This window comes from Planococcus sp. CPCC 101016 (assembly GCF_007859295.1).
In the GTDB taxonomy this organism is placed as follows: Bacteria; Bacillota; Bacilli; order Bacillales_A; family Planococcaceae; genus Planococcus.
Map to the genome: position 1 here is coordinate 980,638 of NZ_VOHB01000002.1, position 230,686 is coordinate 1,211,323.

207 protein-coding genes and 2 riboswitches (2 of these 209 running past the window's edge) are annotated in these 230,686 nt (G+C 43.2%); of the genes, 150 read left to right on the forward strand and 57 right to left on the reverse strand.

Annotation, left to right across the window (positions count from 1 at the left end):
- Both FQV26_RS04530 and FQV26_RS04535 read left to right on the forward strand, forming a co-directional pair.
- Positions 1-3,742, forward strand: partial view of a tetratricopeptide repeat protein gene (locus tag FQV26_RS04530; protein WP_146556173.1) — the 3' portion only. It extends 410 nt beyond the left edge of the window; only the last 3,742 of its 4,152 coding nucleotides appear in the window; the start codon falls outside the window, past its left edge; it ends in the stop codon at positions 3,740-3,742.
- 204 nt (positions 3,743-3,946) lie between these two features.
- Positions 3,947-4,471, forward strand: a complete 525-nt coding sequence (locus FQV26_RS04535; RefSeq protein WP_146556174.1) for a DUF6241 domain-containing protein — start codon at positions 3,947-3,949, stop codon at positions 4,469-4,471.
- A gap of 93 nt (positions 4,472-4,564) precedes the next feature.
- Here FQV26_RS04535 and FQV26_RS04540 read toward each other — a convergent pair whose 3' ends face one another.
- On the reverse strand, positions 4,565-4,966 hold the full coding sequence (locus tag FQV26_RS04540) for a DUF2512 family protein (protein ID WP_146556175.1): 402 nt from the start codon (positions 4,964-4,966) through the stop codon (positions 4,565-4,567).
- 162 nt (positions 4,967-5,128) lie between these two features.
- Positions 5,129-5,953 carry an aldo/keto reductase gene (locus FQV26_RS04545; protein WP_146556176.1) on the reverse strand — a complete coding sequence of 275 codons (825 nt, stop codon included), beginning with the start codon at positions 5,951-5,953 and terminating at the stop codon, positions 5,129-5,131.
- A 137-nt stretch (positions 5,954-6,090) separates the two neighbouring features.
- Between FQV26_RS04545 and FQV26_RS04550 the strand changes: the two genes are divergently transcribed.
- From FQV26_RS04550 to FQV26_RS04595, 10 genes are all read left to right on the forward strand, one after another.
- Positions 6,091-6,432 carry a hypothetical protein gene (locus FQV26_RS04550; protein WP_146556177.1) on the forward strand — a complete coding sequence of 114 codons (342 nt, stop codon included), beginning with the start codon at positions 6,091-6,093 and terminating at the stop codon, positions 6,430-6,432.
- A 424-nt stretch (positions 6,433-6,856) separates the two neighbouring features.
- Positions 6,857-7,144, forward strand: coding sequence for a hypothetical protein (locus FQV26_RS04555; RefSeq protein WP_146556178.1), 288 nt, complete (start codon positions 6,857-6,859; stop codon positions 7,142-7,144).
- A gap of 133 nt (positions 7,145-7,277) precedes the next feature.
- Entirely contained in the window at positions 7,278-9,014 is a 1,737-nt protein-coding gene (locus FQV26_RS04560) for a DNA/RNA non-specific endonuclease (RefSeq protein ID WP_146556179.1), read from the forward strand.
- Entirely contained in the window at positions 9,011-9,799 is a 789-nt protein-coding gene (locus FQV26_RS04565; RefSeq protein WP_146556180.1) for an ABC transporter ATP-binding protein, read from the forward strand. The genes FQV26_RS04560 and FQV26_RS04565 overlap by 4 nt, the downstream gene beginning before the upstream one ends.
- A 231-nt stretch (positions 9,800-10,030) precedes the next feature.
- A complete protein-coding gene (locus FQV26_RS18915) occupies positions 10,031-10,411 on the forward strand; it encodes a hypothetical protein (RefSeq protein WP_146556181.1) in 381 nt (126 codons plus the stop codon).
- Positions 10,408-11,826 (forward strand): amidase, encoded by a 1,419-nt coding sequence (locus tag FQV26_RS04575; protein WP_146556182.1) that lies wholly within the window; start codon positions 10,408-10,410, stop codon positions 11,824-11,826. Before FQV26_RS18915 ends, FQV26_RS04575 begins: the two co-directional genes overlap by 4 nt.
- Before the next feature lie 307 nt (positions 11,827-12,133).
- Complete coding sequence (locus FQV26_RS04580) at positions 12,134-13,075, forward strand: acetamidase/formamidase family protein (RefSeq protein WP_146556183.1); 942 nt, start codon at positions 12,134-12,136, stop codon at positions 13,073-13,075.
- A 181-nt stretch (positions 13,076-13,256) separates the two neighbouring features.
- Positions 13,257-14,261, forward strand: coding sequence for a GNAT family N-acetyltransferase (locus FQV26_RS04585; protein ID WP_146556184.1), 1,005 nt, complete (start codon positions 13,257-13,259; stop codon positions 14,259-14,261).
- Positions 14,262-14,351: 90 nt separating this feature from the next.
- Entirely contained in the window at positions 14,352-15,344 is a 993-nt protein-coding gene (locus FQV26_RS04590; RefSeq protein WP_186759621.1) for a lipid II:glycine glycyltransferase FemX, read from the forward strand.
- Between the two features lie 114 nt (positions 15,345-15,458).
- Complete coding sequence (locus FQV26_RS04595) at positions 15,459-16,412, forward strand: hypothetical protein (RefSeq protein ID WP_146556186.1); 954 nt, start codon at positions 15,459-15,461, stop codon at positions 16,410-16,412.
- A gap of 130 nt (positions 16,413-16,542) precedes the next feature.
- Here FQV26_RS04595 and FQV26_RS04600 read toward each other — a convergent pair whose 3' ends face one another.
- On the reverse strand, positions 16,543-18,159 hold the full coding sequence (locus FQV26_RS04600; RefSeq protein WP_186759623.1) for an aryl-sulfate sulfotransferase: 1,617 nt from the start codon (positions 18,157-18,159) through the stop codon (positions 16,543-16,545).
- Between the two features lie 173 nt (positions 18,160-18,332).
- Between FQV26_RS04600 and FQV26_RS04605 the strand changes: the two genes are divergently transcribed.
- On the forward strand, positions 18,333-18,716 hold the full coding sequence (locus tag FQV26_RS04605) for a VOC family protein (protein ID WP_146556188.1): 384 nt from the start codon (positions 18,333-18,335) through the stop codon (positions 18,714-18,716).
- Positions 18,717-19,171: 455 nt separating this feature from the next.
- The gene (locus FQV26_RS04610) at positions 19,172-20,203 is read left to right on the forward strand and encodes a N(5)-(carboxyethyl)ornithine synthase (protein WP_146556189.1); all 1,032 of its coding nucleotides are present in this window, start codon (positions 19,172-19,174) and stop codon (positions 20,201-20,203) included.
- A 67-nt stretch (positions 20,204-20,270) separates the two neighbouring features.
- On the opposite strand, the gene FQV26_RS04615 is transcribed toward FQV26_RS04610, so the two are convergent.
- Complete coding sequence (locus FQV26_RS04615) at positions 20,271-21,050, reverse strand: SGNH/GDSL hydrolase family protein (RefSeq protein ID WP_146556190.1); 780 nt, start codon at positions 21,048-21,050, stop codon at positions 20,271-20,273.
- Positions 21,051-21,246: 196 nt separating this feature from the next.
- On the opposite strand from FQV26_RS04615, the gene FQV26_RS04620 reads away from it, so the two are divergent.
- The 5 genes from FQV26_RS04620 (at position 21,247) to FQV26_RS04640 (ending at position 27,971) form a co-directional block, all read left to right on the forward strand.
- Positions 21,247-21,612: a helix-turn-helix domain-containing protein gene (locus FQV26_RS04620; protein ID WP_146556191.1), complete on the forward strand. Its 366-nt coding sequence runs from the start codon at positions 21,247-21,249 to the stop codon at positions 21,610-21,612.
- Between the two features lie 371 nt (positions 21,613-21,983).
- A complete protein-coding gene (locus FQV26_RS04625; protein ID WP_146556192.1) occupies positions 21,984-22,766 on the forward strand; it encodes a class I SAM-dependent methyltransferase in 783 nt (260 codons plus the stop codon).
- Positions 22,767-22,965: 199 nt separating this feature from the next.
- Positions 22,966-24,159 (forward strand): cation:proton antiporter, encoded by a 1,194-nt coding sequence (locus FQV26_RS04630; protein WP_146556193.1) that lies wholly within the window; start codon positions 22,966-22,968, stop codon positions 24,157-24,159.
- Between the two features lie 412 nt (positions 24,160-24,571).
- Entirely contained in the window at positions 24,572-25,453 is an 882-nt protein-coding gene (gene galU, locus FQV26_RS04635) for a UTP--glucose-1-phosphate uridylyltransferase GalU (protein ID WP_146556194.1), read from the forward strand.
- 400 nt (positions 25,454-25,853) lie between these two features.
- A complete protein-coding gene (locus FQV26_RS04640) occupies positions 25,854-27,971 on the forward strand; it encodes an LTA synthase family protein (protein WP_146556195.1) in 2,118 nt (705 codons plus the stop codon).
- Between the two features lie 34 nt (positions 27,972-28,005).
- Here FQV26_RS04640 and FQV26_RS04645 read toward each other — a convergent pair whose 3' ends face one another.
- Entirely contained in the window at positions 28,006-29,220 is a 1,215-nt protein-coding gene (locus FQV26_RS04645) for a stalk domain-containing protein (protein ID WP_261384262.1), read from the reverse strand.
- A gap of 470 nt (positions 29,221-29,690) precedes the next feature.
- Between FQV26_RS04645 and FQV26_RS04650 the strand changes: the two genes are divergently transcribed.
- From FQV26_RS04650 to FQV26_RS04680, 7 genes are all read left to right on the forward strand, one after another.
- Positions 29,691-30,710, forward strand: a complete 1,020-nt coding sequence (locus tag FQV26_RS04650) for a GNAT family N-acetyltransferase (protein ID WP_146556196.1) — start codon at positions 29,691-29,693, stop codon at positions 30,708-30,710.
- Positions 30,711-30,942: 232 nt separating this feature from the next.
- Positions 30,943-31,431, forward strand: coding sequence for a VanZ family protein (locus FQV26_RS04655; protein WP_146556197.1), 489 nt, complete (start codon positions 30,943-30,945; stop codon positions 31,429-31,431).
- Between the two features lie 178 nt (positions 31,432-31,609).
- Complete coding sequence (locus tag FQV26_RS04660; RefSeq protein WP_146556198.1) at positions 31,610-31,843, forward strand: hypothetical protein; 234 nt, start codon at positions 31,610-31,612, stop codon at positions 31,841-31,843.
- A 135-nt stretch (positions 31,844-31,978) separates the two neighbouring features.
- A complete protein-coding gene (locus FQV26_RS04665; RefSeq protein WP_146556199.1) occupies positions 31,979-33,103 on the forward strand; it encodes a right-handed parallel beta-helix repeat-containing protein in 1,125 nt (374 codons plus the stop codon).
- A 287-nt stretch (positions 33,104-33,390) separates the two neighbouring features.
- Positions 33,391-34,362 carry a UDP-glucose 4-epimerase GalE gene (galE, locus tag FQV26_RS04670; protein WP_146556200.1) on the forward strand — a complete coding sequence of 324 codons (972 nt, stop codon included), beginning with the start codon at positions 33,391-33,393 and terminating at the stop codon, positions 34,360-34,362.
- 327 nt (positions 34,363-34,689) lie between these two features.
- Positions 34,690-35,655: a glycosyltransferase family 2 protein gene (locus FQV26_RS04675; protein ID WP_146556201.1), complete on the forward strand. Its 966-nt coding sequence runs from the start codon at positions 34,690-34,692 to the stop codon at positions 35,653-35,655.
- Positions 35,656-35,702: 47 nt separating this feature from the next.
- Positions 35,703-37,166, forward strand: coding sequence for a lipopolysaccharide biosynthesis protein (locus FQV26_RS04680; protein ID WP_146556202.1), 1,464 nt, complete (start codon positions 35,703-35,705; stop codon positions 37,164-37,166).
- 522 nt (positions 37,167-37,688) lie between these two features.
- On the opposite strand, the gene FQV26_RS04685 is transcribed toward FQV26_RS04680, so the two are convergent.
- Together FQV26_RS04685 and FQV26_RS04690 are read right to left on the reverse strand one after the other, a co-directional pair.
- Positions 37,689-38,687, reverse strand: a complete 999-nt coding sequence (locus FQV26_RS04685) for a GNAT family N-acetyltransferase (protein WP_146556203.1) — start codon at positions 38,685-38,687, stop codon at positions 37,689-37,691.
- A gap of 137 nt (positions 38,688-38,824) precedes the next feature.
- Positions 38,825-39,835 carry a GNAT family N-acetyltransferase gene (locus FQV26_RS04690; RefSeq protein WP_315898432.1) on the reverse strand — a complete coding sequence of 337 codons (1,011 nt, stop codon included), beginning with the start codon at positions 39,833-39,835 and terminating at the stop codon, positions 38,825-38,827.
- Positions 39,836-40,144: 309 nt separating this feature from the next.
- Between FQV26_RS04690 and FQV26_RS04695 the strand changes: the two genes are divergently transcribed.
- The 21 genes from FQV26_RS04695 (at position 40,145) to FQV26_RS04795 (ending at position 66,366) form a co-directional block, all read left to right on the forward strand.
- Positions 40,145-41,266 carry a right-handed parallel beta-helix repeat-containing protein gene (locus FQV26_RS04695; RefSeq protein WP_146556205.1) on the forward strand — a complete coding sequence of 374 codons (1,122 nt, stop codon included), beginning with the start codon at positions 40,145-40,147 and terminating at the stop codon, positions 41,264-41,266.
- A gap of 196 nt (positions 41,267-41,462) precedes the next feature.
- Positions 41,463-42,374, forward strand: a complete 912-nt coding sequence (locus tag FQV26_RS04700; protein WP_146556206.1) for a glycosyltransferase family 2 protein — start codon at positions 41,463-41,465, stop codon at positions 42,372-42,374.
- A gap of 565 nt (positions 42,375-42,939) precedes the next feature.
- Positions 42,940-44,418, forward strand: coding sequence for a lipopolysaccharide biosynthesis protein (locus FQV26_RS04705; protein WP_146556207.1), 1,479 nt, complete (start codon positions 42,940-42,942; stop codon positions 44,416-44,418).
- Positions 44,419-44,456: 38 nt separating this feature from the next.
- Positions 44,457-45,608 (forward strand): DegT/DnrJ/EryC1/StrS family aminotransferase, encoded by a 1,152-nt coding sequence (locus FQV26_RS04710; protein WP_146556208.1) that lies wholly within the window; start codon positions 44,457-44,459, stop codon positions 45,606-45,608.
- 17 nt (positions 45,609-45,625) lie between these two features.
- Entirely contained in the window at positions 45,626-46,516 is an 891-nt protein-coding gene (gene rfbA / locus FQV26_RS04715; RefSeq protein WP_146556209.1) for a glucose-1-phosphate thymidylyltransferase RfbA, read from the forward strand.
- A 12-nt stretch (positions 46,517-46,528) separates the two neighbouring features.
- Complete coding sequence (gene rfbB / locus FQV26_RS04720) at positions 46,529-47,545, forward strand: dTDP-glucose 4,6-dehydratase (RefSeq protein WP_146556210.1); 1,017 nt, start codon at positions 46,529-46,531, stop codon at positions 47,543-47,545.
- 48 nt (positions 47,546-47,593) lie between these two features.
- The gene (locus tag FQV26_RS04725; protein ID WP_146557763.1) at positions 47,594-49,711 is read left to right on the forward strand and encodes a protein kinase family protein; all 2,118 of its coding nucleotides are present in this window, start codon (positions 47,594-47,596) and stop codon (positions 49,709-49,711) included.
- A gap of 21 nt (positions 49,712-49,732) precedes the next feature.
- On the forward strand, positions 49,733-51,208 hold the full coding sequence (locus tag FQV26_RS04730; protein ID WP_146556211.1) for an MOP flippase family protein: 1,476 nt from the start codon (positions 49,733-49,735) through the stop codon (positions 51,206-51,208).
- A gap of 324 nt (positions 51,209-51,532) precedes the next feature.
- Positions 51,533-52,483 carry a GDP-L-fucose synthase gene (fcl, locus tag FQV26_RS04735; RefSeq protein ID WP_146556212.1) on the forward strand — a complete coding sequence of 317 codons (951 nt, stop codon included), beginning with the start codon at positions 51,533-51,535 and terminating at the stop codon, positions 52,481-52,483.
- Between the two features lie 11 nt (positions 52,484-52,494).
- Positions 52,495-53,559: a GDP-mannose 4,6-dehydratase gene (gmd, locus tag FQV26_RS04740; protein ID WP_146556213.1), complete on the forward strand. Its 1,065-nt coding sequence runs from the start codon at positions 52,495-52,497 to the stop codon at positions 53,557-53,559.
- Between the two features lie 41 nt (positions 53,560-53,600).
- Positions 53,601-54,569 (forward strand): glycosyltransferase family 2 protein, encoded by a 969-nt coding sequence (locus tag FQV26_RS04745; RefSeq protein ID WP_261384315.1) that lies wholly within the window; start codon positions 53,601-53,603, stop codon positions 54,567-54,569.
- A gap of 68 nt (positions 54,570-54,637) precedes the next feature.
- On the forward strand, positions 54,638-56,014 hold the full coding sequence (locus FQV26_RS04750; RefSeq protein ID WP_146556215.1) for a hypothetical protein: 1,377 nt from the start codon (positions 54,638-54,640) through the stop codon (positions 56,012-56,014).
- A gap of 84 nt (positions 56,015-56,098) precedes the next feature.
- The gene (locus FQV26_RS04755) at positions 56,099-57,208 is read left to right on the forward strand and encodes a glycosyltransferase family 4 protein (RefSeq protein WP_146556216.1); all 1,110 of its coding nucleotides are present in this window, start codon (positions 56,099-56,101) and stop codon (positions 57,206-57,208) included.
- A gap of 49 nt (positions 57,209-57,257) precedes the next feature.
- Entirely contained in the window at positions 57,258-58,547 is a 1,290-nt protein-coding gene (locus tag FQV26_RS04760; protein WP_146556217.1) for a glycosyltransferase family 4 protein, read from the forward strand.
- Between the two features lie 491 nt (positions 58,548-59,038).
- On the forward strand, positions 59,039-60,424 hold the full coding sequence (locus FQV26_RS04765; RefSeq protein ID WP_146556218.1) for a sugar phosphate nucleotidyltransferase: 1,386 nt from the start codon (positions 59,039-59,041) through the stop codon (positions 60,422-60,424).
- Positions 60,425-60,484: 60 nt separating this feature from the next.
- Positions 60,485-61,438, forward strand: a complete 954-nt coding sequence (manA, locus tag FQV26_RS04770; protein ID WP_146556219.1) for a mannose-6-phosphate isomerase, class I — start codon at positions 60,485-60,487, stop codon at positions 61,436-61,438.
- Positions 61,439-61,710: 272 nt separating this feature from the next.
- Positions 61,711-62,601, forward strand: a complete 891-nt coding sequence (gene galU / locus FQV26_RS04775) for a UTP--glucose-1-phosphate uridylyltransferase GalU (protein WP_146556220.1) — start codon at positions 61,711-61,713, stop codon at positions 62,599-62,601.
- Between the two features lie 15 nt (positions 62,602-62,616).
- Entirely contained in the window at positions 62,617-63,942 is a 1,326-nt protein-coding gene (locus FQV26_RS04780) for a UDP-glucose dehydrogenase family protein (RefSeq protein WP_146556221.1), read from the forward strand.
- 19 nt (positions 63,943-63,961) lie between these two features.
- On the forward strand, positions 63,962-64,675 hold the full coding sequence (locus FQV26_RS04785; RefSeq protein ID WP_146556222.1) for a sugar transferase: 714 nt from the start codon (positions 63,962-63,964) through the stop codon (positions 64,673-64,675).
- A gap of 253 nt (positions 64,676-64,928) precedes the next feature.
- Complete coding sequence (locus FQV26_RS04790; RefSeq protein ID WP_146556223.1) at positions 64,929-65,654, forward strand: YveK family protein; 726 nt, start codon at positions 64,929-64,931, stop codon at positions 65,652-65,654.
- 4 nt (positions 65,655-65,658) lie between these two features.
- The gene (locus FQV26_RS04795) at positions 65,659-66,366 is read left to right on the forward strand and encodes a CpsD/CapB family tyrosine-protein kinase (RefSeq protein WP_146556224.1); all 708 of its coding nucleotides are present in this window, start codon (positions 65,659-65,661) and stop codon (positions 66,364-66,366) included.
- Between the two features lie 54 nt (positions 66,367-66,420).
- On the opposite strand, the gene FQV26_RS04800 is transcribed toward FQV26_RS04795, so the two are convergent.
- From FQV26_RS04800 to FQV26_RS04810, 3 genes are all read right to left on the reverse strand, one after another.
- The gene (locus FQV26_RS04800; protein WP_146556225.1) at positions 66,421-66,867 is read right to left on the reverse strand and encodes a GDYXXLXY domain-containing protein; all 447 of its coding nucleotides are present in this window, start codon (positions 66,865-66,867) and stop codon (positions 66,421-66,423) included.
- Entirely contained in the window at positions 66,864-68,039 is a 1,176-nt protein-coding gene (locus FQV26_RS04805) for a DUF2157 domain-containing protein (RefSeq protein WP_146556226.1), read from the reverse strand. The genes FQV26_RS04800 and FQV26_RS04805 overlap by 4 nt, the downstream gene beginning before the upstream one ends.
- Before the next feature lie 123 nt (positions 68,040-68,162).
- Positions 68,163-69,698 carry a glucosyltransferase domain-containing protein gene (locus tag FQV26_RS04810; RefSeq protein WP_146556227.1) on the reverse strand — a complete coding sequence of 512 codons (1,536 nt, stop codon included), beginning with the start codon at positions 69,696-69,698 and terminating at the stop codon, positions 68,163-68,165.
- Between the two features lie 183 nt (positions 69,699-69,881).
- Between FQV26_RS04810 and FQV26_RS04815 the strand changes: the two genes are divergently transcribed.
- From FQV26_RS04815 to FQV26_RS04825, 3 genes are all read left to right on the forward strand, one after another.
- Positions 69,882-70,865: a glycosyltransferase gene (locus tag FQV26_RS04815; protein ID WP_146556228.1), complete on the forward strand. Its 984-nt coding sequence runs from the start codon at positions 69,882-69,884 to the stop codon at positions 70,863-70,865.
- A 242-nt stretch (positions 70,866-71,107) separates the two neighbouring features.
- On the forward strand, positions 71,108-71,752 hold the full coding sequence (locus FQV26_RS04820; protein ID WP_146556229.1) for a flavin reductase family protein: 645 nt from the start codon (positions 71,108-71,110) through the stop codon (positions 71,750-71,752).
- Between the two features lie 85 nt (positions 71,753-71,837).
- Positions 71,838-72,383, forward strand: a complete 546-nt coding sequence (locus FQV26_RS04825) for a GNAT family N-acetyltransferase (protein ID WP_186759625.1) — start codon at positions 71,838-71,840, stop codon at positions 72,381-72,383.
- 93 nt (positions 72,384-72,476) lie between these two features.
- Here FQV26_RS04825 and FQV26_RS04830 read toward each other — a convergent pair whose 3' ends face one another.
- Positions 72,477-73,187, reverse strand: coding sequence for an MBL fold metallo-hydrolase (locus FQV26_RS04830; protein ID WP_146556231.1), 711 nt, complete (start codon positions 73,185-73,187; stop codon positions 72,477-72,479).
- Between the two features lie 402 nt (positions 73,188-73,589).
- On the opposite strand from FQV26_RS04830, the gene FQV26_RS04835 reads away from it, so the two are divergent.
- The 7 genes from FQV26_RS04835 to FQV26_RS04865 all read left to right on the forward strand — a co-directional run bounded on the left by FQV26_RS04835 (position 73,590) and on the right by FQV26_RS04865 (position 80,927).
- Positions 73,590-73,769, forward strand: a complete 180-nt coding sequence (locus tag FQV26_RS04835) for a YciI family protein (RefSeq protein WP_397430469.1) — start codon at positions 73,590-73,592, stop codon at positions 73,767-73,769.
- Between the two features lie 51 nt (positions 73,770-73,820).
- Positions 73,821-74,366 carry a glycerol-3-phosphate responsive antiterminator gene (locus tag FQV26_RS04840; protein WP_146556232.1) on the forward strand — a complete coding sequence of 182 codons (546 nt, stop codon included), beginning with the start codon at positions 73,821-73,823 and terminating at the stop codon, positions 74,364-74,366.
- 171 nt (positions 74,367-74,537) lie between these two features.
- Positions 74,538-75,380 carry an MIP/aquaporin family protein gene (locus FQV26_RS04845; protein ID WP_261384263.1) on the forward strand — a complete coding sequence of 281 codons (843 nt, stop codon included), beginning with the start codon at positions 74,538-74,540 and terminating at the stop codon, positions 75,378-75,380.
- 34 nt (positions 75,381-75,414) lie between these two features.
- Entirely contained in the window at positions 75,415-76,902 is a 1,488-nt protein-coding gene (glpK, locus tag FQV26_RS04850; protein ID WP_146557764.1) for a glycerol kinase GlpK, read from the forward strand.
- A gap of 253 nt (positions 76,903-77,155) precedes the next feature.
- Complete coding sequence (locus FQV26_RS04855; RefSeq protein WP_146556234.1) at positions 77,156-78,832, forward strand: glycerol-3-phosphate dehydrogenase/oxidase; 1,677 nt, start codon at positions 77,156-77,158, stop codon at positions 78,830-78,832.
- A 141-nt stretch (positions 78,833-78,973) separates the two neighbouring features.
- Positions 78,974-80,059 carry a threonine aldolase family protein gene (locus FQV26_RS04860; protein WP_146556235.1) on the forward strand — a complete coding sequence of 362 codons (1,086 nt, stop codon included), beginning with the start codon at positions 78,974-78,976 and terminating at the stop codon, positions 80,057-80,059.
- A gap of 169 nt (positions 80,060-80,228) precedes the next feature.
- On the forward strand, positions 80,229-80,927 hold the full coding sequence (locus tag FQV26_RS04865) for a DUF998 domain-containing protein (RefSeq protein WP_146556236.1): 699 nt from the start codon (positions 80,229-80,231) through the stop codon (positions 80,925-80,927).
- Between the two features lie 42 nt (positions 80,928-80,969).
- Here the strand turns inward: FQV26_RS04865 and FQV26_RS04870 are convergent, their stop codons facing one another.
- A complete protein-coding gene (locus tag FQV26_RS04870) occupies positions 80,970-81,404 on the reverse strand; it encodes a GtrA family protein (protein ID WP_146556237.1) in 435 nt (144 codons plus the stop codon).
- Between the two features lie 55 nt (positions 81,405-81,459).
- Entirely contained in the window at positions 81,460-84,129 is a 2,670-nt protein-coding gene (locus tag FQV26_RS04875; RefSeq protein WP_146556238.1) for a YfhO family protein, read from the reverse strand.
- 261 nt (positions 84,130-84,390) lie between these two features.
- Between FQV26_RS04875 and FQV26_RS04880 the strand changes: the two genes are divergently transcribed.
- The gene (locus FQV26_RS04880) at positions 84,391-84,942 is read left to right on the forward strand and encodes a divergent PAP2 family protein (RefSeq protein WP_146556239.1); all 552 of its coding nucleotides are present in this window, start codon (positions 84,391-84,393) and stop codon (positions 84,940-84,942) included.
- 218 nt (positions 84,943-85,160) lie between these two features.
- On the opposite strand, the gene nadA is transcribed toward FQV26_RS04880, so the two are convergent.
- From nadA to nadB, 3 genes are read right to left on the reverse strand one after another with little or no spacing between them, the layout of a single operon-like run.
- Positions 85,161-86,255, reverse strand: a complete 1,095-nt coding sequence (gene nadA / locus FQV26_RS04885) for a quinolinate synthase NadA (protein ID WP_146556240.1) — start codon at positions 86,253-86,255, stop codon at positions 85,161-85,163.
- Positions 86,255-87,106 carry a carboxylating nicotinate-nucleotide diphosphorylase gene (gene nadC, locus FQV26_RS04890; protein WP_146556241.1) on the reverse strand — a complete coding sequence of 284 codons (852 nt, stop codon included), beginning with the start codon at positions 87,104-87,106 and terminating at the stop codon, positions 86,255-86,257. The genes nadA and nadC overlap by 1 nt, the downstream gene beginning before the upstream one ends.
- Positions 87,103-88,641, reverse strand: coding sequence for an L-aspartate oxidase (nadB, locus tag FQV26_RS04895; protein WP_146556242.1), 1,539 nt, complete (start codon positions 88,639-88,641; stop codon positions 87,103-87,105). The genes nadC and nadB overlap by 4 nt, the downstream gene beginning before the upstream one ends.
- Positions 88,642-88,741: 100 nt before the next feature.
- On the opposite strand from nadB, the gene FQV26_RS04900 reads away from it, so the two are divergent.
- Together FQV26_RS04900 and FQV26_RS04905 are read left to right on the forward strand one after the other, a co-directional pair.
- The gene (locus FQV26_RS04900) at positions 88,742-89,869 is read left to right on the forward strand and encodes an IscS subfamily cysteine desulfurase (RefSeq protein WP_186759629.1); all 1,128 of its coding nucleotides are present in this window, start codon (positions 88,742-88,744) and stop codon (positions 89,867-89,869) included.
- Between the two features lie 119 nt (positions 89,870-89,988).
- Positions 89,989-90,390: a hypothetical protein gene (locus FQV26_RS04905; protein ID WP_146556243.1), complete on the forward strand. Its 402-nt coding sequence runs from the start codon at positions 89,989-89,991 to the stop codon at positions 90,388-90,390.
- A gap of 65 nt (positions 90,391-90,455) precedes the next feature.
- Here FQV26_RS04905 and FQV26_RS04910 read toward each other — a convergent pair whose 3' ends face one another.
- Entirely contained in the window at positions 90,456-90,845 is a 390-nt protein-coding gene (locus FQV26_RS04910) for a DUF805 domain-containing protein (RefSeq protein WP_146556244.1), read from the reverse strand.
- 272 nt (positions 90,846-91,117) lie between these two features.
- On the opposite strand from FQV26_RS04910, the gene FQV26_RS04915 reads away from it, so the two are divergent.
- The 7 genes from FQV26_RS04915 (at position 91,118) to FQV26_RS04945 (ending at position 101,671) form a co-directional block, all read left to right on the forward strand.
- Positions 91,118-92,566, forward strand: coding sequence for a trypsin-like peptidase domain-containing protein (locus FQV26_RS04915; RefSeq protein WP_146556245.1), 1,449 nt, complete (start codon positions 91,118-91,120; stop codon positions 92,564-92,566).
- Between the two features lie 183 nt (positions 92,567-92,749).
- Positions 92,750-93,760, forward strand: a complete 1,011-nt coding sequence (gene galE, locus FQV26_RS04920; protein WP_146556246.1) for a UDP-glucose 4-epimerase GalE — start codon at positions 92,750-92,752, stop codon at positions 93,758-93,760.
- A 39-nt stretch (positions 93,761-93,799) separates the two neighbouring features.
- A complete protein-coding gene (locus FQV26_RS04925; RefSeq protein WP_146556247.1) occupies positions 93,800-94,591 on the forward strand; it encodes an ABC transporter permease in 792 nt (263 codons plus the stop codon).
- Positions 94,592-94,617: 26 nt separating this feature from the next.
- Positions 94,618-96,231, forward strand: coding sequence for an ABC transporter ATP-binding protein (locus FQV26_RS04930; protein WP_186759630.1), 1,614 nt, complete (start codon positions 94,618-94,620; stop codon positions 96,229-96,231).
- Positions 96,232-96,273: 42 nt separating this feature from the next.
- Positions 96,274-97,452 carry a glycosyltransferase gene (locus tag FQV26_RS04935; protein ID WP_146556249.1) on the forward strand — a complete coding sequence of 393 codons (1,179 nt, stop codon included), beginning with the start codon at positions 96,274-96,276 and terminating at the stop codon, positions 97,450-97,452.
- Positions 97,439-100,111 carry a bifunctional glycosyltransferase/CDP-glycerol:glycerophosphate glycerophosphotransferase gene (locus FQV26_RS04940; protein WP_186759631.1) on the forward strand — a complete coding sequence of 891 codons (2,673 nt, stop codon included), beginning with the start codon at positions 97,439-97,441 and terminating at the stop codon, positions 100,109-100,111. The genes FQV26_RS04935 and FQV26_RS04940 overlap by 14 nt, the downstream gene beginning before the upstream one ends.
- 12 nt (positions 100,112-100,123) lie before the next feature.
- The gene (locus FQV26_RS04945) at positions 100,124-101,671 is read left to right on the forward strand and encodes a glycosyltransferase family 2 protein (protein WP_146556251.1); all 1,548 of its coding nucleotides are present in this window, start codon (positions 100,124-100,126) and stop codon (positions 101,669-101,671) included.
- Positions 101,672-101,773: 102 nt separating this feature from the next.
- Here the strand turns inward: FQV26_RS04945 and FQV26_RS04950 are convergent, their stop codons facing one another.
- Positions 101,774-102,868: an acyltransferase family protein gene (locus FQV26_RS04950; RefSeq protein ID WP_146556252.1), complete on the reverse strand. Its 1,095-nt coding sequence runs from the start codon at positions 102,866-102,868 to the stop codon at positions 101,774-101,776.
- A gap of 210 nt (positions 102,869-103,078) precedes the next feature.
- Between FQV26_RS04950 and FQV26_RS04955 the strand changes: the two genes are divergently transcribed.
- Positions 103,079-105,751, forward strand: a complete 2,673-nt coding sequence (locus FQV26_RS04955) for a CDP-glycerol glycerophosphotransferase family protein (RefSeq protein ID WP_146556253.1) — start codon at positions 103,079-103,081, stop codon at positions 105,749-105,751.
- A gap of 88 nt (positions 105,752-105,839) precedes the next feature.
- Here the strand turns inward: FQV26_RS04955 and FQV26_RS04960 are convergent, their stop codons facing one another.
- Positions 105,840-106,505: a class D sortase gene (locus tag FQV26_RS04960; protein WP_146556254.1), complete on the reverse strand. Its 666-nt coding sequence runs from the start codon at positions 106,503-106,505 to the stop codon at positions 105,840-105,842.
- Entirely contained in the window at positions 106,505-107,734 is a 1,230-nt protein-coding gene (locus FQV26_RS04965; RefSeq protein ID WP_146556255.1) for a processed acidic surface protein, read from the reverse strand. The genes FQV26_RS04960 and FQV26_RS04965 overlap by 1 nt, the downstream gene beginning before the upstream one ends.
- Positions 107,735-108,009: 275 nt before the next feature.
- Between FQV26_RS04965 and galU (FQV26_RS04970) the strand changes: the two genes are divergently transcribed.
- Together galU (FQV26_RS04970) and FQV26_RS04975 are read left to right on the forward strand one after the other, a co-directional pair.
- A complete protein-coding gene (gene galU, locus FQV26_RS04970) occupies positions 108,010-108,894 on the forward strand; it encodes a UTP--glucose-1-phosphate uridylyltransferase GalU (protein ID WP_146556256.1) in 885 nt (294 codons plus the stop codon).
- A gap of 86 nt (positions 108,895-108,980) precedes the next feature.
- Positions 108,981-109,541, forward strand: coding sequence for a DUF4126 domain-containing protein (locus FQV26_RS04975; protein ID WP_261384264.1), 561 nt, complete (start codon positions 108,981-108,983; stop codon positions 109,539-109,541).
- A gap of 78 nt (positions 109,542-109,619) precedes the next feature.
- Here FQV26_RS04975 and FQV26_RS04980 read toward each other — a convergent pair whose 3' ends face one another.
- From FQV26_RS04980 to tagD, 3 genes are all read right to left on the reverse strand, one after another.
- Positions 109,620-110,819, reverse strand: a complete 1,200-nt coding sequence (locus FQV26_RS04980) for a LysM peptidoglycan-binding domain-containing protein (RefSeq protein WP_146556257.1) — start codon at positions 110,817-110,819, stop codon at positions 109,620-109,622.
- A gap of 249 nt (positions 110,820-111,068) precedes the next feature.
- Positions 111,069-112,238, reverse strand: coding sequence for a CDP-glycerol glycerophosphotransferase family protein (locus FQV26_RS04985; RefSeq protein WP_146556258.1), 1,170 nt, complete (start codon positions 112,236-112,238; stop codon positions 111,069-111,071).
- Positions 112,235-112,627 carry a glycerol-3-phosphate cytidylyltransferase gene (gene tagD, locus FQV26_RS04990; protein WP_146556259.1) on the reverse strand — a complete coding sequence of 131 codons (393 nt, stop codon included), beginning with the start codon at positions 112,625-112,627 and terminating at the stop codon, positions 112,235-112,237. The genes FQV26_RS04985 and tagD overlap by 4 nt, the downstream gene beginning before the upstream one ends.
- 374 nt (positions 112,628-113,001) lie before the next feature.
- Here tagD and FQV26_RS04995 point away from each other — a divergent pair, with 374 nt between their 5' ends.
- From FQV26_RS04995 to FQV26_RS05010, 4 genes are all read left to right on the forward strand, one after another.
- Positions 113,002-114,081 carry a CDP-glycerol glycerophosphotransferase family protein gene (locus tag FQV26_RS04995; protein WP_483879016.1) on the forward strand — a complete coding sequence of 360 codons (1,080 nt, stop codon included), beginning with the start codon at positions 113,002-113,004 and terminating at the stop codon, positions 114,079-114,081.
- A gap of 78 nt (positions 114,082-114,159) precedes the next feature.
- Positions 114,160-114,966, forward strand: coding sequence for an ABC transporter permease (locus FQV26_RS05000; protein ID WP_146556261.1), 807 nt, complete (start codon positions 114,160-114,162; stop codon positions 114,964-114,966).
- A gap of 18 nt (positions 114,967-114,984) precedes the next feature.
- On the forward strand, positions 114,985-115,803 hold the full coding sequence (gene tagH / locus FQV26_RS05005) for a teichoic acids export ABC transporter ATP-binding subunit TagH (RefSeq protein WP_146556262.1): 819 nt from the start codon (positions 114,985-114,987) through the stop codon (positions 115,801-115,803).
- Positions 115,804-115,890: 87 nt separating this feature from the next.
- Positions 115,891-116,766: a DUF1028 domain-containing protein gene (locus FQV26_RS05010; protein WP_146556263.1), complete on the forward strand. Its 876-nt coding sequence runs from the start codon at positions 115,891-115,893 to the stop codon at positions 116,764-116,766.
- A 221-nt stretch (positions 116,767-116,987) separates the two neighbouring features.
- On the opposite strand, the gene FQV26_RS05015 is transcribed toward FQV26_RS05010, so the two are convergent.
- A complete protein-coding gene (locus FQV26_RS05015) occupies positions 116,988-120,194 on the reverse strand; it encodes an efflux RND transporter permease subunit (protein ID WP_146556264.1) in 3,207 nt (1,068 codons plus the stop codon).
- Positions 120,195-120,212: 18 nt separating this feature from the next.
- Entirely contained in the window at positions 120,213-121,031 is an 819-nt protein-coding gene (locus tag FQV26_RS05020; protein ID WP_146556265.1) for a TetR/AcrR family transcriptional regulator, read from the reverse strand.
- Between the two features lie 275 nt (positions 121,032-121,306).
- Here FQV26_RS05020 and FQV26_RS05025 point away from each other — a divergent pair, with 275 nt between their 5' ends.
- Positions 121,307-121,828 carry a GyrI-like domain-containing protein gene (locus FQV26_RS05025; RefSeq protein ID WP_146556266.1) on the forward strand — a complete coding sequence of 174 codons (522 nt, stop codon included), beginning with the start codon at positions 121,307-121,309 and terminating at the stop codon, positions 121,826-121,828.
- A 354-nt stretch (positions 121,829-122,182) separates the two neighbouring features.
- Here the strand turns inward: FQV26_RS05025 and FQV26_RS05030 are convergent, their stop codons facing one another.
- Positions 122,183-122,653 (reverse strand): competence protein ComK, encoded by a 471-nt coding sequence (locus FQV26_RS05030; protein WP_146556267.1) that lies wholly within the window; start codon positions 122,651-122,653, stop codon positions 122,183-122,185.
- A gap of 238 nt (positions 122,654-122,891) precedes the next feature.
- Here FQV26_RS05030 and FQV26_RS05035 point away from each other — a divergent pair, with 238 nt between their 5' ends.
- On the forward strand, positions 122,892-123,374 hold the full coding sequence (locus tag FQV26_RS05035) for a sigma-70 family RNA polymerase sigma factor (RefSeq protein ID WP_146556268.1): 483 nt from the start codon (positions 122,892-122,894) through the stop codon (positions 123,372-123,374).
- 103 nt (positions 123,375-123,477) lie between these two features.
- Positions 123,478-124,755 carry an ATP-binding protein gene (locus FQV26_RS05040; protein ID WP_146556269.1) on the forward strand — a complete coding sequence of 426 codons (1,278 nt, stop codon included), beginning with the start codon at positions 123,478-123,480 and terminating at the stop codon, positions 124,753-124,755.
- 28 nt (positions 124,756-124,783) lie between these two features.
- Here FQV26_RS05040 and uvsE read toward each other — a convergent pair whose 3' ends face one another.
- Positions 124,784-125,656, reverse strand: a complete 873-nt coding sequence (uvsE, locus tag FQV26_RS05045) for a UV DNA damage repair endonuclease UvsE (protein WP_146556270.1) — start codon at positions 125,654-125,656, stop codon at positions 124,784-124,786.
- 101 nt (positions 125,657-125,757) lie between these two features.
- Between uvsE and FQV26_RS05050 the strand changes: the two genes are divergently transcribed.
- Positions 125,758-126,234: an SRPBCC family protein gene (locus tag FQV26_RS05050; RefSeq protein WP_146556271.1), complete on the forward strand. Its 477-nt coding sequence runs from the start codon at positions 125,758-125,760 to the stop codon at positions 126,232-126,234.
- Positions 126,235-126,408: 174 nt separating this feature from the next.
- On the opposite strand, the gene FQV26_RS05055 is transcribed toward FQV26_RS05050, so the two are convergent.
- From FQV26_RS05055 to FQV26_RS05070, 4 genes are all read right to left on the reverse strand, one after another.
- The gene (locus FQV26_RS05055) at positions 126,409-126,723 is read right to left on the reverse strand and encodes a DMT family transporter (protein ID WP_146556272.1); all 315 of its coding nucleotides are present in this window, start codon (positions 126,721-126,723) and stop codon (positions 126,409-126,411) included.
- Positions 126,723-127,064 carry a DMT family transporter gene (locus tag FQV26_RS05060; protein ID WP_146556273.1) on the reverse strand — a complete coding sequence of 114 codons (342 nt, stop codon included), beginning with the start codon at positions 127,062-127,064 and terminating at the stop codon, positions 126,723-126,725. Before FQV26_RS05060 ends, FQV26_RS05055 begins: the two co-directional genes overlap by 1 nt.
- 64 nt (positions 127,065-127,128) lie before the next feature.
- Positions 127,129-127,226: riboswitch (guanidine-I (ykkC/yxkD leader) on the reverse strand.
- A gap of 165 nt (positions 127,227-127,391) precedes the next feature.
- Positions 127,392-127,688 (reverse strand): hypothetical protein, encoded by a 297-nt coding sequence (locus FQV26_RS05065; protein WP_146556274.1) that lies wholly within the window; start codon positions 127,686-127,688, stop codon positions 127,392-127,394.
- Between the two features lie 279 nt (positions 127,689-127,967).
- Positions 127,968-128,747 carry an NRDE family protein gene (locus FQV26_RS05070; RefSeq protein ID WP_146556275.1) on the reverse strand — a complete coding sequence of 260 codons (780 nt, stop codon included), beginning with the start codon at positions 128,745-128,747 and terminating at the stop codon, positions 127,968-127,970.
- 335 nt (positions 128,748-129,082) lie between these two features.
- On the opposite strand from FQV26_RS05070, the gene FQV26_RS05075 reads away from it, so the two are divergent.
- From FQV26_RS05075 to ystJ, 16 genes are all read left to right on the forward strand, one after another.
- A complete protein-coding gene (locus FQV26_RS05075; RefSeq protein WP_146556276.1) occupies positions 129,083-130,756 on the forward strand; it encodes a sensor domain-containing protein in 1,674 nt (557 codons plus the stop codon).
- A 323-nt stretch (positions 130,757-131,079) separates the two neighbouring features.
- A complete protein-coding gene (locus tag FQV26_RS05080; RefSeq protein WP_146556277.1) occupies positions 131,080-134,373 on the forward strand; it encodes an ATP-binding protein in 3,294 nt (1,097 codons plus the stop codon).
- A gap of 18 nt (positions 134,374-134,391) precedes the next feature.
- Positions 134,392-135,087, forward strand: coding sequence for a response regulator transcription factor (locus FQV26_RS05085; RefSeq protein WP_146556278.1), 696 nt, complete (start codon positions 134,392-134,394; stop codon positions 135,085-135,087).
- 280 nt (positions 135,088-135,367) lie between these two features.
- Positions 135,368-136,156 carry a YveK family protein gene (locus FQV26_RS05090; RefSeq protein ID WP_146556279.1) on the forward strand — a complete coding sequence of 263 codons (789 nt, stop codon included), beginning with the start codon at positions 135,368-135,370 and terminating at the stop codon, positions 136,154-136,156.
- The gene (locus FQV26_RS05095; protein WP_146556280.1) at positions 136,098-136,793 is read left to right on the forward strand and encodes a CpsD/CapB family tyrosine-protein kinase; all 696 of its coding nucleotides are present in this window, start codon (positions 136,098-136,100) and stop codon (positions 136,791-136,793) included. The genes FQV26_RS05090 and FQV26_RS05095 overlap by 59 nt, the downstream gene beginning before the upstream one ends.
- A gap of 33 nt (positions 136,794-136,826) precedes the next feature.
- Complete coding sequence (locus FQV26_RS05100) at positions 136,827-137,762, forward strand: polysaccharide biosynthesis protein (protein WP_146556281.1); 936 nt, start codon at positions 136,827-136,829, stop codon at positions 137,760-137,762.
- Between the two features lie 21 nt (positions 137,763-137,783).
- Entirely contained in the window at positions 137,784-138,296 is a 513-nt protein-coding gene (locus FQV26_RS05105) for a sugar-transfer associated ATP-grasp domain-containing protein (RefSeq protein WP_146556282.1), read from the forward strand.
- A 254-nt stretch (positions 138,297-138,550) separates the two neighbouring features.
- Entirely contained in the window at positions 138,551-139,837 is a 1,287-nt protein-coding gene (locus FQV26_RS05110; protein WP_146556283.1) for a nucleotide sugar dehydrogenase, read from the forward strand.
- Between the two features lie 208 nt (positions 139,838-140,045).
- Entirely contained in the window at positions 140,046-140,375 is a 330-nt protein-coding gene (locus FQV26_RS05115) for a hypothetical protein (RefSeq protein ID WP_146556284.1), read from the forward strand.
- Between the two features lie 76 nt (positions 140,376-140,451).
- The gene (locus FQV26_RS05120; RefSeq protein ID WP_146556285.1) at positions 140,452-141,144 is read left to right on the forward strand and encodes a hypothetical protein; all 693 of its coding nucleotides are present in this window, start codon (positions 140,452-140,454) and stop codon (positions 141,142-141,144) included.
- A gap of 342 nt (positions 141,145-141,486) precedes the next feature.
- The gene (locus tag FQV26_RS05130; protein ID WP_146556287.1) at positions 141,487-142,473 is read left to right on the forward strand and encodes a LacI family DNA-binding transcriptional regulator; all 987 of its coding nucleotides are present in this window, start codon (positions 141,487-141,489) and stop codon (positions 142,471-142,473) included.
- Positions 142,474-142,564: 91 nt separating this feature from the next.
- On the forward strand, positions 142,565-143,842 hold the full coding sequence (gene hisD / locus FQV26_RS05135; protein WP_146556288.1) for a histidinol dehydrogenase: 1,278 nt from the start codon (positions 142,565-142,567) through the stop codon (positions 143,840-143,842).
- A gap of 100 nt (positions 143,843-143,942) precedes the next feature.
- The gene (locus FQV26_RS05140) at positions 143,943-145,259 is read left to right on the forward strand and encodes a GntP family permease (protein ID WP_146556289.1); all 1,317 of its coding nucleotides are present in this window, start codon (positions 143,943-143,945) and stop codon (positions 145,257-145,259) included.
- A gap of 83 nt (positions 145,260-145,342) precedes the next feature.
- Positions 145,343-146,287 carry a 3-hydroxyacyl-CoA dehydrogenase family protein gene (locus tag FQV26_RS05145; RefSeq protein WP_146556290.1) on the forward strand — a complete coding sequence of 315 codons (945 nt, stop codon included), beginning with the start codon at positions 145,343-145,345 and terminating at the stop codon, positions 146,285-146,287.
- Positions 146,284-147,048 carry an SDR family NAD(P)-dependent oxidoreductase gene (locus FQV26_RS05150; protein WP_146556291.1) on the forward strand — a complete coding sequence of 255 codons (765 nt, stop codon included), beginning with the start codon at positions 146,284-146,286 and terminating at the stop codon, positions 147,046-147,048. The genes FQV26_RS05145 and FQV26_RS05150 overlap by 4 nt, the downstream gene beginning before the upstream one ends.
- A 158-nt stretch (positions 147,049-147,206) precedes the next feature.
- A complete protein-coding gene (ystJ, locus tag FQV26_RS05155; protein WP_146556292.1) occupies positions 147,207-148,454 on the forward strand; it encodes an NADP-dependent malic enzyme in 1,248 nt (415 codons plus the stop codon).
- A 270-nt stretch (positions 148,455-148,724) separates the two neighbouring features.
- Here the strand turns inward: ystJ and FQV26_RS05160 are convergent, their stop codons facing one another.
- Both FQV26_RS05160 and FQV26_RS05165 read right to left on the reverse strand, forming a co-directional pair.
- Positions 148,725-149,897, reverse strand: coding sequence for an aminotransferase class I/II-fold pyridoxal phosphate-dependent enzyme (locus FQV26_RS05160; RefSeq protein WP_146556293.1), 1,173 nt, complete (start codon positions 149,895-149,897; stop codon positions 148,725-148,727).
- The gene (locus FQV26_RS05165; protein WP_146556294.1) at positions 149,890-151,014 is read right to left on the reverse strand and encodes a methionine biosynthesis PLP-dependent protein; all 1,125 of its coding nucleotides are present in this window, start codon (positions 151,012-151,014) and stop codon (positions 149,890-149,892) included. The genes FQV26_RS05160 and FQV26_RS05165 overlap by 8 nt, the downstream gene beginning before the upstream one ends.
- A gap of 73 nt (positions 151,015-151,087) precedes the next feature.
- Positions 151,088-151,191, reverse strand: a riboswitch (SAM riboswitch).
- A gap of 235 nt (positions 151,192-151,426) precedes the next feature.
- Between FQV26_RS05165 and FQV26_RS05170 the strand changes: the two genes are divergently transcribed.
- The 5 genes from FQV26_RS05170 to FQV26_RS05190 all read left to right on the forward strand — a co-directional run bounded on the left by FQV26_RS05170 (position 151,427) and on the right by FQV26_RS05190 (position 154,910).
- Complete coding sequence (locus tag FQV26_RS05170; RefSeq protein WP_146556295.1) at positions 151,427-151,732, forward strand: antibiotic biosynthesis monooxygenase family protein; 306 nt, start codon at positions 151,427-151,429, stop codon at positions 151,730-151,732.
- Positions 151,729-152,082 (forward strand): hypothetical protein, encoded by a 354-nt coding sequence (locus FQV26_RS05175; RefSeq protein WP_146556296.1) that lies wholly within the window; start codon positions 151,729-151,731, stop codon positions 152,080-152,082. Before FQV26_RS05170 ends, FQV26_RS05175 begins: the two co-directional genes overlap by 4 nt.
- A gap of 16 nt (positions 152,083-152,098) precedes the next feature.
- A complete protein-coding gene (locus FQV26_RS05180; RefSeq protein ID WP_146556297.1) occupies positions 152,099-152,758 on the forward strand; it encodes a cobalamin B12-binding domain-containing protein in 660 nt (219 codons plus the stop codon).
- Complete coding sequence (locus FQV26_RS05185; protein WP_146556298.1) at positions 152,733-153,500, forward strand: STAS domain-containing protein; 768 nt, start codon at positions 152,733-152,735, stop codon at positions 153,498-153,500. Before FQV26_RS05180 ends, FQV26_RS05185 begins: the two co-directional genes overlap by 26 nt.
- A gap of 402 nt (positions 153,501-153,902) precedes the next feature.
- Positions 153,903-154,910 carry an LLM class flavin-dependent oxidoreductase gene (locus FQV26_RS05190; RefSeq protein ID WP_146556299.1) on the forward strand — a complete coding sequence of 336 codons (1,008 nt, stop codon included), beginning with the start codon at positions 153,903-153,905 and terminating at the stop codon, positions 154,908-154,910.
- 82 nt (positions 154,911-154,992) lie between these two features.
- Here the strand turns inward: FQV26_RS05190 and FQV26_RS18695 are convergent, their stop codons facing one another.
- The 5 genes from FQV26_RS18695 to FQV26_RS05210 all read right to left on the reverse strand — a co-directional run bounded on the left by FQV26_RS18695 (position 154,993) and on the right by FQV26_RS05210 (position 158,583).
- Positions 154,993-155,163, reverse strand: a complete 171-nt coding sequence (locus FQV26_RS18695; RefSeq protein WP_186759632.1) for a hypothetical protein — start codon at positions 155,161-155,163, stop codon at positions 154,993-154,995.
- Between the two features lie 197 nt (positions 155,164-155,360).
- Positions 155,361-156,245 carry a hypothetical protein gene (locus FQV26_RS05195; protein WP_261384265.1) on the reverse strand — a complete coding sequence of 295 codons (885 nt, stop codon included), beginning with the start codon at positions 156,243-156,245 and terminating at the stop codon, positions 155,361-155,363.
- A gap of 149 nt (positions 156,246-156,394) precedes the next feature.
- Positions 156,395-157,117 (reverse strand): amino acid ABC transporter ATP-binding protein, encoded by a 723-nt coding sequence (locus FQV26_RS05200; protein WP_146556300.1) that lies wholly within the window; start codon positions 157,115-157,117, stop codon positions 156,395-156,397.
- Positions 157,110-157,769 (reverse strand): amino acid ABC transporter permease, encoded by a 660-nt coding sequence (locus FQV26_RS05205; protein WP_146556301.1) that lies wholly within the window; start codon positions 157,767-157,769, stop codon positions 157,110-157,112. The genes FQV26_RS05200 and FQV26_RS05205 overlap by 8 nt, the downstream gene beginning before the upstream one ends.
- 28 nt (positions 157,770-157,797) lie before the next feature.
- Positions 157,798-158,583: an ABC transporter substrate-binding protein gene (locus FQV26_RS05210; protein WP_146556302.1), complete on the reverse strand. Its 786-nt coding sequence runs from the start codon at positions 158,581-158,583 to the stop codon at positions 157,798-157,800.
- 197 nt (positions 158,584-158,780) lie between these two features.
- On the opposite strand from FQV26_RS05210, the gene pcp reads away from it, so the two are divergent.
- A complete protein-coding gene (gene pcp, locus FQV26_RS05215; RefSeq protein WP_146556303.1) occupies positions 158,781-159,383 on the forward strand; it encodes a pyroglutamyl-peptidase I in 603 nt (200 codons plus the stop codon).
- A gap of 43 nt (positions 159,384-159,426) precedes the next feature.
- Here pcp and FQV26_RS05220 read toward each other — a convergent pair whose 3' ends face one another.
- Entirely contained in the window at positions 159,427-160,131 is a 705-nt protein-coding gene (locus FQV26_RS05220) for an HAD family hydrolase (protein ID WP_261384266.1), read from the reverse strand.
- 108 nt (positions 160,132-160,239) lie between these two features.
- Between FQV26_RS05220 and FQV26_RS05225 the strand changes: the two genes are divergently transcribed.
- Positions 160,240-160,533, forward strand: a complete 294-nt coding sequence (locus tag FQV26_RS05225; RefSeq protein ID WP_146556304.1) for a hypothetical protein — start codon at positions 160,240-160,242, stop codon at positions 160,531-160,533.
- A gap of 670 nt (positions 160,534-161,203) precedes the next feature.
- On the opposite strand, the gene FQV26_RS18920 is transcribed toward FQV26_RS05225, so the two are convergent.
- Both FQV26_RS18920 and aceB read right to left on the reverse strand, forming a co-directional pair.
- A complete protein-coding gene (locus FQV26_RS18920) occupies positions 161,204-161,332 on the reverse strand; it encodes a YhfH family protein (protein WP_222433892.1) in 129 nt (42 codons plus the stop codon).
- A gap of 19 nt (positions 161,333-161,351) precedes the next feature.
- Positions 161,352-162,953, reverse strand: a complete 1,602-nt coding sequence (gene aceB / locus FQV26_RS05230) for a malate synthase A (protein WP_186759633.1) — start codon at positions 162,951-162,953, stop codon at positions 161,352-161,354.
- 238 nt (positions 162,954-163,191) lie between these two features.
- Here aceB and FQV26_RS05235 point away from each other — a divergent pair, with 238 nt between their 5' ends.
- Positions 163,192-163,842: a LytTR family DNA-binding domain-containing protein gene (locus tag FQV26_RS05235; RefSeq protein ID WP_146556306.1), complete on the forward strand. Its 651-nt coding sequence runs from the start codon at positions 163,192-163,194 to the stop codon at positions 163,840-163,842.
- A gap of 53 nt (positions 163,843-163,895) precedes the next feature.
- Here FQV26_RS05235 and FQV26_RS05240 read toward each other — a convergent pair whose 3' ends face one another.
- Entirely contained in the window at positions 163,896-165,260 is a 1,365-nt protein-coding gene (locus FQV26_RS05240) for an FAD-binding oxidoreductase (protein ID WP_146556307.1), read from the reverse strand.
- Positions 165,261-165,361: 101 nt separating this feature from the next.
- Here FQV26_RS05240 and FQV26_RS05245 point away from each other — a divergent pair, with 101 nt between their 5' ends.
- From FQV26_RS05245 to FQV26_RS05275, 7 genes are all read left to right on the forward strand, one after another.
- A complete protein-coding gene (locus FQV26_RS05245) occupies positions 165,362-166,384 on the forward strand; it encodes a TRAP transporter substrate-binding protein (protein ID WP_146556308.1) in 1,023 nt (340 codons plus the stop codon).
- A 226-nt stretch (positions 166,385-166,610) separates the two neighbouring features.
- Complete coding sequence (locus tag FQV26_RS05250; RefSeq protein WP_146556309.1) at positions 166,611-167,276, forward strand: GntR family transcriptional regulator; 666 nt, start codon at positions 166,611-166,613, stop codon at positions 167,274-167,276.
- On the forward strand, positions 167,273-168,301 hold the full coding sequence (locus FQV26_RS05255) for a TRAP transporter substrate-binding protein (RefSeq protein ID WP_146556310.1): 1,029 nt from the start codon (positions 167,273-167,275) through the stop codon (positions 168,299-168,301). The genes FQV26_RS05250 and FQV26_RS05255 overlap by 4 nt, the downstream gene beginning before the upstream one ends.
- Before the next feature lie 119 nt (positions 168,302-168,420).
- A complete protein-coding gene (locus FQV26_RS05260) occupies positions 168,421-168,915 on the forward strand; it encodes a TRAP transporter small permease (protein ID WP_146556311.1) in 495 nt (164 codons plus the stop codon).
- Complete coding sequence (locus FQV26_RS05265; RefSeq protein ID WP_146556312.1) at positions 168,912-170,201, forward strand: TRAP transporter large permease; 1,290 nt, start codon at positions 168,912-168,914, stop codon at positions 170,199-170,201. The genes FQV26_RS05260 and FQV26_RS05265 overlap by 4 nt, the downstream gene beginning before the upstream one ends.
- Before the next feature lie 34 nt (positions 170,202-170,235).
- Positions 170,236-171,405, forward strand: a complete 1,170-nt coding sequence (locus tag FQV26_RS05270) for an aminotransferase class I/II-fold pyridoxal phosphate-dependent enzyme (RefSeq protein ID WP_146556313.1) — start codon at positions 170,236-170,238, stop codon at positions 171,403-171,405.
- Between the two features lie 57 nt (positions 171,406-171,462).
- Positions 171,463-171,957, forward strand: coding sequence for a cupin domain-containing protein (locus FQV26_RS05275; RefSeq protein ID WP_146556314.1), 495 nt, complete (start codon positions 171,463-171,465; stop codon positions 171,955-171,957).
- Between the two features lie 90 nt (positions 171,958-172,047).
- On the opposite strand, the gene ahlS is transcribed toward FQV26_RS05275, so the two are convergent.
- Both ahlS and FQV26_RS05285 read right to left on the reverse strand, forming a co-directional pair.
- Positions 172,048-172,896: an AhlS family quorum-quenching N-acyl homoserine lactonase gene (gene ahlS, locus FQV26_RS05280; protein WP_146556315.1), complete on the reverse strand. Its 849-nt coding sequence runs from the start codon at positions 172,894-172,896 to the stop codon at positions 172,048-172,050.
- A 115-nt stretch (positions 172,897-173,011) separates the two neighbouring features.
- Entirely contained in the window at positions 173,012-174,376 is a 1,365-nt protein-coding gene (locus FQV26_RS05285; protein WP_146556316.1) for an aspartate kinase, read from the reverse strand.
- A 127-nt stretch (positions 174,377-174,503) separates the two neighbouring features.
- Here FQV26_RS05285 and FQV26_RS05290 point away from each other — a divergent pair, with 127 nt between their 5' ends.
- The 3 genes from FQV26_RS05290 to thrB are packed head-to-tail and all read left to right on the forward strand — an operon-like array spanning position 174,504 to position 177,756.
- Complete coding sequence (locus tag FQV26_RS05290) at positions 174,504-175,796, forward strand: homoserine dehydrogenase (protein ID WP_146556317.1); 1,293 nt, start codon at positions 174,504-174,506, stop codon at positions 175,794-175,796.
- Positions 175,793-176,854 (forward strand): threonine synthase, encoded by a 1,062-nt coding sequence (gene thrC, locus FQV26_RS05295; RefSeq protein WP_146556318.1) that lies wholly within the window; start codon positions 175,793-175,795, stop codon positions 176,852-176,854. Before FQV26_RS05290 ends, thrC begins: the two co-directional genes overlap by 4 nt.
- Entirely contained in the window at positions 176,851-177,756 is a 906-nt protein-coding gene (thrB, locus tag FQV26_RS05300; protein WP_146556319.1) for a homoserine kinase, read from the forward strand. Before thrC ends, thrB begins: the two co-directional genes overlap by 4 nt.
- Before the next feature lie 52 nt (positions 177,757-177,808).
- On the opposite strand, the gene FQV26_RS05305 is transcribed toward thrB, so the two are convergent.
- Positions 177,809-179,233 carry an NAD-dependent succinate-semialdehyde dehydrogenase gene (locus tag FQV26_RS05305; protein ID WP_146556320.1) on the reverse strand — a complete coding sequence of 475 codons (1,425 nt, stop codon included), beginning with the start codon at positions 179,231-179,233 and terminating at the stop codon, positions 177,809-177,811.
- 435 nt (positions 179,234-179,668) lie between these two features.
- On the opposite strand from FQV26_RS05305, the gene FQV26_RS05310 reads away from it, so the two are divergent.
- The 9 genes from FQV26_RS05310 (at position 179,669) to FQV26_RS05350 (ending at position 187,857) form a co-directional block, all read left to right on the forward strand.
- Positions 179,669-180,865 carry a hypothetical protein gene (locus FQV26_RS05310; RefSeq protein WP_146556321.1) on the forward strand — a complete coding sequence of 399 codons (1,197 nt, stop codon included), beginning with the start codon at positions 179,669-179,671 and terminating at the stop codon, positions 180,863-180,865.
- Between the two features lie 77 nt (positions 180,866-180,942).
- Entirely contained in the window at positions 180,943-182,118 is a 1,176-nt protein-coding gene (locus tag FQV26_RS05315; RefSeq protein WP_146556322.1) for an amidohydrolase, read from the forward strand.
- 37 nt (positions 182,119-182,155) lie between these two features.
- Positions 182,156-183,457, forward strand: a complete 1,302-nt coding sequence (locus FQV26_RS05320; protein WP_146556323.1) for a Zn-dependent hydrolase — start codon at positions 182,156-182,158, stop codon at positions 183,455-183,457.
- A gap of 234 nt (positions 183,458-183,691) precedes the next feature.
- Positions 183,692-183,991 (forward strand): replication/maintenance protein RepL, encoded by a 300-nt coding sequence (locus FQV26_RS05325; protein WP_146556324.1) that lies wholly within the window; start codon positions 183,692-183,694, stop codon positions 183,989-183,991.
- Positions 183,992-184,357: 366 nt separating this feature from the next.
- Entirely contained in the window at positions 184,358-185,014 is a 657-nt protein-coding gene (locus tag FQV26_RS05330; RefSeq protein ID WP_146556325.1) for a YveK family protein, read from the forward strand.
- A 28-nt stretch (positions 185,015-185,042) separates the two neighbouring features.
- Positions 185,043-186,053 (forward strand): GNAT family N-acetyltransferase, encoded by a 1,011-nt coding sequence (locus FQV26_RS05335; protein WP_146556326.1) that lies wholly within the window; start codon positions 185,043-185,045, stop codon positions 186,051-186,053.
- A gap of 56 nt (positions 186,054-186,109) precedes the next feature.
- Positions 186,110-186,586 (forward strand): hypothetical protein, encoded by a 477-nt coding sequence (locus tag FQV26_RS05340; protein ID WP_146556327.1) that lies wholly within the window; start codon positions 186,110-186,112, stop codon positions 186,584-186,586.
- A gap of 29 nt (positions 186,587-186,615) precedes the next feature.
- Positions 186,616-186,948: an MGMT family protein gene (locus tag FQV26_RS05345; RefSeq protein ID WP_146556328.1), complete on the forward strand. Its 333-nt coding sequence runs from the start codon at positions 186,616-186,618 to the stop codon at positions 186,946-186,948.
- A 174-nt stretch (positions 186,949-187,122) separates the two neighbouring features.
- The gene (locus FQV26_RS05350; RefSeq protein ID WP_146556329.1) at positions 187,123-187,857 is read left to right on the forward strand and encodes a gamma-glutamyl-gamma-aminobutyrate hydrolase family protein; all 735 of its coding nucleotides are present in this window, start codon (positions 187,123-187,125) and stop codon (positions 187,855-187,857) included.
- Positions 187,858-188,030: 173 nt separating this feature from the next.
- Here the strand turns inward: FQV26_RS05350 and FQV26_RS05355 are convergent, their stop codons facing one another.
- Together FQV26_RS05355 and FQV26_RS05360 are read right to left on the reverse strand one after the other, a co-directional pair.
- Positions 188,031-188,456, reverse strand: coding sequence for a hypothetical protein (locus FQV26_RS05355; protein ID WP_146556330.1), 426 nt, complete (start codon positions 188,454-188,456; stop codon positions 188,031-188,033).
- A gap of 11 nt (positions 188,457-188,467) precedes the next feature.
- Complete coding sequence (locus FQV26_RS05360; protein WP_146556331.1) at positions 188,468-189,754, reverse strand: helix-turn-helix domain-containing protein; 1,287 nt, start codon at positions 189,752-189,754, stop codon at positions 188,468-188,470.
- A gap of 522 nt (positions 189,755-190,276) precedes the next feature.
- On the opposite strand from FQV26_RS05360, the gene FQV26_RS05365 reads away from it, so the two are divergent.
- Together FQV26_RS05365 and FQV26_RS05370 are read left to right on the forward strand one after the other, a co-directional pair.
- Positions 190,277-190,870 (forward strand): general stress protein, encoded by a 594-nt coding sequence (locus tag FQV26_RS05365; RefSeq protein WP_146556332.1) that lies wholly within the window; start codon positions 190,277-190,279, stop codon positions 190,868-190,870.
- A 147-nt stretch (positions 190,871-191,017) separates the two neighbouring features.
- Positions 191,018-191,890 carry a YflT domain-containing protein gene (locus tag FQV26_RS05370; protein WP_146556333.1) on the forward strand — a complete coding sequence of 291 codons (873 nt, stop codon included), beginning with the start codon at positions 191,018-191,020 and terminating at the stop codon, positions 191,888-191,890.
- 43 nt (positions 191,891-191,933) lie between these two features.
- Here FQV26_RS05370 and brnQ read toward each other — a convergent pair whose 3' ends face one another.
- From brnQ to FQV26_RS05385, 3 genes are all read right to left on the reverse strand, one after another.
- A complete protein-coding gene (gene brnQ, locus FQV26_RS05375; RefSeq protein ID WP_146556334.1) occupies positions 191,934-193,250 on the reverse strand; it encodes a branched-chain amino acid transport system II carrier protein in 1,317 nt (438 codons plus the stop codon).
- 116 nt (positions 193,251-193,366) lie between these two features.
- Complete coding sequence (locus tag FQV26_RS05380; protein WP_146556335.1) at positions 193,367-193,552, reverse strand: CsbD family protein; 186 nt, start codon at positions 193,550-193,552, stop codon at positions 193,367-193,369.
- 73 nt (positions 193,553-193,625) lie between these two features.
- Complete coding sequence (locus FQV26_RS05385) at positions 193,626-193,919, reverse strand: hypothetical protein (RefSeq protein WP_146556336.1); 294 nt, start codon at positions 193,917-193,919, stop codon at positions 193,626-193,628.
- A gap of 104 nt (positions 193,920-194,023) precedes the next feature.
- On the opposite strand from FQV26_RS05385, the gene FQV26_RS05390 reads away from it, so the two are divergent.
- Positions 194,024-194,986 (forward strand): NAD-dependent epimerase/dehydratase family protein, encoded by a 963-nt coding sequence (locus tag FQV26_RS05390; protein WP_146556337.1) that lies wholly within the window; start codon positions 194,024-194,026, stop codon positions 194,984-194,986.
- A gap of 203 nt (positions 194,987-195,189) precedes the next feature.
- Positions 195,190-196,266, forward strand: coding sequence for a glycosyltransferase family 4 protein (locus tag FQV26_RS05395; protein WP_146556338.1), 1,077 nt, complete (start codon positions 195,190-195,192; stop codon positions 196,264-196,266).
- A 141-nt stretch (positions 196,267-196,407) separates the two neighbouring features.
- On the opposite strand, the gene FQV26_RS05400 is transcribed toward FQV26_RS05395, so the two are convergent.
- Both FQV26_RS05400 and FQV26_RS05405 read right to left on the reverse strand, forming a co-directional pair.
- On the reverse strand, positions 196,408-197,445 hold the full coding sequence (locus FQV26_RS05400) for an LCP family protein (protein ID WP_146556339.1): 1,038 nt from the start codon (positions 197,443-197,445) through the stop codon (positions 196,408-196,410).
- Between the two features lie 172 nt (positions 197,446-197,617).
- Complete coding sequence (locus FQV26_RS05405; protein WP_146556340.1) at positions 197,618-198,253, reverse strand: YigZ family protein; 636 nt, start codon at positions 198,251-198,253, stop codon at positions 197,618-197,620.
- Positions 198,254-198,408: 155 nt separating this feature from the next.
- Between FQV26_RS05405 and FQV26_RS05410 the strand changes: the two genes are divergently transcribed.
- Positions 198,409-199,554 (forward strand): sensor histidine kinase, encoded by a 1,146-nt coding sequence (locus FQV26_RS05410; RefSeq protein ID WP_146556341.1) that lies wholly within the window; start codon positions 198,409-198,411, stop codon positions 199,552-199,554.
- 27 nt (positions 199,555-199,581) lie between these two features.
- Positions 199,582-200,256 carry a response regulator gene (locus FQV26_RS05415; RefSeq protein WP_146556342.1) on the forward strand — a complete coding sequence of 225 codons (675 nt, stop codon included), beginning with the start codon at positions 199,582-199,584 and terminating at the stop codon, positions 200,254-200,256.
- Positions 200,257-200,738: 482 nt separating this feature from the next.
- Here the strand turns inward: FQV26_RS05415 and FQV26_RS05420 are convergent, their stop codons facing one another.
- A complete protein-coding gene (locus tag FQV26_RS05420; RefSeq protein WP_146556343.1) occupies positions 200,739-201,347 on the reverse strand; it encodes a 3'-5' exonuclease in 609 nt (202 codons plus the stop codon).
- 132 nt (positions 201,348-201,479) lie between these two features.
- Here FQV26_RS05420 and FQV26_RS05425 point away from each other — a divergent pair, with 132 nt between their 5' ends.
- The 5 genes from FQV26_RS05425 (at position 201,480) to FQV26_RS05445 (ending at position 205,407) form a co-directional block, all read left to right on the forward strand.
- Positions 201,480-202,049: a DUF4440 domain-containing protein gene (locus tag FQV26_RS05425; RefSeq protein WP_146556344.1), complete on the forward strand. Its 570-nt coding sequence runs from the start codon at positions 201,480-201,482 to the stop codon at positions 202,047-202,049.
- Positions 202,050-202,153: 104 nt separating this feature from the next.
- The gene (locus FQV26_RS05430) at positions 202,154-202,987 is read left to right on the forward strand and encodes a DegV family protein (RefSeq protein WP_146556345.1); all 834 of its coding nucleotides are present in this window, start codon (positions 202,154-202,156) and stop codon (positions 202,985-202,987) included.
- Between the two features lie 39 nt (positions 202,988-203,026).
- Complete coding sequence (locus FQV26_RS05435) at positions 203,027-204,355, forward strand: ATP-dependent helicase ComFA (RefSeq protein WP_146556346.1); 1,329 nt, start codon at positions 203,027-203,029, stop codon at positions 204,353-204,355.
- Positions 204,352-205,008 (forward strand): ComF family protein, encoded by a 657-nt coding sequence (locus tag FQV26_RS18975; RefSeq protein ID WP_261384267.1) that lies wholly within the window; start codon positions 204,352-204,354, stop codon positions 205,006-205,008. The genes FQV26_RS05435 and FQV26_RS18975 overlap by 4 nt, the downstream gene beginning before the upstream one ends.
- Positions 205,009-205,047: 39 nt before the next feature.
- Entirely contained in the window at positions 205,048-205,407 is a 360-nt protein-coding gene (locus tag FQV26_RS05445; protein ID WP_146556347.1) for a PilZ domain-containing protein, read from the forward strand.
- An 81-nt stretch (positions 205,408-205,488) separates the two neighbouring features.
- Here FQV26_RS05445 and FQV26_RS05450 read toward each other — a convergent pair whose 3' ends face one another.
- The gene (locus FQV26_RS05450; RefSeq protein ID WP_146556348.1) at positions 205,489-205,686 is read right to left on the reverse strand and encodes a hypothetical protein; all 198 of its coding nucleotides are present in this window, start codon (positions 205,684-205,686) and stop codon (positions 205,489-205,491) included.
- An 88-nt stretch (positions 205,687-205,774) separates the two neighbouring features.
- A complete protein-coding gene (locus FQV26_RS05455) occupies positions 205,775-206,482 on the reverse strand; it encodes an SDR family NAD(P)-dependent oxidoreductase (protein WP_146556349.1) in 708 nt (235 codons plus the stop codon).
- 127 nt (positions 206,483-206,609) lie between these two features.
- Between FQV26_RS05455 and hpf the strand changes: the two genes are divergently transcribed.
- The 12 genes from hpf to FQV26_RS05515 all read left to right on the forward strand — a co-directional run bounded on the left by hpf (position 206,610) and on the right by FQV26_RS05515 (position 219,407).
- The gene (hpf, locus tag FQV26_RS05460; RefSeq protein ID WP_146556350.1) at positions 206,610-207,179 is read left to right on the forward strand and encodes a ribosome hibernation-promoting factor, HPF/YfiA family; all 570 of its coding nucleotides are present in this window, start codon (positions 206,610-206,612) and stop codon (positions 207,177-207,179) included.
- A gap of 327 nt (positions 207,180-207,506) precedes the next feature.
- Positions 207,507-210,023, forward strand: a complete 2,517-nt coding sequence (gene secA / locus FQV26_RS05465) for a preprotein translocase subunit SecA (protein WP_146556351.1) — start codon at positions 207,507-207,509, stop codon at positions 210,021-210,023.
- A 64-nt stretch (positions 210,024-210,087) separates the two neighbouring features.
- A protein-coding gene (gene prfB, locus FQV26_RS05470; RefSeq protein ID WP_146557770.1) for a peptide chain release factor 2 occupies positions 210,088-211,189 on the forward strand; the annotation gives its coding sequence in 2 pieces (ribosomal slippage) (positions 210,088-210,159 and positions 210,161-211,189; 1,101 coding nt in all).
- 195 nt (positions 211,190-211,384) lie between these two features.
- Positions 211,385-212,257 carry a YitT family protein gene (locus tag FQV26_RS05475; RefSeq protein ID WP_146556352.1) on the forward strand — a complete coding sequence of 291 codons (873 nt, stop codon included), beginning with the start codon at positions 211,385-211,387 and terminating at the stop codon, positions 212,255-212,257.
- Positions 212,258-212,308: 51 nt separating this feature from the next.
- Positions 212,309-212,650, forward strand: coding sequence for a cytochrome c551 (gene cccB, locus FQV26_RS05480; RefSeq protein WP_146556353.1), 342 nt, complete (start codon positions 212,309-212,311; stop codon positions 212,648-212,650).
- 268 nt (positions 212,651-212,918) lie between these two features.
- The gene (gene ftsE, locus FQV26_RS05485) at positions 212,919-213,605 is read left to right on the forward strand and encodes a cell division ATP-binding protein FtsE (protein ID WP_146556354.1); all 687 of its coding nucleotides are present in this window, start codon (positions 212,919-212,921) and stop codon (positions 213,603-213,605) included.
- Positions 213,595-214,479, forward strand: a complete 885-nt coding sequence (gene ftsX / locus FQV26_RS05490; RefSeq protein ID WP_146556355.1) for a permease-like cell division protein FtsX — start codon at positions 213,595-213,597, stop codon at positions 214,477-214,479. The genes ftsE and ftsX overlap by 11 nt, the downstream gene beginning before the upstream one ends.
- A 115-nt stretch (positions 214,480-214,594) precedes the next feature.
- Complete coding sequence (locus FQV26_RS05495; protein WP_261384268.1) at positions 214,595-216,067, forward strand: murein hydrolase activator EnvC family protein; 1,473 nt, start codon at positions 214,595-214,597, stop codon at positions 216,065-216,067.
- Positions 216,068-216,198: 131 nt separating this feature from the next.
- Positions 216,199-216,777, forward strand: coding sequence for a peroxiredoxin family protein (locus FQV26_RS05500; protein WP_146556356.1), 579 nt, complete (start codon positions 216,199-216,201; stop codon positions 216,775-216,777).
- A gap of 11 nt (positions 216,778-216,788) precedes the next feature.
- Positions 216,789-217,895: a trans-sulfuration enzyme family protein gene (locus FQV26_RS05505; protein ID WP_146556357.1), complete on the forward strand. Its 1,107-nt coding sequence runs from the start codon at positions 216,789-216,791 to the stop codon at positions 217,893-217,895.
- Between the two features lie 90 nt (positions 217,896-217,985).
- On the forward strand, positions 217,986-219,137 hold the full coding sequence (locus FQV26_RS05510; protein WP_146557772.1) for a PDZ domain-containing protein: 1,152 nt from the start codon (positions 217,986-217,988) through the stop codon (positions 219,135-219,137).
- A 12-nt stretch (positions 219,138-219,149) separates the two neighbouring features.
- A complete protein-coding gene (locus tag FQV26_RS05515) occupies positions 219,150-219,407 on the forward strand; it encodes a CsbA family protein (protein ID WP_146556358.1) in 258 nt (85 codons plus the stop codon).
- A 68-nt stretch (positions 219,408-219,475) separates the two neighbouring features.
- On the opposite strand, the gene FQV26_RS05520 is transcribed toward FQV26_RS05515, so the two are convergent.
- A complete protein-coding gene (locus FQV26_RS05520; RefSeq protein ID WP_146556359.1) occupies positions 219,476-219,781 on the reverse strand; it encodes an AzlD domain-containing protein in 306 nt (101 codons plus the stop codon).
- The gene (locus tag FQV26_RS05525) at positions 219,781-220,473 is read right to left on the reverse strand and encodes an AzlC family ABC transporter permease (protein ID WP_146556360.1); all 693 of its coding nucleotides are present in this window, start codon (positions 220,471-220,473) and stop codon (positions 219,781-219,783) included. The genes FQV26_RS05520 and FQV26_RS05525 overlap by 1 nt, the downstream gene beginning before the upstream one ends.
- Positions 220,474-220,611: 138 nt before the next feature.
- On the opposite strand from FQV26_RS05525, the gene FQV26_RS05530 reads away from it, so the two are divergent.
- The 6 genes from FQV26_RS05530 to FQV26_RS05555 form a co-directional block, all read left to right on the forward strand.
- Positions 220,612-221,241: a TVP38/TMEM64 family protein gene (locus FQV26_RS05530; protein ID WP_186759634.1), complete on the forward strand. Its 630-nt coding sequence runs from the start codon at positions 220,612-220,614 to the stop codon at positions 221,239-221,241.
- A gap of 76 nt (positions 221,242-221,317) precedes the next feature.
- Entirely contained in the window at positions 221,318-224,794 is a 3,477-nt protein-coding gene (gene addB, locus FQV26_RS05535; protein WP_146556361.1) for a helicase-exonuclease AddAB subunit AddB, read from the forward strand.
- Positions 224,772-228,380, forward strand: a complete 3,609-nt coding sequence (addA, locus tag FQV26_RS05540; RefSeq protein ID WP_146556362.1) for a helicase-exonuclease AddAB subunit AddA — start codon at positions 224,772-224,774, stop codon at positions 228,378-228,380. The genes addB and addA overlap by 23 nt, the downstream gene beginning before the upstream one ends.
- A 10-nt stretch (positions 228,381-228,390) precedes the next feature.
- Positions 228,391-229,569, forward strand: coding sequence for a DUF418 domain-containing protein (locus FQV26_RS05545; RefSeq protein ID WP_146556363.1), 1,179 nt, complete (start codon positions 228,391-228,393; stop codon positions 229,567-229,569).
- A 43-nt stretch (positions 229,570-229,612) separates the two neighbouring features.
- Positions 229,613-230,512: a fumarylacetoacetate hydrolase family protein gene (locus FQV26_RS05550; RefSeq protein WP_146556364.1), complete on the forward strand. Its 900-nt coding sequence runs from the start codon at positions 229,613-229,615 to the stop codon at positions 230,510-230,512.
- Between the two features lie 68 nt (positions 230,513-230,580).
- Positions 230,581-230,686: the start of a YisL family protein gene (locus tag FQV26_RS05555; RefSeq protein WP_146556365.1), read on the forward strand. 266 nt of this gene lie beyond the right edge of the window; 106 of the gene's 372 nt are visible here — the first part of the coding sequence; it begins with the start codon at positions 230,581-230,583; its stop codon lies beyond the right edge, outside the window.

Here is a 230,686-nt window from a genome sequence, read left to right on the forward strand (position 1 = left end):
CTACGCGGAATTAAAAGGCTTTGTGTGGCCGGACCTGGAAGGTTTTTATTACATTCACAGCGGCGAATGGCAAGAAGCGGAACGGGTGTTGGAAAAAGCGGTGGACGGGGAAATCACCGAACGCAGCCAGCAAGTGCGGCTTCTTTATGCAGACGTTTTGTCAATGACCGGCCGCCCGACAGAAGCGCTAACTGTCCTTGAAGAAGGCAATAATTTGGTGCCTGGCGACTGGACATACCGGGCGGATTTGATCCGGACAAACTTCTTCCTCGGCCGCTACGAAGAAACGCTGCAATTGATGCAGCAATACAATGAAGAAAACCCGTATCATGTCCACCACAAAGGTTGGACTTACATGGCTGCGGAATGCTTGTATAAACTCGAACGCTGGGAAGAGCTGAAAAACTGGCTCAGCCGCCACCAGGAGCTGTTGGAAAAGACCATATATGGCAAAGCGGAAATCCGGCAGGACGCCAAGCGCCGCGAACTGCGATTGACGCCAAACATCCAGAAACTGAATTATTGCGTGCCGGCGTCCCTTGCTTTAATGCTCGAAGCCTATGGCATGAAAAAAGGGCAGGATGAAATCGCGGAGCATGTCTTTGATGTAACAGGCTCGGATTTACTGATGACAATGTCGTATATGGAGTCGCTCGGATTCACGGCGCGTTATTTCAGAGGCACGATCGAAGTCTATAAGCAGCTGATTGATGCCGGCATTCCGGTACTGCTCAGCATGATGATCGAAAGCAGCTCGCATGTCCAAGTGGTAATTGGCTATGATGACCGGCTGCAGGCGCTGATTATCCAGGATCCGAATGACCTCGGGCCGTTTTTAATGTCCTACGCGGATGCTGCCGATGCCTACAAGCTGACCGATTCGTTGAGCATGGTGTTTTTATTGCCGGAACAGCAAGGCATGCTGACACTGTTGGACATCAAAGAGCATGACTTTTTCAGTGAATTGTTCTCGATTTGGAGCGCTTCAGAAAAAAGTAAAGATAACAATCTCGCAGTTGATTTCTTGAAGGCGCATCCGGATGAGCGATACGGTGCGGTAATCGGGTTGGTCACGCAGTTTTCAGAAGAGGGCAAAGCGCTTCACGCGGTGTGGCTGGAAAACCTTCATCAGGACCTGGGGGCAGAAGATCCGGAAGTGGCGCTGCTTGCAGCGCACATGCATTTCCAAAAAGAAGAAAACGAAGAGGCGCTTCAAAACCTCGCACTTGTCAAAGAAAAGAACAGTCCGTATGCGCTGTTTTTAAAAGCGGCGATTTTGATGAACCGCAATCAATACCTGAAGGCCATTCCGCTGCTGAAGCGGTCAATCGAGCTGGATCATTATCAGCCGATGGCATATAGCCATTTGGCGCGCTGCTACTTGGAGACTGGCAAAATCTATCAGGCCTTCAAATGGTCGAGCATCGCGCTTGAGCAGGAGCCGACGGATGTCTTTGCCCGAATTACGCACAGCCTGATTCAGTATGAGTCGGGTGCTTATGAACAAGCGCTCGTGCGTTTCCGCGAATTGTCGGAAGAACAGCCGGAAGACGGTTATTTCATTTACGAAACAGGCCGTTGTCTGCTGGCGCTTGGCCAGGAAAAAGAGGCCATCGCAGCGTTTGAGCGGGCAAAAGACATCGACTCAAAGGAACCGTACGCTTATTTGCGCATCGCTGAAACCCATCTCGAGGCGAAAAGTTGGCAGCAGGCAGAAGCTGTTATTCGCAAAGGAATCGATAAATGCGAGAAGACCGACGTGCTGCATCAGTACTTGGGCCATATCGCGCTGGAGCAGGAGCAGTTCAAGGAAGCAGAAGCTGAATACCGCAAATCGCTCGAGTTGGATCCAAAGGATTTATTCACCGTGACGCATATCGCCCATGCGCTGCTCAAGCAGCAGAAAGTTCAGGAAGTGAGCGATTTGATCACGCACTATGCAGAGTTTGGAGACACCGATTATTTCATTCGGACGGCTGCGATGCTGTGGCAGGAATCTCCGGATGATGCCGGGAAAGTGTTGGCGCTGGACTTGCTGGAAAACGGCATGGCGCGCGAGGCGCTCGAACTCCACGAATTAACAGAGCAGTATGCAGAGTTCGGTGAAGCACCGCAGTTCAGGAGCCGTCTGATGGATACCTTTAAACGTCTGCGTGCAGAAAGTGCGGATTCATTGTTGCTGTGCTTTGAAGGTGAATTATATGAACTGGAAGATCATCAGCGTTTTGCGCAGATCCTCTACAGCCAGGCTGTAGAAAAAAATAACCTCTACTTGGCGCATTACAAGCTTGGCCTGCTTTCGGAACAAGCGGGCAACTGGGATGAAGCCTTGGCGCATCATACGAAATGCGCTAGCGCGGATTCTGGTTTCACTGCAGCTCACGAAGGAATGATGCGCTGCCATATTGCACTTGAAGACACCAAACGCGCCTTTACGGCAGCTTTGCATGTACTGGAAAATGAACCCTTGCCGCTGGATTTGGGTGAGCTGTTTGAGCTGGTTGGAAACGACACGCAGTTGAATGCTGTTGCTCAAGTGCTGGAAAAAGTGTCAGCGCAGGTGCCGGAAGAATGGCTGCTGTCGGCACAAGCCCATATGGCGGAGAAAAAAGGCGACGTTTCAGAAGCTGAGTCTTTATTCCAGCGGGCCCAAGCGGTTAACGGGGCATTGCCTTCCCGTTACCAGCATATGCAGTTTTGCGCGCGGCAAGGAGATTTGAAGCGTGCGGTGATGATGCTGGAAAGACTGATTTCCGAGCACCCGGACGAAGAAGGGTTCTATGCGGAGTATGTCCGCTTGCTGGTGGAAATGCGCAAAAGCGGTGAGCTTCAGAAGCGCCTGAAAAAATGGGTCGATGGCGAGGAGCTGGCAATGGCGCAAACCTACAGTGCGGATCAATTGGCCGAGTGGGTAGACGTCGAAGAAGAGGAAGAGCCGAAGGGCTTTTTCAGAAAGCTGCGGGACAAATCACGTCGCCTCATGATGATTTCAAACGTCATCACGCTTTACACAGAGGCAGCCAAGAACTTCAAGGACAGCGAAGTGCCTGTGATGCATTTGGCCGAATTTTATATGAGCCGCGGCATGGCAGACGATGCCGCAGACGAGCTGGAGCCATTCGTTAAACGCACCGGCCATTTCGGCGCTGCCAAGTTCCTGCTGCAGGCCACGTTGGAAGAAGCCAACGACAAAGAGTCTGAGAAGCGGCTGAACAAAGCCATTCGGCAAGCTCAGGATCTCCATGAGCAGCAGCCATCCGATTTTGAAATTGTGTTATGGCAGGGCGATATGGCGGCGGTTCAAGGGGAATTCGACCAAGCCGAAACCTACTACAAACAGGCCATCAGCTTGCACCCTTACCACAGTGAAAACTACGTCCATTTGATGCGTCTTTATGCGGAGCAGCGGCCGGAAAAAACACGGAGCTTCGAAAGCCTGTTGCCGGAAGAACTGCTGGTCAACGAATGGATTCGCCTGTCTCTTGCGATGATGTACATCACTACGGGGGATTATGCCGAAGCTACTAATCGCTTGCTTGCCTTGCAGGCAGACGAGCCGGACTATTTGCCGGCACATTACGAACTCGCCCGTGCGGTCATGGCAGCGGGCCAGTCCGCTCGCGCCAAGGAACTTCTGACTGAACTGTTTGAGCGAGACGGCGGAGATCAATTTATCATGCCCGCCTTGCACGAGGAATTATTTGAAGACATTTTGGATGAAGTTTTAGCAGTCGGAGTTTGATCTAGCTTTTAAATAAAAGCAGCGCCATTTTTGAAATCATTGGATTTCAGAGGTGGCGTTTGTTTTGTCTGGACCAGTAATTCAGTATTCAATTTCTTGATTCCCAAAAAAATGGTTGAAAACGATACACGAATTCTTCATACTTAGGTAGGAATATAGTCTTAAGGAAAATGAACCCAGTCCGATTTTAAGGAGTTGTTACACATGAAAAGCTTGTTTAAAACAATAGCAATTAGTTTTAGCGTGATTGCGTTGCTGGCAGCCGGCGGCTATTATTTTGTCATGCAGCATTCTTCACCCAATGATGAAATAACTTCCGTAGCTGAAGAAATCGAAAGCCGCGAAGTACAGGACGCCTCAGATGAAGAGAGCGTAACCCAGGCAAGTCAGGCCACAACCGGTGAAGCCGATCTAGAGGAATGGAAGCTGCAAGTGCATCTTCATCAGATGACCCATCAGAAAGTCGAAGCTGCGAAAAAAATAGGTGCAGTCGAAATGACTGCTGACAATATTGAGAATTTGCTGACCATCGTGGAGGCCAATGAAAACCATTACGAACATAGCGATTTTTATAAATCTACCTTAACTGCATGGCAACAAGGTGATTTTTCCAATGCCGTCCACGTTCATAACACCATTTGGGAATGGCATGATGGCAATGTCGGAAGAGCAACTGGGCTGATGAGCGCTGAACAGGAACAGCGTTTTGTAGAAGATACGTTTAGGTGAGTGGAAAGTTTGAGTAGGTGGAATGCTGAAGAATCTTTCAAATAGAAAAAAGCTACCTCAATTTTTCGAATTGGGATAGCTTTTTTTCTTGTTTTACCCTCTGGCTGATTTGTAATTATTGTACTCGGGCACTACAGAGCGGTCGACGTATAGATGGAAGAACCATTCTCCCGCTGATAAAACCAAAGCCGAAACTAGCCCCGGCGTGACCATTTCGATGTTTTGTCCGGTCAATAGCCAACCAATCAGCCAAATGGCAAGGAACGCCATGATGAAATCAGAAAACGTTGCAATCGTGTTGCGCGTTGATTGGTTTTCTGGTTTGCCGGCATTCAGGAAAATCATAATGTCGCCCATCGCGTATGACAAAGCCGTCAGTGCTAAACTGATCAGCATAGTATCAACGAACGGGACATCAAAAAGCAAGGTTAAGACAATTAATAAGACTGCGGCCACCATAACGAATTTAAGTGCAAGTGCAAGTAGATGTCTCAAAGGCTTCTCCTCCTTGTATAAATTCTAGTTATCAGAAATTTACCCGTTTTTTACTGGGAGTATGCCAATATTTGAAAATAACAGTATGGAGAATAGCTTCATCACTATCCAAAAAACATCCGGAAGGCCAAAATAGTGGTCTTCCGGATGTCTATGTGTGGATTAGCGTACATTCATTTCATTCGGGTGAGCGCCTTTGCGGCGGTCTTTGTTAAGTCCATCGATTTCATTAACTTCGGATTCCGTCAATTCGAAATCAAATACATCAAAGTTTTCCTCAATGCGTGACGGCGTAACAGATTTCGGGATAACAATCGTCCCGTTTTGCAGGTGCCAGCGCAAGACCACTTGAGCCGGTGATTTTCCTTTGGCTTCAGCGATTTTCTGGATGGTTTCATCCTGCAAGACTTCGCCGCCCTGGTCAAGCGGGCTCCAGGCTTCAACAAAAATATCATGCTTGGCACAGAACTCTTTCAATTCGTTTTGTGCCAGGTAAGGATGGCATTCTACCTGGTTCAAGACCGGTGGAATTTCACATTCAGCAAGCAAACGCTCAAGATGCTCGATTTCAAAGTTGCAGACACCGATCGCTTTCACGCGGCCGTCTTTATAAAGTTGTTCCATCGCTTTATAAGTTTCAATATACGTATCAAATTGCGGAGTCGGCCAGTGGATCAAGTACAGGTCGACATAGTCGAGGCCGAGGCGTTCCAAGCTTTCATCAAATGCACGCAAAGTTGCGTCATATCCTTGGTCGCTATTCCAGACTTTCGTCGTGATGAACAAATCTTCGCGCGGCACAGAAGTTTCTTTTAATGCTTTGCCGACGCCTTTTTCATTCTTGTAGATCATCGCTGTATCGATGGACGTATAGCCCGTCTCAAGCGCTTTCGCTACAGCATCCGTCGCCTTGTCGTCTTCAACTTGCCAGACGCCAAAGCCGAGCTGTGGCATTTTTAACCCATTATTCAATGTAATAAAATCCATTTAGCATTTCTCCTTTTGAATTAATTCTTCATCATCACTAGATTATAGCTTTACCCTTTAGTTCGCAACTCTAAGCATTTTTTTGAAGGAATCCCTGTGCCAGTGTCGAAATAGTTTTTTGAGAGGAGTTGAAAGCCATGAGCATGCAAAAAATTGTAGAAGCGGATTTGGTGCGCGATGAGTATGGCAACTACTACAAAGTGGTCGGCACTCACAGAGACGAGGAAAAGCTGACGGCTCTTGAAGTCTCAAATCTATATTTCGAAAAATCCTTCGAAGCCAGCACCCACAACCTGGACGACAACTATCAAGAAAAGCCTTTCGGCGTCTATATCCAGGACCAAGTCAATGCCTACATCGAAGGCATCCAAAACAACGAACGGCCGATCTACGGCATCCGCGACTTGATGGTCAACCGCATCAGTGTATACGCAGTCGACATCACCAAGCCGCATCCAAAACGGAATCAGACCGTGTAAGCAGGACATCAAGCCATCGCCGGACTCTTTGTGAGTCCGGCGATGGCTTTTTTTATGGGGTGGAAAGTATTTTAGAGGGAGTAGCAAGTATATGTGATCGTATGGAAAGTATGTAGAAGGAAATAGAAAGTATTTAGCCGCAAACAGAAAGTATATCCAGTTAATTGGAAGAAAAGAACCGCTTAGAAGGCCTGATTTCAAAAATACGATCCATTCGAGTCGAAATACAGTCCAATAAACACGAAATACAATCCATTGTGAAACAAATACATTCCATAATGAAAGAAATACGATCCATAAGCGGAAAGCGCAGACCTGCGCTTTCCTTGGGTTGGGCATTCAGTGTTTTACAGCTCCAAGTACGATGATTAGTTCGTCCGGCAACGGGTAAAGTATAGCAACTACGTACCAGGAGGGATTCATCATGACTAGAAATGACGCAGACGGAAGCAATCGGAATCACCAGGCAGACGGCGAAGAATCGACGTTCGACAAAGTCGTCAAAAAAACAAGTGAGATGCTGAGCGGCAGCGACGAAGGCTGGGAATCCGCCGGCAAAAATGATACACGCGAAGTAACTGACACTCAGAACGCCCCAGATGAAGGAGCAGGAGACGTACCGACAGAAGACAAAGTCATCCGCGATCCACAAACAGGTGAAGAAACGTTTGTGAAGAATGATAATAAGAAATGGTCTCGAAAAACAGACTAAAGAAAGCCCATTCCTCTGTTTGGAATGGGTTTTCTGTGTTCATTTATGATAAACTTTTTCTATAGGAAATTAATAGAATATTTAATTTTTAATTGAAAAATATAGTTTATTCGGCAGAAGGGGAGAGATGGCAATGGTCAATAAAATAGAGCGGATCCAACAGGAAGCCTTGCAGCGGTATTTGGCATTTGAAGAAGAACGCAGAGAAGAAAGGCGCGCGGCAACACCGAAGGAACGGATGATGACGCGGTCGAGCATTATCAACCATCATGACAATTTGGCGATGGAACGCATCATTAACCAAAGCGACTTGTTTCCGATTGCGCATTTGCAGGCGGGATTGAATGTCAGTAAATCGGTCTGCCGCATCTCGATTCGCAGCCGTTCCGGTCAATTGCAAAGCTACGGTACCGGATTTTTGGTCGCGCCCAATTTATTGCTGACCAATAACCATGTACTTGAAACGGCGGAAGCAGCGATGTATGCAGTAGCGGAATTCAATTATGAAGACGATGTCGACTTTATGCCGCTCGAAATCATCAGCTTCCGGCTGGATCCGGAAGCGCTTTTCATTACCGACAAGGCGCTCGATTTCACTTTGGTAGCGGTTGAAGAAACCAACCTGCATGCTATCCCGTTGGCGGATTTTGGTTATTTGCCGCTGCTGCCGAAGCCTGGGAAAATCCTGGAAGGCGAATACGTGTCCATCATCCAGCATCCGAATGGCGGCCCAAAAGCGATCACCATCCGTGAAAACGAAGTCAAATTCATTTCTTCTGATTTTGTCCATTACGTCAGTGATACAGAACCGGGTTCTTCAGGTTCGCCGGTATTCAACGATCAATGGGTGGTCGTGGCGCTGCATCATGCGGGCATTCCGGATCCGAAAGACAGCAGCAAGTGGATTGCCAATGAAGGCATCCGCATCAGCTCGATCATCCGTCATCTCATCCAAATCCGGAGCGCCTTGGAAAATGAACGCTCGCGTGAACTAGTGGATCAGCTGCTCGCTGTCGTCATGCCTGGATCGGTTTCAGAGCCGATGGAAGTAGGCGTTTTAGCAGAAGACTGGTACGCGGACGCTTCAGGCTATGATCCTGTGTTTCTGGGCAGCGAGTTCGAAGTGCCGCTGCCGGCTTTGGGAGAAGTGCTGCTTCGAGATGCGGCACAGACGACTGATGGCAAAACGGTCCTTGAATACACGCATTTCTCGATTGCTATGAGCAAGTCGCGGCGGCTGGCGTTCTATACTGCCGTCAACATCGACGGCAATCAGCTGGTGGACGTTAAGCGCGGCAACGACCGCTGGTATTTCGACCCGCGGATTGACGAAGCTTATCAGATCGGACCCGAGTTCTACAAATCCAACGACATTGACCGCGGTCACCTGGTGCGCCGGCGTGATCCGAATTGGGGGATCGATGCGGTAAAGGCCAATGAGCATACTTTCCATTTCACTAATTGTTCGCCGCAGCATAAGAATTTTAACCAAAAAGCATGGCTCGATTTGGAAGATTACCTGCTGGACAATGCCCGCGATCAGGAAATGAAGATTTCGGTCTTCACGGGTCCGGTATTCCGTGATGACGACATCACTTACCGAGATGCGCAGATTCCGGATCAATTCTGGAAAGTTGCGGTGATGCTCAAAGAGGGAGCTTCGCTTTCGGCTACAGCATATCTGCAGACCCAGGAAGATTTGATTGGCGGGAATCTGGAATTCGTGTACGGCCAATTTGCGACTTATCAAGTGCCGATTGCACAAATCGAAGAGCTGACGGGGCTTGATTTCGGAGAGCTTCGAAACCATGATCCGCTGGCGGAAGGGCAAGTGGCCAAAGTGCAAAGTGCGGAGGATATCCGTGTATGAAAACGATTCTGGAACTTGAAAATGTGACACGCCGAAGAGACGATAAACTGCTGTTGAAAGATGTCAATTGGCGGGTCCAAAGAGGTGAGCATTGGGTATTATATGGCTTGAATGGAGCTGGCAAAACCTCGCTGCTGGATCTGATCAACGCCTATTTCTTTCCAACAGAAGGAAAAGTCACGGTGCTCGGCTTGGAATTTGGCAAAACGTATTTGGCCGAAAAGCTGCGCAGCCAAATCGGTTTCGTATCTGCATCGGTTCAGCAGAAATTGCCGACCTATGACAATGCCTATGAAGTGGTGCTGAGCGGAGCGTTTGCTTCGCTTGGCCTGTATCAGGAAACGACAGAAGAAATCGACCAAAAAGGCGTGGAGATTTTGCGAGATCTCGGTTGTCTTGATTACGCCAACCGAAATTACCATACCTTGTCACAAGGCGAAAAGCAGCGTGTGCTGATCGGCCGCGCGTTAATGGCCGATCCGGAGTTGCTCATACTCGACGAACCGACAGCAGGCCTCGACTTTATTGCCCGAGAAGAGCTGCTCGAGTCGATCGCAACCATTGCCCAAAAACCGGATGGTCCAACTATCATCTACGTCACTCATCATATAGAAGAAATTTTGCCGGAATTCAATAAAACCTTATTGCTGAAAGCAGGCGAAGTCTTTGCATCCGGCGACACCGCCGAGCTCATCACCAGTGAACGGCTTTCCGATTTCTTCGACATGCCGGTAAACGTCGTCTGGAGCAACGGGCGTCCGTTGCTGTCAAAAGCCAAAAGCTGACTGGATAAGGATGGGGTCCCAAGCAAAACCCGCTTGGGACCGAAAATGCTACTTTAAGCGGAAAGCGCAGACCTGCGCTTTCCTTGTTTTAGGCATACAGTCAGTTTTCGGTCTTTGGCATGTATTTTACCTCGGTTGGACAGTATTTTCTTTCAACAGACAGTATTTGCAGAGATTTGGACTGTATATCGCCTGACTTGGACTGTATATCCATTTAGAGGAAAAAAGAGAGTGAAAACTAATTTTATTGCCGGAATATGCTACGTCAACGAACTAAACCTTGCCTGCCAAGAAGTCCTCTTGCCGGAGCGAGGTTTTATTCGGTTAGAAATGATTTTAAAAATATCTGAACTATCTGTCAACTATGATAAACTGTCGATAGACAGCCCAGATTCTCACATGTTTAAAATCACTCGAATGGGAGGACTTGCTATGGCAGACGGCATTCACAAGATTTTAGAGGAACGAGGGATTCAGGTACCGGAGGCGCATCAGCAAATGCTGGCGCAGCAGATGCAAGCGGTACAGCAATTGCGTGAGACGGTGGACAATTCACAGCTGAAGGATTTCGATATGGCGCTGACGCATGTGCCGGGAGGTGAGCGGCCATGAATGAAGAATTGGCAGCGCAATCGATTGGAGAATTGGCACCGAAGCTGCGCGACAAGCAAGTATCGCCGGTTGAATTAACAGAGGCGATACTCTCGAATGTCGATGCTTACGACAGCGACATCAACGCTTTTATTCGCGTGCAAAAAGAACAGGCGCTGGAATCAGCGAGGCAGGCGGAGCAGGAAATCCAAAGCGGCAATTACCGCGGCTTCCTGCACGGCATTCCGATGGCGCTAAAGGATATTTTGTATTTCAAGGACGAGCCGGCGACGATGGGTTCGAAAATCCATGAAGGGTTTATTGCCGATTTTGATGCGACTGTTGTTTCAAAACTTAAACTATCGGGCGTGACCTTTCACGGCAAGCTCAATATGCACGAGTATGCCTGGGGCGCGACAACGACCAATCCGCATTACGGCGCCTGCAAAAATCCATGGGACCTCAGCAAAATTCCGGGCGGCTCGAGTGGCGGTTCGGGAGCGGCAGTGGCGGCGAATATGTCGATTGCCTCGCTTGGTACGGACACCGGCGGTTCGATCCGAATTCCGGCATCAAGCTGCGGCATCATCGGCCTGAAGCCGACCCACGGCCGCATCAGCAAGTACGGCTGTTTTCCGCTGTCATGGACCCTTGATCATATCGGTCCGATGACAAAAACCGTTTTTGACGCCGCGCTCCTTTTAGAGGTGCTCGGCGGCTACGATCCGAAAGACCCGACCTCAATCGACCGTCCGACTCAGAACTATTCCGGAGGGTTAAATGAAGACGTCAAAGGGCTCGTCATCGGCATCGAAGAAAGCTATTTTTTCAAGAATGTCGACAACCGTGTCAATGAAGCGGTGCAGAATGCACTTCAGCAGCTCGAGAAGCTGGGTGCGCGGATCGAACCCGTACGGATTCCGTCGCTTGCGCAGGCAGAATTTGCAGAACTTGTCACCATCACGACCGAAGCAAGCGCTGTTCATCATGACAACCTCGTCAAACAGCCGGAGAAATTTGGCGAGGATGTCCGCTTTCTGCTGGAAGTGGGCGAGTTGATGTCCGGCGTTGATTACGTGCAGGCTCAACAGATTCGCCGCAAGCTGGATCTCGATTTTGCGGCGGCGTTTGAAAAAGTGGACGTGCTTATTTCGCCCACGCTGCCGTTCCTGTCCCCGCCAATCGGTGACAGCACTGTCGACATCAACGGCCAGGCGCTGAGCTTTTTGGATGAAGTCATCCGCTTTACCGGACCCGGCAACCTCACCGGCTTGCCGGCACTCAGCATTCCGTGTGGCGTCCGCGACGGCTTGCCGATTGGCCTTCAGATTATGGGTCCTGCTTTCCAGGAGGAAAAAGTTTTACACGTTGCCTATGCGATTGAGAAGCTAGAGCTTATGAAAGGCCAGAAGCCAAGTATGAAGGCGATCGGTTAACTCGTTGCGGGTGGAATGCGATTGATAGTCGCAGGAATACGATTCACAGCGAATAAAACACGTTCCACAGCACAGTAAATACGTTTCTGAAGCGGAAAGCGCAGGCTTGCGCTTTCCTGGTTTTGGGCATTTAAAGGGTTTTTTTGTTTTGGAAAGTAATTTACTCCTAATAGAAAGTATTTATGCTTAAACAGTAAGTAACTGCAGCAAAAGTGAAAGTATTTAACTGAACACAGAAAGTATATCCATTTAACTGGAAAAATATCGTTGTTTCTACTCTGAAAACAAGAGGAAAAGGTGATGACAAGTGGCAAACACACATAAGTTTCCGGAAGAGCGCGTACATTACACTTGGGATAAGGACCCGCAGCCGGTGCTGACAATCGACAGCGGGGATCAGGTGGATTTCTCTACAAGGGAAGTGGCGGACGATCAATTCAATAAAGATTCCACCACAGAAGATATTGCTACACTTGACTGGGCGAAAGTGTACCCGCTCGCAGGGCCGGTAGAAATCCGAGGCGCAGAACCAGGAGACACGCTGGAAGTGGAAATCCTCGATTTAACGCCCGGCACCTGGGGATGGATGGCGATTCTGCCGGGACTCGGCCTGTTGCCGGAAGAATTTTCGGATGCCTATTTACGAACCTTTGATTTGAGCGATGGTGAATCTATTCATTTTAGCGAAAATATCAAAGTACCAATCACCCCATTTCTTGGGACTATGGGTGTAGGCCCAGCAAATGCAGAAGGCCAAGCCATCATGCCGCCCGGAACTTTTGGCGGCAATATGGATACGCGGCAACTGACCATTGGTACAAAACTCTACTTGCCGGTGCAGGTGAAGGGTGCCATGTTCAGTTGTGGAGATGCCCATGCTGCACAAGGTGATGGGGAAGTCTGTGTAACAGCACTCGAATGCCCGATGCAAGTATCCCTGAAATTCCGCCTCATTAAAGGGAAATCAATTCCGGCCCCGCAATTCCAGACTGCCGGAGCGCTGACGCCAAAAGTTGATCACAAAGGATTCTACGGCACAACCGGCGTGGGGCCTGACTTGATGGAAGGCGCACGCGACGCCATCCGCGCCATGGTGGATCACATTTCCGAAAATTATGGCCTTGAGCCGAAAGATGCCTACTTATTGTGCAGCTTGTGCGTCGACCTGAAAATCTCTGAGATCGTCGACGCTGGTCAATATGTGGTCAGTGCTTTACTGCCGCTCGCGGTTTTTCAAGAAAAGGAATAAAGGAAGGAACGCTGTCCAAACAGGCAGCGTTCTTTTTCCTATTTCAAAAAAAACTTACATAAGTTATCTCAATTATCTGTATTCTTAATGAATAGGGTGATAAAATAGTAGCAGGTTCATAAGTAATTAGAATAATGTAATAAATTACTATAACATTCTGATTAAGGAAGAGGTCCTCTGGATGAAAGACATTTACTTTGAAAAAGATTATGGGCGTTTGTATGAAAAAATTGAAAATGGCAAATGCGAGGAATTTATCCTGAATCATGCATTGGGGACAGTACGGCATTTATTCATCAAGCGTGAAATTCCGATGAAGCTGGATGATCGAGTCTTCTATGATCTGATGACGCCTTACGGATACGGCGGTCCGCACATCGTTTCGGGGAAACCAGAAGACAAAGAGGAGTTGGTGGCTGTTTTCCAGCAGGAATTTGGAGAATATTGCCTGGAAAATGGCATTGTTTCCGAGTTTGTCCGTTTTCACCCGATTCTGAAGAACCATTTGGATTTCAGCACGTGCTACGAACTCATTTTCAAGCGCCATACCATCCAGACCGATCTGGCAAATTCGGCTGATCCCATACTTACAGAATATTCGGCTTCCTGCAGAAGGGACATACGGCATGCCTTAAAAGCTGGTGTAGAATTTCGCGTTATCGACCATCCGGAAAACCTGAAGAACTTCAAGGAATTGTACACGTCCACTATGCAGCGCAATAGCGCTGATGCAGTTTATTATTTTGATGATGAATACTTTCAGAACTGCATCGATTGGCTTGGCAATTACTTAGTAGTTGTCGAAGTGACTTATCAGGGCAGCATTATCGGCATGAGCCTGAATTTTGTTTGCGGCGATTATATCCACGTTCATCTTACGGGTACGCTGAAGGAATATCATCAGTTGGCACCAGCTTACGTTCTGCAGTATGCCCTCGTACTGTGGGGGAAAGAGCAGGGCAAGCAATTGATTCATCACGGAGGCGGCCGGACTGGTGAGCCGGACGACAAGCTGTATCTTTTTAAGAAAAAATTTGGACGCAATGAAGAATTTGAGTATTTTAATGGCCGGAAAATCTGGAATCCGGAAGTGTATGGCAGGCTGTGCCAAGTTGTCGCTGCACCGATGGATACCGATCAGTTCCCGGCTTATCGCAACTGCGAATCCAAAGTGACGAACGGATAATAAATGCAAGAGGCTTTTAGTGGAATAACAGCAGGTTGAATAAGGTAAGGAAAAAACAATCAAATAAAATACAATAAAAGGAGGGAAATGATGGTAACTTCAGTGCCAGACATTTATTTTTTGCCTGAATGGGGCAAGTTTTTTGAGACAAAGGAACAAGACGGCAAGGTGCATTATTTTGAGGTGAAGCATGAGTGGGGGCATGTGTTTTATCAATTCATCGTCCGGCCCATACCTGTCCAAATGGAAGGTCCGACTTATTATGATGCAATCACGCCTTATGGTTTCAGCGGACCGATCATCTTGTCGGTTGAGCCTGAGAAAAAACAGCAGCTGGTGGAGCATTTTGACAAAGAGTTTCAGAAATACTGCGATGAACATCGAATCGTCACGGAATATGTCCGGTTTAATCCTTGGCTGAAGAATCGGCAAGATTTCGAGCAGCTTTATGAATTCCGCGACAATGGCCATACGCTGTATATCGATTTGACGGGTGAGGACTTTTTCATGGAACAATTCGCTTCCGTTACCCGCAGACAAGTGCGAAAAGCTTGGAAAAATAATGTGGAAATTGAAATCGATTATACCGGAGAGAGCGTGTGCGAATTTCACCGCTTGTATATGCTGACTGTACAAAAAAATCAAATCGCGCCATACTACTTGTTTTCGGAAGAATCACTGCGCAGTTCATTCGAAAAATTCAAAGGCAAGCAATTTCTGATTTCCGCTAAGCATGAAGGGCGCTATATTTCGTCTTCGTTAATGATTCACCATGGCGATTATCTTCATTACCATTTGGCGGCAAACGATCCTGAATTTTATTCCTTAGCGGGCAATAGCCTGGTTATATATGAAGCCTGCCGATGGGCAGTGGAGCATGGCAAGAAGCAATTGCATTTGGGCGGTGCCGGCAGCGATGAAAATCTTTACCGTTTCAAGCGCAACTTCACCAAAACCGAGCCGCTGCAGCTATTGATGGGAAAACGAATCCTTAATCAGCAGGCTTATGATCAATTGGTCGAAGCAAAACGCCAAAGTGAAGGCATTCAATATCCAGGGTATTTCCCATTGTACCGAGGCTAGCGGACGTATGTGCAAGGTGAGGTGCGGTCCGAAGGCCATAAGGTACGGTCAACAACAATTAAGATGCGGTCAGCCGCTTACAGCTGGGGTTCGAACGCTTGGAGGAGGGCTGATATGAAGGAAATCGGTGGATATTTTGGCATGGAAGACTTGGTCAGCAAGGAGTTTTACAGCGATTTGCTGGCTCTAAACAGTGGCAGCAATGCCTTGCTTTATTTATTGAAAGCGCGCAAAATAAAAAAATTGTATATTCCTTATTATTTATGCGACTCGGTCAGCATTTTGCTGCGGCATCACGGTTACGAATTTGAATATTATCATGTAGACCAAGAGTTTCAGCCAATTTTTGATAAAGAGCTGGAGCAGGGGGAATACTTGTATATCGTTAATTTATACGGGCAATTTACACAGGAAAAGACGCTGGCGCTGCAGAAGCATTACGGTCAACTGATTTTGGATCACAGTCAGGCTTTTTTCCAAAAGCCGCTGGAAGGCATTGATACGATCTATTCCTGCCGCAAATTCTTCGGCGTGCCGGACGGTTCTTATTTGGCGACCGATGCGGTGCTCCACGAAACGATCGAGCAGGACATTTCTAAAGATCGCATGGCGCATATTCTGGGGCGCTACGAAGGCACGGCGAGTGAATATTATGCTGATTTTCGCAACAGCAATGATATCCTAGGCGAGGTGCCGCTGCGGACGATGTCGAAATTGACGCACAATCTGATGGGGGCCGTCGATTACGAAAAAGCCGGCCGGATTCGAAATGAAAACTATGCTTATTTGGAAAAGCAGTTTGATGAAGCCAATCCACTGAAGCTGACTATGCCGGAAGGCGCGTTCGCTTATCCTTTATTGGTGGAGGATGGCATACCCGTCAGAAACCTGCTTGCCGAACAGAAAATCTACATTCCGCTGCTGTGGCCTAATGTACTCGATGAATGTCCGGAAGAAAGCATTGAATACCAATACGCGGCGAACATTCTTCCCTTGCCGTGCGACCAGCGCTACGGAATTGAAGACATGGCATATCTTGTGGAAATGGTGAAAAAGCAATTGGATTAGAAAGAACGATACACTAAAAACGCTTTGAAAACCTGACAGGTTTTCAGAGCGTTTTTAGTGTATTTTAAGCAACTGCAGTGTCACTTATTCACATCTCAGCGTTGCTTGTTTCAAACTTTTATTCCATTCTTCACTCAAACCAATAACCGTTGAATGTTTCTTTGAATGCCCGGTAAGACAATAGGCTGGCTTCGTAGTTGAACTGTGCCAGCAAGTCGCCTTCAAGACTGTATTCTTCCAAAGTTTTGGCCATTCCGCTGTTGACGACGATGGAGTCGCCGGTCAATTGGGCGTTGCTGACGATGGAAGAATACGGAACGTCGAATTCTTGGACCAGGTCGTAGCTGCGGTTATTTTCGTCTACCAGGTATTTGGTGAACTTGGAGCGGTCTTGGTCGTTCGCTTCAAAAGTCTGGCTGGTTTCACGGATGACCGCGCCAGTGTAATCCGGACGGCTTTCGTACCACCAGTAATTGTTATTGTACATATACAGGTAATATTGGCCTTCCGGCAAGCTGTCGTCGGCTGCATACGTGACGGAATGCTGGCCGGCCTGGCTCGGAAATTCGCTGGATTTCTGAAGACGCAGATTTTCGCCTTCAGTGCCAGCCCAGACGTCCTGGATGCCGATCAAGTAATTGATGGTCGGCTGTGTATAAATATTATCGACTTTGATGATGGTCGAGTTTTCACGCGCACTCAGAAACAGCGAGTTGCCAACCAAATCGATGGAGTTGAAGTGAAGCCAATCCCAGACGCTTTTGCCGTCCATTTCCACAGGCTTCGTCGTTTGCTTATAGCCATTCAGCAATTCAGTGAAATCAATAAGCAGCTTTTGTTCGCCGGTGTTCAAGTCAATGCTCATCACCATGTCTTCGACGGTATCTTTCGCTGAGTCAGATACCAATGCCAGAACCTGGCCCTCGTCGTTGATGACAAAGTCATGGTGCATGACATATCCGTTAAGTTCATACGTATCGGTGATTTTTCCGAGCGGGTTCATGCGGGCGAGCTTTTGATCGGTGGTGGTGAAAACCATTGAATCTTCATAAGCCACCATCCGGTCCATGCGGTAATCTTCTGAAATGATTTCCGCGCGCAAAGTGCCGTCGTTATCAAACAGGAAGGTATAGCCATTGTAATTGTTGACGCCCATTAGCACGAACAAGCCGTCAGCGAGTTCCGTATTGCCGGATGCTGCCGTTTGTTCCATGGCGATCGGGTAGCCGGAAGTGGTTTCCGGTGCCGTCACTTTAAATGAATACTCATCCGCGCGTGTGCCTTCTTCATTCGTATAAGTCACCGACACGGTGTTTTCCTTGCCCGACACAAGTCCAATTAGCTGATACTCCGCCAGTGCTGCTTCGGCATTTGCGTCTTTGGCGGTACGCTTGAAATCAGCCGTGCCTTCTGCAGAAATCGTGTAGGTCAACTTGCCGGCATCAGCTGAGTTGAAATAAAGGTAAAGGCCCGTTGTATTGGTGCCGAACGGATTGATCACCGCAAGCGGTTCATCGACCGAATGGTTTTCTTCTTCTTTCAAGTCATCCAGTTCCTGCTGCAGCTGCTCAACAGCTTTTTTTTCATAGGCAGAGTTGGCAGCACTCACCCGCGTATCCAGATATGCCAGCTCCTGTACCGGGACATCTATTTCTCCGTGATCTTTGATTTTCAGTTCATCGCTGCAGCTGGAAAGAAAAGCAGTAACAATTAGCAGCATAACAGGCAACCCAATATTTTGTTTCATTATGTAATCCTCCATTAATTGTTGATAATCAATAAACCTTAGTAACTTTACCATAAAAACGATGGTAATTTCAATTTAATGATGGATTTTTGTTATTTTAAATGATGGAATTAAAAGGGTTTTTGCTCTGCATGGCGAATGATTGGGGAACCCAACAAAAAGGAGTGTTTCAAATGGCAGAAGAAAACAAGGTACAGCCGGGCTCGATTATTTCAGCAGATTTAACCGTCCATCATGCAGAAACCGTCCGTGATTTCTACAAGGAAATCATCGGCTGGCAGCACAGCGATTTTCGGATGGGGGATTATGACGATTACATGATGAATACCCCAGACGGCAACCCCGCTGCAGGCATTTGCCATCAAGCCGGACCCAATGAAGGCCTTCCACAGCTTTGGATTGTCTATTTTGCCGTCACCGACTTGAAGCAAAGCTTGGAAATGTGCCAACAACGCGGCGGCATCATACACCGCGAACCGGAAGGACCCGTCACTTCCGGCAGCTATGCCATCATCGAATACCCGGCCGGCGCTTTCTGCGGATTAAGCCAAATTTAAGACAGATGCCCAATAAAAAAGCGGAAAGCGCTGGCCTGCGCTTTCCATGTTTTGGGCATCCAGCGCGGTTCGGATCGTATTAAGCCGAGTTTGGAGGGTATTTGCTCCAGTTTGGACTGTATTCTAGTTATCTCGGACTGTATATCCATTTAACTGTGAGAGGTTAAGTGCTATTTTAGAAATAATGCTGATATACAATCCATTCCGAGAAGACCTGGCTAACAGCAATAAAAGTGCACCTCTTTAGAAGCTCAAATCTTCAATTGCCGCACCCTTGCAAGTGCTTACTCGTGAATGTGAACGCCTATCGCCTTTATTTAAAATCCGTGTTACAAAATACTTATAATGTTTCCGATATATGGTATGATGCAGAATAGGTCTGCTATACGGAAACGATATTAATATATTAACTCACTCGACAATTTATGAGATTTGTCCGGTCGATTCTGTATGAAATGTCAATTATCAGCCGACCGGGATTTAACAGAATTTCATCAATTGGGGGTTTTATTATTTTTACAATAGGATTTGTCATCAGTCATAAAAACAATGAAAAACGGAGAGCGCTTTTGCCGAAGGACATGCCGACCATTAAGAACATTGAGCAGCTGTATTTTGAAATCGGTTACGGCGAGGCACTCGGCTATTCGGATGCGGAGTACGAAGTATCCGGTGCTCAATTCGTATCGCGTGAACGAGTGCTCGAATGTGACGCCATCGTTGACGTGAAATTGGGCAATGCGGATTATTTTGGCCAATTGACGCCAGGCAAACTATTGATCGGCTGGGCGCACGCGGTTCAGGACATTGAATTTACAGATTCAGTTTTAGCAGGGGACCACACAGTGGTTGCTTGGGAGGAAATGTTCGAAGATGGCCGCTATATCTTCTATCGCAACCGGGAAGTGGCAGGGGAGGCTGCGATTCTTCAAGCTTACCAATATTGCGGCAAAATGCCGTACGAAACAAAAGTAGCGGTTCTTGGAAATGGCCACACGACCAAAGGGGCGTTGCGCATTCTTCACGGCTTGGGCGCCGATGTCGATGTCTACGGCCGCAAACTGGAATCTCTTTTTATCAAAAATATGAATAATTACGATGTTCTCGTCAATTGCGTCATGTGGGACACAACACGCACCGACCGCATCATTTACAAAGAAGACCTGAAGCGTTTGAAAAAAGGCGCGATGATTATCGATGTCAGCTGTGACCCGAACATGGAAATCGAGACCTCCCGTCCGTCGACCATTGATGATCCCGTCTATACAGTGGATGGCATCATCCATTACACGGTGGACAACACGCCGGCGATGTTCCCGCACACCGTTACGAAAGTGCTGAGCGAAGGATTCTCGCCAATGGTCGATAACTTTGTCGAAGGCAACTGGACCGACATGATCCGCAATTCCGTGGTCATCGAAAACGGCCACATCATCGACCACCACATCAAAGAGTTCAGAGAAGCCAGAAACCTATTGGTGAAGTAATAAAATAAAGAGTCTCTTCTTATGAAATCATGGATTTCACGAGAGGAGACTCTTTTTATGGAAGGATTTACTGCTTGAACAGTTCCGTTGTGAAATACACTTTAAATTTATCAAACAGGTAAGCCTGTCCCATTGTATTCGGATGCATGGAATTTTGCATCAGCTTGCTTTGTGAAATGTTCTTGGCGTGAATATCATCAGCCATCACCTGATAAAAATCAAAAAAATGAAGCTCTTCTTGAGCCGCTAGTTCACGGCTGGCTTGCATATAGGCCAGCATTTTAATGTTTTGATCGACGGAGGTTGTCGGGTTGGGTGTTCGGATCAGCACTTCTGTTTCTCCAGAAGCCGTAATTTCCTCCACAATCAATTGATAGTTTTTAGCATACTCTTCAACTGGTATCTTCCAACCGCCAAGCGCGTCATTCAGCCCAGCAGAAATCACCACCAGATCAGGAGAGTGACTCAAGACATCGCTTGCTATCCGGTCTTTTATATGGGAGATGGTATTGGCGTTCATACCGGCATTGACCAGTTTCACTTGGCCGGGATATTTGTCTGCAAACCACTTGTCCAACAAGTTTACGTGATTCGGATTGCCGTCAGGAAGCGATTCAGGAGACGTGACATAATCACCAAGAAACACAATGGTGAGGGATTCTCCCGCTGCAAGCTTCTTTGAAAAATTGGCAGGCACCGGCACTTCGGCTGCGGCAATTTGAATCTCCTCCGTTTCAGGCAGTAAAGCGGTTGGTTCTGCAATTTCGATGGTTTTTAAATTTCTTTCTCCAGCGATGACAATAAAAATAAGGGCTATACATAGTATGTAGATTAATTTTTTTAGCATCGTAATACCTACCTTTCATTTTTAAATTAATACCATATTACCATAAAATTGAGTTAATTTATCTAAAATTTCAGTTATTTTGTGAGTATTCAGACTCAAAAGCACTTCCCTGGCTATATACCCGGTTTCAAAGCACCGATGTGGGGAATAATATAACAATTGTATAACGGTCATGGAAATAAAGGAGGCGCTGCATATGAAGCAGATTGGGAATAAGTTAAAGAGTTTAAGAGAAGAAAATCAGTTGAGCGTCGATGATTTGGCCTTGGCTTTAGGCTTTGCGAAAACGGTGATTTGGGGCTATGAAAGCGGCAAAAAGCAAGTAAGTGTTTCTCATCTGGAATTGCTGGCCGATTATTATAAAGTGTCCGTCGACTTTTTACTGGAGCGGGAGCAGGCATCTAATGTACTCGATCTTCAGCAAATTCCTGATCTGGCTTCAGTCAAGCTGGTGGTGGATGATCAGCCGATTAACGAAGAAGAACTGGCGGAAGTCACTTCTTATCTGCAAGTCAAACGCCGGCTGAAAGAAGAAGGCGCGCAAAAGCAGGCAGCAAAATAATAAAGACAGGTGGGCATCCAATGAACTTATGGATGTCCGTTTTTTGCTTTATGGTCAGTAAAGTCTTTCGGGGAATAAAATCATTCCTTCTTTTGAGCCTGCCGAGCCCTATGGATAGTATTATGCTTAGTTTGGACAGTATTTATCGATTTTTAGATAGTATTTCGACCTGATTGGACAGTATTTATCGACATTCAGACAGTATATCCAATTAACTGGAAAAAATCCGCGGAATCACCCGGAAATCAATGTTTATTCTTCGCAGACCCTCCTTTATAGCAGCAATCAGCTCAATAGCATTCTGCTGCTTCTCGACTTCTCGTTTCTGAGCGGATAAAATTACTTAAAATAGATCCAAGGGAGAGATCGGCATGGAAAAAGCAGCGCAGCAGCAGTGGAATGCGGATTTATACGACACGAGCCATTCGTTTGTTTCAAAGTACGGAAATGAATTAATAGAATTACTGGAATTCCAAAAAGGTGAAAAGATTCTTGACTTGGGTTGCGGTACAGGCGATTTAGCCAAGCAGTTGGCGGATGCGGGAGTAGAAGTGGTCGGTATCGACAGCTCCATGGATATGATTCGGCAAGCCAATCAAAAATACCCAGAAGTTTCCTTTCAGATAGGGGACGCCACGGCACTGGATTTCCACGAAGAATTTGATGCCGTGTTTTCAAATGCGGTTCTTCACTGGATCAAAGAACCTGAGAAAGCCCTGGATTCTGTTTATGAAAGTTTGAAAACAGGCGGCCGCTTTGTCGCCGATTTCGGCGGCATAGGAAATGTGCAGACGATCACGGACGAGATGATCGAACAAATAAAGCAAGCGGGATTCGAGTTTACGAAACAGCAGTTTCCTTGGTATTTTCCGAGTATCGGCGAATATACAGCATTGATGGAAAACGCTGGATTCCATGTTCTCTTTGCCCAGCATTATGATCGTCCGACATTATTGAAAGGTGAGCAGGGCTTGTCAAATTGGATGAGTATGTTTGGCGCTCTTTTCTTTGAGGGCATTTCTGAAAATGAAATAACCGCCATCAAGAAGCGAGTTGAAACCAATCTGCGCAATCAATTATACAAGGACGGAAATTGGACTGCCGACTATAAACGGATTCAAGTGCTCGGCAAAAAAATGGACAAAGAGAATTAGTTCTCAGTTTTTTTGCAGGTATCCCGGAGTTTCTTCACATCTTTAAGGCCAGCAGCCGGTGGATGTTCCGGCTGCTTTTTTACGGAGTTATTGCTGCTCGACAAATATACATAAAGCCTCCATATCCATTATCGTTTGAAAAAGAGGGGGAAAGGGAAATAGGTAAGTTGCAGAAAGTTACATATTGGAGGAGATAGGAATGTCGGCAGCAGTGGCGACGGTTTTATTGTGCATCGGCTATTTGGTGTTCACGATTGATAAAAAACAAGAGAACTTTCCTGTGCCGGTCGTGCTTGTGCTGATCGGCATTGGTTTGTCATTTATTCCTTATTTCAGTGATGTGGAAGTGACAGAAACGCTGATTTATGACGTCTTCCTGCCAGGCCTGTTATTTGTATCGGCCTATCAGTTTTCAACAGCGGCTTTGCGGAAAAATGCCGGCATCATCGGATTGTTGAGTACAGCGGGGCTTGGGTTGACAATTGCGCTTGTCGGGCTTGCGATCTACTGGCTCAGTGGCTGGTTCTTTTCCGTTTCGCTCGCAGGTGCATTGGTGATTGCAGCGATTTTGGCACCGACCGATCCAGCATCGGTTGTATCCATTTTGAAAAAATCATCTCCTGACAAAAGCATCGCAGATATTGTCGACGGTGAATCGATGATCAATGACGGAACCAGTATCGTCTTATTTACGGTTCTGTCGGGCATGTATCTTGAATCGAACTCACTCGATGTGTTGTCCATTATTGGGGAATTCATTTACGTTTCGGCAGGCGGGGTGGCGCTTGGCGTCGCGGTCGGCTGGCTGTTGAGCAAGGCTGTACATATTACGCATCACCGAGATTATCAAGTCATGTTGAGCATCATACTGGCTTATGGCGCTTTCCAGTTAGCTGAGAGTTTCGGCTTTTCAGGGGTTTTGGCGACTGTATCTGCCGGCATCATGCTGTCTTGGGAATTTTCCCATGCCAATAAAGAAGATCATTACCGCGAATCGCTGTCCGGATTTTGGAGCGTGGTGGAACCATCGCTGTTATCGTTGCTGTTTTTGCTGATCGGCATTGAAGCGACAGAACATCTGGAATGGAGCAATTGGATTTTCGCGTTGATAATTTTATTTGCTAGCATCGCTATCCGATTCTTTATTGTCGGCGGGACATTTAAAGCACTGGCTGGACGAAAACACGAAGCGATTTGGAAAAAGTCGCTGCTCATCTCCTGGTCCGGCATCCGCGGCTCGATGTCGGTGTTCCTATTGCTGCAACTTGGAACCTTGGCAGAGGGAAGTGTGGCGGACGAGTTGATATCCATCACTTTTTCCGTTGTCATCCTTTCCTTAATCATCCAAAGCCTTGGAATTCATCCTTTATCAAAAATGTTGAACAGCAATTAAAACCACAAAACCGCCCCTGTTTGGAAGTCGAACTTCCAGCAGGGGCGGTCAAGTTAAGCTTTTATATATAATTCTTCGATCTTTTCAGGCAGCAACGATTTATTAAAATAATAGCCTTGAGCCTAGTTGAAATAACATTGCATTGATGTTCAGTGCAATAAAAGCAGAGACCGCAACGACGGTAATGGAAAGGAAATGCAGAATAGGATCGCAGCTTCTTAATAGAAGTTTGCTTGAAATTTTAATTTCCTGTTAATAGAACTGTGTTAAATATTTTATTTTGATATATACTGGCTACAAACAGCAGTTTTTGTAAATCATATTAGAAGGTTTCCAACAATTAGCTTTTCTCTAAAAAAATGTTATTATTAAACAATAGACACACAGAAAATAGGAATGAGAAGGTGAAGAGATGCAAGTTAAAAAAGCGATAATTCCCGCTGCGGGTCTTGGAACTCGATTTCTGCCAGCGACAAAAGCTATGCCAAAAGAAATGCTGCCAATTGTCGATAAGCCAACGATCCAATACATAGTGGAGGAAGCGATCGCCTCCGGAATTGAAGACATTATCATCGTGACAGGCAAAGGTAAACGAGCCATCGAGGACCATTTCGATCATGCCTTTGAATTGGAAGACACTTTGTTTAAAAAAGGCAAAATCGATATGCTGGATTCCGTCCTTGAGACCTCCAATGTGGAAATCCATTATATCCGTCAAAAAGAACCGCTCGGTCTTGGTCATGCTATCTGGTCTGCCCGCCGTTTTATCGGCAACGAGCCGTTCGCTGTTTTGCTTGGCGATGACATTGTGGAAAACGACGAACCGTGTTTGGCCCAATTGATGAAGCAAAATGAGTTGACGGGCAAGAGTGTAATTGGTGTTCAACAGGTACCGGAAGAGGAAACACATCGCTATGGCATCATCGATCCGGTCTCAATCGACGGTAAATTGATCAAAGTCGATAAATTTGTCGAAAAACCGGCAGCGGGTACAGCACCTTCCAATTATGCCATTATGGGCCGTTACATCTTGACTCCTGAAATTTTCGACTTTTTAGGCCAGCATCAACTTGGCGCGGGCGGCGAAATACAGTTGACGGATGCGATTCAAATGCTGAATGAAGTTCAGTCGGTGTATGCTTACGAGTTTGATGGACATCGTTTTGACGTAGGCGAGAAATTTGGATTTATCGAGACGACCATCGAATTTGCTTTGAAGCGCCCTGAGTTGAGAGACCGGTTATTAAAGCTGTTTGAGGATAAATTAAAGGAATCGTATATTAACGAAAAATAAGTGCATAATTTGAAAAGACCGAACCGCTTCAGCCAACTTGGCGAAGCGGCTTTTTCAATTCGCAGCAGTTTATCAGCATGGGTAAATAATGATACACTAGACAAAGTCGGACTCGGGAAATCGTTTTTAGTTAAAATGAATTCGCTGCACAAGCAGAGGGATTGTCCTTCGTCTGGTCGCTTTGAGCTTTCTATTTTAATTATAGCTAAAAATAATTAGAGCTTGTTAAGGGGAAGAATACATAAACGTATGGGGCAGCCGGTGTTCTGCATAATGAACTTCTTTCTATTAATATAGATCTTCTGCTGATAGCGGAATCACATGTCATTATGTGCTGTAGAGCATCGTTAGAAAAAATATCAATCTTCACGATCAACAACAATAGAAATGAGTGTTTAGGGTGGATAAAATATTAAGTTTTAAAAAAATAGCCGTTTGGCTGCTGACGCTGTTTTTCATGGCGGGATTGCCGCTGGTGACGCTGTATGCCAGTGAACAGCTGATCCGGGAAGTGGTGACTTTGCCCCTGCGGGAGTGGATGTCGGAGTTTCCGGAACGCTTTATGGTGAATGTGCTGCTGGTATTGGCGCTTTTCAACCTGCTGTATCTGTTGCCGAGAAAATGGTTCATGTTCACGAGTCTCTTGATGAGCGGGCTTTTGATTGTTTTTGCTTATGCCAATAAAGTTAAAATGGAACTGCGCAGTTCGCCGATTTCCGTCGGTGACTTTGCTTTGCTTAAGGAACTTGGTGGACTCGAACAGCCGATTGGTGTCAATACACCGCTTTTAGTTGGTATTGGATTGGCCTTTGTCGTGCTGACTGTGCTCATTTTCTTTGGAATACCGAAATTGAAGGAGAACTGGTTCATCAAAATTGGTGTTTTTCTGATTTCTGTATTGTTCCTGGTGATGCTGTGGACCGATAAGCCGGCTTCGCCGATGGAGAAGGCGCAATTCGAAAATACGTGGTGGAAGCTGGAGCTGGCTTTGATGCGCAATGGCGTCTTCGGGAATTTTGTCATGTTGGCCAAGCAGTCCAATATAGAACCGCCTGATGGGTTCTCTGCAAAAAACATGAAAGGTCTCGCGGAAAAATACGAGCCGGCTGAAAGAACTGCTGAAGAAAAGCCAAATGTTATTTTCCTGATGAGCGAATCGTTTATTGATCCTTATTCTTTCGGCGAAGAGTATTTTGCCGAAGATCCAATACCGAACTTCCACCGTCTATATGAGGAATCGCTGCATGGCGGCATGTACTCATCTGAATTTGGCGGAGGTACGGCCAATGTGGAATTTGAAGCGTTGACCGGTTTCAGCATGCAATTTATGCCGGCCAATTTTGTCCCTTACCAATTGTATGTGACTCAACCCTTGCCATCTGCTGCATATGCTTTTAGAGAAGCGGATTACGAGACGACGGCGATTCATTCTTATTACGGCTGGTTTTATCAGCGCGAATCGGTTTATCGCCAACTCGGCTTTAACCGATTCATCTCAGGGGAATTCATGGACCTGGATCATTCCAATGACGCCGGAAAAGGATTTCCAAAAGACAAGCATATCACCAATTCGATTATGGCAACTTTGGACGAAACAGAAGGCCCTGATTTTATTCACGCAGTGGCAGCAGAAGGCCATATGCCGTATCACAAGACCGAACAATCGGAATTTCTGAAGTCTGATACCTTGCCTGACGATACTCGGCAATACTTAAATAATTTCACTGAGAAAATGCATAGCATCGACCGGGAGCTCGGCCGCATGGTGGAATTGATTGAAGCGCGTGATGAACCTGCTATCGTCGTGTTTTTTGGAGACCATTACCCGTCTTTCCCGGATAACGAAGCGGTCTACGGAACGGAGGGTACGCAAGTCGCCAACGATCTGCTGGGGGATTACGATGATTTTATTGCCACCCATAAAGTGCCTTATTTCATCTGGAAATCCGATGGCAATAAACCCGCAGAACTGGACGTAACACCAAACCAATTCAGTGCACTCGCACTTGAGATGGCCGGCGTTCAAGGAACTACGGTCACGGCCATACTTGACGAAATGCGTGAGCAGGGGAATGCGGTGATTCCATATAACCAATGGCAGTCGCAGATGGGCAGTCAAACTCAGGAAATGAAAGATTTGCAGATGATTCAATACGATTTGCTGCATGGCAAACGCTATTCGGAATATTTGATGCCGGAGCTGGTCAGAACGCCGTCCCCGGATTATCATCTGGGACTGTATCCTGAAATGAATGCGCAGAAAGTTGTCGAGACGCCCGAATCGTACGAACTTTATATTGAAGGCGCGCCGAGATTTTCTGAAGTCCTCATTGATGGAAAACCAATCGCCGCAGAATGGCAGACAGTTGAGCAGGGCTTGGCCGTATTCAGCGTTCCAAAACAGCAAGTGGAAAGAGATGCTGAAATTCAAGTGGTGGTTTATAATTCCAGAGACGCTGTGTTACGAGAGACAAATGTATTTACAATCGAAGAAACTGTTGAAACGAGCAGACAGTAAAAGCAGCGGCCAAGTTTTTCTTGGCCGCTGCTTTTTAATAGGATTCAATTACTTCGATCAGTTTTTTTCCGGAATACGCCCCGTCAGCCGTGATACGCTTTAATTCGAAAGGCGCTGAGCTTTGGGTATTCACGCCGCTGCTTACGGTGAAGGCAAGTTTGTAGCCTGCTTTTTCTGCCAAGCGAATTGTGTCCTCAGAATAATCACCGTAAGAATAGCTGATGGCTGTGACTTCGGTTCCCAGGTTTTCTTCAATGGCATTTTTCGATGCCATAAAATCAGTATAGATCCGGTCTTCAAATTCTTTCTGCGTTTCCAGTCCCTTGTCAATTTGTGTAGGACTGGCAATTACTCCTCGATTTTGTCCTTTGGTATTTAACTGTTTTGAATGCGAATCCCATGTGTGGCTCTGGATGCTGATGGTTCCCGCCATTTCCCGGGCCTGCTGCCAGGAAATCTTCTCATACTCATCAGCTGTAAACCCATCGTTTTCAAAAATACGGCTGGCGATGACGTAGACGCTTGCTTTCATGTCAAGTTCTTTCAGGACGGGAAAGGCTTCTGTGTAATTGCTGATATAGCCATCATCAAAGGTGATGAGGATCGGTTTTTTCGGAAGAGCGCTAGTTTGTTCAACGTAATTCAGTAATTCGTTTTCGGTTATGCACGTATATCCGGCTGATTTCAAAGCCAGCATATGTTCTTTAAACCGTGCTGGATCAATGCTGATGGTGTCATTTCGACCAGGTATCAAAATGTGGTACATCAATACCGGAACTTCCAGAGCAGCGATATCGTTGCTCACCTCAATAATTTCAGGAGAGGTAATGGAAATGACATTGGACTGGTCGCCCCAAACGATCTCTTGACCGAAGTTCTCGGAGAGGAAACCCAGCGGAATCAATGTTCTGCCATCAATGATGATGGGTGGAGCAGCAATTGTTATGGCTTTTCCATTGATTACAGCGGTATTTTTTCCAACCGTCAACTCGATGGTGTCAGAGCCGAATTTCGTTGTTATTTTTTTGGATTTGTCCTCCCACTCGACTGAAGCGCCCAGTGCTGTAATTGTCTGGCGAATCGGCACCATCACTCGGCTGTTTTGACTAACAGGTGGAATGTCATATTCCACTACGCTGCCATCCTGATAAACCAGGATGGCAGCGTTTTTTTCTACTTGAAAACTGTAAAACCAGAAGCCGATGCCAGCTAGAAATAAAATACATAAAACAACTGCGAATTTTTTCATTTTACAACACCGGTATGCATATATATAACTAGTCCTCTCTTTAGTTAAATAGTCATGTAAAATGAGTATCTTCTAATAATTGTATATTGTCAACAAGAAAATAGGTATTTATAGGTATATTCATTTTAAATAACTAATCCTTTTAACCTTCATAAAAGGATGGAAATTCAATCTTAAGACTATGAGTGAGTTCTCCTGACGATAAGGCAATCTCAAATAATAGGGTTGAATCTGGTCATTGTTACGAGTTCCCCTGAGCACTGAAGAGAGTAGATAGGTCATTTACGGTATGTCGTAAATGAAGAATAATTAAAATAATCTAAAAAATCTGTTTTTAGTGGTAGATAATTTGTAGGACTATGATAAACTATCTAAATAAAGAATGGAATTGTAAACAGATGGAAATTCGTATGTGATAAGTCTGCCTTTGCTTCTAAGAAAGCTTGGGTATAAAAGGAGGCATCTTCGAGGTGCATGATATTTATTTTGAAAGAAATTACGGTCGACTTTATGAACAAATCGAACGGGGCCGGTGTGAGATATTTGAATTCCACCATCCGTTGGGAAACGTCCGCCATATGTTTATCAAACGTCTCATTCCTGTGTGCATCAACGAAGAAGCATACTATGATCTGAGTACACCTTACGGCTATGGGGGCCCTGTCATCACCGATTGCGAAGAAGTGCATAAATGCCAGTTAGTTCAAAACTTCCACGATGCTTTTGAAGCATACTGCCAAAAAGAGAACATCATTTGTGAGTTTGTCCGGTTCCATCCTTTGTTGACGAATGCCCAGGATTTTCGTAGCTGCTATGAATTGACATTCCGCCGTTATACGACGGGGACCAATTTAAAGGACTATGACAATCCAGTGAAATCGGAATTTTCCAAGTCCAAGCAAAAAAGCATCCGGAAAGCTTTAGAGGCGGGAGTAGACTATCAAGTAACAATGAATCCTTCTAGCCTGGAAGAATTCAAGCAAATCTATTACGCGACTATGAAACGGAAAAATGCCGATTCTATTTATTATTTTAACGACGAGTATTTCGATGATCTCCTGAAGTATTTCGGTGAGCATATTGTTCTTGTGAAAGTGCTTTATAAGGGAAAAGCCATTGCGATGGGGCTGAATCTGATCTATGGGAAAATCATTCATATTCACCTTTCTGGAACTTTAGATGAATATCATCATTTATCCTCTGCTTTTGTGATGCGCTATGCATTGGCCTTATGGGGGAAAGAACACGGACTGGATTTGATTCACGAGGGCGGAGGCATAACAGGAGAAATTGATGATCCATTGTATTTGTTTAAAAAGCAGTTCGGAAAAAATACGGAATTCACGTTCTATGTCAGCTACAAAATCTGGAACCGAAAGATTTACGAGTTGCTGTGCAAGACAGTAGGAACAGAAATGCATGCCGACTTGTTCCCGGCATACCGCTCAACAGCCACAGTTCGAGACCAGGTAGGCATGAAAAATCAGTAAAGTTTTTCAAAACGAAAGTCTGCGTTCCATAGCAGGCTTTTTTGTTGCAGATTCTACTGGACGGTCTTACGAAGCCTATGGAAGTGCCGTACTAAAAGCTAGGATGTACGTGCTGTACTTTTACCTTACTACTCGTTCAGTGATTCAAAAAGCCAGCTTCCGCTTTACCGACAGGATGCTATAATGGAGCTTAGTGGATAGAAGACGACTTTGACAGTAAAGGATTTGTGATATGACTGTATATAAAAGTATTTCATGGATAGCGGCCTTCTGCTGGATGGCTGTTATTTTTTATCTTTCTCATCAACCGGGCTCTGCTTCGAGCGATTTGAGCTCAGGCATCGTAGCAACGCTATTGAATTTTATTGATCAGGTAGCGCCATCTTTGGAGTTTGACGTTGAGAGCTTCCATACCTTTGTCCGAAAGAATGCTCACTTTATCGCCTATTTACTATTGAGCTTGTTAAGTTTAAATGCCTGGAGAAGCAGCGGGTTGCGTGGACTGAAACAACTGGTCTTAGGATTTGGCATGTGTGTATTGTTTGCAGTGACGGATGAAATCCATCAATTATTCATTGAAGGACGGAGCGGAGAAACTAGAGATGTATTGATTGACAGTGCAGGAGCTGCGTTAGGAGCTGTAATTTATCTAGCTTTGGATAAAATATGGTGCTTAAAAGGTCGAAAAGACAGGAAAAAGCAGATAAAGACAGAATTCTGACAAACCGTTCTAACTGTATTGAATCAATAGATGGGTTAGGTTTCAATTTATTGGTACATATGAAGCTAGTAAATACCGAAAATTTAGCGTAAGATGGTATGAATCAACAGAATAATGGAATTGTAAGGAGTAGAACATTTATGACAGCAATCGGGTTATACAGCAAGAGGTGGACCGTATGTGGGCGATAATAACGGGCGGTTTTATGTTCACTATGGCCATTCTTTTTTCTTTAGGCAAAGCGAGTTCAAAAAGAGAAGATGTTGCCCAAAATCATCGGGAAGAATTGCTTGCGCGCAGTAAAGACAGCGGAGCAGAAGCGATAATAATCGAACCGTCAAAACCGGAACCGATCGAACAGCATCAAAAAAATAATGAAAGCAAAACACCACATCCCTCGGAGCAGCTCTGAGAATGTGGTGTTTTTTAGTACTAATTTCCCTATTAAACCTTTATAATTGAATTTTCAGACATCAAACTGTTATTTTAAGCCTATATTATGTATGATAATAGATAAGATTATTTTGGATCGAAGGAGGTGATTGGCATGAAAGCAAAAACATTTGGTTCTATTCTGCTAATACTTTTAGGTATTGCTGGATTTAGTTTTCTCTTTTTGATGGTTGAAAAAATGACTCAAGGAGATGATGCAAAAGACAGCAGCGAAAGTTACAGTGCCAATCTGGATGAAGCTGTTGACAAGACAACAGAAATTCAAAAAGCCATTGACGATACACCGGCCGGAGGGACGCTTGAAATACCGCCAGGCGTTTACAAGCTTAGCAAGAACCCCGATCTTAAAGCAGTAACCGGATACGGCGACAGCTATTTTGCCCTGAAAATTTCAAAGCCGATCACGATTCTGATGGAAGAAGTGATATTCCAAACGGATACAGATGATGAATATGGGGTGTTTTGGGTCAATGAAACTGAAGATGTGCACTTAAAAGGCGGATTTTTGATGGGAGAGCGTTTGCCGGAAGATGGCTACCTGACTTCCCATATCGCCATACTGTTTCTCTATACGGACAATAGCACGATCGAAGACACTTATATGAAAAACTTTTCCCAAGGCGTGCACCTAAACCATTCTGATCACAATATTGTCCGAAAAGTAACTTCGGAATTCAATTACGGATCGGGAATCATCATCTTTGATTCAAACCAAAACCTCATTGATTCTTGTGTCGTGCGAAATTCTGGTGACGGTCATTTATCTTTGTATGGAGGTGGCGAAGATAACCATGTGCTCAATTGCATGGTTACTGAAGACCGCCCAGGCTACGACGATCAGCAGGGAATCACAGTGGAAAGTGAAACCGGCAGCTTAATTGAAAACAACACGGTCAGTGGATTCTATTATGGCATCGATGTTAAAAATGCTTCGGAGTCCAATGTCATCGAATCGAATATTGTCTTCAACAATGAATACAATATCGCTGTACGCGGCGGCGATGGCGGCGAAAATCTCCAGCTGCCAAGCTATGACACGCAAATCCTGAACAATATGGCTGTAGATCCGCGGGATAAATCTTCCTATGGAATTTATGTCGACGCTGGTGATGGCCATGTTGTTATCGGCAATACCGTGAACATCGGCAATTTGGTCCTGCCGGAAGAAGACATGGCAGTATATGAAAGCCAAAACTATTTTGTGCCGGAAGAAGACTGAACACGTTTCCTGCTGAGCCGCAAGCAAGGGCTTCGTGGAGACGTGTTTTTTGTGTCAATCACTGTGCGGCACGAGGTGCGGAAAAGAGAGAGCGAGGTGCGGAAATCGCCCTTTGAGGTGCGGACTTTGCGGTTTGGGGTGCGGTTAAAGCAGCTCGAGGTGCGGTATAGGGTAAATAAGGTGCGGTCTGCAGTTTTTAATAAAATAAATCCTCCGGAAAAATTTCTGCTAATGGTACAATTGGTAGTATTCGTATCTTTTAACAGACAAAGGAGGAAAAAAGATTTATGGCAATATTAGTTTGCGGCGGCGCAGGATACATTGGCAGCCATACCGTCAAGGAATTGGCGGATGCATACGAAGTAGTGGTACTGGACAATTTGACAACCGGTTTCGAACACTTGATCGATGACCGGGCGACATTCGTCAAAGGCGACTTAGGTGACCGGGCAGTATTGGATAAAATTTTTACTACATACAGCATCGATGCAGTATTCCATTTTGCGGCCAATAGCTTGGTTGGCGAATCGGTGGAAAATCCGCTGAAGTATTACCGCAATAACGTCAGTGCAACTTTAGTGCTGTTAGAGAAGATGATTGAGCATGGCATCAAGCGCTTCATCTTTTCTTCAACAGCCGCCACTTATGGCATACCGGATAGTGATTTGATTACGGAAGAAACTGCCACCAAGCCAATCAATCCATATGGACGTTCGAAGCTGATGGTCGAGCAGGTTTTGGCGGACATTGCACGTGTTCATGACTTTCAATATGTCGTGCTGCGCTATTTCAATGCTGCAGGCGCCCATGAATCAGGAGAAATCGGAGAAAGCCATGATCCTGAATCGCATTTGATTCCTATCGTTTTGCAGCACCTTCTTGGACAGCGCCCGAAAATTTCTGTATTCGGAACAGATTACGAGACGGCTGATGGTACGTGTGTCCGGGATTATATTCACGTGACAGATCTAGCGCGTGCCCATATCCTGTCCTATGAAGGAATGGCCAATGGCAAAATTGCTAATGAAACCTATAACCTGGGCAACGGAGCAGGCTATTCAGTCAATCAAATCATTGAAACCTGCCAACAAATATCGGGAAGACAGGCTGTCGTTGAATACGCTGCAAGACGCGCAGGAGATCCAGCTACTTTAGTTGCTTCTTCCGATAAAATTGGTGGAGCTTTAGGCTGGACCCCCGCTTATGATTTACACGCTATTATTTCCAGTGCTTGGTCCTGGCATTCAAAACAGCAATAATTCATAAAACTTCTTGAGTCGCTTTAGCACTCAAGGAGTTTTTCTTATTTTATTGTTTCAGCTCTTGCATTAAATCAAATTTAAAACAGGAAATTACTTGAAATGATAATTTACTATTAAATTTTTGTAAACTAAATATTATTTTCGAAATAATACGAATTATCTATATTTATAACTTATTTTTGTGATAGAATGTTAAAAAGATGGCGGAAGTGAGTATAAAGTATCAGTTTTGCTCATTATTCGTTCTCTTTCACCCTTTTAGGCAAATCCATTCCCTTTTGTCGCTATGATGCGTTGAATTTAAATTATAGAGGAGTGACTCTCATGCCAACTACCCCAATGGTCAGCATTGTCTGCACCAGCTACAATCACGGCGATTATCTTGCGGAAGCAATCAACAGCTTCCTGATGCAAAAAACTGATTTTGAAGTTGAAATTCTAATTTACGATGATGCCTCAACCGATCATAGCCCTCGAGTGATCAAACAGTACGAAAACCAATACCCCACTCTGATTAAGCCTATTTATCAAACCCAAAATCAATATTCAAAAGGTGTCCGCGTTGAACTATTCAATCACAACAGAGCTGCTGGAAAATACATTGCTGTCTGTGAAGGTGATGATTACTGGACAGACCCTTATAAATTGCAAAAGCAGGTCGATTATATGGAAGCCCATCCTGCCTGCAGCATGACTGTCCATGCAGCGGACCGGGTTCTCTCTGATAAGAAGAAAGTTCTTTCCACTGTTAGACCTGAACGCCGCAATACGATTTTGTCTGTTGAACGTGTAATAGAAGGCGGAGGAGATCTGGTTGCCACAAATACGATGGTGTATTCAAAAGAGAAAGTTCAACTATTAGCGCCGTTTTACTTGAATGCGGTGGTGGGCGATTACCCACTGGTCATCTTGGCTGCACTTCGTGGGACAGTCGATTATTTGGATGAGAACATGTCGGCATACCGGGTAGGGATCGAGAGTTCGTGGACCGAGCGTGAACTGGCGACCAGCATGAAACGAATCAATCATTATCATGATATGGAAAAAATGTTCGATGAAATCAATGAGTATACCAATTACAGATACAATAACGCACTAACTAAAGCGAAACGCGGCTATCAGTTTTCGCTTTTATGGGAGCAAGGAAAATTTAACGAAGCGAAACGGGGAGAGTACCGGGAAGTCTATCTAGAGCTTGGAAAAAAGCGGCGTGTGTTGCTTGAAGTAAAGCGCTTTTTCCCGAATCTGACAGATAGTATACGAAAAGTGAGATGGAAATTAATCCAGTAAGTACGACTGTATATAAGGCAGAAGACTGGGGGATAGGAGACCGTTAAATGGAACCACAACCTTCATTAAAAAAGAAGACAATTGGCGGTCTGCTGTGGAGCTTCGGTGATTTGATCGGCAATCAGGGCATCCAGTTCCTCATCCAGATCATTTTGGCACGCATGCTGCTGCCTGAACATTTTGGGCTGATTGGAATGATCCTTGTATTTATTGCGCTGTCCAATTCGATTGTTGACAGCGGTTTTACTCAAGCTTTGATACGGGAACGCAATGCCACACAGACGGATTATTCGACCGTTTTTTATTTTAATCTATTAATATCTGTACTCATTTACTTGCTTTTGTTCGCTGCGGCACCGGCCATCAGTAATTTTTTCGGTGAACCGCAGCTGGTATCGCTGGTGAGGGCATTATCTCTTGGAATTATCATCAATTCGTTAGCCATCATTCCTAAAGCGATGTTCGCTAAAGAAGTGAATTTCAAAGCACAGGCAAAAATTAATCTGAGCTCCAGTATATTATCAGGATTTATCGCAGTGGGACTAGCGATGACAGGGTATGGCGTATGGAGTCTGGTAATGCGGCAATTATCGATGAACGCCATCCAGTCCTTGCTTTTCACTTTGTCTAAAAAATGGATTCCTTCATTGGTTTTCAGTATTGTTTCGTTTAAGCGCTTATTCGGTTTTGGTTGGAAACTGCTCGTGTCAGGATTGATTGATACTTTCTATACGAATGTCTATTTTCTCATTATCGGCAGACAGTATTCCGCGACTCAGCTCGGTTATTACACAAATGCTTCCCGTTTCAGTGAAATCGTCTCACAGAATTTGGCTGCGACAATCCTGCGGGTGACCTACCCAGTTCTCAGCAGTATCCAAGACGAGCATGAGCGATTAAAGCAGTCTTATAGAAAGATTACTAAGCTTGCAGCATTTCTCATTTTTCCTGTAATGGTAGGCATGGCTGCAGTAGGAGAGCCTTTGGTGCTTCTGGTATTTGGCGAAAAATGGACGCCTATGGTCCCTTATTTCCAATTGCTGTCGATTGCCGGGATGCTGTATCCGATTTTGGCGTTGGATTTGAGTATCTTTCAGGTGAAAGGACGGTCCGATCTGTATCTGCTATTGGAAATCATCAATAAACTATCGTTGACTGTCTTGCTTTTCCTGGCAGTATGGCTAGAATTAGGCGTCACCGGATTGATCGGCGCTGCTATTTTGAATACCTACTTGGAGTTCTTCGTCAACAGCCATTTTTCCAAGCGGGAAGTAGCTTATCCAGCTACAGAAAAACTGCGCGATTTGCTGCCGGTTTACTTGCTGTCGTTCGGAATGGGGACTGCCGTGTGGCTGCTTGGCGGAATGTTGGAGACAAGCACTTTCATCCAATTACTGCTGCAAATTGCTGCTGGAATCCTGTTTTACCTAGTCGCTTGCCGACTCGCGAATATCACAGAATTGAAAACGGTCTATGGATTGATAGTGCCTCTCCTAAAAAGAATTAAATAAGTTACCCTTCGATCAGCCGGTGAAGGTTTCATTTCAAAATAAAAACAAACGGAAAGCAGTAAAACTGCTTTCCGTTTCAGACTGTAGACAAAGTCTAACCAAAATGAATAGAGGTGCATATCCCCAACCGGTCCGGCCACTTCGCGTTCCGTGGGCTCAGCTTCAGCCTCCTCGTCACTGCGTTCCTGCGGGGTCTTCAGCTTTCGCAGATTCCACAGGAGTCTTCGTGGCCAGACCGGTTGGAACGTGTTGCTTTAATCAAAGGAAGAAGCCGCTAGTCAGTTCCTCCCAGCAAACCTGGTCACCCTTGACGCAAGAATCCGGAGCGCAAGGCGGCGACTCCAGCGGGAAAGCGAAGTGCCGAAATCCACTCGGACGTCAGGCCGAGTTAGTTCGGCGCGAGCCCGCGGAACGCGTCCGCCTGGAGCGCTGGATTCGATATCAATACGATGAAATAAGTAGTTATTCGTTGGATGAACTATTTATTCTTTTGTCTACAAGCTCAAACTGCTTTCCGTTTGTTCAAGTTGAGATTCCTTCCTGCCGATATGCCGGAAAAAAGTCAGTATTGGAATCGGAGTCTGTCAGGTCGGTTAATTGCCGGTAGATTTCTTCATTCCAGATTTTATAGCCAATGTAATAGCTGAATTCCGTATTCTTGCCAAACTTCTTTTTGAAGAGATAAAGCGAGTCATCAGGTGCGGTAGTAAGTCCGCCGCCGGAATGAATCAGTTCAACTCCGCGTTCTTTTGCCCATAAGACAATCGCATAAGTCATCACGTAGACAGGGGACAGGTGGTTGTACTCAGAAAGGCTGCCTGACAGATGGGTGTGTATGACCGGACCGGAGCGGAAATGCAGTTCTGCACCAATAACTTGGGACTCATACAAAGCTTCCACTAAGATGAGCTCTTCCCCAAAGTGTTCTAGGCAATTGGAAAAGTACGTATCATCAAAAAAATAAAGAGGATCTGCGCCGATTCGTTCCATCGTTTTCAAATAGATGTCTTTAAATTGATCTAAATTGTCAGGGTTTGCTGTTACCCGATAAGTTACACCTTCCCGTAAAGCTTTCCGGATTTTCTTCCGTGTGGAGCTGGAGAATTCCTCCTGCACCGGATTTTTAAACCCTTTTAATGTAATGCCTGTGGTATGGCGCCTGAAGTGAACTTCGTAACAGGACGTGAAATCCTTTGCATTGCCTTTGAGTGGATGAAAGCGGACAAATTCACTGACGATGTTGTGCTCTATGCAATAAGCGTTGAAGGCTTTGCAAAACCGGGCGACCAATTCTTTCTTTTGCCCCTTCACAAACAGCTCAGTTATGGTAGGTCCGCCATAGCCATAGGGAGTAGTGAGGTCATAATATTCCGTGTTTTGATGCTGGATAGGAATCTTTCTTTTGATGAATTGATGATAAATAGTCCCAAGTTCGTCTATAAAATTAAAACTTCCACAAACTCCATCTTCAATGGATTCATAAAGTCGGCAGTAATTTTTATTTGAGTACAAATCATTCAAAGGAACCCCTCCTTATATGTTGCAACTGATTTTATGTTGCGAGCCCCATAATAATACAGCCCATTAGCACCTAGAGGAAATAAAAAGAAAGAAGCGATAAATTCTTCGCTTCCTCCTCTGTCTAAAGACTGGAATGATCAATTTGATACTTTCTCCAGTTTCTTTTGTCGGTAAGCAGGGAAGAACTCTGTTTTCCTGCTTACTTTGACTTGTTCGCACAAGGCGTCATAAACAGAGTCGTTCCATATTTTAAAGCCGAAATAATATTCGAATTCCGTATTTTTTCCGAATTGCTTTTTGAATAAAAATAAGCTATCTTCGGGATCTTGAGTGCGTCCGCCGCCGTCATGGATTAGCGATATGCCATTGTCTTTACCCCATAAAGCAAGTGCATACTGCAATACATAAGCGGGAGACAAGTGATGATATTCTTTTAATGTCCCGGAGAGATGGGTATGGATCAAGTCGTTGTAAAAGAAGCTCAACCCCATTCCGATAATTTCATCTTCGTAACTGACTTCGGTCAGCAAAATGTTAGCGCCAAAATAACGGAGACAATCAGAAAAATATTCATCATCGAAATAGTAGATGTCGGCTGCTTTGTTGCGATCCATCGTTGAGTAGTAAATGCGTTTAAAATCTTTTAAATCTGGTGGGTTAATGGTGATGGAGAATGAAACACCGCTCTTGAGGGCTTTACGTATATTTCTTCTGCAGGATTTAGAAAACTCATTCTGCACCGGATCATTGTACGCCTGCAAATTCGTTCCTGTTGTATTCCTCCTATGTATGATTTCATAGCAGGATTTAAAATCTTGAGCGTTTGAAAAAACAGGATGGAACCGGACCGATTCACTGACGATGCGATTTTCCTGGCAATAGCTCTGGAATGATTCTTGAAAAAGCTTCGCCAACGCTTCTTTGTTTTCTTCAGAAACACCACTCATCAATGGTCCGCCGTAGCCATAAGGTGTTACCAGGTCAAAATAGGATTCTCCCTCAATTTTGACAGGAATCTCTTTTTTAATAAATTGATGGTAGACCGTTCCGATGGTATGGGTAAATTCAAAAACCTCGCAGTTTCCTCCTTCAATTTTCTCGTATAGCCTGCCATACTTTTTTTCGAAAAATAAATCACGCACATGCATACCTCTTTTCTTTGTGAAGGATAAATAAGTTATGTAATATAACTAAATTTTCTAATAAATTGATACTCATAATGATTATAGCGGAAATAATAGGGAAATGCGAGGACAAATCCAACTTTATTATCCAACTAATTGGAAGAAGCCATGAATAATGGGATAGAATAAGGAGGTAACTGGGTAATATTTAAAAATAAATAGTATTCAGAAATATGTGCATTTTTAGAATTATTGACTTATACTGAATGTATGTAAGTTAATCAAAGTGTTGAAAGGTCAATATGGTACTGATTAAAGGGGAGAATGTCAAAGATGACCAATAAAATGACTCGTTGGTTTTTATATTTTTTAGGAATCTACGGATTAACCCTTGTTTTTTTTATGGGAAAGGATTTTTTGTTTTCTGAAGAACAGATAGATGCAAAAACACAATTTGGAGCAGAAGGTGACGGCATGACTGATGATACGCAGGCCATTCAAACGGCAATTGATGAAACCCCGATTGGCGAAACTTTACGTATTCCGGCGGGTCTTTATAAATTAAGCAAGAATCCGGATTTTAAAGCAATTACCGGATACGGTGAAAGTTATTTCGCTTTAAAAATATCAAAGCCAATCACTATAATTATGGACCAGGCAATTTTTCAGACGGAAGCGGATGGTCAATATGGTGTGTTTTGGGTTACCGATACAGCAGATGTGCATTTGAAAGGTGGTTTCTTGATCGGTGATAAAATGCCTGAGAGTGGATCGCTGGTTTCTAATATCGCTATTTTGTTGCAAGACAGCCAAAAAAGTTCAATTGAGAATGTTTATACCAAAAATCATTCCCAAGGAATCCATCTTCATCATGCCAATGATAATCTTATACGAAATGTGACCAGTGAATTCAATTACGGTTCCGGCATCATCAACTTTGCATCGGATTATAATACGATTGAATCTTGTATTGTCAGAAATTCCGGAGATGGACACCTGTCTTTATTCGGAGGCGGTAAACAAAATCTCGTTAAAGGATGCGTTGTAACAGAAGATCGCAAAGGGTTTACAGATCAGCAGGGCATTACAGTGGAAAGTGAAAAGAACAGCATTATTGAAAAAAATACAGTGAGCGGCTTCTATTATGGAATTGATATCAAAAACGGAGCAGACTCGAATACAATCAAAGGCAACTTGACCTATAACAATGAATACAATATTGCGGTGCGGCCAGGTGATGGGGGTAATAACTTGATGACGCCGAGCCATAATATCAGTATCATCAATAATTTGGCTCTCAATCCTCGTGAAGGTTCAGAGCGGGGAATTTATATTAATATCGGAGACGGACACGTTATCCGCGGGAATACGGTGGAAGAGAATAACCTCATTCTGCGGGATAAAGAATTGAGAGTCAGGTATCAGAAAGCTAACTTTCAAATTTCAGATAAGTAAAAAACAGAAATTTACACCAATGTAAATTTGTTGTCAATTTATCTGAATAATACATTTAATCTTGTTTTCTGTGCTAGAATATGAAAAACAACAGGAATGTAGCTGCATCATTTAACGAAATCTCTATAAAGGGATTTGAGTTGTGCATGATAACTGATGACAAAAACTTACTTAATCGAAGAGGAGTCTGTAATTTATGGCAAAAGAGATAATGGTGAGTATCGAGTGTACCAGCTATAACCACGAAGATTTTATAGCTGAAGCCTTGGACAGCATGCTGATGCAGCGAACAAACTTTGCTTATGAGATCCTGATCCATGATGATGCATCTACTGACGGGACAGCGGACATTATAAGAAGGTATGAACAAAAATATCCGGAAATCATCAAACCGATCTATCAGACAGAAAATCAATATTCAAAAGGTGTCCTTGTAGAGTTATTCAATCACGAACGAGCAAGAGGCAAATACATGGCTATTTGTGAAGGTGATGATTATTGGACGGATTCAAATAAATTGCAGAAACAAGTGGATTACATGGAAGCTCATCCGGAATGCAGCATGTGTGTGCATGCAGCTGAACGGGTCTCTGCTATAACCAAAAAAACGGTTTCCGCCATCCGGCCGAGTCATAAAAACAGAATCTTTTCAGTAGAAGAAGTGATTGAAGGTGGAGGTGACTTGTTCGCTACAAATTCAATTGTCTATTCCCGAGAAAAGATGCCCGAGATGCCGGAATTTTATTTGAATGCAACAATTGGTGACTATCCATTGGTCATCTGTGGTGCGTTAAATGGAACAGTTTATTATATAGATGAAAACATGGCAGCTTACCGCGTAGAGGTCAAGGGATCTTGGACTGCCGTTCAGGTCTCTGACGTCTCCAAAAAGCAGGAACATCTGCAGGAAGTCGCAGCGATGTTGGATGAGATAAATGTCTATACCAACTACAAATATGATCATGTCATCAGCCGAACAAAGAGGCGGGATCGTTTTTATATTTTGCTTAAGCAGCTGCGGATAAAAGAGACCTTGAAAAGAGGGTATCGCCAGTTTTACATGAAACCCGAATTCTTCAGAAGGGTTTTTAAAAGAATTACCATTTGAAAGTGATGGAATTATAAAATGACAAAGACAGTTTCAAAGCTCAGTAACAAGAGCTTTTTGGAACTGTTTTTTTGTTTTCTTGTGTTAAATCGACGTTTTTAAAAGATAAATTGGCATAGAGGAAATTTGCCGATTCTATAAGTAGAAATTACCAGTCAGTTAGCAAGATTGTCCTATAAAAGCTTTTGAAAAAATGCTTTGATGATTTTTACAAGAAATAGGAAGGATATAACAATTACATAAGACATCTTACGCGGAATTTTGACGAAAGAATGCTTCATTTATCTTTTTGGCCATAGATAGTGGAATAATTTGCATAATAAAAATAAAAAAATAATCTAAATTATCTGTTATTTATGACTTATAGTATGTTAGAATGAAAATTAAGAATGAGAAATAAGCACAAAGTAGCGTATCTGAAATGGAGGTTAATTTATTTTTTTAAAAAAAGATGTCATATACCTATATTTTTTATGGGAGCATTAAACTGAATTGAACTTTCTGAACATTAAGACGTTATATAGGTTGATCTGCAGTAAAAGTTTTTTTCGTTAGGAGCCGGCAGATGAAACAGGAAAATTCATTGAAGAAAAAAACGATCAGCGGCTTGCTTTGGAGCTTCGGGGATATGATGGGCAACCAAGGGGTCCAGTTCATTATCCAAATCATCTTGGCGCGTCTATTGGCACCTGAAGATTTCGGAATAATCGGAATGATACTGGTGTTTGTGGCACTTTCGAATTCCCTAGTCGATAGCGGCTTTACGCAAGCGTTGATTCGTGATCAAAAAGCCAACCAAACCGATTATTCGACAGTTTTCTATTTTAACTTGGCTGTATCCATCTTTATTTATGGAGTGCTGTTCTTATCGGCGCCGCTCATCAGCAACTTCTTTGATGAAGCACAATTGACTTCAATTGTCAGAGTGCTGGCCTTAGGTGTCATCATCAATGCATTCTCAATCATTCCAAGAGCGATGTTCACCAAAGAAGTAGACTTCAAAGTGCAGGCGAAAGTCAATATGGCAGCAAGTGTGCTTTCTGGAGCAGTGGCAGTCGCAATGGCGCTGATTGGCTTCGGTGTATGGAGTCTTGTGGTTCGAATGCTGGCATTGAATGGAGTTCAAGCTCTAATGCTGATGTTCTACAGAAGGTGGCGGCCCTCACTGGTTTTCAGCACAGTGTCGTTCAAGCGGTTATTCGGTTTTGGATGGAAGCTGCTCGTTTCAGGGCTGATTGATACGGCTTATAACAATGTTTATTACCTCATTATTGGAAAGCAATATACTGCCGCATCTCTCGGATATTATACGAACGCTGCGAAATTCAGCGATGTCGCAACACAGACTTTAACTGCAACTATTCAACGAGTGACGTATCCGGTATTGAGCGGAATCCAAGACCAGGAAGAAAGGTTGAAGAATAGCTTCAAAAAAGTCATCAAGCTTTCGGGGTTTCTGATCTTTCCGATTATGGTGGGAGTGGCAGCAGTCGCAGAACCGTTGATTTACTTGATTTTTGGTGAAAAGTGGATGACCATGGTCCCTTATTTCCAACTTTTGTGCATCGCCGGCATGTTGTATCCGATCCATGCCTTAAATTTAAATATCCTCCAGGTAAAAGGCCGCTCTGATTTATTTTTGTATCTGGAAATTATTAAGACCATCGTTCCGACCGTACTGATTTTCCTTGTCATCTGGATGGATTGGGGGCTCACTGCTTTAGTCGCGACCGTTGTACTTGATTCACACATTTCCTTGTTCATCAATATTTACTTTTCAGGGCGGGAGATTTCGTATAGCGTCAAAGAACAGATTCGGGACTTGCTGCCAATTTATGCAATTTCCCTTGGAATGGGAGCTGCAGTTTATGGACTTGGCCAACTTGTTTCTTTTCCAGCGGCTTTGACCATCCTTGTGCAAATCGGAATTGGAATAGTGCTCTATATTGGGATATCCAAACTGTTGAAAATTGAAGAATTCGATACGGTCTATGATTTGCTGGTACCTGTAATAAAAAAGATAAAACCCGCTAAGACGGGCTGATTCATGGAAAAAAGTTTTGTATCTTGGGAGGGAATGTAATGGCTAAAACTTTTGAACAACCGATTTATGTGACGCGCCCATTATTACCGGATATTTCAGCTGTCACTGAACGCATGAAGACGGTATGGGACAGCAGACAGTTGACAAATTTTGGAGCGCAACACGATGAATTGAGCAGTCAGCTAAAAGAATACCTGGAAGTTGACCACATCTCCATGTTCTCTAATGGGACCTTGGCATTGCTGCTTGGCTTAAGAGCTTTAAATCTGACAGGCGAAGTCATTACGACACCTTTTACATTTCCTGCAACTGTACAGGCGTTGGATTGGAACAACCTAACACCGGTGTTTTGCGATATTGATCCGGTTAATTTTAATATCGACGCCGATAAAATCGAAGCGCTGATCACTGAAAAGACAAGCGCCATTCTGGGTGTCCATGTTTTTGGCAATCCGTGCGACGTCGAAAAGATCCAGGCGATTGCTGATAAGCATAAGCTGAAAGTGATTTACGACGGCGCCCATGCATTTGGTTCCAAAATACACGGCGTTCCCATTAGCAGCTTCGGTGATATGACAATGTTCAGTTTCCACGCAACGAAGTTGTTCAACACAGTTGAAGGAGGGGCCTTGACCTACAGCGACCCATCTCTCGACAGGCAATTGGATTTGTTGCGAAATTTTGGAATTGTTAATTCTGAGGAAGTGGCATTGTCCGGGCTGAACGCTAAGCTGAATGAAATCCAAGCAGGGGTCGGTATCGAAGTGCTCAAAGTGGTGGAAGAAGAACGCAGTAAGCGCCACGCCATCAAAAGAGCATATGAAAAGAATTTAGCGGACATTGAAGGCATTCGGGTTTTGACGACTCTTGAAGATAAGTCCAGCAGTTATCAGTATTTTGTCATTGAAATCGATGAAGCGATATTTGGGCAGTCGAGAGACACGGTGCACCAAGAACTCCAGAAATACAATGTGTTTGCGAGAAAGTATTTCTATCCTTTGTGCAGTGATTTTGAATGGTACGGCGAGTTGCCGTCTGCGCGCCCGGAAAATCTTCCGAATGCACAAAAGGCTGTTCAACAGGTGTTGGCACTACCATATTACGGTGACCTGCCGATCGAATCAGTCGAAGCGATCTGCGGCATTATCCGCGAACTTCATGTGACACAAAAAAGCCTATCTCAAATTTAAGAAATGAGGGATCCATGATGAAAGGAATTATTTTAGCTGGTGGAACGGGATCACGCCTTTACCCGTTAACTAAATCGATTTCAAAACAAATGCTGCCTGTATACGATAAACCGATGATTTATTATCCGCTGTCCGTCCTTATGCTTGCGGGAATCAAGGAAATCCTCATCATCTCAACGCCAAGAGACATTTCTGGATTTCTAAGTTTACTCGGCAATGGACAAAAACTTGGCATCAAACTGGAATATGCAATTCAGGAAGAGCCAAATGGATTGGCCGAAGCGTTTACGATTGGTGAAAGCTTTATCGGTGATTCGCCAGTGGCGCTGATTCTCGGAGACAATGTTTTTTACGGATCGGATTTTGGGAGCCGCCTGCAAGAGTCGGCAGAACTGACAAAGGGCAGCATCATCTTCGGCTGTCATGTAGCCGATCCGAGAGCTTACGGTGTTGTTGAAGTAGACGAGGAATTAAACGTCGTCTCCATCGAAGAAAAGCCGGAACATCCAAAGTCCTCCTATGCAGTTCCAGGCCTTTATTTCTTTGACAACCAAGTGGTTGAAATTGCTAAAGGAGTAGCGCCTTCACCGCGTGGGGAAAAGGAAATTACCTCCGTAGTCGATGAATACTTGAAGCGCGGCGAACTGCAGGTCAATGTCATGGGCCGTGGCTTGGCTTGGCTCGATACTGGGACGCACGAAGCCTTGCTGGAAGCTTCTAATTTCGTGGAAGCTATCCAAAAACGCCAAGGTTTGTATGTTGCCTGTATTGAAGAAATTGCTTATCGAAGAGGCTATATCAGCCAAGCGCAATTGATTGAATTGGCGCAGCCGTTGAAGAAAACGGATTACGGTCAATATATGTTGGATATTGCGGCTGAAAAATCGCTTTTGCCGAATAACTTATAAAGGGGCGCCTCCATGGAAAATGTACTTGTAACCGGCGGAGCAGGCTTTATTGGAGGGAATTTTGTCCAATACATGGCTGATAAGTATCCGCAATATCATATATACAATTTGGATTTTTTGACTTATGCAGGAGACCTAACGAAGCATCAAAAAATTGAAAACAAACAGAATTACAGCTTTGTCCATATCGATATCGCTGACCGGCAAACGGTCAGCGAATTGTTTGAACAGGTCGATTTCGCTTATGTTATCCATTTTGCGGCAGAAAGCCATGTCGACCGGTCCATCACGGATCCAGAAATCTTTATCCGGACCAATGTCTTGGGGACGCAAGTACTGCTAGATGCAGCCAAGCGAGCGAATATTAAAAAGTTTGTCCATGTCTCAACTGATGAAGTTTACGGAGAACTGGATTTTGATCCGGCAACTTTCTTCACAGAAGAAACACCGCTTCAGCCGAACAGTCCTTACAGTGCCAGCAAAGCATCATCGGATCTTTTAGTGAGGGCGTATTACGAAACTTACGGCTTGCCGGTAAATATCACCCGCTGTTCGAATAACTACGGACCTTATCATTTTCCTGAGAAGCTGATTCCATTGACCATTTCCCGGGTGTTGAACGATCAGAAAGTGCCGGTTTATGGCGATGGAAAAAATGTCCGTGACTGGCTGCATGTGTTGGACCATTGTGCGGCGATTGATCTGGTGATGCATAGTGGCGAAATTGGTGAAGTCTACAATATTGGCGGCCATAACGAACAGACAAATCTTGAAGTGGTGCGCACCATTATCCGCGCGCTGGGTAAATCGGAAAACTTGATCGAATTTGTTGAAGATCGCTTAGGGCATGATAAGCGATATGCGATCGATCCGACAAAAATTGAGCAATTGGGCTGGCGGCCTGTCTATGATTTTGAAGCGGGAATCGCCCAGACCGTTGACTGGTTTCTTGAAAACAAGGAATGGTGGGAGCAAATCATTAGCGGCGAATACCAGCAGTATTTTGATAAACAGTATGCGCGCAAATGACGAAATGCGCATTGTCATGTATGCCGGTGGATAAGGGGGAATTAGGTGATGGCGATTCAGCCGACAGTCAGTGAATATATAAGGGCTTCGTATCCGAAAAACCAGGCAGTAAAAATCCTGGAATACAATGCTGAAACCAGCAATCTGAAAAATCAGTTAGCAGCTTGGGGCTACGATAACTTTCTGGGTATCTGTACAACAAGAAAGCCAGAAGGCAACCGGGATCCCGATTTGTATTATACAAATGAAAAGACCATAAGCTATAAAAACAATGCTGAAGTGCTGATTTTGAACAAAGCTGATTTTATGGATCTAAAGAATGCGTTTCATTCTTCAGCTGATCTGATTCTTTTTATTCCAGCTAAAGTCATCGATCGTGCAAGCTTTCTGCCTTTATGGGCTTATAAATTAGCCCGGAAGAAAAAGTGGGAATTTCGCTTTGAAACCTTTTCTGGCAACTCTGAAGAAACCCGGACTGGCATCGTTTTCAGGCGGAGCCACCGAAAGGAAAAAGCGGCTCGGCAATATTTATCGCCAGAACTTGGACTTGAACGTTTTTTTGGAATTTTAAATGAACGAAAACTGAACTATGTTATATTGCGCTGGTTTGATGAACTTCCTTTCTTGGAACTTGACGAAGACGTGGATCTGTTGATATCAGATGATCACATTGAAACTGTGCGTGATTTGCTTAACGAAAAAGTCGGTATTTTGCCTTTTGATATTTACAGCGTAAGCGGACTGCCGGGCAGCAATTTTAACAATATCGCTTATTATCCGCCCTACATCGCTGAAACGATATTGGATCAACGCGAACGATGGAGCAGCAAGTATTTCGTTCCGTCCAAGCGTCATTATTTTCTCAGCCTGATGTATCACGCGGTCTACCACAAAGGTGAAAAATCTGGCATTCCAGCCAAATCAGGTGGGACCGTAAAGAAGATTCCGCATGATCATGACTATCCTGGAATTCTTCAAAGCCTGGCCAAAGAGACGAATACTCAACTGGATGAAGTCAGCTTGGAATACTTTCATCAATTTTTGGAAGAGGAAGGCTGGGCTCCTTCTACCGACACGATCCGGAAATTGATTGGTGTCAGCGGCGATTGGCTGGAATCTACTATCAAATCGAGTGAACATAATTTTGAAAAAGACGGGGAACTGATGGTTTTTGTTGTACGGGAATGGGCGGAAGAACGCCAATTGACCGACAAAATCATCGACTGGTTCGAACGCAACGGTTTATGCCTGATCCGGGCGGTCAAACTCGACGAAGAGCAGAAAAGAAACGCGGCTCAGAGCATGAGAGGCGGAAATTGGGGGCAGGGTCCATGGCCGGTAAGCGGAGGCAAGCCATCCACTTTGCTGATCATGTATGACTACCATCCAAAACCGCTGAATGCAAAAATGAAGAAAAAATATCCGCATGTCTCGAACGAACATTATTTATTGAAAGAGCAGCTGCGTTCAGAAATCAATTTCACTTTATCGAAGGAAGAACGCGCCAATCCCCTTCACAGTGCGGATGACGAAATAGAGGCTTTAGACTATATTGCTGCAGTTGCACCAGACCTCCTGCAAGAAATCAATGCCATTATCACTGAGTGGGATGAAGCTTACCGGACTGACGAAAAAGTGATAGCCGATGTTTCTGAGAAAAAGCGGCGAGCCAAAGTGGAAGTGATTGAATACCGGGGAAGAAAAGCTGTTAAAAAAACCTATAAGGCCGGCAAGGAACGGTTTCTTGAACGTGAGAAATTTGTTTATGGGGAATTGAGCAAGGAGTGCGAGTTTATTCCGAAACTCATCGATAGTGGGGAGAATTACATTATCATTCCTTATTTGAAAACAAATAGGCTGAAGGAAAGCTGGCATATCAAAAAGCAGATCTTAAAACGAAAGCATAAACAGGAAATTTTCAGTATCAATGAATTTTTCTATAACAAAGGCTATGCGCTGATTGATTTCCATCCGGGGAATATACTGCTGACATCGGAAGGGCTCAAAGTCATTGATTTCGAGTTTCTCTATCGATACGAGCAGCAACCGCCTAACGTTAGAGAATCATTTGACTTGAATGGATTTCCGGAAGATTTTCCGGAAGATAAACCGTACGGCATCTTTCCGAAGCAGCGCCGGAATATGTGGAAAAAGATTTTATACTAAATGTGATTAGAGGAATGGCTTATGGCGTCTTTAAAAAAACAAGCAGCAAATAGCGTGAAGCTCACTTCAATTTCAATGCTGGTAACCAGTGTTCTGCAAATTGCCCAGCTTCTGATTCTGGGGAGAGTGCTGGGACCGGAGATATTCGGGCTGATTGCCTTGGTGCAGATTGTTATTCAGTTTTCACAACTGTTCCTGGAAATGGGAATAACGGACGCCATTATCCAAAAAGAGAAAGTTACCAAAATTGAGTTATCCAGCTTGTATTGGTTTTCGCTCTTTGTCGGGCTGGTCCTATTCGTCGTCTTATTGCTCTCGGCTCCTTTGATTGCCTTCCTGTTTGATGAAACGAGTCTGACTGCCATGATTCAAGTAGTTGGCATCAGTTTTCTGATTTTGCCCTTCGGTCTGCAGTTTCAGACGCTTGCGACGAAAAAATTGGAGTTCGCACAAATTACGAAGAACGAAATTTTGGCGACGGCCATTGGGGTCCTGCTGACTATTTATTTGGCGGCTTTCACCGGTCTTGGCGCTTGGTCATTGGTGTATGGGCATATTGTTACCTCCTTTTTCAGAAGCATCCCTTGGATGATCAGCGGATACCGCGATCCTGAAACCAGACCGCAAGCCATTTTTTCCTGGCCTTCGATCAAAGGATTCGTCACTTTCGGCATGTACCGCCTTGGCTCAACAAGCATCAATTATTTCACAACGAAAATCGATCAAATGATCATCGGGATTACGCTGGGTTCTGTGGCGCTTGGTTATTACAGTATGGCAATGAACTTAATCATGCAGCCGGTTCAAAAGCTGAATTCCATGATCAACCGGGTGGCATTTCCGGTATTTTCGAAAATTCAATTGGACTCAAGTAAATTGCGCAAGGCTTACTTGCTGATTACGAATATGCTGAGCAGCTTTAATGCTCCGTTATTGGCTGGTGTGATTGTGCTGGCTCCTTATGCTGTGCCGCTTTTGCTGGGAGATGAATGGGAGCGGAGCGTCATCATCATTCAAATTCTCTGTCTGTATGGATTGTTCAAAGCCTTGGGAAATCCGAGCGGGAGTTTATTCATAGCGGTAGGAAAAGTGAGATGGAGCTTTTATTGGCAATTATTTCAGTTGGCCATCATTCCGCTCGTCGTATTCCTTGCCAGCTTGTCAGGTGAAATAGTAATTGTAGCAGCGGCGGTCGGTTTGCTGAGGGTATCATTGTTCTATCTCAGCTATTTCGTGCGAATCCGACAGATTATCGGCGACAGCTTAGGTGAGTTGACACTGTCAATCGCTCAGCCGATAGGCAACTCAGCCATTATGCTCGCTATCTTGTATCTTATTAATACCCAGCTGTCAGGTATCGGAACGATTGGCATCATAATTATTGACGCAGCCATTGGCATGCTGATCTATGGGTTGCTGGTGTTTCTGAACCAACGCGAACTGGTGGTGGAGATGAGAGGTTTTTTTCAAAAAAGAACGGTAGTTAAAGAGGGGTGAACAGGGAGGAATTGCTTCGCTGCTCGCATCTTTCACTGAAATTGAAGTGGGAGAGTAAGATTTTTTCACAAAGCAACCAACATTAGGTAGGCGCTTCATTAAATAGTAAACTTTGTCATATAAAATATTAAATAATCAAAATTATCTGTAATATATAGACTATTGTATGGTAGAATAAGAAAATAAAATCGAACATTAAGTATATAGTCTTAGGTCTAAGGGTTATTTTTGGTTTTATTTTTAACTTATCCATACATGGGCACGAAAAGACACCAGCATCCATGGATTTAGACATGGCAGAAGCTGAAAAAAGGTGGGGTATTTATGAACTTAGACTCGAAAATTTACGTAGCTGGACACCGGGGTCTGGTAGGCTCTGCAATTGTGCGGAATTTACAGGATAACGGCTATAACAATCTTGTGTTTCGGAGCAGTCAGGAGCTCGACTTAACAAAACGAGATCAAGTAGATGCATTTTTTGAAGAAGAGCATCCGGACTATGTTTTTCTGGCTGCTGCTAAAGTAGGCGGCATTATCGCAAACAATGACTTTCCTGCAGAGTTCATCCGGGATAACCTGATGATCCAAACGAATGTTATCGATGCAGCTTATCAAAATGGAGTTCAGAAATTATTGTTTCTCGGCAGTACGTGCATCTATCCGAAGCTGGCGGCACAGCCGATGAGAGAGGATTCATTATTGACCGGCGAGCTCGAGCCGACCAATGAACCTTATGCGATTGCAAAAATTGCCGGCATCAAAATGTGTCAGTCTTATAACCGCCAATACGGCACAAATTTCATTTCCATCATGCCGACCAATCTTTATGGTCCCAATGACAATTTCGACTTAAATAGTTCACATGTTCTGCCGGCATTGATCCGGAAATTTCATGAAGCTAAATTGAACAATGCACCAACAGTGGAAGTGTGGGGGACAGGAAAGCCAAAACGGGAATTTCTTTATTCTGATGATTTGGCCGATGCTGCGATTTATTTAATGAACACCTACAGTGGAAATGATTTAGTCAATATTGGCATGGGAAAAGATATTTCCATTAAAGAACTGGCAGAAAAGATAGGCAGAGCTGTAGATTATGAAGGGGAAATTGTCTTTAACACTTCGAAACCTGATGGCGCTCCACGAAAATTGGTTGACGTCAGCCGACTGAAAAGCCTTGGCTGGGAAGCGAAGATTCCATTGGATGACGGCTTGGAAATGGCGTATAAATGGTTTTTAGAAAACGTAGAAGAAAATAAGATGTTGACCAATTGAGGGGGAAGATTATGAAAAAGGCATTGATTACAGGAGTTAACGGACAAGATGGTTCGTTTTTATCGGATTTCTTATTGGAGAAAGGCTATGAAGTTCATGGCATCATTCGCAGAAGCTCGAGCTTCAATACGAGCCGGATTGAGCATCTCTATATTGAAGAGTTGAAATCGAGTGAGAATTTTTATATCCATTATGGAGATATGACAGATACCTCTAACATTATCCGGCTGATCAATGAAATCAAACCGGATGAAATTTACAACCTGGCAGCCATGTCACATGTAAAGGTGTCATTCGAGACGCCTGAATATACGGCAGATGTGGATGGCGTCGGAACTTTACGCATTTTGGAAGCGGTCCGTATTTTGGGATTGGAGAAAAAGACACGCATCTATCAGGCTTCTACATCGGAACTTTATGGCAAGGTGCAAGAGGTTCCGCAAAGAGAAACCACGCCTTTTTATCCGCGCTCCCCTTATGGTGTAGCAAAACTATACGGCTACTGGATCACGAAAAACTATCGTGAATCTTATGATATGTTTGCAGTTAATGGCATTCTTTTCAATCACGAATCAGAGCGCCGCGGAGAAACATTCGTCACGCGCAAAATCACAATGGCGGTCGCACGGATTGCCAATGGAAAACAGGACAAGCTATTATTGGGCAACCTCGATGCTAAACGAGACTGGGGCTATGCCAAAGATTATGTGGAGTGCATGTGGTTGATCCTTCAACATGAAACACCAGAGGATTTTGTGATCGCCACAGGGGAAATGCATACAGTCCGCGAATTTGCTACATTGGCCTTCAAACATGCTGGAATCGAAGTAGAGTGGCAGGGAGAAGGAATTGACGAGAAAGGCATCAACGCGAAAACGGGCGAGGTCGTCGTTGAAGTGAATCCGGAATTTTTCCGTTTAGCGGAAGTCGAACAGTTATTGGGTGATCCTTCAAAAGCGAAAAAACTGCTCGGGTGGAATCCGACTTCTACATCGTTTGAAGAACTCGTGGAGATTATGGTTGCCCATGATTGCAATTTATTGAAGGAAGAAAGAAGCGCCATAACTGAGTACTGATCAAAGCGGGTTCCTTATCGGGTGGGGGGGAAAATCTATTGGTGACCTTAAATGATAAAGTCAGTGTCATTATTCCGACGTATAATCGTTCGGAATTGCTGAAAAAGGCGGTGAAAAGCCTGAAAAACCAAAGTCATCAGAATTTCGAGATCATCATCATTGATGATTTTTCGACGGATGATACGGCTCAGGTCGTGGAAGAGATGGATGATGAGCGAATCATCTATCTCAAGCACGACATCAATAAAGGTGGATCGGAAGCCAGAAATACTGGAATCAGAAGAGCCACAGGGGATTTTATCGGTTTTTTGGATTCGGATGACCAATGGCTTCCGGATAAACTGGAAAAGCAGCTCAAGCAATTTGAAGGAAAGCCGGATGTTGGCGTGATCTATACGGGGGTACAAGTAATTAACGAAAACAATCAGCCTACACGTAAAATTGTCCCGGAATACAAAGGGGAAATTTTGTCTAAGTTGTTCGAGTCCAATTGTATCGATACAACTTCATCGGTATTGGTAAAAAAGGAAGTATTGGATCAAGTGCAAGGTTTTGATGCCAGTTTGCCGAGCTGCCAAGATTGGGATCTGTACATACGATTGGCGCAGGTGACCAAATTCGATTTTGTCAAAGAAAGCATGGTGTTGTTTTATCACCACAGCGGTGAACGCATCACCACTAATAAAAAGTCGGTTCTCAATGGTCATTTAAGTATTTTTGAAAAATACAAAGAATTAGCCAGGAAACAGCGGAAGTCAACTTTTCACCGTTTTATTTTAACCATTTGGAAAGTAATTTTTCGAACCGGAATTATCGCACAAAACAAAGAAACGATTCGGCTATCCAGAGAAGTATTAGCTGAAGGTTTCAAGGATAACCGGATATCATTTAAGTTTATGTTCTATTACTTATCTACTTTTCTTCATTTGAGGATCTTGTCCTATCTTTATACACAGTCCAAGAAAAACAACAAAAAGTCCCACCTATTATCCGCGGCTACGCCTTCCTGAAAAGTGGGCTCGGGACAGGCTGGCATTTGGCTGTCGGAGAAGGAAATCATAAATAAAGGAATGAGACGATGGAAAAGCATATTGAAGCCGATGATCGATTTGAAAGAATCCTGTTTATCATCGTCAATTTACTAACTGGGATTTCAGTGATCTATTACCTGCTTCGTGCAGGGCAGGTTTTCAATGCCAATGATCCATGGAACCTATTCATTTTAATTATTTTTTCCTTTAAATTCATTATGGACATATACATCTTTAAAATTGGATTTGCCACTTTTTCGCTGGTACTGCTGTTTCTGCCGATCGTCAGTATTTTAGGTTTTGGCCCGATTGGGGAGGTGCAGCCATTATTCAATGATCGAACCCACCTAATTGAAAAGCATTTTTATACCCTAGCTTTCGGCGCCTTGTTTTTCTACTATATCTGGTCGGTTCTGCTTTGGTTAACGAATAAAACTTACCGGAATTACGATGCCAAGATGCTGGCGCTTTATTCAGGAACGGTCAAAAGCTTATTGGCCACCTGGATTTTCAGTGCGTTAGCCATAGTTTCTTCCATCATCTATCTACCGGATCTGCCAGGAAAAGCCTACCATGACATGTCGCCGAGCCTGCTTCCGGGAAATGCCTGGAACTCGGTTGTCGTCATATCTTATTTCTTTGTTTTGATGGGCGTCAAAGGCAGTGCTATTCGGAAATTTGCGCTTCTGTTTGTGCCATTTTGGCTGTTATCCCACTATGCCCGAGTCGATATTTTAGGGCTGCTGCTGATTTTGTATCTTCTTTTGACAGTTACAAAAAAAGCTGGTGTCATAAAATCGAAATTCTCATTTAAAAAAGCAGCATTAATTGCCGGGGGATTATTGGTCTTTTCTTATCTGGGGTTGGTCAGGCATTCCGGTCTGGTATTTGATATGGAAGCCATTCTGGATTCCGTGTCGATTCTGATCAATTATCCAACTGTACAAGACCTTGTTTATTCAACAGCTGCTGCGATTGAAGTGACTCATACTTACACCAACTATTACACGCTGATCGATTATATTCCGCAGCTGATTCCTTCTTTCTTTGGCATCGAAGCCCAAAGTCCGCAGGCGGCCCATCTGGTCGCTTCACTCATCCATACGAATTATGGTTTGTTTGTCTATGGAGAATACTATTTAAATTTTGAAATCATCGGCCTGATTATGGCTCCTTTTATGACTTATGCGGTTATTTTCGTGCCTGCGCTGCTATTGAAGAAGGTCTTTGGTAATTTTGGAATGGCTCTGGGCTATTATTGGATCGTCCTGACCATTGCCAGGGTATTCTGGTACGGCTATATCTATTATATTAAGCCGTTGGTTATCATTATGCCGATTTTCATCATCATGTACCTCATCATTGCGTCATTTGAAAAAGAATTAATGGACAAGCCGGCATTAAAAACCACTGATCCGCATTAACAAGGATTGGTTCACATATGGGGTTCGCTGCTTGCTTGAGAAGTTCAGAGCGAGTTGATGTCAAATTATGAGAGGTGATTCAGTGTGACTGGAAGAAAAAAGGGGAATTTGATTTTTGTCGGGCCCTTGCCGCCTCCTATACTCGGAGAGAGCATCGCTCTTCAATCTTTGTATAAAGCCGAGAAACTTCACGAGCATTATCATGTGAAAAAAATTAACTTGAGTCGGAAGGATTTTGAACATCCTGGGGCTCTATCTTTTGATAAACTGCTGACGGATTCCTTTGCAATTCTTTATTCAGCGTATCTGTCGCTTTTCATGAAGAAGCCTATTTTGTATATTTCCATTTCCCAGACGAAGATGGGGTTGCTCCGGGATTGTATGATGATTCAGGCGTGCAAGATACTGGGGCGGGGCAAAGTGGTGACGCATTTGCACGGAAATAACTTAGGAGGGACTATTGACTCGACTTCTGGAATTGTACGTAAATTCATTGTCAATTCATTGAAGAAGATTGATGTCGGAATTGTGTTAGGAGGGAAGTTGACGCCTAATTACCGAGGATACGTCAATCGGGTGGAAGTAGTATCCAATGGCATACCTGCAGACTTCATTCTCAAAGATGAAGTTGGCCAAGGCAAGAAAAAGGGACCTATCTCTCTTTTGTATTTAAGCAATCTGATGTTTGAAAAAGGCTATGTGGAACTGATCAAGGCAACGACTGCTTTAGTGAAAGAAGGGCATAATCTACGTCTGGACCTGGTTGGAGGCATCCAAAACCAAAACGAATTCCAAGAAGTAAAGCGCTATATTGAAACAAACGAAATGGAGCAGCGCATCCAATATCATGGCCTGAAGCAAGGAGAAGAGAAAAAGCGCTTTTTCCTTGAATCGGATATGATGGCCCTGCCGACCAAATACAAGGTCGAAGGCCAGCCAATGTCCATTATTGAAGGAATGGCGGCAGGTCTGCCGATCATTTCTTCAGATCGTGGAATTATCGCGGAATTAATCAAAGATTGCGGTGTTATCATCGAACCGACTGTTGAAGGGGTCAAAGCCGCCATTAAAGATTTAGTGACTGATGATGCAGAACGCATGCGCCTCGGAAGGATGAGTCGGGATACATTTGAAGAGTTTTATACCGAAGACAAGTACACAGATTCTTTGATTGCCATTTTCGACGAACTTTAAATGGAGACTGCACATATTGCTGTGTATTCACTAGGAAAGGAAGGCTCACATGCTACGCAAAAAAAAGATCACTTTTGTTATCAATTACTTTTATCCCGACCTTGCAGCGACCAGCCAATTGATGACGGAACTTACTGGTCGCCTTCAAAATGAATTCGACATTACGGTCATTGCAGCACAGCCCGGATATGCAGGAGAAAATCACGGCAGTAAGAAACTTTTCGAAGAGGGCTATTTGGAGAGCATTAAAGTGGTGCGGATCAAATTGCCTGAAGTGGATAAAAACTCTAAGGTCAGTCGGATAAAGTATATCTCATCTTATTTTTTATTGGCCAATATCGCTTTGCTTAAGGAAAAAGGAACGGATGTCATTTTTACCATCTCGCAGCCTCCGGTATTGGGCGGACTGATCGGAACCATCGGCAAACTGCTGAAGCGTTCACGTCATATTTACAGCGTCCATGACTTTAATCCTGAGCAGGCAGCCGCAGTAGCTTATACGAATAATCAAGCTGTTTTTAAGATTGCCAAAGCTGTTGATAAACTGAATTGCAGTTATGCAGATCAGGTATTATTGGTTGGTGAAGATATGGCTGAAACCTTAAAGGGACGTTTTGAAGGCAAAACTGTACCGAGCCATACCGTTATCAGCAATTGGACAGATGAGAATGCTATCGTGCCGCTTGAAAAAGATGAGCCGGCTATACAGGAGTTTCTGAAAGCGCATGGCTTACAGGACAAATTCATTGTCATGTATTCTGGGAATCTTGGACTATATTATGATCTTGAAAACCTGATTCAAGTGTCGAAACAATTCGTGGATCAGCCTGATATTGTCTTCCTGTTCATTGGGGAGGGCGCCGTCAAGCAGCGGATTCAGGAATACGCAGATAAAAATAATCTTGAGAATGTCATGTTCCTGCCGTACCAGCCAAAAGAGTTTCTTAAGTATTCTCTAAATGCGGCAGATGTCCATTTGGTCGTTAATCAGAAAGGCATAAAGGGTGTATCTGTACCGAGTAAAATTTATGGCGTTATGGCCGCTGGTAAGCCGGTTCTAGGGGTCCTCGAACAGGGCAGCGAAGTGCAGCGCCTTATTTTTGAAAGTGGAGCAGGTGTTGTCATTGAGCCTCAGAATTATCAAGGAGTCGTCCATGCAATTAATTACCTGAAGAGCTTGGATCCGGAAGAACTTAGAGAAATGGGGCTGAAAGGTCGCGTTTATCTAGAAGAAAATCTGACAAGGGATACATCCATCAATAAGTATCGCCATGTTCTCCAGTCGGTAGCGGGTGCACCTGAGCTGAAGACTTCTTATCAGGTTGAGAGCCGTCCCTGAATGAATGGATATGTATGTTGAAGGACATAGCATGCAGTGTCTCGCGAAGTTGATAGCCTGCCGGTCTGATCCACTGGCTGTAATTCAAAAAAAATAGTTGGGTACTTCCCCTTTTTCTGGAATCTTCTGGTTCCAGAAAAAGGGGTTTTTTTACAGCAAAATTTTCTCTTTGTACTATAAATGACTTAAATTTCTAAAAAATTAGAAAAATAAAATAACTTTTACCACTTGATTTAACAAGGCACGGGATATAAAATAGGTAAATATATCTGATATTTCTAATTAATTAGAAAATAATATTGAATTATTAGGTATTTATATATATAATACGAGTAGACCTTTTTAGAAAAGTGTGAAAATTTGATTATTTAGTTTTTATAGGGGATATAAAATACCTATAAGAGAATGAAGGGTTTATTCCATTTCCAAATTTAGTGAGTATAACGGATTATCAACCAATTGTAAGTGCAGGTGGAGAAGGAGGACGTAATATGAGATTAGTATTGTTGTCAGGTGGATCGGGGAAACGTTTATGGCCGCTTTCAAATGATGCGAGATCAAAACAGTTCCTTAAAGTGCTAAGTGACGAGGATGGCAATAAAGTTTCAATGGTTCAACGGGTTTGGAAGCAAATCGAAGAAACGGGTATGGCTGAGAATTCTATCATTGCCACCAGCAGCTCTCAGGTAGATATGATCAAAACCCAGTTAGGCCAGGATGTACATGTGGTCACTGAACCGGAAAGAAGAGATACTTTCCCGGCGATTGCACTGGCTGCGGTCTATCTGTATTCTGTCCAGAAATGCGGGCTGGATGAAGTGGTCGGAATGCTGCCGGTAGATCCTTATGTTGAAAACCGATTTTTCGGACGTGTCCAGGATTTGGAGAAAGCATTGCTTGCTTCAGGTGCAGATTTAGCTTTGATGGGTGTTAAACCAACTTATCCTTCTGCAAAATATGGCTATATCATTCCGGATGACAAATCGGACGATTCCTATTTGACAGTCGATTACTTTAAAGAAAAGCCGACAGAACAGCAGGCGGAAGAATTGATTGAAAAAAATGCCTTGTGGAATTGTGGTGTTTTCGCGTTTAAATTGGGCTTTATTATCGATTTGCTGAAAGAAAGGGGAATGCCGATTGAATATTCTCAGCTGCTCAGAAATTACCATCGCTTGCCTAAGAACAGTTTTGATTATGAAGTAGTCGAACGTGCAAAACATATCGTTTCATTGCCATATGATGGCTATTGGAAGGATCTGGGCACCTGGAATACGCTGACGGATGAAATGGCGGTTCAAATAACAGGCAAAGGGATTATCGGCAAAGGGGTTGAAAATTCCCATATCGTCAACGAACTTGATATCCCTATTACTTTGCTCGGGTTGGATAATGTGGTAGTGGCGGCGAGTCCGGACGGAATTTTAGTGACGGACAAAGATGCCAGCACGAAGGTGAAGGAATATGTTGAAGGCTTCAATAGCCGGCCGATGTATGAAGAACGCCGTTGGGGCTGGTACCGGGTACTGGAGTATACGAAGTATACGGAAGGCAATGAAGTTTTAATCAAACGGCTAGGCATAAACGCTGGAAAAAACCTTAGCTATCAGATGCATTACAAGCGCAGTGAGGTATGGACGATTGTCAAAGGCGAAGGGATATTCGTTTTTAATGATCAGTTAAGCCATGTCAGAACAGGAGATGTCATCCATATCCCGTTGGGAGCTAAACACACGCTGAAAGCAACAACCAATATGGAAATTATCGAAGTTCAAACTGGCAGTGAACTGATCGAAGAAGACATTTTCCGCACTTCAAATGAATGGGAAGAAATTGAAGCAATCTGCAAAGTTAAATTAACTGCTCGCCACGGTTAACGGCGGGGAAAACAATGTAATCGTAAGTTGCTTGTCATTTCCATGGTAGGAGGAGAGCTTATGTACAAGGAACCTGTTTTTTTAAAGCCGGTTTTTCAAGAACGAATATGGGGCGGAGGTAAGCTTCAGGAATTATTCAATTATGATATTCCTTCTCAGACCACGGGTGAAGCGTGGGTCATATCCGCACATGAAAATGGACCATCCATTGTCATGAATGGCGAACTGCAGGGGAAGAGCTTAGTGGATGTTTGGCGAAATTACCCTCAGTTATTCGGTTTTGAAACAACTGACAGCGACTTTCCGTTGTTGGTGAAAATCCTTGACGCCAACGACCAGTTATCTGTTCAGGTGCATCCGGATGATCATTATGCAAAAGAGCTTGCCCAAAAGCCGTATGGCAAAACGGAATGCTGGTATATTCTGGATTGTGAAGAAAATGCTGAAATTATTATTGGACATCAAGCGCAGTCGCGGGAAGAATTCCAGCAGCTGGTGACCAAAGGGGAATGGCAAAAACTGTTCCAGAGCATTAAAGTGAAAAAAGGTGATTTTGTATACGTACCAAGCGGTACTTTGCATTCCATTGGCAAAGGCATTGTGATTTTGGAGACGCAGCAAAGTTCCGATATTACATTTCGTCTTTACGATTATGACCGTGTTGATCCCAAAGGCAAAAAGCGTGAATTGCATTTGGAAGAAGCGATGGCAGTAATGACCTGTCCGCATCAGCAAGTTATACAAGACAACCTGAAACAGCAGTTGAATAACCTGGAGTCGACACGGCTGATAGAAGGTGAATACTTCACCGTTTATCATTGGATACTTGGTGGGAAAGTAGAAGTTCCTTTGACGACTGGATTCTTGTTAGTCAGCGTCATCAATGGATCGGGTCAGATTGTGACTGAGGAAAGTGTATCCACTGTTAAAAAAGGTGATAATTTTATCGTGCCAGCAACCATCGGAGAGTATTTTATTGATGGAAATCTGGAAATGATTGTTTCTCATACCTAAATATGATTTAAATTATCAGAATATTAGAATATATAAAAACGGTTATTTCGTTCTTTTGAATAGGGTATTATTGGGTATTTGTAACTATTAAACCCTTTTTATTCAAAAATTCTCAATAGTTAAACTATATTTTGAGGACTATCGATGTTACAATGGGACAATATTTGGAGATTAGGTTACAAAAGAACCTGTTTTATGAAATTAAATAGGTTTGTCCCCGTATAAAAGATAGGAACCAATAACCCGAAAACTTAAAAGGGTGGGTGGATTTTATGGGAAAAAAAGTAACCAAGGCAATTATTCCAGCAGCTGGGTTGGGGACTCGGTTTCTGCCGGTAACAAAAGCTATGCCAAAAGAGATGCTGCCGATCGTAGACAAACCGACAATTCAATACATCGTTGAAGAAGCAATCGCTTCGGGCATCGAAGACATCATCATTGTTACCGGAAAAGGAAAGCGTGCGATTGAAGATCATTTCGATAAGAATTTTGAGCTCGAAGACAATCTGTTCAAAAAGGGCAAGTTTGAACTTCTTGAAAAAGTCCAGCAAACCTCTAATGTGGAAATCCATTATATCCGCCAAAAAGAGCCAAAGGGTTTAGGACATGCAGTCTGGAGCGCACGCAAGTTTATTGGAAATGAACCTTTTGCAGTGCTCTTAGGGGATGATATTGTGAGAGCCGAAAAACCGTGCTTAAAGCAATTGATTGACCAGTACGACAAAATGCAATCATCCATTATTGGTGTTCAGCAGGTTCCTGACTATGAAACGCACAGATACGGCATTATTGATCCGAGTGCAGTTGATGGACGCTGTTACCAAGTCAGCAATTTTGTAGAAAAACCTAAACCAGGAACAGCTCCTTCAAATCTTGCGATTATGGGACGTTATATTCTGGATCCTGATATCTTCGATTTTCTGGGTACGCAGAGTGCCGGAGCTGGTGGGGAAATTCAATTGACAGATGCTATTCAAAAACTTAACGAAGTAAAGAGCGTCTACGCTTACGACTTTGAAGGCAAACGCTACGATGTGGGTGAAATGCTCGGCTTCCTGCGGACAACCATTGAATTCGCTTTGGACAGCCCGGAGTTTGGTAAAGATGTAGAAGGCATCATCAAAGAATTAATGGCTGAAAAATCAGCTGCACCATTATTTTAGTTTGGGGGCTTCCGTATGAATATAGCGGTAATCGGAACTGGATACGTCGGATTAGTAACGGGTGTGAGTTTGTCTGAAATTGGCCATCAAGTAATTTGTATAGATGTCAACGAGGATAAGGTAGCAAAAATGAAGCAAGGAATCTCTCCAATCTATGAACCTGGCCTCAGTGAACTAATGACAAAGAATATCAAAGAACAGCGCTTGAATTTCACTACTATCCATCAAGAAGGGCTCCGGCGGGCAGATGTAATTTATATTGCTGTTGGAACTCCGGAAAACAAAAATGGTTCTGCTGATTTGTCCTTTATTTCACAAGCGGCACAGGATATTGCTGAAAATGTCGAACGCGATGTCATTGTTGTTACGAAAAGTACGGTTCCTGTCGGAACGAATGCGATGATTAAAGAAATCATCCAAGCTCATTTAATAAATGATCTACAGATTGAAGTCGTCTCAAATCCTGAATTTTTAAAAGAAGGTTCTGCCATTCATGACTCGTTCCATGGTGACCGGATTGTCATTGGGGCAGACAGCGAGCATGCATTCAGCATAATTGAAAAGATCAACGAACCATTCGGAGTTCCTATTTTTAAGACGGACATCAAAAGTGCTGAAATGATCAAGTATGCGTCGAATGCATTTTTAGCGACAAAAATCAGCTTCATCAACGAAATTTCCAATATATGCGAGCTATTGGGTGCAAATATAGAAAACGTATCTACGGGAATGGGTCTGGATCAGCGAATTGGCAGCCAGTTCCTGAAAGCGGGAATCGGCTATGGAGGATCTTGTTTTCCAAAAGATACAAAAGCCTTGATACAAATTGCGGGGAATGTCCAATATGAGTTTGAGTTGCTGAAAGGCGTAGTAAATGTCAATAAAAAGCAGCAAGGGATACTGATCAGCAAATTGAACGACTGTCTCCCAGAAATTGCCGGTAAAAAAATTGCTGTATTGGGTCTTGCTTTCAAACCCAATACAGACGATATGCGGGAATCGGCATCTATCCTGATTACCGAAGAATTGGTTAAGCAGGGGGCAGAAGTCATTGCATATGATCCGATTGCAATGAACAATGCAAAATCGATTCTGAATCCGCTGGTTCAATATGCTGAATCAATTGAAGAAACAATTGAAAACAGTGATGCTGCTCTCATATTGACTGATTGGGATGAATTCAAGAATATTGAGCTGACAATGTTCAGCAAGATGAAAAAGCCACTCGTTATCGATGGAAGAAATTGTTTTGCAGTAGAGTCCATGGAGAACAATGGAATCGAATATCATTCGATCGGCCGACCTCCTGCAGTCAAGGTGATTGAAGCAGCACCCATCTGATTAATAACGGGAATTAAAGATGAAAGTGGTGATTCAAATGTCAGTGTCCGCTCCTGAAAAAGAAAAAATGAACGTAAATACAAGGTACAGTGAAATGGTGTTCGAAAGTGTGAAGACAAATACCAGCAATGGCTATTTGTATACGAAACGCTTTTTGGACATTGCCGGTTCATTAGTGGGTTTAATTGCGTTGGTCCCCTTGTTATTAATAGTCAGCCTGTTGATAAAATTAGAAGATCCTCAAGGACCGATATTTTTTAAACAGAAAAGAGTTGGCAAAAACGGCAAGACTTTCGATATGTACAAGTTCCGCTCCATGGTCTGTAATGCAGAAGATTTGAAAGCCTCTTTGCTACAGCAAAATGAAGCATCAGGTCCAGTATTCAAGATCAAAAGCGATCCGAGAATTACAAAAATCGGAAAATTCATCAGAAAAACGAGCATTGATGAATTGCCTCAGCTGGTCAATGTATTGAATGGCGATATGAGTATCGTTGGTCCGAGACCTGCATTGCCTGACGAAGTAGCTCAATACACAAATTACGAAAAACAGCGCATTAGTGTAACTCCGGGATTGACTTGTTTTTGGCAAGTTAACGGAAGAAGCAATATCAGCTTTCAGGAGTGGGTCGAAATGGACTTAGATTACATCCGCAATCGAAATACGATGATGGATATAAAATTGATTTTCAAGACGATTCTCGTACTGTTTGGTTCGAAAGACGCGTATTGACGGAAAGCAGAGCATTTCTAATTTGATTAGGTGCTGCTCAAGCATTCATTGGCTGGGACACGGATAATCGGCGCACGGTGCTTACATAAGTTGATCGCCGATGACAACGGGCCTTAAGAAAATCTGGGACATCAATCATTCGAATTGATGTCCCATAGCTCAGTAGATGAGCGAATAGGATTCGGGTATCTTATGTCCAGAGCTGCCGCTCAATAAAATATATGCATATCCAATAGGAAGGAGGGGTGGCGAAATGATAGAAACCATCAGCCTGCGTGAAATATATGGAATTTTAAAGAATCGGATTCGTTTGATTCTGGCTATAACCATCATGTTCATGATCATCACGGCATTAATATCGTATTACCTGATTACCCCAACTTATCAAACGTCTACTCAACTCCTGATCAGCCAACAACAGAATGAAGCAGGGCTGGACACTCAAAGTATCGAAACTGATTTGCAATTGGTCGCTACATACAGTGAAATCATTCAAAGCCCGGTCATACTTGAGCAAGTAATCAGCCAACTAGGGTTGGAAATGTCCTACGAAGAGTTACAGAACAAAATTTCCATTGAAATTGCCGAGAGTTCTCAACTTCTGACGGTTGTGGTGGAGGACGAAGACCTTGCCGCAGCAGTTGAAATTGCGAATCGAACAGCTGAAGTTTTTGAAGCGGAAATCATGGAATTGATGAATGTCGATAATGTTTCGATTTTATCACCGGCTGTTGCCATGGAGACTCAAACACCGGTATCGCCAAATCCTCCACTGAATATTTTACTGGGTGCAATTGTCGGTCTAGGGGTTGGAGCAGCCACCGCATTGATTCTGCGTTATTTGGATACAACCCTGAGAGCTGAAAAGGATATTCAGGATGTTTTGGGGATTCCAGTGCTTGGAGCTATTTCGCCTATGAATGAAGAAGAAGACATTCCGGCAAATGAGCCGATTGCCTTTAAACGCAGGGAGGCATGAATGAATGGTTAAAAAGAAGAACAAACCCGAAGTGAAAAATAGAAAACTGATAGCATTCACAAACCCGAAATCTCGGGTGTCAGAACAGTTCAGAACCTTGCGGACGAATATACATTTCACTTCTCCTGATGGAGATATTCGGTCGCTGGTCGTTACTTCCGCTTCTCATTCAGAAGGCAAATCAACAACGGCTTCCAATTTAGCGATTGTTTTTGCGCAGGAAGGGAAACGTGTCTTGTTCATCGATGCCGATATGAGAAAACCAACCATGCATAACACGTTTAAAATCAGCAATGCGCGAGGGCTATCAAATGTATTAGCCCGTCAAATTGCGTTAAAAGTAGCGATTCAATCAGCTGAAATTGAAAATCTCGATCTTTTGCCATGCGGTCCTATTCCGCCGAATCCTGCAGAATTGTTAAGCTCTCACAATATGGATCTTCTTTTTGAACAGGCATTGGATGCATATGATTTGCTGATTTTCGATACCCCTCCGGTCCTTTCTGTAACAGATGGTGTGATTTTAGCAAATCGGTGTGAAGGCACGATTTTAGTAGTGAATTCCGGAAAGACAGAAAAAGAACATGCGATTAGAGCGAAAGAAGCGATTACCGCTTCAACAAAAAGCCGTTTGCTTGGAGCGGTGCTCAATAATGTCAAAGTTCAAAAAGATGATGCGTATACAGATTATTATGGTACGGAAGGACAATAGGAGATGGAATAGAAAAAAGTTCAATCAGGCAGCTGATTGAACTTTTTTATTGGCTTATTCTGAACGTTCCTGCAAGTTGATCGGCCGAATGGTTCCCCAGCTTGAAACATCGATGGTTACCTGCAGATCACGTGCTGATTCGAGCAAGGGTCCTTGTCCTTGCTCTACATAAAATTGCTCCAATTGAGGAGCTGTGACGCTGCCGCCATAAATGGAACCTTCAATGGCCCCAAAAAATGGTTCGTTTTCTATCCGGTCAATAACTGCATATCCGTCGTCAGCTTCTTTTAGAGTAAAGTAAACGGAGCTGTCATCTGTAATGGAGTTCGACTTCAAATCGGGATATTGCAGCAAGACATATTCTCCGTAAAACGGATCAAAAGGGTCAAAAGGTTCAGCTCGTAAAATGTATTGTTCGCCAAACCAAGATGCTGCGTAATAGCTCATTAGCAGAATTACGACAACTGCAGTTTGGACGATTGGGAAAAGCCATGTTTTCATAACTTCGCACCTTCTTTCCTGCGGTTAATCCACCAGGCCATAGCTGACAGCAGGAACAGAAGCAATGCACCAATCAGGAAGAAGAGCGACATATCGAGCCGTTCCCATGCATAAATAATATAGATGACGAATTGAACAATGATAAAGTAGACAAAGCCCAGTCCTAAAGGTTCGTTCTGACGCTGTGCTAAAATCAAGTAGGCTAACCCTGCCAATTCGGCAACTACCGCCAGACCGATAGCCGTTTCCTCGTAAAGCAGCAAACCAATTGCTCCGGGCACTGCCACCCAGGTGATGGAGCGGAATTTGAAAAAGCTAAGTGCGAATATGCCAATGCCTGCGAATGCCAGAGCAATGGCTTCTGCCATATGGCTTTCATCAATTATGCTAATGAAGGTTTGTCCGCGAACCGCTAAATATACTACTAGCAACATGCCTGCTGCTATCAAATAAAGCGGCCGGATGGTTCGCTGTTTATTTTCCGGAACGATCAGTAGGAGGAGGACAAGCGCGAACAAGGTCCAGATTGGCCATAGCGAACTGTCATAGTCCACTAGCCCCCATAGCATGAATCCCGAAGCGAATAGCAGGATCCAACTAAAGGCCACAGGTGCAAAACTTTTACTGAAGTAGAACCAGGCTGCAGTAATGATTACAAAGATCCCCCATTCCGTCCATCCGATATCAGGCAGGAACGAAATCAAGACGGCTCCACCGAAGAGAAAAGCGATGACCGAATAAATGAGGTTTCGCCAGTAAAAGTAATGAGCTAGCGATGCCAGGAACATAGCCCAAGGCAAAAGAGAGTTTGCCAAAGGGAAATGGAAAGTCTGCGCAGCTGTCAATAAAGTCGCGCCGAACATCGCAAGACCGATAACCCTGAAAAGAAGCGGATGGCCAACTGCTTTCTTCTGTGAGAAATGAGCAATGCTGTAAAAGAGCCACATCAAGCCGAGCATCAGCAGCACTTTTGCCAAGTCGGGTATAGCCTGCCAATTGGCTGCGATAAAGCTGAAAACAGCCAGCGAAAAGAAAATCAATCCGACTATCAGAAGCAAGGGCAGCTTCCTCGGAGTAGGCTGACGCTTTTCAAAAGCTAGGATTCGTTCGGCTGTTTCTGAATCCATTAATCCAGCTTCTTGCCATTGTCTCAGTTTTTGGTCGGTGTTCATCGCTACGCCTCCTTCTGCTATTTCCTCCATTATATCCGGAATTTGCCAAATGATATAGACAAAATTACATATAGAAAAAGAACAAGCCAAACAGCGGAAAATAGATCCGTGTTTGGCTTGTTCTTATTTTTGGAGTTTCACTACGACCACATCATCGATGACCCGAACAGAATCTTTCGAAGGCCAAGCCTCCATTTCCGCAAACCATTCTGAGGCTGCGATTTCTTGGCGCTCAGGCTCAGAAATAAATTGGTAATTAACACCAAAATGATCTTTCATCATCGCGCTGTAATGGTAAGGAAGCGGTATAATACTATCACCTAAAGGACCGGTCATTCTCGGGATATTCTCAGGAATGACTCTTGTGCTCAAAGATGAACCCAGTTGAACACGGCCGATTAATGCCAGTTTCGATTCGGAGGTGACACCTTCGGTTTGTTCAACTCTGCTGATCAGACGGTTAACGAATGCTGTTGATTTTTCATACTTTAGCTCCATATTCAAATACGAAATATTAGAAATGATGGAGAAGTTGAAAGCTACCACAAATACAATTACAACTGAAGTCCATGAAAATGCTTTGGCAGCAAAGTTTGGTTTGGTGAGATGCTCGTAGAAAAGAACCGGCAGCATGTAAAAGCTGACCAGAGCCATCACCATCAGCATATGGTAAACAACATCGGATGAAACAAAGTATAAAATATAAGCAGATAGAGGCATTAGCAATAGCAATGCAATGGCAATCACTGTCATTGGAATATTGGTGAAGATGTGATTCTGAATCGTCAACAGAATAAAACCAACGGCAATAAGCAGGAATATGGCGACATTTAACCATTCAAACAAATTAATCGGTGAGTCTGTGATGAATCCCCGGAAAAAGAAGAGCGTGAAGGAATCAAAGACTTGCTCAAAGCGATCGAAGATGGAACCACTGCTGTCACCCACTGAATCCAAGCCTTGATAGCTTGAAATATTGCCCGCAAAAAAGCTGGTGTATAGTTTGAAGTTGATGGCGTATAAAGCCATTCCAATTATGCCTAACCCGAAAAAGCGAAGCGTATAGCTTTTTAATTGCTGGAAAGTAATCTTTCTGCCTACAATTTCAGTGACCAAAAAGATGATCATCAATGTTGACAGGAATGGTAAGTTAGCTTGATAGACTCCAACTCCTAAGTAGAAAATGACAGAACCCGGAACAAATCCGTATTTATAGGTTTTGGTGATAAGCAAGGCAAGCACTGTCAGCAAGGAGCCGAGCATATAGCCATCTGCAGTGAACATATAAGAAAAAGTTGAAGCGATAGTAGGGAACGTGATGATCAATCCGCTGATTGCAACAATCGAAAAGATCTTTTTCAATTGGAACAGTTCAGTCAGAATCACAGCCGTCAAAGCCAGATAAAGAATAGACAAAGTTCCATTAATCCATGGCAAGTCAAAATAGGAGCTTATTCCGCTGAATGGAGACAGGAAGAAGCGGCCGAGATTGCCTTTCAGCTGTGGACTGTGCATGTTTACAAGACTGTCGTGATTGGGAAGGATGTTTGTGAAAACAAACATATGGCATAAGAAACCGATAATGGCGGCCGATAGAAAAGCAGTTTTCCATTGTGGCTTGATTGCTAGTTTCCATTTCAGTAAAAATTGTTCAGGCATTTTCAATTTGCTCCTCGTATACGTTAGTAATCTCAGTAGTATTTGGCTGATAAATTCCATTTCTAATAATAACAAACTTTGTTTTGGAAAAATAGGGCGTTTCTTTAGTCTCTATGAGCTGAGCGGCTGGATATGCTATAATTCTCGTTAATCAGAACTAAATGAACGGAAGGTGAAACATGAATGAAGTTAATAACAATCCTCATTCCTGCTTATAACGAAGAGGAAGTTTTAGAAACCTTGCTAGAGCGTTTGCTGCTGGTAACGACACAAATATCAAATTACAAATTCGAGTTTCTGTTTGTCAATGATGGCAGCAGGGACCGGACACTCGACATGTTGAAGGATATGGCTAAACTTCATCCACAGATTGCCTACATTAATCTATCCCGAAATTTTGGGAAAGAAGTTGCAATGCTGGCAGGTATTGACCATGTCAATGGAGATGCGGTCATCATCATCGATGCAGACCTGCAGGACCCGCCGGAAATGATTCCCGAAATGATTTCATACTGGGAACAGGGATATGACGACGTGTTCGCGAAACGCAACAGCCGTGCCGGGGAAACCTGGTTTAAAAAATGGTCCTCCAATTCGTATTACAATATTTTGGACAAGGTTTCCAATATTCCGATCCAAAACAATACAGGGGACTTCCGTCTATTGGACCGAAAATGCATCGAAGCATTAAAAAAAATCCGTGAATCCCAGCGTTACACCAAAGGGATGTTCAGCTGGATCGGTTTTAATAAGAAAGAAATTTTGTTTGACCGGGATCCGCGAGCAGCAGGAACAACAAAATGGAATTATCCGAAGTTGGTGAATCTGGCAATTGACGGCATCACGTCTTCTACCGTTTTACCGCTCAGAATATCCTCTTTTCTTGGTATTCTCGTATCAATTTTTGCCTTGATGTATATGTTGTTCCTTTTCTTCCGGACATTGATTTTCAACGATTCGATTCCAGGTTATCCGTCCATGATGTCCGTTATTTTGTTTCTGGGAGGCGTCCAATTGATTTCTTTGGGAATCATTGGTGAATATTTGGGCAAAATCTTTATTGAAACAAAAGGGCGGCCAGTTTACCTGATCCAGGAATACTATTCCAACTATCGCCAATACGAATCGCAGCAACTTGAAGAAGAAAAAGTCTATTTGAAAAAGTAAAGTATAATCCTGTCAATTCAAGCGAAAAGCTTGTGTTGACGGGATTTTTTGTTGGGTATTTCATAAAGATAAAGGGAAAAGAAGGGGCGGCAGCGAATTAATGAAAGATATCATAAATGAAAATTATCTTAGAGATTCGAAAACCGAATTATTGTCTGGAAAGCTGATTTATAATCGGTCGGAAAGGGAAAAGAGGAAGAGGGAAGTCTTTAGGGCTGACCATTTGAAGGGTGGCTGAACAAATGATTATTGATCCGTTGAACATGACAGCAAAACAAAACTATAAACTATTGATAGGCAGTGTCGTGCCGCGGCCGATCGCTTGGGTGTCGACCATGTCCTCGGATGGGATAGCAAATCTGGCACCTTTCAGTTTTTTTACGGTCGTGTCACGTAATCCACCGATGCTGGCGTTTTCTGTTGGAGAAGGTGTAGAGGGGCGTGCGGGTACTGTCAAAGACACGCTTCAAAATATCCGGGAAAACAAAGAGTTTGTCATCAATATCGTATCTGCGACACTGGCCAATGAAATGGCGAAAAGCGGCGAACATGTACCCCGTGAAATCGATGAATTCGACTATGCGAATTTGACTGCAGCAGAATCGATTGAAGTTTCTGTGCCGCGTGTTCTGGAAGCGCCCGTCAATATGGAATGCAAATTGCACGATATCATTCAACTGGGTGACGACCATCTCATTATCGGCAAATTGGTAAAGTTCCACGTTAAAGACGAACTTTATCAAAACGGCCGAATCAATCTAGAAAAGCTGGCGCCTATTGGCCGTTTGGCCGGAAATTATGCGCCGGTGGAAACTATTTTTTCATTGCCGATTGACCATTTGGATGAAATTTTGAAATCTCCTGTGGATAAAACGGAAAAACCGTAATCTATTGCTGATGCCGCCTTGGTTTATTCATTTGAATAACGGAGAGCGGCTTTTATTTTATAAAATAGAAGGAAGGGGTGTTTTGATGGACTTGGATATAGAAAAAGTCAGCTTTCGTCGATTACGGCGTGAACATTTGCCGCAGCTCTATGAGTGGATTACAAAAGAGCCGCCTGCCACCCGGTTTTGGGGCTATAGGCAAGGTTCTACGTATGGCCAGTTTGCCCAGGAATTTACGGATAGCATTAAAGGCAAAGATCCCGTAAAGCCCTATATCATTTTTTATGAAGAAACATCGATTGGTTACATCCAGACTTACCACTGGAGCGATTATCCCGGCTGCGAAAAATATGAGGAACTGCAAAAAGCTGCTGGGCTGGATGTGTTGATAGGTGCCAAAAACTTTCGCAATAAAGGGCTTGGTTCGCGTGTTCTCTGCAAATTCCTGAAAGAAATCATTTTTAAGGATTCAAAAACCCAATTTTGTGTTACCGATCCGGATGTCCGCAATACAGTGGCGATCCGTGCTTATGAAAAAACGGGCTTCCGCAAGACGCGGCAGGTCGATGAAATTTTAGATGAGCCACGTCCGGTCATGCTAATGCGTGTTGGCCGTAAAGAAGTGAAATAAGAAAACCGTTTGCCCAGAGAAATCTGCTGGGTAAACGGTTTTTTTCTCCTGTTTGAATAGTGGATGGGCACTTATCAGGGAAAAGGACATTTTTTATTGACGCAGGTTTTTTTCACTTTCCGCTATGGCCAAGTCGATTGCATCCATCGGTTTGTCAATCATCTGTCCATGACCGACTGCCAGCAGCTGAGGATTCAGTTCGCGGATTTTCCGCGCGCTTTCTAGAGCCGTCTGTTTGTCCCAAGTCGCGAAGGCGGGAAATGGAAACAAGACTTTGAACGTTCCGGAAACTGCGATGCCGCCCCGCGTCTGGAAGGCGTCTCCCGCAATGAGAAACCGGTTGCGTGTGTTGAATAACGAAATAGAACCGGGAGTGTGTCCAGGTGTATTCACTACTTTCAAGGAGCCTACATGATCATTTTCTTCCAACAAACGGTCTGGCTGTGTCTTAATATTTTTGGGAACTCCGCCTTTAATCGCTGAATCGGGTTCGCCGGGAAGCAGGCTGGTGTCGCCCGCTAACAGCCGGGCGTCGCGCGATGACATACTGACAACGGCATCCGGCCATTCGCGTTTAATAGCATCCAACGCTCCGATGTGGTCACTATGGGCATGTGTGATGATGATTTGAGTTAAAGGCTTCTTCATGACTCGGATGGACAATAAAATCTGTTTTGCATTAAAGCCAAGGGCAGCATCGACCAATGTCAATTCCGTTTCCTCGTCAATCACATAGCAGTTTACCGGGAAAAATCGGGGCATGAACGTCAATTGATAGACAGGTCCTTTTTTCGTCATCTGCACAGCCAATCAGCTCCTTATGGATGATGTTTTGTAAGTCACTTCCAGTTTACTCTGTTTATAAAGGTTGGAAAAGGTGTTTCGCAAGTAAATGAAGGCAAATGGACAGTATTTATTCCTTAACGGACAGTATTTCGTCAGTTTGGACAGTATTCTAGTGAAATCGGACAATATGTCCAAATAAATGGTAAAAATTCTGCCGATAAGACAAAAATGTGGAAGGTTCGCGCTCAATTCATCAAAAGGAAATTTTGTATATTCATTTTTTATTGCCATGCAAAGACTTTTTATAACCAGCTCTTTATAATAAAACATAGGGGCTTTAACATGAAATATTTTGCAGTATCATTGCCGATGAAAGATGCTGACAAGAGCCAGAAATTTCGCCCTTAGCATCTGGAGTTTTTGAAAAATATGGGGAAGAATGAACAAGTTGCAGCCAATGGCAAGTTTACAGATGGTTCCAGAGGGTTGGTCATTTACAGAGTCGAATCAGTTGAAGCTTGTGAAGCATTGGTTAAAGAAGACCTATATGTGGCAAAAGGCGCCAGGCGATGCGAAATCTTTGAATGGGAATCAGTTTGAGCGGATAATGTTACATTAAGAATGAAGGAGATTATTTGAGGAGGAAATCCGGTGCATGAGTTACAAGGCGTCTTGCCTGTTTTGCGCAATATGAAAGAATTTGAACGCTTGCTCAATAGCGATCACGAATACATTATTTTTTTAGAAATCCGATTGGCTCAGCTGAAGCAATTGGTGACGGTTGCGAAAAAAGCTAAGAAAAAAGTGATCCTGCATGTGGATTTGATTCAGGGACTGAAGACGGATGCTTATGGATTCGAGTATTTGGTCAGGGAAGTCAAACCCGATGGCATCGTTTCAACACGCAGCAATGTCATCGCTTTGGCAAAGAAAAATCATTTGCTGACGATACAGCGCCTATTTTTGCTTGATAGTCAGGCTCTTGAGCATAATATTAAGCTGATTAATCAAGTAACGCCGGATTATATCGAAATTTTGCCGGGAATTATTCCTTCGGTCATTAAAGAAGTATTCGACAAGACTGGCATCCCGGTAATTGCAGGTGGATTGATTCGCACGAAAGAAGATATTCAACTGGCTTACGACGGCGGGGCAAAAGCGATTTCAACATCTCAGCCTGAACTTTGGGAAATATAAAATGTTGACAGCGTTTTCATAAACTGGTAACTTAGTATTTACAAGTTAAGAACTGTGTTGGAGAAATGGAGACCCACACTGAAATGAGCGCTTCTTTAGGAGAAGTGGCTCGGTTCAGCGTGGGTCTTTTTGCGTTTTCTGAAAAATGGTTCTTAACCGAATAGCAAAGAGGTGCAAACAATGACGGAATTTTTAGCGGAACTAATCGGCACGATGATTTTAATCATTTTTGGAGCCGGCGTAGTTGCAGGAGTAGTGTTAAAGGATTCAAAAGCAGAAAACAGCGGCTGGATCGTCGTTACGATTGCATGGGGATTAGCTGTGACGATGGGGGTTTATGCAGTAGGCAGTTTTTCAGGAGCTCACTTGAATCCGGCAGTTACACTCGGATTTGCTGCAGTAGGAGATTTTCCTTGGGCTAAAGTGCCGGTTTACATCACCGCGCAAATTCTTGGGGCCATCATCGGTGCAGCAATTGTCTTCTTCAATTACCTGCCGCATTGGGAGCGCACCAAGGAATCAGAAACGAAGCTTGCTGTATTCGCAACAATTCCTGCGATCCGCAGACCTTTCTCCAATTTGGTCAGTGAGATTATTGGAACTGCGGTATTGGTTATGGGTCTCTTGTTTATCGGAGCCAACGAATTTACAGAAGGCTTGAATCCATTGATAGTCGGTGCGTTGATTATCGCAATTGGGATGTCGCTTGGCGGCACAACAGGCTATGCCATCAACCCGGCTCGCGACCTCGGCCCCCGCATTGCACATGCATTGCTGCCAATTCCCGGCAAAGGCAGTTCAGACTGGTCTTACGCCTGGGTGCCGATTGTCGGACCTATTTTTGGCGGTGTATACGGAGCCGTATTTTATAAAGCATTGTTCACAGGTGCTTACGGGTTGCCGTTCTGGATCATGAGTGTCGCCTTGTTCCTGGTTTTATTCGGTGCTGCAAGTGTAGAATTAAGAAAAGAGCGGACAACCGCTGATAAATTAGAAGAAAAAATCGTTTCATAACCCATTGGAGGAGATTGTTTTGAGCAAAGATTATATGTTATCCATAGACCAGGGCACAACCAGTTCACGTGCCGTATTATTGAACCATAAAGGTGAAATCGTCGAAACCGGGCAGCAGGAGTTTCAGCAATTCTTCCCGAAACCGGGCTGGGTAGAGCACGATGCCAATGAAATCTGGACCTCGGTGCTGGCTTGTATCGCTGAAGTGCTGCGGAAATCGGATATCGACCCAAGCCAGATTGCCGGCATCGGCATTACCAACCAGCGTGAAACAACAGTCGTTTGGGATCGCAACACAGGCAAGCCGATCTACAAAGCCATCGTTTGGCAGTCGCGTCAGACAGACGGCATTTGCAATGACTTGAAAGAGCAGGGATTGAATGAATTATTCCGCAAGAAAACAGGTCTACTGATCGATGCTTATTTCTCTGGAACGAAAGTAAAATGGATTCTTGATAATGTCGAAGGCGCCCGCGAAAAAGCGGACAATGGCGATTTGATGTTTGGAACGGTTGATTCGTGGCTTGTTTATAAATTGTCAGGCGGTAAAACACACATTACCGATTACAGCAACGCGTCCCGTACCTTGATGTACAATATTTATGATTTGGAATGGGATCAGGAATTGTTGGATATCCTGACAGTGCCGAAAAGCATGCTGCCTGAAGTACGCCAGTCATCCGAAGTATATGCCAACACCATCGATTATCATTTCTTCGGCCACGAAGTGCCGATTGCCGGAATTGCCGGTGACCAGCAAGCTGCATTATTCGGCCAGGCTTGTTTTGAAAAAGGCATGGCGAAGAACACATATGGTACAGGCTGCTTCATGTTGATGAACACGGGTGAAGAAGGCGTTGTATCAGAGCACGGCCTATTGACGACATTGGCATGGGGCGTTGACGGCAAAGTCGAATATGCGCTTGAAGGCAGTATCTTTGTCGCCGGTTCAGCTATTCAATGGCTGCGTGACGGATTGCAGATCATTGAAAATGCACCGGAAAGTGAAGACTACGCGATGCAAGTTGAATCTACAGAAGGCGTCTATATGGTTCCGGCTTTTGTTGGTCTTGGAACGCCATACTGGGATACCGATGCACGCGGTGCTGTCTTCGGTCTGACACGCGGCACGACAAAAGCTCATTTCATCCGCGCGACACTTGAGGCGCTCGCATACCAGACAAAAGACGTCGTAGATGTTATGATAGAAGATGCAGGGATCGAATTGAAGACCTTGCGCGTTGATGGCGGAGCAGTCGGCAATGATTTGCTGATGCAGTTCCAAAGCGACATTCTGGATGTTCCCGTAGAACGTCCGGTGATTCAGGAAACGACAGCACTTGGCGCAGCTTATTTAGCAGGTCTCGCAGTCGGATTCTGGAAAGACAAAGAAGAGATCGCCAAGCAATGGCAGATTGACAAGACCTTTACACGCGACATGCCTAATGAAAAAAGCGAAGAGCTTTACGAAGGCTGGAAAAACGCGGTAGCGGCAACACGTTCATTTAAACCAGTGAAATAACCTACAAGTTAATAACGAGAGATAAACGGCCGGAGACAATGAGAGACCAAGCCAGTTTTGCAGAATAAATTCTGCAGCTGTGCCTTGTTCTCTCTTTTTATATGGAAAAATGCGATACAGGTGGATCAGAAAAGTCTTGAAAGAAGAATGGTGTGAATTTTTACAAGACAGGGAAGTAGAGTGGAAGCGCTGCATGCTTCAAAAAGTATTTACGTATTCTCTAATTCATACAGAAAAAGGAGCAAATCAACTTATGAAATTTTCAAGTTTAAACAGAAACGAACGATATGAACAAATGAAACAGACTCAACTGGATGTCCTTGTTATTGGAGGCGGCATTACAGGGGCGGGCATTGCACTTGACGCAGCCGTGCGCGGCATGGATGTAGCTGTTGTGGAAATGCAGGATTTTGCAGCAGGTACGAGCAGCCGTTCAACTAAATTGGTTCACGGCGGCTTGCGCTACCTAAAGCAATTTGAAATTAAAATGGTCGCCGAAGTCGGCAAGGAACGCGAAATCGTTTATGAAAATGGACCGCACGTAACGACTCCGGAATGGATGCTTCTGCCGTTTTATAAAGGCGGAACGTTCGGACCGTTAAGTACGAATGTCGGTCTTCGCGTCTATGACTTTTTGGCAGGCGTTAAAAAAGGCGAGCGCCGCAAAATGTTAAGCAAGGAAGAAACATTGCGCCGCGAACCGCTATTGAAGAAAAAAGACATCAAAGGCGGCGGCTATTACGTGGAATACAAAACCGACGATGCCCGCCTGACGATGGAAGTTATGAAAAAAGCCGTTGAAAAAGGCGCTTTGGCGATGAACTACGCAAAAGTGAAAGGTTTTATTTACGACAATGGCAAAACGGTCGGCATTCAAGTGGAAGACCAAATTGATGGCAAGATCAACGAACTGTATGCAAAAAAAATCGTCAATGCAGCAGGACCATGGGTTGATACATTGCGCGACAAAGACCATTCGAAATTCGGCAAGACGCTTCAGCTGACAAAAGGCATTCACTTAGTCTTTGACGGCCTCCGCTTCCCGTTAAAACAGGCAATTTATTTCGATATGCCGGACCGCCGGATGGCATTTGCCATTCCGCGCGAAGGCAAAGTCTATGTAGGCACGACGGACACGGTATACAAGCAGGACATCGCACATCCTACGATGACACTGGAGGACCGCAACTATGTCTTGAAAGCAGTTGACTTCATGTTCCCTGAAGTAGCCATCACAGAGGCGGATATCGAATCCAGCTGGGCCGGCTTGCGTCCGCTGATCCACGAAGAAGGCAAAGATCCATCCGAGATTTCACGGAAAGATGAAATCTTTGTATCGGATTCCGGTTTGATTTCGATTGCGGGCGGCAAATTGACTGGCTACCGCAAGATGGGTGAACACATTACCGATCTGGTAGCAGAGCAATTGAAAAAAGAAGAAGGCGTCACCTACCCGAAAAGTTCGACGAAGCGTTTGCCGATTTCCGGCGGCGAAGTGGGCGGGTCGAAAGGCTTTGAAACGTTCATGGCCGACCGCATCCATCAAGCTAAAGGCTTGGGGTTGACACCTGACATCATGCGGATGCTTGTCAACCGCTATGGGGCAAATGTGGACAAAGTTCTTCACTTCTATACAACCGGATTAGAAGAAGCGGCGCGTGCTGGGCTTAATCAATTGGTCTACGCGATGCTGCGCTATTCGATGGAATATGAAGCGTCCTATAAACCGATTGATTTCTTTATTCGCCGTACCGGTGCCCTATACTTTGATATTCACTGGGTACATGCCCATAAAGAAGCGGTCATCGCATACCTGGGCAGCGTGCTTGGGTGGACTGGCGAACAGGCAGCAGCTTACCGCGCTGAATTGGATGGGTTGCTGTATGAAGCAAAACATCCGGTTGAAGTTTCTTCTCAAAGCTCAAACTAATTTAAATCAATCCCATCTTCACTCATTTATTTGATTGCAGATGGGATTTTTATATGCGCTTTTCTTCAGATTGTGCAGCAGTGATTCGTGTTATAGTAAACAATAAAATGCAATTATTCTGACAGAGACAGGGGCTCAATTATGAACAGCAATGAACTATTGGAAACTTATGAAGAATCCACGCAACAATTGGCAGGACATGGACCGAGAAACGTAGCTGTTTTAAAAACGGCTTTTAGATCAATCGATGGAGAAGTGAAAAGTGATAAATATGGCAGCGGTGCTGTCATTGAGGATTTCCAGGGGCAGATGGCTGAGTTTTTAGGGAAGGAAGCGGCGGTCTTTTTCCCAAGCGGAACCATGGCCCAGCAAATCGCTTTGCGGATTTGGTGTGACGAAAAAGGCGTTAAGAAAGTAGCGTATCATCCATTGAGCCATCTCGAAATCCATGAAGAAGACGGATTGAAAGAATTGCATGGCATCCAAACGATCCTTTTGGCTGACAAAGAACGAGTCATTGAATTGGAAGATGTAACGTCCATGGATGATGACATAGCCTGTTTGTTATTGGAATTGCCGCAGCGGGAGATCGGTGGTCAACTGCCGAGTTTTGAAACGCTCCGTCAGATTTCAGCTTATTGCCGCCAAAAAGGCATAAAGCTTCATTTGGATGGTGCACGTATTTTAGAATGCCTCCCTTATTACGAAAAATCAGTCAAAGAAGTGTGTGCTTTATTTGATTCGGTATATTTATCCATGTATAAAGGGATTGGCGGAATCGCAGGAGCTGTTTTAGCAGGTGATGAAAAATTCATGGCACAATCAAAAATTTGGAAAAAGCGGCACGGGGGAGACTTGATTTCGTTGTACCCGTATATTTTGAGCGCCGAAACTTACTTCGCACAACGCAAAGACCGGATGGCAGAATACTACCAGCACGCAGTTGAACTGGCAGCTTTCTTCAATTCCTGTAAAGGAATTTCAACTGTACCGCATATTCCGGTTACGAACATGTTCCATGTCCACTTCCAGGAAGCGCCGGACCGGATTGCGCCTGTACTGATTCAAGCCCAACAAATTATGGACATCGGGATTACAGGGTATTTAAAAGCTGAAAAATCGGGTTGTATGTTTGAGGTCAGCATTGGAGACCAATACAAATTGATTCCTAGAGGAAAAGTGGCAGTGACATTTGAATGGTTAGCTGAAAAAATGAAAAGTTTATAAAAAGTACACGTCTGTTCAAAAAGTTTATTTATGACTTTATGGGCAGATTTTTTTGATTAGAAATAATTGATTCATCTGACAGTAAGAAATAATCCCTAAAAGAGTAGCATTTATTTTCCATAAAGTATATTATAATAGAATATTCAGATATTTTAAGGTTGGTGATGATATGAAGTTTTCAAGGGAGAAAAGTATTTGGCAAGTACTGGCGATAAGTGGATTACTCAGCGCACTCGCTTTTCTAACCCATGTAATTATGGGAGGCATTTTTTTGGAGGGCTATAGCCATGTTCGGCAAACAATTAGCGAATTGACTGGCAATGGGGCACCAAAGGCAGAGATGCTACTAATGTTTAAAATGATTTATTGGATTTTCGCTGTGGTTTTTTCAGTTACAGTATTTGTGCTTTTCGGTAAGTATCAAGTCCATCAAATTGCTCGGTTTGGAGCGCTTTTGCTGGTTGCTATGCATTCAATTTCATTAATCGGTTATAGCCTATTTCCGTTAGAGCAGGGAGGAGCCGTGCTTACCTTTGGAAACTTGGTACACTTGGCGATAACAGCCATCGTGATGATTATTACAGTGGGGGCCTTGTTTTCTATCGGTTATGGCTTATGGCTGACAAAGAATTTCAGGAGCATCGGCCTGTTTACGCTTTTTTGTGGCCTTATAATCGTTTTGGCAGGGGTGGCGGCACCGATTGTCCTAAATAATAACTTGCCGTATGCAGGATTAGTCGAGCGCTTTAATATTTTCACTTTGCAGCTATGGGTTTTCGTGCTATCTCTCTATCTTTATAGGTTGCCTAAAATTATGGAGATGGGTATAAAACACATCGGCCTGATGGAAATCTATAAAGAACGCTAAAATGCCGGACAAGGAAATCATCCTGTCCGGCATTTTTGTGGATTATTGAATTTTTTCTGCAATAGGAGCATTGCGGTCCTTAAAGATGAATTTCTTGCTGAAAATGTAATTGGCCACAAGCACGATGACATTGGCTAAAATTTTGGAAATCGTCCCGTTGATGCTAAGTATTCCGACCAATACCATCATGGTACCCAAGTCCATGAAGAATGACAGAACCCGGAATCCAAAAAAGGAGCCCATCTCTGCAAAACGGTCGCGCCAATTGGTGGTGACGCTTTTAAAAACATAGCGTTTGTTGACAAAAAAAGCGAAGACGACAGCGAACAGCCAGGCGATAGTTGTGGAAATCCGGTAATCGAGCCCGAACAATTCTTCGCAAATCCAATAGACGACAATATTGACGACAGTGGTCCAGCCGCCCATGATGAGGTACATAAGAATGCTGCGCCAGTCTTTTGTTAAAAGTTTCTTCATGGTATTCCCCGTTCTTTCCAGAAATTTGATGACTTCCTCTGTTTGGAATTTCTCTTTATTTAGTCGATCTTAAAGTGCGGATAAATAGGAAAGCCGCCCCGAGAAGACTGATGATGGATATCAATAAACCGGATAGAAATCCTTCCGGTCTATATTTTAACGCAATAGCGTGCTCACCGGAAGGGGCAAGTATTCCAGTGTAAGCAGAGTGGACAGGAAAAGTATCTACCGGCTGTCCATCAATGCTTGCTTTCCAGCCCTCTGAATAAGGAATTGACAAAAATAAGACGGCTTCCTCCTCTGCATTGTAATGGCCGTTAATAGTATTATTGCCGTACTCAATGTCCTGTAGGCTATTGTTTTGATAAGCTGTGACAATTTCTTCATATGCCCCATAATCAACAGCGGTTACTTGAATATCCTTCAATAGAAATTCTCCCGGTTGGATGGTTAGTTGAATAGTGTCGGTTTCTGAATCCATTCCGAAGCGGAACAATACCTGGTTTTTCGCTTCAAGGTAATTGTATTGATCAATCACATAGCGGTTGGAACGCATATTTTTTTGAAGGACATGGCTGGACCCTAGATTATTGGCTGCTTGAATAGTGAGACCTTCATTTTCGGTATAAGGGAGGACATCAGCATAAACAGTCAGTTCGGAAAGTGCGTGCGGCTGGACAGGGATATTTATCTGGATTGGCGTTTCAGAAGCTATCCATATTCCATCAGACCGATATTCTACTTGCGTATTGTCATCGAATACGGCATTTTCTAAAGAACCAATTGTCTGAGAAGCTGTTGCTTCAGCCGGCTTCAGGCCAGATTGCTCAAAAACCTGATCCGGCAAAACGGCGTTTCTTAAAATCTTTTCATCCAGCAATGGATCCGAAGGCTCGCCAAGTGAAGATAACGGCAATGCTGATTCGTATAAAAAACCGATTGGCAGAAAGAATTGATTTTCTTCAATAACGGTATTTCCTTCTTCATAAACGGTTTCGTAGCCATATAGGTTGTAGGGACCCGCGAAAGAAACCGTATATTTATTGTTCAGCAGAGTAGTTAAAAAAGTGCTGGAAGGAAAGCCGTTGATGACATTCAGTCGACGGTTGCCGGCAGTCGCTAAATAATCCATTTCAAACCGTTGAAGGTTCCAATCCAATAAGGACTGATAGGCGATATAGGAACGATAGCCAAAGCTCATAGAAGCATTGTATCCAAGGATGCCCGGATAATTGATTAGGATGCGGTAAAGATCGGAATCGTCTTGAATTGGTGCAAGTCCGTCTTTTATTTCTTGATTGTCAAAGTAAGTTCTGTAATGCTCCTCATTCATCAATGGCAACACTCCCCAAACACCTTTATGGGTCTCTGCGAAATCCTCGCCATCCGATTGAGCGATCAGGTCTGTCATTAAACTGTGCGGAAGCAGGAAACTATAGGCAATGACAGCAGAAGCAGCAAGGGTAAACAACGGAAATTGAATCCGCTGTTTGGTGAAGAAATGGCCTGCGGCAAATAGAACGGCAAATGCTATAGGTAGAAATTTGATCCACTCCGCATAATGGGTAAACGGATTGTTCTCTAACCACAAATAGAAGAGAAGCGATATGAAAATCAGCAATATGCTGTTTTTGACCTGTTTGAAGCGGATGTCATGTAAAGCACGGGCTCCCAGAATAATAAAGAAAAGATTAAAGATGAAAAAGGCTCTGAATTCGAACGGCGAGCTGAACCCGGCAATCAATAAATGAAGGTTTTGCACCATCAATATGGCAACCAGTAAAATACCTGCAACTCCGTATATCCAAAATCTCTTTTTAGAGCCATTGATAAATAAGAGCGGTAGGACCAGGAGCGGCAAAAAATTGATGCCTCCTTGCCACAGCAACTTTTGAATCACTTCAGCGGGAAGCAGCAAGACGTCGATAATCGGCTGTCCGGTTCGGTGAAGTGCATTAGACTGCAACAGACTGAAGACCGACGGCAAAAAAATAATCATAGCAGTGCCGAGAGCGAGCAAGTAAAGAAGCGATAATTTGAGGTGAAAAAGCAAAAATGCTTTTCCTGTTTTTTGGGTATGCTCGGCAGTAAAGTACCGGAACACGCTGTACATAAACAGGCCAAGAGTGATCATAAACAAAAAGTAAAAATTGCTGATGCTGGCCAGAACGAGGACTGTGAACAGCAGAACCGGTTTTCGCTGAGACAAAAAGCGTTCGTAGCCCAGCAGGATAAATGGAAAATATACAGTTGCGTTCATAAAGAAATAATGGGTGTAAAAATGATCGAAATTGAACAAGGCAAATCCATACGCGATGCCTGCCACCAATGCAATGTTTCGGTTGATGCCCAGTTTTTTCAGCAATAAATAAGTACCTAAGCAGATCAGAAAAATCTTGAAAAGCGTCATTGGAATGAATGATGCGGGAAACCAGGCTTTTGGCAGGAGCAGCAGTGGCCAGATAAAGATGTCGCCAAGCATGTAGTAGCCGAAATCATTCCAAAAGCTTCCGCCGGGACCGTAGTTCCAGGACCAGAATGGCATTTCTCCGCTTCTGACGAGATCATGGAACAAATTAAAGAAATGGACATACTGATTGAACGTATCACCAGCCAAGGAGATAAAGAAATAGCCGTTGGCTGGTATTCTATAAAAAATCAGCACTCCCATGATAAGGACCAGAAGGGCTAAAAGGATGACATGAAAATCGAATTTCTTTGCCATGAAAAAGACACCTCATTCAGCGGTTTAATAGGAAATGGATTAGGTATAAATATACAGGAAACCCGCTCATTTATCAGCAGTTACCGGCAGAATACATAGTATTTTATTGCACCATCCAAAGAAATCGGGGCATATAGGCTGTTGTTAAGAAATAATTCATGTATTTTAGCACATACTTACATATTCTCCTGCCAGAATGGGTAAAGAAGTATATTGAACGGCAACTGCATGGTTGCCAGGCTGAAACTGGAGGATGAGCAGATGAGAAAAATGAACCGGGGAATGATTACCTCATTAGGTGCAATTGGAGTGGCACAGGCGTTAAAGATTGTCACACATAAAACAGTAACAGGAGAATGGGATTGGAGGCAGGCCTTTACAACAGGCGGCATGCCAAGTTCCCACTCAGCGGGAGTATCAGCACTGGCTTCATACGTAGCTGCTAATAAAGGAGCACGTCACACAGAGACAGCATTGGCCATCGTATTTGGCGTTATTGTCATGTACGATGCACAGGGCATCCGCCGCCATACAGGAGAGATTGCAAGGCTGGTCAACGATTTAGAAGACAGTTTTGTGAAGTTTTCCGGTGAATTTCCAAGTTTTGAATTTATTCAACGTGAAAAAGAATTAAAGGAATTACTCGGTCACCAGCCAGTTGAGGTGGTTGCCGGAGCTGCTTTCGGGACAGTTTTAGGATTGATTTCAGCAGCGATTGAAAATCGTGTGCGTGAAATTGAAGAAAAAGAGGGCAAATCTAAAGCTCAGTTGCCATATGATGGACGCAGCCGCAGATTAACAAGAGCCCATTAAAAAATACAGCCGCCCCAAGGGGGTGGCTGTATTTTTTTTCCGTCCGGAAGATGAGTTGAAAAACACGACCGCACCTCAAACGGCAAAGACCGCACCTCAAAGCGAGCTAACCGCACCTCAAACGGCAAAGACCGCACCTCAAAGCGAGCTAACCGCACCCCGAACAACAAAGACCACACCTCATCATTCAAAAAGGAAGGCGCGCAGCCTTTCTCCAGTCACATCATCTTTTCCAAAGCCATTTTGGCTTCAATGGAAGTTTGGGAATCGACTTGGATGCGATTGATGACGCGTCCTTCCAGTAATTCCTCCATCGCCCATGTCAGGTGGGGCAAATCGATGCGGTTCATCGTCAGGCACGGACACATATACGGATTGAGCGAGACGATGTCGAGCTCCGGATGATCGGCAATCAGGCGGTTGACCAAATTCATCTCGGTGCCGATTGCCCATTTGGATCCAGCTTCGGCTGCCTCGATCATGTCGATGATGTATTTTGTCGAGCCGGAGAAATCCGATTGGCTGACCACTTCATAAGTACATTCCGGATGGACTAGGATGCGGCGATCGGGTTCATTCGTCCGCAGATTGTCGATATGCTTCGGCAGGAAATTCATATGGACGGAACAATGGCCTTTCCAAAGAATGACACGCACATCTTCTACCGGGCATTGCGCTTCAAGCTTTTGCTTGATCGGATCCCAAATGGCCATCTGTTCGAGTGGGATGCCCAGTTTGACCGCCGTGTTCCGGCCGAGATGCTGATCCGGCAAAAACAGCATGCGCTCTTTTTGCGTCAATGCCCAGCGCACCATCGGCTCGGCATTTGACGAGGTCACGGTTGCGCCGCCATTGCGTCCGACAAAAGCTTTGATGGCGGCTGTAGAATTGACATAAGTCAAAGGGACGATCGTGTCGCCGAACAATTCCTGCAACTGTGTCCAGGCGCGTTCAGTCTGATCGATATTGGCCATATCCGCCATGGAACAACCGGCACGCATATCGGGCAGAATGACTGCTTGATCGGTTTCTGTCAGGATGTCCGCAGTTTCCGCCATAAAATGAACGCCGCAGAAGATGATGTATTCAGCTGTCTGGTTTCCGGCAATTTGTGACAATTGAAGCGAATCGCCGGTGACGTCGGCGTATTTAATGACTTCGTCTTTCTGGTAATGATGGCCGAGAATATACAAGCGATTGCCAAGTTCAGCACGTGCACGCTCTGCACGTTCATGCAATTCTTTAGTGGTCGCTTGCAAGAAAGCATCGGGCATAGCGTCTGTCTGTTGCAGTTCCTTCAAAAATGAAGTCATTAATGGATGGCCTCCTTATGTGAGATAGCTAAATTCATGCTGATGTCCAGGTTGTGTACGCTATGGGTCAGCGCACCAATGGAAATTACATCAACTCCTGTATGCCGGTAAGCAGCAAGCTTTTTCAGATCAATGCCTCCGGAAGCTTCGGTGCGGATCGTTTCCGGAACGAGCTGCACCCAGTCTGCAATAGTTTGGGGTGTCTGGTTGTCGAACATGATGACATCAGGCCGCGCTGAAACTGCTTCCTGCAACTCAGCCAAACTTTCGACTTCGACTTCGATCATGGTCATGTGTCCTAGCGCGGACCGAACTTTTTGGATAGCCTGTTTGATGGACCCGGCTGCTGCGATGTGATTGTCTTTTAACATGACTGCATCATACAGACCGTTCCGGTGATTAAAACCTCCGCCGACACGCACCGCGTATTTTTCGAACATCCGTAGTCCAGGGGTGGTCTTTCGGGTATCGACAATGCGGGTATGAGAAGAACCCAAAGCCTCGACGCAATGAGCGGTCAAGGTTGCAATGGCACTCATGCGCTGCACCAGATTCAACAGCACACGCTCTCCTGCCAATAAAGTAGCAACAGGACCGTAAATACGGGCAATCGCTTCACCGGCAGCCACAAACTCTCCATCTTTAACAAGAAGATCGACGGTGATACTTGGATCCAATAAATGATAGCCCCATTGGAAGCATTCAAGACCCGCCACAATGCCATCTTGTTTCAAGCGAACAATTGCTTCCCCTCGATCGGACGGGGTGAATAAAACAGAAGACACATCACGATCTCCAATATCCTCCAATAAAAAAAGTTTAATTGCTTCTTCGGCCTTCAATCGATTCATAACACGGTCTCCTTTTGATATATTTTCCGTTCTCCAATGGCTACGCCATCAAGCGAAAGTTCAACTGTTTTCCCTGTCCATTGTTCTGACGGCCGGGGTGCATCGGAGCGGTAATGGGCACCCCGGCTTTCATCACGATACAGCGCAGCTTCGGCAATCAAACTGCTGGCCGTGTAGCGATGGATTTCCTTGATCTGCTGACCGGAATAGTGATGCAAATCAAATCGCACCAAAGGAAAATCCGATGTGAATTTCCTCAATGCGTCTACCTCCCTTAAGATGCCGACTTGCTGGGTCATGCGCAATTGCAAATTGGCTGGGAGGGAAAACTCCTTTATCGGCATATGTAATGCAAAACGGGATTCTTGGTAGGCGAATCCATAAGTTTGGATTCTGGTCGCCAGACGCTTGGCAAACACCAAGCTTTCAAGCAAAGAATTGCTGGCGAGCCGGTTTGCGCCATGAACGCCGGTCGAGGCAATTTCTCCGATCGCATAGAGGCGGGAGATATTTGTTTCGCCCCATTCATTGGTCTGGACGCCACCCATGTGAAAATGAGCTCCAGGCCTAACAGGAATCACTTGTTTTTCAGGGGCTATAAGGTGCGTGCCCAGGTTTTTATGGATGGAAGGGAACTTCGCATGGAAATCCTGAATGTGCCTTGCATCAAGAAACACGGGGCCTTTCTGCTGCCAATGCCATTCAATTGCGCGAGCGACCATGTCCCGCGGCGCGAGTTCCATCGATGGATGAACGCCTTCCATGATGCGCTTGCCAACTGAATCGACCAAATAAGCACCTTCCCCACGAACCGCCTCGGAAATCAATCCACATGATTTGCCTTTGAGAGTGAAAACAGTTGGATGGAATTGGACGAATTCCAGATCTTCAAGTATGGCTCCTGCATGAAATGCCAATGATAAACCGTCTCCTGTCGCAACAGGGGAGTTGGAAGTTTGGCTGTACAATTTTCCGATACCGCCGGTTGCCAGCACAGTATGATGAGCTTGAATAACTGAACGTTTGCCGAAAGCGTCTTCGACACAGATACCTATGCACTCGCCTTTATTCATAGCCAGCTCTAGTGCCGTATGAAAAGGCATAAGCTTAATGCGGTTTTCGGTCTTAATTCTTAAATACTGCAGCAGCATTTTGCCGGTCTGATCACCGCCTGCATGCAGAATCCTTCTCGCAGAATGTGCAGCTTCTTGTCCGAGCATAGGCAAGCCAGCTGGATCTGCATCGAAAGGCAAGCCCTGTGACAACAGACTTTCCATTAATGTCTTGCCTTCCTGGACCAGAAATTCGACCCGGTCGGGAGCTGCATGGTTGGCTGCAGCGGATCGTGTATCAGCAGCATGGTCCGCGGTCTGATCACCGGGACCGATGCTGGCAGCAATGCCCCCCTGTGCAAGAGCAGTATTGCTTGAAAAGGGATCTTCTTTCGTGAGGACAACGACGGAAAGAGACTGCGGAAGAGAATGCGCCAGCATCAGTCCGGCAGCGCCTCCGCCAATAATACAAACATCAACCATAAGTTTACACCAACTTTACATGTGTCTTGACACTATTAATGACATAAAGATAGAGTGATTACAAGATTAAAATCCAGTTTGAAAAGGAAATGATGAAAAAATGGTGATTTATTTGGATTATGCAGCTACATCTCCTATGCGGCAATCGGCTATTGATGCCTATGCAGAAACAGCCGCACAGGTTTTTGGAAATACACAGAGCCTGCATGATGCAGGTTCCGTTGCTTTCAATCTGTTAAAGGGATGCCGGCAAATGTGGGGAGGGTTTCTCAATGTGCGTGCGGAAGGTGTGTACTTTACAGGCAATGCCTCTGAAGGAAATCAATTGGCGATCCGCTCGCTTCTTCGGGGCAGAGGGCCTGAACAGCGGGAAATCGTAACGACGAAACTCGAGCATGCTTCCGTTCTGACCGCTTTGCACGAACTGGAGAAGGAAGGATATCAAATCTGCTATGTGCCGGTAAATTCAGATGGGATCCTTGATTTTAAACAGTATCAAAAGCTGGTGACAGACCGAACAGCGTTAATCGCAATCCAACTTGTCAATTCGGAAATGGGGGCAATTCAACCCGTAATGGAATGTGCAGCGTATGCGAAAGAAAAAGCTGTGCCTTTTCATTGCGATATTGTTCAGGGTTTTGGAAAAATCCCTGTAGACCTGTCCTTACTGGGGGTTAGTTCTGCTGTTTGTTCGGGTCATAAAGTCGGTGGACCGAAAGGAGTGGGCATTGTATGGATTGATCCGAGTGTTCACTGGGAATCGGTTTATGAAGGAACTACTCATCAAGAAGGCTTCCGTGCTGGAACAGTGGATTTGCCTGGAATAGCGTCAGCAACAATTGCGGCAAAAGAGGCAGTAGCTGAGCAGAAAGCAGCGGAGGCGCATGCTGAAAGTCTGCAGCGTTATTTCATGGAACTGCTTCCAGAAGAAGTTGAGCTGACAGGAGATAAAGCGAAAAAATCACCTTTCATACAAGGCATGCTCTTGCCTCACGTAGAAGGGCAGTGGATGATGCTTGAATGCAATCGACAGCAGATTGCGATCTCTACAGGAACGGCCTGTAAAATCGGTGCAGGGGAAGCAATGTCCGCCATGAGCGCTATGGGCATTGAAAAGGATGTTGCCCGAAAATTTATCCGGATTTCATTTTCCAAAAAAACAACTGAGCAGGATCTCCATGCTTTCCTGCAAGTGGTTCAAAAATCGATGAGTAAATCGTTGTATTAAAATTGGTTTGTAAAGCGAAGATTAAGAAATTATAAAGACTCCTGAAAAAGGGATTACGGCGTTCGAAAGATGGTATAAGCTGAATGAAACGCCTAATCATTTTGAAGGAGGAAGATCATTTGAAGACTTCGTTTTTGAAAATGTCTGTTCCTGTTCTCGCCCTTGGATTTGTTTTGACGACGCATATGGACACAGCGGCCAATATGGCAATGACAACCCCAGCATCTGAAGGACAAAAGCCATCTTATGTACCGGGAGCAGGAGTTATAGAGAGATTAGGCCCCTACGAGAAACAAATAGCCGACCTGGAAGAAGACCTCGAAGCATTGCTTGCAGATTTGGATGATGAAGAAACGATCAGCTTCGAGCAATACCAGCAGTATCAATCGAGTTTGGATGAATTGATTCAAGAACTGAATATCCTGTCTCAGGAAATAGAAGCGGATTCCCCGATTGTAACCAACAATTTCGAAGATTTATTGACGGTTCAAAAAAAGTTATACGATATTGACGTAAAATAGATGTCCGCAGTTAACTATAATAAAAAAAGCCGCAACTGTAATTAAACAGTTGTGGCTTTTTGGCATCAATTTTTTGCGGCAGCAAATTCATGGGCAGTTTCTTTAGGGTTCGACCCATATTTATTGCTTCCTGATTCGCTGTCCAGTAATGTGAGGACGAACAAAGCGATCCAGCCAAGTAAAGGAATCAAAGCTAGTAGGATCCACCAGCCTGTACGGCCGATATCATGAAGTCTGCGAACGGTAACCGATAAGCTCGGAATTAAAACTAAGAGAGAGAAAATAGTTGTTAAAATGCCGATGTCCGGATCAATTACCAGTCCAGTTGCATACTCGACAATTGCCAAGACGATACTGATGATGAACACCCACAAAGTAAATATCCAAAATTCTTTGCGGCGTGACCGATCGCTGAAATTAAAAGCCTTTTTAAATACATCCAAAAATTCCTTCATCTTACATCTCCTAAAATATAGTATTTTACTAATACTATTATATCTTTATAAATCAAGAAATTAAACTGTTTATTTAAGAATATTTTACATTTTCGTGCTAAAGTTAACTGCTAATATGCTATCTATGATAAAATTATCTTCTGAATAGATAGATTTATTACAAATGCGAAGAGTTCATGACATCTTGCAACCCTGAGTAGTTGTTTGACGTTATAAGGTTTATAATGGAAGAAATTAAGGGGATTTATGCTAGTCCATCAGGAGGTATAAACATGACGTGTAATAAATGTGGAACAGAAAATGAAGAAGGCGCGAAATTTTGCAAAAATTGCGGGCATTCGTTAATGCAAAGAAGAAGCAAGAAACAAAAAAAACGTAATTTTATTTATGCAATCGTACTGGTTTTGACATTGCTCGGTGTTGGAATCGGTTCTGCACAATTAATGGATGATGAGAAAGAACAGGCGGAGCCGCCAAAAGAAGAGCAGCAAGTTGAAAAAGAAACTGAACCAGTGGAGCCGGAAGTAAAAGAAGAGCCTGAGGAAGAGCCTGAAATCGAACCAGGTAAAGTGGAAAAGATTGAAGAACCTGAAGAGACGGTTCCAGCCGAAGATGAGACAGCAGGTACTGTAACAAAAGTGGAAAACGTAGTGCCGCCTTCCGAGCAGCCGGAAAAAGTGGAACCGAAGAAAAAAGAGAAAACGGCCATTATCAAAGAAGCCCAGCAAAAAGTCTATACTGTTTTGACAGAAGGCGGACAAGGCTCAGGATTCTTGTTCTCTGATACAGGCATGGTTGTCACCAATGCCCATGCTGTTGCAGGATTTACAGATGTTGTAGTCCGTAATATCAATGGTCAGGACCACCCTGGTACAGTTGTCGGCATTTCCGATGAATCCGATATTGCGTTGATCCATGTAGAAGCATTCGAAGGGATCACGCCTTTGGAAGTTGAGATGGAAGCAACGGATGTAGGAACTGAAGTTATTGCACTTGGCAGTCCAGCAGGGATGGAAAATACCGCGTCAATGGGATATCTGACAGGAATTGACCGTGACTTCTACCAGGAATTCACCTACGAAAATATTTATCAGATTGACGCGAAAATTGCACCGGGAAGCAGTGGTGGCCCATTAGTCGACGCAACAACCGGCAAAGTCATCGGCATTAACTCGCTAGTTATCGAAGAAGGCGATTCAATTGGCTTCTCGATTCCGATATATTCGATGTACGACCAATTGTCTCAGTGGGTTACAAACCCGATGTCAGCAGAAGAAGTCGCAGCTTTATTTAAAGTCTATGACGATTTCAGCGGCTACGAAGACGAAGATTATGAATACGATATTGATCTGGAAATGAAATTCAATGAAACCAACTTGAGTGAATTTATCGGTGATTTCCGTTATTACTACGAAACATCACTAAAAGAAGAAGACTTTTTCTATGTCCAGAATCTGTTGGTATATCAGAGTGACATCTACAATGGCATTTCCGAGTACATTACAGATATTGCAGGCAAGGGAATGGAGTTCAACTTTACGAAGCTCGAGATTTCAGGAATTGAAATTTTTGAGGACCACGCAATCGTTCATACGGAAGAAGCATTCGATCTTAAAGATGCAGCCGGAGAATGGTCAGTTCAGGAACGCAGCAAAACCTATACGATTGTTATGGACGAATACGGTTTTTACTATGTTTCCGATATTATTAACAAAGAATAACATCTGCTCAACTTAAAGCCGTCTTGTGAATCGATTGATTTCACAAGACGGCTTTTTTTTATATAAAAAGAATGATTAAGTCACATGTTTTGGTGGTAAATCGCAGTACATACAGTATAATAGAATCAATTACAATTATCTAAATATTCCAATTTATAAAAAACTTTAAAAAGAGGGATGTATATGGCGGTGCTCGTAACTGGGGGAGCAGGATTTATTGGCAGCCACGCTACTGTGGAATTGCTTGAAAATGGTTATAAAGTTGTGGTGGTGGATAATCTATCGAATAGCCAAATGGCTTCAATAGACCGCATAAAAGAAATGACCGGCAAGGAATTGGCTTTTCATCAAGTGGATCTACTGGATTATCAGGCTTTGGATGATGTTTTTTCCAAGTATGATATTTCAGCTGTGATGCATTTTGCCGGGTACAAAGCTGTAGGGCAATCAGTTGAAATGCCGCTTAGCTATTATAATAATAACATCACCGGCTCATTAACGCTGTGCGAGATCATGTTGAAACATGGTGTGCAGAAACTTGTTTTCAGTTCTTCTGCAACGGTTTACGGCCATCCCGAACGTGTGCCGATTGAAGAGTCGTTTTCCTTATCTGCTACTAATCCTTATGGACGCACCAAATTAATGATTGAAGAAATATTACGGGATTTGGCTGTTTCAAATCCTTCTTTCCGCATAGCGATTTTGCGTTATTTTAATCCGATCGGAGCGCATCCAAGCGGCAAACTGGGTGAAGATCCCCGAGGAATCCCAAATAACCTGATTCCTTTCATTACACAAGTAGCAATTGGGAAACGGCAGGAGCTGCAAGTATTCGGAGGAGATTACGATACCAGCGATGGCACTGGTGTACGTGATTACATCCATGTTATGGATTTGGTGAAGGGACATATTAAAGCGCTGGAATACCTGGAAGCACATGAAGGGGTGGAAACCTTTAATTTGGGGACAGGAATTGGCTATAGTGTATTGGATATTGTTCGCAGCTTCAATGAAGTGACAGGAAAAGAAATCCCTTATAAAATTACTGATAGAAGACCCGGTGATATTGGGGTTTGCTACGCCAATCCTAAAAAAGCGAAGACTTTGCTGGGATGGCAAGCCGAAAAAAATTTAAAAGAGATGTGTCGGGACTCCTGGAACTGGCAGGTTCAAAATCCCGATGGCTTCAATTAAACAGACCATCATTTTTGCAGGGTGCAGAGGGGTAGACTAATGTTTGATATTTATAAGGAAATGTGGAAGCGCCGAAAAATGATTCAGGCCCTTTCCATCCAGGAAATAAAAAGAGAATACGCAGGAACCCTTTTGGGATTTGTGTGGGGCCTCGCCAATCCGCTGATGCGAATTGCGGTTTTCTGGTTTGTTTTCAGTATAGGAGCAAGAGCTGGCGGCCCGGTCGATGGAGCTCCTTATTTTGCCTGGCTGGCGATTGGCATGGCCGCATGGTTTCTTCTTAATGACGGCTTTCGGCTTACACAAAAATCATTTCGAAGCAAAAGATCCATTATTAAGAATACACCTTTCCCGGTTGCCATATTGCCGGCCGTGCAGATCCTTTTTTCGTATTATATCCACTTGATCCTGTTGGCAGTGGTTTTCGTTTTGACGGCTTTATCACTTCAAACCGTCTCTCTCTATAATTTCCAGCTGATTTACTATGATTTTGCAGCGCTTATGCTGCTGTTGGGGATAGGTTCGATAACAGCTCCCTTGGTCGCGGTCAGCAAGGATTTTGGACGGTTTCTCGATACCATTCTGGTTTTCCTTTTCTGGATGACCCCAATTTTTTGGTCAGCTGATAATCTGGGCAGATTCGAGTGGATCATCAAGCTTAATCCGTTCCATTACATTGTCCAAGGTTACCGGGATTCTTTTTTCTATGACATTGGATTTTGGGAGCAGCCGGTGTATACCTTCTATTTTTGGGTCCTCGTATTTATTTTCTTCTTGTTGGGCAATTACTTGCATAAGCGAATGAAGCCGATATTCCTTGATACTTTGTAAGTTTTATTCTTGAAAGGCGGATCATGATGGATGTAGCAGTGAGTGTTAAAGATATCACAAAAAAATACAGTTTATATAAGGATCCATGGGGTCCGATCAAAGAAGTGGTCACCCGCAAGAAACTGCATAAAGATTTTTTTGCGCTGATGGGCGTGACAATTGAATTCCCTAAAGGGGAATCCATTGGCATCCTCGGGAAAAACGGCTCTGGTAAATCAACTTTGCTGAAAATCATCACAGGCATCACAGAACCGACTTCAGGGAAGGTGGATGTCCATGGGTCCATCGTGTTTCTTGATGTTAGTTCAGGCATTGATTCGGAATTAAGCGGCTACGACAATATTTTCATGAAAGGCACACTTCTGGGCTATTCAAAACAGGAAATGCTGGCGAAAATCGACGACATTATCGAGTTTTCAGAGCTGGGAGAATTTATTGGCCAGCCTGTAAAGAACTACTCTTCCGGAATGAAAGCCAAACTGGGATTTGCGATCTCAGTCAATGTAGATCCTGATATTTTAATCGTCGATGAAGCATTGGCGGTGGGGGACTCATCTTTCCAAAAAAAATGCATGGAAAAAATGAATGACTTTAAGCTTCAGGGAAAAACGATTATTTTTGTAAGCCATGATAATCATGCGGTCGAATCTTTTTGTTCAAAAGCTGCCTGGATCCATCAGGGAGAACTTATAACGTATGGCGATGCCAAATTCGTCGGCTCCATGTATGCGGAGTTTATGAGTGGAAGAAAACCGATTGAATCCATCCAGGCGGAAATTCAGTATGAGCATGCCATTGAACAGGTGCACTATGGAACGACAGAAGACGGCTTTAACCTTCAATTAAACGGGTTTGTTCGGGACCAGCAAATGGTCGATGTTCAAGGGCGCTTCCAGCTGGCTATACGGGATAACCGGACCGGGGAAACCGTCATGAAGGATTTGGAACCGGCAAGTAAAGGATTTACGGTCAGTTTCAGCGAAACAGAGTTTCCTTTGTTTTTCAAGCCGGGGAAATTCAATTTCTGGCTGCGTGAAGAAATGGAAAACAAAAAAGCAGTGGAGTTTTCCATTTGGGCAGGAAAGGCTGACATCAGAGAGCAGCAAAGCAAGGGAGCCGATCATTTTCAATACCAGTTCAAAGTTCAGCAAAACAGCCTGGAATTGGCGATTGAAAATATCGGAAAAGTGGAGCAGCAAGTTAACAGGATTTGGGTCGAAGACGAGTTGCTCCATATCGAAGGAGTCGCTTTTGTTCGAGGCTATGAAACAAAATTTGAAAATGACGTCTTGATGAAGTTTTATTTGACGGATCTCAGCAGTTTTGAACGCTGCGTGTTTCCTGTCGAAGTCAGTGAAACAGAAGAAATCACAGAAAATCCGGCTTATAATCCGCAAGGGAAAGTCTATAATTTTTCCCGCTTCAAAGTGGTGCTGGATATGGCAGAACTTGAGCCTGGAAGGTATGAAAGCCATTTGAGCTACCGGATGGCAAATGCGCCGCACCATCGGTTTTTGAATCTGGTCTGGGCATCAAAACTGAATGAATACCCGAGAGAGCCTTATTCTACAGAAACCTATACGGCTGATATCCAAACCGCGAACAAGTATCTGCGGCTCGAGAAGACGGCTAAATCATAATATAAACCGCTGAAGGCCAATCTATTCACAAGGAGTAATCATATGGAGCGAAAGAATATCGTTTTTCTAATCAATGAATTCAATAGCCATGGCGGTGCGCAACGGGTGGCTTCTATTTTGACGGAAGAATTTATGAAAGATGGTCATCATGTCTCCATTTTAAGTGTCAATGAACAGAAAAATGCTCCCAGTTATTTTTCGGAAGATGTTCCTGTAAAGCTCATCCACAAAGACAATTATCGGCCTCCTGCACCAATCGAGCTTTCTTCGAACTTGAAGCAGTGGCGGTTGATGAAAGTGTCAAAAGATCTGAAGCGCCGCTATCGTCTGCAGAAGCAGCGCAATAATGTGAAAAAGTTTTTTGAGGATTTCGGAGATGAAGAAGTGTATGTCATTGCGATTCAAGTTTATGGCATGCAATGGATGCAGCCGGTGCTTTATAAAAGAAACATCAAATTCATCGGCCAAAGCCATGAAAGTGTAGCAGCCGCTAAAAGTTCCCAGCGCTACAAACGGATACTGAGCCATTACCGCCAAGTTTCGAAGTTTCTTCTTCTGACACAAAAAGATGAAGAGCATTTTAAAGAGGCTGGGTTTACGAATACAGGAGTAATGTACAATCCCTCACCTTTTCGTCATTTCACCCCTCCAGAGACATTGTATCAGCATAAAAAAATCGTTTCCTCCGGAAGATTGGTAGCAGGCAAAGGTTTTGATGTCTTGATCGAGTCTTTTGCATCCGTGGCAGATACGCTGCCAGGATGGACACTTCATATTTATGGAGAAGGGCCAGCAGAAGGATCGCTCCAAAATCTCATTCGCATATTCGATCTGGAAGAGCGGGTCTTTTTGGAAGGGCAGACTGAAGACATTGAGGCTTCTTTAAGAGAAGCCAGTCTCTTTGTCCTGTCTTCAAAAGCAGAAGGCCTTCCTATGTCGTTGATAGAAGCACAGTCATGCGGTTTGCCATGTGTTTCCACTGATTGTGCTCCAGGCATTCGTGAAATCTTAACGGAGTATGAAGATAGCCTGATTGCACCTGTTGGAGATGTCCATCTAATAGGGCGGCATATAAAACGCTTGGCGGATAATCCAGAGCTGTTTTATTCCTATAGCAGGAAGGCTTATGAAAACAGCCTGAAGTTTGATAAGAAAGTCATCAAACAGCAATGGTATGAACTTTTTGAAGAGTTGGGAGGGCAACGAGATGGTCAATCGTAAAGATATGCAGCAGCCGCCGAAACTCTCTGTAGTCGTCATTGCCTTCAATAACGAATTGTACATAGAAGAAGCACTGCAATCGTTGCAAGAACAAACTTATGCCAATTTGGAAGTTGTAGTCGTCAACGATTTTTCAAGCGACCGGACAGGAGAACTGATTGATCGCTTTGTGGAAGGGAAGCCCAATTTTAAAGCTATTCATCTCCCTGAAAACAGCGGAGGCTGCAGTACGCCGCGGAATACCGGAATTGCCAATTCAACCGGCGAATACTTGATGTTCTTGGATGGAGACGATTGGTACACAGTGACGGCCTGTGAAAAAATGGTGGAAGCAATGGATCGCACCGATTCGGACTTTGTGGCAGGCCAAGTGATTCGCACTAATAATTACGAAATTTGGTACCACAAGCAATTGTATTCGACTGAACGCACCAACTTGAATATCCGGGAATTTATGGGGATGTTATTCGACAGTTTATCTGTCAATAAAATCTACAAACGATCGTTTCTGGATGCTCACCAGCTGCGGTTCCCCGAAGGCATCCATTATGAAGATATCGTTTTCACAGGAAAAGCTTATTTTCTTGCCGAATCATTCAGTATTATTCCGGAGCCGGTCTACTACTGGCGAGTGGTGGAAAACAGCGATGTGAAATCGATCACCAATCGGCGCTTTGAATTTGATAATTTTCAAAACCGCATCGTGGCCCACCGTTATTTCGACCAATTTCTGAGAGAAAGCGGAGCTTCGCTTTATCAAAAAGAAAAAAACAATAAATTTCTACGGCACGATCTAAAACTTTATACCAATGACTATCTCCTTTTTGATGAGGAATACAAAGAAAAGTTCCATGCACTGATCTATGACTATTTGCATGAAACAATGGACGAGTATGCGTTTTTGAACCTGGCGGAAAAGGATCGGATTCTCTACTACTTGCTGTACATCGGGGACCGTGCCGCATTTGATGATTACATTGCTTATATTAATGGATACGAAACGGTGGCCAACCGAATCCAAACAGTCGGAAGCCAGTATTATTTCAGTGCTTCCTCAACAGATGCTCACCATCAAAAATTCTTAAAAATGCAAGGTCCATTAATTACTTATCGCATTTCAACCATTCATTTGGATGAAAAAATTTTTTCATTCAAGGCGGATGTAAACATCAACTCAATTGATGATGATAGCATTACGTCCTTTTGGATGCTGCGAAACAGACAGACAGGAGCTACGCTCGTCTCAGAGAAAATGGAAGATGGAACAATCAGCTTCCATGTGGAAAACATGACGGAAGGCAATTACTATCTTTCCTTGTATGTAAATCATATGGGCAATCTCCACAAAGTATTAGTCAAGAAGTCTGAAATAAGCGAGTTGCCAAATATCGAAGTGAAAACGGGCAGCTTATCGAAAAGCATTTACATCAACCAAAAAAATTCCTTCTCTATCCGGGTTCAGCCATTGAAAAACATTGATCAAGTCAAATGGAGGTTAAAGCAAAGAAGAGCGGCGCAGTCTGCTAAAAAACCACAGTCCAAAGAGTCCGCTTTCCAAAAATGGGCGAAGCGCTGGATTCCCAAATTGCCGGTCCGCTCCAATTGGGTCTTGTTTGAAAGCCATATGGGCAAACAATACAGCGACAGCCCCAAGTATATATATGAGCAGTTAGTGAAAACAGACCGCAACTTTAAATACATCTGGTCTTTCCAGGACCCTGAAATTGTGGATTTGCCAGGTCCAGCCATAAAGGTGAAGAGAAACAGCCTGAAGCATCTTTATTACCTGAATCGTGCAAAGTATTGGGTCGACAATCAGGGAATGGCTCACCTTGCGGATAAGAAAGAACAGCAAGTTTATGTGCAAACCTGGCATGGCACTCCGCTGAAAAGAATGGGTTATGACCAGAAGAAGCTGCCAACTAACCAGGAACTTGCCAAGTTAAAGAAGCAAACCGACGTATGGGATTACTTGGTTTCTCCTAATCGATACACAAGCAAAGTGCTGAAGAGGGGATTCAGGTATGGCGGTGAAATTCTGGAGACAGGCTATCCGAGAAATGATCTGCTGATCAGCCAACCCCCGGAAATTCTGGAAAAGGCACGTATGCACCTAGGCGTATCTTCTGAAAAACGGGTCATCCTGTTCGCGCCGACATTTAGGGATTGGGATCCAAATTCATTCCAGCGTGTGCTGGATGACGTCCAGATTTTAAGTAAAGAGATCGGAGAAGACACTGTGCTTGTCCTTCGGCTCCATTACTTATTGTCAGATAAGATTGCCCAATTTGAATTGCCTCCGAACATTATAGATGCTTCGAATTATCAGGACATTCAAGAACTCTATTTAGTGGCCGACATGCTAATCACGGATTATTCGTCTGTCATGTTCGATTATGCGCTGCTGAAGCGGCCGATTTTACTGTATTGCTACGATTTGGATGAATATATTACTCGGCGTGGCATGTACTTCGACTTTGCTGACAAGGCACCTGGACCTGTCTGTGAAACGATAGATGAATTGCTCAATTACGTAACCCATCCTGAAAGACTCACTGAATATCGGGAAGCTTTGGACCAATTTGTTGAGGAGTTCGGAAGCTTGGAGGATGGAAAAGCTTCCGCTAAAGTGATTGAGAGTGTGTTTAGACAAAGATAAAGGGGGAAGAGTATGGCAATTCTCGTTTCTATCGTTATTCCTGTGTATAACGCAATTCCGTATTTAGAAGCTTGTTTGGAATCAGTTGCCATGCAGACCTATAAGAATCTTGAAGTAGTGGCAATCAATGATGGATCAACCGACTTAAGTGAAGAGACGCTTCAGCGATTTGCCCAAAACGACAAGCGTTTTCGGGTCTACTCACAGGACAATCACGGCTTGGGATACACGCGTAATCGCGGCATCTCTTTAAGCAGCGGGAGCTATATTTTCTTTTTGGATTCGGATGACATCATTCCGCCTAAAGCCATCCGTTCGCTGGTGGAAGCGGCAGAGGAAAGCGGGGCTGATTATGCGGTAGGCAAAGTGATCCGCTTCGACAAAGAGCGGCAGTATGCACCTCCCCGCCATGTGGAATTTGGTTTGTACCAGGAGAAAAAGTTAACGACGCTGCAGGAAAACCCGGAACTTCTCCAAGACAGCATAGCCTGCAATAAACTGTGGAAAAGGGAATTGCTCACTGATAACGGGATAAGATTCATAGAAGGAAAGTATTATGAAGACTTGTCTGTAACTTTAAAAGCGGCTGTCCTGGCAAAAAAAATTCAAGTCATTGATGAAGTCGTCTATAAATGGCGCATACGCGAAGGAGAACTTAAGCCGTCTATAACCCAACAGCAAATGAAACTGGAAAACACTGCGCACCGCCTTGAAGCCCTGACTGAAAATCGTCAGTGGCTGATTGCGACGAATAGGCCGCAGCAAATCATCGATGAGCACGATCTCAAAGGCTTACTGGACGTCATGCGCCTGCATGTTCTTAAGTTTTCCCTTATTATTGAACAGGAAAAGGATCAGTGGAAAAATCTAGTGTTGTCTTATCTAAGAAATATTCCACCCACTGTTGCCTCAAAATTACCCGATAAAGAAAAGTTGCTATACCAATTGCTGATGACCGAGAAAGATGAGGACCTGATGGGGGTTTCGCAGCTGCTCACGAATACAGAAAAGTCGCCAATTGTAAAACAGGAAAATGGCCTCTTTGTCTTTCAGGGAAGCGATGCGGAATACGATGTCACGAAATTCAATAAACCCAAGGTCGTTGTGGAAAATATCGAGAAGCAGGAAAGTTATTGGAATCTGTCTGGAACGGTATGGATTCCTAAAGCTTCGCAACCGCTAAAGGGGAACTTGTATGCCAGAGACAGAAAAACCAATCGGGAATTGCTAGTAGCCAGCCTCGAACTGGATCAAGCTGTTGAAGGGCAAGTCTATCCGTATGAAGAACAGACGTTCACAATCGAGCTGAATAGTAAACCGATGGCAGAAGCAAGTAAAGATACAACCTTTGATTTCTATTTCAGGCTGGATCAGTTTACCCGCTCGCCAAGAACCAGGGTACGGCTGCATTCCACATCCGACACTGCTGAACCTCTAAAAGTGGACAAGCAGATAATTACTCTTTACCGAACTAATTATGGAAATTTAAGTTCTACAATATCGAAACCACAGCGTCTAAAATCGTTGATTAAGAAATTTTTGCCATTAGAAAAACAATAAAAAAAGCACTTCCTTTGAGGAAGTGCTTTCGAAAGACTGTCGATTGAATTCACAGTCTTTTTTTTTCTGGTTTTTTACAAAAGAATTTAAGCAAGCAAAGTCTTATTGTTCATAATTTACATTCTGAGACCTCTTATCAAATGAGGCTTTATTTGAAGCTGCTGGCTCTAAATATTTTATTTTTCCAGTGAAGTGTCGTGTGAGTCCACTTTGATATAATAAGAACGCAACTCCGATGCAGGAAGAGATGGTGAGAAAAGCCATAATCGCTACATAAGCAAAGAAGTTATCGCCAAACGTCATTGAAAGTTTAGCGAAGTAAGGAAGAAAAACCATATGGGTTAAGTAGATAAAAAATGAAAAATTACTTATCATTACCAAGGTTTGATTGTCATAATTGAATTTACGAATTAACGCTACTAAAAGGAAGAACATACTCACAGAATACAGCAACATATCATATCGTTCACTTGAAATTCTTGTATAGTCCATTTCCAAATAATTATACATTATAATACCAAAACTGATAAGAGTCATCAAAACAGGCACCCATATCTTGTCTGTTAAAAATGTGATAAGTTGTTCATAGTATTGACCAATATAAAATGCGACAATAAAATAAAACAGCCACATAAAGATGTGTGTTTTGTACCAAAGTGGATAGTCAGTCAATATGAGATTTTGATAGAAGTTGACATGCACAAAACAGTATACATGTGCAAAAGAGATGGCGAACGAAATAAGTATAGGTCCAAGAGGATTAACCCGCGCCAAGTATTTTCCAATAAGCCAATGAAGAATGTAAAATTGGAAGATGACAATGACGAAAAATCCATACCATTGGCCTAATACTACCTTCTGGAAAGCAACTTCAATAAAAGAAGAAAAATCTTTATCAGAACCTCTGTAACTAACTATCAATCCAATCAATATGTAAGGCAATAAAATATACTTTATCCGTTTTAAGAAAAAGCCATTTTTTAATCCATTTGGGTAATTTTTAGACAGTAGAGTTTCGGATAATAATATGAATATAGGAGTAGAACAAAGTAAAGCAAATCTTAACCAAAGAATGTACTGATCATATGCAGCTTGGTCCACCTCTACATTTCTTAAGTAATTCGATATTGAGTGTGTAACCACGATAGAAAGGCACATGATGGCTCTAATAATATTAATTTCATTTAAATTTTTCACGTAATTTCTCCAATTAGCAAACCGATACTCGAAGCAGTAAGGTTATTTCTTTATTTGATAAAGCAAGTAAGCGTATTACCTGTTCACATTATTACAGTATAATTACTCTTTTTCGAACTGTCTATGCTTTTTTTAATTGACAGAAATTACAAGAATGATAACATTACATAAGATATTGTAATAATAAAACTGTTTGGGAGATAAATGGATATGATTTTAAAAAAGTTTTCAAGCAAATTGAAAAAAAGATTGGTAAAGCGAGTAGAAATAAAAAAATACTATTTTAAAGAGCAAAGTTTACTCTTCGAATTCAAATTGTCCAATTTTTTTACGTTAAAAAAGAACATCAAGGCAGAATTTGTATTCAATGAGGAAAGCCATCAATTAAGTTATGAACTAACGAACAACAGTGATTTGGTGGTTACGATACCGCAACAGCTGCTTGGGTTGGTTACTTCGAGTTCGAGCATGCAATTGACCATCAATAATAAGAAAATCTGGATTACTGAACATGATATGTATAAAGCAGGTGATTTTCAGGAAGCTCTACTAATAGGGAATAAGTTCTTATCAACGAAAGTGAAAAGAAATATCATTATAAACAATCGGTTTGCTGATTTTTACTTTATGGAGAATTCGATTGATTCACGAGTCCAGTCTGTTCAATACGATGTTCTAACCCTTTCTTTAAATGTACCGGATATAAAAATAGACAAGGATGCAAAAGTTGAACTGTATGCTTTTAATAACTTTCAATTCCGCATCTTGACAGGCACAAAAGATATGGAAAATGACACTGTTGTGCTCAAGGACTTTTCCGAAATGGCAGCAGGGTTGTGGAGGTTATTTATTCATGTTGATAATAAACTTTATCCACTGAATTTAGTAGAACCGTTTGACGACTCATTTAGCTCTTACCATCATCAGCTGAAGATCCTTAGTCGGAAATCCATCTTTTATTTAGAATTGATTCCACATTCGATGGAAATTGAGACTCTTTTTATTGAAGAAAAACAAAATTATGAGCACTCTTTGTCGTTTTCCCTTTCCAGTGAAAATACAGGATTTGAATATTCGCTTCAAGTAGATGAACCAAAAAGTGGAATGCTCAGGTCTTATCCATTAGTACGCAAAGATGGACAATTGCAAACATTTTTACCAATGGAAGATATGCTTGAAAACCTTTTTGTAAAACGTTTTTTCCTTGTTGAGCATAGTGAAGAACCTAAAGTTTATAGATTCAGATTAGATAAGCAACTACTCCATAACACCACCACACATTACAAGGTCGTATCGAATTCCCAATTTGTTAAATTGAGATTTTATCGCCGTAAAGATTTATCACTTGGCTTGGCAATGACTCAAGCTAAGCTGAAGAAAGCAATTTACGAAGTAAAAGATTTTCAGATAGAAGGGGTAATTGGTTCCATTGAAGAGTTTATTGGATCTAAAGCTTATCTGATGATTGAAGATCGTTTGTCTCAAGATTCACTTCAAGTCCCTATTACAGGTGAATTTTCTGTTGATTTTAATAGTTTGGATTTGATTGGAATCAAAAGCAAAGATAAAACGGTTCTTGACCTTTTCGTGGTTATTGAAAACCGTGCGGGTGAAATCATCCGTAAAGAAAAAATTAGATATAATAAAGCTCATTATAAAAAAGACAATTATTACAGCTACAAAAAGCAGTTTGATGAACAAGGCAACGAACACCATTTTATGATCACAACTACTCCTTTTAATAATGTGAAAGTAGAGTCATTTACCGTCAGAAGCCATATACAGATTCCCGAAGATATGGATACAAAAGATGAAAATATTTGGCTGATGGGTGAACGTACAAATACTGCTCAAGATAATGGGATTGTCTTTTTCAAATGGCTGCAGAAAAATACATCTATCGAATCCTATTATGTAATAGAAGAAGACAGTTCAGATTATGAGCATATCAAGCACCTTCCGAATGTATTAATTTTTGGTTCAGACAGACATTTTGAAGTGGCCTTCAAAGCAAAAGTGCTGCTTGGCACTCATGATTTAGAAAATATTTTGCCTTATAAACCGGCAAAAGGCTTTTTCGGATACGAAGAAACTGTGAAAATTTTCCTTCAACATGGTGTATTGGGGCGTAAAAACGTTGAATATCATAAAAAAAATTACGATATGCCGTTTGATTTATTTATTGTCAGCTCGGATCCTGAAAAGCAAGTCATTGTCATGGATGAGATGGGTTATGAGGATCACGAAGTAGCAGCAACTGGTCTGGCGCGTTTTGATAACCTGATTCAGGTTAATCCTCCAAGAGACATTTTATTGATGCCGACCTGGCGTGATTGGATTAATACAGATGAACAGTTTTTGAAGAGTGAGTATTTCCTTGCATATGCCAATTTAATTCAAAATGAAAAATTACTTGGATTGCTTGAAGAATATAATGTGAATATAAACTTTTATCCTCATTACCGGGCACAAGATTATTTCCAAAGTGAAATAGATAACATGCACGATCGCATAAAATTCATTCCACTCGGGTCACAGACTGTTCAGCAACTATTAATTGATCATGCTTTGCTGATTACGGATTATAGCAGCGTAAGTTTTGACTTTACTTTGCTTAACAAGCCCGTTGTTTATTATCATTTTGATGTGGAACGTTTTTTCCGAAAAGGAATTTTACGTCCAATCGAAGAAACTTTTATAGGCGGCATAGGCTCTTATGAAGAAGAGCTTGTAACAATAATTGAGGATAGAATTAAAAGCAACTTCGCTAATTTTGAGTATGAAATTACGGGTATTATTAAACATCAAGACCAGCAAAACAGCTTAAGAATTTATAATGAAGTTCAAAAATTAATAGAAACTAAAGAAGTTTCAAAAGTATAGAAATTTTGTTCGAACTTTTATTGGCAATAAGTTAAACATAACAAAAAGAGCAGCGAGATTTATACTCACTGCTCTTTTTGTTGTAATTTTATTCGCTAGCAACTAAGTCAGCTACCAGTATATAACGGTCAGGTGCATATCCGACATAATCAAACGGATAGCAGGTAGAAACAGTTAAAGTGGCACGTGGTTTTGGAACAATGACGGTGCGATCATCTTCATCTACAATCCGTACTTGACGGACTTTGTAGGTGAAGGTTCCAGAAAAAGTTTTGACAATCAGGATATCGCCTTTGCCAACTTCGCCAAGCTCACGAAATACCGTGTCGCGATGGCCCGATAATACCGAATTGTCATTTTCGCCAGGCATTACGCTTTGAGCGAAATGCCCTACACCTTTTTCCAATTCGGCTTCATCGGTGCCATGTATAATTGGCAAACTGGCTTCTAGCTTAGGAATGATCAGCTCCCCCATTAAGTCGCCAATTTCAGGAGTTTCAGGATACTCAGAATTGGTCTCTGATTTAATGGCTTCCTGCTTTTCCGGATTCTCAGGAATTTCGATGGCCGGAGATTCCTGTTTACTGCTGAATTCTTTTGCTTCGACATTGCCGGTTTTATAAAGCATATAGCCTTTTAAGAAAGTGGCTGTGCTGGTAGTACTGAACCATAGGCCGGACAAGATAAGGACAAGAGATAAAGAAAGAAGAAGCGGTTTTTTGCTTCTTCTTTTTTCATTATTATTTTTCATCATTAGTTTTCTTCAGCTCGAAAACGGCGGAATAGAACAATACCAGCTGCAAGCAAAACTAATCCAAAAATCGCATTTGTTGCAAAATCAGAAGCTGTAGCCGGTAATTTTCCACCTGTTACAGTCTGAGTAGTAGTTGGAGAAGTTTGATTGCTTGGAGAAGTTTGATTGTTTGGAGCAGTCGGCGTAATTGCAGCCGGTTTTTCTGCTACAGGAGCTGTAATGACTTTTTCTACTGTATCCAAGCTGTTGCCTGTATCTACAATCAAATCAGAACCGAACATATCAGCAGTTAAAAGAATATCAGCTAAGAATACATCTTTCAGGTTGTAGATTTCAATCAGAAGATCTGCACCGTCAGTCGATTCAAGCGTCATAAGAGTGGCTAATGAAACAGGTGTTTTCTGGCCGTCTTTTACAAAGAAATAAGTTGTTTTCAGTTCAAGCAAGTCAATCATGTCGTTGTAAATATCCATAAGTTCGGCAATCTGCTCGGCAGTCAGTTCGTCAGCAGTTTCAAAATCGCCGATCGCCATCATGCGGTCGCTTAGTTGTGTCAATTTTTGTTCGAAAGCAGGATCTTCGTAATCCAATGTTTCCAAATGGGCGATTAATCTTTCGATTTCTTCTTCAGTCAAACCCAATTCAGTAAAAAGACCATCGACATCAATTTCGTATTCACCCATCTCTTGATAGAAAAGAAGGCTAGACTCTAAATCTTCAATGTACTCATAGTAGGAAAGGGAGTCGTCGTAATCCTGCAAAAACGATTCCAGCTCTTTTTCCGAAGCAAAGCCGTACTCATCCATAAGCTCCTTCAGGTTAGTGGCATCGATTGGCGTTCCTACAAAGTCTTCTAAATAGAATGCGATGTAGAATTCAAGGTCTTCGATGAAAATCAGGTAGATGCCATCAAGAACATCTTGCCCGTACTCAAGGTCCCCGTATTCATAAAGCAATTGATTCATTTCTGTACGTGTCAGGTTATGCTTACTAGCTAAAGCTTGAACATTTTTTTCAGTTAATGGTGTACCTAGCTCATCAACCGTATCATAGTCGTTCAACGACCAGTCCTTGCTCTCCAAATAGTCGAGATAAGCTTGTTTTTCCCACTTGATCTCCGTTAAAAACTGATCGAATTTCGCATCGTCCGATTTAATGGCAAATGCTGAGAACGGCATTGCACTGAGGGCGAATCCTAAAACTAACAAAAATACGGCTAAACGTTTCATTTTTTTCCTCCTGAGTATAATAAATGGAATATCTAGAATATTATAGTCTTGGTTTACATTTATTAACATAGGTATTTATATTCATATAACTTGAATTTTAAAGGGAATTGAAAAATATTAATGAAATGTGGTTTTCAGCTTCAAGCCAGCGCAATTTATTAGCTGGGTAATTCGGCTTTTCTTCACTATAGAAAAGGGATAGGAGGTTCTGAAATTTCGTTAAAATGGTATGATGGAAGAAACAATAGAGCCTAAACAAAAGGAGGTTCTTTTCGATGTCTGTTAGAAAAGCGATTATTCCAGCTGCAGGTCTTGGAACACGTTTTTTACCAGCCACTAAAGCCATGCCGAAAGAAATGCTGCCAATTGTGGACAAGCCAACCATTCAGTACATTGTGGAAGAAGCCATAGCCTCCGGAATTGAAAGCATTATTATCGTCACTGGAAAAGGAAAACGGGCAATCGAAGATCATTTTGATCATGCACATGAATTGGAAGCTGCTTTGCTGGAAAAAGGGAAATTGGAAATGCTGGAGACGGTCCTTCAAACCTCGAAGCTGGAAATTCATTATATCCGGCAAAAGCACCCGCTTGGTTTGGGGCATGCCATTTGGTCGGCTCGCAACTTTATTGGTGACGAAGCTTTTGCGGTATTGTTGGGCGATGACATTGTAGTAAACGAGGAACCATGTCTGGCTCAGTTAATCAATCAGTTTGAAAAAATCGGGAAATCCATTATTGGAGTTCAACAGGTTCCAATAGAAGAAACTTATCGTTATGGAATCATCGATCCGATTTCGATGGATGGCCAACTGATGAAAGTAAAAAATTTCGTTGAGAAGCCGGCAATGGGAAGCGCGCCTTCCAATTATGCTATCATGGGACGCTATATTCTGACTCCTGAAATTTTCGGGTTTTTAGGTGAGCATCAATTAGGCGCGGGTGGAGAAATTCAACTTACAGATTCTATCCAGAAACTAAACGAAATACAGAAAGTTTTTGCTTTTGAGTTTGAAGGGCGCAGATACGATGTAGGAGAAAAATACGGTTTTATCGAAACAACGATAGACTTTGCCTTGAAGCGTCCCGAGCTCAAAGAACCCTTATTAAAGCTTTTTGAAAAAATTTTACGTGAGGAAGCAAGGCGGCACGGGGTATAGAACTATAGTGAATTGAACTGCATAAAACTGCCAGCGGAACCTACGTTCCAGTATACTGATAAAAAACGAAGGCATGGGAGGTCAACATGATGGAAACCATTCTGGCAATATGCATCGGGTTGGCATTAAGTGCAACAGTGGGTTTTAGGATTTTTACACCTTTGTTAATTACAGGGTTGTTTGTCCATTTAGACTGGCTGACACTTTCGGAAGGATTCAGCTGGATTGGCAGCACTCCAGCGATCATCGCATTTGCCGCAGCCACCCTTTTTGAAGTCGCGGTCAATTACATTCCGGCTGTAGGTTCGTTTATGAAAATGATTGCAACTCCCATTGCCGCATTGGCTGGTATTCTGCTGACCGCTTCTTTTATTGGGGACATGAGTCCCTTTTTGGAATGGAGCATTGCCATCATCGGCGGAGGAGGGGTAGCTACTACTTCACATGCGACGATTACAGCTGTTAAAGGAGTTAGTGAAACTGCTTTGTTGAGTCCGGCCGTTTCTGCAGCAGAAGATGCTGCTGCAACATTTGTGCCTATTTTGATATTCATCGCCCCAATTTTGTCCATTCTTTTCTTGCTCACTATGGGGTTCATGATTTTTAAGTTATACCGCAGATTTCTATACAGGCCCAAAGCCATATAAAAAAGAGCTGAAATTGACTTTCAGCTCTTTTTTATATGGAGTTAAATGCATCTCTGATTTTTGCTTTCGGCTTACCGACTATCTGGGAATCACCAGCACTTGTCCGACACGAATCGAGTTGACGTTGGAAATTTTATTGGCAGCAGCGATTTTGGCAACGGTAGTGTTATAGGTACGTGCAATGCTATACAAAGTATCTCCTGCTTTAACGGTATATTTAACGGAAACGGCAGGAGGGGGTGCAGTGGTTTTTCCAGGAATCGTCAATACCTGGCCAACACGGATCAAGTTGTAGTTGGTGATATTGTTGGCTTTGGCTAATGCTGATACAGTCACATTGTATTTACGTGCAATGCTGTAAAGGGTGTCTCCTGCTTTAACGGTATATTTGACAGAAGCGGCAGGAGGCGGTGTAGTGGTTTTTCCAGGAATCGTCAACACTTGGCCGACATGGATCAAATTGTAATTGGTAATATTGTTGGCTTTGGCCAATGCGGATACGGTCACATTGTATTTTTTCGCGATGCTATAGAGCGTGTCTCCTGCTTTAACGGTATATTTGGTTCCGCTTACGGGTGCGGCAGGCAATTTCAATAATTCGGAGACAGTAACAAATTTGTAGCCTTGTGCTTTCAACTTGCTGATCATACCTGGCAGTGCACCTGGAGTTCCGGATGCTCCTGCGCCTGTGTGCATTAAAATGATTGATCCTGGGACAATGTTGTTCATAACCTTATTGGTGATCTGTGTAGAGGAAACGCCTTTCCAGTCAACAGTGTCGATATTCCACTGTATGGTATGGGTATATTCTGCATCACCAACAGCTTTAAGAACGGATGCATTGGAAGAACCGAATGGCGGTCTGAAAATCGGTTTGGTCGATTTTCCTGTTATATCCTTAATGGTTGCTTCTGTAGTATCAAGTTCAGCTTTTATTTTAGCTGCGCTCAACTTCACAAAGTCAGGATGGGAGTATGAGTGGTTGCCGAGCTGGTGGCCTTTGTTCGAAATGTTCTTAATCCAGGAAGGATGGTTTTTTGCTCCTGAACCAGTTAAAAAGAACGTAGCTTTCACATTATTCGCAGAGAGGACATCCAGAATTTTGTTAATGTTCGTTCCATCTGAACCGTCGTCGAAAGTGAGGGCGACTACTTTGCTGGTCGTATTGCCTTTTGTAATATATGTGGAGCTTGCTGCTTGCGACTGGCTAGAGAAAGAAAAGACAGTAAACAGGACTAGCAAAATGGCTGCTGAAACTTTAATCCATTTAAAAAGCATTTTTCTCACCCCTTTATTTTGTGCGCTGAGCCAAGCCAGCGTATGTATACGGGGAAAGGGAATTAAAATAAACTAGCAAAGGATTAAAAACGGCGTAAATTTTATACACCTATTATACCACGACCATAAGCAATTAGCTCTATAAAAACTGAAAATTAAGAAAATATTTACGTCGAGTAACTTGAAAAGTTTCATTAGCAGAAGACATAAAAAGCCAGCATTCCCTAAACGGGTTTGCTGGCTAATATTCTATAAGTCTTTTGGATCGTAGATGACGGTAATAAGCTGACTTGTGCTTTGGCCAGCAGAATAAGTATTCCAGTGATTCCGGAACTTATCGATTTTTTCATGGTCGATCGCAGGATCTAAAATATGCTCTATTACTTCACTTGTAGTCTTTACGATAGGACCAGGAAAATAGAGGCTGTTTTGTGCCCAAATCCCTTGGGTTTTGCCGTAATCTTCGAGATCGTAAGCGAAGAAGATCATTTTCTTTCCAAGCAGCGAAAACTCTACCGGAATGGACGAATAATCAGTGATTAATATATCACTGACAATCAGCAAATCGCTGAGATGTGGGTAGTCAGTGACCAATAAAACCCGTGGATGTTCAATGAAATTAGTGACTTCCTGGACAGAAGGATGAAGTCTTATCAATAGAACGTAGTCATCATCCAATTTGTTCAGAAATTCTGTAATGTCCAACTTCACTTTCATGCTATGTAATGAACTTTTACGGAAAGTAGGTGCGTATAAAATAATATTTTTTCCGGCAATGACTGGATAAAGTTCCTTTAACTTGGCATTGGCTTTTTCTTTTGCAGCGGAATCAAAGTAAAAATCTGTTTGAGGTACCCCCGTATAGATGAAATGACTTTGATCAACATGGAAAGATTCAGAAAAAATGTCTGCCATTTGCTGTGACCCGACAGGAATAAATTGAAAGCGATCATATACCTGTTGAAATCTCAATTTTGCCCGTTCGCTTCTTGCAGAAGTTTCGGGGTCGCTCCAGCCAAATTTCTTAATAGCTCCAGCCGCATGCCATAATTGAATACATTTAACTTCTTTCCGGAATTTTATAACGGAAAGGGCACCCGCATAATTATCGACAAAAACATATTTCGAAGTAGCCAAATGATAGATGGATAAAAAAGTATCCAATACATTAGACGTTTCAAAGCTGTAAATCTTCTTGTTATCAGTGGGAACAGCTGTAAAATCGATTTTGCATTTGGCCTGGTTGATGAAGATGATTTGGTGCTGCTTCGCTTTAGACAATTCTTTCGCGATAAAAAACGCATTGTCGCCAAAAGATGATAGAAAAACCGTTTTGTTTTTAATGGGAAGAAGTTTGAACAGGGCAAATAAGATCTTAAATAAGAAAAGATAGATGGAGATTCCAAATTCTTTAATCATTGGTTATTATAAAGGTCTGTTTTGATTTTTGTAGTCGAAATACCTTCTGTACGCGGCAAGTAAAGAACTTCACAGTAGTCCATCAGTTCATCGAATTTGCCTTCCCAGTCAGAGCCCATTATAAATAGATCCACGTTATTGTTTTGGATGTCCGCCACTTTTTGACCCCAATTGTGTTCCGGAATTACTTCGTCGACGTATTTTATGGATTCTAATATAAGCTTGCGTTCTTCATAAGAATGATAGGCAGCTTTTCCTTTAATCGCATTGAACTCATCAGATGATAAGCCGACAATCAAGTAGTCGCCTTTCTCTTTTGCCCGTTTCAATATGTTTATATGGCCATGATGTATCAAGTCGAAGGTCCCGTAAGTTATTACTTTCTTCATACTATATTCACTCCAAAAATGCTTATTTTCGATTTTTTTCACAATATGCTATGATACCATCTTATATGTTATCATGTGTAATAGCTATTGAAAATATGGGTATGTATGAGGTATTAGACGCCTTCATAAAGGAAAAGATGCATTTTGAAGATACATAAGCTATTCTGAAATTCAGTATAAAATAAAAAGGGATAGAATTCCATTTTACCATGAAGTCGAATTCTGACAAATCCACTTTTCGAGAAAGAAGTAAGGTGAATAATTTGAGCTTGGTCCAAAAAGTTAAAGGTTTAAAAAATAGCAGTTATACGAGAAGAATTTTTAGGGCTGTATTCGTCATTCTTGGAAAACTACCAAAGAAGAGAAAGTTAGTGGTGTTTGAAAGCTTTCATGCAAAGCAGTTTAGCGACAATCCCCGTGCCATCTACGAATACATGAAAGAACATTACCCAGAATACAGACTTTTATGGAGTGTGGATAAAAGCGCGATCAACTTGTTTGAAGAATTTAAAGTGCCGTATATCCGCAGATTCACCATTCCGTGGTTCTGGACATTTCCAAGAGCGGAGTATTGGGTAAATAATGTCAGACTGCCGCGATGGATGCCAAAGCCCAAAGGAACTGTTTACCTCCAAACATGGCATGGCACACCTTTAAAAAAGCTGGGGCTTGATATTGAAGAAATTCATATGCCAAATACCGAAACCGAATCTTATAAACAGAATTTTATGCTGGAATCTGAGAAATGGGATTACCTGATTTCTCCAAATTCGTATTCGACAGAGGTTTTTAAACGTGCTTTCCATTATAATGGAAAAGTCATCGAATCTGGATATCCACGTAATGATGTACTGACGAGCCACTCGGATACCTTGATCAGCACGATTAAGAAAAACCTTGGAATTGCTGAAGAGAAAAAAGTTATGCTTTATGCACCTACTTGGAGAGACAATGAATTCTATCAAAAAGGAAAGTATAAGTTTGAATTTCAGTTTGATCTGAAAAACTGGAAGAAAGAATTTGGCGACGAATGGGTGCTGTTGTCCCGCATGCATTATTTGGTTGCTGAAAACTTTGATTTCTCAGCATATGAGGGTATGGTATATGATGTATCGCTTTATCCGGATATTCGCGATCTTTACTTAGCTTCTGATCTACTGATCACGGATTATTCCTCTGTCTTTTTTGACTACGCAATTTTAAATCGGCCGATTGTTTTCTTTATGTATGATTTAGAGTCTTATCGTGATCAGCTGCGCGGCTTCTATATCGATATCGAAAATGATGCACCGGGCCCTATTGTGCAGACAGAAAGCGAACTATTCCAGTCAATTCATACGATATTGGAAAATAATGTTCAATCGAATTCCGCTTTCTTAGAATTTAAAGATCGCTTTTCTTCACTTGAAGATGGCAAGGCAACTGAACGGGTAATAAAAGCCTTTCTAAAGTAAATGATTTAAATTACATGTTAGACAGCAGAACTTTTGCTGATTATTTAATGAGATAAAAGTCAGTAAGTGAGGATACCTATGAAATCAGCTATGATAGTTCTTAAAGAGCAAGTGAAATTCTTTTATTTGGTTAAAAGATTATCTGTTTATGAATTGCGCAGTTTAACACGAGGCAACTACCTGGGAGCGGCTTGGGAGATTATTAATCCAGCTATTCAAATTCTTATTTACTGGTTTGTTTTTGGTTTTGGGATACGACAGCGGGAAGCCATTGGTGATATTCCGTATTTCCAGTGGATGTTCGCTGGCATTCTTGTGTGGTTCTTTATCAATAACAGCATAATGAAATCTTCCAAGTCGATTTACAGCAAAATCAGGATGCTCTCCAAAATGAATTTTCCGATGAGCGTCATACCGAATTATACAATCTTTGCACAGTTTTACCCCCATCTGGTATTATTAGCTGTCGGAATGGTATTCCTGCAATTTCTGGGGTACCCGGTTTCCATCTATTATTTGCAGTTGCCGATTTACATTATCGGACTGCTGCTGTTTTTGTTCAGTTTTTCTCTAATTACGTCTACTTTGTCGACCATTATTAGAGACGTACAGATGCTGCTGCAATCGGTTATGCGTATGCTGTTGTATCTGTCTCCGATATTATGGCCGCCGACTTTGCTGCCGGATTCATGGCAACCCTATATGAAGCTTAATCCCTTTTATTATGTAATAGAAGGATACCGTTACTCGCTGCTTGGGGAAGGGTGGTATTTTCTCGAAAATCCCATTTATACTTTGTATTTTATTGGGATCGTCGCAATTACGTTCCTTGTAGGCGCGTATCTTCACGTGAAATTTAGAAGTCAGTTCATCGACTTTTTATAAAAATTGGAAGTGAAACTTTTGGGTAATTCAGTGGAAGTCAAAAATGTCTCTAAGCGTTATAAATTATATAAGAAACAATCAGAACGGATTCTTGATTTGTTGGTTCCCTATAAAGAATATGGAGAGGATTTTTTCGCTCTTCAGAATGTCTCTTTTGATGTGGAACGGGGTTCGATTGTTGGACTCGTCGGCATCAATGGATCTGGAAAATCGACTTTGGCCAATATTATCGCCGGGGTTATTCCAGCAACGAGTGGCCAAGTGACAAGTGATGGCAATGTCGCCTTGATTGCGGTGAATGCCGGACTTGATGGCAAGTTGTCCGGGCGCGAGAATATCGAGCTCAAGTTATTGATGCTTGGATTTTCCAAAAAGGAAATCGCGGCTATGGAAAATGAAATCATCGAGTTCGCTGAACTGGAAAAGTTCATTGACCAGCCAGTGAAAACTTATTCCAGCGGAATGAAATCGCGTTTGGGCTTTTCGATCTCTGTCCGTGTAAATCCCGATATTCTCATAGTAGATGAAGCCTTATCCGTAGGCGATAAAGCATTTTCTGAAAAAAGCTTGGATAAAATGATGGAATTCAAGGAAAAAGGAAAGACCATGTTTTTTGTCAGCCACTCGATTTCACAGATGAAAAAGTTCTGTGATCAGATTTTGTGGCTGGAATTTGGCGTAGTCAAGGAGTATGGAGCCACTAAAGAAGTCATTACTAAATACGAATCTTTTTTGGAAGAATACAAAGCCTTATCTAAAACCGACAAAAAGAAATATCGGAACCGGGCACTCAATCGGCAATCCAAGAAAAATGAAGAACCTGCAGAAATCCTATAAGGAACTGCAGGTTTTTTCTGTTTATTGAATAGTAAAAGAAGAAATTTTTCTTTGATTGAATTACAGTAGATAAAAGGGGGCAATAAAATGAGAAATGCACTAGCGAAAGAAAAATTAGTAGCGACCTTCTCGATCGTTGCTGCAGATCCGGAAACGGGAGAAGTCGGAGTAGCGGTTCAATCGAAGTTTTTGGCAGTAGGGTCAGTTGTTCCATGGGCTAAAGCGAATGTGGGAGCGGTGGCAACTCAATCGTGGGCGAATACAGCTTATGGACCGCAAGGACTTGAGATGCTGGAGAAGGGTTTATCAGCGGAAGAGGTAATTGATAAACTGATTGCTGACGATCCCGGCAGAAGTTTGAGGCAAGTTGCTGTTATCAGCTCATCTGGTGAAGCAAGTGCTTTTACGGGCCACGAATGCTACGACTGGGCGGGGCATAAAATAGGGAAGCATCATTCCTGTCAGGGCAATATTCTGGTCAGTGAGAAAACCGTCAGTGAAATGAGCAAAACTTTTGAAGAATCGGAAGGTCCATTGGCCGAACGAATGCTAAAAGCCATCGCAGCCGCTCAACACGCAGGAGGGGACAGCAGAGGCAAACAGTCGGCCGCTGTTTATGTGGTGCAGGAAGGCGCGGGGTATGGCGGCTATAACGACGTCAAAGTTGATTTGCGCGTCGATGATCATCCAGAGCCAATCGAGGAATTGCAGCGGCTTTATGAGTTGCATAAAATGTATGCAGCGCCATCAGAAGAAAAACTCGCTATTGAAGAAGATGTGTTGGCCACGGTCGTTGAACAGTTGGTGAAAATTGATTTATTGGCATCTGTTGGTCACGACAACTATGACGCAGAAGTAAAAGAAGCCTTGAAAACTTTTGTGCTGCGTGAAAACTTTGATGACCACTGGTCAGAAGAAGCATTAATTGATGAATCTGTGCTTGAATATTTAAAGAAGCAATAATAGGAAGGCCGGTTCAGTTGAACCGGCCTTTTATTTTTGTGAGGTGCGGTTAAGGTGCATCGAGATGCGCTTTATGCCGTTTGAGGTGCGGTTAGGAGTCGACGAGGTGCGCACTTTGCCATTTGAGGTGCGGTTATGGCCAAAGGAGGTGCGGTTAACAATAAAATACACAAAAAAGGCAGCTCAATTAAGAGCTGCCTGAATTTCATTCAATACATGGTTTAGTTTACTTGTTTTTTACGGAATTTCGACACGACTTCATAGACAATCGGTACAATGACCAAGGTCAGTAAAGTAGAGCTGATCAATCCGCCGATCACCGTGATGCCGAGGCCTTGTGAAATCAATCCGCCGCCTCCGCCTTCTGCGCCAATGGCAAGCGGGATAAGCGCGCCGATTGTAGCTAAGGCTGTCATCAGGATAGGGCGCAGACGTGTAACGCCGCCTTCTAGAAGAGCTTCACGCGTGCTAAGTCCTGCTTTTTCCATGTGGATCACACGGTCAATCAGGACGATGGCATTGGTGACAACGATACCAATCAGCATCAATACCCCGATCAACGCATTAACACTTAATGCTTCTCCCGTAATCCATAAAGCTACCAGTACCCCAATCACCGTGAATGGCAACGAGAACAGGATGGAGAATGGAGCAAGAGCGCCGCCGAAAGTTACGACCAGTACAAAGTAAACAATCGCAATAGCTGCAAGCATCGCAAGGCCAAGCTGGGTAAACGATTCATTGATCTGTTCTGTAACTCCGCCATGGTCTGTTGTCACACCAGTTGGCAGGTCAATGTCTGCTACCTGCTCGTCAATATCTGCTGTGATTTCCGCCGCATTATTGCCTTTGACATCTGCTGTCAATGAAGCAAACATCTGGCCGTCTCGACGGTTGATGGTATCCGGCGATTTGCCTTCTTCCACTTCCATGACATCACCGACGGTTACAGTGGTGCCAAGTGCTGTCGGAATTTCTATATTTGTTACATCATCAATTCCGGCATATTCGGTTTCTTCGGTTTCAATATAAACATTTATCTCTTTGTCTTCATGAGTTACTGATGTTAATATTGGAGCCTCACCGGTTCCGCTTAAAGCCATCCCGATTTGAGCGGCAGTCAAGCCGCTTTCGCTTAAGCTTTCCTGGCTGGCGACTAGTGTGAATTGATCATAAGCTTCAGTCAGGCTGGATTCGGTATTTTCCAAGCCATCGTGGTCTTCCATAAATGGCTGGATTTCATCAATTGCTGTTTGAATATCTTCAACATTGTCGCCATAAACGAACATTTCCAGACCGCTTGCTCCCATAGCAGCGAAATCCATACTTGCCCATTCCCCAGACTCTGTAGAGTTATTCAAGTCTTCAATCAGTTTTGTACTTTCATCGCTGAACGCTTCAAAGTCGTCATCATATTCAATATAGAACAATGCGGAATTATCGCCACCGCCGCCCATTGCCGCCATCGGATTGCCACCGCCAAGCGAGTATTGATAAGAAGTAACGCCTTCGCGTCCGTCTATAGCACCTTCTGCATCAAGTGCAATGGCTTCTACGTCTTCACGTGTTTGGCCGGGTTCAGGACTGTAAGTAGCCATAACCATTTTTTGCTCTTCTTCAGGCAGGAAGCTGACGCCAATGATAGGAATCAGGAACAAACTTGCCGCAAGGACTACCGAAGCTCCTCCGAAAGTGATGATTTTATGGTTCAGTGACCACTCGAGTATGCGTTTATAACTTGCTGCCATTTTTCCTGGCTTATGTTCTTTTTGTGTGGATTTGGCAGTTCCTAGCTTATTCAATTGCTTGCGGTACATCAAATGTGCCATCATCGGAACGATGGTAACTGCGACTAGTAAAGAGGCTGACAGTGCAAAAACGACCGCCAAAGCAAAAGGTAGGAACAATTCGCCGATTTGTCCGCTGACCAATGCAAGCGGCAGGAATACCGCTATCGTGACGACGGTGGAGGAGAAAATTGGCAGGAACATTTCGCGTGTCGCTTCACGGATCAATTCCTTGCCACGCAATTTTTCGCCTGGCAAAGCCATCCGGCGGTAAATGTTTTCAATGACCACGATCGAGTCATCGATGACCCGTCCTATTGCGACCGTCAATGCGCCGAGTGTCATAATGTTCAAGGTAATATCCATTTGATTTAATAGGAAAATCGCCATCAATAACGATAACGGGATGGAGATGATCGAAATTAGTGTTGTCTTAAAGCTGCGCAGGAATAGCAAAATAATCACTACGGCAAATAAAATACCGAATAGGGCTTTGCTCAGCATTGTTTCAACGGATTTCTCGATAGGCTCACCTTGATCAAATGTGGACGCAATCGTCAAACCGTAATTTTCTTCGACATCTGCCGCAATGTCTTTGACTGCATTAACGACTTCAACCGTATTGGCATCGGGAGATTTAACGATTGAAATACCGATTGATTCTTCACCATTTGTCCGTGAAATCGATTCCGCTTCACTAACCACTTCAATATCAGCAAGTTCGCTCAGTGCGACTGTTGGGATGGCAGTCGGAGCAGCAGCCGGTATTTCGGCAGATGGCTCTTGAGCAGCCGGTGCTTCAGCAGCCGGTGCTTCAGTTGCTGGCATTTGTGCTGCAGGATCTTCTTCCGCCCCTGCAGCATCAGGCGCATTCGTTGGAGCGGCTGGTGCAGTTTGAGGGATTGCTGGAATCTGAAGATTTTTCAGATCATCAACAGTAGTTACATCTCCGTCGATCACCAGGTTTTTAAGTTCTCCATCAAAATCCGTTAAACCTAATGGGAATGTCAGGTTCGAACCTTGAATCAATTGCTGGATTGTCTGTTCGGTCAAGCCGTATTGAGACAAGGCTTCCTGGTCGAAAGACATGGTGACTTTCTGTACACGCTGTCCTGAAACCTGGGCATCAGATAAGCCGTCCACCCCTTCTAGAGCTGGCAGTACATTGTCTTCAACGCTGGCAGTCAATTCTTCAAGTGAAGTACCTGCGTTGCTGATGCTTAATGTCAGAACAGGGAAGGCGTCCAAACTGATGCGGGAAACTTCCGGCTCGTTTGCGGCTTCAGGAATTGAAATTTGAGACAATGCATCTTCCAACTCACGGGTCGCTTCGTCCATATCGACTTCAAAGTCGTATTGGACTTGAATCGTAGAGGCATTAGCCATTGAAGTTGAAGTCAATAACTCGACGCCATTCATGTTTTGGATGCGCTGTTCCATGGGGATGGTTACTTCTTCCATGATTTCATCAGGTGCAGCGCCAGGATATGTAGTGACTACGGTAACAGCGGGCAAGGTAATGCTTGGAATGGATTCCTGTTTCATTGTAAGACCAGCATACAGTCCAGCTACGACAACCATAATGGTCAAAATCCAAATTGCGAACTTGTTGTTTAAGGAAAAATCAATTATTTTCTTCAAGTTTCTGACTCCTTTTAATTAAATAAAATTTTCAAGATATGCTACTTCATTTTTAATTGAGGAGTGTTGCTTTAAGTAGAGAAGCAAAGCTTCAATCAAAAAATCCTTTTTTTCTTTTTTGCTGACTTCCTCTTTCAACAATTCAAGGGAAGCAAGCAGTTTTTCAGGTTTACTTTCTGAAGCATTGATTTTTTCAGCGATCTGCTGGAAGCTGTCTTCCATGGTAGCCGCTTTTGTACGTGCTTCGGCTAATACAGGTTCCATAGTGTTTAAATTTTCCACGACTGCATCGATGGTAGCCGTGATGAAATTAACCAATCTGGAGATTTGTACTGTTTTTTTCTCAATGACCAGCGTGATGATGTATTGCTGCATCAAACCCTCAAGTACTGTCACTAAGTCGGGAAGAAACGGCTCGATAGCTGTTCCATAAGTATCCAAAAGAATGGTCTTATGCAACGTGATGGTGGATTGCCGAAGATCTGTAAATAAAAATTTCAGCTTTTCGCTTTCACTGAGTGTGAAATCCTTGAATACCATCATGAAAAACTCCTGATTGGAGAGTGTCCGTTCAATCTCGATCGCTAATTTTTTTTTGAAGACATCTTTGGTATCGGAATCTGGGGCATGCTGTGAGTTTGAGATTTCCGCAGTAATTTCTTCGTGGTACTGTTTTAAAATTTCGATGAACATATTTTCCTTCGAATCAAAATGTTTATAAAAAGCTCCTTTGGAAATACCAACAGCCTGTGCCACTTCCTGAACAGAAGTTTGATGAAAACCTTTCAACGAAAACAAGTGCACAGCCTGCTTCATTATTTCATTTCTTTTATCCATTAAAATCCTCCTAAACCACGTGGTCACTTAATGTGACCGTTCAGTCACTTAATTAGATTATAGTTTGTATTAAGCAAAGTCAATTTGAAGAGACTGGGATTATGTGACAATCTCATGACTGCTTTTTGATTATTTGGTACATCTGCAGTTGTTGGAGAAAATGGCCATCTTTACAGTAGTTTTCAGAATGAACTGGACGATTTAAAGGAATGTGCCGGCGGGTATAGAATAATAGTCAGTATTCGGTATGATTCGTTCGAAGAGGAGAGGATTGGATGGTGCAAAGATATATCAGTGAACCCTTTGTAGAAGAACGGATAGAACAACCTTATGTTGGTATTGCCATTCTGGCGGGAATATCGGAATGGGATGAGGTCAATGGACTAGTAGGAGAGATTTTTGACTGGCTGAAGGCTAAACAGATCAAACCGGCAGGTGCACCATTTTTTCGTTATTGGTGTATGGGAGATTCGGAAGGCAAGTACAAAATGGAAGTGGGTGTTCCAGTCAAACGGATGGTGACAGGTGACCATCGTGTGGTTGCCAGCTATATACCAAGCGGTTCTTATTTGACTGCAATGCATAAAGGACATCCTGATAAACTGGAAAAATCCCTTGAGGAGCTGGAACAATGGGCTATACAGGAAGAGTTGGACATTGATAAGCGGTGGGAAGGAGAAGACGAAATTTGGAACGGCCGTTTTGAATTTTACGTAACCGATCCCGGAACAGAACCCGATCTAAATAACTGGGCAATCGAAATCGCTTTTCTGCTGATGAGAGACGACGCAGCTTAAAAGAAAAGCGGAAGCGCCCGGGTAGCTCTGCCGGGCATAAGACGATCTGGCGAAGCGGCGTGTTTCCAAGCCGCACAGCCAGAGTGGCTTATGACCCAAAGAGCTGGGCGCTGGAGCTGGACATAAAGAAAAGCGCAGGCGCCCGTGCAGCTCTGCCGGGCATAAGACGATCTGGCGAAGCGGCGTATTTTCAGCCGCACAGCCAGAGTGGCTTATGATCCAAAGAGCTGGGCGCAGAAGCTGGACAAAAAGAAAAGCGGAAGCGCCCGTGCAGCTCTGCCTTATAAGAAAAAGACACCTCTCTCTGCACTGGTTTATATACCAATGCAGAGAGAGGTGTCTTTACTTGTGGGCTCAGAATTTATTTCGTTCGCGAACGCTGGAATAAAAATAGATCATTTCATACATACGGCCGCGCTGCTTTTGCAGGATGCCGATAGAAACATTGACTTCTGCCGAGACATTAAACTCATCAAATAGGATTCGGGTCCTGTTTGGGGTGATGGTTTCCAGGCGGTAATGGTGGTTGAAAATCCAAACGCAGTCAGGGTTGTCCGGAGACTTTGTGGGATAGGCGGCCAAGCCGTCTTCTGAGATGAGAAGTGTTGTTTTTTTATGCTGTTTAAGATTATGCCGTGTGGCTTTTACACGGCCTTCGTATGTCGATGCGAACATCATGCATGCCTTGTCAATCAATGTCAGAACCGAATCGCGCGAGTAATACTCTCCGGACTTGGTGATGATTCTGGACTTTCTTTCCGTTTCAAAATAATTCTCTACAAACAATACGGATCGATCTATTAAATTCTCATCATTCTTCTTCACTAGCACAAGCTCCCCTTTCTCATCACATGAAAATTCTACCATTCGCTACTATACGAGGCAATCTATTTTTAGAAAACTGAAACTCTTTTGACAATTGAGAGGTACATAGAGTCTGTTTCCTCTAGGCAAACAGAATTTTTACTGTAACGTACGGCTCAAATCCAAATTCGCTGCTTTCATTTTCACCCCTTATTCTGAACGTACCCGGGAATCAACGAACGTTCAGAAGGATAAGACAATGAAAGATTTCGAAGAAGTGGCTGCACAGTATGCACCGATGATTTCAGCGATAATCCGCAAACTCCATATCTACCGTGATTATGACACCTTCCGTCAAGTTGGAAATATCGCGCTATGGCAAGCGTGGCAGCGTTTTGAAGACGTGAAAGGAAACTTCACTCCTTTTGCTTATCGCAGCATTCAAGGAGCGATGCTCGACGAATTGAAGCGTGAAACCAAAAGGAATGATCAAATCACTCTTAGCAAGACGACAATAGTAGAGGAAGTCAAAGAAGAACCGGCTGAAAGTCTCCCGGAATGGCTGGAAGTAAATAAATTAACTGACCAAGAGAAATGGCTGTTGGAAGCCCTTTATGTCAAGGGCTGCAGTCTTATCGAATTAGCTGTTGCTGAAAATATTTCACTTGCCGGTATGAAAAAAAGGCGGGAACGGCTCTTGAAAAAATTAAAAGATACGACACACCACCCATTCAAAGAATAGGTGATAGCGATGCGGAAATAAAACCGCTGCAAAAAAAGGTGGTAGGGAACAAATTCGGATTGTATAATGAATGACGCAGCAGAAAGAAATGGGGATGACTTAGATGGAAGCAATGATGACAGGCATGATCAACAATATCTTTTTCATCATATTTCCGATCATCGTCTATCAAATGCTGGCAACAGCCGGCCAACGAAATTTTTTCGTTAGCCATCGCGTTACAATGACGGTCCTTTTTTCAATATCAATCATACTTTGCATGTTGTTTCCCTATCAATTTTTAACGGACGATTACATTTTTGATCTACGCCAAGTACCGATGATTGTAGGAGCTTTATACGGTGGTCCATTAGTGTCGGCCATGCTGTTTCTTGTTTCTTCAGTTGGTCGCTTTCTTATCGGTGGAGATGGAATGTATATTGCTATCCTCAATCAGTTTGTAATTGCAGCAGGAGTCCCATTCCTGCGACCTTTATATATGCGCATGAAACGTCTTGGGAAAATCGCTCTGGTGTTCTGCGTTTCAATCGCTTCGCTATTCTTCAATATGTTTGCAGGAGCTTTCTTCTTCGGGGACCCGATCCACGACATCATCGGGATATGGGTGATGCTGATGATCAATCAAGGAACGATCATCGTATTGACGGCTTTACTAATTGAGCATATGCAAAGACAGGAGTATATGTATAATTCCTTGTTGAAACATGAAAAAATGGAGACAGTCAGCCATTTTGCTGCAGCGGTATCGCATGAACTGCGGAACCCTCTGCAGAGCATCAAAGGGTTTATTCAACTTATGAAAGAATACGATTACAGTCGGGAGAAACAAGTGGAGTTTCACAACCTAATCTTAAAAGAAATCGATTCCGCAGAAGACTTAATCGATGACTACCTCATTTATGCAAAACCGACTTATGGGCAGCTTGAGCCGATCTTGGTTGCTCCGGAAGTTCGACATGTGCTCAAAATAATGGCCCCTTACGCAATGGGAAAAGATGTAGAAGTTCATTTTTTTGAAATGGATGAGACTGCTGAAATTCTGGTTGACCGCCAAAAGTTCCAACAGGCACTGGTCAATATCGTTCGAAATGGCATAGAAGCGATGCCAGACGGTGGATTATTGTCGATTGCAGTGAAATCGTCTCCTGCAAAAGTATGGGTGGAAGTGACCGATAAAGGTGTTGGAATGACAAAAGAAGAAATCAGGCGTTTGGGTGAGCCTTATTTTTCGAATAAAATCAAAGGCACAGGCCTTGGCATGATGGTCACGTACAGCATCATCAGCCAAATGAACGGTCTCATTCTGGTGGATTCCGAAAAAGGAAAAGGATCCGAATTTACGCTAGAGTTCCCCAATATTGCAGCCTTGGAAAAAAGATAAAACAGCAGTCTCCGCGGAGACTGCTGTTTTATTTATGCATTAGTTGACGGATAAACGGGAGAACCGATTGTTCTTTGAGCTTGGCTTCGAACATGATGTCTGCATCTGTTCCATTTAATAAGGTCAATAACTCTTGAAAATCCGATTCAGACACCAATTCATGGTGGCGAAGATCTGTGTATCCTTCTTTGCCGGTGCTGATGTGGATTTTGGGGATGCCGTAGCCTTCCCAGGTTTTCAGAATCTCGGCAAAGTCGACCGGTTCGCCATCGTTATTGCAATTGTGATGATGGATGTCAAAACATATCGGCACTCCGCAAAGTTTGTGGACATCCAAAACATCCCTGACGGTAAAGGTCTTGTCGTCATTTTCCAAACGGAGGCGCTGGCGAATGCTCGGAGACAGTGCCAAGTAAGCGTCTGCGAATCGTTGTTTTGCTGCTTCTTTGTCTCCATAAGCGCCACCGGTATGAAGGATAATATCAGAACCGCCAAGCAAATGCATCAGCTTGTCGTGGTATTCAAGGTCTTCAATGGATTTCCGGACGACTTCAGGTTTGGGAGAATTGATGACCGTGTATTGGCCGGGATGCACAGATACCCGCATTCCATGTGCTTCAACAAAAGAGCGGATTTCATTTGTAATGGCCAATACATCGGGATCTTCCCACCAGATCCAATCGTTTATGGGGTGGGTTGATAGCGGAACAATTGAACTGGATGCCCGGTAAAAATAAATGTCATTTTCCAAGTTCCACCGGATGATTTCTAGTGTCGTCTCAAAATTTTTCATGGTGAGTTCTTTTATCTTTCCTGTGCCTTCTGCTTCAGCAGTCGCCACGCGCAAAGTTCTAAATACTGTTTTCAATTCAGTGTTCATACATGCATAGCCTAATCTCATGTTGTTTCAACTCCTTGTTATTCGTATACCCTTCCAGCCCTGATTGCATTCCTCTTGTCAGGGTATATTATATAGTAATCATCCACTGAGGAGGAGTTTCAATGACTGCAGAAATTATTCAGACAGATCAAGGGTATTTGGCAACATTTGATAGACAAGTGGCTCATGAACCGGAAAAGGTTTGGCAGATGCTGACGGACAATCAAAAAATACAACAATGGTTTGCTGGCTTACAGATAGAAGAGCCGCGAGAAGGGGGCTATTTAACATTTGATATGGGCCACGAAAAAGTTGAAAAACTGGCGATTACAGATTTTGAAGAGAAAAAACGTCTCGGCTTTGAATGGGGCGAAGACCATGTGCTATTCGAATTGATACCTGAAGAAGGGGTGACCCGACTGCGTCTATTAGAGACCCTTACAGCCCTGACTGACCACACGCCTAAAGATTTGGCTGGCTGGCATGTGTGCTTGGATGTTCTTGAAGCTATTCTGAATAAGAAGGGGATTGAACGCACACTGGAATGGGAACATTGGTACCCGGAATACAAACGCTTAGTTGATAGCATGAGAGTTTAGGAATCGATCACTCTGGGAAATAAGCTGATTTTTTGTTTGATTAAATTTACCGGTGTATATGAAAAATAGCGGGCGTTCGTAAAGGTCTAGGGCCTCTTACGAACGTTTTCTGCTGGTTATAGGAAAATGAAAATAATAGCCTGCAAATGACAAGTGTTTCTTTTTCAGAAGCAGTTAAGCAACCAGTTTTAATCCCACAGCAGCACCCAAAACCATCGAAATAAAGAATATTCGTTTCCAGTCTTTGGATTCATTGTAAAATAACATGCCCAAAATGGCTCCACCAGAGGCTCCGATTCCTGTCCAAATAGCGTACGCAGTTCCCATGGGCAAAGTTTTCATGGCAAAAGCCAAAAAGGCAAAACTCGCCCCAAATCCAAGAACCAGCAGAACCAGGGCTTTCCAACTGCGATCTTGGTGCAATTTATTAATCATCGCCACTCCCAGCATTTCAAATATTCCTGCCATTATCAACGAAATCCACGCCATTATGCTTCGCCTCCTTCTTTAATTGCGTCAGGGGTGACCAGCTTTAAACCCATTACTCCAATTAAAAGTACGCCGACCAATATCAATTTTTCAATGTTTAAAGGCTCGTTGAAAATGACAATTTCGGAAAGAACAGTGCCTGCTGTTCCAAGTCCAACAAAGACTGCATAAACGGTTCCAACCGGCAATTTTCTTCCTGCCATGATCATTACAGAAAAACTGATGATAATCGCCAACACAGTGGCCGTCCATTCTATAAAATTATCCGCATGTTTTAAGCCAATGACCCACATAACTTCAAATACAGCTGCAATAACTACAGCTAGCCAAGTTGCATTCATGTGCATATTCCTCCTTGTTTCTATACGTAAAAATAAAAAAGCCCGGGAGAACTGTAAAAACAGTTTCTCCCAGGCTTTTGTCCTTCCGTGACACAGCTAAGCTGTGAGTTTTCTCTCGGACCAGACCAGCGTTGAGACTGCGGAACCCTAGAAAACATTTTATTATTCTATTACTTACAAGCTTAAGGTATTTTTTCTATAAATTCAACGCAAACGGATTAGAGCTGACTGAGGGGCATCACTTGTTGAACGGCTGTGGATGCTATTCTCGCCGCTAAAAGGATTCATATGGTATAGGAATAATAATTTTTCTAATTACATAAGTTCTCATTTTTTATCGGCAAACCAGTTTTCCAAAGCTGTATTGATTTTTCGCATGACTTCAATTTGTGTATCGCTGGAATTGACTTTATGAACCCAAAGAAAAGCTTCCATTTCTTTAGCGGGTAAATGTTCAAGCAGCAAAACTTCCCGGCAGAAATCAGGTGTTTCTTTTCCGGAAATCAGCTTTATTGTATAGAGAGATGTAGTTTTAACCGTTTTATCTACTTGGTAGTTTTCATCGAATCCTTCTACGTCCTGGATTCGTACAAATTCACTTTCTTTCTCTTTTGGTGATGGCAATTAAAACACTCCTTTAAAAATTGCTCTTCCTCTGCTTTTTTAGATGATACATCAGCTGCCACTTTTACGCACGTCTTTTATAAAAGCACCTAGTTGACATTTCAAAACGGCTATCTATATGATGCTGATGCAGAAGTCGAAACATATTAATTAGGAAAGTCAAAAACCTTGATAAAGACTAGTAGACAAGAGTGGAGGACAAATCAGTCGAACAAAATACAATAAAGGAGCCCGGCAATCCTCTGCATCAGGGTTGCCGGGCTATTGACTGTTCAGTTTTTATTCCGGTGTGGATTTTCCTTGTTCGATCTTGAATTCATAAAAGTTGTCTTCCTTGAATTGACCCTTCTCATAATTTCTTTCAGCAAAAGTGAGAGTGCCGTCGTGGGAAACGAGAACAACGGTTGCAGAACGCGTACCATAATCCGGTGTTTTGATGAACATAGGAGAAAGCATGCGTTCAAGGTCCAAACCGACTCCTGTATCAGGAAGGTGTGTATCGGGGGCCTGTTCAGCGTTCGACAGTATCAAAAAGATTTCCTCGAGGTCGGGCTTATCCGTCTGAGACATATAAGAAAAAAGTTTTTCCTTTCCTTTTGTCACTTTCGGCCAGGGTGTATTCAGGAAGTGGTTGCTGAGTCCGTGGGTGCCTGGTGGTATATCATAGGATTCGTCCTGGATGTTGTTGTAGTAAACCAACTTTTCGGAGTCTCCTAAAATAATATTGAACCCCGCAAATTGACTCGGATCGATTGATTTTAAATAATCGGTGGGAGAGTTTGTGCCGGCCAAAAAGTCTCTGACAACAGCTCCTCTGGATAGACGACCTGATTCCAGATTGGTCGGATCTCTAAAGTTTGTCAAAGCAGCTATTCTGCCCTGCTTTGTAACCCCAAGCCACGTACCCATTCCGGTCAAGTCCCGGCCAGCCAAAATATATGGCTCGTCGTCCCAGAAATGGGCAGGAGCAGCGGGACGGCCATAGAATTCATCCCGATTGGCAGCAACAATTAATTTATAGTTTGGATGGTTCCGAAATTGCAGATTGATTAGGCACATGCTTTTTCCCCTTTTTGTTTTCATTATATACAATGAACTGTTCAGTTGATAGAAAGAGGTGCTGCGATGTGGAAGGTTTATTTAGTGTTCTGCTTCTATAGGCGCATGCCTTTCTTATAGTTTGCCATAAGCAGAGTTCTTATTTTTTTGGGACGTTGTAGCACCACTGGGTTGACTGGGGCATTGCGGTCTTTTGGTTCATCAATACAAAATCATCGATAAAATTCGGGATTATAGATAGGTCAAAAGTTTCAATGAAAACTATTTTCTGCTACACTATTATAAGAGTTTTTCTCGGAAGTGAATCAACAGTGAAGTGATCAGGAGGACCGGCCATGATGAACGAAGCAGTTTCATTATCTTATGCACGAGTGTTAGCGGAAGGTATTAAAGAAATGGTTTTTGTTGTGAAAGTTAACGAAGATTATTCATTTGCTTATGAATTTCTTAACAATGCAGCAATAAATAAAACTTCCTTAAGCTCTGATTCAATCGGGAAGACGTTCAATGAAATATATTCTACGAAAATGGCTGAATTTCTCAATGAAAAGTATGGAGAGGTACTCAGTGAAAGACAAAGTACAAGTTATGAAGATGCATTTTATTCTAAAGCGAATCGATTGTTTTATTCAAAGACTCAGCTAACACCGCTCTTAGACGATGCAGAAAAATGCACTCATATTGTCGGTGTTGTACAAGATATCACGGAGGAAAAAATCGCGCGACTGGAAAATGAAGGGATTCGTCAGCGATTGGAAGAAAGCAGGGCGCGCTACCGGCCGCTATTTGATAGCAATATGGCTGCTATATTTACACTTGACTCGAAAGGTTCAATTACAGGAGGCAATGCTGCTGGACAAAAGCTTAGTGGATTTTTAATGAGGGAACTTGCAGGAAAGAACTTTATTGATTCGCTTGTCATAGAAGATAGAGAACAAGCCAGTGAACATTTTCAATCAGCACTAGCTGGTGAATTTACTGACCGACGCATGCAACTTGTTTCAAAATCAGGTGCGGTTCTAACATGTTTAGTCAAATTCATCCCAATTAATTCGAATGAGAAAAACATTGGGTTTTATATGATTATCAATGACATGACGGAATTGGATAGAGTGGCTAGCCTCTATCAGGAAGGGGCAGAGAATTTTCGGATTATCGCTGAAAATGTTCATGATGTTATTATATTGATGGATCATAATAAAAAATACTTATATATATCCCCTTCATCCGAAAACATTTACGGTTTTAAAGCAGAACATATTGTCGAACAAGAAGCTTTTTACAATGTTCACCCGGAAGATGTGGCTATTATTGAAAAAGCTTTTGATCAATCAGCAAAAAATGCAGCTCCTTATCTGGTACAGCTTCGCCTTCTTCATAAGGAGAGAGGATGGATTTGGTCTGAAATTACCGGTACTCCAGTTTTTGGTGAAGATAAGAAATTCAATCATATGGTGATGGTGGCCCGAGACATTTCACTCCAAAAAGAGTATGAAAGCCAGTTAAAGCATTTTGCTTATTTCGATTCTTTAACGGATTTGCCGAATCGCCGTTATTTTCAAGAGTATGCCAAAATGCATTTGGAACAGACCAACAAGAACGAAAAAAGTTTGGCGGTGCTGATTCTGGATATTGATGACTTCAAGGAAATTAATGATCAATGGGGGCATGAGATCGGTGATGCCGTCATCCAGGAATTCGGTCATCGGCTAAATGACTGTATGTCCGGAGAGAATATAGCTGCACGTCTCGGAGGAGATGAATTTGTCATCTTGCTGGCTGATACCGAAAATAAAGAACAAGTAGCAGAAATTGCAGATATGATTTATCAAGTGATGAAAAAGCCGATTGAAGTACAGGGGCTGTCACTGAACGTTTCCATCAGTATGGGTATTGCACTTGCGCCGGCTGAACAGGTTTCAGTTTCAGTCATGATGAAACGTGCTGATTTGGCGATGTATAAAGCAAAACAACAGGAAAAAAATTCATTTCAAGTTAGTCCGACATGAGCAGAAGCTGCTCATGTTTTATTTCGAACGGATAAAACCTCTCACCTGAATCTGGCTGAGAGGTTTTTGATTAGAAATAATAAAGCTTTGCCTATAGAAAAATAAATGGAAAAAATAGTAGGTAATAGGTAGTATTTGAATTTTCAGATATAAAATAAGTTTTCTTTTCCTATGAAAAATGTTATGATTCAATTAAATCATAAAGCCTATTCAAAATACATAAAATGGATATATTAGTAATCATATATACCTTTATTCTTCTATCCATTAGCAAAATATTGTTTCAGAGTTTTAATCGTTAGTTAACTAATTGAGGTGAGGAAATGAAAAGATCCTATCGAAAAACTTCTATTCTTATTAGGATTTGCTGTCTTTTTTGGATTTCTTTCCTTTTCTTCAATATTGATAAGCCGGCTGCAGTTAATGATGGCAACAAACCCATTTTCTTAAATGAAGAAGTGGATGAAATTCCGCTTACAACTAATCTGCGCATTCTGAAAGATGCAGAAGGGACACTTGAAATAGAGGATCTGCTGAAGCCTCCGCTTAATTGGAACTTTGTTTCAAACGAAAAGGGAATTCCAAATGTGGGATTATCCTCCGATGTGTATTGGTTAAGCTTTACTGTCCAAGACCAATCCGAGGATCGGGAATGGCTTTTGGAAGTGGACAATCCTTTTCTGGATAAAGTCATTCTCTATTCTCCAGATGATTTTGGCGAGTTTTCAGCTGTTCAACTGGATAGCACTTCCTCAGATGCCGGTGAATCTTCCTTTTATTATCAGCCAGTATTTCAACTGTTGCCTTTAAAAGAGGGCGAAAGCACATTTTTTGTGAGAGTGGAATCGCAAGAGGCGATGCATCTTCCTTTGACGATTTGGGAAGACGAAGCTTTTGACGCGAAGACACGGCAGACAACTGCAATCATCGGTTTATTCGGCGGACTGAGCCTGCTGTTTTTGGCATGCTGCATCTATTGGTTTTTCCGTTATCGCCAAATCAGCTTCTTTTATCTCTTGCTATTGGCTATATCAGTTATTGCTGTTTCTTCAACATGGACTAACCTGAACTTAGCCTATATTTGGCCAGAACTCGGCTGGCTATTCAGGCAAACTGTATGGGCATTCTTTGGAATAGCAGGCGTTCTTATATTGTGGATAAACAAAAAACTTTTATCAGAAAATCTTCAATGGCAAAAGTTGTCTGGACTTAGTAAAACTTTAGCTGCCTTTATCTTTTTTTCAAGTATGCTTTCTTTCTTTTTCGAGACAATTGCAGGTTTGTTTCTGTTTTTAGCTGTTTTGTTGTCGCTTGCCTTATCATTCGGCATGTCATTATCCGTATGGCAAAAAGGAGTACCCTATGCCGCATCCTATTGCCTAGCTTTGTTGTTGTTGGTAACTGCGTACTTGTTTTCATTTTTGACTGCCGCAGCTGTCTTGCCCTATGTAGAAGTTCTGCAATTTGGACTATATCTGACCAGTGGCATGGTTCTTCTTCTTATTGCCAAAGCATTGCTTGCAAAAGAAAAAGTGAATGTTGAAAAGAATGAACAGCTGGCTCGCCAGGAGAAAGATCGACAGCTAAATGAGATTGAAATTTTGAAAAATGCCAATAAGCGAAAAGATGAACTACTGGCGTATACATCCAATGGCTTGCGTACGCCTCTTTATGGCATGATCGGAATTGCAGAATCACTTCAGGAATCTGCTGCAGGAAAAATGTCGCCTTTAATATCAAATCAATTAAATGAGCTGGTGGCCAGCGGGAAGAATATGGCACATCTAGTCAATGATATTCTAGATTCTTCAAAAACCATGCAGGCACCTTTGCCTCTTCATGTAGAACCGATTGCGGTTGATGAGTTGTGCGATACTGTTCTCTCTCTGTGCCGCCCGCTATTGCGGAAAGAGTCGGTCAAGCTTTACCACACGGTTCCGGCATCGCTGCCAAAAGTGCTGGCAGATCCGGAACGGCTTCAGCAAATTTTATGCAACCTGATCGAAAATTCCATCAAATATACCAATCAAGGTGAGATTACTGTATCGGCCATTCAATTAAACGAGCAGTTGGAAATATCAGTGACTGACACTGGTGCAGGCATACAAGAAAACCGAATTCCTGTGTTATTTCAGTGGAATGATGGGGTCGAGAAGCTTCGGGAAAATAAAGGCTTAGGATTGAAAATCGCCAAAAATCTAGTTGAGCTTCAAGGCGGCTCGATGAAAGTGCGTTCACATGTAGGAACAGGTTCAACTTTCAGTTTCACTTTACCGATTCATGAAGACGAGTTGATGACGAATTCCCCTGCTGGCTTTGAATCGGAGATTAAGGAATTGACCGCTTCCCAATTGGCCGACTCCATGTTGAAACAGCGGTCCACTAAAAGAAATCTGCATATCCTGGTCATCGAATCGGAAGAAGTTAACCGTCTTGTTCTGTTGCGCCAGTTGCTATCTGCAGGCTATCAGGCTTTTGGAGCAAAGAGTGGGAATACAGCGATTCAATTGATGGGATCTAAACCAGTGGATTTGATTGTAGTAAGCAGCAGCTTAACGGACATGACGGGAGATGAATTATGCCGGCGTATCCGTCTGGATTATACACTGACAGAACTGCCCATCCTCATGCTGTCTCATACAGATGGAATGCGTGAGAAAAAAGAAGCTTTTACAGCAGGAGCTAATGATTATTTGCTTAAACCTTGTGACAAAGAGGAGTTTTTATTGCGCATTGGAACATTAGCAGATATGCGCAGCTTGACGCAGGAAATCACCAACTTGAACTATTTTCTTGAGCGTAACGTCAAAGAGCGGACAATGGCACTAGAAATCACCAATATGAATTTGCTGACGGTCAATGATGAAATTCAGGAAATTGAGAAGTCGAGAAATGAGATGCTATCAGCGATTTCACATGAGTTGGGAACGCCGATTACGCTAATCCACAGTTATATACAGGCTGTTAAAGAAAGCTTGATTGAGGAAAATAACCCTCGATATTTGGATATGATCCATAAAAAGCTGCTGCTTCTTGAACGACTCACAGAAGATCTTGTGGAGTTGACGAAATACAAATCTGGTAACATGACCTTGCGTTTTGAGGAAAAGGAGCTGAAGGCTTGGTTGGGGCGTCTTAAAGATTCCATGGCTTCTGATGTGTCTCAGAGCGGACGGACCTTTGAATTCCTTGGAACCGACAATCCGGATGACATCAATGACGCGTTGCTGGCTATTGACTTAGATCGTCTTGATCAAGTTATTTCCAACATTCAGTGGAATGCCATCAAGCATACTTCTTCTGAAGAAGGAATGATCATGCTGTCTGCGAAAATAATGGCTAAAAATAACGAAGATGCTTTATTGAGCGAAGAAGAGTTTGATGGAGAACTGGTGATCCGAATCTCTGACAATGGCTGCGGAATCAATAAAGAGGCGTTGCCTCATATTTTTGATCGCTTTTATAAAGTAGACAGTTCTGCTGGTTATAAAGGAAGCGGACTAGGCTTAGCCATTGCAAAAGAAATCATTTTGGCGCATAAAGGACAAATATGGGCCGATAGCACAGAAGGTAAAGGAAGCGTCTTTATCATTGTATTACCATTGATTTTTCATTGATGGACAGGAGGAAAACAGATGAATGCTGCCACCGTAATGATTGTAGAAGATGATGATGGAATCCGTGAATTGATGCGTTTGTTTCTCCTAAAGAAAGGTTATAGCATTCTTCAGGCTGAAGATGGTTTTCAAGCCCTTGAACTATTGGAACGGGAAAAGCCGGATCTTATCTTACTGGATGTTGAAATGCCGGGATTGAACGGATTGGAAGTGTGTGAGAAAATCCGCTTGAAAACCACTTTGCCGATTTTGTTCGTCAGCTATCGGAAAGAGTTGGTTTATAAAATTCAAGGACTCGAAGCGGGAGGCGATGATTATATCACCAAGCCTTTTGATTTTAATGAGCTTGAAGCCCGCATCCGTGCGATTCTTCGAAGAAACGGCTGGAAGAGCGGTGAGGAAGACCAACTGACTATCTTGAAATACAACGATTTGCACATACATGTAGATGCCCGCGAACTCTATATTGCAGGGAATCCAGTGAAACTTTACCATAAAGAGTTTCAGTTATTGCTGCTGCTTGCACAGACGCCAAATCGGGTATGGACCGCTGAACAATTGTATGATCAAGTATGGGGCTATTATTCTGAAGGTGATTTGCAGACCGTCAAAGTGCATATCAGTAATTTACGGAGAAAAATCGAACCAGATCCAGCCAACCCACGCTTTATCCAGACAGTGCGGGGCTTTGGCTACAAATTCATATTAGAGTAAAAAGCATTCGGCTTGCATAAGCCGAATGCTTTTTTTTGCGTTGACACATCAGTTGGCTTAAGTTCTTTTCGCTTGTAGGTTTGTGGACGAAACAATTAAAGAAAGATGATCGCCAAACAGGAGCAGTTTCAAAAGATGATAAAAGCAAGGGGAAAGTAAAATTTGGAATCCTTCTATAAAGTTTTCTCTTTTATTGGAATTTTTAGATTATTTAACGTCTTTTTAACCTTCACCTTCTAAGATATGAATTATGAAGGATAAACCTTAGGAGGATTCTATTATGGAAAGTACATTTAATCTGAATAAATTTCTGAAAGCGATGAAGAAGAGAAAAGCATTAATCATTCTGGTCACTTTGGCTTTCATTGTTTTCAGCGCTGTAGCAAGCTATACCATTATGAAACCAGTTTATCAGGCAACCACTCAAATTCTAATTAACCAAAACACAACGGGCAGCCAGAACTTCGAAAGTTTGGATATTGATACCAATCTTCAGCTAATTGGAACGTATAACGTCATCATTAAAAGTCCGGCAATTTTGGGTAATGTAATCGAAGAATTGGAATTGAATGACTCGGTGGCATCATTGACGGAACGGATTACCGTTAACAATATTGAAAGCTCACAAGTGGTCAGCTTGTCCGTTGAAGATTCTTCCATGGAACAGGCAGTGCTGATTGCGAATACAACGGCACAAGTTTTCCAGAGAGAAATTCAGCAAATGATGAAAGTTGATAATGTCAGTATTTTGGCTGCAGCGGAAGCGGGAACAGCTGCTAAGCCGATTCGTCCCGATCCGATTTTCAACATGGCCATTGGTGCAATTGTCGGTTTGGTTTTTGGGGTAGGTATTACCCTGATATTGGAACAATTGAATACTACAGTCCGTACTGAAGAAGATATTGAAGAAATGGCAGGGCTTCAAATATTGGGTGTCGTCAGTCCGGTCGACAGCAAGTTGAAAATGGAAAAACCGTTAAATCTAACAAACAGATTGGAGAAGGATATACATGGGGACAATGAAAAAGACAAAGCGGTTAATGCCGCGAAAATTGGTGGCTCGTACTAATCCACAATCAATTGCGGCTGAACAATATCGGACCATTCGAACGAATATCAACTTTTCGACTCCAGGTCTGGACTCGAAAGTTATCTTATTCACATCTGCTTCGAAAGAAGAAGGGAAGTCGACGACTGCAGCAAACATGGCTATTGTCTTTGCTGAAACCGGTAAAAAAGTATTGCTGATCGATGCGGATATGCGGCGTCCCACTTTGTATCGGACTTTTCAACTGGGCAATAATATGGGGCTGTCGAATTTATTGTTGAGAAAAGGGAAATTGAAACAAACAGTGAAAGCGAGCGGCATTCAGAATCTGGATTTGCTGATGAGTGGGCAGATTCCTCCAAATCCTGCTGAATTGCTGGAGTCTGATGCTTTGGATGAATTGATGGGAGAAATGCGAGAATTGTATGATTACGTCCTTTTCGATTCACCGCCAATCCTATCCGTTACTGATTCCAAAATTCTTGCCCATAAATGTGATGGGACGGTATTGGTGGTCAATACTGGTAAATCTGAAAAGATAAGTGTTGAAAAAGCGCGAGACTCTCTAGCAACTGCAAAAGCGTTCATCTTGGGCGTTGTCTTGAATAATTACCCAATGAATAAAGAAAATTATTATTATCATAATTACAACAATTAATTCAGCAGATTTAGCAGGAAAGGAAGACAAGGGATGAAGATGGATAAACAACGACTACTCGGAATTTTTCATCGCTCTCTTATGCCTTTTCTTCCAATTTTTCGCCATTTCCGTACTTTTGTTTTGGTTGGATTTGAAAATATTGAAGAAAAAATTGAATATGCAGTCTTACAAAAGGCTCCGCATTTGACGGGAAAAACTGTCATGGTAACAGGGGCTGGCGGGCTGGTCGGTTCTGAAATTAGCCATCAGCTTCTTCAGTTTCAACCTTCCCGGATTATATTGATTGGACATGGACCACAATCGATCTCTTCGATTGAGCAGCAACTGCAGAATTTGTTGGAAAGGCATATAGAAATCATTCCTATTATCCTGAATGTCCAAGATAAGAAAAGGCTTTTCGAAATCGTTGGAAGGCATAAGCCTGATATCATTTACCATACTACCGGGAAGCAGCAGAGGTATTTTACGGAAGAAATAGCAGTCGAGTCGTTATATGGGAATGTCTTTGGCACAAAAAATCTTGCTGAAGCTGCAAGACGCTATGATGTCAACACCTTTGTCATGGTTTCTTCGGAGCAGGCAACAAAGCCCCGTAATCTTACGGAAGCCGTTGCCCGACTGGCAGAAATGATTGTGGAGAGCGTCTCGTTGAATAGTACGACCCGTTTCAAAATTATTCGTTTACCTGAAAATTTAGCTGCTCACAATCAACTGAAAAAATCACACCGTTTGTTTGAACAAGCTGCACCAATCGTCGACGCAGCACAAACTGTTCTTCAAGCAGGGAGCCTAAAGGCAGCATCGGTCAGTGAAAACATGATTTCAAAAAGTGGTTCAGCAAACCAAGGGGATTTTCAAAAGCAGGCAGCGCTCAGCCAATTGGAGCTGGCACGTCTCTTAAAACAGTTAAAAACAACTCCAGAGAATAAGGCTCGGGAATTGATTATTTCTATAGTAAAGCAATAAAGAATGAAAGGGTGTCAGTAAATGGGAGCAGAAAGATATCATAATGAATTTCATTATGGAGAGGACATACATGGGTTTGAAAGAGATCTGCCGTTTCAGAATGATGATATGATCGAGCAGCATCCTTTCTTAAACAAAATCTATCCATATGCCCTCAATACCATCCATCTTGTGACTTATTGCGAGAACAATACAATTTCATTACTGTCTGGCAGTCTGGAAATTGGGACTGTTGAGAGTGTTACCGGATATGCAGATGAAATCGGCGGTATTTCATGTGGATTAGATCATCAAGGGAATCTGAAATCGTATGCCTATGATTTAAATACATTGGAGAAAATCGACAAGCATCCTCAAACTCGTTTCGTTTTTGCAGGAAGCAAAATCCCGCACTTCGGTCGCCTCAAGTCTTTTGCGATTAACTTACATATCCAAAACAAAGTCAATGATGTGGTTTCATGGAAATTCGCCTTAAATTCAAAGGGGCAGGCCATTTTAATTACTTCTCTGACAGAAAAGGAAAATTTACTATAAAGATTTTCCAAGTTGAATGAAAAGACTGGCACAATATTTTCTTCTCAATTAAAAATCCTTTAGTTGGAAAGCCAGGAAAAGATCGATGTTCCTGGCTTTCTGCATAAGCTATTTCAGAAATTGAGAGAACGCATCAATTATTCGTTTTATCTTTTCAGCGGACTATTGGCCAAAAGATGTTAACAGCGAAAAGACGGTTGAGGCAATCCAGAAGCTTCGTTCAGGAAAGTGGAAAAAGGGGGATAATCATCACCATGTTGCAGAATCTAAAAATAGCAGTAGTGGGGCTGGGGTACGTCGGATTGCCCGTAGCGGTAGCCTTCAACCAAAAATATCCCGTCATCGGCTACGACATAAGCAAAGAGAGAATACAGGCGCTAATGCTGGGAATGGATAAGACAAATGAAGTGAGCCGGGAGGAACTGAAGCGATCGACTATCGTTTTTACGACGGATCCATCAGATTTGAAAGAGGCCGGTTTCATCATCATTACTGTTCCCACTTCTATAGACAAAGAAAATCTGCCAGATATATCTGCATTGGAACAAGCCAGCAGATATGTCGGAGAATACATGAAAAAAGGGGCAGTAGTGGTCTATGAATCAACCGTAGCCACAGGGATGACAGAAGAAATCTGCATCCCTCTATTGGAGAAGTACTCAGGCTTCGAGAGCGGCAAGGAATTTTTTGTCGGCTATTCGCCTGCTAGGATTCTTCCAGGGGACAAAAAAAACAGCTTCACTAAAATGAAAAAAGTGGTAGCAGGACAAAACAAAGAAGTCACAGAATTTCTGGCGCTTGTTTATGGCAGTGTCGTTGCGGGAGGGATTCATGAAGCTCCCTCCATTCGTGTCGCTGAAACAGCGAAGCTGATTGAGAACATTCAGCGGGACATAAACGTGGCATTGGTCAATGAGTTGGCGCTAATTTGCGAGCGATTAAAAATTGATACACAGGAAGTACTTGAAACAGCAGGAAGCAAACGTGATTTTATCAAGGCGTATCCGGATTTAGTCGGGGGAGAAGGAATTGAATTGGCGTCCTTTTATTTGGCAAACAAATCAGAAATGGTCGGTCATAATTCTGAAGTGATTTTGTCGGGGCGCAATATCAATGATGGCATGGGCAGGTTTATAGCGCAGTCCCTGATCAAAAAGATGGTCCATGATAAGATCAGTTTACCAGATGGACGCGTCACTGTTTTGGGGCTTTCCTTTAAAGAAGATGTCCCCGATCTTCGCAATTCAAAAGTAATTGATATTGTACAGGAGCTGAAAGAATACGGCATGGAAGTCCAGTTGGCAGATCCCTATGCTTCTGTGGAAGAGGCAAAACGCTATTACGAATTGAACGTCCAAGCCCATCAACAGCTGAAGCCGGCACACGCAGTCATTCTTGCAGTTCCACATAAACCTTATAAAGAGGCAGGCTGGAAGCAGTTTGAAAGCTTGTTGATTGGCCAGCAAGGAATTGTCTTCGATGTAAAAGGCGCTCTCGATGCAACAAAAAAGCCGGATAACATTCAGTTATGGCGTTTGTAACAGACTTAAAGCATAAGCTTCTCTTTAGTTGAATAGATGAATTTAACCTATCTGCTTCTAGCCGATAGGTTTTTTCGATCAGGTAAAATGCTGACAATTAACGGCTTTGCGATTGATAAAATGAAACTGGCCAGGATATTTGAATGTACTGTTATTTTAAAGAGGCGGGGGGGTATGGAAAAGTATAGAACTAAAGGAGGGCGAAGTTATGGAAATTGTAGCAAAGAGGGATTTGCTGAAGGATCGATACGGGAATTATTATATGGTGTCTTATGCTTCCAAGAAGTCGTTGACGATTGTCAATGCGGCCATGTATCATGCGTTCAACCAAACACTGAACGAAGAGCTGGTGTCTAAGGTAAAAGCGAAATACCCGAACGACGTCGCCTGCGGGAAGTACTTTGCCGACTTAGTCCATGAACAAGTGGAACAAATGGACAGTCCCGAAAACTCTGGTAAAATCTACGACATTGAAGAAGTGAAAAAAGAGTATGATCTTCACATGAAGCCACTTTACGACGACTCATTTCATCTATAGAGATAGGGGTGTGTCAATTGATTGCTGTCTGGTTAATAGAACGGTAACGCCACTTCCTTAGTAGAGGAGGATGAATATGCCCAGAATCGTTATATACAGTTTAGCGCTGCTATTATTGATGGGAGCATGCGGCAATGAAGATCCGGAAGTACAGATTCCGCCAGGCTCGGACACCAATGTGACTGCGGATGATCCAGAGCGTGCAGAAGAGGCAGTCGATGAACCAGCCGCAGAAGAGGAGGAAGCGACTGTAGATCCATACGACTATTTTATGCCTGACGGTTCTACAGCTGCATTTCTTGGTGAAGGCAATGAATATGCGAGTTTTATGCTTCGGACAGTTTATCTGGATGGAGAGCATGTAGCTGTCTACGAGGACAATGGCGGAACAGTGATGTTGAAAGTCTATAGGCTGAGCGAAGAGACAATAGACTTGGTAATGGAGCAAGGCGAATTTTACGAGGATTACAGCGCTACAGCAGAAGAACTTGAAGCATTAGAGCCGATCCGGACGTATTTGACGTTTCCATTGGAAATCGGAACTGTCATCGGAGAACGAACAGTTATCGAAACAGATGCAGCAGTTGAGACACCTTTCGAAAATTTCGAGCAAGTGACAGTCCTTGAAAGTGAAGGCGAAAAAGGTTCCATAGTCAAGACGTATTTTGCTGAAGGGTATGGCGAGGTAAAGCGCGAATTTCAGATGCAGGAAGAAGGGCAAGAGGAATTCGTAGTGACGTCCGTCTTGGAAGAGCTTGAAACAGAATAAAGAAGAGAGCCTGCCATAGGAATGGCAGGCTGAGACTGTAGAAGAAGTCTGCCCAAAATGTATAGCGGTGCATAATCCCCAACCGGTCCGGGCACTTCGCTTTCCGCGGGCTCAGCTTCAGCCAATGCCTTTCCTGCGCGAGCCCGCGGAAAGCGCCCGCCTGAAGCGCAGGATCCGTTATAAACATAATGAAATGTTTAATGACATCAATATACTTTTGTCTACAAGCTCAGCCTGCCCTAGAAATAGGCAGGCTTTTTAGTGGGCAAAAAACAACGGATGTCAGACAGTGGAATTTAGTGTAAGCTAGTATTCAATGATAGTGGAAAAGGATTGAACCGAATGAAACCTACAATTAATGCAAAGGATGTCGCGAAGCTGGCAGGGGTTTCGCAATCTTCTGTTTCCAGAGTTTATTTTGAAGGAGCTAAAGTTTCGGAACGAACACGCAAAAAAGTTTTGGCCGCAGCTGAAGAGCTGGGCTATCGGCCCAATGAGTTTGCCAGAAGCTTGATCACAAGCCGAACGAAAATTATTGGATTGGTGATGAAAGGTGTAGAAAATCCTTTTTATCCCCAAGTATTGACGCAATTCACCTCTTCGTTTAAAAAATGCGGGTACAGTGTATTGTTCGTCCATACCAATAACGATGAAATTCAAAAAGAGGACGTCGAAACTTTATTGAATTACAATGTTGCAGGTGTCGTCATTACAGATGCTACCATGTCGTTGACTGTAGCAGAAAGCTTCAAGGCACATCACATTCCTTTAGTCTTTTTTAACCGTAAATTAAACCTTTCTGATTTCTATTCGGTATGCTGCAACAACTTGAATGCCGGGCGTGCAATAGCTGAATACTTGATTACGGAAGGTTCAACGGATATGGCATACATATCTGGGAATGAAAACACCTCAACTAGTCTGGAGCGCGAAAAAGGTTTTGGTGAAGTGTTGGAGCAGCACAACTTGAGTTACGCGAAACATATTTCAGATTATACGTATGAAGGTGGATATGGCACAGCACTTTCCATAATCGAAAGTGGAAAACTGCCTTCTGCTTTTTTTGTTGCGAATGATATTATGGCAATGGGTGTTTTGGATGCACTGCGGAAAAAGGCAGTTCAAGTGCCGGAACAGGTCAAAGTTATTGGCTTTGACAATATCGATATGGCATCGTGGCCTGCCTATGAACTGACGACATGGGAGCAGCCGATTGAAAAAATGGTTGAAGAAACAGTAAATTATTTATTAGCAGAAATTGCTGAATATACAGGAACCGCAAAGGTTTTGGAAGTGGAAGGCACATTTATTGAGCGGAAAACGACTTAATAAGTGTTGACTTTCACGAAATATTCGCATATTCTCTAAATAGTTTCACTTTTGCATACGTATTCAAAATAAGAAAATGGAGGAATCGAATATGATGAAAGTCTTAAAAGCAGGTAAATCTCAGGAAGAAGTAAGCGCTAACGATTCAAAGGTTTCGAGCATTGTAGCTGAAGCATTAAAAAATGTAGAAGAACGCGGTGATCAAGCAGTACGTGAACTTTCGGAGAAATTCGATAAATGGGCACCTGACTCTTTTCGTTTGTCTAGCGAACAGATAAATGAAATCGTTTCCAAAGTTCCTGATAGTGTCATTGACGATATTAAGTTTGCTCAAAAGAATATCCGTGAGTTTGCGGAAGCGCAGTTAGCGTCGATGCATGAAATCGAAGTTGAAAATATTCCGGGTGTCATTCTTGGGCACAAGAATATTCCGGTCAACAGCGTAGGATGCTATATTCCGGGTGGGCGCTATCCAATGGTTGCTTCAGCGCACATGAGTGTCTTGACTGCCAAAGTTGCCGGTGTTAAACGTGTAATCGCTTGCACACCGCCGATCAACGGAGAAATCCCAAATGCAACAATTGCAGCGATGGCACTTGCTGGAGCTGATGAAATTTATTTGCTTGGTGGCATTCAGGCGATGGCAGCGATGGCGATCGGTACTGAAACGATCGAATCGGTCGATATGATCGTTGGGCCAGGGAACGCCTTCGTCGCTGAAGCAAAACGTCAGTTATACGGCCGCGTCGGAATTGATTTATTTGCCGGCCCTACCGAAACTCTGGTTGTAGCAGATCATACTGCGGATGCAGAAATGGTGGCAACGGATCTGTTGGGACAAGGAGAACATGGCCCAACCTCGCCTGGAGCTTTGATTACAACATCAGAAGAACTGGCGAATGAAACCGTAAAAGAGATTGAACGACAATTACAAACATTGCCGACTGCAGATGTCGCACGAGTTTCATGGGAAGACTACGGTCAGATCCTATTGGTCGATTCCATTGAAGAGGCGCGAATCGAAGCGGATCGCCTGGCATTTGAACATGTTGAAATTTTGACGGAAAATCCGGATTACTTCCTGGAAAACATGACAAATTACGGCTGCCTGTTCCTCGGACCAGAAACGAATGTTGCTTACGGTGATAAAGTGATCGGCACCAATCATACCTTGCCAACTAAAGGCGCAGCGCGTTACACCGGCGGCTTATGGGTAGGTAAATTCATCAAAACCGTCACGTATCAAAAAGTGACACCAGAAGCGAGTGCCTATATCGGAGAATATGCAGCGCGCTTATGCCAGCTTGAGAATTTTGCAGGACACGCAGAACAGGCGCTCCTGCGTGTGAGAAGATACGGCAATAAATAATCTAGATATAGTAGATGAGCGGATTATCCGCAGGAAGTACACTTTTATTAACTAGAATGAAGTCAACATATTTTACTTGAGGGGTATGGGGGTAGTGTAAATGCTTGGCATGATTGGAATGTTTGGCGGATTGCTGTTATTGATTTACTTGACGATGCGCGGAATGAACTTGCTCATCGCAGCACCGTTGACTGCTTTGTTTGTAGCTGTACTGAATGGACTGCCTTTGTTTCCCCAGCTTGCTGAAGAAGGGGCGGCCAATTTTTTAACGAATTACATGACTGGATTTACAGGGTTCATCGCATCCTGGTATTTAATGTTCCTGACAGGAGCGATTTTCGGTAAAGTGATGGAAGACAGCGGGGCAGCTGACAGTGTTTCGAAATGGATCGTCAGCAAAATCGGAATGAAGCGAGCAGCTTTGGCAGTAGTCATCGCTTGTGCAGTTTTGACTTATGGCGGTGTCAGCTTGTTCGTCGTGGCGTTTTCTGTTTATCCAATGGCGCTCAGCCTTTTCAAGCAGGCTGACTTGCCGCGGCGCTTTATTCCGGCGGCACTGGCTTTCGGGTCGACGACTTTCACGATGACCTCTGCTGGATCACCGGAAATCCAAAACTGGATTCCGATTGAATTTTTAGGGACGTCCCCTTATGCAGGATGGGAAGTCAGTTTGATTGTCGCAATCTTCATGATGGTCTTCGGTTATTGGTGGCTGAAGAAAATGATTGGTAAAGCGGTTTCAAAAGGAGAGCATTTTGTTTCCAGAAAAACGGATCCTTCTGCAGAAAGCCGAAAAGAACTGCCGAATCCACTTTTGAGTATGATTCCGCTTGTCATCGTATTGATCATTTCGTATATTTTCCACGATTCACTTGGAACCTCGGCGTTAATTATCGCGTTGAGCGGCGGTATTTTAAGCACTTACTTAATCAATCGAAAATACTTCGAGAATCTTGGCAAAGCCTTTAGTGACGGCGCTATGGGAGCGGTCATTGCAATCGCTAATACGGCGGCTGTAGTAGGCTTTGGTGGAGTTGTCAGAGCAACACCTTCTTTTGAAGCAGCAGTTGATGTAATGACTGGAATTCCCGGCAGCCCATTGATCGGCGGCGCTTTAGCGGTAGCGGTCATTGCTGGACTAACCGGTTCCTCTTCAGGCGGACAAGCGATTGCCTTGCCGTTGCTGGCGCCTCATTACTTGGACATGGGCGTCGATCCCGAAGCCCTGCACCGGACAGTTTCTATTTCTTCCGGATCCCTGGATTCATTGCCGCAAGGCGGCTATGTGGTCACGACAATCCGTTCCATTGCAGGTGAAACGCATCGCGACGCGTATCCAGCATTCGGAGCATTATCAGTTGTCGTGCCATTGCTTGGCGCCGTGTTAGCAGTTGTATTATTCTCACTCGGATTATAAGATGAAGCTACCCAACAAACGCTGAAAAAAAGAGTTTGTTGGGCGGCTTTCGTTATACAGTCAAAAACGGAGAGGTGCAGATAATGGAAAAAATTTCGATTATTGGAGCAGGTACGATGGGGCATTCAATTGCCTTATCCGCAGCATGGTCCGGCCAAGTTGTAAATGTATACGGCATTAATGAGCAGGATATTGAAAATGCTGACAGAGGCTTACATAATAAACTCAAGGTAATGGCTGATAATGAGCTATTTAGCATGAAACAGGCTATGGAAATCAGAAAAAGCATTACGCTGACCACTTCACTAGAAGAAGCGATTGCGGATTCGACTTTTATCATCGAAGTCGTACCTGAAATTCTGGACTTGAAAAAAGACTTATACAAGCGATTGGAAAATGTAATTGGAGACGAAGTGATCATCGCCAGCAACACTTCCGGTTTTAAGCCGAGTTTATTGGCCGAAGGCATGAAGCACCCTGAGCGTTTTGTTGTCACTCATTTTTGGAATCCGGGGCACCTCATTCCATTAGTGGAAGTAGTTAAAGGCGAGCATACAGAAGAAGAAACCGTCTTGCGGGCTATGGAAGTGCTGAAAGCGATGAAGAAGAAACCGATTGTGCTCAATAAGGAGATTCCAGGGTTTATCGGCAACCGTCTGCAATACGCTTTGTTCCGTGAAGCCCAGGCGCTGTTGGATGCAGGAGCTGCTTCAAAAGAAGATATCGATGCAGCCGTAACATACAGCATTGGGCGTAGGCTGCCTGTAACTGGACCTCTTATGACAGCCGATATGGGAGGGCTTGACGTCTTTTCCGCAATCTCGGATTATTTGTTCGAGGACTTGTCAACAGACCAACGCTCCGGCGAAACTTTGTCAAAACTCGTTGAAGAAAACAAATTGGGCGACAAAAGCGGCGAAGGGTTTTATTCATGGGAGCCTGCCGTTTCAGCGGAGTTGAATAACGAGCGGGAACAGACCTTAATCCATTTCCTGAAGAATGATTTGAAAGCGGGTGCGTCTGAATGAACAACTATTTCTCCGAGTTGGAAAATAAAACGGTGGTTGTCACAGGAGGCAGCAGAGGAATCGGCAAAGATATAGCGAGGACTTTTGCGAAATTGAATGCCAATGTGGTGATTTCAGGCAGAAATAGAGCGGTTCTTGACTCGGCTTTACAAGATTTGAAGAGTTACAACCCACGATGTATTGCTGTTTCTGGAGACTTGAGCGATATCGTCCAAGTCCGGAAACTGATCGACACAGCAGCGTCTGAATTTGGAACCGTCGATGTATTAATTAATAATGCCGGCGTTAATATCGCTAAACCGGCAATGGAAGTGACAGAAGAGGATTGGGATACTGTACTGGATTTGAATTTGAAAACAGCATTTTTTGCAAGCCAAGCGGCAGCCAAGTACATGCTTGAACAACAAAGCGGGCGCATCATTAACATTGCTTCCCAAATGGCATTTGTCGGCTATGTGAAGCGTGCTGCTTATTGTTCAAGTAAAGGCGGTCTCGTACAGTTGACGAAAGCATTAGCTGTGGAATGGGCAAAACAAGGCATTCGCGTCAACGCAGTGGCGCCGACTTTTATTGAAACCGAGCTGACTGCGCGCATGTTTGATGACAAAGAATTTAAAAAAGATGTCGACAGCAGAATCTTGCTGGACGGTTTATCGCAGCCGGAAGATATCTCTGGTGCGGTTTTGTATTTGGCTTCCAACCTGGCTAATTTTGTAACCGGTGAAACCATCAAAGTTGATGGTGGCTGGACAGCAATCTAACGAAGCTGGAAAAGAATCGGTCCAAGTTCAACTAATAGAATAACTTTATTGCTTTATCCGCCTAAAGTCTGAATAATTACAGAATTGATTGAAAACTCTTTCAATTATTCAAATACCCTTTATAATGAACAATTATGAACTAAAGGGAGATGAGGCAAATGTCTAAGCTGAAACAGGACTCGTTGCAATTGCATCAGACGCATCAAGGGAAATTGGAGATTCGATCAAAAGTAGCGTTGGAAAATGAAAGGGATCTAAGCCTCGCTTATTCTCCAGGAGTAGCTGAACCTTGCAGAGAAATCGCTGCGGATCCGTCAAAGGTCCACGACTACACGATGAAAAGCAATATGGTCGCGGTTATCACAGACGGGACAGCTGTCTTGGGACTTGGAAATATAGGTCCGCTCGCAGCGTTGCCGGTAATGGAAGGAAAAGCGGTGCTGTTCAAGGAATTTGCCGGGGTGGATGCATTCCCGATTTGTTTGGATACTACAGACGCAGAAACCATCATCCAAACGGTCAAATTGCTTGAACCTGGTTTTGGCGGCGTCAATCTTGAGGATATTTCAGCCCCGACTTGCTTCATAGTAGAAGAGCGCCTGAAAAAAGAAATGGGCATTCCTGTATTTCATGATGATCAGCATGGCACCGCCATCGTTACGCTGGCTGGTTTGATCAATGCACTGAAATTGGTCGGCAAGGACGTACAGGAAACCAAAATTGTCGTAAACGGTGCGGGTGCTGCAGGAATCGCTATTGTCAAACTGCTGAGCAAATTCGGTTTCGGCCATTTGATTATGTGCGATACCAAGGGTGCCATTTATAAAGGACGCAAAAATGGCATGAATCCATTTAAAGAAGAAGTGGCTGAAATGAGCAATTACGAGCGCAAAGAAGGCCTACTTGCAGACGTAATTCAAGGAGCAGATGTCTTTATCGGAGTTTCTGCAGAAGGCGCCTTGAGCGAAGAGATGGTTCAAACCATGAACAGCGATGCGATTATCTTCGCCATGGCCAACCCGAATCCTGAAATCCTTCCGCATTTAGCCAAGCAGGCTGGAGCAAGAGTCGTCGGTACGGGACGCTCTGATTTTCCGAACCAGGTCAATAATGTCTTAGCTTTCCCAGGCCTCTTTAGAGGTGCATTGGATGTACTGGCTACGGATATCAACGATGCGATGAAAATCGCGGCAGTTGAAGCAATCGCAAGCTTGCTAGAGACCGATGAGCTTCATGAAGACTATGTCATACCTAAACCATTTGATTTACGCGTAGCTTCGGCTGTTGCAGCAGCAGTAGCAAAAGCTGCCGTAGAAACTGGCGTTGCCCGCAAAGCGATCGAAACGGATAATTCGAAGCAACAAGCGGCAAGTTTATCGGCAGTCGGTGAAAATAACAATATATAATAGAAGAAACCCATTCAGCTATAATTGCTGGATGGGTTTGTTAGTTAGCTGAACTTCTGCAAATTCGCCTGAGCGACTATAAATTCTCTCGAATTCTTTCGAATTTCTGTGAACGGCCATAAATGATTATAAACGATCAAAAATGTATAAAGCACACAGCCGTAGACAGTAAAAATCCCTTTGCAGTTCACATTGCAAAGGGGTTTTTCATAGCCAGTATCTGAAATCCTTCAGAAATTTCAACTTTTTGCTTCCATGCGTTAGACTTTTTTAATTGGCGATGCTTAAGCCGTTTCGACGAGCTACTTGAGCTAGTGCTTGTGTAAGGTCCTGAACTAGATCATCCGGATGTTCAAGTCCTACGGAATAGCGCAGCAAACCGTCTGTGATTCCACGTTTTTCACGTTCTTCGGCAGGCATAGAGCCATGGGACATCGTTGCCGGATATGACAGGATCGACTCCACTGCACCGAGGCTGACCGCAAATACCGGGATTCGAAGATGCTCGACGAAAACACGTGCTGATTTTTTATCAGCTAAACGGAAAGACAGGACCGCTCCCGCGCTTTTCGCCTGGCGTTCGTGAATCGGATTGCCGGGGTGGAATGAAAATCCTGGATAATAGACTTCTTCGATTAACGGGTGATTATGCAAGTATTCCGCAATAACGCGGGCCGATTCAGAAGACTGCCCCAAACGAGCGCCTAAAGTCTTGATGCCCTGAATCAGCAAGTAAGAATCCTGTGCACCAAGAACCGAACCGAACGTATTTTGAATAAAACCAAGGCGGTTTCCGAGCTCTTCATCTTTCGTAACGGCAAGACCAGCTACGACATCGCTATGTCCTGACAGGAACTTTGTCGCACTGTGAAGGACAATATCCGCTCCAAGCGCCAGTGGATTCTGGTAAAGCGGCGTCATGAACGTGTTATCGACAAAAGTTAGACAGCCATTAGCTTTCGCTAGTTTTGCGGCAATTTCAATATCAGTGATGTTCATTGTCGGATTCGAAGGTGTTTCCAAGTAAACCACTTTTGTGTTCGGCTGAATGGCATTGGCCATTGCGTTAAGGTCAGTCATATTAACAAATGTATATTCAATATTGAACTTATCCAAAACCTCCGTAATAAAACGGTAAGTTCCTCCATAGACGTCTTCTGACACTAAGACATGGTCGCCTGAAGACAACAGCATGAAAGCGGAAGAAATGGCAGCCATTCCTGAAGAAAAGGCGAATCCGCGTTTGCCGCCCTCCAGGTTCGCAATGGTTTCTTCCAAGGCAAGACGCGTTGGATTTCCAGAGCGGCTATAATCAAATGGTCCAAATGAATCCAGGCTTTGCTGGTGGAATGTAGAAGATAAATAGATCGGTACGTTTACAGCCCCTGTTAATGGATCAACTCCGGTAGAGTGAATAAACTTGGTTTCTATACGATCAGTCATATTCAACAACCTCCTTCTTCAATTTCGAAAATGCCTGTGTCAAATCAGCGATTAAGTCTTCAGCGAGTTCGACGCCGACGGAGAAGCGCAATAGGCGGTTACAGACGCCGCGTTTAGTCCGTTCTTCAAAAGGAATATCTGCATGGGTTTGTGTGGCAGGATAGGTAATGAAACTTTCAACGCCGCCTAAGCTCTCCGCAAAAGTGATGAGCTTGATGTTTTCCAGGAATGGGCCAACCCATTCTTCTTCTTGCAGCCGGAATGACAACATCCCGCCCATTCCGGGGTACAGTACATCTGATATGGCCGGTTGCTGCGACAAAAATTCAACGATGGCTTTTGCATTTGCTTCATGCTGCCTCATCCGCAGCGGCAAAGTCTTTAGTCCGCGGATCAATAGCCATGAATCAAAAGGTGATAGTACTGCACCAACCGAGTTATGGAAGAATGAAAGCCTTTCACAGATGCTTTCGCCTTTAGCAGCAACAAGGCCGGCAAGGACATCATTATGGCCGCCGATGTATTTGGTGGCGCTGTGGATGACAATATCCGCTCCCAGTTCAATCGGCTGCTGGAAGTAAGGCGTCAGGAATGTGTTGTCGACAATCAATAGAAGATTATGCTTTTTGGCTAATGCTGCATATTCCACAAGATCAATTTCCTGCATTAACGGATTGGTTGGCGTTTCAATGAAAAGCGCCCGTGTATTTAATGTTATTTTTTCTTCTGTATCCTGAACGTCTTTAAACTCTGCATATTTGGGATGAATATTATAAGCGGCTGCGAAATGGTCGAGGAGGCGATATGTCCCGCCATAAATGTCCTCAGGTACCAATAATTCGTCACCCGGTCGGAAGAGGGACAAAACTAATTGGATGGCAGCCATTCCAGAACTGCAGGCATATGCGGCATCCGCACCTTCAAGCTCCGCAAATCCTTCTTCGAGCACTGAGCGCGTCGGATTTTTTGTGCGGGTATAATCATAGCCTGTCGATTGTCCAAGTCCTTGGTGTTCATAGGCCGTTGATAAGTATATAGGTGGATTCACAGCTCCTGTCGCGGAGTCGCTGCGATTACCCAATTGAACCAATAAAGTTTCCAAACTGTGTTTTGTCATTTCACTCATCCTCTCAACAATAAAACAGGGGCTTTCTTCAAAAAGAAGAAAGCCCCTGACTAGAAATGCATTCTTCTCATCTTTTAGGCGCAGCCTATTGGAATTAGCACCGTGTCTTCGTCAGACTGGTTGCTGAGACTTCACAGGGCCAAATCCCTCCGTCTCTCTAGATAAGAAATATCTTATTAAATTTATCTTGTTTCTGTTTCGATGTTTTTAATCTTAAATCATTTGGCTAAAGAAAGCAAGGATGAAAATTAAATAGTTGAAATAAAAAGATAATAGATAGGAACGCTGTCAGCAAGCGATGGTCCTGCTGGAAGCAAATGGAACTGTACCGAGCTATTCTTTTAATTCGTCTGCCGAAGTGCTATAATCATTGAATGAAATTTGTATGCAAAGGGGAAAACGAATGTATATTGTCACCTCTACGGTGGTTGTTCCGCCTGAAAAAACCGAGGAAGTTATCGGTATTTATCAAAAACGTTCACGTCGTGTGGATTTAGCTGAAGGCTTTCATTTATTCAGGCTCATTCAAAACACGAAAAAGAAAAACGAATTGACTGTCCACATGGAATGGCATACAAAAGCGGCTTACATGGCTTGGGTAAAGAGCCAGGAGTTTAAGGAAATTCATGATCTGGAAAAAAACTATCCGGACCAGGAGTTGGCAAAAATCATTCCAACCGTCCGGCAATACGAAGTGGTGGCCGAATGAGGATAGATGTCAAAAATAAAGTCGCTTCTGAAACCGCTAAAAGTATTTATGCAGCCTATCCAACCCTCTGGGATCGTTTTGGAGAGCGAGGGTTTATGCATACAGAAAAAGATAATCATCATCACCTGGACCATCTGGAAACTGCTTTTTCGCTTAATGACGAAAAGGTATTTATCGATTACACGATTTGGCTGGAAACCGTCCTGACAAGCCGTAATGTTGAAACGGCATTAATCATCGATAATTTTGAACGCTTACAAAAGATCCTTCCGGGGAATATAGAGAAGGATGAAGAAGTCTTTATGATGCGGTGTTTAACGAAAGCCATTGCGGTGTTGAGCCCTTCATAAGGTTAAGGAGGGTAACATGAATAAAAAATCACAAGAGCTGTCCGATTTATTTTTAGCTGGTGATGAAAAGCAAGCGTTGGATCTGGTGCAAACGTATTTGGAAAATCATACAAAAAATGAACTTTATCAATTAGTGCTGACTCCAGCAATGTATCGGATTGGAGAGCTTTGGGAAAAGAATATCATCACAGTGGCTGACGAACATTTGGCTACCGCTATCTGCGATTTTGTGGTATCGGTAACAGATGTTCGTCGGCCGGTAAAAAATATATCTGAAAAGAAAGTGATGGTCTTAGGTCCAGAAGGGGAAGACCATTATATCGGTTTGAAGATGGTCGCCTCTTTATTCAAGGAAAATGGCTGGGAAGTTCAGTACTTGGGGCCCAATTTACCGCTTGATGCTGCAATCGACTCTGCGAACCGGTGGAAGCCCGATGTCATCGCCTTATCGGCTGCGTTAGCCTATCGTCTGCCTGTTCTGAAGAAATACGCACAGTCTTTCATCGAACTTGATTTTAAGCCCTCTGTTATTTTGGGAGGACGTGCTGTTGCCATGGCAAATTGGTCTGCTTCTGAATCTGAAGGCATGATCATCGTAAAAGAATTGGATCAGCTAAAAGAATGGATCCATACTGGAAAGGAACCAGACAATGACTTCAGTATCTCATTTGGATGAATGGCCGCTTCCGGCTTTTAAGTTGAATAGCAAGCTGGCGATTATGGAGCGCTCGGAAGAAGCGAAAAAGTTAGTAGGCGACCGTGTCTTTTTCCTTGAACTGCTTGACGAAGGAAGTAGGAAAAAAGCACGTGAATTTCTTTCGGGCAATCAGTCTGCCGGGCCACTTGAATTGAATTTCATTTCACTCGCTGATGAATTGTTCCTGGGAGACGTTTATAGCAAGTGGGACAGTGACTCCAACTTGAACATCGTGTTGGTGCCGAAGGATAATCGTCTACTGGAGATAACGAGCCAATTGCTCAGCCTTCGAACGCGTCTTCAGGAAACCGATTATGACCTGCTTCTTGAAAAAGAGCGGACAGAAGACTTGCTTGAGCAGGTTCGAAAACTATCTGCTCCTTGTATAGATCTTGGGAAAAAACATATCCTGATACCGTTATTCGGAGATTTGGATCCCCGCAAGATTGAAGTGATCCGCTTTCAAATCCTGAACCAGGTTTACGAGACCGGCGCCGAAACAGTCATTATGGATCTGACGGCAATGGACCAACTTGAACAAGACGGCGTCGATTATTTAAAATCATTGATGCAGACATTCAAAGTTATGGGAATCCAGGGAATCATGACAGGAATGAAGCCGCAGCATGCAAAGCAGTTGCATCATCTTGAACTAGGTTTGGGCCTGTATTTTGTAAGCTCGCTGCAGACAGTTCTGGCTTCACGGAAGCTACTTTTATAAAGTGTGTGAAAAAGCCGAAGCAGGTTGCTTCGGCTTTTTGTGTTTATCAGACTACCAGACCTATATGGGCGCTTGCGCTTTTCTAATTGTCCAGACTCCAGCAGCCAGCTCTTTGGGTCATAAGCCACTCTGACTGTGCGGCTGAAAACATGCCGCTTCGCCAGATCGTCTTACCCTGTCAGAGCTGAACAGGCACTTCCACTTTTCTCTATTGTCTAGCTCCAACGGCCAGCTCCTCGGGTCATAAGCCACCCTGACTATGCGGAAAAGGACGCCGCTTCGTCAGGGCGTCTTATGCCTGTCGGAGCTGAACGGCCGTTTCCGCTTTTCGTGCTATGAGCAGGAAAAAGGACGTTTTTGGCAAACATCGCTACAATGGAATGGATAGGAGTGGAAATAGACATGGAAATTAAGAAGTTTGAAAATATACCGTTGGCTGTTCTTGATTTGGCACCGATCAATGAAGGGGCAGAAACAGCGCAGGCGTTTAGAAATAGTGTGGAATTGGCACAGCATGTTGAAAAGTTAGGGTTTAATCGCTACTGGCTGGCTGAACATCATAATATGCCGGGCATCGGCAGTTCTGCAACATCTGTTCTTATTGGGCATATTGCGGGTGCGACGGAGTCCATCCGTGTAGGTTCAGGGGGCATCATGCTGCCAAATCATGCACCGCTTGTTATTGCTGAGCAGTTCGGTACGCTGGAAACAATCTACCCAGGGCGCATCGATTTAGGATTAGGACGTGCACCAGGAAGCGATCAGGCAACCGCTTATGCGTTGCGCCGCACTTTGCAGAGCAGTGGAGATGATTTCCCTCAGCAAGTAGCTGAGCTGGAAAACTACTTTTCGGAAAATCCGGTTGGCCGTGTACGGGCTTATCCTGGAACCAATTTGAAGATACCGCTATGGTTATTGGGATCGAGCGGATTCAGTGCGCAGCTTGCGGCACTCAAAGGTTTGCCGTTTTCATTCGCCAGTCATTTTGCTCCGGACTATATGATGCAGGCGCTGCAACTGTACCATCAGAATTTCAAACCGTCTCCAGCCTTGGCTTCGCCTTATGCCATGCTTGGTGTCAACATCATTGCTGCGGATACACAAGAACGCGCTGAGTGGTTGGCAACTTCCTCACAGCAGCAGATGTTTTCGTTGATGAGAGGAGAGCCGACAACCTTTAAAGCGCCCATCGACAACTTGGAAGAAGTTTGGACAGATCGCGAAATCGCAATTTTCCGTGAGAAATTAGATTCCGAATCGATGATTGTCGGTACACCGGATGTCGTCAAACAAAAGCTGAAAAACTTTATTCAAAAAACACGTGCTAATGAAGTCATTATCAACTCACCAATCTTCCATCAGGAAGATCGCCTGCGTTCGTACGACTTTGTAGCAGAAATGATGAACTAAGCAAACCCCCATTCTCAGAATGGGGGTTTTTCTCATATAAAAATCGCCTCTCCAGTTACGAGAGGCGATAATTAATTGTGCGCTAGTGAAGATCTTTTGCTTTTTCTTCTTCACGCTGGCGTTCTTTTGGAATCTCGTCTTCTTCATAGGCTGCATAATCAGGTGCACCTTCGCCAATCATATTCAGAACCGCATTGAAATCGTCATCTAAACGAAGTTCAGCTTCTCGTGGATCGAGTACTTTGCGTTCCATTATGACCAACCTCCTTCTTGTATAATCAGCAGCCCTATGACAATGAAGGTGGGAATCCTATCTCAACTTAATTATACAGACTATTCCGTTAAATATAAAGCGAAGCTGCTTGAAAACCAAAACGTTTTTATAGGGGAAAATAGTACTTGGAATAATGCTAACCCCCGTTGAAGCATAGGCTTCAACGGGGGTTAAAATTACTGCTGATTAATTTCTGCATTTAAAATCATAGAATCAAAGAACAGGGAAGGCGAGGTTTCATCCCATTCAAGGGAAGTGAGATCAGCCGTCCGTTTATCAATATAGCCATAAGCAAGTTCAGTTCGGGGATCGTCGGTCAATTCAAGTTTAACATAAGGTCCTTCAGGCGTTAGCCAGTTTAATTGAGACAACCGGTTTTCAAGAGAAAAGGCGATCCATTCATCTTCTGCTTCATCTGTTGCAAACAATGGTTCCTGAGCAGTCATCAGCCATGTGTGACTCGTATGTTTGGGAGGCAGCCACAGGTTCTTCGCCAGCACCCCTTGTTCGGCAGTGAACTCCGATATCTCATGGCGCAGTTCCCGGACCCATTCGCCGTTGCCGAGCTGAAGACTTCGGGATATATAGACATTGCCGATGAGAATTTCGCTGTTTTGGGTTGTAAAGACCCCGTAAGGATTGGTGGTAGGATCTGGACCGTATACCGCTTCATCGAGCCTAACAGTCGATTCTGGATTCCAGGATTTATATTCGGCGTCCTCCAGATTGTTGACGTTCATTGAAAACGTATAGGGGATCCAGCTTGTATTTTTGATTTCTTCAAAGATAAAGGATGTTCCATTTTCAAGCGATCGGTTGATAAGTGTATACGTACCCACATTCAACCCGAGCAAAGTCATCTGGTAAACCTGTGTAAGATCCGAACCGCTGTTATTTACTTCAGGTTCGCTGAGTGTAATAAAAGTCGGTTTTTCTACCGTTAATAACACATTGTTTTCCGAATAAAGTTCAACTTCGTTTTTTAGGAACATGACGGCTGTAAAGACGATCAGCGACATGAAAAATACGACTCCTGTTAAAATAATAATTTTTCTAAACACAATTTCCACCTCTGATTTCTGCATGTTTGCCAAGTTTGATTATAACATGGTCAGAAGGGGAGTAAGCTTTCTACATTTGAGCATCAAATGAACAAATCCGAATGGAAGAAGGTTGTGGGACGAAAAAACAGGCCTCCAAAGGAAGCCTGTTATAATACTTTATCCAGAAAATCTTTGGCCCGTTCAGTTTTAGGGTTGCTGAAGAACTCGACCGGTTGGCCTTCTTCTACGAGTACACCATGGTCCAAAAACAGTACACGGTCCGCGACTTCACGGGCAAAGCCCATTTCATGCGTCACGACAACCATTGTCATACCGGATTTTGCTAAATCTTTCATAACATCGAGTACTTCTTTGACCATTTCGGGATCAAGTGCTGATGTCGGTTCATCAAATAGCATCAGTTCAGGTTCCATAGCCAAGGCACGCGCAATGGCCACACGCTGTTTCTGGCCGCCTGACAGGCTGTTTGGATAGGCCTTTTCTTTTTCAGACAGCCCGACGCGTTCTAACAGGAGACGGGCTTTCATTTCAGCTTCCGTTTTTTTAACGCCTTTTGCCTTCATAGGAGCATATGTCAGATTTTCAAGTACCGTCAAGTGAGGGAATAAATGAAAATGCTGAAACACCATGCCAATCTGCTGGCGAATCTTGTGGATGGTTTTCTTAGAAGCCGTTAAGTTCTTGCCATTGATTTCAATAGAGCCCGATGTCGGGACTTCCAATAGATTCAAGCAGCGCAAGAAAGTTGATTTCCCTGAACCGGAAGGGCCGATAATTGACACTACTTCCCCTTTGGCAACAGTGGTGGAGATATCGCTAAGCACTTCATTGGTGCCGAATTTTTTATACAAGTTCTGTACCTTAATCACTTTGTTTCAGCCTCCGTTCAAATACTCTGCCAATCATCGTTAAGCCCATGACCAGACACCAGTAGATGACACCGACAAATAACAAAGGTTCGAAGTTGCGGAACAAATCGGCGCCTACCACTTGTGCACGTCTCATCAGATCGAGGTAACCGATCGTCGAAACGATGGCGGATTCTTTTGTTAAAGTGATGAACTCATTCATTAGTGCTGGCAAGATATTTTTAAGGGCCTGAGGCAAAATGATGTCTTTCATCATCGCGCGATAAGGTACACCAAGAGCCTGTGCCGCTTCCATCTGTCCTTTATCGACCGCCTGGATTCCGGCACGGATGATTTCGGATATGTAGGCGGATGAATTCAGTCCAAAAGCCAGAATTGCCGACAGGAAGGGCGAGATGTCATATCCAGTCAACTGAGGAATGGAGTAATAGATAATCATCAATTGCAGAATCAACGGTGTCCCTCTAAATACCGAAGTATAAGCATCGGCGAACCATCTTAATGGTTTGATGCTGCCAATTTTGAATAAAGCCAGTAAGGTTCCGAGAATCGATCCCAAAATGATGGCAAAGAATACAAATTTTAAAGTGACCCATATCCCTTCTAACATGAAAGGGATATAGGGGACTATTTGTGAAAAATCCAGGTTCATAGGTTACAACTCTTTTCTAAAGGTAAGTTTACTCTTCTTCAGTCAGCCATTTTTCTTTCAATTCATCCAGCTTGCCGCTTTCTTCCATTTCAGCAAGTACGCCATTGACATCATCCACAAGGTCACTGCCTTTCGGGAAAGCGACAGCCATGCCAGGGGAAGCAGTTGTCGGGTCATCAAATGCACCCAAATCCTGTGATTCGATATAGCCAAGTGCAACTTGCTTGTCCATATAAGCCGCATCGATGCGACCAGACAAGATTTCCTGGATCAACGCTCCGGAATCGTCCAACGCTTTTAATTCAAAATTAATGCCTTCGTCTGCAATAATGCTCTTCGCGCCTTCTTCTTGGATGGTGCCAAGCTGAACACCGACAGTTTTTCCTTCCAATGATTCAAGAGTGGTGAGTTCTGAATCTTTAGGTGTAACGAACATTTCACCGGAATGGTTGTATTCAGTGGAGAAATCAACGTTTTCTTTACGGGATTCAGTTGCGGACATGCCAGCGATGACCATATCAACACGGTCGTTCTGTAAAGCGCCGATCAAGCCGTCAAATTTCATATCGGTAATTTTTAGCTCATAGCCGAGTTCGTCTGCAATGTGGTTCGCTAAATCGATGTCGAAGCCGACAATTTCGCCTTCTGGATTACGTGATTCGAAAGGTGCAAACTCAGCGGATGTACCCATTTCCAATACTTCTTTTTCTTCTGAGGATCCTGATTCGCCTTCACTCGAGCTGTCACTGCCGCAAGCTCCTAATAGTAATGCAGATGATGCCAATAAAGTGATGAATAGTTTATTTTTAATCATGTATGTTTCCCCCTAATGTATGTATCTTTATTCATTAAAATGAATTTTAACACAATAAAAAGAATTTGAGAAGAGTTTTTAAAGAGGGATCAAAAGTTTATATATTCTGATTTTTTTAAGTGGATTAATCTAAGGTTATTCAAGTCAATGGGAAAGGGGAGTGCGATTGCGTATAATACAGATAGGAGGCGATGAGATTGAAAAAATTACTTTTGACCGGATTTGAACCGTTTTTGGATTATACAGTCAATCCAACAATGAAAATAGTAGAAGAATTAGATGGAACAACAGTCGGTAATTACCGCATCGTTGGAAAGATAATGGCTGTAGACTTCAATTCTTCAGGAGCGGCTTTGCTGCGATTCATCGATGACGAAGAGCCGGATGCGGTGATTTCTCTTGGTCTTGCAGCTGGGCGCTATAAGATCACGCCGGAACGGATTGCCATCAATGTTAAAGATGGAGATGTTGATAATGAAGGCCATAAACCAGTTGATGAACCAATCCGTGAAGAAGGGGAGCCCGCTTATCTGTCTGCACTTCCTATCCGGAGAATGGTCGACAGTTTGATTGCTCATGGATTGCCAGCGGACATTTCCAATACGGCCGGTGCATATCTATGCAATAACGTCATGTACGAAGGCTTGCATTACGCGAAAAAGAATAAGCCTGACCTGCCTACAGGCTTTATCCACATTCCAGCATCGCATGAACTGGCTATCCAGCATGGTCGAATTCCAAGCTGGTCCCACGAGGATTTACTAAGAGGGGTTCGGATTTGTATCGAAACATTGGATTAAGCGCGAAAAAGCGAATCGCAGTGGCGATTCGCTTTTCATATGGTTAAATGATTTCCCAGTTTCTTTCAGCAGCAACGGTCCGCAGCCGGGGTTCAGGTTGTACGGCAACTGGATGGCCGACAAGTTCGAGAACTGGCAAATCCGAATGGCTGTCGCCATAAGCATAGCTATTGGCCCAGTCAATGTCTTGTCCTTTGAGTGCTTCTTTAATTTTCATCGTTTTCAGAGGGCCTTGGATATGCGAAATGGGAGTTCGATGATCTAATATATTGTCTTTGTAGAGAATTTCAGTTCCGATGATGGTCTTAATCGGCAACTGTTTAGTGACGGCGTGAAGAAGCGGAGTGAAAGCTCCTGATACCAGCATGACGTAATCGTTATTAGCGACATGGTTTTTCAGGCGTTCTACAACAGTCGGATTCATATCACTATGCATCCGGTCGGCAATCTCGCCGAAATACTGTTCAAGTTCAGCCTGCGTAAAAGTTTCCAATGCAGATAAGTATGCCTGAACAGAGCGTTCACGCATTTTTCGTTCCGGGTAAATTTTCAGTTTATGGCCAATGTAAGGCGGCATGATGGCACGGTAAAATTGACGGTAACGTCTGCTGTGTTCGGGATGATTCTTCAAATGTTCCATCATCAGCTGGAAGGTTTCCTTCGAATACAAGGTTCCATCAAAATCAAATATAGCTACGCGCAAGGCGATCAACTCCGGTTTCTCAATTTTTTCTGCTGCTTCCATCATAGCGGATATGGGCGTCCTCTTCCAGCAGATGGCAGCTGAAGGTTTAAGCGTTTTTGCTTGAAGGGTATAGAAATAGAAATGAGTGAATATGTCACAGGAGGTTTTACAATGGAAAAGCAGCGCATCACAGTCGGCTATGTTGAATTAACACAGGAAGAGTCGGACCGGCTGTTTCAGGAAGTGAAAAAAGACAAAGACATCGAAAACTATAGTGAGCTTCAGGGCCTGATGGAAGATTTTGATTCGGTTATCATCGAACCTGATGCACAGCCGCTCGCAGAAATTCTTGATGGAGATGAAGCACCAACCGAAACACAACAAGGCGGCACCCGCTATATTGAAGTTTTTAATAAACTTGAAGAAGATACCCGTTATCGTTTTGAATCATCGGATCAAAATTAAGATCAGCCGTCCAAGCTTTTACTTGGGCGTTTTTTTCGTAATAGCAACTTTAATTGTCTATATTTGAGTAATTATAAAAACTGACGAGGTTTTATTAAAAGTAGCTATTCACTAAGCTTTTCAAGAAAGCTTCGGCAATTTCCATAAAAAAAGGGAAAAGGGATGACCTGTACAATACAGGTCATCCCTTGAGCTTGTAGACAAAAGAATAAATAGTTCATCCAACGAATAACTACTTATTTCATCGTATTGATATCGAATCCAGCGCTCCAGGCGGACGCGTTCCGCGGGCTCGCGCCGAACTAACTCGTCCTGACGTCCGAGTGGATTTCGGCACTTCGCTTTCCCGCTGGAGTCGCCGCCTTGCGCTCCGGATTCTTGCGTCAAGGGTGACCAGGTTTGCTGGGACTATTTTTTCTGGAACTGACTAGCGGCTTCTTCCTTTGATTAAAGCAACATGTTCCAACCGGTCTGGCCACGAAGACTCCTGTGGAATCAGCGAAAGCTGAAGACCCCGCAGGAACGCAGTGACGAGGAGGCTGAAGCTGAGCCCACGGAACGCGAAGTGGCCGGACCGGTTGGGGATATGCACCTCTATTCATTTTGGTTAGACTTTGTCTACAGTCTGAGGGGATGACCTGTACAATACAGGTCATCCCCTTTTTTATTTCTACTCTTCTTTATTTCCAATGCAGCGCTCGCATTCGTAAATAATGGATTCGCGTTGTTCCTTGATTTCGCACCCGCATTCCCGGCATTCCTTTTTTGAACGTGCTGCGTGAGTCTGCATGTTTTTCATCATGATCGCCTCCAATGGTTTAGTTTAGTATTTCATACCCAGGCAGTGTCAGGAATTCAGCAAAGTCACTTTGCAGGGTAAGGCGTGTAAATAACTCGCGGGCTTCCACGTAATTTCCGGATGAGTATCTCGCTTCGCCAACTGCCTGTTGAATCTTAGTAGTCTCTTCTTCCATAACTTCATTGAATAATGAAACATCGATTTTTCGGCCGTCTTCCAAAATCCCTTTCGGATGGCGAATCCATTGCCACACTTGAGAGCGGGAGATTTCAGCAGTTGCGGCATCCTCCATCAAGTTATTGATGGGTGCTGCGCCGTTTCCAGACAACCAGGAAGCGATGTATTGGATACCGACTGAAATGTTGGATCGAAGGCCTTCTTCTGTAATCGTGCCCTCCGGAACTTTAACCAATTCTGCAGCAGTCACTTGGACATCTTCCCGTTTCTTGTCGATCTGGTTAGGTGTTGGCATGTGTTCATCAAATTGTTCCATGGCGATCGCGACCATCCCTGGGTGTGCAACCCATGTGCCGTCGTGGCCGTCCATTGCTTCGCGGCGCTTGTCTTCGGCAACTTTTTGGAATGCAGCTGAGTTGGCTTCATAATTTCCTTTGACTGGAATCTGTGCTGCCATGCCGCCGAGAGCCGGCGCATTGCGCTTATGGCATGTTTTGATGCACAGCTGGGTATAGGCGCGCATAAATGGAACGGTCATTGTCACTTGTGAACGATCCGGGAAAATGTATTCCGGCAGGTTGCGCATTCGTTTGATGACACTAAAGATATAATCCCATCGTCCGCAATTCAAACCAGCAGAATGATCACGCAATTCATATAGAATTTCATCCATTTCAAATGCGGCTAGAATTGTCTCTATTAATACCGTCGCTCGTATCGAACTTTGTGGAATGCCCAGCTCGTCTTGAGCAAAAACGAAAACGTCGTTCCAGAGGCGAGCCTCCAAATGGCTTTCCATTTTTGGAAGGTAGAAATAAGGGCCAGTGCCGCGGTCTATCAATTCCTTAGCGTTGTGGAAAAAGTACAATCCGAAGTCGACCAGGCTGCCGGAAATCGGCTGTCCGTTAATGAGAATGTTCTTTTCCGTCAAGTGCCAACCGCGTGGACGCACCATTAATACTGCTGTTTTTTCATTCAATGCATATTTCTTTCCTGTTTCTGGAATTTCAAAATCAATCTGGCGCCGGACTGCATCGCGTAAGTTCACTTGGCCATCAATGACATTAAACCAATTAGGAGCAGTGGCGTCTTCCAGATCTGCCATGAACATCTTGGCTCCGGAATTTAATGCGTTGATCAGCATTTTCCGGTTGGTTGGACCTGTAATTTCAACGCGGCGATCCTTCATGTCTTCAGGAAGAGGGGCGATCGTCCAATTATTTTTTCGGATATGCTTGGTTTCAGGAAGAAAGTCGAGCTTCTTGCCGCCATCAATTTCCATTTGGCGTGCTTGGCGTTTCTCCAGCAGTCGCACTCGGCGTTTGTCGAAAGTTGTATGCAGTTTTTCAATAAACTCCAGAGCCTCTGGAGTTAAAATCGTATCCATTCCTGGAATTTCTTCACCTTTAATAGCGATAGTGGACTTGGTTAACAAAGCAATCATCCTTTCTAAGAAAAAAATTAAGTCTACTGTATTAATACAGTTTGTTTTGTTGTATATTAATATATAACAGTAACTTCTAACTGTCTTACAAACAGGATGGAATAGATTATACAGCGACAAAAGCAGTTATGGAGCGATAAAAGTGGCTTCTTTTAGGGGATTCTGCTTTCTAATTGAAAGACAGATGATCTACAGCCCTGTTAAGCAGGAAAGCCACATTTGGAAGGGGAGTCGGGGTATGGAGAACAAAATCGTGGAGCAGATGGGTTTTATTATTGGGGATTGGATTCCAAAAGAGGCATCGGTTGCCATAGCTATTGGAGATAGTTATATCTACTATAAAGCAGGGGTCCACGATCTGCAGATTCGAGGGGGGCAGCCGGTTTTGCCAGGCAGTATCGCTGCACGTGCGAAAAAGGAAAAGCAGCGCATTGAGATGTTTGTTGAAGAGTCGATTCTTGGAACCGCTTATTATGGCATTGGTTATCCCATTATACTTGGGGATAAAGAAGGGGTGTTGGTGGTCATCCTGCCACCTGATTACTTGGTGCGTCAAAAGCAGCCGATCCGATTTCTAACAGGCAAAATCGATGAAGCATGGCGTCCAGTTCCAATCGATCTGGTTTCCCATATCGAGAGCAGCCAGAAGAAAACCTGGTTTTATACGGATCAGGAAACTTATTGCTCTATTCATACCTTGAAAAATCTAAAGCATCAATTGCCCGATATTTTCCTGCCGATTCACCGTTCCTACATTGTGAACATTAATTATATAGAAGAGATCTCTCGTGATATTGCATCCAATTATCAATTGACCCTAAGAGACGGTTCGACTTTGCCGGTCAGCCAAAATTACGCGGCTAGTATTAGAGAACGACTAGGATTTTAAGTGACTTATATTGCATAACAAAAGCAGCTGGACATAAAATCCAGCTGCTTTTGTTATGCAAATATTTTTCCGGGATTCATCAGGTTGTTTGGATCCAGCATGCGCTTCATGTTTTTCATGACTGCAACAGCAGCACCGTGTTCAGCATCCTGGTATTTCATTTTGCCAAGGCCCACGCCGTGCTCACCCGTACATGTACCTTCAAGTTCAATGGCGCGGTAAGCAAGTTTTTCGTTGATCTGTTCAGCAGCGAGCTGCTGGTTTGGATCTTTTGCGTCATAGGAGATTGAAGTATGGAAATTGCCGTCGCCAATATGTCCCAAAACTCCGCCCTCCAATCCGCTTTCAGCGATGAGTTCACGGGCATAATCAATCAATTCGGGGAGCTTTGAAATGGGCACGCAGACATCGCCCCCTGTAATTGTCATCCCCGCCTGGTGCCGGTAGGCATAAGCCATTTCATGACGGGCTTTCCAAATCATAGCCCGTTCTTCTGAATCTGCTGCTACACGCCAGTTCTCACAATTCATATCGGTTAACAGTTCCTCTGCCAGTGCGGCTTCTTCTTCAGCCGCACGCTTCATACCGGCAAATTCAAAGAAGAGAGAATGCTTTTCGGGCAATCCATAGCCGCCATAAACATTTACTTTCCCGATGCTGTAAGCATCGACAAACTCCATACGTTGGATAGGAATACCACTCAGCAAAATCATATGAGCCGCTTCAGCGCATTGATGTGGAGTTTCAAATGTGCAGCTGGCAGCAATCGTGTGTTCAGGGATTCCGTGAAGCTTCAACGTGATTTCTGTAATGACGCCCAGCGTTCCTTCTGAACCTGTAAATAAACCGGTCAAGTGATAGCCCGAAGATGATTTTTTTGCTTTTGTTCCGGTATGCAAAATGGTGCCGTCTGCCAGTACTACCTCCAAATCAACAATTTGATCGCGCATGACGCCATAGCGGACCGCTGTTGTTCCGCTGGCATTATTGGCTGTCATCCCGCCGATTGTGGCATCTGCACCGGGATCGATCGGAAATTGCAGGCCGTGTCGATTGATGATGCTGTTCAGTTGTAGTCGAGTGATTCCAGGCTGTACAGTCACTAATAGATCTTCAGGTGAAAATTTCACCACTTGGTTCATGCGTTCAAAGTTGATGGAGATTCCACCGTTCAATGGAATGGCTTGTCCTTCAAGTCCAGACCCAATACCGAATGGTGTGATAGGTATGGAAGCCTCGCGGGCAACCTGCATAATGGCTAGTATGTCTTCAGTCGATTCAGGAAAGCAGACAATTTCAGGTTCTGAAGGTGGATGGTCGGATTCGTCGTGGCTATGTCTGTATAATTCACTAATGCTCGTTGAACATTGATCTGTTTTTAATACATCCTGTAATTGTGAAATCCAGTTTTGCGTCATATAAATATAGCTCCTTTAAGTAGTATGCCACTGTAGATATGTGGTGGTTTAGTATAAATTCAAATGAGGTAAAGAAAGTAAAAAATCAAATAGGAGGTACTATGAAAAAAATTATCGGATTTGCGCTGGTTTTACTGTTGTTGCTTTCGGCTTGTGGACGCCCCAATGATCAATCCACTTCAACATCGCCTGGAGAAGAGGAAGAAACTTATACTATCCGAATGGCTTATTTGGTGCCTGAAGAGCATTCGGCCCATATCCAATCTTTAAAGTTCAAAGAAAAGCTGGAAGAAGAATCAAACGGCCGGCTGACTGTGGAATTATATCCAAATGGACAATTATATGGCTCGGATCGTGAAGCGATTGAAGCTGTACAGCTAGGGAACTTGGAAATGACCATTCCGGCAGTAGCTCCTTTGGCTTCATTTAATGAAAAATTTCTGGTGTTTGATTTGCCGTTTTTGTTTAACAATTATGACGCTGCCTACAGTGCGTTGGATGGCGAATTGGGCCAGGAATTGCTGGACAGTCTGGAACAAAACGATTTAAAAGGTCTGGTATTTGGTGAAAATGGGTTCCGGCACGTGTCGAATAATGAGAAGCCGATCGAATCACCAGAAGACATGGCAGGACTGAAGTTGCGGACTTTGGAAAATCCACTGCATACCGATACGTTCAAAGCCTTTGGCGCCAATGCTTCGCCTTTTGCGTTCGGAGAATTGTACACAGCTCTTCAGCAGGGAACGTACGACGCAATGGAATGTCCGATTTCACTATACTATACGAATAAATTCTATGAAGTCCAGGATTACCTGACATTGACAGGACATGTCTATGCAGCCGCAATCGTTCTCGCCAACAATGATTTCTACAATAGTCTGCCGTCTGATCTACAGGAATTGGTTGTGGAAGCTTCGGAAGAATTTCGGGATGAGCAACGGACACTGGCGCAACAGCAAGATGTGGAATTTCTTGAGCAGTTGAAAGCTGAAGGCATGCAGGTAAATGATTTAACCGCTGAACAGCGAGATGAGTTTCGTCAGGCTGCACAATCCGTTTACGACAAATACGAAAGCCAGATTGGAAAAGATTTAATTGATCGAGCTTTAGCGGCAAATGAATAAAAGAGGCTAAAACCAAGAACAGTTTCTTGGTTTTTTTCTCTGTTTTCAGATGCATTAGTCTTTCGCACATAAATGCTAAAAAATAGTTGCAGTCCAAGCTTGACGTTTCTTTCTGAATCGAATTGTTAGAAAATTTGGATTATCCCTATACAAATTTATCTGTGTATTCTATACTTTCTGTATACAGTATACACTGTATGAACTATTTATGTAGAGGGGAGGAATTATGGAGAAGATCAAAAAACAAGCCACGTTGGCGGATCAGGCCTACGAGTATATTAAGAAAATGATCATTACAGGAAAATTGAAACCGGGTCAGGAGTTGCCGGAAGAAAAGCTGGCTCTAGAACTTGGCATCAGTCGGACGCCTCTGAGGGAGGCTTTAAAAAGACTGGCTGTTGATGCGCTTATCGAATTAAGAAAACCAAAGCCTGCCGTAGTAGCAGCCTTTACTTTCCAAGACGTCAAAGAAATCATGGAGCTTCGCAGGTTATTGGAAATCCATGGACTTGAAAATCTGTCGAAGGCAGATCAACAGCCTGTCATGCAACAAATCAAGCGAAATGTGGACCGCCAATTTCAAGCCGTACAGGCAAAGAATGTTGTGGAGTTTATGGATCTGGACCAGGAATTCCATTCTTATCTGTACCAGAACCACGAAAATAACCGCTTGAAGGAAATGATAAAAGGCATCAACAGTGGAGGAAGCCGGGCATTTTTATTATTATCTGACACCGCTGTCGACAGCGCAAAAAAAGCCTATGAAGAGCATCTATCCATTTTACATGCAATTGAAGAAGGCGATATAAGCAAAGCCAAACAGCAGTTGAGTACTCATTTGGACAATATCGAAAGCCGGCTGCTGAAATACATCAAACAGGAGGAACTATGAAAAAATTACTTGGACTATTTCTTATCTCACTATTTATTCTGTCAGCCTGCGGAAGACCGGACAGTGGAACCACAACAACAGAAGATGGCGGAACTGGGGAAGATACCTATACAATCCGTCTTGCACACTTAGTGCCGGAAGAACAATCCTCTCATATTGCGGCCGAGGCTTTTAAAGAAAAACTGGAATCAGAATCAGATGGCCGTTTAAAGGTTGAGTTATATCCGAATGGCCAGCTATACGGTTCTGACAGGGAAGCAATTGAAGCGGTTCAGTTAGGAAATGTTGAAATGACGATTCCAGCTGTAGCAGCAATGGCATCATTCAACGAAAAATTCCAAGTGTTCGATTTGCCATTTCTCTTTAATAACAATGAAGCGGCTTACCGTGCATTGGATGGGGAACTCGGCCAGGAACTGATGGCTGATCTTGAAAACAATGGCATGAAAGGTCTGGTTTTCGGAGAAAATGGATTCCGCCATGTTTCCAATAACCGCGGACCAATTGAATCTCCACAAGACATGGAAGGATTGAAAATGCGGACATTGGAAAGTCCGTTGCATACCGATACGTTTAACGCTTTTGGCGCAAACGCTTCACCATTTGCATTCGGTGAACTTTATACAGCGCTCCAGCAAGGCACTTACGATGCTATGGATTGTCCGATTTCCCTTTACTACACCAACAAATTTTATGAAGTACAGGATTACTTAACGTTGACAGGACATGTATACGCAGCTACTGCGTTGCTGGTGAACAATGATTTTTATAACAGCCTTCCGGAAGACCTTCAAACTATTATCACAGAAGCTTCTGAAGAATTCCGTACAGAACAGCGCGAATTGGCTCAAGAGCAGGACGGCGAATTCCTCGCCCAGTTGGAAGAAGAAGGCATGCAGGTCAATGATTTGACAGATGAGCAGCGCAACGAATTCCGTGAAGCGGCAGAATCTGTCTATACGAAATACGAAGATCAAATTGGAAGAGATGTAATCGACCGGGCACTAGCGGCCAATGAAGAATAAACTAAAAGACAGTTGAAGAATCAAGGAAGAAATTCCTTGATTTTTCATTTTCTGCAGCTTTTATTCCGCTGAGACAAAAAACGCAGCAGATTGAAGTTTTTACGAAAGGAAGTGCAACAATGATCAAGAAGTTTGAGAAGGCGGAAGAAGCCTTTCTGGTCCTGACCTTGGTAGTTATGGTGGCTTTAATCTTTGGACAAGTTGTTGGACGCTATGTTTTTTCCAACGCTCCAAGCTGGACAGAAGAAATGGCTCGTTATATCCATATTTTCCAAGTGTGGATTGGAGCGAGCTATGCTGTTAAATTGCGTGAACATATTCGTGTGGAGGCTTTTATCACACGATTTAAAGGTTTGCCAAGAAAGATTTTGGAAACGATTACGTTAGTGATTTGGTTTGCAATGGCTTTATTCCTTGCCTATTTTGGAACAGATCTTGTACTGAGCAGTATTTCCAACGGCCAAGTCACTCCGGCGATGCAATTGCCGATGTGGATTCCCTTTTTAGCGATTCCGCTGGGTGGGATCGGGATGTGCATCAGGTTGATCCAGCAGTTGATCAAAATCTGGCAGGGCGATTACGAGATGCATAAAGGAGGGGACCTTCCGGTATGACAATAGCTCTGTTATTCGGTACATTATTTGTTTGTCTACTGATCGGTGTGCCGATTGCGATTGCATTGGGGGTCTCAGCTTTGACCGCCATTTATTTCGGTACGACTTTACCGCTGAGCATTATCACTCAAAAAGCGTTTACTTCCCTGGATTCGTTTCCATTGCTTGCTATTCCATTCTTTATGCTAGCGGGAATTCTCATGGGTAAAGGCGGTGTATCTAAGCGGCTGTTGGCATTCGCTTCGGCTTTGGTCGGGTGGATGACCGGTGGACTTGGCATGGTGACCATTGTAGCTTGTATGTTTTTTGCAGCGATATCCGGTTCAGGTCCAGCGACTGTCGCAGCTATAGGCGGTTTTATGATTCCAGCAATGATCGCGCGCAATTATGACGGCGGATTCGCTTCAGCTGTTGCTGCATCGGCAGGTTCTATTGGCGTTATTATTCCACCGAGTATTCCGTTTGTATTGTATGGGGTTATTGGCGGTGTTTCAGTCGGAAGCATGTTCTTAGCAGGCATTATCCCCGGTTTGATCATTGGAGCTGGTTTGCTGTTGACCGCGTATATCATTTCCAAAAAACGGGGCTATAAGCCTGAGCCCGGAGAAGCGTCAAGCTTTGAATTCAAGGATGTCCTGAAAACCTTCTGGGAGGCGAAGTGGGCATTGCTGATTCCAGTCATTATTCTTGGCGGAATTTATGGCGGAATCTTTTCTCCGACAGAAGCCGCCGTTGTAGCCGTAGTGTATGCTATAATTATCGGCAAATTCGTTTATAAGGAATTATCCTGGAAGGGGCTTTATGAAAGCTTCAGGCAGGCAATCGTTATCAATGCCACAACCATGATCATCATCGGCTTATCGGTGTCATTTGCTTACTTCATGACGATTGAACAGATACCAGGTGAAATCTCCGATTACTTGACGGCCTTATCGACCAATCCATTGGTGATTCTGCTGGCGATCAATCTACTGTTGCTGGTAGTGGGGATGTTCATCGATACCATATCTGCATTAGTTGTCCTAACACCGATACTGTTGCCGATTGTCGTGACGGTGGGTGTGGATCCGGTTCATTTTGGCGTTATTCTCGTGGCCAACCTGGCAATCGGTTTTGTTACACCTCCGCTTGGCGTCAATCTGTTTGTGGCTTCGAGCGTCGGCGGTGTCCGCTTTGAACGCATCGCTTTTGCGGTGCTGCCGTTCCTATTGTCGATGATTGTCTGCTTGCTGATCATTACCTTCATTCCTGCCTTGTCATTATGGCTACCGGGACTTTACGAATAACGAAGATTTTCACTTATAGAAAGGTTGTCACTGCATGAGCATTTCTATCAACAGCCGGATCGAGTCGATTCAAATTTCAGGCATCCGCCAGTTTTCAAATCAATTAATCGATTATCCGGAAGCTATTAATTTAACAATCGGACAGCCTGATTTCCCAACCCCTGAAGCTGTTAAACAAGCAGCAATTGAAGCGATCCGAAACGATCAAACAAGTTATACGCATAATGCGGGATCACTCGAACTGCGAGCAGAAATCGCTTCTTTTTTCAAGGATACGTATGAGCTGGATTTCGATCACAAAACAGAAATTATTGTCACCAATGGTGCCAGTGAAGGATTGGATTCCCTCTTTCGTGCCATTTTGGAAGAAGGAGATGAAGTTATTTTACCGGCGCCGGCTTATCCGGGATATGAGCCCATTATCAAGCTTTGCGGAGGCAAAGTAGTGTATCTGGACACTTCAGACACCGGCTTCCAGCCCGATCCACGGCGTCTGGAAAACTTAATCACTGAACGCACAAAAGCGGTTCTGATGAATTTCCCCTCCAATCCAACAGGTGTCACGATGGAGTCTGCTCAGCTCGAAAAAGTTGCATCAGTACTTGAGAAGCATGAGGTCTTTATCGTCACCGATGAAATTTATAGTGAAAATTCATATGGGGAGAAGCACTCCACTTTTGCCCGCTTTGACGAATTGCGCAATCGTACTTTCCTGGTTCATGGCCTTTCGAAGTCGCATTCGATGACAGGTTGGAGAATCGGTTTTGTTCTGGGGCCTGAAATGTACATGAAGCATGTGTTGAAAGTGCATCAGTACAATGCGATTTGTGCTTCTGTTCCAGGTCAATTCGCTGCGCTCGAAGCGATGAAGAATCAGCGTCACATTCCTGCTGAAATGAATAAACAATACATTTTGAGAAGAAATTTTGTGTATGGCCGCTTAACAGAGATGGGCATTGACGTAGTTCTGCCAAAAGGCGCCTTTTACATTTTTCCATCCATTGAGAAGTTCGGTATGACCTCTTTGGAGTTCGCTGAGCGTCTATTGAAAGAAGGAGGCGTAGCAGCAGTGCCTGGCTCTGCTTTCACAACTTACGGTGAAGGATTTGTCCGAATTTCTTATGCTTATAGTATGTCGGTGCTTGAAGAAGGTATGGACCGATTGGAAAAATTCATCAATACATTGACTGGATTTAAGAAATAGACGATTAGTGGACTGCTATACGGGTAAAGTTTCTTATATGAAAAGGAGCTGAACACGATGTCAAATCCACAATTCTATCGATTTGAAGACGATGGGGCAATTCCGAATAATCCTTCACTGGAAGTGATTTTGTATCCTGCTGCTTTTGCAAAGAAAACGGAAGAAATTGAAGCGGCATTCAATAGCCACGATTGGACAAACAGTTGGACCGGCGGAGTTTTTGAATATCACCATTACCACAGCAACACACATGAAGTTTTAGGAGTGCGCAGCGGGTCCGCAACCCTGCAGATTGGCGGGGAGCAAGGGGAAACCTTGTCGGTAACAGCCGGTGATGTCGTGTTGCTGCCAGCAGGAACAGGACATAAAAAGCTGGAAGCTAGTGATGATTTTCAAATTGTCGGTGCTTATCCCGGCGGCGTATCCTACAACCTGAAGACAGGAGAACCAGGGGAACGCCCGTATGTTCTGGAGGATATTCAAAATACCCCTCTCCCAAAAACAGATCCTGTCTATGGCGATAACGGGCCTGTTATTGAAAAATGGACATAAAACACATAAAAGCCCTTTGCCAGGTCCCTGGCGAAGGGCTTTCGAGTTTTGAAGGTTATAATCCATCAAAACCCTTGAGTGTTTTATCCGTTACTCGTAGTAGCCTTCAGTCGATTTTCGGAAAGTCTTAAACTGATCGGCATCATGGCCGAACCAGACATCCGAATTGGTTTCTTTTGAGATTCTGCGGATTTTTTCGACGGCAGAAGTATAACCGACAGAATCGTACAGAATACCAGGCGGTTTGATGGGGGGACCAAAACTTTCAGCTGTGTAAATGGCATCGGATGCAAGAATGATTCCACCGGTTTCAGGCAATTGAATCTGCAAGCCGAGCATTCCCCATGCGTGGCCGCTGCCAAAGTTCAGGATTTTAATTCCTTCAGCAAGCTGCAAGCCGTCTTCTGTCCGCTTAACGGTCTGCCATTGAAGGTTGTTTTTAATCCAGGCATCAATGTCGCCCCAGATATAGGCACCTTCTTTCATGTTCCGGGCATAAGTCTGCAGAGCACCGTTAAGCTCATCTTCATGGACGATGATGGTGGCATTGGTGAATAGCTCAAGGCAGCCGGCATGATCCAAATGCAAGTGGGAAGCAACTACATACTTGATGTCTTCCGGGCGAACGTTCAATTCCTCCAGCCGGTGATGCAAATAGCATTCTTCCGGCATGTCAATCGGAAACAGGGATTGTGTCACTTTCCCCCAGCGGCCTTCTGCACCCATCGAGTTTGGGTTACAGGCCGTGTCGAACAGGATTTTTCCTTCCGGATGATCAATCAATACCGTGTAGACCGGAAATGTCACCATTTCACTCGGCGGATTCGGATTCTGCGCACTTGCCGGGTTGTGCATCGAAATCATGTAATTCTTGTCCATGCTTAAAGTGCCGTTGTCCATTACATACAGCTTCGGGTTTGGCTTGATAATACCAGTCATCAATTTTCCCCCTCTCAGAATACTTCCATAATATCACAATTTTCAGATAATGATACACGGTAATTAAAAAACTCTTGAGCGGTTAAGCTCAAGAGTCTATAGATGGGGCTATTGATTAATGAACCATAGCCGGTTCAAAGAATTCCTTATATAATTCATTCAATATCTTTTGTTCATCTTCTTTTAAGATGCCAAATACCAAACTCACTTCTGAAGAACCCTGATTGATCATTTCAATATTGACACCGGTTCTTGCAAAGGCATTAGCGGCCCGGGCAGTAAGGCCTTTTGTATTGTTCATGCCTTCGCCTACAAGGACAACCATTGAAAAATCACTTCGGATATGGACATCGTCAGCCTGAAGTTCTGATTTCACCCGCTCAATAATGCGTTGTTCTTTATCGGCAGTCAATTGATGGCTGCGCAGGATGACAGAAAGGTTATCAATCCCGGATGGAATATGTTCGTATGAAATTTCTTCGTCTTCTAATATTTGCAGCAACTTGCGGCCAAACCCGATCTCGCGATTCATTAAGTATTTGCTGACGTAGAGTGTCGAGAAGCCGCTGTCTGCTGAGATACCTGTAACGGGACGAAGCGAATGATCACGTTCTGCGACAATCATGGTTCCAGGTGCAGCGGGGTTATTGGTATTGCGGATACATAAAGGAACAGCTGCTTTAAAGACGGGCATCAATGCTTCATCGTGCAAAACAGCAAATCCCGCATATGAAAGCTCGCGCATTTCCCGGTAAGTCATCTGCTCAATTTCGGCAGGATTATTCACCACTCGGGGATTGGCCGCGAACACACAATCTACATCGGTAAAATTCTCATACAACTCCGCTTTGACTGCAGCTGCAAGAATCGAACCGGTAATGTCTGAGCCCCCGCGTTCAAATGTCCGCAATAGCCCTTCTTTTGTATAACCGAAAAAGCCGGGGAAGACCGTGATGGTTTCTTTATGACGCAGTTCTGCCAATCTGTCATAGGCTTCAGGAAGCGCCTGAGCCCGTTCCGGCAAGTCATTTACAAACAACCCAGCATCCAGCGGGTTCACATAGTCTGCAGCCAGACCGATAGAAGTCAGGTAAGCGGCAATCAATTTTGCAGAATTGTCTTCACCGCTTGCTTTGATTGAGTCTGCAAAAAGAGGGGGAGAACTTTTATCTGCTTGGAGACGGTTTAAGAGGTCTGTTTCGATGACTTGTTTAATGTCATTGCCCAGTCCCAATTCATCAGCGATTTCCGAATATCTTCCCACGACTTTTGCAAGGGCAGTGTCTGTCGGTTCCTCACGGAGCGCTGCTGCCGATAAATCAATTAGTAAATCTGTTACTTTTACATCTCCATCAAATCTCTTGCCGGGAGCAGAGACGACGACAATCTTGCGCGAAGGCTCCGCTTTGACGATTGCTGCCACTTTTTTTATCTGTTGTGCACTAGCTACTGAAGTACCGCCGAATTTGCTCACTTTCATCCAATCAAGTCCCATCTTTTTTAATAGTCTGTAAAAGGGTTGTTTTAACTAAGATATAATACTATAATGTCCCTATGACAAAAACAGCTGTTTTTTCACAGTGTACACACCATGGGAGGAATCGTCAATGAAAAATGAAATTTCAATCGGATTATTAGGCCTTGGAACGGTGGGCAGCGGAGTTGCTAAAATCATCCAGCAGCATCAGCAGGATTTGCATCATAAATTAGGTGCCCAAGTTTCAATCAGGAAAGTGCTGGTCAGAAATGCTAATAAAGACCGGATTTCCAGTTTAGATCCGAGTGTTTTCACGACGGATATAGAAGAAATTTTGAATGATTCTTCTCTCGATATCATTGTCGAAGTGATGGGCGGCATCGATGGTGCTAAATCGGCTATCGAAAAAGCGCTCAGATCAGGCAAACAAGTGGTTACCGCCAATAAAGATGTTATGGCTGAATATGGCCATGAGCTATTGAAGTTGGCAGACGCTGAAAAATGCGACCTTTTCTATGAAGCAAGTGTTGCCGGTGGTGTACCGATTATTCGGACATTGGAAGACGGACTTGCTTCTGACCGCATCTCCAGTCTGATGGGGATTGTCAATGGCACAACAAATTTCATCATGACAAAAATGAAAAAAGAGAATATGACATATGATGATGCATTGGCTGAAGCGACAAAACTGGGTTACGCCGAAGCAGATCCGTCTTCGGACGTGGATGGACTGGATGCAGCTCGGAAGATGGTTATCTTGTCTTCACTGGCCTTCTCGACAGAAGTACACCTGGATGATGTGCTTGTCAGAGGAATGAAAGATATCCGCGACGGCGATCTTGAACTTGCGAATAAGTTTGGTTATACCATGAAAATGGTTGGCTCTTCAACTAAAGATGAAGATGGCATCGAAGTATCGGTGGAACCGATCTTCCTGGCAAACTCGCATCCCTTAGCTTCGGTCAACAATGAATTCAACGCTGTCTACATATATGGTGAAGCAGTTGGTGAAACGATGCTCTATGGCCCTGGAGCAGGTTCACTTCCGACTGCAACTTCAGTTGTTTCAGATATTATCGCAGCGTGCCGCAATCTGCAGCTTGGCGTCAACGGAAAACGTGCACATGCTGCACAGCACGAGCGTGTCATTAAACCTGAATCTAAACGTTTTGCAAAATATTGCCATCGTTTGCTGGTAAATGATGAAGTTGGCGTCCTGTCAAAAATGACAGCTGTCTACAGCAAACACGGTGCCAGCATCCAATCTGTAATGCAGTCCCCGGCAGATAGCGAGGACAAAGCTGAACTGGTGCTCCTTACGCATCAGATTTCAAGACAGCAGCATTTGGATGTATTAAATGAATTAAAAGGAACGGCGAGCGTCATCAGCCATTACCGCATAGAAGGGGAGGAAACAGCATGAGATGGCAAGGATTGATTGAGGAACATAAGGAATGGCTTCCGGTTACAGAAAATACACCTTCACTGACGTTGCAAGAAGGCAATACGCCATTAGTGCACCTGGAAAGATTATCGAAAGAATGGGGCATAGACCTCTACGTAAAACTAGAAGGGGCAAACCCGACCGGCTCTTTTAAAGACCGCGGAATGGTTATGGCTGTCGCTAAAGCAAAAGAAGAAGGAAAAACAGTTTTAGTTTGTGCATCTACGGGCAATACTTCTGCTTCTGCGGCTGCGTATGGTGCAAGAGCGGGGATGCGGACCATCGTCGTTATTCCGGAAGGGCGCATCGCACTTGGGAAACTGGCCCAGGCAAAAATGTATGGAGCGGAAATTCTTGAAATCAAAGGAAATTTTGATGAAGCTCTTCAAATGGTCCGGGAAGTTGGGCAGGAAGCAGGCATTGCACTTGTCAATTCCGTCAATCCATACCGGCTGGAAGGACAGAAAACGATCGCTTTTGAAGTGATTGACCAATTGGGGCAAGTCCCGGATATTTTTGCATTGCCAGTCGGCAATGCCGGCAATATCTCAGCATCATGGAAAGGCTTTACGGAATATGCGGAACGTACCGGTGAAAAACGCCCGGCGCTTCTTGGCGTCCAGGCAGCTGGAGCCGCACCAATCGTTAACAATGAAGTCGTGAAAAATCCAGAGACAGTGGCAACTGCTATCCGCATCGGCAATCCAGCAAGCTGGCAGTTGGCACTCGATGCCTTGGATCAATCAAATGGAACGATTCTGGCAGCTACCGATGAAGAAATCCTGAAAGCTTATCAGCTTTTGGCTTCAACTGAGGGAATATTTGCTGAACCGGCGTCTTGTGCTTCTATCGCGGGCATCAAAAAGCAAGTGGAAAGTGGAGCACTGAAAAAAGGATCGAAGGTGGTTGCAGTACTGACAGGCAACGGGCTAAAAGATCCTGAAACAGCAATTTCAGTGAATCAGCACAAAGCACTTCTTGTGCCAGAAGATATGGAACGTTTTTGGGAGGATCTAAAAAAAGGAGTGAAGATATGAGCTATAAAGAATTCTCTGTGACTGTTCCTGCTTCAACAGCCAATTTGGGCCCAGGATTTGATTCGATTGGTCTGGCATTGGACCTTCATATGTTCGTTCATGTTTCGCCGGCTGATGAATGGCTGGTTGAATACAAAGATCAAGGTTATCAGCAGATTACCAGCGGCACTGACAACTTAATTGTCGCTACTGCACAAGCCGTTGCAGATAAGTACAGTCATCCACTGCCAAGTGCGAAATTAGTGGTGGAAACAGAGATTCCGTTAAGCAGAGGCCTTGGCAGCAGTGCATCCGCAATTGCTGCCGGCATTGAAATTGCGGATCGATTGATTGGCTTAAACCTGCCGATGAAAGAGAAGTTGAGAATTGGAACGGAAATGGAAGGGCATCCGGACAATATTTCTGCGTCACTTCTTGGCGGTCTGACAATTTCCTATTTTGACGAAGAGGATTTGGAAATAGTTCATGTTCCTCAAGTGGAGATCGGGGTAGTCATTCTGGTTCCTCCAACTGAATTCTTAACTGCGGAATCACGCAATCTGCTGCCCGAGGCTTTGCCGCATGCAACAGCGATTCGAGGCAGTGCTTCAGGCAATGTCATGTCCGCTGCATTGGCAAGAGGAGATTGGCAGACTGCAGGGCGTATGATGCAGAAAGACACTTTCCATGAGCCATACCGTAAAGCCAGATTTCCTGATTTTGATGCGATTCAAGAAAGCTGCCATGAACTTGGCGTGTTTGGTACGGCGATCAGCGGTGCAGGCCCTTCATTGTTTATTGCAGTAGAAAAAGGACAGGAACAAGCCATAGCTGAACAATTGGCAGAGAAGTTTCCGCATTATGAATGCTTGGTCACCAGACCTTCTTCCAAAGGCATCAAAACATGCGAAACAGTTGTGTAAAACAAATCGAAAAGAAGCGGTCCGGAATTTTCCGGGCCGCTTCTTTTGGTATTTATATTTTTATAGAAATGTATTTGGTTTCCAAGAATGCTTCCAGGCCTTCTTGTCCACCTTCACGTCCAACACCACTTTCCTTCATTCCGCCGAACGGTGCCTGCGCTGTGGAAGGGGCTCCATCGTTCCAGCCAACAATTCCGTAGTCCAGGTTTTCGGATAAGTAAGTGCCGCGGGACATGCTTTCAGTAAAGAAGTATGCCGCTAATCCAAAACGCGTATCATTCGCCAATTTTACGGCTTCTTCATCGGTTTCAAAAGACATAATAGGTGCTACAGGACCAAAGGTTTCTTCGTTCATGACGAGCATATCCGAAGTGGCATTGACTAAAACAGTCGGATTATAGAAGTAGGCATTGTTCTCTGAACGGCCGTCTCCTCCAACCAATACTTTGGCGCCTTTTTCAACGGCATCATTGACATGGTTTTCGACTTTTTCATAACCGTCCTTGTCGACCAATGGCCCAATCTGAACACCTTCATCCAATCCGTTGCCGACCTTCAGATTCCCTGCAGCTTGTTGAAGTTTCTGGGAAAATTCCTCGACAATGCTTTGCTGTACGTATATGCGGTTGCCGCAGACGCATGTCTGGCCGGCATTACGGAATTTCGATGCCATGACGCCTTCAACTGCAAGATCCATATCTGCATCTTCCAGAACGATGATGGGTGCATGGCCGCCCAATTCAAGTGACAGGTTTAACATAGTTTCGGAAGCCTGCTTCATCAATTCTTTGCCAATCTCAGTCGATCCGGTAAACGTCAGCTTGCGCACATCGGGATGACTGGTAAAAACCTTACCGATTTTACTTGCGCTGCCGGTCACCAGATTAATCACGCCTTTAGGAAACCCGGCTTCTATTGCAAGTTCATACATTTTAACAGCAGTTAAGGGAGTCATTTTTGCGGGCTTGGCGACGAATGTACATCCTGCTGCCAAAGCCGGAGCCATTTTTCTGGCCATCATGGCGGCAGGGAAGTTCCATGGCGTGATGGATACTACAACGCCTACCGGCTGTTTATTGATTTGGATGCGTTTGCCGTCTTTGCTTGCTGGAATTGTCCGACCATACATGCGCTTGCCTTCTTCGGCGAACCAGGAGACAAACGATGCAGAATACTCAATCTCCCCAATAGCTTCAGCCAAAGGCTTGCCCATTTCTTTTGTTAGAATTTCACCGATTTCTTCTTTATGCTCAAGCAGCAAATCGTGCCACTTCATCAGAAGCTCAGCGCGATGATAAGCTGTCGTTTTTGACCATTCGGGAAATGCGGCAGCGGCAGCTTCAATTGCAGCGGTCGCTTCGTTTTCGCCCCCGTTTGGCACTGTACCGACAATGTCACCCGTTGCCGGATTTGTCACCTCAATTTTTCCATCGCCTGTATCGATCCATTCACTATTAATATAATGTCTGCCATCCATTTTTTTGAAGTCCTCCTTTAAGATTGCGTGTATCCTAATAAATACCTCTTATGGAGCACAGGTAAACGTTCGGGAAAAGTGAGCGAATTGTATTTTCTTCATTTTTCGTCAAAAAGACAAAAGCGAATAATGACAATAATTTATAAATCAAGGCAGCTGGAGGGAAAATGAATGAAAATTCATTTAAACGTTATTTCAAAATAGTCAATTTATTCTATTTATACTAGTGCGATATTGTGCTACTATTGCAACATTATAAAATCTTTAGCATAAAGCTACAGATTCAATAGCTATTCCATTTTATTGGGTAACACGATTCTGCTTTTGAAATTGGATCTTCTGATCGTTAAAGCTCGTTAGAATCAGTAAAAGGAAAAGTCTCTATTGGTTGAAATTGCTTTTTAGCTGCTATTGGAAAAAGAGGAGGAAATTAGCATGGCCCAAATGCTCGCGTTAACCATTTTAATCTTTGTATTATTTATTGGCGAGGCAATTTCAACTCGTACAAAAGCTTGGATTCCTTCGATATTTGTCAGTGGAGTGCTGTTCCTTCTGGGATATTGGACATTCTTCCCGCCAGAAATTGTAGAGATTGCAGGTATACCACCGGCAGTAGCCGTTATGCTCATTTATTTACTAATTACGAATATGGGAACTTTATTGTCTCTTGAAGAATTAAAAAATCAGTGGAGAACGATTCTAATTGCCATATCTGGCATTTTAGGAATTATTGCTGCCTTATTCAGTATCGGAATTTTGTTGTTTGATTTTAATACAGTTGTAGTAGCTATTCCTCCTTTAGTTGGTGGACTGGTATCCGCATTGATCATGTCTGAGGGTGCAGCTGCAGCCGGACTTCCGACGCTGGCAGTCTTTGCCATAGTGATTTACGTAGTGCAGGGGTTTGCGGGATATCCGCTTACATCAATTATGTTGAAAAAAGAAGGCCAAAACTTGCTGAACAAATACCGAAACAATGAATTGACAGCTAAACAATTGCCTGGTGAACAACAAGGAACGACAGGCAAAGCAGTCAAGGAACCGCGCATGTTCGCCAATATGCCGGATAAATACAACACGGACTTTTTCAAGTTTTTCCGCTTAGCATTCGTCGGATACCTGGCTTACCTGACATCAACTGTCGCTGCTCCAGTAGTGGAAATTAGCCCGTTCGTACTGTGTTTGTTATTTGGTGTTATTGGGCGCAGCATCGGGTTTCTTGAACGTCATCCACTGCAAAAAGCGAACGGTTTCGGATTCGCAATCATGGGTTTATTGCTTTACATTTTCGATGGCTTAAAAAATGCCACCCCAAGTATGATGCTGGAGATCCTTTATCCGCTTATCGGCTGTATCCTCATCGGTGTAGTGGGGATGTATATCTTTTCATTCATCATCGGCAAACTTCTTAAAGTCAGCAAAGAAATGGCATTTGCCGTTTCATTGACGGCTCTGTACGGATTCCCGGCAGATTACATCATTACTGTGGAAGTCATCAATTCATTGACCAAAGACGAAGAAGAACGGCAAGTCCTGACTAGCCATATGTTGCCGCCAATGCTAGTAGCAGGGTTTATTACGGTTACCATCGTCTCTGTTATATTGGCAGGTATATTCGTCGGTTTCTTGTAAAAAGAAAACGCCGAATAGGCAATCGTAACAAATCGGCCTGAAAATAAAAGAAAGACTAAACCGAAAGGAAGTCACTCATGATCAACCAAACCATAAAAAAGAACATACAAGAAAATAGCGAAGAAATGATTCGAATTCGGCGCAAGCTTCACAGCGAACCAGAGCTGTCGTGGGAGGAATATCAAACTTCCCAATTTGTCTATGATTATTTAACCGGACTGGGTATCGAAGCGCGTATGACAGAGCCAACCGGCGTCATCGGAGAATTAAAAGGTGGAGAAGAAGGAAAGACTGTAGCACTTCGTGCTGACATGGACGCTTTATCTGTTGAGGAATTGAATGCAGAGTTGCCTTATAAGTCAAAAGAACTTGGGAAGATGCATGCTTGTGGACACGATGCACATACCTCCATGCTCTTGGCTGCAGCTAAAGCATTAGCGGATGTAAAAGAAGAAATTCCAGGGAATGTCCGTTTTATTTTTCAGCCAGCAGAAGAAGTTGCGACTGGCGCGAAAGCGATGGTGGCCCAAGGTGCAGTAGAAGGGGTTGACGATGTATTCGGCATTCATATCTGGTCACAAAGTTCTACAGGCACTGTAGCCTGCAGTCCAGGTGCTTCATTTGCCTCTGCCGATATTTTCAAGGTGCATTTTAAAGGACAGGGCGGGCATGGGGCTATGCCGCAAGCGTGCATTGATGCGGCTATAATTGCTTCTTCCTTCGTCATGAATGTTCAATCGGTTGTATCGCGTACCATCGATCCGCAACAAGGAGCAGTAGTGACTGTCGGCAAAATGGTTGTTGGAACCCGTTTTAATGTTATAGCTGAAAATGCAGAAATCGAAGGTACAGTGAGATGCTTCGATCCTGCAATTCGCGATCATATAGAAAAACAGCTCAAGATTTATGCTGATCATACAGCGGCAATTTATGGCGGTACAGCAGAAGTCGACTATATCAGAGGCACACAGGCGGTTATTAATGGCGCGGAAAGTGCGCAATTAGTTCAGCAAGTGGCAATTGAAGCATTTGGTGAACAGTCCGTTTACGAGGAAAAGCCAACCATGGGTGGCGAGGATTTTTCTTTCTACTTGGACGAAGTTCCGGGCAGTTTTGCATTAGTTGGGAGCGGGAATCCTGAAAAAGATACACAGTGGGCTCATCATCATGGCAAGTTCAACATCGATGAAGAAGCGTTGGCAACTGGAGCGGAGCTTTATGCGCAATACGCGTGGTCCTTTTTAACTAAATGAGCTTATAGAAAGACCAGTCAAACTCAAGGAGGAACTTATGCCAGCAAGTAGTGAAAACCCATTATACGAAGAGTTATTAAAAGAGTATGACAACAGTCTTGATTATTCAGGCATTAATGGAGAACGCATCGCGAGCCGATTGTTTCAATTATCAAAGATTGGCTTTGTGCAAGTAGGCGGAGTAAAAAGGCCAGGTTTTTCAGAAGAAGAAAAAGCTGCAAAAGAATTGGTGAAAAAATGGATGGTTGAAGCAGGATTAACGGTTTCAGAAGACGGAGCCGGCAACATTACAGCGCGATTGGAAGGTCGGAGCAAGAGAGCGGCCATTGCATCAGGATCTCATGTTGACAGTGTTCCGAATGGCGGAAACTTTGATGGTCCTCTGGGTGTTCTGTCAGCATTAGAGGTGGCAGAATCTTGGAAAGAAACTGGATATGTTCCTGAGAAACCTTATGAAGTTATTGTCTTTTCTGATGAAGAAGGATCCCGGTTCAATAGCGGATTAACTGGCAGCCAGGCGATGACGGGTGCAATATCAGAGCAGGAAATGGAGCAGCTTCGGGATTACAACGGTGAAACTTTGGAACAGGTGTTGCAACATTACGGCAGTAATTTAGATGATTTCAAAGCTGCAAAAAGAGATTTATCTGAATTGGAATTGTTTGTGGAAGTGCATATTGAGCAAGGAAAGAAGTTGGAAAAAGCGAATCAGCCAGTTGGAATCGTCAGCGGAATTGCTGGACCTGCCTGGTTGGAAGTGGAGTTTGTAGGAGAAGCGGGCCACGCAGGGAATACGCCTATGGTAGGAAGAAAAGATTCTTTAGTAACGGCTGCAGAATTCCTTCAGTCAATTCCTGAATTTCCAAAAGCGGTCAGTGATACTGCAGTAGCGACGGTTGGGAAGTTGGATGTTTTCCCAAATGGAGCGAATGTCATTCCTGAGAAAGTAAAAATGCTTGTTGATATTCGGGATATAAAGGAAGAGCCGAGAGACCGGCTCATCGATCAGCTAATCGAACAGGCAGAAAATATTGCTCTTAAAAACAATATCCACTTAAACGTCAAACTGAACACACGCATTCAACCAGTACCAATTGCTGAAGATCTTCAACAATATTTAGCTGCCTCCTTAGAGAAGTTCGGAATTTCCCCAACTTACATCCCAAGCGGCGCAGGGCACGATGCGATGAATCTCGGACGTTTTATTCCAGTGGCTATGCTCTTTGTCAGAAGCAAAGATGGCATAAGCCATAATCCGAAAGAATGGTCTTCCTTGAATGACTGTGTAACAGGAATTCATGTATTGAAAGATTTTATCGAAAACGCAATGAAACGATAAACTGAAGATCAATTAATCAAATAAGAACAGGGGAAGAGTATTCTTTCCTTGTTTTTTGTTGTCGGAAATGTGATTGAAAGGGATAAGTGGTTTTGATAATATACATATAATGGTTATCGTTATTTAATTTTGGAATTATCAGTATTAATTGAAATAGTGTGTATATTTTTAAATAGAAAGGGTATAGATAGTATAAGAACGTAGCGCTAGGCTGCAATTTTTGGAGGTGGTTAGATGAAAGTAATGGAAAATAGAGTGCATAATAAAACAAGAGCTTTTTCGGAAGAGAGAATCTTGAACGAATGCCGGGAATATTTTTCATCAGAAACTGAAAAAACAGCAGAAATTGGAGAAAGATTTATGCAGTACTTCCTGAAAAATGCTTCTTCAGAAGGTGTTCTTTTTAAGACAATTAAAGAAATTACAGCAGATATTAATATTTCACATCAAACGTTAACGAAAGTTTTAAAAGCGCTTGAATCGAAGGAAATCATATACCGGAGAAATGGTATTATCGGTTTGTGGAAAGATTAACGGTGAAAGCATCCCTCAGCAAAATGAGGGATGTTTTTTTTTGCCTAAAATCTAAGCGGGATCAAATAGTTTTACTAAACCCAGAGGTATAAAAATTAAAAATGACCATGATTGAAAAATGATAGGGCTTGAGTAGTTTCATTAAAACTCCTTAAATGGGTTTAATGAACTAATTTTAAGGATATAAATATAAAAAGTTTTATTTTAATGGACTAAGGACTTATGTATTTGAAGAATAAATTAAAAAATATCTATAAAAGTGTAGATTGAACCAATAAAATATGATATAAATGAACTATAATAATCTGAATTTTTAGAAATAATTGCAAAAAACCCATCTGTTTTCAAACGAAGGAGGAGAGTCTGATGAATAATAAAAAAGCAGGACAGGTTTTATCGATAAATTTGAAAAAACGAATATCTTATACAGTCGGCCTCATCCTTTTTTTAATGCTGGCAGTATGGTTTGTTTTTGTATTTATTGTTAGTCCAAAATACCAGGCATCCAGCCAGCTACTCATTGAGGAAACAGCGCAGAGAAGTCCACACTTAACAGCAGAAGGCAACCGGATCGATTCACAGACTGTAGCAGCTTATGCAGCTTTTATTAAAAGTCCGGAAGTACTGGAACAAGTACGACAGAATTTAGGATTGCAAATTTCCATAAGTGACCTTCGGAAGCAAATGACGGTGAGTTCTACAAATAATTCGCCGGTTCTAACTGTCATTGTTTCTTCTGACACCAGTCAACAAGCGGTAGAAATTGCCGACGAAACAGCATTTGTCTTTCAAAATGAAGTAAGAAATTCATTAAAGGCGGATCGTGTCAGTATTATTTCGCCAGCTGCATTGGAAGATCCAGTTAAAAAAGATTTATTTTTTGGTCTGATGATGGCCGCGATTTCAGGTTTTATTCTAAGCATTTTTACGGCAATTGTTATTAATGCGGCTAAAACTGCAGCCAATGCTAAAAATAGAGAGATACGAAAAAAAGAGAATCAATTGCAGACAGTGTTTAAGTGATTTTCTAGGTGAAGCAGGGGTGGAATGTATGTATGAATTAATATCAATACAACAGCACAGTCGTTGGCAAAAGATTCTCGATCTTTTACAAATATCGGATATATATTATACCAGTCAATATTTTTTAGGTGCTTTAAAATTGGATCCGGGAGAAGCGCTGCTTTTTTATTACAAAGACGAAGACGGAGAAGTTGCATACCCTTTTATAAAAAGGCAAATAAGCGATGAAGAAACTCCTTATTTTGACGTTACCACTCCTTTTGGTTATGGGGGGCCCATTTTAAAAACTGTAAAGAACCAAGCGAATCTGGCAGCTAATTTCAGAAAAGCGTTTGTTGAATATTGCCAGAATGAAAAGGTCATCGCTGAATATATACGTTTTCATCCTCTGAAAGAAAATGCCAAATTTTTTAAAGATCATCTGAAAATTTCTCCACTGTATGAAACTTTCACAATAAAACTAAAAGATTATTTCACTTCAAGAAAAAAAATGCAAGCATCTCCTGAAGAAGAGGAGAATGACTCGGGATTAGTGATAAAAAAACTTGGGACAGTTCGTCATATGTTTGAATTCTTAGTATTGTATTACTCCGCTGCCAGAAGAAGAGAAGAGGCAGATAGTTATTATTTCTTCACAAACGATTACTTTGAAACATTAATCAGTTCAATGGGACCCAACCTGCATTTATTTGGCGCTTATCAAGAAAATAAGCTGGTCTCAGCATGCTATATTCTCGCGATGGGCGATACGATTTACTACCATCTAGAAGGCAGTTTATCTGAAGTGGACAGTGAAAAAACCATGAGGACCCTTTTGTTGAAGGTTGCTGAATGGGGAGAGGAAAATTATTACGCCTATTTCCATCTAGGTGGGGATTTTCGAGGAGAAACAAATAGGGAGAGACAGATGAAAAGGGGCATTGCGAATTGTGAACCTGCCATCTTTTCAATCGGACAGCAAATTCATAATCATCAGATCTACAACAATATGCTGCCATTAGAAGAAGAAGATATTAAACGGAGATATCGAAATGTCTGAAATTCAATTACTTATAGATGAGCATAAAATCAAAATTATTCCAGGGAGGTATAATGATGAGATACATGCAATATAAAGGTGTGGTAGAAAGAGAATATAAAAAGTCTTTAAGAAAAATCATGTATGAGATTTGTGTAGTAGAAGGGTTGAATGCTTCCCTTGGAGCTAAAAAATTAGGGGTGGCAAAAGAGGTTTTTGTGTTTTGGAGGAATTTTTATCGCTTGGACAAGAATCAGCAATTATTCGATCAAGCAGTTAATAATCTGGAGCAGATGAAGTTCCTTTATTTGAATGAAGCAAAAAGTATAGACATATCGAGACCTTTGCATCATGTAGATGAACAGTCGCTTCAAGGTCTTGAAGAACAAATTGACCGTATGGTAGAGTATTATAAATGTGTACATGCTGAAAGTGGCGGGTTGGCGACAGAAACCGGTAAACTGCCATTATATGAGTTTGTACAGGAACTGCTTGAGGATTATAAATCCGGAAGATTACTGGATGAAGTTCAGAATCAGCGGGAAAAAGCCTGAGCAGAATTCTAATAGAGTGGATGAAATGGATGCATACGTTTACTGAAAAAGCTTTAACCGTTATAAGGGAAATTCCTCCAGGGAAAATCATGACTTATGGACAAGTGGCAGCGATGGCTGGGAGCCCCAGGGCTGCGAGGCAAGTAACTCGAATACTTCATAGCATGAGTAGCAAGTACAATTTACCTTGGCATCGAATTGTGAATATCCATGGACAAATTGCCGTTATGGATGAAGAGTCCCGGTTCTCCCAGCGGAAATTACTGCTGGATGAGGGTGTAGAAGTGGATCAGAACGATCGAATTGATTTAACTCGTTTTCGCTATGATCCAAAGGAAGAAGAAAAAAATAAAATTGACTAAAAAAACCCTGTGTAAGGGTTTTTTTAGTTTTCATTTAGAATGTCGCATTTGCTTTCGTTATACTCTTAAGTAGAATTGCAGGATAATGCTATGCAACTAAAATGTTTATTAATCTGATTCTACAGGGTATATAGAATAATGGACAATTTGATCAAGTGGAAATGAGGAAATAAAATGACAGTAAAAGATAAGCCGGTAATTGGCATAACAGCACGTGTAGAAGAAGATCAGACATACTCATTAGACCCGGTATATGGCAGAGCCATCTTGCAGGCTGGAGGATTGCCGTTGATTGTACCTATCGTAGATAAAGAAGACATCCCATTGCTATGCGAGCGATTGGACGGGCTGATTGTCACGGGGGGAGGAGATATTAATCCAACCTTATACGGCGAAGAGCCGCACCTGCGCCTTGGAGCAGTGTATCCTGGCAGTGATGAATATGAAAAGGAGCTGATTTTGAAGTTCCTTGATTTAGATAAACCGTTTATCGGTATGTGCCGTGGTCTTCAGATGTTCAATATTTCATTGGGTGGAACCAACTACCAGGATTTAGAATCCCAGTTTGAAGGAGATTTACATCAGCATAAACAAATGGCTATGCGGACACACCGTACGCATTCGGTGATTTTAGAAGATGAAAGTTTATTGTACGATATTATGCAAGAGAAGAAATTCAATGTAAACTCTTTCCACCATCAAGGTGTTAAAGATGTTTCAGATCAATTAAAAGTTTCAGCCTATGCTGCTGATGGATTGGTGGAAGCATTGGAGAGCAAAAATCATCAATTCGCCATGGGGATTCAATGGCATCCCGAAGAATTCGCTCTACAAGGAGACGACGCTTCAATGAATATATTCAAGCGTTTTGTCGATGAGTGCTTAGTGGACAAAAAACAAAATCAATAAAAATGCGAAAAAGACCATGAGATTTTAATAATCCGAATGGTCTTTTTTGTTGTCTTGAAATAATAGAAGAGTGTGAAGGCTGATTTGAAGGTGGTAATCATTGATGATTTTAATTATAAAAAGCCTGCCGCTACATAAGATAAGCGACAGGCTTTTGGTGATTGATACTATTATTAAACTTGCTGATTTTTAACGGACCAAGGTTCAGGGACACGATCTCTAACTGCAACCTGCTTAGCAGACCAAGGTTCTGGCACGCGATCTCTAACGGCAAGCTGTTTTACAGACCAAGGTTCTGGCACACGGTCATTAACGGCAAGCTGTTTAACGGACCAAGGTTCAGGAACACGATCGGCAAGCTGTTTAACGGACCAAGGTTCAGGAACACGATCAGCAAGCTGTTTAACGGACCAAGGTTCAGGAACACGATCAGCAAGCTGTTTAACGGACCAAGGCTCAGGAACGCGATCGGCAACCTGATTAACGGACCAAGGCTCAGGAACACGGTCATTAACGGCAAAGCTTGTATCGTTATTTGGAGCTAAAATTCCTGTAGTTAAAAGTATGGATGCAAAAGATACTATAAATAATTTTCTCATTTTCCCACTCCTCATTTGACAGTCATTAAATCTTTATAGCATTGTTTTGATTCGTTGAAAGTAATTGCAGCTTTTTCAAATTCACCTCGCTTGAAATATGTTTTGCCTAGTAAATCTAGGTAATAACCTTTTTCGAATAAATTGCCGTTTTGATCTAATATAGGGAGTAAGAGATTGCAGTAATGTTCAAACTCCTTATCATTACCCTTAATTAATTGAACTAATCCTTTAAACTCATAAAGAATTTCTCTAAAAGCTTTGTTGGTAGGAGATTCTAAAACAGGGTTAATTCCTTCAATCAGAATTTCTGCTTTTGCAACTAAAATAGTTGCTTCTTCTAAATCATCTAGCTCTAAATTACACTTTATGAGTATACAGTATGCTGAAAGTAAATCAGACATATACTCTTTTGGAATAAACTCTAGTGAATTTGTTATATGCAGCTTGGCTGATTCATAATCTTGAAAATGGAAGTAAAAATATCCGTAGTTGTATTCTGTTGTAAACTTCAGAATATCAATGTCAAGTTTTTTTCCGATCGCTAATGCGTTTTTAAGGTGATCTTTAGCGGTTGTGAAATTGCCAATTCTCCGCTCATTAATGGCTAAATTCAAATGGCACTCAACAATCCTTTTTGGAATAAATTCTTGTTGATAAATTTTTAATGCAAGATGACTATACTTGTTAGCTATATTGGTTTCACGACATTGTGTAGCTGATATTCCGATAGAATAATACAAATCCCCTATTTCAGAACCGTGAATTGTATCAGGTGCAATTCTTTCAGCGATAAGATAGGTTTTCAAGGCTTTTTCGAAATCATTGAGAATGTAATTATAGTTTCCATTATACTTATGAAAAAGATAAAACTGTTCCTGGTTCATGAATTCTTTGAACCGGTCCATTTCCTTGATTTTCTCTTCGGCGCTGTCCAAATCTCCTGTAATAATAAAGTACCTGATTTGCTGGATACAATACTCCAGTTCAACGTCCTCGTCAGCATGCAACAAGGGATGATCCTGGATATCCGCATACTGCTCCATGATTTTCGCTTTGTTTTGCGGATGCAACAAGGAGTTCTTAAAGTTTTTTACAAGAACTTTTCCAATTGGATTGTCTTTAGGCGCTAAAGGAACAGCTAACTTTTTGCACAAAGCTTCCAAATCTTTGAGTCCTGGATCTTTTAGGCCATTTTCAATTTTCTTCAGTTCTCTGGGAGACATTATGCCAGAGGCTAATTCTTCTAAACTGATTTTCTGTTTTAAACGATGGTATTTCAAACGCATTCCCGTGTCCATTACTGCTCTCCTTTCCTTTTGCAAGGGCAGTACTTCTGTCATCCATGTAGGAGAGTTGTTTTCCGCCTTTGTCGGGTCCTCCGAAAAGTAAGAAGAAAATAGATCGCCAAGTACGATAATTGCCGCCTCCACATCCCGTAATTTACTTTGTGTTAATATCTTTAATACATGATATCATCAATTTTCGAAATAAACTGCTTTTTTATAATGGATTTATTAAAAAAGAGAAAAAAGGTAAAATATGCTTACTACGGTAAATGTTGAGTAAAAATTTTTACAAAAAAGCTATTTTAATAGGTTTATAGTACTATAAAAGATTAGGCAAGTATATATGCTGCTTGATTCGAATCATTAAACTTGTTCTTAAAAATGGAAGTGAAAAACTTATCTAATGTTTTAAAAGCTTGTATCGTGGATGCAAACAAGCGGATTTTGGACTCATATGAACGAAGGATGTTAGGTGTATAGCTGTTATGGGTAAAGATAGATACATTATTCTATCAAATTTACGGAGGTTTTTACATGAGTTCGGATAAAGCAATTTTAGCAGTAGTATTTTCGGAAGCCGATTTGGTAAAGAAAATTGAAGAATTAAAAAAATCCGGCTATAAAGAGCAGGAACTTCATATTATGGCAACAGATACTGAGCGCTTCAATAATCTTGCAGTTGACAAGAATGAAGTGAATACATTTACTGATAAATTTAAAGGATTCGTTTCAGGGGATAGTGGCGTTCGTGAAGGGGTCAAATCTTTGAATCTTTCAGCAACGGAAACAGAGCGTTATACAGCGGATCTTGCAAAAGGCGGAATTCTGCTTTATAAAGATGATAGCGAAGAGACTATACTCGACAAGATTTCCAGTAATGAAGTCAGTGCAGATCAAGAGAATCCGAATGAACAGCAAAGAAAACAATTCATTAATTCAGTTGATAATAATTTCGATGAGCAGGAAGATCGGTTTGCCCGCGGAGAAACTTTCATGCAAGAACCTACTATAGTTCAGGACGAACGGCATAATTCATTTACTACTCAGGAAAAGCCAGAGGTTGAAAAGGCTAGAGGCGGCTCTAGCGAAGCAGAAAAGCATAGCCAAAGCGACAAGAAATACAAGTGAAACTTGCTGGTCACCCAGCAAGTTTTTTTAGTCTTAATTTGATAAGCGGCTGTAAGGGTTCGGTGTGTCTTTTAAATCCCTTAGGTTTTAGCGGTCTATAGGAGAGGGTAAACAAAAGTAACACAGTATACAGGAGGTTTTATCATAATGAGATCAGGAAATCGTGAATTCGAAATCGTATACAGCAAACAAGAAATGGAAACGGCTATACAATCATTAAAAACTAAAGGATACAGAGAAGAAGATATCCATGTAATGGCTAATGATAAAAGAATGGTAGAAACTGCAGGTAATGAGGGGGTCCAAGCGGATCAAGCCAACTCTTTTTCAAATCGCTTTAAATCTTTTTTAGGTGGAAAAGATGTTGTCAGAAAAGAATTGGATCGCTTCAATCTGAATAAAGACAGAGCAGATGACTACGAGCGCGAAATCGAAAAAGGTGCAGTTCTTTTATATACGGATGGAGAGGCTATCTCACCTGAAGACGAACACTTCTCATCTTTAGATGATTCAAATGAGCCGATGGATTTTGAAGGAAGTACTGGTCAAACATCAGGAGACAAAGTTGTTCATCGCAACGATCAGGGCAATGAGCATTCTGATGGAATTTACGCACGTGAAGTTTCGAGAGAAGATCAACACGCCCGAGCTGGCAAGAATGATCGCTTGCAGGATTCCCGGCTGAAAGGTGATGAAATTCACCCCACTGGCGGATTGAATAAAGATGAGGGATCTGTCCGGGAGAAAGAATTGGATCACGAACCAGGTCTTCAAACGAAAGAAGGCGAAGATAATCTACTGCGGGAAGCTGGAGTAAATCGTCGTCAAGACGAACCTTCACCTGGAGTAGATCCGAATTTAGGGCCGGCGCCATTTGGCCGAGACTCTGAAGAAGAGCATTTGCTTAAAGAGGAACGGAGAGAGGACTCGGACAAACCGAGAAATCCCCGTGATCACTATGATACAACTCAAAAAAGAAGTAAAGATGATACACCGCCGCCAACCCAGAGACTATTCTAAATAATAAGGAGCCTCCCCGATAAGGGAGGCTCCTTATTATTTTTCAATGCTTAACACGTGCGATTGCCACGCCTATTAAAGTCCCAATGATAGCGGGAAGAATCCATCCAATTCCCTGTTCAAATAACAGCAGATGACGGAAAATCGAATCGACCTGTTCAAAAACAATGCCAGCTGAACGCAAAGCATCAAAAATACTGACGATTGCGGTTAATCCAAGAGCAATCATATAAACAAAAGGTTTTCTGTAAAATATACGATCGAAAAATGATAAAACCACAAGGACAATCGCAACTGGATAAATTGCTAATAATACAGGAAGCGATATGGCGATCAATTGAGTCAATCCTACATTTGCAATAACGGCAGAAAAGGCAGCAAAAAATAGAACGTAGACAATGTAAGAGACCTTTGGATAAATTTTATGAAAGAATTGGGCGGTAGCGGAAACAAGTCCAATGGAGGTCGTCAAACAAGCAAAGGTTATTGCTGCAGATAAGATAATTCCTCCAATTTCTCCATATAAAACACGTGAAGCCAGAGCAATAATGATACCGCCGTTATCCTGTAACCCAATTGCTTCAACACTGGTTGCTCCGATATAGCTTAGAGACAAATAGACAGCAGATAAACCGATGGCTGCAATAAACCCTGCGTAAGCGGTAGCTTTCAAAATGGTTCTTGTGTCCGTAACGCCTTTGCTTCTAATGGATTGAATAATAACAATTCCAAAAACCAAAGCAGCAATGGCATCCATTGTAAGATAGCCCTGTAAAAAACTTTCGAAAAATGCTTCAGTATCATAATTTCCAACAGGAGAATTTATTGGCCCCATTGGCGTTAGAAAACTCTTCAATGCCAGTAATCCAATTACTACTATTAAAAGAGGGGTCAATACTTTGCCAATCCTATCGACTAGTTTTGTTGGATTCATTGCAAACAATATTGTGATGGTAAAGAAAATAATGGTGAAAATTGTCAAGGACCAGAAGGATTCAGCGAAATCTACTGGCAGAAAAGGTGCTGTCCCAATTTCAAAAGCGACTGTAGCCGTACGTGGAATTCCAAAGAAAGGGCCAATAGCCAAATAAACTATTAATGTAAATATGATTCCGAAAATAGGGTGGACGCGTCCGGCAATAGATTGAAGGTCTCCGCCTGCTTTTGCGATTGCCAGGATGCCCAATAAAGGAAGGCCTACTCCCGTAAGTAAAAACCCAATTATAGCAATAATCAATTGATCACCAGCGAGCTGACCTAAATAAGGTGGAAAGATAATATTCCCTGCCCCCAGAAACAAAGCAAAAAGCATAAGTCCTAAAGTAAGAATATCTGTTTTTGTAAGCGCCTTCTTTATCATGACAAACTCCTTAATAAATAACATTTACACACGAACTTACATTATAACCGAATTCTTTAATTTTTGAAAACATTAAAAATCCAAAAGAAAAACCCGGTCAAGAGACCGGGGTACAATCATTTCTTAGTATTATTCTTAAAATCGCCAATTTTATCTTGGATATTACCTTTAGCTTTATCCATTTTTCCTTCGTTTTGCTTATTCGGATCATTGGTGGCATTACCGATTTGATCTTTTAGCTCACCTTTTCCTTTGTTTACCGCACCTTTTAATTTATCTGAGAAGCCTTCTTTTTCACTCATGAATAGTTCCTCCTTTGAATTTATCGCTTACCACTATAATTACCTTCTGTAAGGAAAACTAAACATCATGGCATTAGTTTCGTCTGCAAGGGAGGTTTAACAAAGTTTTTTTAGCGGTATCTTTAATAGTAATACATAAATCTTCTTGGCTTAGCCGGTTCAATGTTTGAAGAGGAGTATAAATATTTTGAGCCACACCAAATCGTACTTCGGTATGCTGATCCATCGATAAATCGACAAGCAATCCTTCACAGTTAATGATTTTGGCAAGCTCTGCGCGTGATCGATAATCCATCTTCAATACGGCTGCTTCATCCCGAGGCGTCCAGACTGTCTTGAGAGAATAGAAGTCAAGCGATTCATCCATTAAGGTTACACCCCTAAGAAATAGTTGAAAACTCTTTTATTTTATTTAATATATCATATTTTGAACAATATAGTAATTAAAAATACTTAAATAGGAGTGGGAAAATGAAGGTTTTAATGCTTGGAGGCACGTCTTTTGTAGGGAGACATATGGTGGAGAAGCTGCTGGAAAACGGGCATGAAGTAGTTTTGTTCAATCGAGGAAAAAGCAATCCGAATGCCTTTCCCAACCTTAGAAAAATTATAGGAGATCGAAGAAAAGATGCTTCAAAACTGGCGGAAGAAAGATGGGATGCGGTAATTGATACTTCTGCATATACACCTTCTGACTTGCAGCCGGTACTTCAACATATTAAAACCGATCATTATACATTTATTTCTACGATTTCTGTGTATGACGACTACAAGGGTGGACCAGTCAGTGAAACTTCGTCTGTTTTTCAACACGAAGTCCAGGGAGACAAAGTTACCGGTGAAACCTATGGCCCTTTAAAAGTGATGTGCGAAAAGCTGATTAAAGAAAGTATAGGGGACAAGGCGTTAATCATCCGTCCAGGTATAGTTATAGGACCACAAGATCCGACAGACCGCTTTACATATTGGGCAATGAAGTTAAATGGGGAAGGTAATGTTCTAATACCAGGCAGTAAAGAAAGAAAAGTGCAGTGGATCGATGCCAGAGATTTAGCTGCTTTTACCGTTTCCCAATTAGAAAGAAAACAGACAGGCGTCTACAATGTTGTTGCTGATCCAGTTTCAATGGAAGAATTCGTATTACAGACGACCTTCGGACAGCCTGATACTGTATGGGCGGATGAGCAATATCTCTTGGAAAGAGGAGTGCAAGCTTTCGAGTTGCCGTTTTGGATGCCCCACTCAGAAGATTATCCTGAAGGCTTCATTTTGGTTGCTAATGAAGAAGCTAAAGGTACAGGGCTGACTTTCCGTCCTCTTAAACAGTCTGCAAAAGACACTCTTGAATGGGTTGAGAAGGAAGAAGATTTTCAATTGAAGGCTGGAATAAGTCGAGAAAAAGAGAAAAGTTTATTGGAAAAAATCAAAAAATAAAAGGAAATATGTATTTATTTTGCTAGTAGAATGCGAACTAAAACTTATCTCAACAAAACTCGTACTTGTCGAAACTTTATACTAAAAGAGTCGTCCAATTGATGAGAGCTTTGGATATAAGCCAGATTTTTCTTTATTTATCAATTAGTCATGCTATAATACAAGTGGAAATGTATGTATTAAAGTTTTTAAGGAGGAAAGATATGCTATACCTCACGATGGTTCTGGCATTCATCGCTTCAATTTTACTGACTCCGATAGTTAAACGCATCGCTTTTCGCGTGGGAGCAGTTGACCGTCCAAATTATCGAAAAGTTCATGCGAGAATAATGCCGCGTTTAGGCGGATTGGCCATTTTTGGTTCATTTTTAATCGCTTATTTCATATTAACTCCACAAGATCCGATTTCTAATGCCATCGAAGCCGCATATATCCCCATTGAGGCAGCCATAATCATTGGTGCTCTTTTGATCATTGTTACCGGTGTACTGGATGATATGTACGAAATTAGCGCTAAAGCAAAATTAATTGGACAATTAGTTGCTGCAGGAATTGTGGTTGTCGGTGGCGGACTTGAAATTTCGTTCATCAACTTACCATTTGGCGGCGTACTAGATTTTGGTTATTTGAGTATTCCCCTGACAATCCTTTGGATAGTCGGTATTACTAACGCCATCAACCTCATTGATGGTCTGGATGGACTAGCGGCCGGTGTATCTACTGTTGCCTTGCTGACTTTGGCGGCTATGGCCTTTATTATGGGTGATGTCTACGTCATGTCGATGGCAGCTCTGTTAGCAGCCAGTACTTCAGGATTTTTGGTTTATAACTTTCATCCTGCAAAAATCTTCATGGGTGACACAGGCGCTCTATTTCTAGGATTTATGATATCAGTCTTGGCATTGATGGGCTTTAAGAACGTTACAATTGTAGCTTTGATTATCCCAATCATTATGCTGGGCGTCCCGATATCCGACACATTCTTTGCTATTGTTCGTCGTGTGCGTGAAAAGAAATCCATTTCAGAAGCAGATAAATCCCATTTGCACCATTGCTTGCTGAATATCGGCTTTTCACATAGCCAAACTGTTTTGATCATTTATGGAATTGCAGCTTTATTTGGTCTAGCGGCACTCTTATTCTCTCAAGCGACTTTATGGGGAGGAATTTTGCTGATCAGCGTCATGTTGGTAGCAATCGAACTTTTTGTAGAAGTTGTGGGATTAGCTGGGAAGAACTACCGCCCACTTTTAAATTTAGTGCGAATGATTAGCAAATAAAAAGATTGAACTTGAAGCTTGCGCTTTTAGTTCAATCTTTTTATTTTGCAAAAAATATAGGTAAGGATTAAAAGTCTTTTTTGGGCGCCACGTGTAAAATTTGATATGTTACAGGCGACAAAGAAAAACACCACAGTTCTTTCACTGTGGTGTTTCATTTTCTTCAATTGGGTAGTCTGCAACTTTTTGTTCAGAACCATTATCCGTTAAGTTTGAAGTATCTGGTTTCAAACCCAGATGACTTTGGAGGATATCTTGTATCTCCAATAGTGATTCTTCTTTTAACTTCCAGTAATAAATACCGGTGGACATATCATCGTAACCATCGAGCGTTATGGTTTCTACATCAGGTTTCCCATTCTTGGCGTATTCGAAAAGCTCTTTCATGTCCTGGAAAGTCATATCTGTTTTCATATTATCTCCAACAGCTTCAAAAACATCTCCATATTTGCTGATTGATCCGACCGATAAGGCACGATTCATGATAGATTCTAAAATCATCTGTTGGCGTTTGCCTCGTTCAATATCATTGTCATAATGACGAGTTCTTGCAAGGGCAAGTGATTCGCTGCCATTTAAAAACTGTATGCCTTCTTTTAATTCAACCGCACCTTGTGAATCATTTTCATCTTGTTCCACAATATCGTATGGCACTTCGACTTTTATTCCACCGAGGGCATCCACCACATCAATAAATGCATCAAAGTTCATACGCAGGTAATAATTAACTGGTACATCCAATAATTCTTCTACACTCTCAATGGTCGAGTTCGGACCATTATATGAGTAGGCGTGAGTAATTTTGTCTTCGTATCCTCCGTCGGGAATATACGTATACGTATCTCGAGGGATGCTCACTAACTTAATCGACTTATCTTCATTGTTTAAAGTGGCTAAAACGAGGGCGTCAGATCGTATATTGTCGTCGCTTTGACCACGTTCCTCACTATCATCAACTCCGATGAATAGGATGGATATATTATCTGTAAGGGGTTCGACTGTTTCAGTATCGTTGCCGGCGGATTCAAAAGCGTTATCCGCTGCTGATTCCGCTTTTTTAACTAGGTAAACTCCATAAGCAGAAACGCAGATGAGCAGAGAAACCGCTAAGGTGGCAATTACTTTCAGGATGGTTCGTTTCCGGCTCGATTTGGTTTTCCGATAAACTTTTCGGTTCATATTAGTTGCTCCTCTATAGATTATGGGCCAACCGAGTATTTATGTCGGATTAATCCAATCTTTGATTAGTATTGGCTACACGTGCAAGTGGACAGGTTCTCAATAAATATATTTGTTTTTTCTTAGCTGTTGATATTATACAGTGTATTTTGAAATGCGTAAATAAAAAGAACTATAACAACTTAAATTCGAGAAACTCGCTGTCTTCTATACTGATCTTAGCTTGGCCGTTCGTCAGTTCATTTATCCAGTTAGTGAACTCCTGCTCTTTTTCAACAGGTACATAGATATACAAATCCACGCCATCTGTATAGTCAAGGTGATCTAATGGGAATGCAGACTGGCGGATTTCATTTTCCAGTTTGCCGAGCCAGGTATAATCAATGGAAGTTTTCATCAAGTGATGCAATTTTCTTTCGACGATACCGGAAGCGGCGAGAGCTTCCGACGCAGCTTTTCCATAGGCTCGTATCAAGCCTCCGCCTCCTAATTTTATGCCGCCATAATAGCGGGTAACGACCAGTACGGTATCTTTAAGTCCTTTTTTCTTCAAGACTTCGAGCATTGGAAATCCAGCTGTACCACTTGGTTCGCCGTCATCATTCGCTTTCTGGATGGAGTCATGTTCGCCAATCAGATAAGCCGAACAATTATGGGTTGCCGTCCGGTGACGCAGTTTTATTGAATCAATAAACTCAATTGCCTGCTGTTCAGTTTCTGCCCGCGCAGCATGTCCAATGAACCTAGATTTTTGGATAAGTATTTCTGCACTGGCAGAATCGCCTACAGTTGTGTAATTTTCTCGCAATTTAACGCCTCCTGTTGTAAAATGAAATCAGATAATTTGTAATGTATCTTTAATATGGTCTTGCTTATAAAGTGATATACTTATTAAAGCCGACAAGGTATAAAGAAGTAAGGATTTTACCTGGATACAGTCAGTATAGCTAAGGCGGTTTTGAAATGGCAAAGAAAATCGGTGGGAAAACACCTGATTCTATTTTTAATGAAATGCTGGCAGGAATAGAACAGGCAAAACAAGATATTTTCGTCATTAGTGAAGAAAGTCGCCAAAGTTATGAAAAGATGAAAGATGAACTTGAAGATGTCCGCTTAAATATCGCACGAGTTATTGAAGCTGGAGATCTTCTTGAAGAGAAAACGCGTGCGGCTCGTCGACGGTTGGCGGAAGTTTCTCAATTTTTCAACTCTTTTACAGAAAGTCAGGTTCGCCAAGTATACGAGCAGGCAAATGACCTTCAAGTACAATTATCACTTAATCGAAACGAAGAAAAAAAGTATCGGCAGAAGCGTGACAAATTGCAGCGCCGACTTCAACTCTTACTGCAAACGATTGAACGGGCTGAGAGCCTAGTCAACAAAATTAATGTAACAAGCAGTTATTTGACTTCAGATTTTGAAAATGTTGATGAAGCCATCGGTAAGAACAAGTCAAGTCAAGATTATAGCCTTCGCATCATTGAAGCGCAAGAGGAAGAAAGAAAGCGCCTCTCCAGGGAAATTCATGATGGCCCTGCGCAAATGATGGCGAATGTCCTGCTTCGTTCGGATTTAATTGAAAGAACGTATCGTGAAAAAGGACCGGAATTAGCTTTTCACGAAATCACCTCTTTAAAGGACATGGTCAGACAGGCACTTACCGAAGTAAGAAGAATCATATACGATTTGCGGCCCATGGCGTTGGATGACCTCGGTTTGGTACCTACCCTAAAGAAGTACATTGATACAATTGAGGAATACAATAAAGGCATTAGAATGGAATTCCAGTCGATGGGAAAAGAAGTGCGCTTGCCGAATAAATATGAAACCACTATTTTCCGTCTGGTACAAGAAGGAATTTCAAATGCGATACGCCATGGCAAATCGTCTGAGATTAAAGTTGAAATGGAATGGCTAAGAGAACTTGTTAAAATTACAGTAACAGATAACGGAACTGGTTTTGATCAAGGAATTGTAAAAAACCAGTCATTCGGATTGGCGGGGATGAAAGAAAGAATCGAATTGGTTGAAGGCGATTTTTTCATCAATTCATCACCCGGGAACGGTACAGTCTTAATGTTTGATATACCTTTTAAAAAGGGTATGTAAGATAGGGTATTCGAGGAGGACGACATAATGACAAAAATAATTATTGTTGACGATCATCAATTATTTCGTGAAGGTGTAAAAAGAATTCTAGATTTTGAAAGTTCATTTGAAGTCGTTGCTGAAGGCGGAGACGGCAACGAAGTCATCAAATTATATGAAGAAAATAGACCTGATGTGGTATTGATGGATATCAATATGCCACAAAAAAATGGTGTAGAGGCTACAGGAGAATTGATTGAGAAATTCCCTGATGCGAAAGTCATTATGCTGTCCATCCACGATGATGAATCTTATGTGACGCATGCCTTGAAAACAGGTGCTTTAGGTTACATGCTGAAAGAAATGGATGCAGATGCAATTATTCAGGCGATTAAAGTAGTAGCAAAAGGCGGCTCTTATTTGCACCCTAAAGTCACGCGCAATCTAGTAATGGAATTCCGTCGTTTGAGCGAACGTGAAAACAAAGGGTCTTTCCATCAAACAGAAATTCGCCGTCCGTATCATCTTTTGACGAAACGTGAAAGTGAAGTTCTCCAATTATTGACAGATGGCCAAAGCAATCGCGTCATTGGAGAAACTTTGTTTATCTCTGAAAAAACGGTTAAAAACCACGTGTCGAGCATCTTGCAGAAAATGCAGGTAAATGACCGTACACAGGCAGTTGTGACCGCCATCAAAAACGGATGGGTTGAAGTAAGATAAAATAAAAGACGGTAGATCTGCTAGTTTGCAGATCCACCGTCTTTTTTGTTTGCTTTCTATTCTTCAAGAAGTCGCAGCAGTTCAGCTAACCGTTGAAAACGGGCGCCTCCGCATTTCTATGTCCAGACTCCGGCGCCCAGCTCTTCGGGTCATAAGCCAACCCGGCTTTGCGGCAAAAAGTGCCGCTTTGCCGGTCTGTCTTATGCCTGTCAGAGCTACATGGGCGCCTGCGCATTTCTGTGTCCAGACTCCGGCGCCCAGCTCTTCGGGTCATAAGCCAACCCGGCTTTGCGGCAAAAAGTGCCGCTTTGCCGGTCTGTCTTATGCCTGTCAGAGCTACATGGGCGCCTGCGCATTTCTGTGTCCAGACTCCGGCGCCCAGCTCTTCGGGTCATAAGCCAACCCGGCTTTGCGGCAAAAAGTGCCGCTTTGCCGGTCTGTCTTATGCCTGTCAGAGCTACATGGCTGCCTGCGCTTTTCTTTTATAATCGATCGTAGCAGTATTGGTAGATGGCTGCTGTTGCTAGGCAATCGCCTAATGCATCGTGAGCATCGTGTTCCAGTTTTAAAAAGGCAGTCAATGTGGTCAATTTGTGATTAGGTGTTTGGGTAATGGCTCTTCTGGCCAACTTGACTGTATCGATGACTGTGTACTCGGGAATCGGTGTGATCTCTTCGAGAGCATACAAGAATCCCATATCGAAAGGGGCATTATGTGCAATGATTGGCAAGCCTTCGATAAAAGCAATCAGTTCATGCGCAACTTCTTCAATAACCGGCGCATTCTGTACATCTTTGTTGGTGATGCCTGTGATTCGTGTAATCGTGCTGGAAATGGGGCATTCCGGGTTGACCATCAAATACATAGTTTCCATGCGTTCGTGATTGATGTATTTAACAGCTCCGATTTGAATGATCTTATCGCTTCCTGCGCGCAATCCAGTGGTTTCAAAATCCAGGACTACGTAATTATCCACTTTCTGCATACTCGATTTGTATTTTTTAGGCCGAGCGGGCTGCTTACGGCTCCACTGTGGGCGTGTTTCCCTCATTTTTTGTTCCAGTATCTGTCTGGCATCTCTTTTCTCCATGAGATCCCTCCTTTATTTGTATCTACTAGTGTACCGCAAAAATGAAAAAAATTCCGTTTTGACAGTTGACACAGTTTCTTCATTGTATTCACCCACTGCCTATGGCAAAATGAAGCGCAGGAGGAATGCATGATGAAAAAAATGATTATCGCGGCAGGGCTTGTTTTGGTACTCGCTGCCTGTTCAGATTCCGAAGAACCTTCAGTTAATGAAAATACAGTCGAAGATGGCAATGCAGCAAGCGAGAATAATGCAGTTGACCATGGCATCGAGGAAAATAAAGATGAAAAAGTTGGGTTCACTGTAGATGATGAAGGAAATGTCATAGAAGCGGATGTGCCTGAAGAAAAAGCTAAAGAATTATTGGCCGCTTACGAAGAGTATGTAGCAGCATTCAATTCAGAAGACATTGACCGCTACATGAAGACCATTGCTCAGGAACCGGATGGTTTTGACCGTGAAGAAGATCAGGCAGCGTTGACAAAAGCTTTTGAAACCTACGATAGCCAATACGAAACAAGTAACGAAACCATCGTAAAGTATGAAGAGGACCGTGCAGAAGTGTTTGCGGTACTTAATGTGAAAATGAAGGCCGCAAATTCAAATGACGCTGTCGAACAGACTGGCCGTCAAGTTGTTGTCTTTAAAAAAGAAAATGATGAGTGGAAAGTTACCAGCGTCCATTTTATCGGCAATCAATAATAGATTTCCCGTCATATGCGGGAAATTTTTTTATTGTCTTCTTCCTATTATGTCTTTTCTAAGTCTTCTTTTTTGGTAAACTAGCAATGGAGGCTGATTAATCAATGAAAACCGCAATTGTAACAGACAGTACATCTTATTTACCCGAAAAAACACGTGAACTAATGGGGATTCATATGGTTTCGCTGGAAGTGACATTTGGAAACGAGTCTTTCAAAGAAGCCGAAATGACAGAAACAGAATTTTATCAAAAAGCGAAAGAGGAATTTCCGAAAACTTCACAGCCGCCTCTGGGAGAATTCGTTGCTCTCTACAATAAATTAGCAACTCATCATGAGGAAATTGTCTCTATTCATTTATCAAGTGGAATAAGCGGAACCTATGCAGGTTCACAGCAGGCCGCTGAAATGGTCGATGGCGTAAAAGTCTATTCTTTTGATTCCGAGCTTACCTGTGCGTTGCAAGGCTTTTATACGATAAAGGCTGCCAAACTGGCTGAAGAAGGAGCAAAAGCTGAAACCATTTTAGCGGAGCTGCATGAAATGAAAAAGTCGTTGCGCGCCTATTTTATGGTGGAAGACTTAAAGCATCTGCAACGTGGAGGACGGTTATCCAGTGCACAAGCTTTGGTCGGCGGCATGCTGCAAATCAAGCCGATTTTGCATTTTCAGGAAAAAGTCATTGTTCCGTTCGAGAAAATTCGGACGCGAAAAAAAGCGATGAACCGGATTGTTGATTTATTGAAAGCGGATCTGAAAGATGGGCAGAAGCGGCAGGCAACCATTATCCATGCCAATCGTCCAGAAGAAGCGGTAAATTGGCAAAAAGAACTGGAAGCGACTTGTCCTGAAGTAGATTTTGAAATCTCTTATTTTGGACCGGTTATTGGAACACATTTGGGAGAAGGAGCAATGGGTCTTGGTTGGGTGAAAAAATAAGCCGGCTGGGGCTTTTTCTCTATCGAAAGGTGGATGCAAATGAAAGAAATTGAAGAATTTTTAACTGGCCGAATGTGGCTTAGAAATTTTACACCTTTTCCAAAAGAGCAGCTGGACGATGCAATCTTAACTGGAAAGGTGAGGGTCAGTCCAGGTATTATTGATGGAAAGCAATGTGCCCGCTGCCTTGAAAAATCCTCACAAAAAATTGTTCCCTTTTTCTGCGCCGCATGCCAGTCAGTCTGTCATTATTGCCGGCATTGTATCAAGATGGGACGCATTAGTTCCTGTACGGAATTAATCACTTGGGCATTTCCTTCAACTATTACTCCTCAGAGCCATTCATTCTTTTGGAATGGCAGCCTCACACCAATGCAGGAACGAGCTTCCCAGGAAGTTCAGCAAAGCCTCTCACAAGACAAAGATCATCTAGTTTATGCTGTATGTGGAGCCGGGAAAACCGAACTGCTTTTTCCTGCAATATACGGTGCTTTAAAGAAAGGGTTGCGCGTTTGCATAGCCGCCCCCAGAACAGATGTCGTGTTGGAGCTTTCGCCGCGCTTGCGTGCAGTGTTTCCCAGCACTACGATTCATAGTTTATATGGAAATTCTCCCGAACAATCTGGTTTTGCACCATTGGTCATCGCAACTACACATCAACTGTATCGATTTAAAGATGCCTTCGATGTGATGATAGTAGATGAAGTGGATGCCTTTCCGTATTCCTATGATCCAGCTTTAAGAAGAGCTGTCTCAAAAGCGAAGAAAGAGATGGCACCGATTATTTATGTATCGGCAACTCCTTCAAATCAGCTACTGAAACAAGTGCCGAATAGTTCACAGCTGTTTCGTCGATTTCACGGTTTTCCTTTGCCGGTTCCTCAATTTCGATCCTTATGGGGATATGAAAAAGATTTCTCAAAGGGAAAGATTCCCGCGAAATTGATTGATTGGGTAGATGACAAAATAAATAAAGAACAACCATTTCTCGTGTTTTTCCCAACAATTGAATTGATTGAAAAGGCTATAGGGTTATTTAAGCAAAGACATCCGGCGATTGAAGCAGTCCATTCAAAAGATGCGGATAGAAAAGAAAAAGTTATGAAGTTGCGCCAAGGTCAAATTCCAGGGGTTCTGACATCGACTATTCTGGAGCGCGGCATTACCATACCGAATGTACAAGTGGCGGTGGTGGGCGCCGATCAGCCTATTTTCGATGCTGCCGCATTGATTCAAATTTCGGGAAGATCGGGCAGGGCTGTAGATTATCCGAGTGGTGAAGTTGTGTTTTTTCATAATGGAATCGTTTGGCAAATGGATAAAGCAATAAAACTGATCCGCTCCTATAATAAGGGGGCTAGAGGGTGAATTGCTATTTATGTGATCAAGGTATGTCCACACAAGTAAGCTGGCGGAGTATTTTTTTTAACGAGCTGCAGGAAGTAGTTTGCCTGCGCTGCCGTGCTGGCTTCGAACCTGCTGTACCAGGCTGCCCGATCTGCAGCGCACCTGGAGAAGGTAAATGCGCCGATTGCTGCGAATGGGAAACGACTGAGTATGCCGGTTTGATTGATGCCGGTAAAAGTCTATATCGATACAATACGGCAATGAAAGAATATCTTCATCAATATAAATTTTTAAAAGATATCGTATTGTCCCAAGTTTTTGCAGCAGACCTGAGAGAAGCGCTCTACAAACAACAAACGATGATCGTGCCTATCCCAATGAATGGCAATAAGCTGAAAGAGCGCACTTTTCCTCAAGTTGATCGGCTCCTCGATTCGGCAGCTCTTCCTTATACACACCTCCTTGAGAAAAAAGAGATTGGGCTGGGCGGTAAATCCAAATCTGATCGAATGGCATTGCAGGATATTTTCTGGTGGAATGGACACCCGGTGCCGGAAAAAGTATTGCTGTTTGATGATTTATATACGACGGGCAGTACCATGCGCCTGGCAGCTCAAGTTTTAAAGGACCAAGGTGTCAAAGAGATTAAGATTCTATCGCTTATTCGTGCCTAGTCAAAAATTTAAAATGGATGAACAATAGGAGGAACAGCCATGTTTTATAAACGCTCAGAAAGCTTTCGGTATACTTTTGGGACTCCGCCCGAAATACGTTTGCGCATAATGGATACAATCCATAAGCAATTTTTGTCGCCGAACATATATGGCTTACTGTTGGATATATCACCTAAAGGAGCAAAAGTATTTTCCGAGAAGGAATGGGTGATGGGAGAAGAGAATGTAAGTCTGGAATTTGTGCTGAATCATGAAACGATTACAGCAGAAGCCACCATCGTTTGGAAGCAGCAATACGAAGAAGGGTGGCTGTATGGCATAGATTTCAATCAAAATTCCATTAAGGAAATGCTCATTTTAAGTGAAATTCGAGAATTGAAAGAAATAGAAATGAATTGAAAAAACCGGCGGATGCCGGTTTTTTGTTTGTTAAGCAATAATTGTTTAGGTGTTCAGCCTTTTTCCCGTGTGCGGAGCATTTTATGCCCGTCGAATCTCCACGGGCGCTTCCGCTTTTCTCTTTTTAGACTCCGGCAGCCAGCTCTTCGGGTCATAAGCCAACCCAACTATGTGGCAAAAGGACGCCACTTCGCTGGTTCGTCTTATGCCCGTCAGAGCTACACGGCTGCCTTCGCTTTTCTTGATGTCCAGACTCCAGCGGCCAGGTCCTAGGGTCATAAGTCACCCTAGCTGTGCGGCTGAAAACATGCCGCTTCGCCAGTGCGTCTTATGCCCGTCGGACCTACACAGCCGTTTCCACTTTTCTTTAGTGCTCGTAAATCATTTTTCTGGTCATGCCGCCGTCGATATTCAGGCATTCTGCAGTGATGAACGAGTTTTGGGGGTTGCTTAGGAACAGGCAGGCACGCGCGATATCGGCTGTTTCTCCAACGCGGCGGCTCCAGTGCTGTTGGTGATCGACTTCACGTAAGTCTTCCTTATCCCCTGTATGAATCCAACCTGGTGCGATTGAGTTGACGCGTATTCCTTGTTCACTGAAAGTGGCTGCAAGTGAATGGGTCAAGGCATAAATTCCGCCTTTAGACGCTGAATAAGTTTCAGTATTGGGTTCAGACATAAATGCACGCGTTGAGGTCATATTGATGATGGAACGGATGTCCTCAGTCATGTAGCGTGCTGCTTCCCTGCTGCAAATAAAGACGCTTTTCAAATTGGTATCCAGCACATGATTCCATTCCTTTTCATCCACTTCCCAGATGGATTTGAAGGTTGAGATTCCGGCATTATTAATCAGTGTGTGGATAGCGCCGTAATCGTCATTAATTTTTTTGAATACAGTAATGACTTCATCGAAATTTCCAACGTCGCATTTTCGGTATTCCACACCTTCCAGCTCAACTGGTTCGACATCTAATCCGATGACACGAGCGTTTTCAGCGGCAAAATGTTCGGCGATGCTTTTTCCGATGCCTTGGGATGCACCGGTTACTATGACTGTTTTATTCGTGAACATGAACTTCAACTCCTTGTAACAATCTTTACCTGAATTCAATGATCTTAAAACTTTTTGGGTTTTAAGAAGGAAAGACAAGGGAACATGTAGAAGAGTACAGATAGCACATATAGAAGGAGGAGTTAACATGTTGCAATTTAACATCAGAGGCGAAAATATTGAGGTAACTCCCGCAATACGTGACCACATTGAAAAGAAAGTCGAAAAGATTGAACGATATTTCACAGACGGTGCTAATGCTACCGCAATGGTCAACTTGAAATCATACAATCACAGCCAAACAAAAGTGGAAGTTACGATACCAATGAAAAATCTGACATTACGCGCCGAAGAGCGGCATGATGATATGTACGCAGCAATCGATCTGATCGTTAGCAAATTGGAGCGACAAATTCGCAAATACAAAACAAAAGTAAACCGCAAATTCCGTGAGCGCGATGGCATGGGTCTTGCATTTGCTACTGCCGAGAATGATACACGTGTTCAAAATGAGGCAGAAGAAGAGGACGAGGATTTCACAATCGTTCGTACCAAACAGTTTGACCTGAAACCGATGGATGAAGAAGAAGCTGTTTTGCAGATGAATATGCTTGGACATAACTTTTTTGTCTTTACAGATGCGGAGTCTAATGAGACGAACATCGTCTACAAACGAAAAGACGGAAGCTACGGCTTGATTGAAACTTCTGCACAATAAAACATAAAACCTTATAGTTCTTATCATCAAGCCTCTCCAAGCGAGAGGCTTTTTATTTGCACAAAATTTGCGGAAATCGGAAGTCTTTATTTACTTGTATCCTAAAATTCCTTTCAAGGTCTCTGCCTAGTGAATAGCTGGCGTCATTATTTGCACGCATTTGGGCGCAGTGTTAAAATGAATAGTGAGATTTTTTTGAAACGACTAATGATGATTTGGGTAAGAACGTTCTTTGAGCGGAAACGCTTAATAGGGCATTATAAAAGCTAAAGCGATCATCCGGTATGTTTGATGCCGGCGGACACTTACGCAGGGAGCGGTAAAATTATGCTAGGAGTATTGAATAAAGTATTTGATCCGAATAAACGGGATTTGAAACGATTAGAAAAAGTGGCGGATCGAGTAGAGGCACTGGCTTCAGATTTTGCGGCTTTGACTGATGAAGCGTTGAAAGCGAAAACTGAAGAATTTGTAGAGCGCCATGCCAAAGGCGAAGCGCTCAATGACTTGCTGCCAGAGGCTTTTGCAACAATTCGTGAAGCATCGAAACGTGTACTTGGCTTGTACCCATTCCGCGTACAGATCATGGGTGCAGTCTCCCTTCATGAAGGGAATATCTCTGAGATGAAGACAGGGGAAGGTAAAACTTTGACTTCCACTTTGTCTGTATATTTGAATGCCATTAGCAAAAAAGGTGTGCATGTAGTCACAGTCAACGAATATTTGGCAAGTCGTGACGCTTTGGAAATGGGCCAGTTGTATGAATGGCTTGGTTTGTCTGTCGGCTTGAATTTAAATAGTTTGACCAAAGACGAAAAACGTGCGGCTTATCAGGCTGACATTACGTATAGTACGAATAACGAGCTGGGCTTCGATTACCTGCGCGACAATATGGTGCTCTATAAAGAAGATATGGTTCAACGCCCATTGAATTACGCCGTAATCGATGAAGTCGATTCTATCTTGATCGATGAAGCGCGGACGCCATTGATCATTTCAGGGCAGGCAGCTAAAGCGGCTCAACTGTATCAACAGTCAAATGCCTTCGCGCGTCTGTTGACGAAGGACACAGATTACACCTACGATGAGACGACTAAAGGCGTAGTTCTGACGGAAGAAGGCATCGAGAAAGTCGAAAAAGCATTCGGCATTGATAACCTTTTTGATATCAGCCATGTTCGCTTAAACCATACAATCAATCAATCCTTGAAGGCATACGTTACGATGCACAAAGATGTGGATTATGTTGTACAAGAAGGGGAAGTTGTTATTGTCGATCAGTTTACAGGCCGCCTAATGAAAGGCCGCCGGTATTCAGATGGACTACATCAGGCGATTGAAGCCAAAGAAGGCCTCGAAATCCAAAATGAATCAATGACAATGGCGACAATCACTTTCCAGAATTATTTCCGGATGTACGATAAATTATCCGGTATGACAGGGACAGCGAAAACCGAGGAAGAAGAATTCCGCAATATTTACAATATGTACGTTATTGTCATTCCAACAAACAAACCGATTATCCGTGAAGACCATGTTGATTTAATTTATTCTACTACTGCCGGTAAATACAAAGCTGTAGGAGATGATATTGCAGAACGCCATGCCAAAGGACAGCCGGTGCTGGTCGGTACTGTAGCGATTGAAACATCAGAAATCATCTCAGACTATCTGACGAAAAAAGGCATCAAGCATTCGGTATTAAATGCGAAAAACCATGCGCATGAAGCGGAAATCATTTTAAATGCAGGACAAAAAGGTGCTGTGACGATTGCTACCAATATGGCAGGCCGTGGAACAGACATCAAGCTCGGTGAAGGTGTCATCGAAGCTGGAGGTCTTGCAGTCATCGGTACTGAACGCCACGAATCTCGTCGGATCGATAATCAGCTGCGTGGACGTTCAGGACGTCAAGGCGACCCGGGTGTCACTCAATTCTACCTTTCCCTTGAAGATGAATTGATGCGCCGTTTCGGATCGGATGCCATGCGCAATATGATGGGCAAACTGGGAATGGACGATTCACAGCCTTTGCAATCAAAAATGGTGACGCGCTCTGTGGAGTCGGCTCAAAAACGAGTGGAAGGCAATAACTTCGATGCTCGTAAACGCCTGCTGCAATACGATGATGTGCTTCGTCAGCAACGGGAAATTATTTATAAAGAGCGTATGGAAGTTCTTGAAACTGAAAATATGCGTGCGTTGGTTGAAAACATGATCAATAGTTCAATTGAGCGGATGGTCTACACGCATACAGCTGAGGAAAAGCAGGATGACTGGCATTTGAAATCACTTTCTGAATTGATTTCTGCGAATCTTCTTCCTGAAAACACTGTGACCGAAGCAGATCTTCAAGGGAAATCCCAGGAAGAGCTGATTACATTCATTAAAGCAGCTGTAACTGAGCGTTACGATGCAAAAGAAGTAGAAATGACACCGGATCGGATGCGCGAATTCGAGAAAGTTGTTCTTCTCCGTTCCATTGACACAAAATGGATTGATCATATTGATGCAATGGATCAGCTGCGACAAGGGATTCACTTGCGTGCTTATGGACAGAACGATCCTCTTCGCGAATACCAAAGTGAAGGCTTTGCAATGTTCGAAGCTATGGTTGAAGCCATTGAGGAAGACGTAGCGAAGTATTCGATGAAAGCTGAAATCCGCAACAACCTTGAACGTGAAGAAGTTGCAAAAGGCCAAGCAGTCAATCCGAAAGAAGACGGACCGGCTCCGAAAAAGAAAAAAGTGCCTGTCCGCAAAGATATGGAAGTTGGCCGCAATGACCTTTGTCCATGCGGCAGCGGTAAGAAATTCAAGAACTGTCATGGTACAGCTTCATAAGAATGTGTGAAAGTACCGAAGAGCTTTTGCTCTTCGGTGTTATTTTGAGGAGGAACATATAATGATGGAATTAGCAGACATCCGTAATCAGCTCGACAAATCAGCCAGTAAATTGGCGGACTTTAGGGGGTCTCTTTGACTTAGAAAACAAAGAAGCCCGCATACAGGAATTAGATGAAATGATGTTGGATCCTGAGTTTTGGAATGACCAGGAATCAGCGCAAACGGTCATTTCAGAATTGAATGGATTAAAGGAAATCGTTAATACGTATTACGGTTTCGTTGAAACACAGGAAAGCATGGAAATGTCTTTGGAACTTTTAAGAGAAGAAGACGATGAGGAATTGCATGAAGATGTTGATAATGAGATGAAGGAATTCAACTCCCAGTTAGCTGATTATGAACTGACGATGCTGCTCAGCGAACCTTATGACAAAAATAACGCGATTTTGGAATTGCATCCCGGTGCAGGCGGCACAGAGTCTCAGGATTGGTGCTCAATGCTATTGCGCATGTACACCAGGTGGGCAGAAAAACGCGGCTTTAAAGTGGAGACGTTGGATTATCAGGCTGGAGACGAAGCCGGAGTTAAGTCTGTAACGCTTGGAATACGCGGACATAATGCCTATGGCTACTTGAAGGCTGAAAAAGGCGTTCATCGTTTAGTCCGCATATCGCCTTTTGATTCATCCGGACGCCGACATACGTCGTTTGTTTCCTGCGAAGTAATGCCGGAATTTACGGGCGAGATTGAAATTGAAATCCGCACCGAAGACTTGAAAATTGATACGTACCGGGCAAGTGGTGCCGGAGGACAGCATATCAATACGACCGATTCCGCTGTTCGTATTACCCACCTTCCAACGGGTGCTGTCGTGACATGCCAGCAGGAGCGTTCACAAATCAAGAACCGCGAAAAAGCGATGCAAATGCTGAAAGCGAAATTGTATGCGTTGAAGATCGAAGAGGAAGAAGCACGTCTTCTTGAAATTCGTGGGGAGCAAAAGGAAATTGGCTGGGGAAGTCAGATTCGTTCTTATGTGTTCCATCCGTATTCAATGGTCAAAGACCACCGCACCAATTATGAAACAGGAAATTTAGGCGCTGTTATGGATGGAGACATTGATGGATTCATCAATTCTCTATTGCGTTCCAAAATGGAATAGGGAAGCGAAAGATCAATGTTTTCCATTCATCTGCTTTACAAATACGTCCCGAAAGCTTAAACGCTGGCGGGGCGTTTTTATTGTGGCTGTTTACAGCCGGCTTGCTTTATCTGGATGAAGTTCACAAAGCCTTAAGCGTTTGGTATACTCTGACAGGGTTTAACCGAACATAAGAGAGAAGAGGAAGAAGAACATATGACTAAAAAGAATCGACGCATCCGTAAAGATCCACATCCGTTGCTGACATTGTTTGTGGATTATGCCAGCGTTATCATTGGATCAGCGATTGTAGCCATTTCCTTTAACGTATTTTTATTGCCGAACGAAGTGGCATCGGGTGGAGTAAGTGGCATCAGTACCATACTGAAAGGTTTATTCGAATGGAAGCCAGCGTTCGTCCAATGGGCTTTTAATATTCCTTTGTTTATTGCCGGTTTGATATTATTAGGGAAAAATTTCGGTATTAAGACGGCTGTAGGAACGGTCTTTTTGCCTTTGGTCGTATTCTTGACCGAATCGTGGGAGCCGTGGACGCGAGATCCTTTGCTGGGTGCTTTGTTCGGTGGCATAATGGTCGGACTTGGCCTGGGTATTGTCTTTCGAGGAAAAGCATCTACGGGGGGAACGGACCTTGCTGCACAGATCATTACAAAATTTACCGGTCTGACACTTGGTACCAGTGTTGCAATGATCGATGGATTTATCGTTTTAGCGGCGGCATTGGTATTTGATATTGAGAAAGGGCTTTATGCATTAATCGGCTTATACGTTACGACAAAGACCATTGATCTTGTCCAAGTTGGGTTCGGTCAATCAAAACTGGTTTACATTATCACTACTAAACAAATGGAAATCAGAGACGCCATATATGAAGAAGTTGACCGGGGAGTAACGGAACTGGCAGCCACCGGCGGCTATTCAGGAACTGAAAAACCCTTATTGATGGTGGTCATCCCCCAAACGGAATTTACAAGACTGAAACAGTTGGTTAAATTTATTGACCCATCAGCATTTGTGATCGTTTCAGATGCTTCTGAAGTATTAGGAGAAGGTTTTAAACGGCCATAACATTGGTATACACTAATAAGGAAAAGATAATTCATAAGAGGAGGTCACCAAATGAAAAAGCAATTGATGGCGACGCTGTTTGGCGCGACGCTTTTATTAGGAGCATGTGGCGGCGGAGAAGAAACAACAGAACCTTCAGCACCACCTGCTGAGAGCGGCGGAGAAACGGCTGGAGTTGATGCTGAACAAGTGGTTCAACAAAATTGTATTTCCTGTCATGGTGAAAACTTGGAGGGCGCAGGTAATTTTCCTGCTTTGAATGATGTGGGTTCCCGCCTGTCCCAGGAAGAGATTCGTGCTGTCATAGATAACGGAAAAGGAGCAATGCCCGCCGATATTATTGAAGGCGAAGAAGCGGATGCGGTAGCCGAATACTTAGCAAATATGCAATAAACCTGCGAATCAGCAGGTTTATTTTTTTTGTCAGATTATAACGTAAATTAGTACTTATTTGTTTATGAAAAGGGATTATATGTAACTTATTTATGTTATTGATAGCTATGATTTTAATATTTCTTATAGTTCAGACTATTCAGATTGAATTTTAAATGATACAGAAATGTAATAAAAATATATGTTTAAGGTGTTATAATGAGTTTGCTGCAAAATTCTATGGAAATAATGTTGGCATAAGCCAATTACTAATAGGTGGGTAATAAAGATGATTCAAATGAAAAACGTCTACAAAAAGTATCCGAATGGAATTGTCGCCTTGAACGGTCTTAATGTTGAAATCGACCAAGGAGAATTCGTATATATCGTAGGCCCGAGTGGTGCAGGGAAATCGACATTCATCAAAATGATGTATCGTGAAGAACGGCCATCCTCTGGTCAAATGTTCGTGGATGATATAGATATAGCAACTTTAAAGAATCGCAAAGTCCCAATGCTGCGCCGTCAGATTGGTGTTGTGTTTCAGGATTTTAAATTGCTGAATAAGCTGAATGTCTATGAAAATGTAGCATTTGCGCTTGAAGTGATTGAAGAAAAACCAGCTGCTATCAAAAAGCGTGTTATGGAAGTATTGGACCTGGTAGGTTTAAAGCATAAAGCGAAAATGTTTCCAACGGAATTATCCGGAGGGGAACAGCAACGCGTATCCATCGCACGGTCTATCGTTAACATGCCAAAAGTGATGATTGCAGATGAGCCAACAGGAAATCTGGATCCAGAGACTGCATGGGACATCATGAACTTGTTTGAACGGATCAATAAAGCGGGCACGACCATTATCATGGCTACCCACAATCAACAAATCGTTAATACGCGGAGACATCGTGTAATTGCAATAGAAGGCGGATTAATTGTCCGTGATGTAGCTGGAGGTGATTACGGCTATGAAGGCTAGAACACTAACCCGCCATTTTAAAGAGAGCTTTAAAAGTATCGGACGCAATAGCTGGATGACCTTCGCATCCGTCAGTGCAGTTACCGTAACCCTACTGTTAGTCGGTGTATTTGTTCTCATTATGATGAACTTGAACAAAGTAGCAGATGATCTTGAGAACGATGTCGAAATCAAAGTATTCGTTTCATTGGATGCTACAGAAGAAACGATTCAAAATCTGGAGTCTCAAATTATTGAAATGCCAGGTGTCGAATCCACCAATTTCTCCACAAAAGAAGAAGAACTGACCGACTTGGTCCTTGATTTTGGGGATGAGTTGAGCTTATTCGAACAAAGCAATCCATTGTTCGATGTTTTTTATGTAAAAGCAGTTGAACCGCAGCAAACTGAAAAAATAGCCACTGATATTGCTGCTCTAGAAAATATAGAAGATGTAAAATACGGAGAAGGCAAAATAGAGAAGCTCTTTAACGTTCTTAATGCCGGAAGAAATGTAGGATTGATCTTGATCTTAGCGTTATTGTTCACAGCTATGTTCCTGATCTCAAATACGATTCGTATTACAATTGTCGCAAGACGCCGCGAGATTGAGATCATGAAATTAGTGGGTGCTACAAACTGGTTCGTCCGCATTCCATTTATTCTGGAAGGCATGTGGCTGGGAATCATGGGCTCCATCATTCCAATTGGCCTGGTTGCATTGCTTTACAGCAAAATTACCGAGTTTGCCCAACCCCGTTTGAGTGGAGAACTGTTCCAGCTTTTGGAATTCACTCCGTTCATCTATCAGGTAAGTGCCCTGATCTTATTAATGGGCGTATTTATCGGTATTTGGGGAAGCTTCATGTCAATTAGAAAATTTTTACGTGTTTAATATAGATTTATAGACGGCCTGTAAGTACGATAAAGAGACTACAGGCTGTACATATTAAATAGAACAAACAGAGACAGATAGAAAAAGAGCGTAAAGCCGAAAGGGGATCACGAACTTGAATTCGAAATGGATGTTGACTGGTGTTTCATCTGTATTAGCACTAACTTTGTTGATGCCTACCGCAAATGCTGATACATTAAGTGAATTACAGCAAGAAAAGCAAAAAACAGAACAAAAACAAAATGAATTAAATTCTGGCATCAGTGAAAAATCCGTGGAAATGAACCAAAACCAATCAACGCTTGAAAGCATCATGGCTAAAATCCAGGAACTGGAGAATCAGATGCAGGAGACCCAGTCTAAAATTAATGGGGTCCAAGGAGAGATTGATCAGACAATCGTCGAAATCGATGAACTGAAGAAATCCATAGAAGAATTGGAAAGAAAAATTGCTGAACGGACAGAGTTGCTTCAGGAACGTGCACGTGCCATTCAACTGAGCGGCGGCTCTGTGGATTACATAGACGTATTACTGGGTGCCAACAGTTTTGTTGACTTCATTGACCGTTTTTCGGCAGTGAACACGTTAATTGATGCAGATCGTGAAATCATGAATGAACAAGCAGAAGATAAAAAATTGCTAGGTGAGAAAAAAGCACAAGTTGAAACAAAACTTGCTCAGCAGGAAGAGCGCCGTGCAGAACTTGTTGATCTTAAAACCTCGTTGGACGGACAGAAAGCTAAGCAGTCCGGACTTGTAAAAGATCTGAAAGCAGAGCAAGAACGCTTGGCCAAAGAAAAGACGACACTTGTTCAACAGCGCGATGAAGCGATAGATGTAAGTGCGGAACTGGAAACAAAAATCGCCAACGAACAAGCCCGTCTTGCAGAATTGGCGAGAAAAGCTGAAGAAGAGCGACTGCGCAAATTAGCTGCAGAACGGGCAGCAGCAGAAAAAGCAGCGGCGGAAAAAGCGGCAGCTGAGCGTGTAGCCGCTGAACGAGCGGCTGCAGAGCGTGCAGCAGCGGAGAAAGTGGCAGCAGACAAAGCAGCATCACAAAAAGCGGCGAGCAACTCTGAAGCCTCAAGTGCTCCTGTTGCATCAAGTACTCCAGCCCCGGCTCCAACACCGGCTCCGGCATATAGTGCACCTGAACCAGCAGTTTCAGTCAATGCAAGCTCTGGGTTTATCCGTCCAGCGGCAGGTCGTTATACTTCTAAATTCGGCTGGCGTGATATCGGTTCTGGACCGGAGTTCCACCAGGGCGTAGATATTGCCAACAGCAAAGGCACAGCGATTGTGGCAGCAGCGAATGGGTTTGTATCTTATGCTGGATCAATGGGAGGATACGGCAATGTCGTTATCATTACCCACTCCATTAACGGTCAAACGCATGCGACTGTATACGCACATTTGAATTCGATTGGTGTATCAGTCGGCCAACAAGTATCACAAGGACAAAACATTGGGGGAATGGGGAATACCGGACGTTCATTCGGTGATCACCTGCATTTCGAAATCCATGTGGGCCCTTGGAACGGCGGTCGGACAAACGCAGTAAATCCAGCCAGCTATGTTTCATTATAAATTCAAGACAGCCGGCCTTAGTGCCGGCTGTTTTTTTAGACTCCCGCTATTCTGTCACATTTTTTAATAAACTTAGTGGAACAAGTAGACTTATTTATCGTATGATGAAGGTTGAATGGAGTGGATAACAGATGCCTAAAAAGATACTCGGCTTGTTGATGCTTGCTGTTATGATTGCACTCGTCATAATAGGTGCCGTGAAAAATAATATGGCGGATTCTAAAGCGCTCGATAACATGGCTCTTGGCAGTGACGTGGATTTTCTCCCAACAGCTGAAGGGTTGGCTAAAGGAGAAAAGGCTCCTGATTTTCAGTTGACTACCTTAAATGGCGAAGAGGTGGCACTGTCTGATTATCAAGGACAAAAAGTATTGCTTAATTTCTGGGCAACTTGGTGCCCTCCGTGTAGAGCAGAAATGCCTCATATGCAAACCTATTTTGAAGAGCAGGCCGAAGATGAGAATGTCGTAATTCTTGCAGTCAATTTAACGACTAAAGATAAAGGACTTGGGAAAATCGAGGAATTTGTAGAGGAATTCGCATTGGAGTTTCCGATTCCAATGGATGTTGAAGGAGACGTGGGTTCCACCTATCAGGCGGTTTCCATTCCCACTTCCTATATGATCGATACAAAAGGGCGTATTCAAAATAAAGTGGTGGGTCCAATGGATGAATCCATGATGGAACAATTAGTCGAAGAAATGGAATAGGAGATGGGATAATGGCGTCAATTGAAACAAAATCAGTGCATACTGCAACAATGAAGGAGCGGACCATTCAATCGAAGGTCATGCCGCTTTACCAGACTTCCGCGTTTTCATTTTCTTCATTGGAAGAGCTTGAAGGCTATTATGAAGGAAATGGCACTTATCTCTACTCACGCACTGCCAATCCGAATACAGATGCCCTGGGACAAACCGTAGCGGATTTGGAGAAGGCGCCAAAAGGTGTTTCAGCATCTTCAGGAACTTCGGCAATTCTAGCGGGAATTTTGTCAGTTGTAAAGGCTGGGGATCATATTTTAGCTGCTCAAGATGTTTATGGCGGTACTTTTCATTTATTGAAGGAAGAACTTATCCTGATGGGGGTCCAGGTTCATTTTGCCGATTTTTCGAATATCAGCAAAATTGAACAACTATTGATCGATACACCCGAAATTAAATTGGTATTCAGTGAATCGATTACCAATCCGTTTCTGCGTATGGAAGATATAGAAGTTCTCTGCCAACTGAAACGACATTACGATGTTCGGGTTATGATCGACAACACCTTTGCGACACCGTATACCATGACGCCTTATTCGCTTGGCGCAGATTTAGTTGCTCACAGCGCGACTAAGTATCTTGGCGGCCATAGCGACGTCACAGCCGGTGTTTTGGTAGGAGATGCACACTTAATCGATATTGCTGAAAAACGTGTCGTCAATTTAGGGTTGAACTTAAGTCCTTTCGAAGCATGGTTAACAATTCGAGGAATCAAAACGTTGGCTCTTCGAATGAAAACACAGACAGAAAATGCTCAGGCCATTGCTGCCTTTTTAGAAGGGAAAGCGCGAGTCTGGTATCCGGGCGTCGGAGCAATTGTGTCTTTTGAATTGCCTGAAGCAATCGAGGTATCGCAATTCTTTTCGTCACTCGGATGGATTAAAATTGTGCCGACTCTGGCTGGTGTCGAAACGACAGTATCGTATCCATACGGAACGTCGCACCGGGCATTATCAGCAGAAGAAAAAGAGAAAATTGGTGTAACACGTCAAGTGATCCGGTTGTCTGCCGGTATTGAAGGCATCGAAGATATTTTGGAACAATTGGGCGGCGCATTCGTTTAACTGAAAAAGAAGTGCAGAAAGCCGGTTTTCTTTGGTACAATGAGAGATAACGTCAATAGCCGGTGATAGGATGGTGTAAGTACAGTGATAATGGATTTAATGTTAGCGATTGGGAGATTTTTTGTAAATCCGGTTTTATACATCGCATTGCTTGCCGCAGTGCTTTTGGGATATTATCGAGTAAAGAAAGAACGAAGAATTTTTAGGATTCGGATTGTTTATGGATTGACCGAGTTTAAACGGCTGATTAAGGATGGCTGGCTATATGCTTTAGTCTTTTCCGTATTGTTCACAGGAATCGGGCTGGTTGTACCGATGCATTGGCTGATTGCTTTAAGCCTCGTATCCATTGTTTTAATGGCTACAACTTTTTATCCGGCAGGCTCGTTTATCTATTTGGCTGCAGCAGCTGTTGGGTTAAGCTGGTTATTTAATGCCAATGGCTGGTCGCTGAATTTTGGATTTTTTGAATTTGAAGGTGCAGCTTTTGCGTATCAATGGCTGATTCCTGTAGCACTTATTGCTGGGGCACTGGTTTTCGCGGAAGGCAAGATGATTGATAAAGCAGCAGCAGAAGCTGCTTCGCCACGGCTGCATAAATCGGGACGCGGATTGAAAGCCGCTGCATACATCTCAAAACGCTTATGGCTGTTGCCGATTTTATTGGTTGTACCTGGCGCGTTGCTTGATTCATATGCGCCCTACTGGCCCCAATTGTCAATCGGTGAAACCAGCTTTTCGCTGATTCTTTTCCCGTTCGTTTTTGGTTTCCAAGGACGTTCACAACGGACATTGCCGGTTTATCTTTATCCATTGATCGGTAAAGCTGTTTCCACTTTGGGTGTCAGCATTGTGGTTGTCGGTTTGGCTGCTTTATTATGGCAGCCATTGGCAGCTATAGCGCTGATAGTTGGAGTAATCGGACGTATAGCAATCACGGTCCATTTTGCATTGAAGGAACGCAGCGGCAATTACGCCGTAACACCTCAATCCCAAGGCGTGATGATTGTAGACGTTCTGCCAGGTTCTCCTGCTGATAAAATGGGCTTATTGCGCGGAGAAGTCATCCGCAAAGTAAACGGCATCGCTATTTCCAACGAATCGGAATTGTATGAAGCGATTCAAGTCAATGCGGCCCATTGCCGTCTGGAAGTGCTGGACCACAACTTGGAAGTGCGTTTGCGCCAACATGTTATTTTCCGTCATGATCACCATCGCCTTGGATTATTAGTGGTCAATTAAGGAGCTAACCAAATGGAATCAATGGTAACGAAATTTTTTCTGTCTCTGCTGGTGCCGGGACTGCTCGTCATTCTGTTTACGAGAGTCACCTTTAACCACATTGTTGCATTGATTTTGACTGTGGCACTTATGGCGGCAGCTGTTTATGCGGGTTACACCCACACTTGGCTGCTGTTCATCGCGAATGCGGCATCTCTTACTGTCGGATTCTGGTATTCCACAAATATGTTCAATCGCAGAAAAAAAGCCGAAGCTCATGAGAATGAGTAACGGCTTTTTTTCTGTTTGAGGAAGTATAAATGTTTGTTCGTTCTTTGTGTGCTGAACGTTCACGCTCTTCATATAAACAAGCTGAAAACTGCCAGTACGGCAATGGAACCGAGTACGACTATCATGACGTTGGCGCCTGTAAACGCAATGCCGAATGCGGCAATAGCGCCGATAACTCCAAACCAGATATTTTCTTGTATAAAAAAGATGGCAGGAAAAATCAGCGCTCCCAAAACGGCGTATGGAATATTTCTAAGAACATTCTGAACCACTGCCGGCAATTCCCGGCCCTCCAAAAATGTCAGCGGAATGGCGCGGGGAATATAGGTCACCACTGCCATGCCAAGTATCATCCACCAATACCACGAACCCATTATGCTTTCACACCTTTCCGTGAAATCCATTCAATAAAAATAGCGGAAGCCAAAGTTGAGACCATAATCGCCCATCCCGTAGACAGCCATTCAGTAAAATAAAAGAGGGAATTGATCAATCCTGCAATGACTGCCAAGCTGACAACTTTCCGGTTGCCCCGCATGGAAGGAACCAAAAGTCCGACAAACATGGCATAGAGTGCAATCGACATGGAAGCCTGTAGAAACTGAGGCAGATTAGCACCAAGCAAATGGCCAATTGCAGTAAAAACAATCCAGCTGCCATATGCGATAAGAATAACCCCTGCAGCAAAAGCCGTAGTCAATTTATGGCCTTTTTGAGTGGCCAATACTGAAAATGTTTCATCAGTGATTCCGAAAGCATACAACGCTTTTTTCCAACGGTCATCGGGCTGCATCTTTTCGTTGAGGGAAGCCGTCATAAGGAAATGGCGGATGTTGACAACGAAAGTGTTCAGTACAACCACCGCAGGGGCAACGCCAGCGGTGATGAGGGTCAAGGAAATGTATTGGGCGGCTCCTGCAAAAACAAAGATGCTCATCGCTGTTGCTTCGATTAGGGAAAGTCCTGTGGTTTTGGCCAATAAACCAAAGGTCAACGCTATTGGGAAATAACCGATGGCTATGCTGGTCCCAGCCTTTATCCCAGCAGAAAAATCACGTCGATCCATTTTTCACGCTCCTTATGTATAAGTATTTCCTTTTCCAAACTCAGTGAAAGAGTGTAAAGTAATTATAATAGCATATCATAAAAAATTTTTATTTTTGAATAGCATTTTAAATATTATATATTTTAAAGGACTGAGCCTATGTCGGAATTTTTTTCCATGGAGAATATTGTTGAATTGACCCAATCCTACCGGGCTTTTGGTCCATTGATCGGTTTTCTATTGCCGTTTATTGAAGCTTTCCTCCCGTTCCTGCCATTGTTCGTCTTTGTCTTTGCCAATGCAACGGCCTATGGGCTTTGGTTAGGTTTCCTATTGTCATGGAGCGGTTCAGTAATAGGTGCGTATGCCGTATTTTTATTAATCCGCAAATATGGACGGGCACGTTTTATGAACTTCATGACACGCCATGAAAAAGTGCAGAAGCTGATTCATTGGGTGGAAAGGAACGGATTTGGTCCACTGTTCCTGTTGCTGTGTCTGCCGTTTACGCCTTCTGCTTTAGTAAATTTGGTAGCAGGCTTATCGAATATTCGCAGACATTATTATTTATTGACTGTCATGGCAGGAAAGTTCGTTATGGTCTTCACCATTTCCTTTGTGGGGTATGACTTGCGGGCCCTTTTTACTCAGCCGGTTCGGACAGCCATTGTTATCTTGGTGATCATCCTGCTGTACATTATCGGGAAAATCTTAGAAAAGCGCTTAAATAAAAAAGTCGAAGCAGAATTCCGTCTTGCAAATGAAGAGCGGAAAAAGCAGCGGCAATAACGATTTATAGAATTGGCAATCAATTTATAGAAAAGGTATAATTAGAACAAACGTTCTTATTTGAAGGGGTGATCATGTGTCTTTACGCATTGTATATGGCAGAGCGGGATCAGGGAAAACCCGTTTTGTCCAGGAAGAGATAGTGGACGAGTTAAAGCGACAGGCGGATGGAGATCCGATTTTTCTCATTGTGCCCGATCAAATGTCGTTTTCTACCGAGTATCGCCTTTCTGCGGCATATGGCATGAATGGCATGATCCGTGCGCAGGCAGTTACTTTTAAACGGTTGGCTTGGCGTGTTCTGCAGGAAGTAGGGGGCATCAGCAGGAAAGAAGTGGATACGTTCGGCTACCGCATGTTGATTCGCAGTCTGCTTGAAGAACATCGTGAAGAGTTTCAGTTGTTTCGCAGAGCGGCCGGTAAAAGAGGCTTTACAGACCAGGTCGAACAATTGGTGAAAGAATTTGCCCGCTACTGTGTAGATTGTGGAGAATTGAACTCAATCCGTTCTTCCTTGGCTGGAGCCGGAGCACCAAAAACGCTGCTCGACAAAGCAGGGGATCTGGAACTGATCTTGACCGAAATCGAAAACAGGTTGGGTAAAGTCTTTGTAGATTCTGAAGGCCACCTGGCTTTGTTGAGTGAGAAAATTCCATACTCAGAGTTGATCAAATCCGCGACAATTTATATCGATGGTTTTGTTACTTTCACAGCAAGAGAGTATGAAATCCTCTTTGAATTGATGAGGCATGCCAAATCGGTGACAATTGCGTTGCCGATGGACAACCACACAAACCCGAACGATGAACAAGCTCTATTCTATCAGTCCGCCAATACAGCTCGCCGGTTAAGTGAACAAGCTGCAAAAGAGGGAATCGATGTTGACCATCCGGTTCATCTCGCAGATCCGCGCAGATTTACGAATCCGGAATTGGAGCATGTAGAGCGGCATTTTGACGATTACCCGACCAGAAAAATTCAAGGCCAGAGAAATGTCTCCCTGGTAGAGTCTTCGAATAGAAGAGCTGAAATGCATGCAGTGGCTCGAAGCATCAGAGATCAAGTGAGAAAAGGACTTCGTTACAATGAAATCGCAATCCTGTATCGCCAGCCTGAAATTTATGATGAATTGATCAATACCATTTTACCGCAATACGATATTCCTTATTTCATTAGCCAAAAAAAATCAATGCTGCATCATCCCCTTATTGAATTCAGCCGCTCAGTCCTTGAAGCAGCAGTCTCCAATTATTCCTATGAATCTGTCTTCCGGGCAGTGAAGACGGATTTGTTCTTTCCGCAGGGACCTGTCTCCAAATGGCGGGAGCGAAGCGATTTGCTGGAAAACTTCGTTATTGCCAATGGCATATACGGGGAACGGTGGTTTGAGGAAAAACGTTGGTTCTATAAAAAATACAGGGGCCTGGAATTCCATACGTCGATCCAGACGGATGAAGAACTTGCTGCACAAATGGAACTACATGCTGTCCGGGATTTAATCCGAGAACCTTTAGCTGAGTTGCAGGAACAACTAAAACTCGGAAAAACAGGAAGAGATATAGCGGAAGCACTATTCCTGTTCGTGGAGAAAATGAATGTCTATGCGAAGATACAAGATTTAAAAGAACGGGAAGAAAAAGAACATCGCTTGTTGGCTGCTACAGAACATGAACAGGCCTGGAACCAATGGGTGGGGGTCCTGGATCAGTTCGTGCTGATGTTCGGAGAAAAGGAAGTCGATTTGGCGACGGCAGTGAAAATCCTGGATGAAGGATTCGAAACGCTGGAATTTTCCCGTATTCCGCCTTCTCTGGACCAAATCACCGTATCTAAAATCGATTTGGCGCGCTTGATGGATATCAAATCAGTTTTTGTCATCGGAGCCAATGACGGGGTGCTGCCAAAACGGATAGAGCCGGAAGGGATTTTAACCGATACGGACCGGGAGTGGTTTGCACAGATCGGTTTTGAACTGGCCCCCACTTCAAAAATGCGGTTAATGGATGAAACGTATATGGTGTACCGGGCATTTACTTCCGCTTCAGATTTGCTGACGGTATCATTTCCGATCGCAGATGAAGAAGGAAAGGCTTTACTGCCATCTCTATACATCCAAAAATTGAAGGATATGCTGTCAATCGATACCGTTTCTGCCGTCATCGATCCCGAGGAGTTGTTAACTACATCTCCAATGGCTTATATTTCCCATCCGCGGGCAACACTTGCTTACCTGACCTCACAGATTCGGGGCGGTGACTTATCAGCCGAGTGGCGTGCCGTTTTGAATTATTATGATGAAGACCCGTTTTGGTCTTCTGTTATCAAACGCATTCTAGCGCCCATCAAACCCAATATAGCGGATACGCTGCGTCAAGATATTGCCGAACCTCTATATGGGACACCGATATCTTCCAGTGTGTCACGCGTTGAAACTTATTACGGCTGTCCATTTGCGCATTATGTTGCCTACGGCCTGCGTCTGGAAGAGCGAAGCCATTACAAGTTGGCTGCTCCAGCTATGGGCGACCTCTTCCATGCAGCGATTAAATGGATATCGGACGAAGTTCTGAGACTCGGTGTATCGTGGTCATCCCTAACGCGAACACAATGCCAAAACTTGGCGAAAGAAGCCATAGAGCAGTTGTCGCCTTATTTCGTCAATCATATTTTGATCAGTTCCCATCGCTACCGCTATATCCAGCATAAACTGGAAGGGATCATTCGGCAGACTGCATTTATGCTCAGTAAGCATGCCAAAGTATCCGGGTTTGTGCCGGTTGCATTGGAAGTCGGTTTTGGACCGAAAGAAACGATTCCGCCACTTGATATTCCTTTAAAAAACGGTGGTAAAATGAATGTGCGCGGCCGGATTGACCGGATTGATTCGACTGAAATCCATGGCAAGCCGTATTTGCGTGTCGTTGATTACAAATCATCGAAACAAGGACTCGATCTAAGCAATGTCTATCATGGCTTGTCTCTCCAGACGTTTACGTATCTGGATGTGGCACTGACCCACTCTGACCGTTGGCTTGGGGAGGAGGCGGAACCTGCTGGTGTGCTTTATTTCCATATGCATAATCCAATGCTGAAGCTGACGAAACTAATGACAGCGGAAGAATTGGAAGAAGAAATGGCCAAGTCTTTTAAAATGAACGGCTTGGTCGTGGAAGATCCTGAAGTCATCCAGGCAATGGATGAAGGAATCGATGGCTATTCGAATGTCATACCAGTCAGACTCAATAAAAGCGGCACTGTGTCCGCTTCCCAATCGAAAACGGTAGTTAAAGAAGATATGCAAGCCATACGCCGATTTGTGCGTAGCAAGCATCAAAATGCCGGTAATGGCATTCTGGAAGGCAATACAAGTATCACGCCTTATAAAGTGAAAGAAGATACACCCTGCCAATTCTGTTCTTACCGTTCTGTATGCCAATTTGATCCGGCAGATCCGGAACAAAGTTATCGTAAACTACCGGCTCTTTCACCGGATAAAGCAGTAGAATTGATCAGAAAGGAGACGGCCGAAGATGATACCGAAAAAACCGATTGATGCCACGTGGACTGATGAGCAATGGCTGGCAATTTGGGCAAAAGGACAGGACATGCTCGTGTCAGCAGCAGCCGGCTCAGGGAAAACAGCTGTCCTGATCAATCGGATGATTGAAAAGGTGTTAGCTGAAGAAGATGCCATTTCAGTGGATGAATTGTTGGTCGTTACTTTCACCAATGCATCAGCTGCAGAAATGCGTCACCGGATGTCCAATGCGCTTGAAAAAGCCGTTGCTGAAAATCCTGATTCAACCCATTTAAGAAAACAATTGCGCCTGATCAATAAAGCCCAAATTTCCACGCTGCATTCTTTCTGTCTGCAGGTAGTAAAACAATATGCTTATTTGCTTGAAATTGATCCTGGTTTTCGGATAGCCGGTGATACAGAAGCGGCTTTGCTTCGGGATGATGTCCTCGAAGCGGTGCTTGAAACCGCTTATGAAGGAGAAGGAGCAGATGCGGTATACCGGCTGGCGGACAGCTTCACTTCCGACCGCAGCGACCAGGCGATGGAAGTGCTGCTAAGTAAGCTTTATGATTATTCGCGTGTTCATCCCGACCCGGAAGGATGGCTGCAGCAGGTACCAGCGTTATATGACGTACCCGAATCTGCGGCCATCGACGATCTGCCGTTTATCGGTGATTTGAAATTGACGATACGCCATGCTTTAGAAGAAGCGCTGCAATTGACGCTTGAAGGACAACAATTGGCTTTGCAGCCCGATGGACCGGCCATGCTTGAGGGTACTTTCAAGACCGATGCCGAAGTGATCCTAGCGGCGATCTCTTCATTGGAAGCTTCCTGGGATAGTCTCTATGCTTTTTCAAAATCATTCAAGTTCGAAAAAGCTGCGACTATCCGGAAGGATTCCTGCGATCCTGAGATTGCAGAAGAAGCGAAGGCAATACGCAATGAAGTGAAGAAGATCGTCACTGGTCTGTTTGATGCCTATTTTACGCGTTCACCGAAGAGGCTTCTCGATGAAATGCGTGAAATGGCACCGTTGATGAAAACTTTAGTTGAGCTGACACAGCTGTTTGCCGATCAATATAAAACGCTGAAGATCGACCGGGCGTTGGTCGATTTCTCTGATCTGGAGCATTATGCCCTAGAAATTTTATCGGATGATGGCAAACCTTCAGCTATTGCTAAAGAATACCAAGATCAGTTTAAGGAAGTATTGGTGGATGAGTATCAGGACACCAATTTGCTGCAGGAAACCATTTTGAATCTTGTGAAGTCCGGAGATGAATACGACGGAAATCTGTTCATGGTGGGTGACGTCAAGCAATCGATTTATCGCTTCCGGCTCGCTGAACCAATGCTTTTTTTAGGAAAGTATTCCCGGTTCCGCCATGATGCGGAGAATACGGGTCTGCGCATCGATTTGAATGCAAATTTCAGAAGCCGTAAAGAAATACTGGACGGCACCAATTATATTTTCTCGCAGATTATGGGAGAACGGGTAGGGGAAATTGACTACGACGAAGCGGCTGCATTAAAAGCAAAAGCTCCTTATCCTGAACAGCAAATTCCGATTGAACTCGCTTTAATACATGAACCGGATACTGAAGAAGAAGCAGCAGATGAAGATCTGGTGAAATCCCAGTGGGAAGCACGATATATCGCCAATAAAATTAAAGAAATGATGGAGCAGGAAGTGCTTGTGCACGATCCCTGGACACAACAGCAACGGAAACTGGAATACCGGGATATTGTCGTCCTGATGCGTTCCATGACATGGTCAGGAGACTTTGTGGACGAATTCAAAATGGCTGGGATTCCTTTGTATGCTGAATTGACCGGCGGTTACTTTGATGCACTTGAAGTGATGATCATGCTCAATACCTTGCGTGTCATCGACAATCCTTATCAGGACATTCCACTTGCTTCGGTTTTGCGTGCGCCGTTTATTGGCTTGAAAGAAAATGAGTTGGCTGAGATTCGTTTAGCTGCTCCTCAAGCGTCGTTTTACGAAGCAGTGAAAACCTTTATGCGTGCTGGTACAGGAATTGATCCAGCCGCCGCTGAAAAACTGCAGCGTTTTGTGCTTCAGTTGGAAGGATGGAGAAACCAAGCACGCCGGGGGTCACTGGCGGAGTTGATTTGGCAGGTTTATCTGGATACGAATTATTATGAAATGGCCGGAGCTATGACCAATGGCAAGCAGCGCCAAGCCAATTTAAGGGCTTTGCATGACCGTGCGCTGGAATATGAAAAAACTTCTTTCCGTGGACTGTTCCGCTTTTTGCGTTTTATCGATCGCATGCGTGAGCGCGGCGATGACCTAGGAACCGCCAAATCGCTCAGTGAAAAAGAAAATGTCGTGCGGCTCATGACAGTCCATAAATCAAAAGGACTTGAGTTTCCCGTGGTTTTCTTTGCCGGTACGGGCCGTTCTTTTAATGAAATGGATTTTAGAAAGTCATATCTGTTCGACCAGGACTATGGGTTGGCCGTCAAGGCGGTCAATCCGGATACACGGATTGAATATACCTCTCTGCCATTCCTTGCTGTTAAAGAAATGAAGCAGCTGCAGATGAAAGCGGAAGAGATGCGGGTATTGTATGTAGCGATGACACGGGCAAAAGAACGACTGTATTTGACGGCTTCAGTAAAAGAAATCGATAAGCTCTTTGAAAAGTGGAAAGTCGGAACACGTGATGTCCGTCTGCCCGACTTCATGCGATCGCGTGCAAAAGGTTACTTGGATTGGATTGGTCCGGCCGTGGCGAGACATCCAGATGCTGCTGATCACCTAAATCTTAATGGCAATGTTCTCGCGCATTCCTCTCGCTTCCATATCGAAATCATTGAATCCCCGTCTTTGCTTCAAGGTGCAGTGAATTTGGAAGAATTACTGAAAGTGGATGATTTGGACGAAGATTATCAGCAGCTGGTCAATGAGCGCTTCAATTACCAATATCCGCACCAGCGGACTGTTGAAAAACGTTCTAAGCAATCCGTAACCGAAATGAAAAGGCTGCAGATGCTGCAGCGTCTGGATGAGCCCGAATCTTTCATTCAAACGGCAAAATCCGAAAGACCTTTGTTGCTGCATCGTCCCGATTTCATGATGGACAAGCGCTTATCAGCAGCTGATGTAGGAACAGCAGTGCACGCAGTCATGCAGCACATTCCATTGGACCGTACGATGAATGCCGCAGAAATAAAAGAATTCATCGAGACGCTGGTTGGGATGGAAGTTCTTTCGGCAGATGAAGGAAAAGCGGTAAAGGTGAAAGAGATAGAATACTTTTACGCCAGTGACACGGCAGCCCGTCTTCGTTCGGCGAAAAGTATTAAGCGGGAAGTTCCGTTCACATACGCTAAAGCGGATGAAGATGGAGATCATCAGATCATCCAAGGAATCGTCGATTGCCTGTTCGAAGAACAAGACGGATGGGTTCTGCTCGATTACAAGACGGATCGGGTGTCACATCTCAGTGAAGTTGAATCGGAAATGGCTGAGCGCTATGGTGTCCAGTTGTCTGTCTACCAGGAAGCCGTGGAGGCGATCCTGCATATCCCGATAAAAGAAAGATTGCTGTTTTTGTTTGCGGCCAGCAAAGAAGTGATTATCTAGGAGGAGTATTTTGAACATAGAGCCGGTTTCTTTAAATGAACGAGTACAAGCCATAGATTTGATGAGAGGGTTTGCGTTATTTGGTATATTGATCATCAATATGCTGGCTTTCCATTCACCTTTATCCTATATCGATCCCTATAAATGGTTTGATGGAAAGATCAATGAAGGAATCTACTTATTCATCGATGTATTCATCCAAGCCAGTTTCTACCCATTGTTTGCAATGTTGTTCGGCTATGGACTCGGCATGCAATTCCTGCGTGCAGAAGCCAAAAATCAGCCTTTCATGCCGCTAGCTCTTAAACGTTTACTCGTTCTGCTGCTGTTCGGCATCATCCATGCTTTTTTGATTTGGTATGGAGATATTTTGATCACATACGCTATCATGGGATTTTTGCTGCTCGGCATGATCCGGCTCCCGTCGAGCTGGCTTATGGCGTTTGCCGGCATCATTTATGCCGTTCCGCATTTGTTGCTATTGGGCATCATGTTCATAGCAGCTGCAGCTGATCCGAATATTTACGTAGGCTATATGGAAATAGAGAATTCAATTCAATCTTACCAGTCAGGAAGTTTCGCGGAAATCTTTAGCCAGCGATTGACTGATTGGACCTATAGCAATAATTTGGTCAACTACATTATTCTAATTGCTACTATCCTGCCATTCCTGATGATCGGAGCGGCCGCTGCAAAATGGCGGCTGATCGAACAGACGCAGGAAAAGCGTAAGTTGTGGCTGATTTTGGCCATTGTTCCATTGTTGATCGGTCTGCTTCTGAAATCCGGACCTTTTTTAATTGACCCGAACTACGCTTTTGTTTATTTACAGGATATTTTCGGAGGGCCGCTTGTAGCTGTTGGCTATGCGGCTATCATTGCTTTGCTGGCTCAGAAAACAAGCATGCAGAAGTTGCTTTCTCCCATTGCCAAGGTGGGGCGTATGTCATTGACGACCTATATTACACAATCCGTATTGGCGACTCTAATTTTCTATTCTTACGGTTTTGGGTTATATGGACAAGTGGATTTGCTGACAGGAACATTGATAGCCATCGGAATTTTTGTGATTCAGCTGATTTTTGCTGAACTTTGGTTTGAAAAATTCTCAAGAGGTCCACTTGAAATTGTCTGGAGAAAATGGACATATGGAAATAAATTCGAAAAAACTAACAATTCAAAACTCTGAATGTGTATAATGAATTCAATCAAAGAAAAGGAGTGTTTGACGAATGAAGCTGTTATCATTTCGCTATGAAGGAAAAGAAGGGTTTGGACCGAAAGTTAAAAAGGAAGAAGCTGTTTGGGATCTGATCGCTATTCAACAGCAATTAGAGGTCTTGCCTGCTTTCCCTGAAAAATTGATTGAGGGAATCCCGCAAGGAATGGAGTTTGTTGAACAAATTCGTAAATTAACGGAAGCCGCAGTCCAATCTGACCGCTCTGAGGAATTCAAACACTCTTTTTCAGAAATTGAATGGTTAGCCCCAATTTCAAGAACACCTAAAAATATTATCTGCATCGGTAAGAATTATGCAGATCACGCAAAAGAAATGGGCGGAGAGGCTCCTGTAGATTTGGTGGTTTTCACCAAGTCGCCTACTTGTATTTCCGCAGACGGAGCAACAGTTCCTGTTCACAGTGACGTGACCGATTCCTATGATTACGAAGGGGAACTGGCTGTGATTATTGGGAAGGCCGGCCATAAAATTCCGAAGCAGATGGCTTATGATTATGTTTTTGGCTACACCATCGCCAATGATTTAACGGCACGGGATCTTCAGAGTAAGCATCAGCAATACTTTCTTGGAAAAAGTCTGTCTGGATCATGTCCATTAGGGCCATATATCGTGACAAAAGATGAAATTCCACAATCGCAGAACCTATCGATTGTGACAAAAGTGAATGATGAAGTTCGCCAGAATGGCAATACAGAGAATATGATCCGCCGTGTGGATGACCTCGTAGCGGAAGTGTCGAAGTACGTGGCGCTTGAACCAGGTGATGTTCTGCTCACAGGTACACCCGCTGGCGTCGGAAAAGGGTTTAATCCACCGAAGTTCTTGAAAGCAGGGGATACTGTTAAAGTATCAATTGAATCCATCGGAACCCTCGTCACATATTTGTCATAAGATCTGCACCCTTTTTCTCCTCTGGTTTGTGATAAACTGGAAAGGACTTTATTAGAAGAGGTGAGCTTTTGAGCATTTTTACAGAAACTACACATTTACACATTACGACATGGGTCATTGCCGTCATTTTATTCTTGGTTGCAGCATTCATGCAGCGTGACAGCAAAGGCCGAA

Coding starts and splice junctions, on each gene's coding strand:
- FQV26_RS04535 (WP_146556174.1), top strand. CDS start 3,947: ATGAAAAGCTTGTTTAAAACAATAGCAATTAGTTTTAGCGTGATTGCG.
- FQV26_RS04545 (WP_146556176.1), bottom strand. CDS start 5,953: ATGGATTTTATTACATTGAATAATGGGTTAAAAATGCCACAGCTCGGC.
- FQV26_RS04550 (WP_146556177.1), top strand. CDS start 6,091: ATGAGCATGCAAAAAATTGTAGAAGCGGATTTGGTGCGCGATGAGTAT.
- FQV26_RS04555 (WP_146556178.1), top strand. CDS start 6,857: ATGACTAGAAATGACGCAGACGGAAGCAATCGGAATCACCAGGCAGAC.
- FQV26_RS04560 (WP_146556179.1), top strand. CDS start 7,278: ATGGTCAATAAAATAGAGCGGATCCAACAGGAAGCCTTGCAGCGGTAT.
- FQV26_RS04565 (WP_146556180.1), top strand. CDS start 9,011: ATGAAAACGATTCTGGAACTTGAAAATGTGACACGCCGAAGAGACGAT.
- FQV26_RS04575 (WP_146556182.1), top strand. CDS start 10,408: ATGAATGAAGAATTGGCAGCGCAATCGATTGGAGAATTGGCACCGAAG.
- FQV26_RS04585 (WP_146556184.1), top strand. CDS start 13,257: ATGAAAGACATTTACTTTGAAAAAGATTATGGGCGTTTGTATGAAAAA.
- FQV26_RS04590 (WP_186759621.1), top strand. CDS start 14,352: ATGGTAACTTCAGTGCCAGACATTTATTTTTTGCCTGAATGGGGCAAG.
- FQV26_RS04595 (WP_146556186.1), top strand. CDS start 15,459: ATGAAGGAAATCGGTGGATATTTTGGCATGGAAGACTTGGTCAGCAAG.
- FQV26_RS04600 (WP_186759623.1), bottom strand. CDS start 18,159: ATGAAACAAAATATTGGGTTGCCTGTTATGCTGCTAATTGTTACTGCT.
- FQV26_RS04605 (WP_146556188.1), top strand. CDS start 18,333: ATGGCAGAAGAAAACAAGGTACAGCCGGGCTCGATTATTTCAGCAGAT.
- FQV26_RS04610 (WP_146556189.1), top strand. CDS start 19,172: ATGTCAATTATCAGCCGACCGGGATTTAACAGAATTTCATCAATTGGG.
- FQV26_RS04615 (WP_146556190.1), bottom strand. CDS start 21,050: ATGCTAAAAAAATTAATCTACATACTATGTATAGCCCTTATTTTTATT.
- FQV26_RS04620 (WP_146556191.1), top strand. CDS start 21,247: ATGAAGCAGATTGGGAATAAGTTAAAGAGTTTAAGAGAAGAAAATCAG.
- FQV26_RS04625 (WP_146556192.1), top strand. CDS start 21,984: ATGGAAAAAGCAGCGCAGCAGCAGTGGAATGCGGATTTATACGACACG.
- FQV26_RS04630 (WP_146556193.1), top strand. CDS start 22,966: ATGTCGGCAGCAGTGGCGACGGTTTTATTGTGCATCGGCTATTTGGTG.
- galU (WP_146556194.1), top strand. CDS start 24,572: ATGCAAGTTAAAAAAGCGATAATTCCCGCTGCGGGTCTTGGAACTCGA.
- FQV26_RS04645 (WP_261384262.1), bottom strand. CDS start 29,220: ATGAAAAAATTCGCAGTTGTTTTATGTATTTTATTTCTAGCTGGCATC.
- FQV26_RS04655 (WP_146556197.1), top strand. CDS start 30,943: ATGACTGTATATAAAAGTATTTCATGGATAGCGGCCTTCTGCTGGATG.
- FQV26_RS04660 (WP_146556198.1), top strand. CDS start 31,610: ATGTGGGCGATAATAACGGGCGGTTTTATGTTCACTATGGCCATTCTT.
- FQV26_RS04665 (WP_146556199.1), top strand. CDS start 31,979: ATGAAAGCAAAAACATTTGGTTCTATTCTGCTAATACTTTTAGGTATT.
- galE (WP_146556200.1), top strand. CDS start 33,391: ATGGCAATATTAGTTTGCGGCGGCGCAGGATACATTGGCAGCCATACC.
- FQV26_RS04675 (WP_146556201.1), top strand. CDS start 34,690: ATGCCAACTACCCCAATGGTCAGCATTGTCTGCACCAGCTACAATCAC.
- FQV26_RS04680 (WP_146556202.1), top strand. CDS start 35,703: ATGGAACCACAACCTTCATTAAAAAAGAAGACAATTGGCGGTCTGCTG.
- FQV26_RS04690 (WP_315898432.1), bottom strand. CDS start 39,835: ATGCATGTGCGTGATTTATTTTTCGAAAAAAAGTATGGCAGGCTATAC.
- FQV26_RS04695 (WP_146556205.1), top strand. CDS start 40,145: ATGACCAATAAAATGACTCGTTGGTTTTTATATTTTTTAGGAATCTAC.
- FQV26_RS04700 (WP_146556206.1), top strand. CDS start 41,463: ATGGCAAAAGAGATAATGGTGAGTATCGAGTGTACCAGCTATAACCAC.
- FQV26_RS04705 (WP_146556207.1), top strand. CDS start 42,940: ATGAAACAGGAAAATTCATTGAAGAAAAAAACGATCAGCGGCTTGCTT.
- FQV26_RS04710 (WP_146556208.1), top strand. CDS start 44,457: ATGGCTAAAACTTTTGAACAACCGATTTATGTGACGCGCCCATTATTA.
- rfbA (WP_146556209.1), top strand. CDS start 45,626: ATGAAAGGAATTATTTTAGCTGGTGGAACGGGATCACGCCTTTACCCG.
- rfbB (WP_146556210.1), top strand. CDS start 46,529: ATGGAAAATGTACTTGTAACCGGCGGAGCAGGCTTTATTGGAGGGAAT.
- FQV26_RS04725 (WP_146557763.1), top strand. CDS start 47,594: ATGGCGATTCAGCCGACAGTCAGTGAATATATAAGGGCTTCGTATCCG.
- FQV26_RS04730 (WP_146556211.1), top strand. CDS start 49,733: ATGGCGTCTTTAAAAAAACAAGCAGCAAATAGCGTGAAGCTCACTTCA.
- fcl (WP_146556212.1), top strand. CDS start 51,533: ATGAACTTAGACTCGAAAATTTACGTAGCTGGACACCGGGGTCTGGTA.
- gmd (WP_146556213.1), top strand. CDS start 52,495: ATGAAAAAGGCATTGATTACAGGAGTTAACGGACAAGATGGTTCGTTT.
- FQV26_RS04750 (WP_146556215.1), top strand. CDS start 54,638: ATGGAAAAGCATATTGAAGCCGATGATCGATTTGAAAGAATCCTGTTT.
- FQV26_RS04760 (WP_146556217.1), top strand. CDS start 57,258: ATGCTACGCAAAAAAAAGATCACTTTTGTTATCAATTACTTTTATCCC.
- FQV26_RS04765 (WP_146556218.1), top strand. CDS start 59,039: ATGAGATTAGTATTGTTGTCAGGTGGATCGGGGAAACGTTTATGGCCG.
- manA (WP_146556219.1), top strand. CDS start 60,485: ATGTACAAGGAACCTGTTTTTTTAAAGCCGGTTTTTCAAGAACGAATA.
- galU (WP_146556220.1), top strand. CDS start 61,711: ATGGGAAAAAAAGTAACCAAGGCAATTATTCCAGCAGCTGGGTTGGGG.
- FQV26_RS04780 (WP_146556221.1), top strand. CDS start 62,617: ATGAATATAGCGGTAATCGGAACTGGATACGTCGGATTAGTAACGGGT.
- FQV26_RS04785 (WP_146556222.1), top strand. CDS start 63,962: ATGAAAGTGGTGATTCAAATGTCAGTGTCCGCTCCTGAAAAAGAAAAA.
- FQV26_RS04790 (WP_146556223.1), top strand. CDS start 64,929: ATGATAGAAACCATCAGCCTGCGTGAAATATATGGAATTTTAAAGAAT.
- FQV26_RS04795 (WP_146556224.1), top strand. CDS start 65,659: ATGGTTAAAAAGAAGAACAAACCCGAAGTGAAAAATAGAAAACTGATA.
- FQV26_RS04800 (WP_146556225.1), bottom strand. CDS start 66,867: ATGAAAACATGGCTTTTCCCAATCGTCCAAACTGCAGTTGTCGTAATT.
- FQV26_RS04805 (WP_146556226.1), bottom strand. CDS start 68,039: ATGAACACCGACCAAAAACTGAGACAATGGCAAGAAGCTGGATTAATG.
- FQV26_RS04810 (WP_146556227.1), bottom strand. CDS start 69,698: ATGCCTGAACAATTTTTACTGAAATGGAAACTAGCAATCAAGCCACAA.
- FQV26_RS04815 (WP_146556228.1), top strand. CDS start 69,882: ATGAAGTTAATAACAATCCTCATTCCTGCTTATAACGAAGAGGAAGTT.
- FQV26_RS04820 (WP_146556229.1), top strand. CDS start 71,108: ATGATTATTGATCCGTTGAACATGACAGCAAAACAAAACTATAAACTA.
- FQV26_RS04825 (WP_186759625.1), top strand. CDS start 71,838: ATGGACTTGGATATAGAAAAAGTCAGCTTTCGTCGATTACGGCGTGAA.
- glpK (WP_146557764.1), top strand. CDS start 75,415: ATGTTATCCATAGACCAGGGCACAACCAGTTCACGTGCCGTATTATTG.
- FQV26_RS04855 (WP_146556234.1), top strand. CDS start 77,156: ATGAAATTTTCAAGTTTAAACAGAAACGAACGATATGAACAAATGAAA.
- FQV26_RS04860 (WP_146556235.1), top strand. CDS start 78,974: ATGAACAGCAATGAACTATTGGAAACTTATGAAGAATCCACGCAACAA.
- FQV26_RS04865 (WP_146556236.1), top strand. CDS start 80,229: ATGAAGTTTTCAAGGGAGAAAAGTATTTGGCAAGTACTGGCGATAAGT.
- FQV26_RS04870 (WP_146556237.1), bottom strand. CDS start 81,404: ATGAAGAAACTTTTAACAAAAGACTGGCGCAGCATTCTTATGTACCTC.
- FQV26_RS04875 (WP_146556238.1), bottom strand. CDS start 84,129: ATGGCAAAGAAATTCGATTTTCATGTCATCCTTTTAGCCCTTCTGGTC.
- FQV26_RS04880 (WP_146556239.1), top strand. CDS start 84,391: ATGAGAAAAATGAACCGGGGAATGATTACCTCATTAGGTGCAATTGGA.
- nadA (WP_146556240.1), bottom strand. CDS start 86,255: ATGACTTCATTTTTGAAGGAACTGCAACAGACAGACGCTATGCCCGAT.
- nadC (WP_146556241.1), bottom strand. CDS start 87,106: ATGAATCGATTGAAGGCCGAAGAAGCAATTAAACTTTTTTTATTGGAG.
- nadB (WP_146556242.1), bottom strand. CDS start 88,641: ATGGTTGATGTTTGTATTATTGGCGGAGGCGCTGCCGGACTGATGCTG.
- FQV26_RS04900 (WP_186759629.1), top strand. CDS start 88,742: ATGGTGATTTATTTGGATTATGCAGCTACATCTCCTATGCGGCAATCG.
- FQV26_RS04910 (WP_146556244.1), bottom strand. CDS start 90,845: ATGAAGGAATTTTTGGATGTATTTAAAAAGGCTTTTAATTTCAGCGAT.
- FQV26_RS04915 (WP_146556245.1), top strand. CDS start 91,118: ATGACGTGTAATAAATGTGGAACAGAAAATGAAGAAGGCGCGAAATTT.
- galE (WP_146556246.1), top strand. CDS start 92,750: ATGGCGGTGCTCGTAACTGGGGGAGCAGGATTTATTGGCAGCCACGCT.
- FQV26_RS04925 (WP_146556247.1), top strand. CDS start 93,800: ATGTTTGATATTTATAAGGAAATGTGGAAGCGCCGAAAAATGATTCAG.
- FQV26_RS04930 (WP_186759630.1), top strand. CDS start 94,618: ATGGATGTAGCAGTGAGTGTTAAAGATATCACAAAAAAATACAGTTTA.
- FQV26_RS04935 (WP_146556249.1), top strand. CDS start 96,274: ATGGAGCGAAAGAATATCGTTTTTCTAATCAATGAATTCAATAGCCAT.
- FQV26_RS04940 (WP_186759631.1), top strand. CDS start 97,439: ATGGTCAATCGTAAAGATATGCAGCAGCCGCCGAAACTCTCTGTAGTC.
- FQV26_RS04945 (WP_146556251.1), top strand. CDS start 100,124: ATGGCAATTCTCGTTTCTATCGTTATTCCTGTGTATAACGCAATTCCG.
- FQV26_RS04955 (WP_146556253.1), top strand. CDS start 103,079: ATGATTTTAAAAAAGTTTTCAAGCAAATTGAAAAAAAGATTGGTAAAG.
- FQV26_RS04960 (WP_146556254.1), bottom strand. CDS start 106,505: ATGATGAAAAATAATAATGAAAAAAGAAGAAGCAAAAAACCGCTTCTT.
- FQV26_RS04965 (WP_146556255.1), bottom strand. CDS start 107,734: ATGAAACGTTTAGCCGTATTTTTGTTAGTTTTAGGATTCGCCCTCAGT.
- galU (WP_146556256.1), top strand. CDS start 108,010: ATGTCTGTTAGAAAAGCGATTATTCCAGCTGCAGGTCTTGGAACACGT.
- FQV26_RS04975 (WP_261384264.1), top strand. CDS start 108,981: ATGATGGAAACCATTCTGGCAATATGCATCGGGTTGGCATTAAGTGCA.
- FQV26_RS04980 (WP_146556257.1), bottom strand. CDS start 110,819: ATGCTTTTTAAATGGATTAAAGTTTCAGCAGCCATTTTGCTAGTCCTG.
- FQV26_RS04985 (WP_146556258.1), bottom strand. CDS start 112,238: ATGATTAAAGAATTTGGAATCTCCATCTATCTTTTCTTATTTAAGATC.
- tagD (WP_146556259.1), bottom strand. CDS start 112,627: ATGAAGAAAGTAATAACTTACGGGACCTTCGACTTGATACATCATGGC.
- FQV26_RS05000 (WP_146556261.1), top strand. CDS start 114,160: ATGAAATCAGCTATGATAGTTCTTAAAGAGCAAGTGAAATTCTTTTAT.
- FQV26_RS05010 (WP_146556263.1), top strand. CDS start 115,891: ATGAGAAATGCACTAGCGAAAGAAAAATTAGTAGCGACCTTCTCGATC.
- FQV26_RS05020 (WP_146556265.1), bottom strand. CDS start 121,031: ATGGATAAAAGAAATGAAATAATGAAGCAGGCTGTGCACTTGTTTTCG.
- FQV26_RS05025 (WP_146556266.1), top strand. CDS start 121,307: ATGGTGCAAAGATATATCAGTGAACCCTTTGTAGAAGAACGGATAGAA.
- FQV26_RS05035 (WP_146556268.1), top strand. CDS start 122,892: ATGAAAGATTTCGAAGAAGTGGCTGCACAGTATGCACCGATGATTTCA.
- FQV26_RS05040 (WP_146556269.1), top strand. CDS start 123,478: ATGGAAGCAATGATGACAGGCATGATCAACAATATCTTTTTCATCATA.
- uvsE (WP_146556270.1), bottom strand. CDS start 125,656: ATGAGATTAGGCTATGCATGTATGAACACTGAATTGAAAACAGTATTT.
- FQV26_RS05050 (WP_146556271.1), top strand. CDS start 125,758: ATGACTGCAGAAATTATTCAGACAGATCAAGGGTATTTGGCAACATTT.
- FQV26_RS05055 (WP_146556272.1), bottom strand. CDS start 126,723: ATGGCGTGGATTTCGTTGATAATGGCAGGAATATTTGAAATGCTGGGA.
- FQV26_RS05060 (WP_146556273.1), bottom strand. CDS start 127,064: ATGAATGCAACTTGGCTAGCTGTAGTTATTGCAGCTGTATTTGAAGTT.
- FQV26_RS05070 (WP_146556275.1), bottom strand. CDS start 128,747: ATGTGCCTAATCAATCTGCAATTTCGGAACCATCCAAACTATAAATTA.
- FQV26_RS05075 (WP_146556276.1), top strand. CDS start 129,083: ATGATGAACGAAGCAGTTTCATTATCTTATGCACGAGTGTTAGCGGAA.
- FQV26_RS05080 (WP_146556277.1), top strand. CDS start 131,080: ATGAAAAGATCCTATCGAAAAACTTCTATTCTTATTAGGATTTGCTGT.
- FQV26_RS05085 (WP_146556278.1), top strand. CDS start 134,392: ATGAATGCTGCCACCGTAATGATTGTAGAAGATGATGATGGAATCCGT.
- FQV26_RS05090 (WP_146556279.1), top strand. CDS start 135,368: ATGGAAAGTACATTTAATCTGAATAAATTTCTGAAAGCGATGAAGAAG.
- FQV26_RS05095 (WP_146556280.1), top strand. CDS start 136,098: ATGGGGACAATGAAAAAGACAAAGCGGTTAATGCCGCGAAAATTGGTG.
- FQV26_RS05100 (WP_146556281.1), top strand. CDS start 136,827: ATGAAGATGGATAAACAACGACTACTCGGAATTTTTCATCGCTCTCTT.
- FQV26_RS05105 (WP_146556282.1), top strand. CDS start 137,784: ATGGGAGCAGAAAGATATCATAATGAATTTCATTATGGAGAGGACATA.
- FQV26_RS05110 (WP_146556283.1), top strand. CDS start 138,551: ATGTTGCAGAATCTAAAAATAGCAGTAGTGGGGCTGGGGTACGTCGGA.
- FQV26_RS05115 (WP_146556284.1), top strand. CDS start 140,046: ATGGAAATTGTAGCAAAGAGGGATTTGCTGAAGGATCGATACGGGAAT.
- FQV26_RS05120 (WP_146556285.1), top strand. CDS start 140,452: ATGCCCAGAATCGTTATATACAGTTTAGCGCTGCTATTATTGATGGGA.
- FQV26_RS05130 (WP_146556287.1), top strand. CDS start 141,487: ATGAAACCTACAATTAATGCAAAGGATGTCGCGAAGCTGGCAGGGGTT.
- hisD (WP_146556288.1), top strand. CDS start 142,565: ATGATGAAAGTCTTAAAAGCAGGTAAATCTCAGGAAGAAGTAAGCGCT.
- FQV26_RS05140 (WP_146556289.1), top strand. CDS start 143,943: ATGCTTGGCATGATTGGAATGTTTGGCGGATTGCTGTTATTGATTTAC.
- FQV26_RS05145 (WP_146556290.1), top strand. CDS start 145,343: ATGGAAAAAATTTCGATTATTGGAGCAGGTACGATGGGGCATTCAATT.
- FQV26_RS05150 (WP_146556291.1), top strand. CDS start 146,284: ATGAACAACTATTTCTCCGAGTTGGAAAATAAAACGGTGGTTGTCACA.
- ystJ (WP_146556292.1), top strand. CDS start 147,207: ATGTCTAAGCTGAAACAGGACTCGTTGCAATTGCATCAGACGCATCAA.
- FQV26_RS05160 (WP_146556293.1), bottom strand. CDS start 149,897: ATGACTGATCGTATAGAAACCAAGTTTATTCACTCTACCGGAGTTGAT.
- FQV26_RS05165 (WP_146556294.1), bottom strand. CDS start 151,014: ATGACAAAACACAGTTTGGAAACTTTATTGGTTCAATTGGGTAATCGC.
- FQV26_RS05170 (WP_146556295.1), top strand. CDS start 151,427: ATGTATATTGTCACCTCTACGGTGGTTGTTCCGCCTGAAAAAACCGAG.
- FQV26_RS05175 (WP_146556296.1), top strand. CDS start 151,729: ATGAGGATAGATGTCAAAAATAAAGTCGCTTCTGAAACCGCTAAAAGT.
- FQV26_RS05180 (WP_146556297.1), top strand. CDS start 152,099: ATGAATAAAAAATCACAAGAGCTGTCCGATTTATTTTTAGCTGGTGAT.
- FQV26_RS05185 (WP_146556298.1), top strand. CDS start 152,733: ATGACTTCAGTATCTCATTTGGATGAATGGCCGCTTCCGGCTTTTAAG.
- FQV26_RS05190 (WP_146556299.1), top strand. CDS start 153,903: ATGGAAATTAAGAAGTTTGAAAATATACCGTTGGCTGTTCTTGATTTG.
- FQV26_RS18695 (WP_186759632.1), bottom strand. CDS start 155,163: ATGGAACGCAAAGTACTCGATCCACGAGAAGCTGAACTTCGTTTAGAT.
- FQV26_RS05205 (WP_146556301.1), bottom strand. CDS start 157,769: ATGAACCTGGATTTTTCACAAATAGTCCCCTATATCCCTTTCATGTTA.
- FQV26_RS05210 (WP_146556302.1), bottom strand. CDS start 158,583: ATGATTAAAAATAAACTATTCATCACTTTATTGGCATCATCTGCATTA.
- FQV26_RS05220 (WP_261384266.1), bottom strand. CDS start 160,131: ATGATGGAAGCAGCAGAAAAAATTGAGAAACCGGAGTTGATCGCCTTG.
- FQV26_RS05225 (WP_146556304.1), top strand. CDS start 160,240: ATGGAAAAGCAGCGCATCACAGTCGGCTATGTTGAATTAACACAGGAA.
- FQV26_RS18920 (WP_222433892.1), bottom strand. CDS start 161,332: ATGAAAAACATGCAGACTCACGCAGCACGTTCAAAAAAGGAATGCCGG.
- aceB (WP_186759633.1), bottom strand. CDS start 162,953: ATGATTGCTTTGTTAACCAAGTCCACTATCGCTATTAAAGGTGAAGAA.
- FQV26_RS05235 (WP_146556306.1), top strand. CDS start 163,192: ATGGAGAACAAAATCGTGGAGCAGATGGGTTTTATTATTGGGGATTGG.
- FQV26_RS05240 (WP_146556307.1), bottom strand. CDS start 165,260: ATGACGCAAAACTGGATTTCACAATTACAGGATGTATTAAAAACAGAT.
- FQV26_RS05245 (WP_146556308.1), top strand. CDS start 165,362: ATGAAAAAAATTATCGGATTTGCGCTGGTTTTACTGTTGTTGCTTTCG.
- FQV26_RS05250 (WP_146556309.1), top strand. CDS start 166,611: ATGGAGAAGATCAAAAAACAAGCCACGTTGGCGGATCAGGCCTACGAG.
- FQV26_RS05255 (WP_146556310.1), top strand. CDS start 167,273: ATGAAAAAATTACTTGGACTATTTCTTATCTCACTATTTATTCTGTCA.
- FQV26_RS05260 (WP_146556311.1), top strand. CDS start 168,421: ATGATCAAGAAGTTTGAGAAGGCGGAAGAAGCCTTTCTGGTCCTGACC.
- FQV26_RS05265 (WP_146556312.1), top strand. CDS start 168,912: ATGACAATAGCTCTGTTATTCGGTACATTATTTGTTTGTCTACTGATC.
- FQV26_RS05270 (WP_146556313.1), top strand. CDS start 170,236: ATGAGCATTTCTATCAACAGCCGGATCGAGTCGATTCAAATTTCAGGC.
- FQV26_RS05275 (WP_146556314.1), top strand. CDS start 171,463: ATGTCAAATCCACAATTCTATCGATTTGAAGACGATGGGGCAATTCCG.
- ahlS (WP_146556315.1), bottom strand. CDS start 172,896: ATGACTGGTATTATCAAGCCAAACCCGAAGCTGTATGTAATGGACAAC.
- FQV26_RS05285 (WP_146556316.1), bottom strand. CDS start 174,376: ATGAAAGTGAGCAAATTCGGCGGTACTTCAGTAGCTAGTGCACAACAG.
- FQV26_RS05290 (WP_146556317.1), top strand. CDS start 174,504: ATGAAAAATGAAATTTCAATCGGATTATTAGGCCTTGGAACGGTGGGC.
- thrC (WP_146556318.1), top strand. CDS start 175,793: ATGAGATGGCAAGGATTGATTGAGGAACATAAGGAATGGCTTCCGGTT.
- thrB (WP_146556319.1), top strand. CDS start 176,851: ATGAGCTATAAAGAATTCTCTGTGACTGTTCCTGCTTCAACAGCCAAT.
- FQV26_RS05305 (WP_146556320.1), bottom strand. CDS start 179,233: ATGGATGGCAGACATTATATTAATAGTGAATGGATCGATACAGGCGAT.
- FQV26_RS05310 (WP_146556321.1), top strand. CDS start 179,669: ATGGCCCAAATGCTCGCGTTAACCATTTTAATCTTTGTATTATTTATT.
- FQV26_RS05315 (WP_146556322.1), top strand. CDS start 180,943: ATGATCAACCAAACCATAAAAAAGAACATACAAGAAAATAGCGAAGAA.
- FQV26_RS05320 (WP_146556323.1), top strand. CDS start 182,156: ATGCCAGCAAGTAGTGAAAACCCATTATACGAAGAGTTATTAAAAGAG.
- FQV26_RS05325 (WP_146556324.1), top strand. CDS start 183,692: ATGAAAGTAATGGAAAATAGAGTGCATAATAAAACAAGAGCTTTTTCG.
- FQV26_RS05330 (WP_146556325.1), top strand. CDS start 184,358: ATGAATAATAAAAAAGCAGGACAGGTTTTATCGATAAATTTGAAAAAA.
- FQV26_RS05335 (WP_146556326.1), top strand. CDS start 185,043: ATGTATGAATTAATATCAATACAACAGCACAGTCGTTGGCAAAAGATT.
- FQV26_RS05340 (WP_146556327.1), top strand. CDS start 186,110: ATGAGATACATGCAATATAAAGGTGTGGTAGAAAGAGAATATAAAAAG.
- FQV26_RS05345 (WP_146556328.1), top strand. CDS start 186,616: ATGCATACGTTTACTGAAAAAGCTTTAACCGTTATAAGGGAAATTCCT.
- FQV26_RS05350 (WP_146556329.1), top strand. CDS start 187,123: ATGACAGTAAAAGATAAGCCGGTAATTGGCATAACAGCACGTGTAGAA.
- FQV26_RS05355 (WP_146556330.1), bottom strand. CDS start 188,456: ATGAGAAAATTATTTATAGTATCTTTTGCATCCATACTTTTAACTACA.
- FQV26_RS05360 (WP_146556331.1), bottom strand. CDS start 189,754: ATGGACACGGGAATGCGTTTGAAATACCATCGTTTAAAACAGAAAATC.
- FQV26_RS05365 (WP_146556332.1), top strand. CDS start 190,277: ATGAGTTCGGATAAAGCAATTTTAGCAGTAGTATTTTCGGAAGCCGAT.
- FQV26_RS05370 (WP_146556333.1), top strand. CDS start 191,018: ATGAGATCAGGAAATCGTGAATTCGAAATCGTATACAGCAAACAAGAA.
- brnQ (WP_146556334.1), bottom strand. CDS start 193,250: ATGATAAAGAAGGCGCTTACAAAAACAGATATTCTTACTTTAGGACTT.
- FQV26_RS05380 (WP_146556335.1), bottom strand. CDS start 193,552: ATGAGTGAAAAAGAAGGCTTCTCAGATAAATTAAAAGGTGCGGTAAAC.
- FQV26_RS05385 (WP_146556336.1), bottom strand. CDS start 193,919: ATGGATGAATCGCTTGACTTCTATTCTCTCAAGACAGTCTGGACGCCT.
- FQV26_RS05390 (WP_146556337.1), top strand. CDS start 194,024: ATGAAGGTTTTAATGCTTGGAGGCACGTCTTTTGTAGGGAGACATATG.
- FQV26_RS05395 (WP_146556338.1), top strand. CDS start 195,190: ATGCTATACCTCACGATGGTTCTGGCATTCATCGCTTCAATTTTACTG.
- FQV26_RS05400 (WP_146556339.1), bottom strand. CDS start 197,445: ATGAACCGAAAAGTTTATCGGAAAACCAAATCGAGCCGGAAACGAACC.
- FQV26_RS05410 (WP_146556341.1), top strand. CDS start 198,409: ATGGCAAAGAAAATCGGTGGGAAAACACCTGATTCTATTTTTAATGAA.
- FQV26_RS05415 (WP_146556342.1), top strand. CDS start 199,582: ATGACAAAAATAATTATTGTTGACGATCATCAATTATTTCGTGAAGGT.
- FQV26_RS05420 (WP_146556343.1), bottom strand. CDS start 201,347: ATGGAGAAAAGAGATGCCAGACAGATACTGGAACAAAAAATGAGGGAA.
- FQV26_RS05425 (WP_146556344.1), top strand. CDS start 201,480: ATGAAAAAAATGATTATCGCGGCAGGGCTTGTTTTGGTACTCGCTGCC.
- FQV26_RS05430 (WP_146556345.1), top strand. CDS start 202,154: ATGAAAACCGCAATTGTAACAGACAGTACATCTTATTTACCCGAAAAA.
- FQV26_RS05435 (WP_146556346.1), top strand. CDS start 203,027: ATGAAAGAAATTGAAGAATTTTTAACTGGCCGAATGTGGCTTAGAAAT.
- FQV26_RS05445 (WP_146556347.1), top strand. CDS start 205,048: ATGTTTTATAAACGCTCAGAAAGCTTTCGGTATACTTTTGGGACTCCG.
- FQV26_RS05450 (WP_146556348.1), bottom strand. CDS start 205,686: ATGACCCTAGGACCTGGCCGCTGGAGTCTGGACATCAAGAAAAGCGAA.
- FQV26_RS05455 (WP_146556349.1), bottom strand. CDS start 206,482: ATGTTCACGAATAAAACAGTCATAGTAACCGGTGCATCCCAAGGCATC.
- hpf (WP_146556350.1), top strand. CDS start 206,610: ATGTTGCAATTTAACATCAGAGGCGAAAATATTGAGGTAACTCCCGCA.
- secA (WP_146556351.1), top strand. CDS start 207,507: ATGCTAGGAGTATTGAATAAAGTATTTGATCCGAATAAACGGGATTTG.
- FQV26_RS05475 (WP_146556352.1), top strand. CDS start 211,385: ATGACTAAAAAGAATCGACGCATCCGTAAAGATCCACATCCGTTGCTG.
- cccB (WP_146556353.1), top strand. CDS start 212,309: ATGAAAAAGCAATTGATGGCGACGCTGTTTGGCGCGACGCTTTTATTA.
- ftsE (WP_146556354.1), top strand. CDS start 212,919: ATGATTCAAATGAAAAACGTCTACAAAAAGTATCCGAATGGAATTGTC.
- ftsX (WP_146556355.1), top strand. CDS start 213,595: ATGAAGGCTAGAACACTAACCCGCCATTTTAAAGAGAGCTTTAAAAGT.
- FQV26_RS05500 (WP_146556356.1), top strand. CDS start 216,199: ATGCCTAAAAAGATACTCGGCTTGTTGATGCTTGCTGTTATGATTGCA.
- FQV26_RS05505 (WP_146556357.1), top strand. CDS start 216,789: ATGGCGTCAATTGAAACAAAATCAGTGCATACTGCAACAATGAAGGAG.
- FQV26_RS05510 (WP_146557772.1), top strand. CDS start 217,986: ATGGATTTAATGTTAGCGATTGGGAGATTTTTTGTAAATCCGGTTTTA.
- FQV26_RS05515 (WP_146556358.1), top strand. CDS start 219,150: ATGGAATCAATGGTAACGAAATTTTTTCTGTCTCTGCTGGTGCCGGGA.
- FQV26_RS05520 (WP_146556359.1), bottom strand. CDS start 219,781: ATGGGTTCGTGGTATTGGTGGATGATACTTGGCATGGCAGTGGTGACC.
- FQV26_RS05525 (WP_146556360.1), bottom strand. CDS start 220,473: ATGGATCGACGTGATTTTTCTGCTGGGATAAAGGCTGGGACCAGCATA.
- FQV26_RS05530 (WP_186759634.1), top strand. CDS start 220,612: ATGTCGGAATTTTTTTCCATGGAGAATATTGTTGAATTGACCCAATCC.
- addA (WP_146556362.1), top strand. CDS start 224,772: ATGATACCGAAAAAACCGATTGATGCCACGTGGACTGATGAGCAATGG.
- FQV26_RS05550 (WP_146556364.1), top strand. CDS start 229,613: ATGAAGCTGTTATCATTTCGCTATGAAGGAAAAGAAGGGTTTGGACCG.